Annotated in this window: 205 protein-coding genes, 11 tRNA genes, 1 other RNA gene and 2 pseudogenes (2 of these 219 running past the window's edge); 159 read left to right on the top strand and 60 right to left on the bottom strand. The window is 70.8% G+C overall.

The features are described 5' to 3' along the window. From DY157_RS05185 to DY157_RS05175, 3 genes are all read left to right on the top strand, one after another. Positions 1–1,127, top strand: partial view of a cysteine desulfurase family protein gene (locus DY157_RS05185; RefSeq protein ID WP_115727533.1) — the 3' portion only. It extends 163 nt beyond the left edge of the window; the window shows 1,127 of its 1,290 coding nt (coding positions 164–1,290); its start codon lies off the left edge, out of view; the stop codon is at positions 1,125–1,127. Then, entirely contained in the window at positions 1,127–2,269 is a 1,143-nt protein-coding gene (gene mnmA / locus DY157_RS05180; protein ID WP_115727532.1) for a tRNA 2-thiouridine(34) synthase MnmA, read from the top strand. The genes DY157_RS05185 and mnmA overlap by 1 nt, the downstream gene beginning before the upstream one ends. Positions 2,270–2,310: 41 nt before the next feature. Continuing rightward, positions 2,311–2,391, top strand: a tRNA-Leu gene (locus DY157_RS05175). Positions 2,392–3,261: 870 nt separating this feature from the next. Here DY157_RS05175 and DY157_RS05170 read toward each other — a convergent pair. The 3 genes from DY157_RS05170 to DY157_RS05160 form a co-directional block, all read right to left on the bottom strand. Beyond that, positions 3,262–3,645 carry an RNA polymerase sigma factor sigma-70 region 4 domain-containing protein gene (locus DY157_RS05170; protein ID WP_115727531.1) on the bottom strand — a complete coding sequence of 128 codons (384 nt, stop codon included), beginning with the start codon at positions 3,643–3,645 and terminating at the stop codon, positions 3,262–3,264. Positions 3,646–3,647: 2 nt separating this feature from the next. Further along, the gene (locus tag DY157_RS05165; protein ID WP_115727530.1) at positions 3,648–3,836 is read right to left on the bottom strand and encodes a hypothetical protein; all 189 of its coding nucleotides are present in this window, start codon (positions 3,834–3,836) and stop codon (positions 3,648–3,650) included. Between the two features lie 256 nt (positions 3,837–4,092). After that, entirely contained in the window at positions 4,093–5,661 is a 1,569-nt protein-coding gene (locus DY157_RS05160) for a Na+/H+ antiporter NhaC family protein (protein WP_115727529.1), read from the bottom strand. Between the two features lie 99 nt (positions 5,662–5,760). On the opposite strand from DY157_RS05160, the gene bcp reads away from it, so the two are divergent. After that, complete coding sequence (gene bcp, locus DY157_RS05155) at positions 5,761–6,237, top strand: thioredoxin-dependent thiol peroxidase (protein ID WP_115727528.1); 477 nt, start codon at positions 5,761–5,763, stop codon at positions 6,235–6,237. Between the two features lie 99 nt (positions 6,238–6,336). On the opposite strand, the gene DY157_RS05150 is transcribed toward bcp, so the two are convergent. Both DY157_RS05150 and DY157_RS05145 read right to left on the bottom strand, forming a co-directional pair. Then, positions 6,337–6,409, bottom strand: a tRNA-Lys gene (locus DY157_RS05150). 33 nt (positions 6,410–6,442) lie between these two features. Continuing rightward, positions 6,443–6,515 (bottom strand) — tRNA-Lys (locus tag DY157_RS05145). A 108-nt stretch (positions 6,516–6,623) separates the two neighbouring features. Between DY157_RS05145 and DY157_RS05140 the strand changes: the two genes are divergently transcribed. Further along, complete coding sequence (locus DY157_RS05140) at positions 6,624–7,370, top strand: metal-dependent transcriptional regulator (protein WP_115727527.1); 747 nt, start codon at positions 6,624–6,626, stop codon at positions 7,368–7,370. Positions 7,371–7,536: 166 nt separating this feature from the next. On the opposite strand, the gene DY157_RS05135 is transcribed toward DY157_RS05140, so the two are convergent. Next, positions 7,537–7,980: an HIT family protein gene (locus DY157_RS05135; protein WP_115727526.1), complete on the bottom strand. Its 444-nt coding sequence runs from the start codon at positions 7,978–7,980 to the stop codon at positions 7,537–7,539. Positions 7,981–8,093: 113 nt separating this feature from the next. On the opposite strand from DY157_RS05135, the gene DY157_RS05130 reads away from it, so the two are divergent. Next, on the top strand, positions 8,094–11,024 hold the full coding sequence (locus tag DY157_RS05130) for a leucine--tRNA ligase (protein WP_115727525.1): 2,931 nt from the start codon (positions 8,094–8,096) through the stop codon (positions 11,022–11,024). Between the two features lie 81 nt (positions 11,025–11,105). Then, the gene (locus DY157_RS05125; RefSeq protein WP_115727524.1) at positions 11,106–12,068 is read left to right on the top strand and encodes an Fpg/Nei family DNA glycosylase; all 963 of its coding nucleotides are present in this window, start codon (positions 11,106–11,108) and stop codon (positions 12,066–12,068) included. Between the two features lie 43 nt (positions 12,069–12,111). On the opposite strand, the gene DY157_RS05120 is transcribed toward DY157_RS05125, so the two are convergent. The 5 genes and pseudogenes from DY157_RS05120 to DY157_RS05100 all read right to left on the bottom strand — a co-directional run bounded on the left by DY157_RS05120 (position 12,112) and on the right by DY157_RS05100 (position 16,341). Next, positions 12,112–12,606: a GNAT family N-acetyltransferase gene (locus tag DY157_RS05120; protein WP_115727523.1), complete on the bottom strand. Its 495-nt coding sequence runs from the start codon at positions 12,604–12,606 to the stop codon at positions 12,112–12,114. Between the two features lie 71 nt (positions 12,607–12,677). Next, on the bottom strand, positions 12,678–13,286 hold the full coding sequence (cysE, locus tag DY157_RS05115; RefSeq protein ID WP_115727522.1) for a serine O-acetyltransferase: 609 nt from the start codon (positions 13,284–13,286) through the stop codon (positions 12,678–12,680). A 112-nt stretch (positions 13,287–13,398) separates the two neighbouring features. Further along, positions 13,399–14,301: pseudogene (gene cysK / locus DY157_RS05110) on the bottom strand (cysteine synthase A); the annotation flags it as partial. 230 nt (positions 14,302–14,531) lie between these two features. After that, positions 14,532–15,188, bottom strand: coding sequence for an IMPACT family protein (locus tag DY157_RS05105; RefSeq protein ID WP_115727520.1), 657 nt, complete (start codon positions 15,186–15,188; stop codon positions 14,532–14,534). 76 nt (positions 15,189–15,264) lie between these two features. Continuing rightward, positions 15,265–16,341: a GTP-binding protein gene (locus tag DY157_RS05100; protein ID WP_115727519.1), complete on the bottom strand. Its 1,077-nt coding sequence runs from the start codon at positions 16,339–16,341 to the stop codon at positions 15,265–15,267. 55 nt (positions 16,342–16,396) lie between these two features. On the opposite strand from DY157_RS05100, the gene rpmB reads away from it, so the two are divergent. The 8 genes from rpmB to DY157_RS05060 all read left to right on the top strand — a co-directional run bounded on the left by rpmB (position 16,397) and on the right by DY157_RS05060 (position 19,786). Next, positions 16,397–16,687 carry a 50S ribosomal protein L28 gene (gene rpmB, locus DY157_RS05095; protein WP_456236501.1) on the top strand — a complete coding sequence of 97 codons (291 nt, stop codon included), beginning with the start codon at positions 16,397–16,399 and terminating at the stop codon, positions 16,685–16,687. Further along, a complete protein-coding gene (rpmG, locus tag DY157_RS05090) occupies positions 16,687–16,857 on the top strand; it encodes a 50S ribosomal protein L33 (RefSeq protein WP_115727518.1) in 171 nt (56 codons plus the stop codon). Before rpmB ends, rpmG begins: the two co-directional genes overlap by 1 nt. A 1-nt stretch (position 16,858) precedes the next feature. Continuing rightward, entirely contained in the window at positions 16,859–17,164 is a 306-nt protein-coding gene (gene rpsN, locus DY157_RS05085) for a 30S ribosomal protein S14 (protein ID WP_115727517.1), read from the top strand. Between the two features lie 96 nt (positions 17,165–17,260). Next, a complete protein-coding gene (locus DY157_RS05080) occupies positions 17,261–17,539 on the top strand; it encodes a type B 50S ribosomal protein L31 (protein ID WP_115727516.1) in 279 nt (92 codons plus the stop codon). Beyond that, positions 17,536–17,658, top strand: a complete 123-nt coding sequence (gene ykgO / locus DY157_RS05075) for a type B 50S ribosomal protein L36 (RefSeq protein WP_115727515.1) — start codon at positions 17,536–17,538, stop codon at positions 17,656–17,658. Before DY157_RS05080 ends, ykgO begins: the two co-directional genes overlap by 4 nt. Positions 17,659–17,904: 246 nt before the next feature. Beyond that, the gene (gene rpmF / locus DY157_RS05070; protein ID WP_115727514.1) at positions 17,905–18,075 is read left to right on the top strand and encodes a 50S ribosomal protein L32; all 171 of its coding nucleotides are present in this window, start codon (positions 17,905–17,907) and stop codon (positions 18,073–18,075) included. Between the two features lie 135 nt (positions 18,076–18,210). After that, entirely contained in the window at positions 18,211–19,476 is a 1,266-nt protein-coding gene (locus tag DY157_RS05065; protein WP_115727513.1) for a cation:proton antiporter, read from the top strand. Between the two features lie 19 nt (positions 19,477–19,495). After that, on the top strand, positions 19,496–19,786 hold the full coding sequence (locus tag DY157_RS05060) for a putative quinol monooxygenase (RefSeq protein WP_115727512.1): 291 nt from the start codon (positions 19,496–19,498) through the stop codon (positions 19,784–19,786). 126 nt (positions 19,787–19,912) lie between these two features. On the opposite strand, the gene DY157_RS05055 is transcribed toward DY157_RS05060, so the two are convergent. Further along, the gene (locus DY157_RS05055) at positions 19,913–20,440 is read right to left on the bottom strand and encodes a DinB family protein (RefSeq protein WP_115727511.1); all 528 of its coding nucleotides are present in this window, start codon (positions 20,438–20,440) and stop codon (positions 19,913–19,915) included. Positions 20,441–20,538: 98 nt separating this feature from the next. On the opposite strand from DY157_RS05055, the gene DY157_RS05050 reads away from it, so the two are divergent. Then, positions 20,539–20,611, top strand: a tRNA-Arg gene (locus DY157_RS05050). Beyond that, entirely contained in the window at positions 20,585–21,085 is a 501-nt protein-coding gene (locus DY157_RS05045) for a hypothetical protein (RefSeq protein ID WP_115727510.1), read from the top strand. The genes DY157_RS05050 and DY157_RS05045 overlap by 27 nt, the downstream gene beginning before the upstream one ends. A 53-nt stretch (positions 21,086–21,138) precedes the next feature. On the opposite strand, the gene nhaC is transcribed toward DY157_RS05045, so the two are convergent. The 3 genes from nhaC to DY157_RS05030 all read right to left on the bottom strand — a co-directional run bounded on the left by nhaC (position 21,139) and on the right by DY157_RS05030 (position 24,531). Next, complete coding sequence (nhaC, locus tag DY157_RS05040; RefSeq protein ID WP_115727940.1) at positions 21,139–22,575, bottom strand: Na+/H+ antiporter NhaC; 1,437 nt, start codon at positions 22,573–22,575, stop codon at positions 21,139–21,141. Between the two features lie 61 nt (positions 22,576–22,636). Continuing rightward, on the bottom strand, positions 22,637–23,860 hold the full coding sequence (locus tag DY157_RS05035) for a MalY/PatB family protein (protein ID WP_115727509.1): 1,224 nt from the start codon (positions 23,858–23,860) through the stop codon (positions 22,637–22,639). Then, a complete protein-coding gene (locus DY157_RS05030; protein ID WP_115727508.1) occupies positions 23,857–24,531 on the bottom strand; it encodes a helix-turn-helix transcriptional regulator in 675 nt (224 codons plus the stop codon). Before DY157_RS05030 ends, DY157_RS05035 begins: the two co-directional genes overlap by 4 nt. 314 nt (positions 24,532–24,845) lie before the next feature. Between DY157_RS05030 and DY157_RS05025 the strand changes: the two genes are divergently transcribed. The 3 genes from DY157_RS05025 (at position 24,846) to DY157_RS05015 (ending at position 28,959) form a co-directional block, all read left to right on the top strand. Next, on the top strand, positions 24,846–25,832 hold the full coding sequence (locus DY157_RS05025) for a methylenetetrahydrofolate reductase (RefSeq protein WP_115727507.1): 987 nt from the start codon (positions 24,846–24,848) through the stop codon (positions 25,830–25,832). An 89-nt stretch (positions 25,833–25,921) separates the two neighbouring features. After that, entirely contained in the window at positions 25,922–28,228 is a 2,307-nt protein-coding gene (gene metE, locus DY157_RS05020; protein WP_115727506.1) for a 5-methyltetrahydropteroyltriglutamate--homocysteine S-methyltransferase, read from the top strand. Between the two features lie 293 nt (positions 28,229–28,521). Further along, positions 28,522–28,959: a winged helix-turn-helix domain-containing protein gene (locus DY157_RS05015; RefSeq protein ID WP_115727505.1), complete on the top strand. Its 438-nt coding sequence runs from the start codon at positions 28,522–28,524 to the stop codon at positions 28,957–28,959. Between the two features lie 73 nt (positions 28,960–29,032). Here the strand turns inward: DY157_RS05015 and ilvA are convergent, their stop codons facing one another. Then, entirely contained in the window at positions 29,033–30,328 is a 1,296-nt protein-coding gene (gene ilvA / locus DY157_RS05010; RefSeq protein ID WP_235827072.1) for a threonine ammonia-lyase IlvA, read from the bottom strand. A gap of 99 nt (positions 30,329–30,427) precedes the next feature. Between ilvA and orn the strand changes: the two genes are divergently transcribed. From orn to ettA, 3 genes are all read left to right on the top strand, one after another. Then, entirely contained in the window at positions 30,428–31,060 is a 633-nt protein-coding gene (gene orn, locus DY157_RS05005) for an oligoribonuclease (RefSeq protein WP_268876490.1), read from the top strand. A gap of 178 nt (positions 31,061–31,238) precedes the next feature. Beyond that, positions 31,239–31,871, top strand: coding sequence for a single-stranded DNA-binding protein (locus DY157_RS05000; RefSeq protein ID WP_160159454.1), 633 nt, complete (start codon positions 31,239–31,241; stop codon positions 31,869–31,871). A gap of 253 nt (positions 31,872–32,124) precedes the next feature. After that, positions 32,125–33,807, top strand: coding sequence for an energy-dependent translational throttle protein EttA (gene ettA, locus DY157_RS04995; protein ID WP_115727502.1), 1,683 nt, complete (start codon positions 32,125–32,127; stop codon positions 33,805–33,807). A 672-nt stretch (positions 33,808–34,479) separates the two neighbouring features. Here ettA and DY157_RS04990 read toward each other — a convergent pair. Then, positions 34,480–35,439 (bottom strand): acyl-CoA thioesterase, encoded by a 960-nt coding sequence (locus DY157_RS04990; RefSeq protein ID WP_115727501.1) that lies wholly within the window; start codon positions 35,437–35,439, stop codon positions 34,480–34,482. Between the two features lie 136 nt (positions 35,440–35,575). Here DY157_RS04990 and DY157_RS04985 point away from each other — a divergent pair, with 136 nt between their 5' ends. Together DY157_RS04985 and malQ are read left to right on the top strand one after the other, a co-directional pair. Beyond that, positions 35,576–35,815, top strand: coding sequence for a PTS transporter subunit EIIB (locus DY157_RS04985; protein ID WP_115727500.1), 240 nt, complete (start codon positions 35,576–35,578; stop codon positions 35,813–35,815). A 112-nt stretch (positions 35,816–35,927) separates the two neighbouring features. After that, positions 35,928–38,078, top strand: a complete 2,151-nt coding sequence (malQ, locus tag DY157_RS04980) for a 4-alpha-glucanotransferase (RefSeq protein ID WP_115727499.1) — start codon at positions 35,928–35,930, stop codon at positions 38,076–38,078. Here the strand turns inward: malQ and DY157_RS04975 are convergent. Further along, entirely contained in the window at positions 38,075–38,533 is a 459-nt protein-coding gene (locus tag DY157_RS04975) for a PTS sugar transporter subunit IIA (RefSeq protein WP_115727498.1), read from the bottom strand. The genes malQ and DY157_RS04975 overlap by 4 nt on opposite strands. Then, a complete protein-coding gene (locus DY157_RS04970) occupies positions 38,530–38,760 on the bottom strand; it encodes a glucose PTS transporter subunit EIIB (protein ID WP_115727497.1) in 231 nt (76 codons plus the stop codon). Before DY157_RS04970 ends, DY157_RS04975 begins: the two co-directional genes overlap by 4 nt. 190 nt (positions 38,761–38,950) lie before the next feature. On the opposite strand from DY157_RS04970, the gene DY157_RS04965 reads away from it, so the two are divergent. Continuing rightward, positions 38,951–39,526 carry a heparan-alpha-glucosaminide N-acetyltransferase domain-containing protein gene (locus DY157_RS04965; RefSeq protein WP_115727496.1) on the top strand — a complete coding sequence of 192 codons (576 nt, stop codon included), beginning with the start codon at positions 38,951–38,953 and terminating at the stop codon, positions 39,524–39,526. Beyond that, the gene (locus tag DY157_RS04960) at positions 39,472–40,188 is read left to right on the top strand and encodes a hypothetical protein (RefSeq protein ID WP_115727495.1); all 717 of its coding nucleotides are present in this window, start codon (positions 39,472–39,474) and stop codon (positions 40,186–40,188) included. Before DY157_RS04965 ends, DY157_RS04960 begins: the two co-directional genes overlap by 55 nt. A 62-nt stretch (positions 40,189–40,250) precedes the next feature. Here the strand turns inward: DY157_RS04960 and DY157_RS04955 are convergent, their stop codons facing one another. From DY157_RS04955 to DY157_RS11345, 5 genes are all read right to left on the bottom strand, one after another. Beyond that, entirely contained in the window at positions 40,251–41,513 is a 1,263-nt protein-coding gene (locus DY157_RS04955) for an MFS transporter (RefSeq protein WP_268876489.1), read from the bottom strand. Between the two features lie 87 nt (positions 41,514–41,600). Further along, complete coding sequence (locus DY157_RS04950) at positions 41,601–42,422, bottom strand: HAD-IIB family hydrolase (RefSeq protein ID WP_115727494.1); 822 nt, start codon at positions 42,420–42,422, stop codon at positions 41,601–41,603. Beyond that, the gene (locus DY157_RS04945; protein ID WP_115727493.1) at positions 42,415–43,347 is read right to left on the bottom strand and encodes a ketopantoate reductase family protein; all 933 of its coding nucleotides are present in this window, start codon (positions 43,345–43,347) and stop codon (positions 42,415–42,417) included. Before DY157_RS04945 ends, DY157_RS04950 begins: the two co-directional genes overlap by 8 nt. Before the next feature lie 368 nt (positions 43,348–43,715). Further along, positions 43,716–44,144, bottom strand: coding sequence for a hypothetical protein (locus DY157_RS04940; RefSeq protein ID WP_115727492.1), 429 nt, complete (start codon positions 44,142–44,144; stop codon positions 43,716–43,718). A gap of 107 nt (positions 44,145–44,251) precedes the next feature. After that, the gene (locus tag DY157_RS11345; protein ID WP_160159453.1) at positions 44,252–44,422 is read right to left on the bottom strand and encodes a hypothetical protein; all 171 of its coding nucleotides are present in this window, start codon (positions 44,420–44,422) and stop codon (positions 44,252–44,254) included. Between the two features lie 349 nt (positions 44,423–44,771). Between DY157_RS11345 and DY157_RS04935 the strand changes: the two genes are divergently transcribed. From DY157_RS04935 to DY157_RS04925, 3 genes are all read left to right on the top strand, one after another. Next, positions 44,772–47,183 (top strand): glycoside hydrolase family 3 C-terminal domain-containing protein, encoded by a 2,412-nt coding sequence (locus DY157_RS04935; protein WP_218938048.1) that lies wholly within the window; start codon positions 44,772–44,774, stop codon positions 47,181–47,183. Between the two features lie 49 nt (positions 47,184–47,232). Then, on the top strand, positions 47,233–47,832 hold the full coding sequence (locus tag DY157_RS04930; RefSeq protein WP_115727491.1) for a hypothetical protein: 600 nt from the start codon (positions 47,233–47,235) through the stop codon (positions 47,830–47,832). A gap of 122 nt (positions 47,833–47,954) precedes the next feature. Then, positions 47,955–48,974 (top strand): glycosyltransferase family 2 protein, encoded by a 1,020-nt coding sequence (locus tag DY157_RS04925; RefSeq protein WP_115727490.1) that lies wholly within the window; start codon positions 47,955–47,957, stop codon positions 48,972–48,974. 54 nt (positions 48,975–49,028) lie between these two features. Here DY157_RS04925 and DY157_RS04920 read toward each other — a convergent pair whose 3' ends face one another. Beyond that, positions 49,029–50,351, bottom strand: coding sequence for a GHKL domain-containing protein (locus DY157_RS04920; RefSeq protein WP_115727489.1), 1,323 nt, complete (start codon positions 50,349–50,351; stop codon positions 49,029–49,031). Beyond that, a complete protein-coding gene (locus tag DY157_RS04915) occupies positions 50,351–51,061 on the bottom strand; it encodes a LytR/AlgR family response regulator transcription factor (protein ID WP_115727488.1) in 711 nt (236 codons plus the stop codon). The genes DY157_RS04920 and DY157_RS04915 overlap by 1 nt, the downstream gene beginning before the upstream one ends. Before the next feature lie 103 nt (positions 51,062–51,164). On the opposite strand from DY157_RS04915, the gene glf reads away from it, so the two are divergent. From glf to DY157_RS04895, 4 genes are all read left to right on the top strand, one after another. Continuing rightward, positions 51,165–52,307, top strand: coding sequence for a UDP-galactopyranose mutase (glf, locus tag DY157_RS04910; RefSeq protein WP_115727487.1), 1,143 nt, complete (start codon positions 51,165–51,167; stop codon positions 52,305–52,307). A 42-nt stretch (positions 52,308–52,349) separates the two neighbouring features. Continuing rightward, positions 52,350–53,285 carry an AEC family transporter gene (locus DY157_RS04905; RefSeq protein ID WP_115727486.1) on the top strand — a complete coding sequence of 312 codons (936 nt, stop codon included), beginning with the start codon at positions 52,350–52,352 and terminating at the stop codon, positions 53,283–53,285. Positions 53,286–53,375: 90 nt separating this feature from the next. After that, positions 53,376–54,989, top strand: a complete 1,614-nt coding sequence (locus tag DY157_RS04900) for a sodium-dependent transporter (protein WP_115727485.1) — start codon at positions 53,376–53,378, stop codon at positions 54,987–54,989. Further along, entirely contained in the window at positions 54,986–55,138 is a 153-nt protein-coding gene (locus tag DY157_RS04895) for a methionine/alanine import family NSS transporter small subunit (protein WP_115727484.1), read from the top strand. Before DY157_RS04900 ends, DY157_RS04895 begins: the two co-directional genes overlap by 4 nt. A 99-nt stretch (positions 55,139–55,237) precedes the next feature. Here the strand turns inward: DY157_RS04895 and DY157_RS04890 are convergent, their stop codons facing one another. From DY157_RS04890 to DY157_RS04875, 4 genes are all read right to left on the bottom strand, one after another. Then, positions 55,238–56,107 carry a TrmH family RNA methyltransferase gene (locus DY157_RS04890; protein ID WP_115727936.1) on the bottom strand — a complete coding sequence of 290 codons (870 nt, stop codon included), beginning with the start codon at positions 56,105–56,107 and terminating at the stop codon, positions 55,238–55,240. Further along, on the bottom strand, positions 56,104–57,162 hold the full coding sequence (locus DY157_RS04885) for a quinone-dependent dihydroorotate dehydrogenase (protein WP_115727483.1): 1,059 nt from the start codon (positions 57,160–57,162) through the stop codon (positions 56,104–56,106). Before DY157_RS04885 ends, DY157_RS04890 begins: the two co-directional genes overlap by 4 nt. 18 nt (positions 57,163–57,180) lie before the next feature. Then, on the bottom strand, positions 57,181–57,696 hold the full coding sequence (locus DY157_RS04880) for a hypothetical protein (RefSeq protein WP_115727482.1): 516 nt from the start codon (positions 57,694–57,696) through the stop codon (positions 57,181–57,183). Positions 57,697–57,900: 204 nt separating this feature from the next. Next, positions 57,901–58,497 carry a DUF3043 domain-containing protein gene (locus DY157_RS04875; protein WP_235827070.1) on the bottom strand — a complete coding sequence of 199 codons (597 nt, stop codon included), beginning with the start codon at positions 58,495–58,497 and terminating at the stop codon, positions 57,901–57,903. A 94-nt stretch (positions 58,498–58,591) separates the two neighbouring features. On the opposite strand from DY157_RS04875, the gene DY157_RS04870 reads away from it, so the two are divergent. The 6 genes from DY157_RS04870 to trpD all read left to right on the top strand — a co-directional run bounded on the left by DY157_RS04870 (position 58,592) and on the right by trpD (position 63,973). Next, complete coding sequence (locus tag DY157_RS04870; RefSeq protein ID WP_115727481.1) at positions 58,592–59,968, top strand: M20/M25/M40 family metallo-hydrolase; 1,377 nt, start codon at positions 58,592–58,594, stop codon at positions 59,966–59,968. Further along, the gene (locus DY157_RS04865) at positions 59,965–60,945 is read left to right on the top strand and encodes a glycerate kinase (RefSeq protein ID WP_115727480.1); all 981 of its coding nucleotides are present in this window, start codon (positions 59,965–59,967) and stop codon (positions 60,943–60,945) included. The genes DY157_RS04870 and DY157_RS04865 overlap by 4 nt, the downstream gene beginning before the upstream one ends. Positions 60,946–61,058: 113 nt before the next feature. Further along, on the top strand, positions 61,059–61,412 hold the full coding sequence (gene erpA, locus DY157_RS04860; protein WP_115727479.1) for an iron-sulfur cluster insertion protein ErpA: 354 nt from the start codon (positions 61,059–61,061) through the stop codon (positions 61,410–61,412). Positions 61,413–61,416: 4 nt separating this feature from the next. Continuing rightward, positions 61,417–62,397 carry an FKBP-type peptidyl-prolyl cis-trans isomerase gene (locus tag DY157_RS04855; protein WP_115727478.1) on the top strand — a complete coding sequence of 327 codons (981 nt, stop codon included), beginning with the start codon at positions 61,417–61,419 and terminating at the stop codon, positions 62,395–62,397. A gap of 122 nt (positions 62,398–62,519) precedes the next feature. Next, positions 62,520–62,915 (top strand): response regulator transcription factor, encoded by a 396-nt coding sequence (locus DY157_RS04850; RefSeq protein WP_115727477.1) that lies wholly within the window; start codon positions 62,520–62,522, stop codon positions 62,913–62,915. Next, positions 62,912–63,973: an anthranilate phosphoribosyltransferase gene (trpD, locus tag DY157_RS04845; RefSeq protein ID WP_115727476.1), complete on the top strand. Its 1,062-nt coding sequence runs from the start codon at positions 62,912–62,914 to the stop codon at positions 63,971–63,973. Before DY157_RS04850 ends, trpD begins: the two co-directional genes overlap by 4 nt. A gap of 123 nt (positions 63,974–64,096) precedes the next feature. On the opposite strand, the gene DY157_RS04840 is transcribed toward trpD, so the two are convergent. Further along, positions 64,097–65,869, bottom strand: coding sequence for an exonuclease domain-containing protein (locus DY157_RS04840; RefSeq protein ID WP_115727475.1), 1,773 nt, complete (start codon positions 65,867–65,869; stop codon positions 64,097–64,099). Between the two features lie 47 nt (positions 65,870–65,916). Between DY157_RS04840 and DY157_RS04835 the strand changes: the two genes are divergently transcribed. The 3 genes from DY157_RS04835 (at position 65,917) to DY157_RS04825 (ending at position 69,615) form a co-directional block, all read left to right on the top strand. Continuing rightward, positions 65,917–66,786, top strand: a complete 870-nt coding sequence (locus DY157_RS04835) for a lysophospholipid acyltransferase family protein (protein ID WP_115727474.1) — start codon at positions 65,917–65,919, stop codon at positions 66,784–66,786. A gap of 184 nt (positions 66,787–66,970) precedes the next feature. Further along, complete coding sequence (locus DY157_RS04830) at positions 66,971–68,188, top strand: pyrophosphate--fructose-6-phosphate 1-phosphotransferase (RefSeq protein ID WP_115727473.1); 1,218 nt, start codon at positions 66,971–66,973, stop codon at positions 68,186–68,188. Then, a complete protein-coding gene (locus tag DY157_RS04825; protein ID WP_115727472.1) occupies positions 68,185–69,615 on the top strand; it encodes a class II 3-deoxy-7-phosphoheptulonate synthase in 1,431 nt (476 codons plus the stop codon). The genes DY157_RS04830 and DY157_RS04825 overlap by 4 nt, the downstream gene beginning before the upstream one ends. Before the next feature lie 88 nt (positions 69,616–69,703). Here the strand turns inward: DY157_RS04825 and pknB are convergent, their stop codons facing one another. After that, positions 69,704–71,596 (bottom strand): Stk1 family PASTA domain-containing Ser/Thr kinase, encoded by a 1,893-nt coding sequence (pknB, locus tag DY157_RS04820; protein WP_235827115.1) that lies wholly within the window; start codon positions 71,594–71,596, stop codon positions 69,704–69,706. A 234-nt stretch (positions 71,597–71,830) separates the two neighbouring features. On the opposite strand from pknB, the gene DY157_RS04815 reads away from it, so the two are divergent. Further along, a complete protein-coding gene (locus tag DY157_RS04815) occupies positions 71,831–72,178 on the top strand; it encodes an Rv2175c family DNA-binding protein (RefSeq protein WP_115727471.1) in 348 nt (115 codons plus the stop codon). Between the two features lie 47 nt (positions 72,179–72,225). On the opposite strand, the gene DY157_RS04810 is transcribed toward DY157_RS04815, so the two are convergent. After that, positions 72,226–73,320, bottom strand: coding sequence for a polyprenyl synthetase family protein (locus DY157_RS04810; RefSeq protein WP_115727470.1), 1,095 nt, complete (start codon positions 73,318–73,320; stop codon positions 72,226–72,228). Between the two features lie 155 nt (positions 73,321–73,475). On the opposite strand from DY157_RS04810, the gene DY157_RS04805 reads away from it, so the two are divergent. From DY157_RS04805 to DY157_RS04770, 8 genes and pseudogenes are all read left to right on the top strand, one after another. Beyond that, positions 73,476–75,107 (top strand): RNA polymerase sigma factor, encoded by a 1,632-nt coding sequence (locus DY157_RS04805; protein ID WP_115727469.1) that lies wholly within the window; start codon positions 73,476–73,478, stop codon positions 75,105–75,107. 136 nt (positions 75,108–75,243) lie between these two features. Next, a complete protein-coding gene (locus DY157_RS04800) occupies positions 75,244–75,600 on the top strand; it encodes a hypothetical protein (protein WP_115727468.1) in 357 nt (118 codons plus the stop codon). 56 nt (positions 75,601–75,656) lie between these two features. Then, positions 75,657–76,904, top strand: a complete 1,248-nt coding sequence (ftsY, locus tag DY157_RS04795) for a signal recognition particle-docking protein FtsY (protein ID WP_115727467.1) — start codon at positions 75,657–75,659, stop codon at positions 76,902–76,904. 85 nt (positions 76,905–76,989) lie between these two features. Continuing rightward, positions 76,990–78,131: pseudogene (locus DY157_RS04790) on the top strand (ammonium transporter). Positions 78,132–78,142: 11 nt separating this feature from the next. Further along, positions 78,143–78,472, top strand: coding sequence for a P-II family nitrogen regulator (locus tag DY157_RS04785; protein WP_115727466.1), 330 nt, complete (start codon positions 78,143–78,145; stop codon positions 78,470–78,472). Further along, positions 78,469–80,295 carry a [protein-PII] uridylyltransferase family protein gene (locus tag DY157_RS04780; RefSeq protein ID WP_115727465.1) on the top strand — a complete coding sequence of 609 codons (1,827 nt, stop codon included), beginning with the start codon at positions 78,469–78,471 and terminating at the stop codon, positions 80,293–80,295. Before DY157_RS04785 ends, DY157_RS04780 begins: the two co-directional genes overlap by 4 nt. 55 nt (positions 80,296–80,350) lie before the next feature. After that, complete coding sequence (gene ffh / locus DY157_RS04775) at positions 80,351–81,946, top strand: signal recognition particle protein (RefSeq protein ID WP_115727464.1); 1,596 nt, start codon at positions 80,351–80,353, stop codon at positions 81,944–81,946. Then, positions 81,943–83,064: an amidohydrolase family protein gene (locus DY157_RS04770; RefSeq protein ID WP_115727463.1), complete on the top strand. Its 1,122-nt coding sequence runs from the start codon at positions 81,943–81,945 to the stop codon at positions 83,062–83,064. Before ffh ends, DY157_RS04770 begins: the two co-directional genes overlap by 4 nt. On the opposite strand, the gene DY157_RS04765 is transcribed toward DY157_RS04770, so the two are convergent. Then, positions 83,030–83,965, bottom strand: coding sequence for an inositol monophosphatase family protein (locus DY157_RS04765; protein ID WP_115727462.1), 936 nt, complete (start codon positions 83,963–83,965; stop codon positions 83,030–83,032). The two genes, DY157_RS04770 and DY157_RS04765, sit on opposite strands and share 35 nt — an antisense overlap. 245 nt (positions 83,966–84,210) lie before the next feature. Between DY157_RS04765 and rpsP the strand changes: the two genes are divergently transcribed. From rpsP to DY157_RS04705, 12 genes are all read left to right on the top strand, one after another. Beyond that, positions 84,211–84,678 (top strand): 30S ribosomal protein S16, encoded by a 468-nt coding sequence (gene rpsP / locus DY157_RS04760; protein ID WP_115727461.1) that lies wholly within the window; start codon positions 84,211–84,213, stop codon positions 84,676–84,678. Between the two features lie 2 nt (positions 84,679–84,680). Further along, complete coding sequence (locus DY157_RS04755) at positions 84,681–84,920, top strand: RNA-binding protein (RefSeq protein WP_115727460.1); 240 nt, start codon at positions 84,681–84,683, stop codon at positions 84,918–84,920. A gap of 102 nt (positions 84,921–85,022) precedes the next feature. Further along, a complete protein-coding gene (gene rimM / locus DY157_RS04750) occupies positions 85,023–85,544 on the top strand; it encodes a ribosome maturation factor RimM (protein WP_115727459.1) in 522 nt (173 codons plus the stop codon). After that, the gene (trmD, locus tag DY157_RS04745; RefSeq protein WP_115727458.1) at positions 85,541–86,881 is read left to right on the top strand and encodes a tRNA (guanosine(37)-N1)-methyltransferase TrmD; all 1,341 of its coding nucleotides are present in this window, start codon (positions 85,541–85,543) and stop codon (positions 86,879–86,881) included. Before rimM ends, trmD begins: the two co-directional genes overlap by 4 nt. Before the next feature lie 174 nt (positions 86,882–87,055). Then, entirely contained in the window at positions 87,056–87,412 is a 357-nt protein-coding gene (gene rplS / locus DY157_RS04740) for a 50S ribosomal protein L19 (RefSeq protein WP_115727457.1), read from the top strand. An 81-nt stretch (positions 87,413–87,493) separates the two neighbouring features. Further along, positions 87,494–88,237, top strand: coding sequence for a signal peptidase I (gene lepB, locus DY157_RS04735; RefSeq protein ID WP_115727456.1), 744 nt, complete (start codon positions 87,494–87,496; stop codon positions 88,235–88,237). Between the two features lie 65 nt (positions 88,238–88,302). Next, a complete protein-coding gene (locus DY157_RS04730) occupies positions 88,303–88,935 on the top strand; it encodes a ribonuclease HII (protein ID WP_115727933.1) in 633 nt (210 codons plus the stop codon). A 34-nt stretch (positions 88,936–88,969) separates the two neighbouring features. Further along, entirely contained in the window at positions 88,970–89,269 is a 300-nt protein-coding gene (locus tag DY157_RS04725; protein ID WP_115727455.1) for a DUF2469 domain-containing protein, read from the top strand. A gap of 134 nt (positions 89,270–89,403) precedes the next feature. Further along, positions 89,404–89,814: a YraN family protein gene (locus DY157_RS04720; protein ID WP_115727454.1), complete on the top strand. Its 411-nt coding sequence runs from the start codon at positions 89,404–89,406 to the stop codon at positions 89,812–89,814. Continuing rightward, positions 89,811–91,352, top strand: a complete 1,542-nt coding sequence (locus DY157_RS04715) for a YifB family Mg chelatase-like AAA ATPase (protein ID WP_115727932.1) — start codon at positions 89,811–89,813, stop codon at positions 91,350–91,352. The genes DY157_RS04720 and DY157_RS04715 overlap by 4 nt, the downstream gene beginning before the upstream one ends. Next, positions 91,333–92,478 carry a DNA-processing protein DprA gene (dprA, locus tag DY157_RS04710; RefSeq protein ID WP_115727453.1) on the top strand — a complete coding sequence of 382 codons (1,146 nt, stop codon included), beginning with the start codon at positions 91,333–91,335 and terminating at the stop codon, positions 92,476–92,478. Before DY157_RS04715 ends, dprA begins: the two co-directional genes overlap by 20 nt. A 4-nt stretch (positions 92,479–92,482) precedes the next feature. Further along, on the top strand, positions 92,483–93,397 hold the full coding sequence (locus DY157_RS04705; protein WP_115727452.1) for a tyrosine recombinase XerC: 915 nt from the start codon (positions 92,483–92,485) through the stop codon (positions 93,395–93,397). 70 nt (positions 93,398–93,467) lie between these two features. Here the strand turns inward: DY157_RS04705 and DY157_RS04700 are convergent, their stop codons facing one another. Beyond that, a complete protein-coding gene (locus DY157_RS04700; protein WP_115727451.1) occupies positions 93,468–93,983 on the bottom strand; it encodes a M23 family metallopeptidase in 516 nt (171 codons plus the stop codon). Between the two features lie 363 nt (positions 93,984–94,346). Between DY157_RS04700 and rpsB the strand changes: the two genes are divergently transcribed. The 9 genes from rpsB to DY157_RS04655 all read left to right on the top strand — a co-directional run bounded on the left by rpsB (position 94,347) and on the right by DY157_RS04655 (position 102,571). Beyond that, positions 94,347–95,192, top strand: coding sequence for a 30S ribosomal protein S2 (gene rpsB, locus DY157_RS04695; RefSeq protein WP_115727450.1), 846 nt, complete (start codon positions 94,347–94,349; stop codon positions 95,190–95,192). A gap of 31 nt (positions 95,193–95,223) precedes the next feature. Continuing rightward, entirely contained in the window at positions 95,224–96,051 is an 828-nt protein-coding gene (gene tsf, locus DY157_RS04690; protein WP_115727449.1) for a translation elongation factor Ts, read from the top strand. Positions 96,052–96,143: 92 nt separating this feature from the next. After that, positions 96,144–96,860, top strand: a complete 717-nt coding sequence (pyrH, locus tag DY157_RS04685) for a UMP kinase (RefSeq protein WP_115727448.1) — start codon at positions 96,144–96,146, stop codon at positions 96,858–96,860. A 17-nt stretch (positions 96,861–96,877) separates the two neighbouring features. Continuing rightward, a complete protein-coding gene (gene frr, locus DY157_RS04680; protein ID WP_115727447.1) occupies positions 96,878–97,435 on the top strand; it encodes a ribosome recycling factor in 558 nt (185 codons plus the stop codon). Between the two features lie 5 nt (positions 97,436–97,440). Further along, entirely contained in the window at positions 97,441–98,328 is an 888-nt protein-coding gene (locus DY157_RS04675) for a phosphatidate cytidylyltransferase (RefSeq protein WP_115727446.1), read from the top strand. Further along, positions 98,325–99,560 carry a 23S rRNA (adenine(2503)-C(2))-methyltransferase RlmN gene (rlmN, locus tag DY157_RS04670; RefSeq protein ID WP_115727445.1) on the top strand — a complete coding sequence of 412 codons (1,236 nt, stop codon included), beginning with the start codon at positions 98,325–98,327 and terminating at the stop codon, positions 99,558–99,560. Before DY157_RS04675 ends, rlmN begins: the two co-directional genes overlap by 4 nt. Beyond that, positions 99,557–100,108: a DivIVA domain-containing protein gene (locus DY157_RS04665; RefSeq protein WP_115727444.1), complete on the top strand. Its 552-nt coding sequence runs from the start codon at positions 99,557–99,559 to the stop codon at positions 100,106–100,108. Before rlmN ends, DY157_RS04665 begins: the two co-directional genes overlap by 4 nt. 10 nt (positions 100,109–100,118) lie before the next feature. Beyond that, a complete protein-coding gene (dxr, locus tag DY157_RS04660) occupies positions 100,119–101,339 on the top strand; it encodes a 1-deoxy-D-xylulose-5-phosphate reductoisomerase (protein ID WP_115727443.1) in 1,221 nt (406 codons plus the stop codon). Further along, complete coding sequence (locus DY157_RS04655) at positions 101,336–102,571, top strand: M50 family metallopeptidase (RefSeq protein ID WP_115727931.1); 1,236 nt, start codon at positions 101,336–101,338, stop codon at positions 102,569–102,571. The genes dxr and DY157_RS04655 overlap by 4 nt, the downstream gene beginning before the upstream one ends. 64 nt (positions 102,572–102,635) lie before the next feature. Here DY157_RS04655 and DY157_RS04650 read toward each other — a convergent pair whose 3' ends face one another. Beyond that, positions 102,636–103,628: an aldo/keto reductase gene (locus tag DY157_RS04650; protein ID WP_115727442.1), complete on the bottom strand. Its 993-nt coding sequence runs from the start codon at positions 103,626–103,628 to the stop codon at positions 102,636–102,638. Between the two features lie 163 nt (positions 103,629–103,791). Between DY157_RS04650 and ispG the strand changes: the two genes are divergently transcribed. From ispG to aspA, 11 genes are all read left to right on the top strand, one after another. Next, positions 103,792–104,928 carry a flavodoxin-dependent (E)-4-hydroxy-3-methylbut-2-enyl-diphosphate synthase gene (ispG, locus tag DY157_RS04645; protein ID WP_115727441.1) on the top strand — a complete coding sequence of 379 codons (1,137 nt, stop codon included), beginning with the start codon at positions 103,792–103,794 and terminating at the stop codon, positions 104,926–104,928. Positions 104,929–104,939: 11 nt separating this feature from the next. After that, positions 104,940–105,431 (top strand): hypothetical protein, encoded by a 492-nt coding sequence (locus DY157_RS04640; protein WP_115727440.1) that lies wholly within the window; start codon positions 104,940–104,942, stop codon positions 105,429–105,431. A gap of 125 nt (positions 105,432–105,556) precedes the next feature. Continuing rightward, complete coding sequence (locus DY157_RS04635; RefSeq protein WP_115727439.1) at positions 105,557–106,006, top strand: hypothetical protein; 450 nt, start codon at positions 105,557–105,559, stop codon at positions 106,004–106,006. A 50-nt stretch (positions 106,007–106,056) separates the two neighbouring features. After that, a complete protein-coding gene (locus tag DY157_RS04630) occupies positions 106,057–107,865 on the top strand; it encodes a proline--tRNA ligase (protein WP_115727438.1) in 1,809 nt (602 codons plus the stop codon). A 1-nt stretch (position 107,866) separates the two neighbouring features. Then, on the top strand, positions 107,867–108,358 hold the full coding sequence (gene def / locus DY157_RS04625) for a peptide deformylase (protein ID WP_115727437.1): 492 nt from the start codon (positions 107,867–107,869) through the stop codon (positions 108,356–108,358). Positions 108,359–108,523: 165 nt separating this feature from the next. Beyond that, positions 108,524–109,027 carry a DUF3145 domain-containing protein gene (locus DY157_RS04620; RefSeq protein ID WP_115727436.1) on the top strand — a complete coding sequence of 168 codons (504 nt, stop codon included), beginning with the start codon at positions 108,524–108,526 and terminating at the stop codon, positions 109,025–109,027. Position 109,028: 1 nt separating this feature from the next. Beyond that, complete coding sequence (locus DY157_RS11685; protein WP_235827069.1) at positions 109,029–109,370, top strand: phosphopantetheine-binding protein; 342 nt, start codon at positions 109,029–109,031, stop codon at positions 109,368–109,370. A gap of 61 nt (positions 109,371–109,431) precedes the next feature. Further along, a complete protein-coding gene (locus tag DY157_RS04610) occupies positions 109,432–110,136 on the top strand; it encodes a succinate dehydrogenase (protein WP_115727435.1) in 705 nt (234 codons plus the stop codon). A 125-nt stretch (positions 110,137–110,261) separates the two neighbouring features. Further along, a complete protein-coding gene (locus tag DY157_RS04605) occupies positions 110,262–112,145 on the top strand; it encodes a fumarate reductase/succinate dehydrogenase flavoprotein subunit (protein ID WP_407923462.1) in 1,884 nt (627 codons plus the stop codon). Next, positions 112,142–112,888, top strand: coding sequence for a succinate dehydrogenase/fumarate reductase iron-sulfur subunit (locus DY157_RS04600; RefSeq protein ID WP_115727433.1), 747 nt, complete (start codon positions 112,142–112,144; stop codon positions 112,886–112,888). Before DY157_RS04605 ends, DY157_RS04600 begins: the two co-directional genes overlap by 4 nt. A gap of 171 nt (positions 112,889–113,059) precedes the next feature. Continuing rightward, complete coding sequence (gene aspA, locus DY157_RS04595; RefSeq protein ID WP_115727432.1) at positions 113,060–114,538, top strand: aspartate ammonia-lyase; 1,479 nt, start codon at positions 113,060–113,062, stop codon at positions 114,536–114,538. On the opposite strand, the gene DY157_RS04590 is transcribed toward aspA, so the two are convergent. After that, positions 114,535–115,461 carry an ArgP/LysG family DNA-binding transcriptional regulator gene (locus DY157_RS04590; protein WP_160159452.1) on the bottom strand — a complete coding sequence of 309 codons (927 nt, stop codon included), beginning with the start codon at positions 115,459–115,461 and terminating at the stop codon, positions 114,535–114,537. The genes aspA and DY157_RS04590 overlap by 4 nt on opposite strands. Before the next feature lie 56 nt (positions 115,462–115,517). Here DY157_RS04590 and DY157_RS04585 point away from each other — a divergent pair, with 56 nt between their 5' ends. The 3 genes from DY157_RS04585 to DY157_RS04575 all read left to right on the top strand — a co-directional run bounded on the left by DY157_RS04585 (position 115,518) and on the right by DY157_RS04575 (position 119,273). Further along, complete coding sequence (locus tag DY157_RS04585) at positions 115,518–116,135, top strand: LysE/ArgO family amino acid transporter (protein ID WP_115727430.1); 618 nt, start codon at positions 115,518–115,520, stop codon at positions 116,133–116,135. Between the two features lie 25 nt (positions 116,136–116,160). Next, a complete protein-coding gene (locus DY157_RS04580; RefSeq protein ID WP_115727429.1) occupies positions 116,161–116,784 on the top strand; it encodes a thymidine kinase in 624 nt (207 codons plus the stop codon). A 305-nt stretch (positions 116,785–117,089) separates the two neighbouring features. Continuing rightward, a complete protein-coding gene (locus tag DY157_RS04575; RefSeq protein WP_115727428.1) occupies positions 117,090–119,273 on the top strand; it encodes an HNH endonuclease signature motif containing protein in 2,184 nt (727 codons plus the stop codon). Positions 119,274–119,563: 290 nt separating this feature from the next. Here the strand turns inward: DY157_RS04575 and aceE are convergent, their stop codons facing one another. After that, on the bottom strand, positions 119,564–122,365 hold the full coding sequence (gene aceE / locus DY157_RS04570) for a pyruvate dehydrogenase (acetyl-transferring), homodimeric type (protein ID WP_407923454.1): 2,802 nt from the start codon (positions 122,363–122,365) through the stop codon (positions 119,564–119,566). 221 nt (positions 122,366–122,586) lie between these two features. Between aceE and DY157_RS04565 the strand changes: the two genes are divergently transcribed. Both DY157_RS04565 and DY157_RS04560 read left to right on the top strand, forming a co-directional pair. Further along, positions 122,587–122,985 (top strand): DUF3052 domain-containing protein, encoded by a 399-nt coding sequence (locus tag DY157_RS04565; RefSeq protein ID WP_115727426.1) that lies wholly within the window; start codon positions 122,587–122,589, stop codon positions 122,983–122,985. Positions 122,986–123,080: 95 nt separating this feature from the next. Then, a tRNA-Val gene (locus tag DY157_RS04560) sits at positions 123,081–123,154 on the top strand. A 70-nt stretch (positions 123,155–123,224) separates the two neighbouring features. Here the strand turns inward: DY157_RS04560 and DY157_RS04555 are convergent. The 4 genes from DY157_RS04555 to lipB form a co-directional block, all read right to left on the bottom strand. Continuing rightward, positions 123,225–124,607: an NAD(P)/FAD-dependent oxidoreductase gene (locus tag DY157_RS04555; protein ID WP_115727425.1), complete on the bottom strand. Its 1,383-nt coding sequence runs from the start codon at positions 124,605–124,607 to the stop codon at positions 123,225–123,227. Between the two features lie 158 nt (positions 124,608–124,765). Further along, positions 124,766–126,310 carry a class I adenylate-forming enzyme family protein gene (locus DY157_RS04550; protein WP_115727424.1) on the bottom strand — a complete coding sequence of 515 codons (1,545 nt, stop codon included), beginning with the start codon at positions 126,308–126,310 and terminating at the stop codon, positions 124,766–124,768. Position 126,311: 1 nt separating this feature from the next. Next, entirely contained in the window at positions 126,312–127,370 is a 1,059-nt protein-coding gene (gene lipA, locus DY157_RS04545; RefSeq protein WP_115727423.1) for a lipoyl synthase, read from the bottom strand. Then, positions 127,367–128,047: a lipoyl(octanoyl) transferase LipB gene (lipB, locus tag DY157_RS04540; RefSeq protein WP_115727422.1), complete on the bottom strand. Its 681-nt coding sequence runs from the start codon at positions 128,045–128,047 to the stop codon at positions 127,367–127,369. The genes lipA and lipB overlap by 4 nt, the downstream gene beginning before the upstream one ends. 113 nt (positions 128,048–128,160) lie before the next feature. Between lipB and DY157_RS04535 the strand changes: the two genes are divergently transcribed. After that, positions 128,161–128,970, top strand: coding sequence for a Nif3-like dinuclear metal center hexameric protein (locus DY157_RS04535; RefSeq protein ID WP_235827114.1), 810 nt, complete (start codon positions 128,161–128,163; stop codon positions 128,968–128,970). Beyond that, positions 128,967–129,701, top strand: coding sequence for a zinc ribbon domain-containing protein (locus tag DY157_RS04530; RefSeq protein WP_115727420.1), 735 nt, complete (start codon positions 128,967–128,969; stop codon positions 129,699–129,701). Before DY157_RS04535 ends, DY157_RS04530 begins: the two co-directional genes overlap by 4 nt. A gap of 38 nt (positions 129,702–129,739) precedes the next feature. Here DY157_RS04530 and DY157_RS04525 read toward each other — a convergent pair whose 3' ends face one another. Continuing rightward, positions 129,740–130,570, bottom strand: coding sequence for a YaaA family protein (locus tag DY157_RS04525; RefSeq protein ID WP_115727419.1), 831 nt, complete (start codon positions 130,568–130,570; stop codon positions 129,740–129,742). A 39-nt stretch (positions 130,571–130,609) separates the two neighbouring features. Between DY157_RS04525 and rnpB the strand changes: the two genes are divergently transcribed. Continuing rightward, positions 130,610–130,962: RNase P RNA component class A (gene rnpB, locus DY157_RS04520), an RNA gene on the top strand. A gap of 47 nt (positions 130,963–131,009) precedes the next feature. Here the strand turns inward: rnpB and DY157_RS04515 are convergent. Continuing rightward, positions 131,010–132,824 carry a chloride channel protein gene (locus DY157_RS04515; protein ID WP_115727418.1) on the bottom strand — a complete coding sequence of 605 codons (1,815 nt, stop codon included), beginning with the start codon at positions 132,822–132,824 and terminating at the stop codon, positions 131,010–131,012. Next, entirely contained in the window at positions 132,821–134,821 is a 2,001-nt protein-coding gene (locus DY157_RS04510) for an alpha/beta hydrolase family protein (RefSeq protein ID WP_115727417.1), read from the bottom strand. The genes DY157_RS04515 and DY157_RS04510 overlap by 4 nt, the downstream gene beginning before the upstream one ends. A 127-nt stretch (positions 134,822–134,948) precedes the next feature. On the opposite strand from DY157_RS04510, the gene dxs reads away from it, so the two are divergent. Next, complete coding sequence (dxs, locus tag DY157_RS04505; protein WP_235827068.1) at positions 134,949–136,832, top strand: 1-deoxy-D-xylulose-5-phosphate synthase; 1,884 nt, start codon at positions 134,949–134,951, stop codon at positions 136,830–136,832. A 31-nt stretch (positions 136,833–136,863) separates the two neighbouring features. Here the strand turns inward: dxs and DY157_RS04500 are convergent, their stop codons facing one another. Then, positions 136,864–138,108 (bottom strand): HRDC domain-containing protein, encoded by a 1,245-nt coding sequence (locus tag DY157_RS04500; RefSeq protein ID WP_115727415.1) that lies wholly within the window; start codon positions 138,106–138,108, stop codon positions 136,864–136,866. 3 nt (positions 138,109–138,111) lie between these two features. Further along, entirely contained in the window at positions 138,112–138,663 is a 552-nt protein-coding gene (locus tag DY157_RS04495; protein WP_115727414.1) for a DUF3000 domain-containing protein, read from the bottom strand. A 154-nt stretch (positions 138,664–138,817) separates the two neighbouring features. Here DY157_RS04495 and DY157_RS04490 point away from each other — a divergent pair, with 154 nt between their 5' ends. From DY157_RS04490 to DY157_RS04430, 13 genes are all read left to right on the top strand, one after another. After that, positions 138,818–139,861 (top strand): lipid II:glycine glycyltransferase FemX, encoded by a 1,044-nt coding sequence (locus DY157_RS04490; RefSeq protein ID WP_160159450.1) that lies wholly within the window; start codon positions 138,818–138,820, stop codon positions 139,859–139,861. A 144-nt stretch (positions 139,862–140,005) separates the two neighbouring features. Further along, positions 140,006–140,078 (top strand) — tRNA-Gly (locus DY157_RS04485). A 1-nt stretch (position 140,079) separates the two neighbouring features. Beyond that, positions 140,080–140,151: transfer RNA gene (locus tag DY157_RS04480), tRNA-Val, on the top strand. 62 nt (positions 140,152–140,213) lie between these two features. After that, positions 140,214–140,286 (top strand) — tRNA-Gly (locus tag DY157_RS04475). A 39-nt stretch (positions 140,287–140,325) separates the two neighbouring features. After that, positions 140,326–140,396 (top strand) — tRNA-Cys (locus DY157_RS04470). A gap of 1 nt (position 140,397) precedes the next feature. Next, positions 140,398–140,469: transfer RNA gene (locus DY157_RS04465), tRNA-Val, on the top strand. Between the two features lie 159 nt (positions 140,470–140,628). Continuing rightward, positions 140,629–141,876, top strand: a complete 1,248-nt coding sequence (locus DY157_RS04460) for a carboxylate--amine ligase (RefSeq protein ID WP_115727412.1) — start codon at positions 140,629–140,631, stop codon at positions 141,874–141,876. A 10-nt stretch (positions 141,877–141,886) separates the two neighbouring features. Beyond that, positions 141,887–142,909, top strand: a complete 1,023-nt coding sequence (locus DY157_RS04455) for a lipid II:glycine glycyltransferase FemX (RefSeq protein WP_115727411.1) — start codon at positions 141,887–141,889, stop codon at positions 142,907–142,909. A gap of 49 nt (positions 142,910–142,958) precedes the next feature. Beyond that, positions 142,959–144,986 carry a threonine--tRNA ligase gene (gene thrS, locus DY157_RS04450; protein WP_115727410.1) on the top strand — a complete coding sequence of 676 codons (2,028 nt, stop codon included), beginning with the start codon at positions 142,959–142,961 and terminating at the stop codon, positions 144,984–144,986. 1 nt (position 144,987) lies between these two features. Next, the gene (locus DY157_RS04445; protein ID WP_115727409.1) at positions 144,988–145,554 is read left to right on the top strand and encodes an HIT family protein; all 567 of its coding nucleotides are present in this window, start codon (positions 144,988–144,990) and stop codon (positions 145,552–145,554) included. Next, complete coding sequence (gene pgsA, locus DY157_RS04440; RefSeq protein WP_115727408.1) at positions 145,554–146,180, top strand: phosphatidylinositol phosphate synthase; 627 nt, start codon at positions 145,554–145,556, stop codon at positions 146,178–146,180. Before DY157_RS04445 ends, pgsA begins: the two co-directional genes overlap by 1 nt. Positions 146,181–146,199: 19 nt before the next feature. Then, positions 146,200–147,459 (top strand): PrsW family intramembrane metalloprotease, encoded by a 1,260-nt coding sequence (locus DY157_RS04435; protein ID WP_115727407.1) that lies wholly within the window; start codon positions 146,200–146,202, stop codon positions 147,457–147,459. After that, positions 147,456–147,989 carry an NUDIX hydrolase gene (locus DY157_RS04430; RefSeq protein WP_115727406.1) on the top strand — a complete coding sequence of 178 codons (534 nt, stop codon included), beginning with the start codon at positions 147,456–147,458 and terminating at the stop codon, positions 147,987–147,989. The genes DY157_RS04435 and DY157_RS04430 overlap by 4 nt, the downstream gene beginning before the upstream one ends. A gap of 12 nt (positions 147,990–148,001) precedes the next feature. Here DY157_RS04430 and serB read toward each other — a convergent pair whose 3' ends face one another. Further along, the gene (gene serB / locus DY157_RS04425; RefSeq protein ID WP_115727405.1) at positions 148,002–148,700 is read right to left on the bottom strand and encodes a phosphoserine phosphatase SerB; all 699 of its coding nucleotides are present in this window, start codon (positions 148,698–148,700) and stop codon (positions 148,002–148,004) included. Beyond that, entirely contained in the window at positions 148,697–149,935 is a 1,239-nt protein-coding gene (locus DY157_RS04420; RefSeq protein WP_115727404.1) for a glucose-1-phosphate adenylyltransferase, read from the bottom strand. The genes serB and DY157_RS04420 overlap by 4 nt, the downstream gene beginning before the upstream one ends. Before the next feature lie 171 nt (positions 149,936–150,106). Between DY157_RS04420 and glgA the strand changes: the two genes are divergently transcribed. From glgA to DY157_RS04385, 7 genes are read left to right on the top strand one after another with little or no spacing between them, the layout of a single operon-like run. Then, entirely contained in the window at positions 150,107–151,330 is a 1,224-nt protein-coding gene (gene glgA, locus DY157_RS04415; RefSeq protein WP_115727403.1) for a glycogen synthase, read from the top strand. A 41-nt stretch (positions 151,331–151,371) separates the two neighbouring features. After that, a complete protein-coding gene (locus tag DY157_RS04410) occupies positions 151,372–152,160 on the top strand; it encodes an ABC transporter ATP-binding protein (protein ID WP_115727402.1) in 789 nt (262 codons plus the stop codon). An 11-nt stretch (positions 152,161–152,171) separates the two neighbouring features. Continuing rightward, positions 152,172–152,633, top strand: a complete 462-nt coding sequence (locus tag DY157_RS04405; RefSeq protein ID WP_115727401.1) for an NfeD family protein — start codon at positions 152,172–152,174, stop codon at positions 152,631–152,633. Positions 152,634–152,637: 4 nt separating this feature from the next. Next, positions 152,638–153,537, top strand: coding sequence for an SPFH domain-containing protein (locus DY157_RS04400; RefSeq protein WP_235827067.1), 900 nt, complete (start codon positions 152,638–152,640; stop codon positions 153,535–153,537). Further along, positions 153,537–154,871, top strand: a complete 1,335-nt coding sequence (locus DY157_RS04395; protein WP_115727400.1) for a glutamine synthetase family protein — start codon at positions 153,537–153,539, stop codon at positions 154,869–154,871. The genes DY157_RS04400 and DY157_RS04395 overlap by 1 nt, the downstream gene beginning before the upstream one ends. Further along, positions 154,871–157,813, top strand: a complete 2,943-nt coding sequence (locus DY157_RS04390) for a bifunctional [glutamine synthetase] adenylyltransferase/[glutamine synthetase]-adenylyl-L-tyrosine phosphorylase (RefSeq protein ID WP_115727399.1) — start codon at positions 154,871–154,873, stop codon at positions 157,811–157,813. Before DY157_RS04395 ends, DY157_RS04390 begins: the two co-directional genes overlap by 1 nt. Positions 157,814–157,829: 16 nt before the next feature. Beyond that, complete coding sequence (locus tag DY157_RS04385) at positions 157,830–158,495, top strand: histidine phosphatase family protein (protein WP_115727398.1); 666 nt, start codon at positions 157,830–157,832, stop codon at positions 158,493–158,495. A 7-nt stretch (positions 158,496–158,502) separates the two neighbouring features. Here the strand turns inward: DY157_RS04385 and DY157_RS04380 are convergent, their stop codons facing one another. Next, positions 158,503–158,745, bottom strand: coding sequence for a hypothetical protein (locus DY157_RS04380; RefSeq protein WP_115727397.1), 243 nt, complete (start codon positions 158,743–158,745; stop codon positions 158,503–158,505). A 40-nt stretch (positions 158,746–158,785) separates the two neighbouring features. Between DY157_RS04380 and DY157_RS04375 the strand changes: the two genes are divergently transcribed. The 18 genes from DY157_RS04375 to DY157_RS04290 all read left to right on the top strand — a co-directional run bounded on the left by DY157_RS04375 (position 158,786) and on the right by DY157_RS04290 (position 179,931). Then, a complete protein-coding gene (locus tag DY157_RS04375; protein WP_115727396.1) occupies positions 158,786–159,274 on the top strand; it encodes a SixA phosphatase family protein in 489 nt (162 codons plus the stop codon). Positions 159,275–159,470: 196 nt separating this feature from the next. Further along, positions 159,471–160,232 carry a YebC/PmpR family DNA-binding transcriptional regulator gene (locus DY157_RS04370; protein WP_115727395.1) on the top strand — a complete coding sequence of 254 codons (762 nt, stop codon included), beginning with the start codon at positions 159,471–159,473 and terminating at the stop codon, positions 160,230–160,232. Between the two features lie 2 nt (positions 160,233–160,234). Then, on the top strand, positions 160,235–161,131 hold the full coding sequence (pdxS, locus tag DY157_RS04365; protein ID WP_174232129.1) for a pyridoxal 5'-phosphate synthase lyase subunit PdxS: 897 nt from the start codon (positions 160,235–160,237) through the stop codon (positions 161,129–161,131). After that, the gene (gene pdxT / locus DY157_RS04360) at positions 161,125–161,715 is read left to right on the top strand and encodes a pyridoxal 5'-phosphate synthase glutaminase subunit PdxT (protein ID WP_115727393.1); all 591 of its coding nucleotides are present in this window, start codon (positions 161,125–161,127) and stop codon (positions 161,713–161,715) included. The genes pdxS and pdxT overlap by 7 nt, the downstream gene beginning before the upstream one ends. A gap of 3 nt (positions 161,716–161,718) precedes the next feature. Continuing rightward, on the top strand, positions 161,719–162,348 hold the full coding sequence (gene ruvC / locus DY157_RS04355) for a crossover junction endodeoxyribonuclease RuvC (protein ID WP_115727392.1): 630 nt from the start codon (positions 161,719–161,721) through the stop codon (positions 162,346–162,348). Between the two features lie 45 nt (positions 162,349–162,393). Continuing rightward, complete coding sequence (gene ruvA, locus DY157_RS04350; RefSeq protein WP_115727391.1) at positions 162,394–162,987, top strand: Holliday junction branch migration protein RuvA; 594 nt, start codon at positions 162,394–162,396, stop codon at positions 162,985–162,987. Continuing rightward, positions 162,980–164,023 (top strand): Holliday junction branch migration DNA helicase RuvB, encoded by a 1,044-nt coding sequence (gene ruvB / locus DY157_RS04345; protein ID WP_115727390.1) that lies wholly within the window; start codon positions 162,980–162,982, stop codon positions 164,021–164,023. Before ruvA ends, ruvB begins: the two co-directional genes overlap by 8 nt. A gap of 87 nt (positions 164,024–164,110) precedes the next feature. After that, the gene (locus tag DY157_RS04340; protein WP_235827066.1) at positions 164,111–164,500 is read left to right on the top strand and encodes a preprotein translocase subunit YajC; all 390 of its coding nucleotides are present in this window, start codon (positions 164,111–164,113) and stop codon (positions 164,498–164,500) included. A 30-nt stretch (positions 164,501–164,530) separates the two neighbouring features. Further along, complete coding sequence (secD, locus tag DY157_RS04335; protein ID WP_115727389.1) at positions 164,531–166,513, top strand: protein translocase subunit SecD; 1,983 nt, start codon at positions 164,531–164,533, stop codon at positions 166,511–166,513. Next, positions 166,510–167,589, top strand: a complete 1,080-nt coding sequence (secF, locus tag DY157_RS04330; RefSeq protein ID WP_115727388.1) for a protein translocase subunit SecF — start codon at positions 166,510–166,512, stop codon at positions 167,587–167,589. The genes secD and secF overlap by 4 nt, the downstream gene beginning before the upstream one ends. After that, entirely contained in the window at positions 167,589–168,134 is a 546-nt protein-coding gene (locus DY157_RS04325) for an adenine phosphoribosyltransferase (RefSeq protein ID WP_115727387.1), read from the top strand. Before secF ends, DY157_RS04325 begins: the two co-directional genes overlap by 1 nt. 46 nt (positions 168,135–168,180) lie before the next feature. Then, a complete protein-coding gene (locus DY157_RS04320) occupies positions 168,181–170,493 on the top strand; it encodes a RelA/SpoT family protein (RefSeq protein ID WP_174232128.1) in 2,313 nt (770 codons plus the stop codon). Between the two features lie 175 nt (positions 170,494–170,668). After that, entirely contained in the window at positions 170,669–172,000 is a 1,332-nt protein-coding gene (locus DY157_RS04315) for a DUF349 domain-containing protein (RefSeq protein ID WP_115727386.1), read from the top strand. Between the two features lies 1 nt (position 172,001). Then, on the top strand, positions 172,002–172,718 hold the full coding sequence (locus DY157_RS04310; protein WP_115727385.1) for an MBL fold metallo-hydrolase: 717 nt from the start codon (positions 172,002–172,004) through the stop codon (positions 172,716–172,718). 45 nt (positions 172,719–172,763) lie between these two features. Continuing rightward, positions 172,764–174,107 carry a histidine--tRNA ligase gene (hisS, locus tag DY157_RS04305; protein WP_115727384.1) on the top strand — a complete coding sequence of 448 codons (1,344 nt, stop codon included), beginning with the start codon at positions 172,764–172,766 and terminating at the stop codon, positions 174,105–174,107. Between the two features lies 1 nt (position 174,108). Then, positions 174,109–175,800 (top strand): dynamin family protein, encoded by a 1,692-nt coding sequence (locus DY157_RS04300; protein WP_115727383.1) that lies wholly within the window; start codon positions 174,109–174,111, stop codon positions 175,798–175,800. After that, a complete protein-coding gene (locus DY157_RS04295) occupies positions 175,785–177,404 on the top strand; it encodes a GTPase (protein ID WP_160159449.1) in 1,620 nt (539 codons plus the stop codon). The genes DY157_RS04300 and DY157_RS04295 overlap by 16 nt, the downstream gene beginning before the upstream one ends. A 277-nt stretch (positions 177,405–177,681) precedes the next feature. Further along, positions 177,682–179,931 (top strand): DEAD/DEAH box helicase, encoded by a 2,250-nt coding sequence (locus DY157_RS04290; RefSeq protein ID WP_115727926.1) that lies wholly within the window; start codon positions 177,682–177,684, stop codon positions 179,929–179,931. A 21-nt stretch (positions 179,932–179,952) separates the two neighbouring features. Here DY157_RS04290 and DY157_RS04285 read toward each other — a convergent pair whose 3' ends face one another. Continuing rightward, the gene (locus DY157_RS04285; RefSeq protein ID WP_115727381.1) at positions 179,953–181,317 is read right to left on the bottom strand and encodes an MFS transporter; all 1,365 of its coding nucleotides are present in this window, start codon (positions 181,315–181,317) and stop codon (positions 179,953–179,955) included. A gap of 120 nt (positions 181,318–181,437) precedes the next feature. Here DY157_RS04285 and aspS point away from each other — a divergent pair, with 120 nt between their 5' ends. The 18 genes from aspS to DY157_RS04195 all read left to right on the top strand — a co-directional run bounded on the left by aspS (position 181,438) and on the right by DY157_RS04195 (position 201,398). Next, on the top strand, positions 181,438–183,255 hold the full coding sequence (aspS, locus tag DY157_RS04280) for an aspartate--tRNA ligase (RefSeq protein ID WP_115727380.1): 1,818 nt from the start codon (positions 181,438–181,440) through the stop codon (positions 183,253–183,255). 128 nt (positions 183,256–183,383) lie between these two features. Beyond that, positions 183,384–184,001 (top strand): L-threonylcarbamoyladenylate synthase, encoded by a 618-nt coding sequence (locus DY157_RS04275; protein WP_115727379.1) that lies wholly within the window; start codon positions 183,384–183,386, stop codon positions 183,999–184,001. Positions 184,002–184,120: 119 nt separating this feature from the next. Continuing rightward, a complete protein-coding gene (locus DY157_RS04270; RefSeq protein WP_115727378.1) occupies positions 184,121–185,251 on the top strand; it encodes a hypothetical protein in 1,131 nt (376 codons plus the stop codon). Positions 185,252–185,253: 2 nt separating this feature from the next. Next, positions 185,254–186,597 (top strand): replication-associated recombination protein A, encoded by a 1,344-nt coding sequence (locus tag DY157_RS04265; RefSeq protein WP_115727377.1) that lies wholly within the window; start codon positions 185,254–185,256, stop codon positions 186,595–186,597. Between the two features lie 125 nt (positions 186,598–186,722). Then, positions 186,723–187,346: a 30S ribosomal protein S4 gene (gene rpsD, locus DY157_RS04260; protein WP_115727376.1), complete on the top strand. Its 624-nt coding sequence runs from the start codon at positions 186,723–186,725 to the stop codon at positions 187,344–187,346. Positions 187,347–187,454: 108 nt separating this feature from the next. Continuing rightward, positions 187,455–190,154 (top strand): alanine--tRNA ligase, encoded by a 2,700-nt coding sequence (gene alaS, locus DY157_RS04255; protein ID WP_115727375.1) that lies wholly within the window; start codon positions 187,455–187,457, stop codon positions 190,152–190,154. Beyond that, the gene (gene ruvX / locus DY157_RS04250; RefSeq protein ID WP_115727374.1) at positions 190,151–190,633 is read left to right on the top strand and encodes a Holliday junction resolvase RuvX; all 483 of its coding nucleotides are present in this window, start codon (positions 190,151–190,153) and stop codon (positions 190,631–190,633) included. Before alaS ends, ruvX begins: the two co-directional genes overlap by 4 nt. Then, positions 190,630–191,844, top strand: coding sequence for an endolytic transglycosylase MltG (gene mltG, locus DY157_RS04245; protein ID WP_235827065.1), 1,215 nt, complete (start codon positions 190,630–190,632; stop codon positions 191,842–191,844). Before ruvX ends, mltG begins: the two co-directional genes overlap by 4 nt. A gap of 3 nt (positions 191,845–191,847) precedes the next feature. Further along, positions 191,848–192,681, top strand: coding sequence for a shikimate dehydrogenase (locus tag DY157_RS04240; protein WP_115727373.1), 834 nt, complete (start codon positions 191,848–191,850; stop codon positions 192,679–192,681). A 26-nt stretch (positions 192,682–192,707) separates the two neighbouring features. Further along, positions 192,708–193,409 carry a prepilin peptidase gene (locus tag DY157_RS04235; protein ID WP_115727372.1) on the top strand — a complete coding sequence of 234 codons (702 nt, stop codon included), beginning with the start codon at positions 192,708–192,710 and terminating at the stop codon, positions 193,407–193,409. Positions 193,410–193,474: 65 nt separating this feature from the next. Then, the gene (hisI, locus tag DY157_RS04230) at positions 193,475–193,840 is read left to right on the top strand and encodes a phosphoribosyl-AMP cyclohydrolase (protein ID WP_115727371.1); all 366 of its coding nucleotides are present in this window, start codon (positions 193,475–193,477) and stop codon (positions 193,838–193,840) included. Next, complete coding sequence (locus DY157_RS04225; RefSeq protein WP_115727370.1) at positions 193,837–195,417, top strand: chorismate-binding protein; 1,581 nt, start codon at positions 193,837–193,839, stop codon at positions 195,415–195,417. The genes hisI and DY157_RS04225 overlap by 4 nt, the downstream gene beginning before the upstream one ends. A 73-nt stretch (positions 195,418–195,490) precedes the next feature. Beyond that, on the top strand, positions 195,491–196,336 hold the full coding sequence (gene trpC / locus DY157_RS04220; protein ID WP_115727369.1) for an indole-3-glycerol phosphate synthase TrpC: 846 nt from the start codon (positions 195,491–195,493) through the stop codon (positions 196,334–196,336). Between the two features lie 2 nt (positions 196,337–196,338). Further along, positions 196,339–197,631, top strand: a complete 1,293-nt coding sequence (trpB, locus tag DY157_RS04215; RefSeq protein WP_115727368.1) for a tryptophan synthase subunit beta — start codon at positions 196,339–196,341, stop codon at positions 197,629–197,631. Next, entirely contained in the window at positions 197,628–198,437 is an 810-nt protein-coding gene (gene trpA / locus DY157_RS04210; protein WP_115727367.1) for a tryptophan synthase subunit alpha, read from the top strand. Before trpB ends, trpA begins: the two co-directional genes overlap by 4 nt. Continuing rightward, positions 198,434–199,462, top strand: coding sequence for a prolipoprotein diacylglyceryl transferase (lgt, locus tag DY157_RS04205; protein ID WP_115727366.1), 1,029 nt, complete (start codon positions 198,434–198,436; stop codon positions 199,460–199,462). The genes trpA and lgt overlap by 4 nt, the downstream gene beginning before the upstream one ends. Before the next feature lie 9 nt (positions 199,463–199,471). After that, positions 199,472–200,917 (top strand): pyruvate kinase, encoded by a 1,446-nt coding sequence (gene pyk, locus DY157_RS04200; protein ID WP_115727365.1) that lies wholly within the window; start codon positions 199,472–199,474, stop codon positions 200,915–200,917. Between the two features lie 265 nt (positions 200,918–201,182). Continuing rightward, entirely contained in the window at positions 201,183–201,398 is a 216-nt protein-coding gene (locus tag DY157_RS04195) for a hypothetical protein (protein WP_115727364.1), read from the top strand. 95 nt (positions 201,399–201,493) lie between these two features. Here DY157_RS04195 and DY157_RS04190 read toward each other — a convergent pair whose 3' ends face one another. Further along, complete coding sequence (locus DY157_RS04190) at positions 201,494–202,087, bottom strand: ANTAR domain-containing response regulator (RefSeq protein ID WP_115727363.1); 594 nt, start codon at positions 202,085–202,087, stop codon at positions 201,494–201,496. A gap of 63 nt (positions 202,088–202,150) precedes the next feature. Between DY157_RS04190 and DY157_RS04185 the strand changes: the two genes are divergently transcribed. Then, positions 202,151–202,224 (top strand) — tRNA-Leu (locus tag DY157_RS04185). Positions 202,225–202,310: 86 nt separating this feature from the next. Here the strand turns inward: DY157_RS04185 and DY157_RS04180 are convergent. After that, positions 202,311–202,682, bottom strand: coding sequence for a PaaI family thioesterase (locus tag DY157_RS04180; protein ID WP_115727362.1), 372 nt, complete (start codon positions 202,680–202,682; stop codon positions 202,311–202,313). 102 nt (positions 202,683–202,784) lie between these two features. Here DY157_RS04180 and polA point away from each other — a divergent pair, with 102 nt between their 5' ends. Together polA and rpsA are read left to right on the top strand one after the other, a co-directional pair. Further along, positions 202,785–205,487, top strand: coding sequence for a DNA polymerase I (gene polA, locus DY157_RS04175; RefSeq protein WP_115727361.1), 2,703 nt, complete (start codon positions 202,785–202,787; stop codon positions 205,485–205,487). A 174-nt stretch (positions 205,488–205,661) separates the two neighbouring features. Continuing rightward, positions 205,662–207,101 (top strand): 30S ribosomal protein S1, encoded by a 1,440-nt coding sequence (gene rpsA / locus DY157_RS04170; RefSeq protein ID WP_115727360.1) that lies wholly within the window; start codon positions 205,662–205,664, stop codon positions 207,099–207,101. Between the two features lie 462 nt (positions 207,102–207,563). Here rpsA and DY157_RS04165 read toward each other — a convergent pair whose 3' ends face one another. After that, positions 207,564–208,055 carry a hypothetical protein gene (locus DY157_RS04165; RefSeq protein ID WP_160159448.1) on the bottom strand — a complete coding sequence of 164 codons (492 nt, stop codon included), beginning with the start codon at positions 208,053–208,055 and terminating at the stop codon, positions 207,564–207,566. A 219-nt stretch (positions 208,056–208,274) separates the two neighbouring features. Here DY157_RS04165 and coaE point away from each other — a divergent pair, with 219 nt between their 5' ends. The 4 genes from coaE (at position 208,275) to DY157_RS04145 (ending at position 214,684) form a co-directional block, all read left to right on the top strand. Beyond that, positions 208,275–208,952 (top strand): dephospho-CoA kinase, encoded by a 678-nt coding sequence (coaE, locus tag DY157_RS04160; protein ID WP_115727358.1) that lies wholly within the window; start codon positions 208,275–208,277, stop codon positions 208,950–208,952. Positions 208,953–208,980: 28 nt separating this feature from the next. After that, the gene (uvrB, locus tag DY157_RS04155) at positions 208,981–211,041 is read left to right on the top strand and encodes an excinuclease ABC subunit UvrB (RefSeq protein WP_115727924.1); all 2,061 of its coding nucleotides are present in this window, start codon (positions 208,981–208,983) and stop codon (positions 211,039–211,041) included. 238 nt (positions 211,042–211,279) lie between these two features. After that, positions 211,280–212,293 carry a TerC/Alx family metal homeostasis membrane protein gene (locus DY157_RS04150; RefSeq protein ID WP_115727357.1) on the top strand — a complete coding sequence of 338 codons (1,014 nt, stop codon included), beginning with the start codon at positions 211,280–211,282 and terminating at the stop codon, positions 212,291–212,293. Positions 212,294–212,323: 30 nt separating this feature from the next. Further along, positions 212,324–214,684, top strand: a complete 2,361-nt coding sequence (locus tag DY157_RS04145) for an HAD-IC family P-type ATPase (protein WP_115727356.1) — start codon at positions 212,324–212,326, stop codon at positions 214,682–214,684. A 75-nt stretch (positions 214,685–214,759) separates the two neighbouring features. Here DY157_RS04145 and DY157_RS04140 read toward each other — a convergent pair whose 3' ends face one another. After that, entirely contained in the window at positions 214,760–215,041 is a 282-nt protein-coding gene (locus tag DY157_RS04140; protein WP_115727355.1) for a YciI family protein, read from the bottom strand. 70 nt (positions 215,042–215,111) lie between these two features. Continuing rightward, complete coding sequence (locus DY157_RS04135; protein ID WP_115727354.1) at positions 215,112–215,429, bottom strand: YciI family protein; 318 nt, start codon at positions 215,427–215,429, stop codon at positions 215,112–215,114. A gap of 84 nt (positions 215,430–215,513) precedes the next feature. Between DY157_RS04135 and uvrA the strand changes: the two genes are divergently transcribed. Next, on the top strand, positions 215,514–218,381 hold the full coding sequence (uvrA, locus tag DY157_RS04130) for an excinuclease ABC subunit UvrA (protein ID WP_115727353.1): 2,868 nt from the start codon (positions 215,514–215,516) through the stop codon (positions 218,379–218,381). 62 nt (positions 218,382–218,443) lie between these two features. Here uvrA and DY157_RS04125 read toward each other — a convergent pair whose 3' ends face one another. The 4 genes from DY157_RS04125 to glnA form a co-directional block, all read right to left on the bottom strand. Next, a complete protein-coding gene (locus DY157_RS04125; RefSeq protein WP_115727352.1) occupies positions 218,444–219,157 on the bottom strand; it encodes an SDR family oxidoreductase in 714 nt (237 codons plus the stop codon). Continuing rightward, a complete protein-coding gene (locus tag DY157_RS04120; RefSeq protein ID WP_115727351.1) occupies positions 219,154–221,073 on the bottom strand; it encodes an AMP-dependent synthetase/ligase in 1,920 nt (639 codons plus the stop codon). The genes DY157_RS04125 and DY157_RS04120 overlap by 4 nt, the downstream gene beginning before the upstream one ends. Further along, entirely contained in the window at positions 221,070–222,902 is a 1,833-nt protein-coding gene (locus DY157_RS04115) for an AMP-dependent synthetase/ligase (protein ID WP_115727350.1), read from the bottom strand. The genes DY157_RS04120 and DY157_RS04115 overlap by 4 nt, the downstream gene beginning before the upstream one ends. A 217-nt stretch (positions 222,903–223,119) precedes the next feature. Further along, positions 223,120–224,544, bottom strand: coding sequence for a type I glutamate--ammonia ligase (gene glnA / locus DY157_RS04110; RefSeq protein WP_115727349.1), 1,425 nt, complete (start codon positions 224,542–224,544; stop codon positions 223,120–223,122). A gap of 250 nt (positions 224,545–224,794) precedes the next feature. Here glnA and gltB point away from each other — a divergent pair, with 250 nt between their 5' ends. Both gltB and DY157_RS04100 read left to right on the top strand, forming a co-directional pair. After that, positions 224,795–229,348 (top strand): glutamate synthase large subunit, encoded by a 4,554-nt coding sequence (gltB, locus tag DY157_RS04105; protein WP_115727348.1) that lies wholly within the window; start codon positions 224,795–224,797, stop codon positions 229,346–229,348. Further along, positions 229,341–229,405: the 5' end (the start) of a glutamate synthase subunit beta gene (locus tag DY157_RS04100; RefSeq protein WP_115727347.1), read on the top strand. It continues 1,393 nt past the right edge of the window; 65 of the gene's 1,458 nt are visible here — the first part of the coding sequence; its start codon is at positions 229,341–229,343; its stop codon lies beyond the right edge, outside the window. Before gltB ends, DY157_RS04100 begins: the two co-directional genes overlap by 8 nt.

Below are 229,405 nucleotides of genomic sequence, written 5' to 3'. Positions count from 1 at the left end.
GCATCGGCGCGGCCCTCGGGGCCGAGCGGGCCGAGGTCGTCCTCGTCTCCGGCGCGACCGAGTCGGACGCTCTCGGGGTCGCCGGCGCGGCGCGCGGGGCGCGCCGCGCGGATCCGGTGCGTACTCGCGTCCTCCTCTCCGTCCTCGAGCACGACGCCGTGGGGGCGCAGCGGAGCGTTCTCGAGGCCGACGGGTTCGAGATGACGCTCCTGCGCGCCGGCCGCTCCGGCGTCGTCGACCTCGACGCCGGTGCGCTCTCCTTCGAAGCTCCTTCGCTCGCCCTCGCCACGCTCGGGCTCATCTGCTCGGAGATCGGGACGATCCAGCCGGTCGCCGCGCTCGCCGCGGCATTCGGTGCGCCCGATCTGCCGCCCGCGGCGCGCCCCCTCGTCCACACGGACGCCGCCCAGGCCATCGGCGTCCTCCCCGTCTCCTTCCGCGAGCTCGGCGTCGACCTCCTCTCCCTCGGTGGGCACAAGGTCGGCGCCCCGGTCGGCACCGGTGTCCTCCTCGCGCGCCGCGGGATCCCCTTCGCGACCGATCGGCCCGGAGGCGGCCACGAGCGCGGCCTGCGCTCGGGCACGCCCGACGTCGCCGGCGCCCTCGCCCTCGCGGCGGCCCTCGAGGAGACCGTCCGGACCCGCGAGGAACGCCGCGCACGCGCCGAGCGCCTGCGCGACCGCCTGATCGCGGGCCTGCCAGTGGACGTGCGCCTCACCGTCGATCCGGCTGACGCCGTCCCCTCGATCATCCACCTCAGCCTTCCGACCTCTCACCCGGAGGCCGTCCTCATGGCGATGGACGCCGCCGGCGTCGCGGTCTCCGCCGGGTCCGCCTGCCACGCGGGCGTCACCCGTCCCTCCGCGATCCTCCTCGCCATGGGCGCCTCGGAGGCCGAGGCCCTCGGAGTCCTGCGCGTCTCCACCGGTCCCGACTCCACGGACGCCGACATCGACGCCCTCCTCGCGGCCCTTCCCGGCGCCCTCCGGGCCGCCCGGGCCCTCGACGCCCGCGAGTCCCATCGGGTCTCCGCCCGATCGCATCCCCTCGATGAGCGCGCCGCTCCGTCCTCGTCGATGAGCACCGCGCCGCAGGTCGCGCCCGAGAACAAAAGGGGGGAGCGCTGATGCGCGTCCTCGCCGCACTGTCCGGGGGCGTCGACTCCGCCGTCGCCGCCGCCCGCGCCGTCGACGCCGGCCACGAGGTCGTCGGCGTCCACATGGCGTTGAGCTCCCAGCCGCAGGCCTGCCGGATCGGCTCGCGCGGCTGCTGCTCCGTTGAAGACGCCGGGGACGCCGCCCGCGCCGCCGAGGGCATGGGCATCCCCTTCTACGTGTGGGACCTCGCCGAGGACTTTGAGGCGACCGTCGTCGAGGACTTCGTCGAGCAGTACGCGCTCGGTCGCACCCCCAACCCCTGCGTCCGCTGCAACGAGTTCGTGAAGTTCCGCGAGCTCGCCGAGCGCGCCGCCGTCCTCGGCTTCGACGCCGTCTGCACCGGCCACTACGCCCAGGTCCTCGACGGGCCCTCCGGCCCCGAGCTCCACCGCGCCGCCGACCCGCTGAAGGACCAGTCCTACGTCCTCGCCGTCATGGGGCGCTCCGAACTCTCCCGCGTCCTCCTGCCGCTCGGCGACGCGCCCTCGAAGGCCGAGGTCCGCGCCGAGGCCGAGGCGCGCGGGCTCGGCGTCTCCGAGAAGCCCGACTCCTACGACATCTGCTTCATCCCCGACGGGGACACCCAGGGGTTCCTCCGCTCCCGGCTCGGCACCGCGCCCGGCCGGATCGTCTCGCCCGAGGGGGAGGTCCTCGGCGACCACGAGGGCTACTGGAACTTCACGGTCGGTCAGCGCCGCGGCCTGCGGATCGACCGGCCCGCCGCGGACGGCCGCCCCCGCTACGTCCTCGAGACTCGGCCCGCGTCCAACGAAGTCGTCGTCGGCGCCTCCGAACTCCTCTCCGTCGACCGCATCGAGTGCGAGGAGGTCGTGTGGCTCGCGGCCGACGACCTCGGCGCTTCGGCGCCGGGCGACCTCTTCGTCCAGGTCCGCGCCCACGGCGCCCCCGTCCCGCTGTCGGTCCTCATCCACGAGGACGAGGCCGGGGCGGCGCGCTCGGGGAGGGAGGACGGACTCGACCTCGAGCTCGCCGAGCCGCTCCGCGGCGTCGCGGCCGGCCAGTCGGCGGTCGTCTACCGGGGGAGCCGAGTCCTCGGCGAGGCGACGATCCGGCGCGCTTCCCGGCGAGCTTCCGGGCGCGCGAGCGCCTGAGTGGAGGCTCGGGCCCGATCGCCCCGTAGACTGGTCGGCGCGCGCGAGTGGCGGAATTGGCAGACGCGCTGGATTTAGGTTCCAGTGTCTTTGACGTACGGGTTCGAGTCCCGTCTCGCGCACCGTAGTGGCGGCCCTTGGCGTTACCGTCGGCGCCGGGCAGTATTCCGTAGGTCGAATGTGGCTTCGGGCTGCTCTCAGCGCCTCCATCGGCACCTCAACCACTCCATCGGCACCGGCTTTTCGCTTGCGGTGCCGATACTGCTCGGAAACCGTCTTCCTGCGGCACCGCAACGCCTCGATCGGCACCACCTTTTCGATTGTGGTGCCGATACTGCTCAGAAACAGCCTTCGTGTGGCACCACAACGGCTCCATCGGCACCACCTTTCCAATTGCGGTGCCGATGGCAGCCGGGAGTATCCATGTCATCCGTGAACGCCGCCCTCAGGGCGTCAAGGGTTCCGACTGACCCGTCGTGCCGGAGCCTCGTCCGTGATTTACTGACGCACATGCACACAGTTTTCTGATCGCTCACCGCATGCGAGCCGCTGACCTGCGCATTCATCAAAGGCTCTGCCGGGCCGGCCGGTGAAATCGGTGAAACTGCGTGCGTTTCTGCGGGTGGAGCGGCGATTGGAGCCGGCGTGCAGGGCAGCCGTCGGATCATGTGCCGTGGATCGGCGTTGTGGAGTAGTTTCGTCGAGGGGGAGCGGCAGCCAGCCCACCATTGAGGCCGAAAGGCTGGGGCGGGCCAGTCGCTCTTTCCTACTGCGCGCTCCAAGTGCGCTTGCGAACAGGAGGATGCGAGACTCGCCGGCTCTCGCTACTGCGGCGCTCGGCGTGCGCGCACTGGACCCGCAGAAGCGCCCGACACGGAGCGGCCCACCGCACCGCCCGGCGCCCGACACGCCGCGCGCCGGGCGCCGGGCGACTCGCAGGAGACGAAGACTCTGGTACCCGCCGAATAGGCGCCCGGCTACGGCCTCATCCGTTACGCGTTCGCCAGTTGGGAGATGCGGCCCTTCGTGACGCCGAGGATTGTGGCGATGTCCTGCATCGTCAAGCCCTCCTCGCGAAGCTCGGCGACTGCGCGGATCTGTTCGGTGCGCGCATGTTCACGGGCGGCCTCGAGTTCGGCAGCGGCGGTCTTCACAGCATCGGCGGTCTTCTTCACCGCGCCGTCGACGGCAAGGGTGACGTCGGCGGAACGGAGTCCTTCGTCATCCAGTTCGTCGGCCCAGGCCGCTACGAGGTCTTCGGCCATGAATTGCGCTTCAGCAAGGGTCTTTCCCTGGGTGTATTCGGTGCCGCCATTGATGGGGACCTCGACGGCCCACCAATCGCCGTCCCTGTAGGCGCGGGCGGTGATCTCCATCGTCATTCCTCCTCCATCTTCCTGATGATTCCTCGAGCGGGCCCTTCCGACACCTCGCGGTGCCGTGGCACCATCGTCATCTTCTGGTCGATTCGGACCTTCGTATGGTTCGCGCCTTCGGTGACGACGAGCTCGGCGCCCTGTTCCTTGGCGATCAGCGCCAGGCGTTTCATCAGGTCCGCTCGCTTCATGCCTGGCGAGTCTAGTGGCGCTAAACATGGGAGTCAAGTGGCATTAAACAGCGGCCGTTTCGAAGTTCCACGTCGAAGTGCGAGCTGGCGACGCGACGCGCCCGCCGGTCCAGGTCCGACGCCAAACTGACGGACGCGGGCGACTCGTAGGAGAAGAGCGTCCCCGCACCCGCCGAATCGACACCCGGCCCCGACCTCGTCGATCCCCGAAGGGGAGGGGCGCAGGAAGCGCGACGGAGCTGGCCGGCAAACGGCCTCAGGCGATGAGGGGCAGGCGCGTCCGCACGTAGACCGTGAGAGCGGCGAGCACTACGAGCACGGCGACGAGGCCCGCGATCCCGGAGAGCGTGAACGAGTAGACGATGTACCCGAGGAGGGCCGCACTCGCGCCCGCGAAGGCGTAGGGGAGCTGCGTGTTGACGTGGGTGATGTGATTGCAGCCCGCGCCGGTCGAGGAGAGGATCGTCGTGTCCGAGATCGGCGAGCAGTGATCGCCGAAGACCGCGCCCGCGAGGACCGCGCCGAAAGCGGGGATGAGGAGCTCGCTGCCTCCGGGGACCGCCGCCATGACTTCGCCGGCGATGGGGAGGAGAATGCCGAAGGAGCCCCAAGACGTGCCCGTCGCGAAGGACATGCCCCCCGCGACGACGAAGAGCATGGGGATGAGCCACTGGGCGGGGACGTTCGCCGACTCGACGAGGCCGCCGAGGTACTCGCCAGTGCCGAGCGAGGAGATGAGGGAGCCGAGCATCCACGCGAACAGGAGGATCTCGATCGCGGGGAGCATCGAACGGGCGCCCTCGACGACGCCCTTGGCGGCGGTGCGGATCTCGAAGGCGGGGTCCTCGTGCGTGTAGTGGAAGTAGTAGTAGGCGGCCGACACGAGGCCGAGGACGCCGCCGACGTTGAGGGAGAGGGCGACGTCCGTGTTCGCAAGGACGTCGAGGACCGACCATGAGCCGGAGGCCGCGTGCCCGGTCCACGCGATGCCCGCGAGGACGCCTCCGACGAGGATGACGAAGGGGACGATGAGGGCGCGCATCGCGCCCGGTTCGTGACGGGGGAGGGTATCGGTGAGCTGGCCGGGGATCTGCTGCTCCGGATCGAAGAGGTGCCCGGACTCGACGGCGCGGCGCTCCTCCCGGCGCATCGAGCCGAAGTCGACCTCGAAGATGACCGTCAGCCACAGGAGGACGACCGCGCCGATCGCGTAGTAGTTCATGCCGGCCGAGCGGATGAACGCGCCGGCGTCGGACACCTGGATCGCGGCGGCCGCGACGATCGGGCTCATGATGCCGATGATCGAGGCACCCCAGGAGGAGAAGGGCGCGAGGACAGCGACGGGCGCGGAGGAGGAGTCGATGAGGTAGGAGAGCTTCGCGCGCGACACCTTGTGACGGTCGGCGACCGGGCGGGCGACCTGTCCGACGGCGAGTGCGTTGAAGTAGTCGTCGATGAAGATCGCGGTGCCGAGGGCCGCGGCGAGGACCTGCGCGCCGCGCCGCGACGTGATCTTCGTCATTGTCCATTCGGCGAAGGCGCCCGTGCCGCCCGCCATGAGGACGAGCGAGGTGATGACGCCGAGCGTGAGGAGGAACAGGAGGATGAGGACGTAGTAGGCGTTGACGGCGCCCTCGGACCAGAAGATCTGGGAGAACGCCTGCCAGATGAGGACGACCGTCTCGACGATGGAGCCGTTCGCGACGAGGAACGCCGCCGAGATGACGCCCGCGGCGAGCGACATGATGACGCGCTTCGTCGTGATGACGAGGACGATCGCGAGGATTGGCGGGAGGAGGGTGAGAATCGGGTAGGCCTCGATCACGGTGTCGCTCCTATTTCGGGGTGGGATGCGATCGGGCTAGGGAATCGGTCGGATTCGCGTCGCCGGGTTCTTCCATACGGACATACCTACACTGGCGCCATGGCACAGCTCACCGAGGGCGCCGTCGCGCCCGACTTCACCGCCCCGTCCACTTTCGGCACGATCGCCCTCTCCGAGGTCCTCGCCTCGGCCGAGTCCGGCGTCGTCGTCTACTTCTACCCGAAGGCCTCGACGCCGGGCTGCGCGACGGAGGCCTGCGACTTCCGCGACTCCCTCAATTCGCTCAAGGGCGCGGGCTACACGGTGATCGGTGTGAGCGCCGACGAGATGCCGGCCCTCGAGCGCTTCGCGGAGAAGCAGTCGCTGAACTTCCCGCTCGTCTCCGATCCCGATCACGCGATCCTCGACGCGTGGGGGACGTGGGGCGAGAAGAAGAACTACGGGAAGACGTACATGGGGATCATCCGTTCGACTTTCGTCGTGGGGAAGGACGGGCGGATCGCGCTCGCCCAGTACAACGTCAAGGCGACCGGGCACGTCGCGCGGATCCGCAAGGAGCTCGGGCTCGACGATTGACGGGCGTCGGTCCGTCGGGGCGTCCCCGGGCGGCCCGGCCGTCGGCTGATCGACGAGGACGAGAAAGCGGCGCGACCCGTGGGGTCGCGCCGCTGTTCGTGCGTCATGGGGGACTTGAACCCTCAACCCGCTGATTAAGAGTCAGCTGCTCTGCCAATTGAGCTAATGACGCGGGACTCGTCGGCGCCGGAGCGCTTCGGAGCGGTGCGTCATGGGGGACTTGAACCCTCAACCCGCTGATTAAGAGTCAGCTGCTCTGCCAATTGAGCTAATGACGCGGGGGCCTTGCGGCCGAGACACTACTTTACCGCCCAGCCCGGATCGATGCAAAAATGGCTGGTGAGAAGACGGCCACACCCCGGCCGTCCGGATGACGGAGGATGCCGATGCCCCGAGGATCGCGCGCGACGAACGGCGACGCAGGACGGGGAAGGGTCGCCGAGGACTATCTCAAGGCGATGTGGAGCGACGAGGAGTCGGGCGGTGACGGCATCAGCGTCAACGACCTCGCGGCGCGCATGGGAGTCGTGGCGTCGACCGCGTCGGAGAACGTCGCGCGCCTGACGGCGCAGGGACTCGTGACGCACGAGCCGTACAAGAGGGTCCATTTCACGCCGGAGGGACGCGCGGTCGCGGTGGGGATGGTGCGGCGACACCGCCTCCTCGAGACCTACCTCCACGACCGCCTCGGTTTCGACTGGGACGAGGTTCACGAGGAGGCGGAGATCCTCGAGCACGCAGTCTCCGACCGGTTGCTCGCCCACATCGACGACGCGCTCGGCCGTCCGGCCCGCGACCCGCACGGCGATCCGATCCCGGACGCCGACGGCGCGGTGCGCGCGCGTCCCATGCGCCCGCTCCTCGACTTCCCGGCCGGGGAGTGGGGGCGCGTCGCCCGTCTCTCCGACTCGGATCCGCAGACTCTGCGCGATCTCGCGGCTGCGGGGATCGCGCTCGACGCGCTCGTTCGGCTCGTCGCCGGTCCGATTGACGGGGCCGGGGCTCCCTGCAACGAGGTCGCCCTCGAGCTCGCCGAACCGGGAACGCCGGTCTCCGAGGTCGATGCGAGCGCGCAGAGGATCGTCCTCGCGAGCTCGACCGCCGCAGCGGTCAAGGCCTCGCCCATCGCCTGACCTCGCGAGAGCATTACCGAAGCACCGCCGACGGCACTACCGAACCCGCGCCGAGAGCATCACCTTCGTGCGCCGAGAGCATCACGTTGCGCCATCGAGGGGATGCGCGCCGAGAAACGGGCGCCGAGTCGATGGTCGCCGAAGGCGCAGGCCCAGAAGCGGCGCCTCAGAGGGCGGCGGACCCCATCGCCGACGGGACGTGAGCGCCGTGGCCGAGGGCGAGGAGCGTCTCGCGCAGCGCCGTCATCGCGGCGTCGAGGTCCTCATCGGAAGCGGGGGCGGCGTTCGAGAGGAGGACGTCGGCCTCGGTCCGCATGGGGATGACGTGGAGGTGCGTGTGGGGTACCTCGAATCCCGCGATGACGAGGCCGGCGCGCGGGACGCCGAAGGCGGTCTCCTGGGCGCGTCCGATCGTGCGGGCGACCTTCATGAGGTGGGCGGCGACGTCGCTCGGGGCGTCGGTCCACTTCTCGTAGGGGTCGCGCGGGACGACGAGGACGTGTCCGGGGGCCGTGGGCTCGATGGTCGCGAAGACGACGCAGACGTCGTCGGCCCAGCAGAACCTGCCGGACCATTCGCCGGAGATGATCTTCTCGAAGACGGTAGCCATGCGCTCATTCTCACCCCGCCGGGGGCGCTTCGGCCCCCGATCGGCTCGGCGGCGCGGGAAGTCGATGGTCTACCCTTGACGCGGCAACGTTTTCGAAGAGAAGGACCAGGGGAATGAGCCAGACGCCGGGCACGGAACCCGCGCAGCGGTACACCGCCGAACTCGCCGGCAGCATTGAGACCGCGTGGCAGGATCGGTGGGACGAGCGCGGGACCTTCAACGCGGACAACCCGGTGGGCGAGTTCGCGGGCCCCCTGGCGGCGAAGAAGCCCTTCTTCCTCCTCGACATGTTCCCCTACCCGTCAGGCAAGGGCCTCCACGTCGGCCACCCCCTCGGCTACATCGCGACGGACACGGTCGCCCGCTTCCGTCGTATGAAGGGCGAGAACGTCCTCTACACGATGGGCTACGACGCCTTCGGCCTTCCGGCCGAGCAGTTCGCCGTCCAGACGGGCCAGCACCCGCGGATCACGACCGAGCAGAACATCGCGAACATGCGCCGCCAGCTCCGTCGCCTCGGCCTCTCGCACGACCGTCGCCGCTCCCTCGCGACGACCGACACCGAGTACGTGCACTGGACCCAGTGGATCTTCCTCCAGATCTTCAACTCGTGGTTCGATCCTTCCGCGACCGCGCCCGACGGCTCGATCGGCGCCGCCCGCCCGATCGCGGAGCTCGAGGCGAAGCTCGCGTCCGGCGAGGTCGCCGTTCCGGACGGCCGCGACTGGGGCGACCTCGATCGCATCGAGCGCGCGAAGGTCGTCGACTCCTTCCGACTCGCCTACGTCTCCGAGGCCCCGGTCAACTGGTGCCCGGGCCTCGGCACCGTCCTCGCGAACGAGGAGGTCACCTCCGAGGGCCGTTCGGAGCGCGGCAATTACCCGGTCTTCACCCGCAACCTCCGCCAGTGGATGATGCGGATCACCGCCTACGGCAAGCGTCTCGCCGACGATCTCGACACGATCGACTGGCCGGAGAAGGTCCGGACGATGCAGCGCAACTGGATCGGCCGGTCCGAGGGCGCGACGGTGACCTTCGAGGTCCCGGCGGCCGCGGCCGCCGGCGCCGAGCCGACCTCGCTCGACGTCTACACGACGCGCCCGGACACGCTCTTCGGCGCGACCTTCATGGTCGTCGCCCCCGAGCACCCGATCCTCGGCGGGACGACCGCGGGCGCGGCCGACGACGCCGCGGCGCTCACCGTTCCCGACGCGTGGCCGGAGGGGACGAAGGACGCGTGGACGGACGGCGCGACCTCGCCGCGCGAGGCGGTCGCCGCCTACCGCGCGCAGGCCGCTGCGAAGACCGAGACGGAGCGCGCCGATGAGGAGCGGACGAAGACGGGCGTCTTCACCGGCTTCTTCGGCATCGACCCGGTGAACGGGCGCCCCGTGCCCGTCTTCGTCGCCGACTACGTCCTGTGGGGCTACGGCACCGGCGCGATCATGGCGGTCCCCGCCCACGACGATCGCGACTGGGAGTTCGCCCGGAAGTACGAACTCGAGGTCGTCCGGACGATCGGTCCGGCCGACGACCCCTACGGCCACGACCTCGAGCTGGGCGCCTACACGGGCGACGGCGTCGCCGTCGACTCGTCGAACGACGAGGTCGCCCTCGACGGCCTCGGCAAGGACGAGGCGAAGGCGACGATGATCGCGTGGCTCGAGTCCAAGGGCCTCGGTCGCGGCACCGTCACCTACCGTCTGCGCGACTGGCTGTTCTCCCGCCAGCGCTACTGGGGCGAGCCCTTCCCGATCGTCTGGGACGAGGACGGGCTCCCGCACGCGCTCCCCGAGGAGATGCTCCCGATCGACCTCCCCGAGGTCTCCGACTACTCGCCGCGCACCTTCGACCCTGAGGACGCGAACACGGCGCCCGAGGCGCCGCTCGGCCGCGCGACCGAATGGGTGAACGTCGAGCTCGATCTCGGTGACGGCGTGAAGACGTACCGTCGCGAGACGAACACGATGCCGCAGTGGGCGGGCTCGTGCTGGTACGAAATGCGCTACACCGATCCGAAGAACCCGGACGCCCTCGCGTCCGCGGAGAACCTCGAGTACTGGATGGGCCCGCGCGAGGGCAAGGAGTCGGGCGGCACCGACCTCTACGTCGGCGGTGTCGAGCACGCGGTCCTCCACCTCCTCTACTCGCGCTTCTGGCAGAAGGTCCTCTTCGATCTCGGTTTCGTGCCGGACGCCGAGCCGTACCACACGCTCTTCAATCAGGGCTACGTCCAGGCCTACGCGTTCAAGGACGCGCGCGGCCAGTACGTCCCGGCCGACGCGGTGAGCGGCGACGAGGCCTCCGGCTTCGTCTACGAGGGCGAGCCGGTGACCCGCGAGTACGGGAAGATGGGCAAGTCGCTGAAGAACATCGTCACCCCGGACGAGATGTACGAGGCCTACGGCGCCGACGTCTTCCGCGTCTACGAGATGTCGATGGGACCGCTCGACGTGTCGCGCCCGTGGGAGACGCGCGCGGTCGTCGGTTCGCAGCGCTTCCTCCAGCGCCTGTGGCGCAACACGGTCGATGAGGAGACCGGCGAGGTCACCGTTGTCGACGAGCCCGCCGACCTCGAGACGCGCCGCCTGCTCGCCCGCACGATCGCGGACGTCACGGTGGAGTACGAGAACATGCGCGTCAACACCGCGGTGTCGAAGCTCATCGTCCTCAACAACCACCTCACGCAGCTCGACTCGGTGCCGCGCGAGGCGATCGAGCCGCTCATCCTCATGGTGTCGCCGGTCGCCCCGCACATCGCGGAGGAGCTGTGGATGCGTCTCGGCCACCCCGAGTCGCTCGCGCGCGAGCCCTTCCCGGTGGTCGCCGACGAGTCGCTCCTCGTGGAGGAGACGGTGACGGCGATCGTCCAGGTCAACGGCAAGGTTCGCGCGAAGCTCGAAGTGCCGCCGTCGATCTCGGAGGACGACCTCAAAGCGCAGGCGCTCGCCCAGGGGCCGATCGAGAAGGCGCTCGCCGGCCGCGATCCGCTCAAGGTCATCGTGCGCGCGCCCTCGCTCGTCAACGTCGTCGTCCCGCGCTGATCGCGCCTCGCGGTCCCTCGGCCCGTCCGGGGGACCGCGATCGACGAGGGCGGAGCCCTCGGTCCAATCGAAGGAGGCGTCATGCCCGAAGGCGATGCGATTCGCAGGCTCGCCGGCACGCTCACCGAGCTGTTCGAGGGGGGCGCCGTGGCGGCCTCGTCGCCGCAGGGCCGTTTCTCGGCGTCGGCCGAACGGATCGACGGGCGCGTCCTCGAGACGATCCGGGTCCACGGGAAGCACATGTTCCTCGGGTTCGTCCCCGAAGGCGCGACGGGCTCCGACCCGGACGAGTGGATGCACGTCCATCTCGGCCTTTACGGCTGGTGGCGCTTCAACGGGGACGAGACGGTCGTCGACGAGGGCTACGGCGTCGCCCACCGCGTGCCACCGGTCCCGGCGGGCCAGTGGAACGGCCACTCGGAGACCCGGTGGGGCGAGGGCTTCGGCGAGGCCGAATCCGGCACGTGGGAGCCTCCGGAGCCCGTGGGCCAGGTCCGTTTCCGGATGTTCAACGGGCACGCCGTCGCCGACCTCGTCGGGCCGAACCGCTGTGAGCTCATCTCCGATGCCGAACGGATCGCCGCCGAGGCGAAGCTCGGCCCCGATCCCCTCGAGGTCGGTGCGCGCGACGACGAGGAGGCGGCCGCCCGGTTCGCGGAGGTCGCCCATCAGAAGAAGCGGGCGATCGGCGAGATCGTCATGGATCAGTCGATCATCGCCGGGGTGGGGAACATCTATCGGGCGGATGCCCTGTTCCTCGCGGGGATCTCGCCCTACCGCAAGGGCGCGAACATCTCGGTCAAGCGCCTCATGGGCCTGTGGGTGCTCATCAGCGACCTCATGAACCGGGGGCTCGCCGCGGGGCGCCTCGAGACGATGGATCCCGACGAGGCGCCGAATCCCCCGATCGAGGGGGACGAGGAGGCGTCGCGCTGGTACGTCTACCACCGGACCGGGCGTCCGTGCCTGCGCTGCGGGACGCCGATCCGCGAGGCTCTCATGCAGAATCGCCGACTGTTCTGGTGCCCGAGCTGCCAGAGGTGAGGCCCGAGCCCGAAGAACCGGGGGAGGGGAGCCCGTCCGGGGATCAGTCCTCGACGTCCTCGAATCCGAGCTGGTCGTAGAGCTTCGCCGCGCCCTTGTGCGTCGAGTCGATGCGCAGGGCGATCGAGTCGTAGCCCCAGTCCTTGCAGCGGCGCGCGATCTCGGAGACGAGGGCCGTCGCGATGCCACGGCGCTGGTACTCGGGGTCGACGATGAGGTCGACGACGAAGGGGCCCTCGGGGGCATCGTCCCAGGGGGACTCTCGGACGACGAGGATCGCGCCGACGAGAGTGCCCCCGTCCCAGGCGCCGACGAAGGAGTCGTCGGTCGTCGTCCCGAAGGCGCCTTCGAAGGTCATGCGGAGCTCCTCGGAGGTCTCGAGGAAGGCCTCCGGGGTCGTCTCTTCGCCGTACGCGTCCAAGGTGAGGACCGCGAGCATCGGAATGTCGTAACGGGTGAGCGTTGCGATCTCGACTCCTGCCGGGCGTTCGACATCGGCCAACGCATCCACCTGTGCGTGAAGTGTGCGCTGTTCCATGCCTCCAGCATAGGTGGCGCGGATCACGTCGGCGGGCATTCGGCTGGTGGCGCGCCCGATTGGGAGAACGCTCAGATGTAGAGCTCGGGCTCCGTGAGGAAGTACGAGGGATCGATGATGAGGTCGGAGTCCTTCGTGTCGGAATCCGATTTGGGGATGAGCCTCGCAGGTACGCCGATCGCGACGTTCCCGCAGGGAACGTCCTTGACGACGACGGCGTTCGCGCCGATCTTCACGCCGTCGCCGACGGTGATCGGCCCGAGGACCTTCGCTCCCGACCCGATCATCACATGGTTGCCGACGGTGGGGTGGCGCTTGCCCGGGTTCATCGAGACGCCGCCGAGCGTGACGCCGTGGAAGATGACGACGTCCTCACCGACCTCGGCGGTCGCGCCGATGACGACGCCGGTGGCGTGGTCGATGAAGACCCGTCGGCCGATCTGGGCGGCCGGATGGATGTCGACGCCGGTGACCGAGCGGGTCGCCGAGGAGATCATCCGGGCGGGCAGGTGGACGCCGCGGATCCACAGGGCGTGGGAGACGCGGTGCGCCCACAGGGCGTGAACGCCGGGGTAGGTGAGCGCCACTTCGAGGGTCGAGGTCGCCGCCGGGTCGCGCCTGCGCGCGGTCTGGAGGTCCTCCTTGAGGAGTGTCCACGCCCTCTTCGGGTTGATCGGCATGCGCGCGTCCTTACTGGATCGGGGGATGACGGCAGTCTATCGGGGAAGGCAGCGGCCCGCGGGCGGGGGAGTCCCCGTACGCGGGCCGCGTGCAGTGGCGGAGTTCAGTCCTTGAGGTGTAGCGCTCGCCGGTGTCCGGGAGGAGGGTGACGATGCGCTTGCCGGCGAACTCGGGGCGGGCCGCGACGGCGGCGGTGCCCGCGAGGGCGGCGCCGGAGGAGATGCCGACGAGGAGGCCCTCCTCGGCGGCGGCTCGGCGCGCGAACTCGAGCGCCTGCGCGGTCTCGACGGAGATCACCTCGTCGACGATGTCGCCGTCGTAGGTCTCGGGGAGGAAGTTCGGCATGAGGCCCTGGATGCCGTGCGGGCCGGCATTGCCGCCGGTGAGGATCGGGGACTCGGCCGGCTGGACGGCGATGACCCGGATGTCTGGGTTGTGCGCCTTGAGGGCCTTGGCGACGCCGGAGATGGTGCCGCCGGTGCCGACGCCCGCGACGAAGACGTCGACGGCGCCGTCGGTGTCGGCCCAGATCTCCTCGCCCGTCGTCTTCACGTGGATCGCCGGGTTGGCCGGGTTGGTGAACTGGGAGGCGATGATCGAGCCGGGGCGCTCGTCGCGGATGCGCTCGGCCTCGGCGACGGCGGCGGAGACGCCGCCCTTGGGGTCGGTGAGGACGAGCTCGGCGCCGAAGGAGCGGACGATGATGCGGCGCTCGACGGACATTGAGGACGGCATGACGATGACGACCTTGTAGCCGCGGGCGGCGCCCACCATCGAGAGAGCGATGCCGGTATTGCCGGAGGTCGCCTCGATGATCGTGCCGCCCGGCTTGAGGGCGCCGGAGGCCTCTGCCGCGTCGATGATCGCGGCGGCGATGCGGTCCTTGACGGAGGACGCGGGGTTGAAGGCCTCGACCTTGGCGACGACGTCGACGTTCTCGCCGGCGACGCGGTTGAGGCGGACGAGGGGGGTGCGGCCGATGAGCTCGGCGACGTTTGCGGCGATGCGGGACATGGTTCTCTCCTGGGGCAGATCGCGCGGAATGCGCGGAAAAAGGGTGGACGTGCGTGGATCACGGGTGCACGAGACGGGGATGCGCGTCATCGTGCGGGGCGAATGACGACGCATCGAGGCGCCATGAGGGTCATTCGCCCAGGAGACACCGACACGGACGCGCCGAAGCCGCGGAGGTCGCAGTCGCGAGGTCCGAAACGAGCTTCCAGTAGGCAGTCACGTTGAAAACTTTACGACCGGTCGGCGGGCGCGTCCACTTCGAGGCGAGTGGCGCCCGTCATGCGGAATTCCGCAACACCCGAGGTCGCTTCGGCGAGGAGGGCGTCGAAGGGGGCGCGCGCGCCCGGCTCCGCGCCGATGCGGATCGCGACCTCGTCGGCCCACTCGACGCCGAGGACGTGCGCCCCGGCGGCGCGCAGCTCCGCCTCGATGCGCCCGGCGTCGCCGAGTCCGACACGGGCCTCGAGGATCTCGAGGTCGACGAGCCGGGCGCGCGGGGCGAGTGCGAGGGCTTCGGAGACGGAGGAGGAGTAGGCGCGGACGAGCCCGCCCCCGCCGAGGAGGATTCCGCCGAAGTAGCGGGTGACGACTGCGCAGACGTTCCACACGCCCGAAAGGCGGATCGCCTCGAGCATCGGCGTGCCGGCGGTGCCCGAGGGTTCGCCGTCGTCGCTCGAGTGCTGCTGCGGGTTGAGTCCTTCGGCGGTGACGAGGTAGGCGGAGCAGTTGTGGCGCGCTTGCGGGTGCTCCGACTTCACGAGGTCGATGAGGTCGCGCGCATGCGAGGCGGAGTCGACGCGCGCGAGGGTCGTGAGGAAGCGCGAGCGCTTGATCTCGATCTCGTGGGTGAGAAGCGTCCCCGAGCGGATCGTCTCGATCGTTCCCACACGCGCCCCCTGTCCTTCCGTGGCCTTTCGGCGTTTCGAGGCCGCGTTCAGGATACGGGGCCGGACTCCCTGCGATTCAGGAGTCGGCCCCGGCCTCGTCCCCGAACCAGGAGTCCATCCCGTCGGAGACGCCGACCCACGCGAGGGCGTCGGCCATCTCCTCGGGGGTCATGAGGAGTCGTTCGAAGGCCTCGGCGACGGCGCGCTTGTCGGAGTCCGTGCCGACTCCGGTGACGACGAGGTGCGTGAAGGCGTCGGAGTCCCACTCGCCGGCGCGCCCGATGGAGGCGGATCCGCCGGAGACCTCCCAGGTCCCGATCATCGTCGGGCGCGAGGGGATCCAGAAGCAGCCGCGGGCGCACACTCCCTCCGGCGCGAGGTCCGCGGCACTCGCCGCGAGGCGCCCCGGGTGGAAGGGGCGCTCGGAGTGGAGGTCGAGCGTCCATACGCCGTGATCGCTCGGCCCGCCCCAGGCCTCGGTCGAGGCGGGGTGGACGCGGGTGATCGCCCGGTCGGGGTCGTGCGCCTCGGAGAAGAGGAGCCGCTCGTCGAGCTCGTCGAGGTGGCGGATCATCAGCGTGTCGAGGGGGCGGAGGTGTTCGACGAGTTCGAGCCCGAGCGCCGCGTCCCCGACTCCCTCGTCGCCGAGCGCGCAGACGAGGTCCGCATAGCCGACCCCGTTCATGAGGACCTCCCCGGTGCAGCGCTCGTCGCCGGAGAACATCGCGAGGCCGAGTTCGGCGAGCGGAGTGTGCGCGAAGAGGTCGTCGCGCGACGTGCCGAGGTCGACGAGGTGGAGCTGCGTGGTCACCGTGATCCCTTCGAGGGGGCCGCCCGCCACGGTGAGGTCGCAGAGCGACGGGGTGACGGTGAGCGCTTCGACGGAGACGGGGAGGGCGAGGACGAGGCGCTCGAGTCCGGAGTCGGCGAGGCCCGCGAGGTAGGGGGCGATGCCCTCGCGCAGGGAGCAGGTCATGCACGAATGGGCGAGGGGGACGCGTTGGACGTCGAGCTCGTCGAGTCCGTCGATCATGCGCATCGTCACCCCGTCCTCGTCGATGTCGGCGACGAGGGAGGGCGCGAGGTCGGAGATCGCGAGCAGCGCGCCGGTGCGGAGCATCGGGGTGGGGGAGGAGAGAACGCCGAGGAGCATGGATGATCCTTCACTCACATCATTTGCATGAAAACGATTCTCAATACTATAACTGGTGGCCGGACTCGTCGACCCGCCGTCGACGAACACCAACTACCGAAGGACGCGCATGAGCAGGACCTGCCAGGTGCTCGGGACGACGCCGGGATTCGGCAACTCCGTCTCGCACTCGCACAAGAAGACGAAGAGGCGCTGGGACGTCAACGTCCAGACGAAGCGCTACTGGGTGCCCTCGCTCGGGCGGACCATCACGATCCGCGTCTCCGCCAAGGGCATCAAGACCATCGACAAGCGCGGCATCGAGGCGGTCGTCGCCGACATGCGCGCGAGAGGGGAGAAGTTCTGATGGCCGCGAAGAGCAAGGACATCCGTCCGATCATCACGCTCCAGTCCACCGCGGGCACCGGCTACCGCTATGTGACGACGAAGAACCGTCGCAACACGCCCGACCGGATGCGCATCCGCAAGTACGACCCCGTCGCCCGCAAGCACGTCGAATTCGTGGAGACCCGCTGACATGGCCAAGAAGTCGAAGATCGCCCGCAATCTCCAGCGCGCCGCCGTCGTCGAGAAGTACGCCGAGCGCCGCGCCGCCTACAAGGCCGCATCGATCAACCCGCACCTCACCCAGGAGGAGAGGGGCGCCGCCATGGCCGCCCTCCACGCCCTGCCCCGCGACGCCTCGCCGACCCGCCTGCGCGGACGCGGCGCGACCGACGGCAGGCCCCGCGGCTTCCTCCGCAAGTTCGGCCTCTCGCGCGTCCAGTTCCGCGAGATGGCGCTGCGCGGCGAGCTGCCGGGCATCACGAAGTCCTCCTGGTGAGGTTCCGGCCGTTCATCCGCCGGCATTCTCCCGTCGTGGGCGATTTCGCGGATCGACGAGGCCGACCCCGCATCCTCTGAAACGAAAGGAGTTCCCGTGAAGCCGGGAATCCACCCCGATTACCATCCGATCGTCTTCCGCGATCGGGCCGCCGACTTCGCCTTCCTCACGAAGTCGACGCTCACCTCGACCCAGACCATCGAATGGGAGGACGGGAACACCTACCCCGTTGTCGACGTCGAGATCTCCTCGGCCTCCCACCCGTTCTGGACCGGCAAGTCGCGCCTCGTTGACACCGCCGGCCGCGTCGAGAAGTTCCGCGCCCGCTACGGCGATCGCTACTCGTCGAAGGCCCCGAAGGGAGAATCGAAGTGAAGGTCCGTTCCTCGCTCCGCTCGCTCGCCAAGCAGCCTGGATCCGTGGTCGTCCGCCGCCGCGGGCACCTCTACGTCATCAACAAGAAGAACCCGAGGCTCAAGGCCCGCCAGGGCTGAGCGCTCGGCGCCGCCCCGACGCGAGCGCGCCGCCCCGCCCTCGTGAATGAGGCGGGCTGTAACGAGGATCGCACTCCCGCCGCAGGTCGGGGCTTCAGGGCCGCGCGGCGCCCGTGCTAGTATTTTCGGGTTGCCGTCAGTGGGAACGGGCCGGTCGGGTCCTTCTCGCGGCGCCGAGCGTCGGGCGGCGGTCCTCGGACCACCAACCGACCACACGACTACCGAGAAGAGAGGGGAGGCACGAACATGGCAGTTCCGAAGCGAAAGATGTCCCGTGCGAACACCCGCACTCGCCGTTCCTCGTGGAAGGCCGATCTCACCGCGCTCGACACCGTCAAGGTGGCCGGCCGCGAGATCCGCGTCCCGCGTCGTCTGGCGAAGGCGTACAAGAACGGTCTGCTGGACGTCGAGGCCTGACCTCGAATCCGCAGAGGGCCCGGCGCGATTGCGCCGGGCCTTTTCCGTACCCGGCGGGCCTCCCCGCCGTTTCGCAGTACGCGGAATCCTCCCCTTGCCGGGCAAGCGCGCGCAAAGCGCCCGTAAAGTAGGCGCGTGAGCGTTTACTCCGCACTCGTGGGGGCGCTGTTCCCGGCCTCGTCGTCCCAGGCGACGACGACCACGGACTTCGTCTCCCTCTTCGTCATCGCCGGCGCGGCGGTCCTCGGGCCGCTGCTTTCGGCGGCCACGCGCAAGCGGATCCCCGACGTCGTCTGGCTCCTCATCCTCGGCGTCGTCATCGGCCCTTCGGGATTCGGCATCGCGTCGATCACCGACGGCGTCGACCTGTTCCGGCAAGTCGGCATGGGCATGCTCTTCCTCATCGCGGGCACAGAGGTCAACATCTCCGAACTCCACGCCCGTCCCGGCCGCGTCGCGATCGGCACCTGGGTCGCGTGCTTCGTCCTCGCCCTCGCCTTCGCCCTGTGGGGGATCTCGACGGCGACCGTGTCGGCCGCGGTGGCGCTCGCGATCGCTCTCACCTCGACGGCGCTGGGGACGCTCATCCCGATCCTCATGGAGGCCGGGCTCATCGGAACGCCCGCCGGCAAGGCCGTGCTCGTTCACGGCGCGGTCGGGGAGCTCGCCCCCGTCGTCGCGATGTCGCTCCTCCTCGGGACGCGGTCGCCGGGGGCTGCGGCCGCGGTCCTCCTCCTCTTCGTCGTCGCGACGCTCGTGTCCGTCGCGCTCCCGACCCGCTTCGTCCTCCGGCACCCCGGAGTCGGCCGCGTGATCCTGCGCGGCGCCCAGACCTCGTCGAAGACCCTTATGCGCGTCGTCATGCTCATCCTCACGGGCCTGATGGCGCTGTCCGCCGTCCTCGATCTCGACGTCGTCCTCGGCGCTTTCGCCGCGGGTGTGATCGTCAAGACTCTCGCGCCGGTGAACTTCTCGACGGTCGAATCCGAGCTGCGCACGCTCGGCTTCTCCTTCCTCATCCCGTTGTTCTTCGTCACCTCCGGCATGAACATCTCGTTGAAGGACGTCATCGCCCATCCCTTCATGCTCGTCTTCTTCGTCGTCGCGATCCTCGTCGTCCGCGGCGTCCCGATCGTCCTCGCCGAGCGGATCATCGGCTCGACCGAGCGGCAGGGGTGGAGGAGCGCGGTGAAGCTCGGACTCTACGGCGCAACCGGCCTGCCGATCATCGTCGCCGTCACCGAGGTCGCGGTCGCCGAGTCGATCATGCCCTCCGACATCGCGTCGATCCTCGTCGCCGCGGGCGGAGCCTCGGTCCTCCTGTTCCCGCTGCTCGCGAGCCTCGAAGACCGTGTGCCGACGCCTAGAATCCTCTCGAGGGCGCCCAAGCGGGCGCGCTGATCGATCGAAGGAGATCGCCATGAAGATCCTCATCGCCCGTTTCACCGCGAAGGACGGTTACGCCGACGAGGTCGCCGAGATGATCGCCGGGCTCGCCCGCGATGTCCACACCGAGCCGGGGAATGTTGCGTTCGAACCGCACCGGGAGGTCGACAATCCCAACGCCTTCGTCGTCTTCGAGAAGTATCGCGATGAGGACGCCTTCCAGGCTCACCTCGCGATGCCCTACGGCGCGGTCTTCAACGCCCGCCTCAACGAGATCATCGAGGAGCCCGAATCTCAGCTCACCTTCCTCGACGCCGTCGAGTAGGGAGCCCGTTCTCTCGCCGACGCGGCTTTCGCCGTCCTTCTCGCTCATCAACGAGGCCGGGGCGGTGGATTCGGCATCAGGGGCCCCGGACGCGCGTCCGGAGGAGGCCGATCCGCGCTTTCACGCTCAGCCCGGCAGGCCCTCGAGCATGCCGGAGTAGTACGCCTGGCCGGAGTGCTGGGCGGCATCGTCGATGATCGACGCGAGGCGGATACCGCGCGTCACCGGTGGATCCCAGCGGTCGTCGACGATGTCGTCAAGCGCGTCGTCGGGAAGCTCTTGGAGGTACTCCTCGGCCCGCGCGTACGCCGCGTTGAGGTAGTCCGAGAGCACCTCGAGGTCGTCGACGCGCACGAGCGCCGCCTCCTCGGCGCTGTGGCGCCAGTCCTCCGTGTCGTCGGGCAGGGGCAGCGCGAAGCGCTCCTTGAATCCCGCGGAGGTCCACAGTGGCTTGAGGCCCGCGAGCGGCGAGAGCTGGTAGTCGATCTCGCGCGCCGTGTGCCACGCGAGCCACGTGAGGGAGAAGACGAGCGGCGCCTGAACGGGCGTCGGAGGAGTGTTCGCCTGCTCGGGCGTCGCGACGGCGAGCGCCTCGGCGAAGCGCTCGCGCGATCGGTGAAGGGTGTCGATGAGAACGTCGCGGAAAGTGCTCATGCTCGAAGCGCAGAAGCCACCGCCCGCATCTCGAGCGTGATCCGATTGGGGGACGGGCGGTCCCGGCCGGTAGGCTGGGACCCGCGCGCAAGCGCTTCGCCTCCGTAGCTCAATGGATAGAGCAAGGGCCTTCTAATCCCGAGGTTGCAGGTTCGAGTCCTGTCGGGGGCGCTCCTCGTCGAACTCGCGACCTGGCCCGCGCGCCGATGGATCGCAGCCGTCGGCGCCGCACTCGCGACGGTCCTCGTCGTCGGCATCCCCACCGACCTCATCGATACGCCTCTGTTCGGGCGGGACGTGCCCGTGACGGCGTGGGCGTGTCCGGTCCTGCTCGTCACTGCGGCGCTCACCGGGATGCTCGTCGCCACCTACGTCGCCCGCAAGGATCCGCCCACGCCGAAGGATCAATCCTCGCTCGGGGTCATCGGCTCCTTCCTCGCCTTCTTCGCAGTCGGCTGCCCGGTCTGCAACAAGCTTGCGCTCCTCGCCCTCGGGTACACCGGAGCCCTTCAGTGGTTCGCGCCCGCCCAGCCCTTCCTCGCCGCCCTCTCGATCGCCCTGCTCGCGTGGGCCCTGAGGGAGCGGATCCTCAAGGAATCGGCCTGCCCCGTCCACCGAACGGACAGGCGGAGCGCCTCGGAGTGAATGCGAAGCCCCGGAGACGGCCACAAGCCGACCCCGGGGCTTCGACGGCGAGATCAGGCGTTCTCGAGTGCCGCCTGCTCCTCACGGGAGAGTCGCGCGATCCCGATGCCGGTCGCGCCCCAGAGCATCGCGAAGCAGATCGCGATCCAGTTGCACACGGCCCACGGCAGGTACGCGAGGGTGGCGACTCCGAGCGTGCCCGCCATGTAGGCGCCGGCGGACGTCCAGGGGAGGATCGGCTCCCACAGGGTCGCCGAGTCCTCGATCGTCCGCGAGAGGTTCTTCGGGTCGAGCCCCCGCTTGATGTACTCGCCCCGGAGCATCTCGCCGGGGATGAGGAGGGAGACCTGGCCGTTCGACGTGATGCCGATCGTCGCGAGGCCCGTGACGATCGTCGCGGCGATGAGGCCGAAGGTTCCCTTGACCGGCTTGAGGAGGGTGGAGATGAGGACGTCGAGCGAACCGGATACCGAGACAACGCCGGCGAAGGTGATCGCGCAGAAGCAGATGAGGAGGACTGACATCATCGAGTTCATGCCGCCCCTGTTGAGGAGCCGGGTGACATCCTCGATGACGGACGAGGCGTCGAATCCGGCCTTCCCGACCATCTCGACGTCGAATCCGTTGACGGCGGCGACGACGGTGTTCTTGAAGGAGATGCCCTCGAAGACGACGGCGTTGAACATCGCGACGGCGCTGGACACGAGGATGACGGGAATCGTCGGCTTCTTCCACATCGAGCCGCCGAGGACGATGAACACCGGAACGAGGAGGAGCACGTTCCAGGAGAACGCGGAGTCGAGGGTCGAGAGGATCGTCCCGACCTTCGCCGGAACCTCACCGCCCTTGAGGCCGAGGCCGGCGACGAGGAAGACGAGGGCGGCCGTGAGGAAGGACGGAAGCGTCGTCCACAGGAGATGACGGATGTGCGTGAACAGGTTGACGCCCGTCGCCATCGACGCGATGTTCGTCGTGTCGGACAGGGGGGAGAGCTTGTCTCCGAAGTAGGCGCCCGACACGACCGCGCCCGCGACCATCGGGAGGTTCGCGTCCATTCCGACGGCGACTCCCATGAACGCGACACCGACCGTGCCGGCGGAGCCCCAGGAGGTCCCCGTGCACAGGGAGACGATCGCGGTGACGACGAGGGCGATCACGGCGAGGAACTGCGGGTCGATGATCTTCAAGCCGTAGTAGATGAGCATCGGGATCGTGCCGCCGGCCATCCATGTTCCGATCAGCATGCCGACGGAGATGAGGATGAGGATTGCGGGCATCGTCTTCGCGATCTTCTCCGCGACCGAGTCCATGATCTCGTTCCACGAGTACCCGAGACGCCAGGCGACGAGGCCGGCGACGACCGCCGAGGCGATGAGGAGGGGCTCGACCGGAAGCTCGGCGAAAATGTAACCGCCGCCGAGGAGCACGATGAGGGTGACGACGGGGATCGCCGCCATCGCGATCGAGGGTCTCCGGTGACGATCAGACATCGTCGTTCGCGAGGTGGATTGAGTACGGGAATCGAGTGACATCATTGTCCTTTCGTCCACGTCAGCGATCGCTGACGTCGGTGGTGCTGCGTGTGGGAATCGGGGAGATCTCGTCGAGGAGTCGGTTGAGCGCGGTGAGGAGTTCGGCTTCGGGGAGCGCGACGTTGATGCGGAACCAGCCGGAGAATCCCGGCCCGAACTCGACGCCGTCGCTGACGGCTACCCGGGAGCGTCTGGAGGCGTCCTCAAGCGCGGCGGATCCCTCGAGGTAGTCGCGCGCGTCGATCCACAGCAGGTACGTGCCGTCCGGGTCCGAGACGGTCGCCCGCGGAAGACGCTCGGCGAGAAGGGCGTGGGCAACGCGCAGGTTGGCGTCCATGCGCGTGATCAGCGCGTCGACCCACTCGTCGCCCTTCGTCCACGCGGCGAGTGCGGCGGGAATGGCGAAGTAGTTCGGATTGTGGAGCCCGGCGCGTCGCTTCGAGGCCTCGAGCGCATCCCCGAGAGCGCCGTGCACGCAGATCGCGGTCGCCTCGAGACCCGCGATCGAGAAGGTCTTGCCCGGTGAGGCGCATTGGATGATCCGCCCGGACTCCCACAGATCGGGAGCGACGAGGGCGAGCGGCGTGTAGCGCCTGCGTCCCGGTCGTTCGAAGTCGGCGTGGATGTCATCGGAGAAGATGAGCGTTCCGTACTCGCGCGCGAGGTCGGCGACCCTCTTGAGTTCCTCTCGCGACCACACCCGACCGGTCGGATTGTGCGGGTTCGTCCACAGGAGAAGGTCCGCTCGACTCATCGACTCGTCGAGCGCCGTGAAATCGATGCGAGCGTCGCCCGCGGAATCGAGGATTCCTGCGCGCTCGATGGTGGCTCCCGCGCGTTCGCAGATCTCGAGGAGAGGAGAGTACGCGGGATCAAGTGTGCAGACTCTTGCGGGCGACATCGTCCGGCTGGGGATGATGTCGTCGACGAGGGCGGAGACGCACTGGACGACTCGGGGGAAGAAGTGGACGTCGGCGGGATCGAGGTCCCAGGCGTGGCGGCGGGCCTGCCAGGCGCTCGCGGCGCGGGCGAAGTCGTCGAAGACCTCGGTGTACCCGTAGGTGCCGTGCTCGGCGGCGGCGACCACTGCGTCGACGACCTCCGGGCAGGTGCGGAATTCCATGTCGGCGATCGATAGTGAAAAGGCGTCGGCTCCGAGCGGAGCCGCGAGGAGGTCCCACTTTGCGCTGTGGGTGCCGCGCCGATCGAGGTGGCTCGTGAAGTCGAATTCCGGGCGGCTCACTTCTTCTCGCCTTCGATCTCGTTGAGGTAGTTGTAAATGGAGAATCGCGTGCAGTGGAGGGCCTCGGCGGCCATTTCCGCTGCGTCCCGCAGAAGGAAGAAGCCCCTTGCCTTGAGGAGTCTCACGACCTCGACCTTGTGCTCCTTCCTCATCTCGTCGACGGGAACCCCCGACTCCGCGACGGCCCGCGAGAGGAGGAGTGTCGCGAGTTCGTCGACGTCTCGAACGAAGACTTCGGTCGTCGCCTGTTCTTCTTCGGCGGGAATCGGGAGCGAGAGGCCCGCGAGCGCGCCCGTGAGGGAGTGAAGGACCTCCCAACTGGAGATATCGCGGTTGATGCAGAGGGCGGCGACGGGCTGGTCGGTCGAGTCGCGGATGATGGTGGTCGTCGAGAGGAGCTCCTTACCGCTCGGAGACGTCGTCCGGTATCCGATGCTGGTGCGCAGATTTCCGGAGGCGACGGCGTCGAGGAGTTTGTCGGTCGCCGGATCGCCGATTGACCGGCCGGTGACATCGCCGGCGATCGCGACGATCGAGTTCGGGAGCCGGGAGAGATCGTGAACGATGACTTCGGCGGGTCCGACGAGCGTCGCTTGCATTGGTTCAACCAGTTGTTGAAGAGTGGAGATGATCTGATCGTGCTCGTTCAGCTTCGGCAGGGAAGCAGTCATGAGAACCCCTCGAATTCGGCGCTTTCAATTCGTTCACCTTAGTGACGAAATCGACAGGCGTCAACAAACTGTTGAAATCAATCGTGTCTGCGACTCGCCGCCCCGCCCTCGTCCGTGGATCAGTTGCGTTACAAGCGTTCGCGGAGCGAATGCCCCCTCGTCTATCCGCGGTAATGGTCGACACACTGTGACCATGACGCACGCAGCCTCCGCCGCCCGACTGGGCAATGCGCGCGCACGAATGCGCTCCTGACACTCCGCACGCTCACCAGTGACCGTGCGCGTCGACGCGCACCCGGAGACAGGACCCTTCCATGACCCCGCCCGACGAGGCGTACGCGACCCCCTGCACCCACGACCACGAGCCCTCCCTCGTCTCCTTCGAGGTGATGCCGCCGCGCAACCCCGCTGCCGCCCCGAATTTCTGGGGAACGGTCGACGAGCTCCTCACGGCCCGACCCGATTTCCTCTCCGTCACCTACGGCGCCGGCGGGAAGGACCGATCGAGCGCCCGCGACGTCGTCGCCGAACTCGCGCGCAACGCGCCGGTGCACCCCATCGCCCACATCACCTGCGTCGGCAACTCGACCTCCGACGTGCTCGACGCCGTCGCCGACGCCCTCGATTCGGGGGCGCGCACCTTCCTCGCGTTGCGCGGAGATCCGCCCGCCGGCGAACCCGACTGGGAGCCCGGAGCTGGGGGAGTGCGCTCGGCGACCGAGCTCATCCACCTCATCCGCACGGTCGAGAAGCGACGCTGCGACTACCACCCCGGAGAGGCATTGCGCGCCGCCTTCGCGCCCCTCACCATCGCGGTCGCCGCCTTCGCGGCGGGCAACCCGGCCGCCGGCACCACTCCCGAGCAGGAGGCCGAGCGGCTCCTCCTCAAGCAGGCGGCCGGCGCGAACTTCGCGATCACCCAGCTCTTCTGGGAGGCCGACACCTACCTCTCCTTCGTCGAGCGTTGCCGCCGCCTCGGCGTGACGATCCCCATCGTCCCCGGCATCCTCCCGCCGACCGACCTCGCTCGCCTCGGCCGCGTCACGGACCTGTCCGGCATCGAGGTCCCGCGACACATCCTCGACACCCTCTCCTGGGCCGAGGACCCCGAGGGCCAGCACGACCTCGGCGTCGGCCTCGGAGCGCGCCTCGCCGACGAGGTCCTCGAGGGCGGAGCCCCCGGCGTCCATCTCTTCACCTTCAACAAGGCGCGACCCGCCCTCGACATCCTCGCCCTCCTCGGGCGCGGCCCCGCCCTCGACCTCGAACCCGGGCGCCTCGGCGCCCGCCCCGCCGACTGACCGAACCGACTAGCCGACCGAACCAGCGCCCCGGCGCCGCATCGAAAACCCCGACCCGCAACCGCGCACACACACAGGAGACCCGCACCATGACGACCTTCCCCGCCGCCACGATCCTCGGCTACCCCCGCATCGGGAGGAACCGCGAACTGAAGAAGGCGCTCGAAGCCCACTGGGCCGGGCGCATGAGCGCCGAGGAGCTCCTCGCGGCCGAGGCCGGACTGCGGCGCGCGAACCTCGCCCGCCTCGTCGATCTGGGCCTGCCCGCCGACGACGCGTCCCTCCCGGAGAACTCCTCCCTCTACGACCAGGTCCTCGACGCGACGACGCTGCTCGGGGCGGTCCCGGCGCGCTTCGCGGGAAGGACCGGGCTCGACCTCCACTTCGCGCTCGCCCGCGGCGACCAGGGCGCCGCGCCCGAGGAGATGACGAAGTGGTTCGACACGAACTACCACTACCTCGTCCCCGAGATCGGCCCGGACACCCCGATCTCCTACGCCTCCGACCGCTACGTCGAGCGCTTCGGCGAAGCCAAGGAGTGGGGCTACCTCACCCGCCCGGTCATCGTCGGACCGGTCACCTACCTCGCCCTCGCGAAGGCGGACGACGACGCGGCCGCCGGTTACGACCCGCTCGACCGCCTCCCCGAGGTCGTCGCCGTCTACGCCGAGCTCCTCGCCCGGCTCGGGGAAGCGGGGGCGACCTGGGTCCAGTTCGACGAACCCGCCCTCGTGTCCGACAACCTCTCGCGCACGAGGGCGCAGCTCGCCGCCCTCGCCGGATCTGCGTACGGGGAGCTCTCGGGCATCGCGGGCCGCCCTCGGATCCTCGTCACCACGCCCTACGGGAACGGGCTCGCATCGCTCGCCGCGCTCGCGGCCTCCGGCATCGACGCCGTCCACCTCGACGCGGGGCGGGGCGCCCTGCCCGAGCCCGGCTCGATCGACCTCAGCGCCGTCGACCTCGTCGTCGGCGCGATCGACGGCCGCTCGATCTGGCGCGCCGACCTCGCGGCGGCGGTCGAGCTCCTCGAGCGGTCGCAGGCCCTCGGCGCCCGCAGCGTGACCGTCGCGACGACGAATTCGCTCCAGCACGTCCCCCACGACACCGCCCTCGAGACCTGGGACGACCCGGAACTCGACGCCAACCTCCACGCCTGGCTCGCCTTCGCCGACCAGAAGGTCGGCGAGGTCGTCGCGCTCGCGAAGGGACTCGTCGCGGGATTCGACGCAATCGCCCCCGAGATCGAGGAGTCGCGCCGCGTCCTCGCCGATCGGGCCGCCGCCCCCGGAGTCGTCCGCCCCGAGGTGCGCGAACGGATCGCCGCGCTCACCGAAGCGGACCGAGCCCGCGCCCCCTACGCCGAGCGCGCCGCCGCCCAGGACGCGCGCCTGAATCTCCCGTCGCTCCCGACGACGACGATCGGCTCCTTCCCGCAGACCGCCGACATCCGCAAGGCCCGTGCCGCCCATGCGAAGGGCGCCCTCACGGACGCCGACTACCGCGCCCGCATCGAGCGCGAGGTCGCCGACGTCATCGCCCTTCAGGAGAAACTCGGGCTCGACGTCCTCGTCCACGGCGAGGCCGAGCGCAACGACATGGTCCAGTACTTCGCCGAGCTTCTCGACGGATTCGCCGCCCCGCGCAACGGGTGGGTCCAGTCCTCCGGGTCCCGCTGCCCCCGCCCCTCGATCCTCTGGGGCGACGTCGCCCGCCCGAAGGCGATGACCGTCGACTGGGCCGCCTTCGCGCAGTCGCTCACCGACAAGCCGGTCAAGGGCATGCTCACCGGTCCCGTGACGATCATCGCCTGGTCGTTCCCGCGCAACGACCTGCCCCTCGGCGAGGTCGCCGACCAGATCGGCCTCGCGCTGCGCGACGAGGTCGAGGACCTCGAGGCCGCGGGCATCGCGATCATCCAGGTCGACGAGCCCGCCCTCCGCGAGCTCCTCCCGCTCGACGCCGACCGCCACGCTGACTACCTGCGCTGGTCCGTCGACTCGTTCCACGTCGCGACCGCCGGCGTCCGCCCCGACACGCAGATCCACACGCACCTCTGCTATTCCGAGTTCGGGCAGATCATCGACGCGATCGCCGCCCTCGATGCGGACGTCACCTCGATCGAGGCCGCCCGGTCGCGCATGGAGGTCCTCCCCGAGCTCGCCGCCGCAGGCTTCGACCACGGGATCGGCCCGGGCGTGTGGGACATCCACTCGCCGCGCGTCCCCTCGGTCGAGGAGATCGCCTCCCTCATCGAGGCGGCCCTCGCCGCGATCCCTGCGAATCGCCTGTGGATCAACCCCGACTGCGGCCTCAAGACTCGCGGCTACGACGAGACGATCGCGTCCCTCGCCCACCTCGTCGAGGCGACGATTCAGGCGCGCGCCGCCCTCTGATCGGACGCGAGGGGAGGGGCTCGGCTCGGCCGGGCCCCTCCCCGTTTCGTGTCACACTCGCGTTCCACGGTCTCGGAATGCGGTCATCGTCTGGCGCCGATGCGCGCCGACCTGCATACTCGTGGCCATGATGACCTTCGCCCGCGAGATGCGCCGCCCGATGTGCGGCTCCATGCGCGCGCGAATGTGTATGTGATCAACGCCTTCGACCCCTGTTGATCACTGCCGCTATGAACTAAAGCCCCCCGGGACGGGTGCGGGCCGCGCGGCACCGAAGAATCGGATACAGCATCATGACGCTCGTCAACACCCCCGCCACGTCCGCCGCCGTCGACCTCGACGCCGCCCCGCAGACCAGCTACGACGAATTCCTCTCCATCCTCGCGAACCTGCGCCTCGCCCCCGCGCACGTCGACTTCGACGTCGACCGCGGCACGCTCGACATCCACGGCGACCGCGTGCGCCTCTGCGCGAAGGAACTCGACCTGCTCTCGCACCTCGCCCGCAACGCCGACCGCGCGGTCTCGCGCGACGAGCTCTTCTCCACCGTCTGGCAGGGGAGCGGCCTCGGCTCCGACTCCCGCACCGTCGACGCTCACATCCGCCGACTCCGCAAGAAGCTCGAGGGCGCCCCGGACCTCATCTCGACCGTGCGCGGCGAGGGCTACCGCTTCAACTCGGCCCCCGGCGTCCGCGTCCAGGTCGCCCGCGTTCACACGCTCGCCGCCTGATCCGCTCGCGCTCCGCCCTCGTCTGCAACGACGACAGGGGATCGACGAGGGCGGAGCGCGTCGCCCGCCGGGCCTAGATCACGAGCCGGAAGAACTCCGAATCCGCCGCGAGCTCCTCGACGTGGAGAGGAGAGTCGGCCATGCGGCGGCGCAGACCCTCGATGTCCTCCTTCGCCGCGATGTCGATCCCGACGAGCGCCGGGCCGGACTCCCGGTTGTTCTTCTTCGTGTACTCGAAGTGGACGATGTCGTCGGTCGGGCCGAGGACGTCGGAGAGGAACATCCGCAGGGCGCCGGGCTGCTGGGGGAAGGTGACGACGAAGTAGTGGCGCAGGCCCTCGTGGCGCAGCGAGCGCTCCATGACCTCCGCGTAGCGGGTGAGGTCGTTGTTGCCGCCCGAGACGAGCGCGACGATCGCGCCGTCGGGCCGACCGAGGAGCGCTTCGCGCTGCGCGGGCGTGCGCAGCTGCTCGTGGATGGCCGCCGACGCGAGGGCGCCGGCGGGCTCGGCGATGACGCCGTCGGACTGGTAGAGCTCGAGCATCTCCGTGCACACCGCGCCCTCGGGGACGACGAGGACGTCGTCGACGCACGCCATGATCGTTTCGAAGGCGAGGGAGCCCGCGCGGCCGACGGCGGTGCCGTCGACGAAGGGATCGACCCTCTCGAGGTCGACGGGACGCCCCGCGTCGAGGGCGGCGCGCATCGAGGCCGCGCCCTCGGGCTCGACGCCGATGATCCGGATCCCGGGGCGCGTCGCGTGGAGCCACGTCGCGACTCCGGCGAGGAGGCCGCCGCCGCCGACGGGGACGAGGACCGCGGCCGTGTCGTCGGGCATCTGCTCGACGAGCTCGACCGCGATCGTCCCCTGGCCCGCGATCGTCATCGCGTCGTCGTAGGGGTGGACGTAGGTGCGGCCGGTCGCCCTCGCCGCCTCCTGGGCGAGCGCATTCGCCTTGTCGAAGGTCCCGTCGACGATCACCTGCTCGACGAGGTCCCCGCCGATCGCCGCGATCCGATTCCGCTTCTGACGCGGCGTGTTCGAGGGGAGGTAGATCGTCCCGTGGACGCCGAGGTGCGCGCACGCGTAGGCGACGCCCTGAGCGTGATTGCCCGCCGAGGCGCAGACGACGCCGCGCTCGCGCTCGCCCGCCGTCAGGGCCGACATCCGCGCGTAGGCACCGCGCACCTTGAAGGACCGGCACTTCTGCGAGTCCTCCCGCTTGAGGAGGACCTCGACGCCGCACTCGTCCGAAAGCCGCTCGGATCGGGCGAGGGGAGTGCGCCGCACGACGCCGCGCAGGGCGCGCGCGGCCTCCTCGATGTCCGCCGTCGTCGCCGTCGGCCTCATGCCCGCCTGCTCGTCCATGGCATCCTCCCACACCCGTTTCCCGATATCGCTCGCAGTGTAGTGCGGCGCCGATCACGTCCGCGCGGGCCCCTCGGCGAGCGGCCGTAGACTGGGCGGGTGACTGCGAAAATCAAGGATCCGCTCGTCTGGATCGACTGCGAAATGACCGGACTCGACGTCGCGAACGACGCCCTCATCGAGGTGGCCGTCGTCATCACCGACGCCGACCTGCGCATCGTCGACAAGGGGATCGACGTTCTCATCGCCCCGCCCCAGGCGGCCCTCGACCACATGAACGACTTCGTCCGCGACATGCACACCTCGTCCGGGCTCCTCGACGACCTCGCGGAGGGTCTCACCCTCGAGGAGGCCACCGACCAGGTCCTCGCCTACATCAAGAAGTTCGTCCCCGAGCAGGGCAAGGCGATCCTCGCCGGCAACTCCGTCGGCACCGACAAGATGTTCCTCGAGGCGTACATGCCCTCGGTCATCGAGCACCTCCACTACCGGATCGTCGACGTCTCCTCGATCAAGGAGCTCGCGAAGCGCTGGTACCGCCGCGCCTTCGAGGGCGCCCCGGTCAAGCACGGCGGCCATCGCGCCCTCGCCGACATCCTCGAGTCGATCCAGGAGCTCGAGTACTACCGTCGCGTCCTCTTCCCGGCCGAGCCGGTGACGAAGGCGCAGGCCGACAAGGCGCTCAAGGAGGCGCTCGCGCTCAAGATCCCGGCGATCGGCGAGGACGCCTGAGTCCATCCTTCCTCCTCATCGGGGCGGCGGCCGTCGGGTCGCCGCCCCGATGCGCGTCCACAGGCGCGCGCCTCGTCCTCTTCGATCCACAGGCGGGCGGGGCGGGCCTCGCGCGCGGCGCGGGAACGGGCGAGCCTGTCGTCGCCGGCGCAGGGCCGGCCCCGATCAAGGAGGACGCATGAGCGACACGACGATCACCCTGAGAGGCCGCGTCGGCACCGATCTCAAGGTGGCGAAGACGCAGACCGGCCAGGTGACGACACGATTCCGACTGGCGGTGACGAACTGGTTCGCCTCCGCCGAGGGGGTCCTCACCCAGGGGAGGACCACCTGGTACACCATTCGCGCCTGGGACAAGCTCGCGGAGAACGCCTTCCACTCGATTGCCAAGGGCGACCCGATCATCGTCGTCGGCCGCCCCACGGCGAGCGCGTGGATCGCGGAGACCGGCGAGCCTCGCTCCGAACTCGTCATCACGGCGCAGACCGTCGGCCACGACCTCGCCAACGGTCGCACCGTCTTCTCGAAGACGCCGAGGCCCGTGTTCGCCGCCCCCGCCTCGGAACCCGCGAACAGTCCCGCTTCCGTTCCTCCGATCGACGAGGACGGGGCGCGGGCGTCGGACTCGAGGGCCGATGAGGCGGACGGCGGGATCGACGAGCTCGACGCGGAGCTCGCGGAACTCGGGGCCGACGCGGTGGGCGAGGAGACGGCGGCCGAGTCGGACACGGAGGATCGCTCCGACGAGGACTTCGATTCCGACGACTCCTCATCAACGGGAGCGCGAACCGGACGGGTCTTCGCCTACTGACCGTGGTCGAGCGTCGACGTGCGGGGAGGCGGCTCATCTCCTCCGTTCTCCCCGCGCGCCGACCCGGCCTCGTCGATCCCGACGACGGGGAAGGAAGAAGGCGGGCGGACGGCCCCCCCTCCGCGGCGGCGACGTGGCCGTGCCCACGCCGGGGGAGGGGCTCCGGGCGGGGCGAACGCGCGGGGCGTGGCCTAGCATGGGAGGGACCTCGGCGGCGACGCCGCCCACCCACCACCACTTCGGATGGAGAACAGTGGCTGAGTACATCTACCAGATGATCAAGGCTCGCAAGGCGCACGGGGACAAGGTGATCCTCGACGACGTCAGCATGTCCTTCTTCCCGGGCGCGAAGATCGGCATGGTCGGTCCGAACGGCGCCGGCAAGTCCTCGATCCTCAAAATCATGGCCGGGCTCGACGAACCGAGCAACGGCGAGGCCCGCCTGACCCCCGGGTACACCGTCGGCATTCTCGAGCAGGAGCCGAAGCTCGACGATACGAAGACCGTCATCGAGAACGTTCGCATGGGCGCCGGCGACATCTTCGCGAAGCTCGCCCGCTTCAACGAGATTTCCGAGGAGATGGGCAACCCGGACGCCGACTTCGATTCCCTCATGGAGGAGATGGGCAAGCTCCAGGACGCCCTCGACGCCGCGAACGCCTGGGACATCGACTCCCAGCTCGAACAGGCGATGGACGCGCTGCGCTGCCCGCCCGCCGACCAGCCCGTGTCCGTCCTCTCCGGCGGCGAGCGACGCCGCGTCGCTCTCTGCCGACTCCTCATCGAGGCGCCGGACCTGCTCCTCCTCGACGAGCCGACGAACCACCTCGACGCCGAGTCCGTCCTCTGGCTCGAGAAGCACCTCTCGAGCTACGCGGGCGCCGTCATCGCCGTCACCCACGACCGCTACTTCCTCGACCATGTCGCCGGATGGATCGCCGAAGTCGACCGCGGCCACCTCTACCCCTACGAGGGCAACTACTCGACCTACCTCGAGACCAAGGAGAAGCGCCTCCAGGTCCAGGGGCAGAAGGACGCGAAGCTCGCGAAGCGTCTCAAGGAGGAGCTCGAGTGGGTCCGCTCGAACCCCAAGGGCCGTCAGGCGAAGTCGAAGGCCCGACTCGAGCGCTACGAGGAGATGGCCGCCGAGGCCGAGCGCACCCGGAAGCTCGACTTCGAGGAGATCCAGATCCCGCCGGGGCCGAGGCTCGGCTCGATCGTCATCGAGGCGAAGAACCTCAAGAAGGGCTTCGGCGACCGCACGCTCATCGACGGCCTCTCGTTCTCCTTGCCGCGCAACGGCATCGTCGGCGTCATCGGCCCGAACGGCGTCGGCAAGACGACGCTCTTCAAGACGATCGTCGGCCTCGAACCGCTCGACGGCGGCGAGCTCACGATCGGCGAGACCGTGAAGATCTCCTACGTCGACCAGAACCGCGCCGGCATCGACCCGGACAAGACGCTGTGGCAGGTCGTCTCCGACGGACTCGACTACATCCAGGTCGGCAACGTCGAGATGCCCTCGCGCGCCTACGTGTCCGCCTTCGGCTTCAAGGGCCCCGACCAGCAGAAGCCGGCGGGCGTCCTCTCGGGCGGCGAGCGGAACCGACTCAACCTCGCGCTCACGCTTAAGCAGGGCGGCAACCTCCTGCTCCTCGACGAGCCGACGAACGACCTTGACGTCGAGACCCTCGGGTCGCTGGAGAACGCGCTCCTCCAGTTCCCCGGCTGCGCCGTCGTCGTCACCCACGATCGCTGGTTCCTCGACCGCGTCGCCACCCACATCCTCGCGTGGGAGGGCACGGAGGAGGATCCGGCCCAGTGGTACTGGTTCGAGGGGAACTTCGAGTCCTACGAGAAGAACAAGATCGAGCGCCTCGGCCAGGACGCGGCGACCCCGCACCGAGTCACCCACAGGAAGCTCACGCGCGACTGAGCTGAGACGCCGACCCGCTTGCGGGTCGAGCGCGAGGCGATGGAGACGCGCCGCAGGCGGAGCCGAACACGCGCGACTGAGCTGAGACGCCGACCCGCTTGCGGGTCGAGCGCGAGGCGATGGAGACGCGCCGCAGGCGGAGCCGAACACGCGCGACTGAGCTGAGACGCCGACCCGCTTGCGGGTCGAGCGCGAGGCGATGGAGACGCGCCGCAGGCGGAGCCGAACACGCGCGACTGAGCTGAGACGCCGACCCGTTCACGGGGCGATCATGCAGCGGTGGGGCCGCGACTCTTCGGAGTCGCGGCCCCACCTTTGGCTGTGGAGTTGTGCGCCCATCCGGGAAGCGGTCTGTTGGCGGTTTCAGACGCATTGCCGGCGGTGTGCGCCCGATTCTGCCGTGTGCGCCCGAAAATGCTGGGGTTGGGAGCGGTTTCGGGCGCGTTGCCGGCGGTGTGCGCCCGTTTCCGGCGTGTGCGCCCGAAAATGCTGGGGTTGGGAGCGGTTTCGGGCGCGTTGCCGGCGGTGTGCGCCCGATTCCGGCGTGTGCGCCCGAAAATGCTGGGGTTGGGAGCGGTTTCGGGCGCGTTGCCGGCGGTGTGTGCCCGTTTCCGGCGTGTGCGCCCGAAAATGCTGGGGTTGGGAGCGGTTTCGGGCGCACGACTCCCCGCGTCAGGCGGAGCCGATGCGGGGCTTCCCGGTCGCGGGGTCGACGCCGAAGCCCCAGCGGCCAGAACCCTGGTGGCCCTCGCCGGGGATGCGGAGCATGCCCTGCTGCTCGGCCTCGGCGACGAGGACGCCGTCGCGCGTGAAGACTCGGTTCCTCGCGAGGGTCCGGCCGTTGTTGACGTTCGTGCACTCACCGTCGAAGAGGAGCCATTCGTTGACGTCGACGTCCCGGTGGAACCACATCGCGTGATCGAGGGAGGCGGCCGACATGCCCGGTGTCATCCACGACAGTCCGAGGACGCGCATCGCGGGTTCGAACATCACCTGGTCGATGACGTAGGCGAGGAGTGCCCGGTGGAGGTGCTGGCTCGCGCCGGCCGGGATCGCGGCGCGCGGGCGCATCCACAGCTGCTGGCGGTTCGACCGTGATTCGTCGGCCTTCGTGTAGAGCGACTGCTGGACGTGCCGGACGTCGAAGGCCGTCGTCTTCCCGAGGAATCTGCCGACGGGGTGGTCCATCGCGCGGAAGATCTCGAGGGCGCTCGCCAGGTCCTCCGGGGCCGGGACCTCGGGCGGCTCGGTCGTGAAGACGAGCCCGTCCTCGGGACCCTCGTAGGACGCCTGGAGGGCGAGGATCTCCTGGTCGTCCTGGCGGCAGACGACGCGACGCGAGGAGAAGGAGCGGCCGTCGCGGAGCCTGCGGACCTCGAGTTCGAAGGGGAGCGAGGGATCTCCACCGCGCATGAAGTACGTGTGGAAGGAGTGGGGGAGGCGCTCGGGGGCGACGGTCGCGGCGGCGGCGAGGAGCGATTGGGCGATGACCTGGCCGCCGTAGACGCGCCGGACCTGGGGGAGTGAATACCCCGTGAAGAGGTCGTTCCCGGACTCCTCGAGGGCGAGGATCCGCAGGACCGACGCGACGGGCTCGGTCGAGATGAGGGGCACGTCCACGGGTTTCGTCATGCCCCCATTCTTCACCCTCATCGACGAGGACGCCGCGCCCGGGCCGATGGGGCGCATTGCCCACCAGGGCCCCGCGAACTATGATGTGACCCGGGTCGCAGCCCCATGAGGGGGCGCGAACGGCAGAAGGTGTTTCATGGATTCGGCGCGCGCGCTCATCGCCGCCCTCGGCGGCGCGGAGAACATCCTCGATATCGAGCCCTGCTCGCTGAGGATCCGCGTCGAGGTCGCGAGCCAGCACGAGGTCGACGAGGCGGCGCTGCGGATCCCCGGCGTGCTCGCGGTCGTCCGCTCGGGCGCCGTCGTCCAGATCGTCGCCGGCCAGGTGTCCGACTCCATCGCGGAGGAGATGCGCGAGATCCTCGCCGCGCGCTGACGCGGGTGCGATTCTCGCGACGATTCGGCCGCGAGCGGCTCGAACGGCCCTAAGGGCGGGCGCGGACGCCTAGACTGGCTTACACGCAAAGCACATCGAAGGAGCTGGATTCGTGGACTCGACCTCCCCCGCATCGTCCGATATCGACGCCCTGAGGACCCTCGCCGATCGCAACGGGGTCTCGACGTTCTTCTGGGACTGGTACGGGCAGCGCAGGGATGTGAGCGCGGAGTCGCTCCTCGCGGTCCTCCACTCCCTCGGCGCCGGGGTCGACGTCGATGCGACCGTCGAGGACGTTCACCGGGCGCTCGAGGAGACGGAGAACCGGGCGTGGCGGCGGACCCTGCCGGCGACGATCGTCGCCCGCGAGGGCGCGCGGCGCGATTTCCCCGTTCACGTGCCCGACGGGACCTGGGTTCGCGTGACCTGGATCCTCGAGGACGGGACGACGGGGGAGTGCGCGCAGCTCGACCGCTGGTGCCCGCCGCGCGTCGTCGACGGCGCTCCGATCGGGCGCGCGACCTTCGAGGTCCCCGACTACCTGCCGACGGGCTGGCACCGGATCATCGCGACGCTCGAGGGCGGCCAGGTCCACTCGACGACGCTCCTCGTCGCCCCGAATCGGATCTCGGGCGGCGTCCTCGCCGATGGGAAGCGGCGCTGGGGCGTTGCCGCCCAGCTCTACTCGACGCGCTCGGCGAAGTCGTGGGGGCTCGGCGACGCCGAGGACCTCGCGGATCTGGCGGCGGTGTGCGCCGACCGGGGCGCCGACTTCCTCCTCATCAACCCGATCCACGCGTCCTCGCCGATCGCGCCGATCGAGAACTCCCCGTATCTGCCGGTCTCGCGCCGGTGGATCAACCCGATCTACGTGCGCCCCGAGGCGATCCGCGAGTACAACGGCGCCTCGGCCGAGTCGGTGAAGGCGATCGAGGAGCTGCGCCTCGCCGCGAACGCCGTCGACTCCCCGGACGCCCTCGTCGATCGCGACCGCACGTGGGAGGCGAAGCGCAAGGCCCTCGAACTGATCTTCGCCGTGCCGCGGACCTACCACCGCGAGTCGGCGTTCCGGCACTTCATCGCCGAGGGCGGCCAGGACCTCCGCGATTTCGCACTGTGGTGCGCCCTCGTCGAGGCGAACGAGTCCGACGAGCTGCCCGACGAGATCTCCTCGTCGACGGCCTCCTCCGCCGAGCGGGCCCGGCTGGAACTCGCCGATCGGGTGGAGTTCTGGCAGTGGTGCCAGTGGATCGCCTCCGAGCAGATGCGCAGCGCCCAGCAGGTCACCCGGAGCGTCGGCATGGGGATCGGCGTCATGGCCGACCTTGCGGTTGGCGTCCACTCGAAGGCCTCTGAGACCTGGTCGCACCGCGACCTCTTCGCCGCCGGGATGACCGTCGGCGCCCCGCCGGACATGTACTCCCAGCAGGGCCAGGACTGGTCGGAGCCGCCGTGGTCGCCGCGCGCGCTCGCCGAGGCCGGCTACGCGCCGATCCGCGACATGGTCCGCGCGTCCCTCGCGAACGCGGGCGCGATCCGCATCGACCATATCCTCGGGCTGTTCCGCCTGTGGTGGATCCCGGCGGGCCGCGGCGCGGGCGAGGGCACGTACGTCTACTACGACCACGAGGCGATGGTCGGCGCGGTGCTCCTCGAGGCCCAGCGCGCGGGCGCGGTCGTCATCGGCGAGGATCTCGGCACCGTCGAGCCCTGGGTCCGCGACTACCTGCGCGAGCGCGGGATCCTCGGGACGTCGATCCTCTGGTTTGAGAAGGACGAGGGCGGGTGGCCGCTCCACCCGAGCGCTTACCGGCGCGAGTGCCTCGCCGCCGTCAACACCCATGATCTGCCGCCGACCGCGGGATATCTCGCGGGCATCCAGACGACGCTGCGCGACGAACTCGGCCTCCTCGTCGAGGACGTCGAGTCGGTCCGCGCGAAGGATCGTCTCGAACTCGAGCAGGTGACCGCGCGTCTGCGCGAGTACGGGCTCGTCGAGGCGGCGACGCCGACTGAGCGCGAACTCGTCGAGGCCCTCCACGCCTACGTCGCGAAGGCGCCGTCCCAACTCGTCGTCGCGTCGCTCGTCGACGCGGTCGGGGACCGCCGCCCGCAGAACCTTCCGGGAACGAACAAGCAGTACCCGAACTGGCGGGTGCCGCTGTGCGACGGCGACGGGGTCGAGGTCCTCATCGACTCCCTTCCCGCGAACGAGCGCCTGAACTCGCTCTTCGCGGTGATGACGGGGGCGATGCGGGGCTAGAGGACCCGGGCGATCGGATCGCCCGCCTCGACGTCCGCGCCGGTCTCGACGAGCAGCTCGATGCGCGCGTTCGGGTCGAGCGCGACGACGGGGACGACGGTCGACAGGCCCGCGGTTCTCGCGGGTTCGAGATCCCAAGCGACGAGGGTGTCCCCCGTCGCGACCTCGCCCCCGACTTCGGCGAAGACCGTGAAGCCCCGTCCCTTGAGGTCGACGGTGTCGATGCCGAGATGGACGAGGACGGGCGGGCCGTCCGTCGGCTTCACGATGAACGCGTGCGGATGGAGGGACGAGAGGACCCCGTCCACGGGCACGAGGGCGTCGACCGATTCGGCCTCGTCGGGAAGGACAAGGCCGAATCCCGGTCCGACGATCGCCTCGGCGAAGACGGGGTCGGGGACGTCGGCGAGGTCGATCACGCTGCCCGCGAGCGGCGCGTGAACGACGAATGTCACCGGAGCGCCTCGATGGCCTCGACGATCGCCTCGGTCTCCGGGCCCATGACGACCTGGATCGCGTTGCCGACGGCGACGACGCCGAAGGCGCCCGCCTCGCGCAGCGCGGCCTCGTCGATGGCCTCGTCGTCCTTGACCTCGGCGCGGATGCGGGTGATGCAGGCCTCGAGGGCCGAGATGTTGTCCCAGCCGCCGAGCGCCTGAAGAATGGTTTCCGCCTGGCTCATCGCTTCCTCCTCGAGACGACGAAATAGGATACGCGTCACATTCAAGGATAGCGCTCCCGAAGCGTTCGCCGTCGTCATCGGCGAAATCCGGACGCAGTGAGCCGCATCGAGGCGGCTCACCGCGGTACGAGGGGGAGCGCCCGCCGACTCGTTCACGCCCTCGCAACACGCCCGCCGATAGCGTCGCGGCATGACACTCGTCGCAGACCGACCGCTTCCCGCCGCCACTTCCTCGCGCACGGCCCCGCCCTCGTCGATCGACGAGGGCGCGCCGACTCCGACGAGCTCCCGTACGGGCTTCTTCGATCGCCTGCGCGCCTGGGGGCGCCCGCCGCGCATCCTCGGGCTCGACCTCGCCCGCGGGATCGCCGTCATCGGGATGATCGCCGCGCACACCGCCATCACCGCCGAGTTCGTCTCCCCGACGAGCCCGTCGACGTGGTCCGCGATCGTCCACGGGCGCTCGGCGCTCCTCTTCGCGCTGCTCGCCGGCGTCTCCGTCTCCCTCATGACGGGCCGGACGCGCCTGCCGGACGTCGATCGGGTGCCGTCGCTTCGCCTCAAGCTCATCGGTCGCGGCGTCGCGATCTTCCTCATCGGAGTCGCGCTCGAACTCCTCGGGACGGGCGTGGCCGTCGTCCTCACCCTCTACGGCGCGCTCTACCTCATCGCCCTCCCGTTCCTGCGGGCGACGAAGCGGACCCTCCTCGCATGGGCCGCGGGGTCGCCCTCGTGGCGCCCGCGCTCACGGCCGCGATCCAGGTGATCGGCCGCTACCCCTACGGGCCGGGATGGTCCGTCCTCAACCAGGCCGCCTATCCGCTCGGCGCCTGGGTCGCTCTCCTTCTCGCCGGCATGGCGATCGGCCGCTGCGATCTCGCGCGGCGCGCCGTGGCCGTCAAGATCCTCGTCTCGGGCGCGGTCCTCTCCGCGATCGGCTACGGCGTCGGGGCTCTCGGCGCCCGCTTCGCCGCTCCGATGCTCGCGGCGAGCGAGGAGGGCTTCCCGAACGGCGGACCCGAGATTCCGCCGATCGCGTGGGGCTCGCTGCCCGGACGGCTGCTCGCGGCGCTCGTCGACACGACTCCTCACGTCGGCTCGACCGCGGAGATCCTCGGCTCGGGCGGATTCGCGGCGCTCGTCATCGGCGCGTGCCTTCTCATCGCCGGGCCCCTGCGGCCCGTCATACTCCCCGTGGCCGCGCTCGGGGCGATGCCGCTCACCGTCTACTCGCTCCACGTCGTCGCCTACTGGGCGATCGCCGGGTACGGCGGGCGCATCGAGTCGAACGCGGTCTTCTGGGGGATGACCATCGCGGCGCTCGTCGGCTCGACGCTCTGGTCGGTGCTCCTCGGTCGCGGTCCCCTCGAACGCGCGCCCCTCGCCCTCGGCAAGGCGATGATGCGGACGCCGCAGCCGCGCGTCTGAGCGCGGGCGTCGCTCTCCCTCTCCGCCCGTCCGCGGTCCTCAGAACCTCGGGCGGGCGAGCGCTATGCGAGGCCGGGGAGATGCCGGCGCGGATCACGGTGGGTGTCGAGCCTCCCGGCAGGGGTGAAGGCCATGAGGACGGCGGCGAGGAGCGCCCCGAGGATGAAGACGTAGAGCGCCGGAGCAACCCCGATCCATTCGGCGACGAGGCCGCAGGCGAGCGAGCCGATGGGCATCATCCCCCAGACGGCGAAGCGGAAGGTCGCGTTGAGGCGCCCGAGCAGGTGGGGCGGGCAGATCCGCTGGCGCAGGCTCATCTGCGTGACGTTGTAGATCGTGAGGAAGAACGAGTTGACGAGCGTCACCGCGATGATGAGCGGCACCGCGAAGCGGCCGGCGTGGACGGAGGCGGGCAGGCCGAGCCACGCGGCGACGCCGAGGAAGTCGCAGACGACGATCGAGCGCCCCTCGCCGAGACGACGGACGATCCGAGGACGGACGATCGCGCCGGCGACGCCGCCGATCGCGCCGACGGAGAGGAGCATTCCGAGGGCGGTCGCGCTCATCCCGAGCTCGCGGAGGACGAGGACGGGGAAGAGGACGAATTCGCCCTGGCTGAAGAACGCCGCCATCGAGATGCACGCGAAGAGCGGGGCGAGCAGCGGCTCGGACCGGACGTAGTCGACGCCCTCGCGAATCTGGGTGAGCAGGCCGGCGCCGCCGGAGACGTCGGGGCGCGGCTCGGGTTCGCGGATCCTCCAGATGGCGACCGCGCTGAAGAGGTACGTCGCCGCCGTGAAGAGGTACGTCGCAGGCGCGGCGACGACGCCGAGCAGCCAACCGCCCAGGCCCGGCCCGCCGACTCGGGCGATCTGGAAGGTCGCCTCGAGCCGTCCGTTCGCGTCGGCGACGAGGCCGCGACCGACGAGGGCGGGGACGTAGGACTGATAGGCGACGTCGAAGAAGACGGTCGCGAAGCCGAGGATCGCGGCGACGATCATGAGGTGGAGGAGCGTGAGGACGCCCATCCAGTAGGCGATCGGCACGGTCGCGAGGGCGACCACCCGGACGAGGTCGGCGGTGATCATCGTCGGCCGCTTGAGCCAGCGGTCGACCCAGGCGCCCGCGGGCAGGCCGACGAGGAGGAACGCGAGGGTCTGGAGGGCGCCGAGGACGCCGAGCTCGTGATTAGACGCGTGGAGGAGGGTGATCGCGATCGTCGAGGTGGCGAGCGTCGCCACCTGGAACCCGAACTGGCTCGCCGTCTGCCCGGCCCACAGCTGCATGAAGGCCGGCGAGGACGTGAGCGGTGATCGGGAGCGCACCCGGGCAGTCTAGGCCCTCGGCCTCTCGACCCTGCCGACCGCCCGGGTCGCGGGAGCCTCGGGGGTGCCCGCAGGGCGGAGCGGCCCTCAGTCGGAGAGGCCGAGGCGCGCGAAGGCCGCGGCGAGTCCGCCCTCCTCGAAGCGCCCGGTGACGAAGTCGGCCGCCGCAGCGAGCTCGGGCGCGCAGCCGCCCATCGCGATGGACGTGCCCGCCGCCTCGAGAGCGGGGAGGTCGTTCATCGAGTCGCCGAAAGCGATCGTGTCCTCGAGCGGCGCGCCGAGGCGCTCCGCGATGAGTCGGACTCCCGTCCCCTTCGAGATGTCCGTCGGCGTCACCTCGACGACGACGGTGCTGCCCGCGGGAACGGATCCGGGCGTGACGTCGAGGTCGCCGGGGATCGCCCGGCGGATCGCGTCGTAGGTCGTTCGCTCGGATGGCAGGTAGGCGGTGCACTTCGCGGAGCGCTCCGGGAGGCCGTCCTTGAGGTAGGGGCCGATCGACCGGGCGTAGGGCTCCCAGTCGTTGGGGGCGAGGCCCGCCATCTCGAGGAAGTAGTCCATGAAGCCGGGGGAGGGGTTCATCTCGTCGGGGCTCTGCCAGATCCACATGCCCCCGACCTCGAGCCACACGTCGGTGACGGCGCGGATCGTGTCGGCGCCGACTCTGCGGTCGATGAGGACCTCGTCGCCGAGGAGGACGTAGCCGCCGGCGCCCGTGACGGCCCCGGCGAATCCGAGGTCCCAGAGGAAGGGGTAGATCTCCGGCTTCGAGCGCCCGGTGCACATGACGAGGACGTGGCCGCGCTCGCGCGCGGACGCGAGGGCCCGAAGGGATGACTCCGGCACTCTCTGGTCGTGCCCGACGATCGTCCCATCGAGGTCGAGGAAGAGGACTTTGCGATCAGACATGTCGGCGCTCCGCGTGCAGTCGGGCGACGGCGAGCGCGATCCGGTTGACGGGGACGTCGATCCCCGCAGCCTCGGCGCGCTCCACGAGGTCGCCGTTGAGGAATTCGAGTTCGCTCTCCCGCCCCTCGCGCAGGTCGCGCTGGAGGGAGGTCGTCGAGGAGGGGGCGAGGCGCTCGAGTTGGGCGAAATCGGCGTCGAGATCGGCGTCCGCCAGGCGCACACCGTGGGCGGCGGCGACTGCGCGAACCTCCTCGAGAGATTCGCGCACGAGGGCGCGCGTGCCCGCCGACGTCATGACCTCCCCGGTTGTCGCGTTCGCGAGGATATTGACGCCGCCCATCGTGCAGATGAGCGCGAATTTCACCCAGAGGAGGTGCGCGACGTCCTCGTCGAGCACGCAGCGGACGGCGGGGGAGTCGAAGAGCGCCGCGGCGGCCTCCATGCGAGGATCGCGTCCCTTCGCGCCCAGCGGATGCGAGCCGAGGACGAGGCGGGGGCGCGAGCCGACCTGACGGACGACGCCCGGCCCCTCGACGTAGGCGACGATGAAGGTGACGCCGGGCACGACGCGTTCGGCGCCGAAGAGCGCGGCCGCCCGGTCGGGAGCGACGACGCCGTTCTCGAGGGTGACGACGAGGGTACCGGGGCCGACGAGCGGACGCGCGGCCTCGAGCGCCGCATCGAGCGCCCCGAGCTTCACGGTGATGAGGACGAGGTCGCAGACGCCGACCCCCTCGCCGTCGATCGAGACGGAAGCGGGGCGGTACGCCCTCTCTCCCTCGTCCGTCTGCAGGACGAGGCCGTCGCGGGCGATGGCCGTGACGTGCCGATCGGTCGAGAGGAGATGGACCTCGGCGCCCGCGTCGATGAGCGCGCACGCGTGATAGCCGCCGACCCCTCCCGAGCCGATGATCGCGATCTTCATGCTCCGATCGTCCCACGCCGCCCCGGGTCGCGCGCAATCGAGTCGACGACCCGGACGCGGAGGCGCCGTCCGACCTGCGAACGAATTGTCACAGGATGATAACGAACGTGCAGATCGCGTCGCGGAAATGACAGATCATGCAGAGCGGGAGGCGGGCTCCGGGCCGCGCTCAATGGCCTCGAACCATCACCCGAGGGTTCCGGCCCGGGGGGTGAACCACAACACTGATGATGAGGATGATGGGGGGCGGCCGCAGGCGGCCGAGGAGGCGCGGGTTCAGTCGCGCCGAGCGCGATCCGACGCGGCCGCTCCACCGTCCGAGGGGGCGGTCGAGCGGCCGCGCGGATCACGGCACTCGTGGACTCGAGTCACTCCGTCTTCTCGGAGATCTTGCCGTCCTGGTCGATCTCCCAGGTCTTCTGGGACTCCTTGGCGACGGCCCCGATGATGAACTTCGGGCCGGACTCGATCTTCACGATCGACGTCGTGAGCTTCTCGGTGGCCTCGGAGTAGGCGTACGGGACGACGAGCATGCCGTACTTCTCCGTCGGCTTCTTCACATCGGAGGCGAGGTAGATCTGCGTGAGATCGGGGTTGTCCTTGAGCGTGTCGAGGATCGTCTGGCGGGCGGCCTCGAGGTCGGCCTTGGTCTCGGCGTCCTCGCCCTGGGAGGCCGACGCCGAGGAGCTCTGGGAAGAGCCGGCGGCCGAGTCGGAGCCGGAACAGGCGGCGAGCCCGGCGCCCGCGGAGACCGCGAGGGCGACGGCGAGGCCGATCCTCAGGAGGGAGTTCTTCATTTTCTGTGTCCTTTCGAGTGCCGGTCCTGCGGACCTGGGGATGGGGAATGGAGAGCGGGGCGGGCGCGCACAGCGAGCCCGCCCCGCAGGCTCGAAGAGCCGTTCGATCAGTCGGTGATGACCGATCCGTCGAGGTGGAGACCGAAGCCGTAGTCGTAGGCGTTACCCATCGAATCGGTGTACGGGGTGAGGTCCTTGGGGACGTCCTCCTTGTTGGCCTCGACCGTGTCCATGTCCTTCGTGAACTGCATCGGCAGGCGACCGTTCGACTCGTGCATGCCAAGGGCGATCTTGACGAGAGCCTCATCGGCGGTGCCGAAGCCGACGACGATCGCGTCGGACTGGGCCTCGAACTCCGAGGTGACGAAGGGGTTCGCCGCGCGGACGATCGGATCCGCGTCGAGAACGCGGAGTAATCCGACCGGTAGACAGGGCGGGCGTCCTCCCCCTTGCGGGGGAGGGCGCCCGCCGACAATTTAGACGTTCAAAGCGACAGATCATGCGGGTTCGCTCGTCGAACGGGTGCTGACGCGCTTGGATGAATGCAGCGGCCCGGTGGTGCCGCCGGCGCTGCGACGCGCACGGCGCCCCCGGACACGGCGATGACGCACAGAAGGGAACGACGACGTGGCCTCCATCAACGCTCACGACCTCACGTTGCTCGAAGCGGCCTCACTGCTCTCCGGCTCTTCGGAGTGGGACTCGCGGCCGCTCCCGGCTCGCGGCATCCCGTCCTTCGTGATGTCCGACGGCCCGCACGGCGTCCGCCGCCAGCTCGGCTCGGGCGACCACCTCGGCATCGCCGCCGCGGAGCCCGCCACCTGCTTCCCGACCGCCGCGACCGTCGCGAACTCCTGGGACCCCGCGCTCGCCGAGGAGATGGGCGCCGCTCTCGGCCAGGAGGCCCGCGCCCTCGGCGTCGACGTGCTCCTCGGCCCCGGCCTCAACATCAAGCGCTCGCCCCTGTGCGGCCGCAACTTCGAGTACTACTCGGAGGATCCGATCCTCGCGGGCCGCATGGCCGCCGGCCTCGTCCGCGGCATCCAGTCCCAGGGCGTCTCCGCGTGCCCCAAGCACTTCGCCGTCAATTCCCAGGAGCTGCGCCGCATGGCGTCCGATTCGATCGTCGACGAGCGGACGATGCGCGAGATCTACCTCACCGCCTTCGAGATCGTCGTCCGCGAGGCGAAGCCCCGCACGATCATGTCGTCCTACAACCTCGTCAACGGCACCTACGCCCACGAGAACCGCCACCTCCTCACCGAGATCCTCCGCGAGGAGTGGGGCTTCGAGGGAATGGTCGTCTCCGACTGGGGCGGCTCCAACGAGTCGGCGGCCGCGGCCGCCGCCGGCGGAACCCTCGAGATGCCCGCACCCGGCCTCGACTCCGCCCGCCGGATCGTCGCCGCGGTCGAGGCCGGCGAGATCTCCGCCGAGGACGTCTACGCCCGCGCTCAGGAGGTCTGCGACATGGCCGCGGCCGCCCTCTCGAACGGGGATCGCCCCGCCCTCGAGAAGGAGGCCCACGGCGCCCTTGCGCGCAGGGTCGCCGAGGAGGCGATCGTCCTGCTGCGCAATGAGGACGCGATCCTCCCGCTCGCGCCCGGCACCCGCGTCGCGATCATCGGCGACATGGCGAAGACCCCGCGCTACCAGGGCTCCGGCTCCTCCCAGGTCAACCCGACCTTCCTCGAGACGACGCTCGGCGTCGTCGGCGACTTCCCCCTCGAGGTCGTGGGCTACGCGCAGGGCTACGACCGTCTGGGCGCCCCGAACGAGACGCTGAAGGCCGAGGCGGTCGAGCTCGCCAAGACCGCCGACGTCGTCCTCGCCTACATCGGCCTCGACGAGCTCTCCGAGTCCGAGGGCCTCGACCGCGCGCATATGCGACTGCCTCGCGTGCAGATCGAGCTCCTCGACGCCCTCGCCGCCGCCGACTCCCGAATCGTCGTCGTCCTCTCGGCCGGCTCCTCGGTCGAGACCTCCTGGGCCAGGCGCACCGCCGCGATCATCCACCAGTCCCTCTCCGGTCAAGCGGGCGCCTCCGCCGCTCTCGGGGTCCTCACGGGCCGCGTCAACCCCTCCGGACGTCTGAGCGAGACCTACCCCGTCCGCTATGAGGACGTCCCCTCGTCCGCCTGGTACCCGGCCACCGGACCTCTGTCCCTCTACCGCGAGGGACCCTTCATCGGCTACCGCTACACGACGACGACCGGCACCGCGGTCTCTTACCCGTTCGGCTTCGGCCTCTCGTACTCGACCTTCTCGTACTCCGATCTCGACGTCGACGCCGAGGGCGCGCACGTCACCGTGACGAACACGTCCGACGTCGACGGCGCCGAGGTCGTTCAGATGTACGTCGAGTCCCCCGGAGCCGTCTGGGGCCCGATCCGCGAGCTCAAGGGCTTCGCCAAGGTTCACCTCGCGGCCGGCGAATCCGCGCGCGTCACGATTCCCTTCGACCCCTACACCTTCCGCCACTTCGACGCGGCCGCGAACGCGTGGTCGACCGAGAAGGGGGAGTGGACGATCCGCATCGGGCGCAACGCCGAGGACATGGTGCTCGACGCCGCCTACGAGGTCGCCGGCGCCGCGCCCTCGCCGAATCCCGAAGGACTCGGCCACTACCTCACGGGCGAGGTCGGAGCGGCCACCGACGAGGAGTTCTCCGCTCTCCTCGGACGCCCGGTGCCCGTCGCCTCTCGTCCCTCGCGGCTCGTCGCCTCCGATCCCCTCTCCGCGATGGACGGAGCGAAGTCGCGCCTCGCGCGCTTCGCGGCGAAGACCCTCCTCAAGAAGAAGGCGAAGGCGGACGCCACCGGACAGCCCGACCTCAACATCCTCTTCATCATCAATATGCCCTTCCGGGCGATGGGGAAGATGAGCCACGGCATCGTCTCGACCGACATGGTCGACGGCATCGTCGACCTCGTCAACGGCCACCCCTTCAAGGGCCTTGGCCGCACGATCGGCGGCTACTTCTCCAACCGCCGGTCGAACAAGGAGACCCAGCGGACCCTCGACTCGGCCGGCCGCTGACAGACATCCCCGATACACGCATCCGCATCACGATTCGAAAGCGACACTCATGAACGCGATCACCGCCTGGTGGAAGAAGTTCTCCGAGGAGCACGAGACGAGCTCTCAGTTCATCGTCTTCTTCATCCTCTCGAACGGCGTCACCGTCCTCCAGCTCGTCCTCATGCCCGTCTTCAAGTGGATCTTCGGGAAGACCTCGCTCGTCGACACCGCGTTCCAGTTCCTCCCGGTCGGTAAGACCGGCGGGCAGACCGTGTTCCTCTTCGATTACGCCGCGGGCGCGATCCAGCAGGGCGGAGGCGGCGGCCTCGCCTACTTCCTCGCCGTCGAGATCACGCTCCTCATCGCACAGGTCATCAACTTCTTCGCCCAGCGCAACATCACCTTCAAGTCGAACTCCTCGGTGTGGCGCGCCGCCTTCTGGTACTTCATCGCCTACGTCGTCATCACGGTCGTCGCGGCCGCTCTCCAGGTCCTCTACAAGGATCCGATCTACGACTTCTTCACCTCGTCGATGGGATCGGCGGGGGAGACGATCGCCGACGTCATCACGATGATCATCAACTCGGCGATCTCCTTCTGGGTCTTCTTCCCGATCTTCAAGGTGATCTTCAAGCAGGTTCCCGAGGAGGCTCCGGCGGCGGTCTGATCGGGATGCGAGAGCGGGGCGGTTCGGTTTTCACCGAACCGCCCCGTATCCTTGTGAGGACCGGCACCGCGCAGTCGCGGGTCGACCGAGCCGGAACGCCGAGTCGGGATCAAGAGGAAGAAATGTCCGCGCAGCAACCGCTCCTGTCCGTCATCGTCCCCGCCTACAACTCGGAGGCCTACCTCGATCGGGCGCTCGCCACCCTCGTCGACTACGACGACGAGGTCGAGGTCCTCATCGTCGACGACGGCTCGAAGGACGTAACGGGCGCTCTGGCCGACGAGTGGGCCACGAAGCACCCCGACGTCGTGCGCGCGATCCATCAGGAGAACAAGGGCCACGGCGGCGCCGTCAACGCCGGCCTCGCAGCCGCGACCGGCACGCACGTGCGCGTCGTCGACTCGGACGACTGGCTCGATCGCGGCGCCCTTCACCACGTCCTCGACCTTCTGCGCGACGAGCGCGCGGCCGGGCGCGAACTCGACCTCGTCGTGACGAACTACGTCTACGAGAAGCAGGGGAAGGCCCACAAGACCGTCGTCCGCTATCGCAACGTCCTGCCCCAGGGGCGGACGATCGGGTGGGACGAGGTCCGTCCCTGCCGCTACGACCAGTACCTCATGATGCACGCGCTGACGATGCGCACGGCCCTCGTCCGCGAGTCCGGCCTCGTCCTTCCCGAGCACACGTTCTACGTCGACTACCTGTACTCGCACACGCCGCTGCCGCTCATCCGGTCGATTCGCTACCTCGACGTCGATCTCTACCGCTACTTCATCGGGCGCGACGACCAGTCGGTGAACGAGAAGGTGATGATCTCCCGACTCGACCAGCTCATGCGCGTCAATCGCGAGATGGTCGCGGCCATGCCGGAGCGCGGGACCGTGCCGGAGAATCTCTACCGGTACATGGTCCACTACCTGCGGATCAACTGCGTCGTCTGCACGATCATGGCCCAGCTGTCGGGCGACCCCGAGCATCTCGCGATGAAGGACCGGATGTGGGCCGACCTCGAGGCGAATGATCCGGCGGCGGCCGCCGCCGTCGAGTCCGACCTGCTCGGGCGCCTCATTCGGATTCGTTCGCGCCGCGTCCTCACCGCCGGTTACGCGATCGCCCGCGCGGTCATGGGATTCAACTGAGCCGGGCGCGCCGATCCTCCGCCCAGCCCGCCGACGCGGCGGCGGGGCCGGGCTTCACGCCTCGATCGGGCTGGCGCTCGGCAGGAGGACAGTCAGCGTGAACCACTGACCGTCGAAGTGGGTGGAGACCTCCCCGCCGTACTTCCTCGCGGTCCATCGGATCGACTTCACGCCGAAGCCGTGCCGTGAGCGGTCGGACTTCGTCGTCCGGAGGTTGCCGGTCTCGTCGGTCGCGACGAGTCCCGAATACCAGTTCTCGACTCGGATCACCGTCATCTCTCCGCGCGAGTGGAGGGCGAGCTTGACGAGGCGGTGGTCGGGATCCGCGACGCGTCGCGACGCCTCGATGGCATTGTCCAGGGCGTTGCCGAACAGGGTCGCGATGTCCATGGCGCTCATGCGCTCGAGGAGCTTCCCATCGGCGACCGCAGTGAAATCGATGCCGTCGGCGTCGCAGGCGGAGGCTTTCGCCGACAGGACGACGTCGAGGACGGGATTGCCCGAGTGGTAACGGTGACCGAGGGCGTTCACCGACTCCTCGAGCTCTTCGAAGTCGGAGCGCTTCGCCTCGGGATCGACCTCGGCGCGGATGACGGCGATCTGATGCTTGAGGTCGTGGTGCGCGCGTCCGAGCGCCTCGAAGTCCGCCTTCGACTGGAGGTATTGGAGGTGCTGGGCGTCGAGCGTCGCGTGGATGGACGCGAGTTCGGTGCTCGTCCGGATCTGCATGATCCGCTCGTGCTGCGCGTAGAGGGCGGCGAGCCCGCAGAGGTCGACGAGGGTGCGGATGTAGAAGACCTCGGGGCCGAGGCGACCGGAGAAGGGAGTCGAGGTCGAGAGGAAGGAGAGGTTCGACATCGCGAAGGTCGTCAGCGAGATGAGGAGCCCCATCCAGAGGTCCGGATTCCCGAGGGAGAGCGGCTCCTCGCCGCTGAAGTTCCTGTTCTCCAAGGCCCCCCACACCGCGAGGACGAGGACGTAGACGAGGACCATGAAGACGAGTCCGCCCGGCGCGTAGGTCGCCCTCTCCTCGAGGAAGTAGACCTGGAGCTGCCACTCGAGCGAGGCGAGGAATTCCGCGAGGATGAAGGCGCGGAAGGTGAGGTGCCAGGTCGCGACCCGTCCGAGACCCGAGGTCCCGCGAATCGAGGCGGCGATCGCGAGAACCGCGGCGAGCATCCCGGGGATCCACATCGAGACGGGGAGGACTCCCGCGAGGAGCTGAACGCCGACGAGCCCCGCGAGGGAGGCGAGAGCTCCGAGGACGAGGCGCATCCTCGGCCGCGTGCGCGTCGCGAGCAGGACGTAGAGGAGCGCGGCGCCCCATTCGGCGATGCCCGTGTAGAGGCGGGGGATGTCGGGGAGGGGCTCGAACATCAGCGGACGCCGCCCGCGAAGGAGGCGAGCGCCGCCATGAAGTCCTTCTTCCTCGGGCGCGAGATTCTCAGCTCGGCGCCTCCGGTCATCACGCAATCCTGATCGCGGACGCCCTGGACGTGAGCGAGGTTGACGAGGTAGCAGGAGTTCGAGCGGAAGAAGTCATGGCCGTCGAGTTGCTCCTCCATGTCGCGCAGCGCTCCAGAAATCGAGTAGGAGGCGCTCGTCGTGTGGATCTCGAGCCGGTGCTTCACCGATTCGACGTAGACGACGTCCTCGACGGCGACCCGGACGACCTCGGAGCCGGATTGGAGGAGGAGGGAGGCGCCGGTCCGCTTGCGGGCGACGGCGATGGATCGGGAGAGCTCCTGCTCGAAGGCGAACCAGGGGAGCGGCTTGAGGAGGTACGAGGTCGCGTCGACCTCGTAGCCCTTGATCGCGAACTGCGGGGAGGAGGTGATGAAGACGAGGACGACCTGCTCGTCGACCGCCCGGATCTTGCGGGCGGCCGTCATCCCGTCGACCTCGTTCATCTGGATGTCGAGGAGGATGATGTCGAATCGAGGGCGGTATCCGCGCAGAATCTGGGAGCCGTCCTCGAACACGGAGACGTCGAAGGTCTCGGAGTGCTCCGCCTCGTAGCGCGCGAGGTAGTCGAGGACGAGCTTGCGGCTCATGGCGTCGTCCTCGACGATGCCGATCCGTATCACGCGCACTCCCTTCGCCGACGGGACCCTCGAAGTCTACGGGAGAGCGCGGCGGAGCGCGCGGGCCGATAGGATGGCGCGGAACGCCCGCGTGGAAGGACGCCCCATGGATCTCGTCGTCGTCGGCTCAGGATTCTTCGGACTCACCGTCGCCCGTCAGGCCGCCGAGGAGCTCGGCATGAACGTCACGGTCATCGAGCGCCGCGACCACATCGGCGGCAACGCCTGGTCCTCGATCGATCCGGAGACGGGCGTCGAGGTCCACCGCTACGGCACGCACCTCTTCCACACCTCGAACGAGCGCGTGTGGGAGTACGTCAATCGCTTCACGCGCTTCAACGACTACCAGCACCGCGTCTACGCGAACCACAAGGGCGAGGTCTACCCGCTCCCCATCAACCTCGGGACGATCAACCAGTTCTTCCGCGCCGCGTACTCCCCGGACGAGGCGCGCGCCCTCGTCGCCGAGCAGGCCGCCGAACTCGGCGGCAAGGAGCCGGGCAACCTCGAGGAGAAGGCGATCAGCCTCATCGGGCGCCCACTCTACGAAGCGTTCATCAAGGGCTACACCGCGAAGCAGTGGCAGACCGATCCGAAGGACCTCGACCCCGCGATCATCTCGCGCCTTCCCGTGCGCCTCACCTACGACAACCACTACTTCCGCGACACCCACGAGGGCCTCCCCCTCGACGGTTACGGCGCGTGGCTCGAGCGCCTCGCCGATCACCCGAGGATTCAAGTCCTCACCGGCACGGACTTCTTCGACGACGCGCACCCGTACTCGAAGGCCCGGACCGTCGGGAGCGTCGGTGTCGTCTACACCGGCGCCGTCGACCGCTACTTCGACTACGAGGCCGGGCGCCTCACGTGGCGCACCCTCGACTTCGAGACCGAGGTCGTCGGAACCCCCGACTACCAGGGCTGCTCGGTGATGAACTACTCCGACGAGTCGGTGCCGTTCACCCGGATCCACGAGTTCGCCCACCTCCATCCCGAGCGCGACCGCACGGGCGCGACGAACACCGTGATCATGCGGGAGTTCTCGCGCTTCGCCGAGATCGGCGACGAGCCCTACTACCCGGTCGCCAGCCCGAAGGACCGGGAGGTTCTCGCCGCCTACCGCGAACTCGCGGCGGGCGAGGAGAAGGTCCTCTTCGGCGGTCGGCTCGGCTCCTACAAGTACCTCGACATGCACATGGCGATCGCGTCCGCCCTCACTCGCGTCGACGAGGTCGTCTCGCACTGGTGAGCGCCCGCTGAACGGAAGGGCGCGCGCTCGTACCCTGGTCGCGTGAGCGACATCGTCTGGAGCATCTGCGCGATCGGCCTCGTCATGGCCGTCGGCTGGGAGGCCAGAAGGCGGGGGATCATCGGACCCGACGGCTCCTCGCTCCTCGCGACGCTCACCTACTGGGTGACCTCGCCGGCGATGCTCTTCCACGCGATCTCGACGACGGACGTCCTCGCCGTCCTCGGCGGTCCGCTCGTGGCGGCCGCGGGCTGCGGCGTCGGCGCCGCCCTCGTCTTCGTGCTCATCGGCGCGGGTCCCCTTCGCTTGCGCGGAGGGGACCTCGCCCTCGGCGCGATGTCCGCCTCCCTCAACAACGCCGCCTACATCGGCATCCCCATCGCCCTCTACGTCCTCGGGGACGCGACCCACGTCGTCCCGATCCTCGTCTTCCAGCTCGGCTTCTTCACGCCGATGTTCTTCGTCCTCGCCGACGTCACGGGATCGGGCCGGGCGCCCACGCCCTCGTCCGTCGTCCTCACGATCGTGAAGAACCCGATGGTGATCGCCGCGGCCCTCGGGTTCGCCTTCGCCGCGCTGAAGATCCCGGTTCCCAAGGTCCTCGCGGTCTCGACCTCGATGCTCGGGGACGCGGCCGCGCCGGTGATCCTCCTCGCCTTCGGCGCCTCTCTCGTCGGCGCCCGATTCCCCCTCCACGACCGGCACACCGCCGCCGTCCTCGTCGCCTCGGCGTGCAAGCTCCTCGCCCAGCCGCTCATCGCCTACGGGATCGGCCTGCTCCTCGGGATGCGCGGTGTCGACCTCATGACCGTGACGATCATGGCGGGCCTGCCGACCGCGCAGAACGCCTTCATCGCGGCCTCGCGGGCCGGAACCGGGGAGCGGATCGCCCAGGGCGCCGTTCTCCTCACGACCCTCGCCTCCCTGCCGCTCACGATCTGCACCGCCGGGATCTTCCACGCGTTCCTCGGCGTGTGAGCCGCCTCATGTCTACGGGATGGACGCCCGTTCCCGGAATCGTGCGCGTCCCCTAGTCTGGCCGGGAAATCCTGAGAAGGAGTGCATCCCATGTCAACACACATCGAATCGGTGGAGCAGCCGAGCCGCCGGGACACGTGGACCGGTCAGACCGGCTTCCTCCTGGCCGCCATCGGCTCCGCCATCGGCCTGGGGAACATCTGGCGCTTCCCCGGCGTCGCCTACGCCAACGGCGGCGGCGCGTTCCTCATCCCGTACCTCGTCGCGATCCTCTTCGTCGGCATCCCGATGCTCTGGCTCGATTACGCGCTCGGCCACAAGTTCCGCGGCTCGGCCCCCTGGGCCCTGCGCCGCGTGAGGGCTGGCGGCGAATTCATCGGCTGGATCCAGGTCTTCGTCTGCTTCGTCATCCTCATCTACTACGCCGCCGTCATCGCCTGGGGCGTCCAGTACACGATCTACTCGGTCAACCAGTCGTGGGGCGACGACCCGCAGACCTTCTTCCTCTCCGACTTCCTCAACGTCGTCGACGGGGCGAAGGAGTTCTCGTGGACGCCGGTCCTTTCGATCGCGGTCCCGCTCGCACTCGTGTGGATCTTCGTCCTCTTCATCCTCGGACGCGGCCTCTCGAAGGGCGTCGAGGCGGCGAACAAGATCTTCCTCCCGCTCCTCGTCGTGCTCTTCGTCGTCATGGTCGTCCGCGCGCTCTTCCTCCCCGGCGCGGTCGAGGGCCTCGACGCCTTCTTCACGCCGAAGTGGGACTCTCTCGCGGACCCGCACGTGTGGCTCGCCGCCTTCTCGCAGGTCTTCTACTCCCTGTCGGTCGGCTTCGGCATCATGCTCACCTACGCGTCCTACCTCAAGCCGAAGACGAACCTCACGGGCACCGCGCTCGTCGCGGGCTTCGCGAACTCGTCCTTCGAGATCCTCGCCGGCATCGGCGTCTTCTCGGCGCTCGGCTTCATGGCGCACGGTCAGGGCGTCGCGGTGAGCGAGCTCCAGGGCCTCACCGGCCCGATCCTCTCCTTTGTCACCTTCCCGCAGATCGTGTCGATGATGCCGGGCGGCTCGCTCTTCGGCGTGCTGTTCTTCGCCTCGCTCGTCCTCGCCGGCATCACCTCGCTGCTCTCGCTCCTCCAGGTCGTCTCCGGCGGTCTCCAGGACAAGTTCGGCATGAGCCCGGTCTCGGCCGCGCTCGCGTTCGGCGTGCCGGCGACGGTGATCTCGCTCGTCCTCTTCGGCACTCGCTCGGGCCTCAACAACCTCGACATCGTCGACACCTTCATCAACAACATCGGCGTCGTCACCTCCGCGGTGTCGATGGCGGTCCTCGCCGCCCTCTTCGCGCCGCGCCTCAAGGGCCTGCGCAAGCACCTCAACACCGTGTCCTCGGTGAAGGTCCCGAAGGCGTGGGACGGCCTCGTCGGCATCGTCATCCCGGCGGTGCTGATCTTCATGCTGTTCTCCGCGATCGTCGGCTATATCGGCGAGGGCTACGGCGGCTACAAGTCGAGCTACGTCCTCATCTTCGGCTGGGGCTGCATCGCCTTCACCCTCATCGCCTCCGCGGTCTTCACGCTCCTCCCGTGGCGCCACCACGGGGTCACGGCGGCGGCGATCGCCCAGATCATGGACGAGGACGAGGCGGACGCCCGGTCCGCGGCGGCCGAGTCCGCCGCTACCACGGAAGGAGGCGCGCTGTGAGCGCCATCGCGGTCTTCATGATGCTGCTGACGATCGTCCTCATCTGGGGCGGACTCGTCGCGTCCGTCGTCCTGCTCCGGGTCCTGCCCGAGCCCGACGGCGAGGCGATCGAGCACCTTTACGACGACGATTTCCTCGATCGGGAATGAGCGTCGGCGAGGCGCGCCGCCCCTGAAGAACGGCGCGTCCTCGCATCGGGTGCCCTGAATACGCGGCGGCCGGCGATCCAGTGGATCGCCGGCCGCTTCTCAGTGGGTACCGACCCCGCGCGTCGCCCAGAAGACGACGGCCGAGGCCGCGGCGACGTTGAGCGAGTCGACTCCGCCGGACATCGGGATGCGGACGACCCGATCGCACTGGGCGATCGTCCGCCGCTTGAGCCCGTCGCCCTCGGTGCCCATGACGAGGGCGACCTTCGCGCCCGGGGCCGTGCAGTCGGTGGAGGCGATGAAGTCGTCGAGGCTGATCGAATCGTCGGAAAGGGCGAGAGCGGCGACGGTGAATCCCGCCGCGTGAAGCTCGTCCATCGCCGGCCACGTCTCGAGCCTCGTCCACGGCACCTGGAACACCGTGCCCATGGAGACGCGGACGGAGCGCCGGTAGAGCGGATCGGCGCAGCTCGGCGTCACGAGGACGGCGTCGACGCCGAGGGCGGCAGCCGAGCGGAATGCGGCGCCGACGTTCGTGTGGTCGACGAGGTCCTCGAGGACGACGATCCTGCGGGCGGGCTCACCGTTTCGTGCGGTCGCGAGGAGTTCGGCGACCGGCGGGAGGATCGGCCGCTGCATCGCGGCGAGCGCCCCGCGGTGGAGGTGGAAGCCGGTGAGCGTCTCGAGGAGGGACTCCTCGGCCATGAAGATCGGGACCTCGCCGCCGTCGGCGGCACCCGTCGACTCCTCGATGAGGGGCGCGAGCTGCTCGTACCAGCGGGGCGCCATGAGGAAGGATCGGGGCCGGTGTCCGATCTGGAGGGCGCGGAGGATGACATTCGTCGACTCGGCCATGTAGAGGCCGCGCTCGGGTTCGAGCTTCGCGCGGAGTGTGACGTCCTTGAGCGCCGTGTAGTCGGCGAGACGCGGATCGGCGGAAAGGTCGGCGGTATCGAGGGGGATGATCACGCGCGGCCCCTCGCGAGCGCGCGGTTGACCTCGCCCGGCCATGACGGCCCTTCGAAGACGAAGGCGGTGAAGGCCTCGACGAGGTCGGCGCCCGCATCGAGCATGGCCCGCGCGTCGGCCTCGGTGAAGATCCCGCCGGTCCCGATGAGGATCTGGTCGTCGTCGAGGCGCTCGGCGACGAATCGGACGACCTCGAGGGCTCGGTCGCGCAGGGGCGCGCCGGACACGCCGCCGTCGCCGAGGCCGTGGTCGATCGTCGTGTTCGTCGCGACGACGCCGGCGAGCCCGAGTTCCTTCGTGAGGTCGACGATCGCGGCGATGTCGGAGTCGTCGAGGTCGGGGGCGATCTTCACGAAGAGCGGCATCTCGCGCTCGACGGATGCCTCGCAGCCGCGGCGGGCCGCAGCGAGGATCGGGCGGAGCGCGTCGACGGACTGGAGGTCGCGTAGGCCCGGCGTATTGGGGGAGGAGACGTTGACGACGACGAAGTCGACCCAGGGGGCGAGGAGTCGCGCGCAGTACTCGTAGTCGGCGGCGGCGTCCGCCTCGCTCGTCGTCTTGTTCTTCCCGATGTTCGCCCCGACGATCGCGGCGCGACCGGCCCTCGAGGACCGGAGCTCCTTGAGGCGCGCGGCCGCGGCGTCGGCGCCCTCGTTGTTGAAGCCCATGCGGTTGCGCAGGCCCTCGTCCTCCATGAGGCGCCAGAGACGGGGGCTGTCGTTGCCGGGCTGCGGCTTCGGCGTGATCGTTCCGACTTCGACGAAGCCGAAGCCGAGGGCGGTGAGGCCGAGGACGGCGCGCGCGTCCTTGTCCATGCCCGCGGCGAGTCCGAGGCGGCCCGGCACGAGCCGCTCTCCGATGCGCACCCTTCGTCGTTCGGGGAGCGTCGCGGGGTCCGGTGCGTCGAGGTGCCCGAGGGTGGCGCGCATGAGGCACCGGGTCGGCGCGAAGCGGCCAGCGAGCGCGATCGCGCCGAGGCCGAGGCGATGCGCCGCCTCCGGATCGGACCTGTGGATGAAGGCGCGGAAGAGCCAGGAGTACGCGGCGCGGATCATGCTCCCAGGGTAGGCGGTTCAGTCCCACCAGATCCACCAGGCGCACATCCGCGCCCCCTGGGCGGGGTCGACGGCGACCGGGTGGAACTCGTCGGGCAGGCCGCGCGCGCTCGTGAGGCCGAGCGCCTCGCGGACCGCGGGCCAGTGCGCGTAGACGAGCGGGTCGCCGAGTGCGCCGACGGGGAGGTCGTCGGCGAAGGGGACGAGGATCCCGTCGACGCTCACGCGTTCGTCCCAGCGGGGCGGACCGATGAGGTACCCGGAGAGCTCGACGCCCTCCCGGTCCTGCGCCGCGTCGAGAAGTTCGCGCAGTTCGGGCCCGTTGTTCTGGCGGTCGTGAAGGTTCGCGGCGGGGAGCAGGTCGAGAAGGGCGCTGGCCTCGAGCGCGCCGACCCCCGCGAATCGGGCGAAGTCCGGGGTGAAGCGCGGTTCGCAGACGAGCGGGGCGAGCAGGTCGGCGGCGCCGCCGGTTCGGGTCCAGCCCGACGGCCCGTACAGGGACGCGATCGCGCGGGACGGGGTTTCGATGGACATGGGGTCTCCTTCCGTTGCGCTCGCAAGGGGACCACATCGCGCCCTCGTCGATCGACGAGGGCGGGGGTGGGCTGTGGACGACGGGAGGGAGAGGGGGCCGCCTGTGGACGGCGCTCGCGCGGCGCGCCCGAACGCGGGAGCACGACGGAGAACGCGAACGGGGCGCCCCGCCGATGCGGAGCGCCCCGTGGCGTCGGAGGCCGACTACTTCTTCTCGGGCTTGGCGCCCGGGAACTCGCCGCGCGCGACGAGCGGGCGGGGGGAGCGCCAGCGGCGCGCCATGATCATCCGCGAGAAGCAGTAGTACCAGGTGCCGCGCGGGATCTCGTCGTTCGGGTAGCGCTCGGCGAGCCGGCGCTTGAGGCGCTGCCACACGATGATCCCCTCGATGATCGAGATCGCGAAGAGGAGGTAGAGGGCGCCGGTCACGGCGATCATGATGTTCGCGCCGTAGGTTGTCTGGAGCGACTTGATGAGAGAGACCGCCATCATGAGGACGAGGAAAAGGACCATGATCGGGAGGAGGAACTCCGAGAACGACCAGCGGGCGTCGACCCAGTCGCGGACGAAACGGCGGACGCGTCCCTTGTCGCGCAGCGGGAGGTAGCGTTCGTCGCCGGTCTCGAGGGCCATCTGCTCGCGCTGATAGCGTTCGTCGCGCTTGCGACGGGCCTCGCGCTTGGCCTCCTTGCGGTCCGCGGGCACGAGCGGGTGGCTGTTGCGCGCCTGCGCCTCCTTGCGGCTCGGAGTCGGGCGGCCCTTGCCGACCGTGCGGTCGTCGGCCTTCTCGGAATCGGACACCTGGGATCTCCTTGTGCCTCTCGTGTGCGGATGACCCCCATAGGGTAGCCGATCGGGGCGCCCGGGCCCGCGCGGGTCCACTACCCTGGGGCACATGTCCGAGAACACGAACTCCATCCTCACCCGCGCCGACCTCGATGAGCGACTCGGCACCTCCTTCGATGCGCTCCTCGACGAGCTCCGCGCGATCGTCGCGATTCCGTCGGTCTCCTCCGACCCCGCGCACCAGGACGACCTCGAGGCGTCCGCCGCGCACGTTCGCGACCGCTTCGCGGCGGCCGGCCTCGAGGCCGAGATCCTCCGGGCGACGACGCCCGAGGGCGTCGAGGGCAAGCCCGCGATCGTCGCGCGCAGCCCCCGCGTCGAAGGCGCGCCGACCGTCCTCCTCTACGCCCACCACGACGTCCAGCCGACCGGCGACGTCTCCCGCTGGTCGACCGACCCCTTCGTCGCCGAGGTCAAGGGCGACCGCATCTACGGGCGCGGCTCGTCCGACGACGGCGCCGGCATCGTCGTCCACCTCGGGGCGCTCCGCCTCCTCGGCGCGGACCTCCCCGTCAACGTCGTCGTCTTCGTCGAGGGCGAGGAGGAGCTCGGTAGCCCCTCCTTCACCTCCTTCCTCGAGACCTACGAGGAGAAGCTCAAGGCCGACGTCATCGTCGTCGCCGACTCCGACAACTGGAAGGCCGGCGAGCCCGCCGTCACCTCGTCCCTGCGAGGCAACTGCGTCGCGACCGTCGACGTCACCGTCGCCGACCACGCCGTCCACTCCGGCATGTTCGGCGGCCCGATGCTCGACTCGGTGACCTGCGCGGCCATGCTCATCTCGTCGATGTACGACGAGGCCGGAGACCTCGCGATCGAGGGCCTCGGCGGTTCCGACACCGCCGACGTCGTGTGGCCCGAGGACGAGTTCCGCGCCGCCGCCGGCCTCCTCGACGGCGTCGAGCTCGTCGGCACCGGCGATCTCGCCGCCCGCACGTGGACGAAGCCCTCGGTGTCCGTCACCGGCTTCGACGCGCGCCCCGTCGCGAACGCCTCGAACACGATCGCCCCGCACACCCGCTTCAAGCTCTCCATGCGCGTCGTCCCCGGCGTCGACCCGCGCGAGGCGATGGACCGGCTCGTCGCCCACCTCGAATCGCACGCGCCCTTCGGCGCTCGCGTCGAGGTCACCCCGAACGAGTACGGCCCCGGCTACCAGGCGGACATGGACTCCCCGGTCACCGCGCTCCTCCACGAGGTCCTCACCGAGGCGTGGGGCGTGAAGTCCGTGAACATCGGCGTGGGCGGCTCGATCCCCTTCATCTCGGACTTCCAGCGCCTCTTCCCCGATGCGCAGGTCGTCGTCACCGGCGTCGAGGACCCGCTGACGAACGCCCACTCCGAGGACGAGTCGCAGTCGATCCCCGACCTGCGCGCGGCGATCCTCGCCGAGGCCCTCCTCCTCACGCGCCTCCCGCGCCTGTGAGTCCCCGCGTCCTCGCCGCCGGCCATTGGGCCGGCGGCGAGCCCGCCTCCCCCTCGGCCCTCGCGGCGCTCGCGACGGTCGGGGAGGGCTTCGCCTCGGTGCGGCCCGAGTGGGGGATCGACCTCGTCCCCTTCGGCCCCGGCCCCGCCCTCGTCGATGCGCTGTCGAGCACGGGGGAGCACCCCTACGCGCCCGTCGTTGTCGGCATCGAGGAGGCCTCGACGGCGACCGCAGGTGCCGCCGCGCGCGAGGCGCTCGACGCCGGGCTCGTCCCCGTCGTCGAGGGCGGCCACGCGATCGACGTCGACTGCGGGCTCGGCTTCCTCTCCGCCTTCGCCGGAGTCGACCTCGCGTCCGAGAAGCTCGAGGAGACGCTGCCGCGGGCGATCGCCGCCGGGCGCGAGATCCTCGGCGGTCGCGACCTCATCGCCGCCGCCTCGACCGCTCGGCCCCTCCTCGGTCTCAATTCCGTTCTCGCCCTCGGCGTCGACCTCGAGGCGCGCACGACGCAGGATCGCGCGCTCACCGCGCTGCTCTCGCGCGTCCTCGCCGTGCCCGCGCGGTCGCCCCTTCCGCTCGCGGGAGGCTCGTCGGCCGATGCTGACGCTCCGGGCCGCGCGCCCGGATCTGGGGCCGCCGGAGGAGCCGCCGCGATGATCGCCGCGATCGGCGGGCGCATCGTGCCGACCGGGAACTTCCTGCGCGCCGCCCTCGACCTCGACGCGCGGATGGAGCGCGCCGACCTCGTCGTCGTCCTCGAACCCGCGCTCCACTCCCCGCACCTCGCGGACGCCCTGCTCGACGTCGTCACCGAGACGGCCGCCGCTTTCGCGCTTCCGGTCGTCGGACTCGGCGTCGACTCCTCGCTCTCGGGCCACGAGCGCGCCGAGTGGGGCCTTCACGGGCAGTTCCTCACCGAGGGGAGGATCGGCCTCGCGGAGGCCGGGGCGCGCATCGCGAGGACCTGGACGCGCTGAGGCGGCGCCGTGGCGTCCCTCACCCCGACCCCGCCGCGCCGGACCCGCGTGGCGACCGCGTCCGCGCGTGCGTACCCTGAAGGGGTATCGAGACTTCCCGAGATTGGAGCGCCATGTCCGACACCGGCATCGAAGCACCCGCCCACGAGGTCGTCCTCACGGACGTTGCCGCCGCGAAGGTGAAGAGCCTTCTCGCCCAGGAGGGCCGCGACGACCTGCGCCTGCGGATCGCCGTCCAGCCCGGCGGTTGCTCCGGCCTCATCTACCAGCTCTACTTCGACGACCGCCTCCTCGACGGGGACGCCGTTCGCGACTTCGACGGCGTCGAGGTCGTCGTCGACCGCATGTCCGTGCCGTACCTCAACGGCGCGACCATCGACTTCGCCGACTCCATCGAGCGCCAGGGCTTCACGATCGACAACCCCAACGCGCAGAACACCTGCGCCTGCGGAGAGTCCTTCCACTGAGCCGATGACGAATCCCCTTCACAAGGCGGCGGCCGCGGCCCTCGCCCTCGCACTGTCCCTGTCCCTCGCGGCCTGCGGCTCCGACTCTGCGCAGTCGGCGCAGTCCTCGCAGTCCGCCTCGTCCGAGTCCGGTTCCTCGGTCCCCGAGGTCGATCGCACCGGCAAGGCGAACTTCCCGAAGGTCGCCGGTGGTTTCGGCGAGGATCCCGAGATCTCGGCAGGATCGGGCGACGCGCCGACTCAGGTTTCGGTGAAGACGCTCGCCGAGGGGTCCGGCGCGGCCCTCACGACCTCCGACACGGTCCTCGTGAATTACGAGCTCGTCCTGTGGGACGGCACGAAGGTCGAGTCGTCCTTCGAGTCCGGCAGCCCCATCGCGTTCTCCCTCGGCCAGGTGATCCCCGGCTGGACCTACGGCCTCGAGGGCCAGAAGGTCGGCGACCGCGTCGAGATCGTCATCCCGCCGAAGTGGGGCTACGGGGACACCGCCACCGGCTCGATCCCCGCCGGTTCGACGCTCGTCTTCGTCGTCGACGTCCTCGACTCGACCTCGAACGTCGCGATCGACGAGAACGCCCTCACGCAGGGGACGGCGACGGGGAACGCGCTGCCCGACGGCGTCACGGTCACCGGCGATCCGGGCGTCGAACCGACGCTGAGTTTCGCGGACGGCGCGACCGCCCCGACCGCGAACTCCCAGACGACGATCGTCTCCGGCACCGGGCAGACCGTCGGCGAGTCCGACTACGTCCTCTACCGCGGCGTCGGCGCCCCCTTCGGGCAGGCGACCTCCGCATCGTCCTCGTGGGCGGGCAAGCCACTCGCCGTCTCGGCGAAGCAGCTCGGCCTCGCGGGCGCCAAGGTCGGGGACCGCATCGTCTTCGTCGTCGGAGCAGCCTCGGCCGCCCAATCCGGGTCGACCTCGACCTCGACGACCCCGACGGTCATCGTCATGGACATCGTCGGAGTGATGAAGACCGAGTAGGCTCGGCCCCCGATTCGACCGTCGCGCGGGCGGTCCGCCGCCGGGCGGACCGCCCGCGCGTGCGTACAATGGGCGCGGTCGTCGATCGGCCCCTTTTCGTCCAGTTCACAGGAGTGAATGCAGTGAGTGAGAACACCGCCCGCGTCCTCGTCTTCAGCGCCGACGTCGACAAGCGCAGGGCCGTCATCGACGGAGTCGGCGTCCGCGCGTCGAAGGACTCCCCGAAGATCGAGTGGTCGGAGGCGGCGACGCCCTTCGGCGCGAAGGAACTCGTCGAGTCGACCGACTTCGACCTTCTCGTCCTCGACGCCGAGACGACGAAGGAGGGCGGCATGTCCCTCGCCCAGGAGCTGAAGAACACGATCGGGGACGTCCCGCCGATCGTTTTCCTCACGGCCCGCCAGCAGGACGACTGGCTCGCCACATGGGCCGGCGGCGCGGCCGCGATCCCCGATCCGCTCGACCCGGTCGTCCTCCAGGAGACCGTCGCCGCTGTTCTGGCCGGCGACCTGCGATGACCGAATCGCTCGACTGGGCCCCGATCATCTCCGACGTCGTCGCGGGCAGTGACCTCGACTACGACCGGTCCTACTGGGTGATGGACCAGGTGATGAGCGGCGAGCTCGGCGAGGCGCGCCTCGCCTCCTTCCTCACCGCGATGGCGATCAAGACGCCGACGGTCGCGGAGATCCACGGCCTCGCCGACGCGATGCAGGACCACGCCCTCACGGTCGACCTCCCCTCCGACGCCCTCGACATCGTCGGCACCGGTGGCGACGGGTACAAGACCGTCAACATCTCGACGACGTCGGCGCTCGTCCTCGCGGCCCTGGGGATCCCGCTCATCAAGCACGGCAACCGCGCCTCGACCTCGCAGTCGGGGTCCGCGGACGTCGTCGAGGCCCTCGGCGTCGACCTCGATCGCGCGACGGAGCGGATGCGGGAGATCTTCGACGACCTCGGCATCGCGTTCCTCTTCGCGAACAAGGTCCACCCGTCGATGCGCTTCGCCGCGCCCGTGCGCCGCTCGCTCGCGTTCCCGACGGCGTTCAACGTCCTCGGGCCGCTCACGAACCCCGCGAAGGTCCGCGCCTGCGCGATCGGGTCGGCGAACGAGCGCAACGCCGCCCTCATGGCGGGCGTCTACGCCGAGCGGGGGCTCTCGTCCCTCGTGTTCCGCGGGAAGACGACGGGCCTCGACGAGCTCTCGACCGTCGACGTCGACCAGGTGTGGGAGGTCGCGGACGGCGAAGTGACGCTCACCGAGTTCGACCCCACCGAGTACTTCGACATGGAGCCCGCCGCGATCGGCGACCTGCGCGGCGGAGACGCCGACGAGAACGCGGTCGTCGTCCGGGAGGTCCTCGCCGGGGGCGGGCGTCGCGCGGTCCGCGACGCCGTCGCCCTCAACGTCGCCGCCGGCCTCATCGCCTTCGGGACGACGGAGGGGACCCGGCGCGAGGACGGCACCCTCATCGAGCGCTTCGGCGCGGGCGTCGAGATCGCCCGCAGGGCGCTCTCCGACGGCATCGGCGCAGAGCTCCTCGACAAGTGGGTCGAGGCGACCTCCGACTGATTCGTCTCGCGTCGTCGCGCCGGGGCCCGGGATCGCTCGATCCCGGGCCCCGGCGTTTTCACGGGCGTCGATGCGGCCGCGCTTCGGGCCGGACGGAGAAGCGCCTGCGATGCCCCGCCCGAATCACCGGGTTCGCCGTGGATCGAGGGCCTCGGCCTCGGAGATGAGGGAGAGGAGCCGGGAGTCGGCGAGCGGGGAGAACGGGGACTCGGCGCGGGGGAGCTCGCCGTCCCAGTGGATGAGCCGCGCGTCGGGCCGCTCGAGCGACTGGGCGAGGATCCCCGTCTCCGACCAGCGCGTCGTCCCGAGGAGGACGTCCGGGCGGGGGAGCGGCTCCTCGGCGATGAGGGCGTCGATCCACGGCGTCGGCAGGGTCCTCGGCGGCGTCACCACCGTTCCGGCGTGCCGGCCCCACGAGGCGGCGTGGACCTCCCAGCCGCCTCCCTTCCTGTGGATCGCCCAGACCGCCTTGCGCGCGAGGGCGAGCGGCACGATCCGGCGCCTCCGGTCGAGGCCCGCGAGGTAGGCGGAGAGCTCCCGGCGCAGGAGCGCCGCGTCCTCGAATCGCTGGAGGTCCGACGCGCCCGCCATGAGGTCTCGGAGTCGATCGGCGACGATCCGCGTCGCCCCGCGCAGCGCCTCGACGGCCTCCGCCTCCGAGCCGGGTGCGAGCCCCGCCCTCGTGAGCGGGGTCGCGGGATCGGCGAAGGCGCGCAGGACCGCGTCGCGGGCCGCCATCGCGTGGGCCCGCGTGCCGAAGGGGCCGAGCGCGCGGTCCGCGTCGTCGGCGGCGACGAGCGGTGCGCACTCGACGCCCGAGCCGCGCACGAGGAGCCAGTGCTGGGAGTCCTGATGCGTCGACGCCGAGTTGAAGAGCGGGCGCAGATCGTGGATCTCGCGCAGCTCGAGGACGCGCGCCTCGAGGACCGTGGCCGTCGGCGTCGTCCGGATCGAGGTCGCGAGGTCGACCATGCGCTGAATCGAACGGCGCTTCTCGGCGGCCGTGAAGTACGAGCGGACGCGGCTCGAGAGGTTCGTCGCCGAGCCGACGTAGAGGGGGGCTCCCGCGGCGTCGAAGAATCGGTAGACGCCCGGGAGGGAGGGGATCCCCTCGGCGAGGGCCGCCTTCGAGCGACGGCGACGAGGCACGGGCTCGGCGAGGCGCTCGAGGTCGTCGAGGGAGGCGAGACCCGCATCGGCCATGAGCTCGAGGAGGCCGGCGAGGACGCCCCAGGTCGTCCGCGCGTCCGCGAGGGCCCGGTGCGCGTCGGTCGGCTCGACGCCGAATCGGCTCGCGAGCGTTCCGAGGCGGTGGTCGCGCACAAGAGGCCGGGGGAGCGCGAGGCGCGCGAGCGCGAGCGTGTCGACGACCCGCGGATGCGGCCAGTCGAGGAGCTCGGCGCGGGCGGCCCTCCGGAGGAATCCCGTGTCGAAGGAGGCGTTATGGGCGACGAGGACGGGCGCGGCGCCGGAGGACAGTCCGGACCACGCGAGGAAGCGGGGGAGGACCGCTCCGATGGGATCGGCGCCTTCGACCATCGACTGGGTGATGCCAGTGAGCGCGGTGATCCGCGGAGGGATCGGACGCCCGGGGTCGACCATCTCCTGGAACTCGTCGACGATGCGGCCGCCCGCGACGCGGACCGCCCCGATCTCCGTGATCGCGTCGCCCGCCCCGAGGCCGGTCGTCTCGAGGTCGACGACGACGAATTCGGCCGTCGCGAACGGATCGCCGAGCCCGGGGAGCCCGAGCCCGGGGAGCCCGAGCCCGATCTCGGGACCGCGACCTGCGGATTCGGCGAGACGGCTGCGCACCTGTGCAGCCGCGAACGCACGAGTGTCCCCGCCCGGGACGGCGCCGCCCGCGAGTGGAGGCACGGGAGCGGAATCGGGCATAGAGTGGATTCTAATTCGTGACCACGCTCGAGACCCGTGGAGGAACCGTGGCGTTCTACCAGGCACTGAAGGCAACCGGCGGCCCCGTCCTCAAGGCCGCGTACAAGCCGTGGATCCGCGGCAAGGAGAACATCCCCGCGACCGGTCCGGCGATCCTCGCCTCCAATCACAACGCCGTGTGGGACTCCGTGTTCCTCCCGATGATGCTCGATCGCGAGGTCGTCTTCATGGGCAAGGCCGACTATTTCACCGGCACCGGCGTCAAGGGCTGGGTGACGAAGGAGTTCATGCGCGCCGTCGGGACGATCCCCGTCGACCGCTCGGGCGGTCGCGCCTCCGAGGGCGCGCTCAAGGCGGGCCTGGACCGCCTGAAGTCCGGCGAGCTGTTCGGCATCTACCCCGAGGGCACGCGCTCGCCCGACGGCCGCCTCTACCGCGGCAAGACCGGCGTCGCCCGCCTCGCGCTCCTCTCCGGCGCGCCCGTCATCCCCGTCGCGATGATCGGCACCCACGCCGCCCAGCCGATCGGTCAGAAGATCCCCTCGCGGACGAACATCGGCATGGTGATCGGCGAGCCCCTCGACTTCTCCCGCTACAAGGGCCTTCACAAGGACCGCTACGTCCTGCGGGCGATCACCGACGAGATCATGTACAACCTCATGCTCCTGTCGGGCCAGGAGTACGTCGACCTCTATGCCGCCGACGTCAAGGCGAAGCTCGCCGCCGAGGGCAAGTTCGAGGGTCCGGTCCCCACGAACGGGCGACCCGGGCCCGGCGGCCGCACCGCCCCCGTCGTCGAGGTGCCGACCCGCCCGGCCGACCAGCCCGCCGAGGAGATGAGCCCCGAGGAGACGAGCGCCGCCCAGACCGCCGCCGAGGCGATCGACGAGGCCGGGGCGGAGCGTCCGCAGGAGTAGGGGATCGGGCCCGGCGCGCCGCGCCGGGGTCCGCTTGAGCGTCTCCCGCGCCCATGTGCGCGGGGCCCGGGGCCGCTCGTCCGTGGGACGGGCGGCCCTTTCGCGCACCTGGACAGTTAGTAGGATGGGGGCGTTGCGTGCGCGCCGACCGGCGCCACGACCTCAACGCTGAAAGGTGTCTTCCATGTCGGTTCGCCGCGTCGCCCTGCTCACCGCCGGTGGGTTCGCACCGTGCCTCTCCTCCGCGGTCGGCGGTCTCATCGAGCGCTACAACGAGATCGACCCCTCGATCGAGATCATCGCGTACCAGAACGGCTACCACGGCCTGCTCACCGGCAACTTCGTCGTCGTCGACGAGGAGGCCCGCAAGCACGCCGCCGTCCTCCACCGCTTCGGCGGCTCCCCGATCGGCAACTCCCGCGTCAAGCTGACGAACGCGAAGAACCTCGTCGAGCGCGGCCTCGTCGCCGAGGGGGAGAACCCCCTCGAGAAGGCGGCCGAGCAGCTCCGCAAGGACGGCGTCGACGTCCTCCACACGATCGGCGGCGACGACACGAACACGACCGCGGCCGACCTCGCCGCCTACCTCGAGGAGCACGACTACCACCTCACGGTCGTCGGCCTCCCGAAGACGATCGACAACGACGTCGTTCCGATCCGCCAGTCGCTCGGCGCCTGGACCGCCGCCGAAGAGGTCTCCGAGTACGCGCAGAACGTCATCGGCGAGCACCGCTCGAACCCGCGCATGCTCATCATCCACGAGATCATGGGCCGTCACTGCGGCTGGCTCACCGCCGCCGGCTCCAAGGAGTACCACGAGTGGCTGAAGACCCAGGAGTGGGTCCCCTCGATCGGCCTGTCGCAGGAGCGCTGGGACATCCACGCGGTCTTCCTCCCCGAGATGGCGCTCGACATCGACGCCGAGGCCGCCCGCCTGAAGAAGATCATGGACGAGCAGGGCAACGTCAACATCTTCCTCTCCGAGGGCGCGGGCGTCCCCGAGATCATCGCCGAGATGGAGGCCGCGGGCGTCGAGGTCCAGCGCGATCCCTTCGGCCACGTCAAGCTCGACACGATCAACCCCGGTCAGTGGTTCGCCAAGCAGTTCGCCTCGAAGATCGAGGCCGAGAAGGTCATGGTCCAGAAGTCGGGCTACTTCTCGCGCTCGTCCCGCGCGAACGCCGAGGACCTCCGCCTCATCAAGTCGATGACCGACTACGCGGTCGAGTGCGCCCTGCGCGGCGAGTCGGGCGTCATCGGCCACGACGAGGAGAACGGCGACCGCCTCTCCGCGATCGCGTTCCCGCGCATCGCCGGCGGCAAGCCCTTCGACATCACGCAGGAGTGGTTCACCGAGCTCATGGCCGAGATCGGCCAGGACGTGAAGCCCGCGGCGAAGTGACTCTTCCCATCAGGCCCGGTCGCGGCGGAAGCAGGTTCTCCTCGGAGGCCCTCCGCCGCGACCCCGAGCACCTCTGGTCGCCCGACACCGGCATCGAGGCCCCCTGGGACTCGTGGCGGTCGCACGAGGCGCTCCAGCAGCCGAACTACCCCGACGACGCCGCGGGCCGCGACGTCGCCGCGACGCTGCGCCGCCAGCCGCCGCTCGTGTTCGCCGGCGAGGGCGACGACCTGCGCGCATGGCTCGGGGCGGCCGGGAGGGGCGAGGCCTTCGTCCTCACCGGCGGGGACTGCGCGGAGACCTTCGCCGAGGCGACGGCCGACCACCTCCGTCTGAAGATCCAGACGATCCTTCAGATGGCGGTCGTCCTCACCTACGGCGCCTCCCTGCCGGTCGTGAAGATCGGGCGCATCGCCGGCCAGTACGCGAAGCCCCGCTCGAACGACACGGAGACGCGCGACGGCGTCACCCTGCCCTCGTACCGCGGGGACGCGGTGAATTCCTACGAGTTCACGCCCGAGGCGCGGATCCCCGATCCGGCACGGCTCCTCGAGACGTACCACCACGCCTCGTCGACGCTCAACCTCATCCGCGCCTTCACGAAGGGCGGCTACGCGGATCTGCGCCTCGTCCATCACTGGAACCGGGGCTTCACGCAGAATCCGGCGTACGCGCGCTACGAGTCGCTCGCCGAAGAGATCCACCGCGCGGTGAAGTTCATGGAGGCGGCCGGAGCGGACTTCGATTCGCTCCGCGAGGTCGATCTCTACTCCTCGCACGAGGCGCTCCTCCTCGAGTACGAGTCGGCGATGACCCGGATCGACTCGCGGACGGGTCTCCCGTACGACACCTCCGGCCACTTCCTGTGGGCGGGGGAGCGGACGCGCGATCTCGAGGGCGCGCACATCGAGCTCCTGCGCCGCGTCCGCAACCCGATCGGCGTCAAGCTCGGTCCGACGACGACGCCCGCGCAGATGCTCGGGCTCGTCGAGCGCCTCAATCCGGACGGCGAGGACGGGCGCCTCACCTTCATCACGCGCATGGGGGCCGACCGGATCCGCGAGGCCCTGCCGCCGCTCCTCGAGGCCGCGAAGGCCGACGGACGGCCGGTGACGTGGATGACGGATCCGATGCACGGCAACACGATCACCTCGTCGACCGGGTACAAGACCCGGCGCTTCGAGACGATCATGGACGAGGTCAAGGGCTTCTTCGACGCGCACGACGAGGTCGGGACGGTGCCGGGCGGCATCCACGTCGAGCTCACCGGCGACGACGTCACCGAGGTCGTCGGAGGCTCCGAGGAACTCGACGACGAGTCGCTCAAGCGGCGCTACGAGACGGTCGTCGACCCGCGCCTCAATCACCAGCAGTCGCTCGAGATGGCCTTCCAGGTCGCGGAGTACCTGCGGCGAGAGGGCGAGTAGCCGATTGAGCGAGGAGGGGCCGGGACGCGAGTCCCGACCCCTCCTCGCGCGTCGGCCGTTGGATCGGCCGACGATGAGCCGCGACGACTCAGACGACGTACAGCGTGACCGTCGAGCCCTTCCTCACCTGGGTCCCGGCCGCGGGGTCCGTGGAGCGGGCGGTGCCGAAGACGCCGCCGAGAATGCGGGAGACCTCGACCTTGAGCCCGGCGGCCTCGAGAACCGCGATCGCGTCGGACTCCTGCTTGCCCTGGATGCTCGGGACCTCGACGAGCTCGGGGCCCTTGGAGACGACGTAGGACACGGAGTCGCCGCGGTGGAGGGTCGAGCCCGCCTGGGTCGACTGGGAGATCACCGTTCCGGCGGCGACGGAGTCCGAGTACTCCTCGGTCGGCGATGCCGCGAGTCCGGCCGCCTCGATCGCGGACTTCGCCTCGTCGGCGGACCTGCCGGCGACGTAGGGGACCTCGATCGGCTCGCGCCCCTTCGAGACGACGACGTCGACCGCGGTGTCGTGGGGGATGGAGGTGCCGGTCTCCACGGACTGGGAGAGGACGAGTCCTTGCGCGACGTCCTCCGAGTACTCCTCGGAGGTCGTCCCGATCTGGAGGCCGGCGGCGGTGAGATCCGAGGCGGCCTGGTCGGAGGTCCTCCCCGAGAGGTCCGGGACGGTCTTCATATCGACGCCCTTGGAGACGACGAGGCGCACCTCCGCGTCCTTGTGGACGGGCTCCCCGCCCGCGGGGTCGGAGGAGATCACGGAGCCCTGGGCGACGGAGTCGGAGAAGGCCTCCTCGGTGATGACGCCGAGTCCCATCGCCTGAAGCTGCGACTCGACCGCCGCGGCCGAGCGGTCGGTCGTCGCCGGCATGTCGAGGTAGGAGCCGGGCCCGTACTCGGTCCACCACCACCAGCCGCCAATGGATCCGGCGACGGCGAGGACGGCGAGGAGGGCGACGATGCGCCCGGCGAGCGAGCGCCGGCGTCCATCCGCGTGGAGGACGGGGGAGGCGCCGGAGGCGCGGACGACCGCCTCCGAGGAGCCCGGGAGTCGGTCGGGGAGGGACGAGGTGATGTCGGCGCGGTCCCAGGCGGCGGTCTCCCCGACGCCCTCGACGACGCGCGGGGCGACGTCCGCGCGGCGCTGAGCGATCTCCGGCGGAAGCGCCGAGGCGACGCGGGCGACCTGGTCGAGCGCCTCCGAGGCGTCGGCGGGCCGCTCGTCGGGGTCGGTGGCCGCGAGGCTCGCGACGAGATCGTCGACTTCGCGGGGGAGCCACGGCACGGAGGCGGAGGGGAGGGGGATCGGGTCGTTGACGTGGTGCGCCGCGATCTGGAGGGCGTTCTCGCCCTCCCAGGGGACCGAGCCGGTGAGCATCTCGTAGGCCATGATCCCGACCGCGTAGATGTCGGTGCGCTCGTCGATCGCGCCGGACAGTGCGACCTCGGGGGCGATGTAGGCGATCGTCCCGAGCATCGACCCCGTCGTCGACATCGAGACCTCGGAGGCGGCGCGGGCGAGGCCGAAGTCGGTGACCCGGGCCGGCGGATCGAGGGGGACGAGGACGTTCTCCGGCTTGATGTCCCGGTGAACGACGCCGACCCGGTGGGCGGCGCGCAGCGCGTCGAGGACGTCGTGGACGTACCGGAGCGTCCGTCCGACCGAGAAGGAGCCCTCGCGGCGCAGGAGCGTCCGCAGGTTCGGTCCGTCGATGAGCTCCATGACGAGGAAGCCCTGGCCGTGGACGACGCCCTGGTCGAAGACCGAGACCACCCCGGGGTGGATGATCCGGGCGGCCGAGCGGGCCTCGCGGCGGAAGCGGGCGACGAAGTCCTGGGACTCGGCGAGGTGGGGGTGCATGATCTTGAGGGCGACCGGCCTCTCGAGGCGCTCGTCGTGGGCGACGTAGACGGTCGCCATGCCGCCGCGGGCGAGGCGGCGGACGATCCGGTAGCGGGCGTCGACGAGCAGCCCGATCATCGGGTCGATCGCGCGGTCCTCGGCGGACTCCGGCGCGCCCTCGGCCCCGGCGCCGACCCCGACGGGCATGCGGAGGCGCTCGGTGTCGTGCGCGCCGCCCGCGGTCGATTCGGGCTCGGAGTCGATTTCGGTCACCCCCGGATTCTATGGGAGGAGACCGGGCGCACGCCCGCCCCCGACCGGCGAGCCCGAAGGGCGGGGCGTCGCGGTCCTCCGGGGCGCTAGGCTGGACGCATGACCGTCTACCCCGAGACCCTGTCCGCCGACGAGGCCGCCCGCCTCCTCGGGATCGAGCCCCGACGCATCAAGCAGCTCGTCCGCGACCGCGTCCTCTTCACCGTGCCGACCGAGACCGGGCGCGGGATCCCCCGCGAGATCCTCGTCAAGGGCGAGAACGGATGGGAGCCGCTCTTCAGCCTCCCGGGGACCCTTACGCTGCTCGCCGACGATGGCTTCACCGACGACGAGGCCGCGGCGTGGCTCTACACGCACCAGGACGAGCTCGGCGAGACGCCGATGGCGGCGATGCTCGCCGGGCGTCATCACCGCGTCAACGCGATCGCCTCGACGCTCGCCTTCTGATCCCCGCTCCCGGGCCCGCCGCCCCGTCCTCGTGAATCGCCGGCGCCTCAGGACTTCCGGGCGGTGACGATCCGGGCGAGCTCGAGGAGGTCCTCGCGCTCGGCCGGGGAGAATCCGGCGGACTCGAGCGCCTTCTCGCCCTCGAGGATGAGCGACTCGATGAGGCGCTCGTGGGCCGCGCGGCCCCGCCTCTCGATGATCGCGGCGGCCTCGGCGACGGCCGCGTCCGGTGCGTCCGCATCTCCGAGGACGCCGACGAGCGCGCGACGCTCGTCATCGGCCGCGGCCCTCCACGCGAGGGCGAGGAGCACCGTTCGCTTGCCCTCGCGCAGGTCGTCGCCGGCGGGCTTGCCGGTCGTCCCCGGATCCCCGAAGACGCCGAGGTCGTCGTCGCGGAGCTGGAACGCGATGCCCCAGGGCGTGAGGATCTCGTCGAGAGAGGCGAGGAGCGCGTCGTCGCCACCGGCCGCGATCGCGCCGAGGAGCGCCGGGTGGACGATCGAGTAGTGCGCGGACTTGCGCAGGACGACCTCCATCGCGTCCTCGATCGAGAGCGCCGCGTCGTCGAGGAGATCGAGCGGGAGGTGCTCGGCGCGCACGTCGAGGTACTGGCCGAGCGCGACCTCCGCGTGCATCGTCGAATAGCGGGCGAGAAGTCGCGCGGCGTCCGCGGGATCGAGGTCCTCGCACTGGCGGCCGATCGCGCGCTCGGCCGCCGAGAAGAGGAGATCGCCGACGAGGACGGCGCCGGCCGCCCCGAACTCGTCGGCCGAGCCCTGCCACCCCGCGTCGCGGTGAACGCCGGCGAGGCGCACGTGGGGGGTCGGCGCCCCCCGCCGCGTGCGGGCGTGATCGATGAGGTCGTCGTGCGCGAGGGCGGAGGCCTGGTAGAGCTCGAGGGCGGCGCCGAGGCTCCCGACCGGGTCCTCGCCGAGCGGGCGGCCGGAGGCGAGCGAGGCGCCGAAGTGGGCGAGGAGCGCGCGGAACCGCTTGCCCGAGCGCGTCGCGGCGAGGGCCGTGTCGACGAAGGCGTCGGCGCCCGCGGTCCGTCCGATTTCGGCGAGGAGGGCGTCGATGGCCTCGCGGGCCTCGCGGTCGATCGAGGGGCGGAGGGCGGCGAAGCGCTCGGCGAGAGTCGTCATGGCGCCAGGGTAGTGCGGGCCGGGTACCAGACGCGGCGCCCCGCGCGGGGGATCGCCGCTCCGTCGGGAATTCTCAGGACCTCGGACTATAATGGTCCGCAGTATGCCGGGGCTCGGGTCCCGGCGCTTTCCCGTCTTCTGAGAAAGGGACCTGTGTGGCCGCATCGAGCAACGCCAAGGGATCGAAGCGCGAGGCGAAGGCGAAGGAGGCCGTAGAGCCGGTCGAGTCCGTCGCCGCCGAGGCGGTCGAGGCCGAGGCGCCGGCGCCGAAGAAGCGCGCGACTCGGGCGAAGAAGTCGGCGGCTCCGGCCGAGACCTCCCCGGCGAGCACGACCGTCGACGAGCCGGCGGCCAAGAAGCCCGCCCGCCGTTCGCGCAAGAAGACCGAGGTGGCCGCCGTCGAGGGGGCCCCCGAGGGCGCCGAGTCCGCGACCGAGGATCAGCCGGCCGCGAAGAAGCCCGCCCGTCGCAGCCGCAAGAAGGCGGACGCCGAGACCCCGGCGAAGAAGAAGCCCGCCCGCGCCTCCGTGAAGAAGAAGGACGAGCCCGTCGCCGAGGCCGAGTCCGACGAGGACGAGGTCGAGGTCGACGACGAGGACATCGAGCTGAGGGACGAGGACCTCGCCGGTGCCGACGACACCGTCGATTCCGACGACGAGAGCGAGTCCGACGACGAGAGCGAGTCCGACTCCGAGTCGGGCGAGGACTCCGATTCGGAGGAGTCCGAGGACGAGGAGGACGCCGAGGACGAGGAGGCGAAGGCCCGCCGAGAACTGCGCGAGCGGACGTCGTCGGGCATCCGCGTCAAGGGCGGCTTCGTCGTCTCCGACTCCGATGAGACCGACGAGCCTGTCCAGCAGGTGACGGTCGCGGGTGCGACCGCCGACCCGGTGAAGGACTACCTCAAGCAGATCGGCAAGGTCTCCCTCCTCAACGCGGAGCAGGAGGTCGACCTCGCCCGTCGCATCGAGGCGGGCCTCTACGCCGAGTACAAGCTGAAGAACGAGGCCGACTCGATGACCTCGAAGGAGCGCCGCGAGCTCCACTTCCTCGCGCAGGACGGGCAGCTCGCGAAGAACCACCTCCTCGAGGCGAACCTTCGACTCGTCGTCTCGCTCGCGAAGCGCTACACGGGCCGCGGCATGCAGTTCCTCGACCTCATCCAGGAGGGCAACCTCGGCCTCATCCGCGCCGTCGAGAAGTTCGATTACACGAAGGGCTACAAGTTCTCGACCTACGCGACCTGGTGGATCCGTCAGGCGATCACCCGCGCGATGGCCGACCAGGCGCGGACCATCCGCATCCCCGTCCATATGGTCGAGGTCATCAACAAGCTCGCGCGCGTCCAGCGCCAGATGCTCCAGGACCTCGGCCGCGAGCCCACCCCCGAGGAGCTCGCGAAGGAACTCGACATGACGGCCGAGAAGGTCGTCGAGGTCCAGAAGTACGGGCGCGAGCCGATCTCCCTCCACACGCCGCTCGGCGAGGACGGCGACTCCGAGTTCGGCGATCTCATCGAGGACTCCGAGGCGATCGTCCCCGCGGACGCAGTCTCCTTCACGCTCCTCCAGGAGCAGCTCCACAACGTTCTCGACACCCTCTCCGAGCGCGAGGCCGGCGTCGTCTCCATGCGCTTCGGACTCGGCGACGGTCAGCCCAAGACGCTCGACGAGATCGGCAAGGTCTACGGGGTCACCCGCGAGAGGATCCGCCAGATCGAGTCGAAGACGATGTCGAAGCTCCGCCACCCGTCGCGCTCGCAGGTCCTGCGCGACTACCTCGACTGAGTCGACCACGATCGCGAGGGCCCGGGGAGGATCCCCCGGGCCCTCGCGCGTCCGGTGAGGGATCTCATGGTCACGAAACGGTCAACCGCGGGCGCCGGACTTGAGGAGGGCGCTCGTCGGATTGGACGATAGGGGCATGGCCGAGGGTTTCGCAGTCATCTTCTTCATGCTCGTCGTCATCGTCGTCGCGGCGATCGCCGTGATCGTCGGCCTCGCCCTCGTCCGCCGTCCCGCCGACCAGTGGCAGACGCACCTGCGCGAGCAGAACGCCCAGTTCCAGGCCCCGCAGGAGACCGATCCCGCCGGTGCCGTCGACCCCCGCGACACGACCCTCGACGATCTTCTCGACGCGAACGCGGTCGAGAAGAACGCCTACTTCGACGCCGACCGCCTTCCGGGGATCGATCGGATCGAGGTCGTCACCGACCGCATCGAGGCCATGCAGGAGAACCGGCGCGCCGCCAAGCACGGCGGCGCCGACCCGCTGAAGTGAGGCGATAGGCGCCTCCCGGGTGGAAGGCGCGCGCGCCGATGGGGGATGATGACCCCATGGACGCAGTGCTCTCCTTCCTCTCCACGCCCCTCGGGATCGCTGTCGCGGTCCTCGTCGTCGCCGCGATCATCGCGCTCGTCGTCGCGATCGCGCGTCGCCCGCGCCTCGAATCCCCCCGCATCGAGACCCCGATCGAGGCGGCGCCGCAGACCGGACCCGACGAATCCGAGGACACCACCGCGCCCTCGTCGATCGACGCGAGGGCGGGGCCCGCCGAGGAGGCCGCTCCCGACGAACCCGCGGACGCCGAAGAGGGCGAGCCCGCCGAGGTCGAGCCCTCGGCGCCCGAGGCTCCGGCCGCCCCCGCCGTCGAGGCCCCCGAATCCGTTCCCTCGCGCATGCAGCGCCTGAAGTCCCGCCTCGCGGGATCTGGCGCCCTCGGCCGCGCGATCGTCCAGATCCTCGCCCGCGGCGACCTCAAGGCCGCCGACTGGGAGGAGATCGAGGACACGCTCCTCGTCGCCGACCTCGGACTCGACGCGACCGACGAGCTCATGGACTCCCTGAAGAAGCGGGTCGCGGTCGCGGGCGTTCACGACGGCGCCTCGATCCGCGCGCTCCTCGCCGAGGAACTCCTCGCCCTCGTCGGCCCCGATCTCGACCGCTCGCTCCACCTTCCGAAGCACGGGGACGCCCCGGCGTCGATCCTCATGGTCGGCGTCAACGGCACGGGGAAGACGACGACCGTCGGCAAGCTCGCCCGCGTCCTCGTCGCCGAGGGGCGCACGGTCCTCCTCGGCGCGGCCGATACCTTCCGCGCCGCCGCCGCAGATCAGCTCCAGACGTGGGGCGATCGCGTCGGCGTCGACGTCGTGCGCTCCGACCGCGAGGGCGCCGATCCGGCCTCCGTCGCGTTCGACGCGGTGAAGGCGGGCGCCGAACGCGGCGTCGACGTCGTCCTCGTCGACACCGCCGGGCGCCTCCAGACGAAGTCGACCCTCATGGACGAGCTCGGCAAGGTGAAGCGCGTCATGGAGAAGCAGGCGCCCGTCGACGAGGTCCTCCTCGTCCTCGACGCGACGACCGGTCAGAACGGCCTCAAGCAGGCCGAGGTCTTCGCGGAGGTGGCCGGCGTCACCGGCATCGTGCTGACGAAGCTCGACGGCTCGGCGAAGGGCGGGATCGTCGTGTCGGTGCAGAAGAGCCTCGGCGTGCCCGTGAAGTTCGTCGGCCTGGGGGAGGGCGCGGACGACCTCGCGCCCTTCGATCCGCGGGGCTTCGTCGACGCGATCGTCAATGGGTAATGTCTGTTCATTGAGATAGTAAAGGCGGAGTAAAGCCTTGGTGTAAGGTGTGCCTATCGAAAGTTCGTTCGATGAAAGGCACCCCATGCAACTCGACACCGGAGCAACAGCCTGGATGCTCATCTCGGCATCCCTCGTCCTCCTCATGACCGTGCCCGCGCTCGCCCTCTTCTACGGGGGCATGTCCCGGACGAAGTCGGTCCTCAACATGTTCATGATGTCCTTCGGCGTCCTCGCCGTCCTCTCGGTCGTCTACCCCCTGTGGGTCTCCGTCGCCTTCCAGCTCACCTTCGCCGTCATCACCGTCGCGCTCATCTCCGGTTCCCTCGCCGAGCGCGTGAAGTTCACCACCTGGATGGTCTTCACCGCGATCTGGGCGACCCTCGCGTACTTCCCGATGGCCCACATGGTGTGGGGCGGCGAGGGCGGATTCCTCTCCGCGGGAGGCGTCCTCGCGAACCTCGTCGGGGCCGACCCCATCGACTTCGCGGGCGGCACCGTCGTCCACATCAACGCCGGCGTCGCGGGCCTCGTCCTCTGCCTCCTCATCGGCAAGCGCCCCGGCTTCGGCAAAGAGGCCATGCGCCCCCACAACCTCCCCTTCGTCATGACGGGATCCGCCCTCCTCCTCTTCGGCTGGTTCGGCTTCAACGCGGGCTCCGCGTTCACCGCCGACGCCCTCGCCGGCTCGGCCTGGGTGAACACCGCGGTCGCGGCCGGCGCCGCCTCCCTCGGCTGGATGCTCACCGAGTCCTTCCGCGACGGCCACGCGACCTCCCTCGGCGCGGCCTCCGGCATCGTCGCGGGCCTCGTCGCGATCACCCCAGGCGCGGGCGCGACCCCATCGGCTCGATGATCGTCGGGCTCCTCGTCGGCGCCGTCTGCGCCTACGCGGTCGGTCTGAAGTTCCGCCTCGGCTTCGACGACTCCCTCGACGTCGTCGGCGTCCACCTCGTCGGCGGCCTCCTCGGCACCGTCCTCATCGGACTCTTCGCGGTCGACGGCGGCCTCTTCCACGGCGGCGGCATTCGCCTCCTCCTCATCCAGACCCTCGTCGCGCTCTTCGCCTGCCTGTACTCGGGCGTCGTCACCCTCGTCATCGGCCTCGGCCTCAAGAAGACGATGGGGTGGAGGATCTCCCCCGAGGACGAGGTCCGCGGCATCGACCTCGCCGAGCACTCCGAATCCGCCTACGAATCGATGTCGGCCGCGGCCCGCCTCGCCTGAAAGGACTCCCCATGAAGCTCATCACCGCGATCATCCAGCCCCACCGCCTCGATGCGGTGCGCGAGGCCGTCGGCCTCCCCGGCGCGACCCTCACCGAGGTCTCGGGCACGGGCCGGCAGAAGGGGCACGTCGAGATCTGCCGCGGCGCCGAGTACGCCGTCACCGTCGTTCCGAAGATCAAGCTCGAAACGCTCGCCGCGGACGACGAGGTCGAGCGCGCCGTCGACGCGATCGTCGACGCCGCGCGGACCGGAGCCATCGGCGACGGGAAGATCTGGATCACCGACGTCGTCGACGCGATGCGCGTCCGCACCGGCGAGCGCGGGGACGCCGCGCTGTGAGCGGATCCGCCGGATCCCTCGCCAGGGCCCTCCTCGAGATCGACTCCGACCGCCCGATTGAGGGCGGGACGTGGAGCCCGGTCCCGGGGAGGGCCCTGCGCGCGAAATCGTCGCGAATCGTCGCCCGGCACTTGTCGGAGCTCTGGCGCGCCTGCCGGCCCGAGCGCCTCGGGTGCGCCTCCGCGCTCTGCCTCGCGGGCTCCTTCGCGCGCGAGGAGGGCGGTCCGCGCTCCGACCTCGACGTCGTCCTCCTCGTCGAGGACGAGACCCCCGGCCTCGCCGACGTCGCCCACGACCTCGTCACGGAGCTGTGGAGCACGGGGCTGTCCGTCGACCACTCGATCCGCACGCCCGCCCAGTGCCGCGAGATCGCGAAGTCGGACCTCCCCGCGCTCACCGGCCTCCTCGACCTCGTCCTCGTCGCCGGGGACGCCTCGTTGCACGAAACGGTCGTCCGCGGGGTGGGGGAGGATCTGCGCAGGCAGGCGCCCGCGCGCGTGGGCGAGCTTCTCGAGGCCGCCCGCGCCCGATGGGGCGTCGAGGACCTCCTCCACCAGGTGAACGAACCGCACCTCAAGGACTGCCGCGGCGGTATCCGCGACGTCGGCCTCATGCGCGTCCTCACCGCGGCCTGGCTCGCCGACCGCCCGCACGGCGCCCTCGACGAGGCTCTCGACCTCCTCCTCGACGTCCGCGACGCCCTCCACTTCGTCACGGACCGACACGTCGCGAAGCTCCTGCGCGCCGACCAGCGCGCGGTCGCCGAACGGCTCGGTCTCGAGGGCGAGGACTCCGAGGCCGAACTACGGCGCCTCCTCACGGGCGCCGCCACGGAGATCGACGCGGCGACGCGCAGGGTCGTCGACGCCGCCGAGCGCCAGGCCCCGTCCTGGGGCGCGGGCGCGCTCGCCCGACGCGTCATCCGCGCCGTCGCGCCGGGCAGGGGCGGTGCCCGCCGGACCTTCGCCCAGCAGATGGTCTCCGAATCGACGTGCGTCGTCGACGGGCGCCTCTCCTTCCCGGCGACGAGCCTCGCCTCGGACCCCGCGGCCGTGCTCGACCTCGGTCGGACCTCGGCCTCGATGGGCCTCGAGCCCTCCGGAACCGCCCTCGACGCGATCGCCGCGGCCGTCTGGCGCGGCGACCACGCGATCGCGCGTCCCTGGCCCGCGCCCCTGTTGCGCGCCCTCCTCGACCTCCTCTCGGCACCCTCGGGCTTCGTCGGCGCGTGGTCGCACCTCGAGGCGACGGGCGTCGTCGACGCGTGGATCCCCGAGTGGGCGCCCGTGCGGTCGCGCCCCCAGTCGGCCGCCTTCCACCGCTGGACCGTCGACCGCCATTGCGCGGAGACGGTCGCGCGCGCCGCCGCCCAGCGCACCGGTGACGAGCCCTGGGACTGGCCGTTCCCCGAGGTACTCGTCCCCTGGGACGCGGTGCTCCTCGCCGCCCTCCTCCACGACCTCGGGAAGCGGCCGGGCGCTGCCGGCCCCGATCATCCCGCGGTCGGCGCCGATCTCGTCGGCCCGGTTCTCGAGCGGCTCGGCATGCCCGAGAGGATCGCCCCCGTCTCCCTCCTCGTCGCGCACCACCTCGACCTCGCCGTCCTCGCGACGACCGAGGACCCCGCTTCGCCTCAGACCGCCGATCGGCTGCTCGAGGCGATCGGCGGGACCGGGTGCGCCCTCGCCGCCCTCGCGGTGCTGACGAAGGCGGATTCCCAGGGCGCGGGTCCTAAGGCGTGGAGCGCGTGGAGGGCCTCGCTCATCCGCTCGCTCGTCGCGACCGCCTGGGCCCGCATCGGCGGGGCCGACGCGGTGCGATAGGCTGGTCCGAGTCCTCGGGGGCCCGCCCCCGCACGTCCAGCAACGGGAGCCCTCAGTGTTCGGAAACCTCTCCGATCGGTTGACGCAGTCCTTCAAGCAGCTCCGCAGCCGCGGCGTCCTCACGGAGTCCGACGTCGACCAGACGATCTCCGAGATCCGACGCGCCCTCATCGACGCCGACGTCGCCCTCCCCGTCGTCCGCCAGTTCACGAACGAGGTCCGCGAGAAGGCCTACGGCGCCGCCCGCTCGAAGGCGCTCAACCCCGGCCAGCAGGTCATCCGCATCGTCCACGACGAACTCGTCGAGATCCTCGGCGGCGCCACGCGCGAGCTGCGCTTCGCCGAGCGCGGCACGACGGTCTTCATGCTCGCGGGCCTTCAGGGCGCGGGCAAGACGACCCTCGCCGGCAAGCTCGGCAAGTGGCTGCGCGAAGAGGGGAAGTCCGTCCTCCTCGTCGCCTCCGACCTCCAGCGCCCCAACGCCGTCACCCAGCTCCAGGTCGTCGGCGAGCGCGCCGGGGTCGAGGTGTGGGCGCCCGAGCCCGGCAACGGCGTCGGCGACCCGGTCGCGGTCGCCCGCTCGGGCGTCGACCATGCGATCCGGACCGGCGTCGACGTCGTCATCGTCGACACCGCGGGCCGCCTCGGCGTCGATGAGGAGATGATGGCGCAGGCCGTCGCGATCCGCGACGCCGTCCACCCGCACGAGGTGATGTTCGTCCTCGACGCGATGGTCGGCCAGGACGCCGTCCAGACCTCGACGGCGTTCCGCGACGGCGTCGGCTTCACCGGCGTCGTCCTCTCGAAGCTCGACGGCGACGCCCGAGGCGGCGCGGCGCTCTCCGTCCGCGGCGTCACCGGCGCCCCGATCCTCTTCGCCTCGACGGGCGAGGGCCTCGACGACTTCGAGCGCTTCCACGCCGACCGCATGGCCGGCCGGATCCTCGACATGGGCGACGTCCTCACGCTCATCGAGCAGGCGGAGAAGAGGCTCGACGCCGAAGAGGCCGAGCGCATGGCGCAGAAGGCCATGTCCGGCGAACTCACCCTCGCGGACTTCCTCTCGCAGCTCCAGCAGATCAAGAAGCTCGGCTCGATGAAGAAGATGCTCGGGATGATCCCGGGCGCCGCCCAGATGCGCGAGCAGATCGAGAACTTCGACGAGCGCGAGGTCGACCGGGTCGAGGCGATCGTCCGGTCGATGACGCCCGCGGAGCGCGAGGACGTCTCGATCCTCAACGGCTCGCGGCGCGCCCGCATCGCCCGCGGCTCGGGCACGACCGTCGCGGAGGTGAACTCCCTCGTCCAGAGGTTCGAGGCCGCGAAGACGATGATGGGCCAGATGGGCCGCATGGGCGGCATGCCCGGATTCGGCTCGATGCCCGGCCAGGGCGGCCGCGCCAAGCAGAAGGCCAACGCCCGCAAGGCCCAGGCCGACCGAGCGAAGGTGAAGAAGAAGGCCCGCTCCGGCAACCCCGCGAAGCGCCGCCAGCAGGAGCTCGAGGCGCTCCTCCCGCCCGAGCAGCGCTCGGCGTCCGCCGAGAAGGGCTCGGCGTTCGGGGCGCCCGCGCCAGCCCCCGAGCCCGCGGCGCGCCCGTCGATGGACGACCTGCCCGACGACGTCAAGCGGATGCTCCAGGGCCTGCGATGATCCTCTCCGGCTCCGTCCTCTGGTCGGACGACCCCGACGCGCCCGCGACGTGGACGCGCGGAACCTTCCGCATCGAGGACGGCCGGATCCACCGGATCGGAGAGGGGCCCGTTCCCGACCTCGAGGGCTACGCGATCCCCGGCTTCGCCGACTGCCACGCCCACATCGGCGTCGGCGCCGACGGGCCGGTGGGGGAGGCCGAGCAGGAGCGCCAGGCCCGCGCCCAGCTCGCAACCGGAGTCCTCGCGATCCGCGATTGCGGCTCGCCCGTCGACACCCGCTGGATCGATGCGCGACCCGATATGCCCCGGCTCGTCCGGGCGGGGCGCCACATCGCCCGGCCGAAGCGCTACATGCGGGGACTGCCCGTCGACCTCGACGATCCCGCCGACCTCCCCGAGGAGATCGTGCGCCAGGCGGCGTCGGGCGACGGCTGGGTGAAGCTCGTCGGCGACTGGATCGACCGCTCGAAGGGCGCCGACTCCGACCTCGAGCCGCTGTGGCCGCGCGAGATCCTCGTCGACGCCGTCGCCGCCGCCCACGACGCGGGCGCGCGCGTCGCCGTCCACTCCTTCGCTCACGCGACGATCGACGATCTGCTGGAGGCGGGCGTCGACGACATCGAGCACGCGACCGGAATGGACGCCGACCAGGCGGACGAGGCGGCCCGCCGCGGCGTCCTCGTCGCCCCGACCCTCCTCCAGGTCGCCCTCTTCGACTCCTTCGCCGCCCAGGCGGGGTCGAAGTACCCCGTGTACGCCCGAACGATGAGGACGATGCACGAGAATCGTCGCGCCCACTTCGCGATGCTCCGCGAGTCGGGCGTGCGGCTCCTCATGGGCACCGATTCGGGCGGCTACCAGGAGCACGGCACGATCGGCGCCGAGTTCGCCGCCTGGGAGGCCGAGGGCGTCGGGCGCGCCGAGCTCCTCGACGTCGCGACGCGCGCCACCCGCCGCGCCCTGGGGTTCGAGGTCCTCTCCGAGGGTGCGAGCGCGGATCTCCTCGTCTACGGGAACGATCCGAGGGACGCCGCCCTCGTCCCCCGACTCGACGCCCCCGACGCGATCGTCCTGCGCGGGGTCAGGATTCCCACGTCGCCGCGATCTCGCGCATGACCGCGCGCGCCGTCGGCGCGTCGAAGTTCCGCCCGTGCGCGACGACGCCGGGCCGCAGTCCCCAGGGGAGTTCGGTCGCGAGGTCGACGTTGAGCGCGCCGCCTCCCGCGATGCGCAGGATGTGGAGGCCCGCGGCGACGTCCCAGGGCTTGAACGCCGTCCCCGACATCGCGCCGAGCCACCCGGCCGCGACGTAGGCGAGGTCGAGGGCGGCGGCGCCGAGGCGCCGCGTCGATTGGAAGGCGGCGGCGATGCGCGCCTCGCGGGCCGCCGCGAGCTCGGGCTCTCGGGCGATGGCGCGGGGGCCCGGATAGTAGGAGACGATGACCGCACGCTCCTCGGCGGTGGGCCCGTCGGCGTCGAGGATCCGCTCGCCGTTCGGTCCCTCGTAGCGCGCGACCGCGTCGTCTGCCCAGAAGGTCTCGCCCAGCAGGGGAGCGCGGACGACGCCGGCGACGATCTCGCCGTCGAGTTCGACGCCGATCGACGTATTGAACCAGGGGAGCCCGGACGCGAAGTTCGCGGTCCCGTCGATGGGGTCGACGATCCAGCGGACGCGGGCGCCGAACTCGGCGACGACGCCGACGGCCTCGCGCCACTGCGCCGAACCGGGAGACGCGACGCCGTCCGGGAGGACGGGAAGGGACTCGGCGTCGAGGACGGCGGCGCCCTTCTCCTCGCCGAGGGCGCGCGAGCCCGGCACCGCCCGCCCGAGGATCGCGCGAAGAGCGGTCTCCACGAGCCGATCGTGCGCCGTGACGGGATCGTGGAAGTCGACCTTCGTCTCGACGCGCGCGACCGTCCGGGCGACGCCCGCGAGGTAGTCGGAGACGGCGAGAGCCGCCTCCTTCGCGATGAGGGCGAGGGCGGAGGCGGGCGCTGGGGAGACGAGATCGGTCATGCCGCCATTGTCCACCGAAGGCCGTCGCGGGGCCCGACGTGACGGATTCCACGACCGGGCGTCGCCCTCCGACGCGCCGGGGGTTGGAGACGAGGGGTCGGTTCATGGCACAATATTGGGCTGTACCCGGTCTGTCGAGGACCCTCTCACCTCGCCACCCCGTGTCCCGGAGCAATCGCCGAACCGTGTTTCCCACCGGGGACGCGCGCGCTCCACACCTCTGAGAAACAGGAGTGACCACACCAGTGGCAGTTCGAATCCGTCTGAAGCGCGTGGGCAAGATCCACGCCGCCGCCTACCGCGTCGTCGTCGTCGATTCGCGCAAGAAGCGCGATGGCCGCGTCATCGAGGAGCTCGGGATCTACGATCCCCAGCCGAACCCCTCGACGATCCGCATCGACTCCGATCGCGCGCAGTACTGGCTCGGCGTGGGCGCCCAGCCCTCCGACCAGGTCCGCAACCTGCTCGTCCTCACCGGCGACATCGCGAAGTTCCACGGCAAGGCCGACGCGGTCTCCCGCGTCCAGGTCTCCGAGGCCGACAAGGCCGCCCAGGCTGCCGAGGCCGTGAAGGCCGCCGAGGCCGAGGCCGAGAAGTCGAAGGCCAAGCAGGCCGCCGCGAAGGCGGAGGCCGAGGCCAAGGCCGCCGCCGAGGCGAAGGCCGCTGAGGCCGAGGCCACCGAGGAGGCCCCCGAGGCCGCCGAGGAAGCCTGATCATGCTCGCCGATGCGCTGGAGCACCTCGTCGGGGGGATCGTCGATCACCCCGAGGACGTCCAGGTCTCCTCGCGGTCGATGCGACGCGGCCGTCTGCTCGAGGTCCGGGTCAACCCCGACGACCTCGGACGGGTGATCGGCCGCGGCGGGCGGACCGCCCGGGCGCTGCGCACCGTCATCGGCGCGCTCTCGACCCGCGGCCCGGTTCGCGTCGACGTCGTCGACACCGATCGCGAGTAATCGCGGAGCGACACCTTTCACGGAGGGGTCCGGCACTGCCGGACCCCTCCGTCCTCTTCTCCGCCGGTGTGGTGGAATGAATCGGATCTTCAGGAGGCCCTCATGCTCATGACCGCAGGAATCATCGGACCCGCGCACGGATTGCGCGGCGAGGCGATCGTCGATGTCCGCTCCGACGATCCCGCGATCTGGGCGCCCGGCTCCGTCCTCGTCCTCGAGGGCGGCGAGGAGCGACTGACGGTCCTCGGCGCGCGCGTCCACAAGGACCGCGTCCTCGTCTCCTTCGACGAGATCGATTCGCGCGAGGGGATCGAGGCTCTGCGCGGCAGGGCCCTCCTCGTCGAGGAGCGGGCCGAGGAGGACGCGTGGTACCCCCATGAGCTCGCCGGATGCGAGGCGCGCACGCCGGAAGGCGAACTCCTCGGCGTCGTCGAGGGTTTGCGCTTCGGGCCCGCCCAGGATCTCCTTCTCGTGCGGACCGCCGATCGACTCGTCATGGTCCCCTTCGTCGAGGCGCTCGTGCCGGAGGTCGACGTCGCCGCCCGCACGGTGACGATCGCACCGCCGCCCGGCCTCTTCGACGACCGGATCGTCGTCTCCGAGGATCGGGAGGGCGCCCGATGAGGATCGACCTCTTCTCGATCTTCCCGGAGTACTTCGCGCCCGTCGGGCTCTCCCTCCTCGGGAAGGCCGACGACGCGGGCCTCGTCGACCTGCGCGTCCACGATCTGCGCGACTGGACGCACGACCGCCATCGCACCGTCGACGACACGCCCTTCGGCGGCGGAGCCGGCATGGTGATGATGCCGTCGGTCTGGGGCGAGGCGATCGACGAGGTCGTGGCCGAGGCGTCGGCCTCGGGGGAGGAGGGGCGCCGGGTCCTCGCGATCCCGACGCCCTCGGGGACCCCGCTCACCCAGCGGATGGCCGAGGACCTCGCGCGATGCTCCCACCTTCTCGTCGCCTGCGGGCGCTACGAGGGCATCGATCAGCGGGTCGCCGACCACTACCGGGAGGCCGGACTCGAGGTTCTCGAGTACTCGATCGGCGATTACGTCCTCAACGGGGGAGAGGCCGCCGCCCTCGTCCTCGTCGAGGCGGTGACGCGCCTCCTCGACGGCTTCATGGGCAATCCCGAGTCGATCGTCGAAGAGTCCCACTCGAACGGGCTCCTCGAATACCCGGCCTACACGAAACCGCGGACGTGGCGCGGTCTCGAGGTCCCCGAGGTCCTCCTCGGCGGCGATCACGCCCGCATCGCGCGCTGGAGGCGCGACCGCTCCCTCGAACGGACCGCGGCCCGCCGCCCCGACCTCGTCGCCGCCCTCGACCCCGCCGAACTCGACTCCGCCGATCGGACGGCGCTCGCGCTCGCCGGATTCCTCGTCGCGGCGGATGGCGTCCACTCCCTCGAGGTCCGCGAGGCCGTCCCCGCGGACGCGCCCGTCCTCGCGGAGCTCGCCGCGCGCACCTTCCCCGACGCCTGCCCGCCCGAGCTCCCGAAGGAGGCGGTCGAGGCATTCATCGCCGAGGAGCTGTCCGAGGAGGCCTTCGGGCGCTACCTCGCCGATCCGGCGGCGCACCGGATCCTCCTCGCCCTCGTCGACGGCGAGCCCGGCGGATACTCGCTCGCCCTCGTCTCCGGGCACGACATCGCCTCCGACATGATCCGCCCAGGGAAGGTCGAGGCCGGCGACGCCTACCTCTCGAAGTGCTACGCGGACTCGGCGTGGCGCGGAACGGGCCTGGCGGGCGCGCTCCTCGAGTCCGCCGTCGCAGACGCCGCCGCTTCCAGCAGCGCCCCCCGCATCGTCCTCGGGACGAACGCCGGGAACGTCCGCGCCCAGCGCTTCTACAAGAAGCACGGCTTCGCCAAGCGGGGCACGCGGACCTTCGTCGTCGGCGGAAAGCCCAACCGCGACGTCGTCCTCGTGCGCGATCTCACGGCGCTGCGCGGCTGAGACGCCCCGCGGGGCTGGGCGCCCCGCCCGCCGTGTGGCACACTGGTGAACCGGCGCATCCGGGAGCGACCTGCCGCAGGGGGACTCCACCGCGGGCGCGCCGATCAGAGAACGCGGGCCCGGCCCGCCGAATCAGACGCGAGCGACCTGCGGCGGGCGCGTCGAGGAGTAACAATGCAGAAGCTGGACGCCGTCGACGCCGCTTCCCTCCGCACGGACCTTCCGGCCTTCCGCGCCGGCGACACCGTCAAGGTGCACGTCAAGGTCATCGAGGGCAGCCGCTCCCGTATCCAGATCTTCCAGGGCGTCGTTCTCGCCCGTCGCGGACACGGCGTCTCCGAGACGTTCACCGTCCGCAAGGTCTCCTTCGGCGTCGGCGTGGAGCGCACGTTCCCGCTCCACGCGCCGACGATCGACAAGATCGAGGTCGTCACCAAGGGCGACGTCCGCCGCGCGAAGCTCTACTACCTGCGCGAGCGCCACGGCAAGGCCGCGAAGATCAAGGAGCACCGTTCGGGAAGCGCGGAGTGACCCTCCGAGCATGACCGACTCGCGCCCGGTACCCTTGCGGGGGTGCCGGGCGCGCGTTTCGGCGGAAGGGACGGGAACGACATGATCGAGGCCGCGACGCAGACGGCTCCCGAGGGGGCGCCGCTCGCGCCCCGCCACCTCGCGCGCCCCGACCGCGTCGCCGATCCGGGCCCTCAGGGCGTCCTCGGATGGGTGAAGGAGGTCGGCCTCGTCCTCCTCATCGCCGTCGTCATCTCCTCGCTCCTGCGCGCCTTCGTCGTCCAAGTCTTCTGGATCCCCTCGCCTTCGATGCACGACACGCTCGTCGAGAACGACAAGATCGCCGTCTCCCGCGTCGACGCCCTCACGGGGAGCATCGAGCGCGGCGACGTCGTTGTCTTCCACGACGAGCTCGGCTGGCTCTCGGGTTCGACCTCGCAGGTCTCGCCCCTCCAGAAGCTCGGCGAGTTCATCGGATTCGTCCCCGCGGGCGGCGAGCAGACGCTGGTCAAGCGCGTCATCGGAGTCGGCGGCGACCGCGTGCAGTGCTGCACGGCCGACGGGAGGATCACCGTCAACGGAGTCCCCCTCGACGAGACCTACCTCGCCGCGGGCCAGGTCCCCTCGACCGTTCCCTTCGACGTCACCGTCCCCGAGGGCTCCCTCTGGGTGATGGGGGACAACCGCGGCAACTCAGCGGATTCGCGCTACCACCAGGGCGAGGGGGAGACCCCCTTCGTCCCCGTCTCCGCCGTCGTCGGCACCGTCCAGGCGGTCATCTGGCCGATCGACCGCTGGCGCGTCGGCCTTTCGGCCCCCGAGGTTTTCGCGGGCGTCGGGAAGTGACGCGCGTCCTCGCGACCCGGGACGTCGAGCTCGCCCTCCTCGAGCGCGCGGGCGTCGTCATCGGAATGGACGAGGTCGGGCGCGGCGCCCTCGCGGGCCCCGTCGCCGTCGGCGCATGCGCCGTCACGGGGGACGAGGGCGTGGCGCCCTCCGGTCTCGCCGATTCGAAACTTCTCACTCCGAAGCGCCGCGAGGCCCTCGTTCCCCTCGTCGGGGCCTGGGCCCCCGGAGCCGTCGGCTTCGCCTCGAATGCGGAGGTCGACCGCTGGGGCATCGTCGGAGCGCTGCGCCTGGCGGGGATGCGGGCGCTCGCCGAGCTCATGGGCTCGGGCTCCCTCGTCGCCCAGGTCCGCGGCCCCGCCCTCGTCCTCCTCGACGGGTCGCACGACTGGCTGACGCCCCCGGAGGATCTCCTCGCCGAGCTCGACGGCCCCGAGCTCCCCGAGGTCGAGGTCCCCGAGGTGCTCACCCGCGTGAAGGCCGATGCGTCGTGCACCGCGGTCGCCGCCGCCTCCGTGCTCGCGAAGGTCGCCCGCGACCGGTGGATGACCCAGGCCCCGGACCCGGGCTACGACTGGGCGTCGAACAAGGGCTACGCCTCTCCCGCTCACGTCGCGGGCCTCGAGAGGCTCGGACCGGGACCCCTCCACCGGGTGTCCTGGAGGCTCCCCGGGACGGGTCTCACGCCCGCCCGATGATGCTCGTGGGCCGCGAACAGGGCATCATGGAGCCGTGAGCGAAGACATCGAAGGCTACGAGAACGCCCTGGAACTCGAACTCTTCCGCGAGTACCGGGACGTCATCGGCCTGTTCAAGTACGTGGTCGAGACCGAGCGCCGCTTCTACCTGTGCAATCAGGTCGACGTCCAGGCGCGCCCCGTCGGCGGCGACGTGTTCTTCGAGCTCACCCTCACCGACGCGTGGGTCTGGGACATCTACCGCTCCTCCCGCTTCGTCCGCTCGGTTCGCGTCATCACGTACAAGGACGTCAACGTCGAGGAGCTCTCGAAGCCCGAGCTCGACATCCCCTGATCCGCCGCGCTCGTCGGCGCGACCCGCACGCGGATCCACAGGCCCGCGCCGCCGGCGTCGCCGTCCACAGGCCGAGCCCGCCCGGCTCGCGCGACCCGTCCGTCCCCTGAGACCCTCCCTGCGGAGGTGAGTTCATGGACGCGGATCACAGGCGGGCGCTCGGACGCTCGGGGGAGGACACTGCGGCGCTCCTGCTCGAGGAGGCCGGACTCGTCGTCCTCGAGAGGAACTGGCGGGGCGGAAGGCTCGGAGAACTCGACCTCATCGCCGAGGGGCCGCCCGGCATCGTCGTCGTCGAGGTGAGGACTCGGATCGGCGATCTGCGCGGCAGCGCCGTCGAATCGATCGACGCCCGCAAGGTCGCGAAACTTCGGCTGCTCGCGGGCCACTGGGTCGCCGAGCGCGGATGCCGTCGGCGGCTGAGGGTCGACGCTATCGCCCTCGCCCTCGAGCCGTCGCGCCGCGACGAGATCCTCGCGGCCCTTCCCGTGAAGGATCTGCGGACCCTCGGAGCGAGGGCGACGTGGGTGCGGGGCATCGCATGAGCGCCCGCATCGCCGCCGTCCGCTCGATCGCCCTCCTCGGACTCGAGGGGCGCCTCGTCGACGTCGAGACGCACGTCGGGCGCGGACTCGTCGCCTTCACGCTCGTCGGCCTGCCCGACGCCTCGCTGCGCGAGGCGAAGGATCGCGTCCGCTCGGCGCTCCAGAGCTGCGACCTCGAGGTGATGGACGCGCGGATCACTGTCAATCTCTCGCCCGCGGGGCTCCCGAAGTCGGGGTCGGGCTTCGACCTCGCGATCGCGATGTCGGTCCTCGTCGCCGCTGGGGCCGTCGACGCTTCCGCCTTCGAGGGCGCGGCGCTCCTCGCCGAACTCGGACTCGACGGGGGACTGCGGCCCGTGCGCGGGATCCTCCCCGCCGTCGCCTCCGCTAAGGGCCTCGGCGTCCGCAGGGTCGTCGTGCCCGTCGAGTGCGTCGACGAGGCCCGCCTCGTCCCAGGGATCGAGGTTCTCGGCTTCGCCCACCTCGCCGACGTCGTCGTATGGGCGGGCGGCCGCGCGGCGCGGCCGCGCCTCCTCGAGCGCGCGCCGGCTCCACCGCCGGCCGCCGCGCCTCCGGACGAACGCGACCTCGCGGACGTGCGTGGCCAGGACGGTGCGGTCGACGCGCTTCTCGTCGCGGCCGCCGGAGGACACCACCTCTTCCTCGAGGGCGAGCCCGGAGCCGGCAAGACGATGCTCGCCTCGCGCCTGCCCGGGATCCTCCCCGATCTCGACGACCGCGTCGCCCTCGAGACGACGGCGCTCCATTCGCTCGCCGGGGTCCTGCCCGAGGGGAGCGCGCTCCTGCGCACCCCGCCCTTCCAGGCGCCCCACCACAGCGCGACGACCCCGGCGCTCATCGGCGGGGGAAGCGGGATCGCGTCGCCCGGCGCCGTCTCGCTCGCCCACGGGGGCGTCCTCTTCCTCGACGAGGCGGCCGAGTTCCCGCCCGCGGTCCTCGACGCCCTGCGCCAGCCCCTCGAGGAGCGGCGCATCGCGATCCACAGGTCGAGGGGGCGCGCCGACTACCCGGCCGCGTTCCAGCTCGTCCTCGCTTCGAATCCCTGCCCGTGCGGGCGGGCCGGTCGGCGCTGCCGCTGTACGTCCCTGCAGCGGCGGCGTTACCTCTCCCGTCTCTCCGGACCCCTCCTCGACCGGATCGACATCACCGTCGAGATGCGGCAGCCGACGCGCGCGGACCTCGCCGCCTCGACCCCCGTGTCGAGCGCCGAGGCGAAGCGGAGGGTCGTCGCCGCGCGCGCCCGTGCCCGGGCGCGCCTGAGCGGCACGGGCTGGACCCTCAATGCCGAGCTCCCCGGGCCGTGGCTCCGCCGCTCGTCGGGCATCCGGCCCGACCTCGTCGAGCGGCTCGACCGGGCCGTCGACGAGCGGGTCCTCTCAATGCGGGGAGCCGATCGGGTGCTCCGCCTCATGTGGACGCTCGCGGATCTGTCGGAACGCGACTCGCCGGACGAGACCGATCTCGCCCGCGCGCTCGCCCTGAGAACGGGAGGCCCCGATGCCCGGGTCGGAGACTGACAGGCTCAATGCGGCGTGGTGGTGCTGCGTCGTCGAACCCGAGGACCTCCACGCGGCGGCCCTGCGCGCCGGCCTCGGCGACGAGGAGGCGATCGCATGGGCCGGCGCCGATGCGCCCGGTCCGCTGCCCCCGGCGCTGGCAGGACGGGGACGACGATGGGCCGAGGCCTGGGAGCGATGGCGTCCGCGCGTCCTCGAGGCCCGCCCGCGCGCCGAGCTCGAGGCGCTCGAGTCGCTCGGGGGACGATTCCTCCTCCCCGGCGACGAGGGCTGGCCCGACGCGCTCGACGCGCTCGGCCCCGCGGCTCCGATCGGCCTGTGGGTCCTCGGACGCCTGCCCGACGCTCCGCCGGTCGCGCTCGTCGGCGCGAGGGCGGCGACGAACGCGGGGGAGCGCACCGCCTTCGACCTCGGGGCGGGACTCGCCGAGCGGGGCGTTCCGGTCCTCTCGGGCGGCGCCTTCGGGATCGACGCGGCCGCTCACCGCGGCGCCCTCGCGGCCTCCGGCGCGACGCTCGCCGTCATGGCCGGGGGAGTGGGCAACCCCTATCCCGCGGCCCACGGCGATCTCTTCTCGAAGATGCTCGAGCGCGGTGGCGCCCTCGTCTCCGAGGTCCCGACCTCGTGGCGCCCGGCGAAGTGGCGCTTCCTCGGGCGCAACCGTCTCCTCGCCGCGTGGGCCGGCGCGACGGTCGTCGTCGAAGCCTCCGCGCGATCCGGAGCGCTCGCCACGGCGCGGCGCGCCCTCGACCTCGGACGACCCGTCGGCGCGGTTCCCGGCCCCGTGACGTCGAGCGCCTCGATCGGATGTCACGACCTCATCCGCAACGGCGCGATCCTCGTGAGGGACGTCGGCGAGGTCCTCGAACTCGTCGCACCGCTCGAGGGCTCCCAGGCGGTCCTCTTCGGCGAGCCGGTGGTTCCCGATCGGGGCGCGGACGCCCTTGACCCCATCGCCCGCAGGGTGTGGGAGGCCCTCCCGCAGCGGTCGAGCACGACACTCGCGCGCCTGTCGCGCGCCGCGGGCCTCGGTGAGAGGGAGGTCCTCGCGGCGCTCGCCGGGCTCGAGCTCGCCGGCCTCGTCGCGTCCGACTCGAGGGGATGGGCGAGGCGGCGCCTAGGATGAGCGCATGTCCGACGCCTCCCCGCTGCGCGCGTGGATCGAGCATCTGCGGCACGCGCGCGGCCTCTCCGAGAACACGCTGCGCGCCTACTCGGGCGATCTCGCCTCCCTGCTCGACAGCCTCGGCCTCGACGCGGACGCCGCGCCCGAAGCCCTCGCCCGGGCGATGACGACCCGCAGGATCCGCCTGTGGCTCGGCGAGCAGGCGGAGTCCGGGGCCTCCCGCTCGACCCTCCCGCGGCGCACCGCGGCCGTCCGAGGCTTCGCCGGGTGGGCGCACGAGCGCGGGCTCCTGCCGACCGATCCGTCGCTCGCCCTCGTCACCGCCCGGCCCGACCAGCGCCTCCCGCAGGTCCTCACGCGCACCGACGCCGAGCGGCTCATGGAGGACGCCCGGACGAGGGCCGGGGAGGGCGGGCCCGTGGGACTGCGCGACTGGGCGATCCTCGAGACGATCTACGCCTCCGGCATGCGCGTCGCCGAGCTCTGCGGCCTCGACCTCCGATCGATCGACGACGCTTCCGGCACCGCCCGTGTCCTCGGCAAGGGGAACAAGGAGCGCGTCGTCCCCCTCACCCCGCTCGCGCTCGAGGCGATCGGCAGGTGGCGGAGCGAGGGGCGCCCCGCCCTCGCCGTCCCCGAGTCGGGCTCGGCGCTCTTCCTCGGCGCTCAGGGACGGCGCGTCGACCAGCGGATCGTTCGCGCGATGATCCACCGGGAGGCCGCGCGCGCCGGCGTCCCCGATCTCGCCCCCCACGCGCTGCGCCACACGGCGGCGACCCACCTCCTTCAGGGCGGCGCGGATCTGCGCAGCGTCCAGGAGATCCTCGGGCACTCCTCGCTCACGACGACGCAGCGCTACACGCACGTCGACGCCGACCGCCTCTCCGCCGTCTACCGGCAGGCGCATCCGCGCGCGTAACTCCGTCGGGATCGACGAGGCCGGGGGCGGAGCGCCGCTCAGGGGGGCGCATCCGTCGCCGCTGCCCTGCTCAGCCGTCCCAGGGCTTGAGGACGACCTCGGGCACGAGGAGGCGCAGGGGATCGACGTAGACGTCGGCTCCGACCTTCGCGCCCCAATGGAGGGCGCCGGGGGAGTGGCCCGGGGCGACGACCGCGACGGCCTGGCCGCGCGCGACCTCCTCGCCGACCGCGACGAGGGGGATGACCGGTTCGAAGGTCGACCGGATCCGTCCGTGGGCGATCGCGACGACGCCCCGTCCCGCGAGCTCGCCCGCGACGCTCACGCGCCCGTCGGCGGGCGCGCGGACGACGCGGCCGACCGGGAGATCGAGATCGACGCCTCGATGTCCGGGGAGCCATGGCCGCGCCGGCGGATCGAAGGCGCGGACGACGCGAACCGGCGATTCGGCGGGCCACGACCAGGGGGCGGCCCCGGCCTCGTCGGCGACGGCCGTGCCGGGAGCGAGGAGGAGGACGAGCGTGAGGAGGAACGCGGGAACGAGCCCGGTACGGCGGCGGACGCGGGACGGTTCGGGAGGGCGCATGACGACAGGGTGGAGGTTCGCGCGACCGCGCGCCGTCCGGGGCGCCGCGAACTGTGGACGCCGCGAACGCCGCGGGGCGGATGTGGACGGGCGCCGCGCTTGACGAGGGTCACAGGCCCGGGGTCCGGGGGCGAGTTTCCCATGGTCTAGACTGGTTCCGCACCTGCGTGCAGGTGACTTCGCGCGCCGTTTTCCGCGAGGCGGCCTTCAGCCGCGCGGCGGGGTCGGGCGACCCGGTCCTCCTCGGAGGCGGTCCCCACCACGACGCCAGGGCCCGGACGGACGGTCCGTCACGGGCGTTAACCGAAACAAGGGGGCGAGAGCCCCCGCCGATCCCGCATCCCGCGGGGGAAGGACGATTCCATGGCAGTCGTCACCATGCGTCAGCTTCTCGAGTCCGGCGTCCACTTCGGACACCAGACCCGCCGGTGGAACCCGAAGATGAAGCGCTTTATCCTCACCGAGCGCAACGGCATCTACATCATCGATCTCCAGCAGACGATCGCGGACATCGACATCGCGTACGACTTCGTCAAGCAGACGGTCGCCCACGGCGGCACGATCCTCTTCGTCGGCACGAAGAAGCAGGCCCAGGAGGCCGTCGCCGAGCAGGCGACCCGCGTCGGCATGCCCTACGTCAACCACCGCTGGCTCGGCGGCATGCTCACCAACTTCTCGACCGTCGCCAAGCGCCTCCAGCGCCTCAAGGAGCTCGAGCAGATCGACTTCGAGGACGTCGCCGCCTCCGGCCACACCAAGAAGGAACTCCTCATGATGAGCCGCGAGAAGGAGAAGCTCTCGCGCACCCTCGGCGGCATCCGCGACATGGCCAAGGTCCCCTCGGCCGTGTGGATCGTCGACCCGAAGAAGGAGCACCTCGCCGTCTCCGAGGCCCGCAAGCTCAACATCCCGATCGTCGCGATCCTCGACACCAACGCGGATCCGGACGAGGTCGACTACCGCATCCCGGGCAACGACGACGCGATTCGCGCCGTCGCGCTCCTCACCCGCGTCGTCGCCGACGCCGTGGCCGAGGGCCTCCTCGCCCGCTCCGAGACCCGCAAGTCCGCCGACTCGGCCGAGACCGTCGCCGAGCCCCTCGCCGAGTGGGAGCGGGAGCTCCTCGAGGGCGAGACCGCCGCCGAGACGACCGAGGCCCCCGCCGAGACGACCGAGGCCCCCGCCGAGGCCGCCGGCGAGCAGGCCTGATCCCGCACCCGCTTCCCGAAAGGACATTCCCATGGCGAATTTCACCGCTGCCGACGTCAAGGCGCTGCGCGAGCAGACCGGCGCCGGAATGATGGATGTGAAGAAGGCCCTCACCGAGGCCGACGGCGACGCCGAGAAGGCGCTCGAGATCATCCGCCTCAAGGGCCTCAAGTCCCTCTCGAAGCGCGAGGGCCGTCAGGCCTCCGCGGGCCTCCTCGCCGCCCAGGTGAACGAGGGCGTCGGCGTCCTCGTCGAGGTGAACTCCGAGACCGACTTCGTCGCGAAGAACCAGAAGTTCATCGACTTCGCGAACGAGGTCCTCGCGGCGGCCGTCGCGTCCGGCGCCTCCGACCTCGAGTCCCTCCTCGCCGCCCCGATGGGCGACGAGACCGTCCAGGACAAGCTCAACGGCATGGCCGCGGTCATCGGCGAGAAGCTCGAGATCCGTCGCGTCATCCGCGTCGAGGGCGAGAACGTCGACCTCTACCTCCACCAGACGAGCCCGGACCTGCCCCCGCAGGTCGGCGTCTTCGTCGTCACCGATGCCGCGGCGGCCCCCGTCGCCCACGACATCGCGATGCACGTCGCCGCCTACATGCCCGCGTACCTCGATCGCGAGCACGTCCCGGCCGACGTCCTCGAGAAGGAGCGCGAGACCCTCGTGAAGATCACCCTCGAAGAGGGCAAGCCGGAGAAGATCGTCGACAAGATCGTCACCGGCCGCCTCGAGGCGTACTTCAAGGACAACTGCCTCGTCGATCAGGCCTTCGCCCGCGACCCCTCGAAGTCGGTCGGCAAGGTCCTCGCCGAGGTCGGCGGCGCGGTCACGGACTTCGTCCGCGTCCACGTCGGAGCCTGACCCGTTCCGAATGGCCCCGCCCCCAGGGCGGGGCCATTCGGATATCTTCACCGGAAAACCCTCGACATCCCACCTACTTCAAGGAGCGCATCATGGCGAAGCCCCGCAGGGTCCTTCTCAAGCTGTCCGGTGAGGCGTTCGGCGGCGGAGCCGTCGGCCTCGATCCGGTCGTCGTCCGCGATATCGCCGCCCAGATCGCCACCGCCGTCCGCAGGGGCGTCGAGGTCGCGGTCGTCGTCGGCGGCGGCAACTTCTTCCGCGGGGCCTCGCTCGCGCAGGCGGGCATGGACCGCGCCCGCGCCGACTACATGGGCATGCTCGGCACCGTGATGAACGCGCTCGCGCTCCAGGACTTCATCGAGCAGGCGGGCGTCCCCGCCCGCGTCCAGTCGGCGGTGACGATGACGCAGGTCGCCGAGCCCTACATCCCGCTGCGCGCGATCCGTCACATGGACAAGGGACGCGTCGTGATCTTCGGCGCCGGCGCCGGCATGCCCTACTTCTCGACCGACACCGTCTCCGCGCAGCGCGCCCTCGAGACGCACTGCGACGAGCTCCTCGTCGCGAAGAACGGCGTCGACGGCGTCTACGACGACGATCCGCGGAAGAACCCGGACGCGAAGAAGCTCGACTTCGTCACCTACTCCGACGCTCTTGCGCGCGAGCTCAAGGTCGTCGACGCGACGGCCCTCGCCCTCTGCCGCGACAACGGCCTGAAGACCCGGATCTTCGGAATGTCCGAGGCCGGGAACGTCACCGCGGCCCTCCTCGGCGAGGGAATCGGTACTCTTGTCACTGCCGAAGACTGAACACCAAGGAGCCACCAGTGATCGATGACATTCTCCTCGAGGCCGAGGACAAGATGGACCGCGCCGTCGAGGCCGCGTCCGGCGAGTTCGGGAACATCCGGACGGGCCGCGCGAACTCCGGCATGTTCGACAAGCTCCTCGTCGACTACTACGGGGCGCCGACGCCCATGCAGCAGCTCGCCTCCTTCCAGATCCCCGAGGCCCGTACGGTCCTCATCTCTCCCTTCGACCGGACCGCGACGCAGGAGATCCTCAAGACCCTCCGCGAGTCGGATCTCGGCGTCAACCCGACCGACGACGGCAACGTCATCCGCGTCGTCCTGCCCGCCCTCACAGAGGAGCGTCGCCGCGAGTACGTCAAGCTCGCGAAGACCAAGGCCGAGGACGCCCGCGTCGCCGTGCGCAACATCCGCCGCAAGGCGAAGGAGTCGCTCGACAAGATGAAGAAGGAGGGCGAGGCCGGAGAGGACGAGGTCGATCGCGCCGAGAAGTCCCTCGAGTCCCTCACGAAGTCGCACGTCGACCACATCGACAAGCTCCTCGCGACGAAGGAAAGCGAACTCCTCACGCTGTGACGCCCATGGATTCCCCCTCACCGCTCGGTCGGATCCTCCACCCGGGTCCGACCCGGCAGGGGAAGCCCCTCAAGGCGTCCGGCCGGGCGGGCCGCAACCTGCCCGCGGCCGTGGCGACGGGCGTCGTGCTCGTCGCCGCGGTCGGTCTTCCGCTCTTCTACGCGCAGCCGCTCTTCGTCGTCGTCGTCGGGCTGCTCGCCCTCGGCGCGCTCTGGGAGCTCGGCGGCGCCTTCGCGCGTCTCGGGGCGTCCCTCACGTTGGCGCCGCTCTACGTCGGCGCGGTCGGCATGCTCACCTGCGCGTGGACGCTCGGGCCGGAGGCCCTCCTCTTCGCCCTCTACGCGACCCTTTTCGCGTGCGTCGCGTGGAGGATCCTCGACCCCGAGCCGAAGGGCCGGATCGTCGACGTCGTCTCCTCCGTCTTCGCGGCGGTGTACGTCCCCTTCCTCGCGTCCTTCGTCGTCCTCATGGTGAAGGACTTCCGGAGTCCGTGGGTGGTCCTCCTCTTCATCGCGCTCGTCGTTGCGAACGACACGGGCGGATGGGCCGCCGGCGTCCTCTTCGGGAAGCACCCGATGGCCCCGCGCCTCTCCCCGAAGAAGTCATGGGAGGGGTTCGCCGGGTCGGTCGTCGCGGCGGTGCTCGTCGGCACCCTCGCCTTCCCGGTGCTCGGATCGCGCTGGTGGTGGGGCGCGCTCGCCGGCCTCGGCGCGTGCGTCGTCGGGACGCTCGGCGATCTCACCGAGTCGCTCATCAAGCGCGAGGTCGGCCTCAAGGACATGTCCGAGATCCTTCCGGGCCACGGCGGCCTCCTCGATCGCCTCGACGCGCTCCTCATGGTGGCCCCGCTCATGCACCTCATCTTCACGTGGACGCTGGGAGGCCCGCGATGACCCTCGAACACGTCGCGCGCCGCGAGGTCCGCCCGACCGACCAGGCGCCCGAGGGCGCGACGAGCCCCGACGCGAAGCCGGTCCTCTCGTTCGCCCCGCACCGGAGGGGGAAGGCCCCCGCGCACCTCGCCGACCTCGATCTCGCGGGGCGCAAGGAGTTTCTCAAGGACCTCGGCTTGCCGGCCTTCCGCGCCGATCAGCTCTCGCGCCACTACTTCGACCGTTTCACCGCCGACCCGGAGAAGATGACGGACCTACCCGCCTCGATGCGCGAGGCGGTGCGCACGGCGCTCCTTCCCGAGCTCGTCACCGAGGTCGTCGTCCAGCGCGCCGATCAGGGCCTCACCCTCAAGCACCTGTGGCGCCTCTTCGACGGCGCGAGCGTCGAATCCGTCCTCATGCGCTACCCCGAACGGACGACGCTGTGCGTCTCCTCGCAGGCGGGCTGCGGCATGGCGTGCCCTTTCTGCGCGACCGGTCAGATGGGCCTCACGCGCAACCTCTCGACGGCCGAGATCATCGATCAGGTCCGCCAGGCCCAGGCCGCGTGCCGCGACGGCGCTCTCGAGGGCGGCCCGACCCGCTTGAGCAATGTCGTCTTCATGGGCATGGGGGAGCCCCTCGCGAATTACCGCGCGGTCGTCGGGGCCCTTCACCGCCTTATCGATCCCTCCCCGGAGGGCTTCGGCATGTCGGCGCGCAACGTGACGGTCTCGACCGTCGGCCTCGTCCCCGCGATCGACAAGCTCGCGGGGGAGGGACTGCCCGTCACCCTCGCGGTGTCGCTCCACGCGCCCGACGACGATCTGCGCGACGACCTCATCCCCATCAACTCGCGGTGGAAGGTCGGCGAGCTCCTCGACGCCGCGCGCCGGTACTTCGTCGCGACCGGGCGGCGTGTCTCCATCGAGTACGCGCTCATCAAGGACATGAACGACCAGGTGCGCCGAGCGAAGCTCCTCGCCGACGAGCTCAACGCCCGCGGGCGCGGGTGGGCGCACGTCAACCCGATCCCGCTCAACCCGACACCGGGTACGATCTGGACGGCCTCGACACGGCGCGCGCAGGACGCCTTCGTGAAGACCCTGCGCGACAATGGGATATCGACATCGATCCGCGACACCCGCGGCTCCGACATCGACGGCGCGTGCGGACAGCTCGCGACGGCGGTGCGGGACGCGAACGCGAAGCGGAATCGGCACCTCGAACGAACGGAGCAGGAGACTCGATGAGCGACGCTTTCCCCAGGGTGAGCTTCTGGCGGCACGGCTACGCGCCCGAGCGCGTGGACACCTTCTTCGACGACGCCCGGCGGGCGTACGAGGGCGGGGTTCCCGCCGAGCAGTTCTCCGCCCAGCAGGTCCGTCAGGCGACCTTCCCGCTCAAGCGCGCCGGGTACCGGATCGATGCGGTCGACGCGGCGATGAATCGTCTCGAGGCGGCCTTCGTCCAGCGCGACCGCGCGGATCACGTCGCCGTCAACGGCGAGTCCGCCTGGCTCGAGAAGGTCGCGGATCGCGCGACGACCCTCTACGAGCGCCTTCTGCGCCCCCGCGGCGAGCGCTTCGCGCGGCCCGAGTCCGGCCGCGGCTACGACGCGGTCGCCGTCGACGACCTGCTCGATCGGCTCGCCGCCTACTTCGACGAGGGGCGGCCGCTCCGCGTCGACGAGGTCCGTCTCGCCGTCTTCCAGCCCGCCCGCGGGAAGAAGGCGTACGCCGAGGGCCCGGTCGACGCCTATCTCGGCCGCGCCGTCGAGATCCTCCTCGCCGTCGAGTGAGCCCGATCGCATGAGCGCGCTCGTCCCCGTCGTCGTCCTCGGCTCCACCGGATCGATCGGCACGCAGGCCCTCGATGTCGTGCGCCGGAACCCCGGCCGGTTCCGCATCGCGGCGCTCGCCGCCGGAGGCGCGCACCTCGATCTGCTCGCGGCCCAGGTCGTCGAATTCGCCGTTCCGATCGTCGCCCTCGCCTCGCATCACGGCTCCGACCTCGTGAGCGCGATCCGCGCCCTCGACCCCGGGACTGCCCTACCGGAGATCCTCGAGGGCCCGGACGCCGCGACGCGGGTCGCGGCGGTCGCGCCGAACGGGGTCGTCCTCAACGGCATCACCGGGGGAGTGGGTCTCCATCCGACGCTCGCCGCATTGGAATCGGGCGCGACCCTCGCCCTCGCGAACAAGGAGTCGCTCGTCGTCGGCGGGCACCTCGTCCGCAAGGCGGCCCTTCGCCCGGGTCAGATCGTTCCCGTCGACTCCGAGCACTCCGCGATCGCCCAGGCCCTCGCCTCCGGCGTCCACGAGATGGGCCTCACCTCGCCGGTCGTCACCGGTCGGACGGAGGTCGCCGACCTCGTCCTCACGGCTTCCGGCGGCCCGTTCCGCGGCAGGACGCGCGCTCAGCTCGCCGACGTCGCGCCCGCTCAGGCCCTCGCCCACCCGACGTGGAATATGGGGCCGGTCGTGACGATCAACTCCTCGACCCTCGTCAACAAGGGCCTCGAGCTCATCGAGGCGCACCTGCTCTTCGACGTCGCGCCCGAGCACGTGCTGACGACCGTCCACCCGCAGTCGATCGTCCATTCGATGGTGACGTGGATCGACGGGGCGACGACCCTCCAGGCCTCGCCCCCGGACATGCGGCTGCCGATCGCCCTCGGCCTCTCGTGGCCGGAGCGCCTCCCGCACGTCGAGAAGCCCCTCACGTGGGCGGACGCCCAGTCGTGGACCTTCGAGCCGATCGACGACGCGACCTTCCCCGCCGTCAACCTCGCGCGCGAGGCCGTCGCCGCCTCGGCGACCCACCCGGCCGTCTTCAACGCCGCGAACGAGGTCCTCGTCGACGCCTTCGTCGGAGGCGCCCTGTCCTGGCTCGGAATCGTCGACACCCTCCGCGACGTCGTCGGCGCCCATGAGGGGATCGCGGACCCGACGCTCGAGGACATCGAGGGCGTTCAGCAATGGGCGCGCGCCCGCGCGCAGGAGGCGGTCGATCGGGCGAGCCGCCGGTGACCTCGCTCCTCGGCATCCTCGCGATCGTCGTCGGCCTCGTCGTCTCGGTCGGCCTCCACGAGCTCGGACACCTCGTCCCCGCGAAGCGCTTCGGCGCCCTCGTCCCCGAATACGCGATCGGCTTCGGACCGGCCCTCAGGAAATGGCGCGCGGGAGCGACCGAGGTCGTTCTGCGCGCCCTCCCGCTCGGCGGCTACGTCCGCATCCTCGGGATGTTCGCCCCCGGCGCTCCGAACCGTCGTCGACTGACGAGGACGGGGCGGCCGACCCTGGCGGAGGAAGCGAGGATCGCGAGCGCCGAGGAGATCCCCTCGGGCCTCGAGGACCACGCGTTCTACCGGCTCGCGTGGTGGCGCAAGGCGATCGTCATGGCGGGCGGCCCCGCGGTCAACCTCGTCCTCGCACTCGTGCTCCTCGTCGTCGCGATGGCCGGGATCGGTTCGCCGACGGCGACGCTGGAGCTCGCCTCGGTCTCCCCGACGCTCGAGACCTCCTCCGGAGGCGCGCAATCGCCGGCCGCCGCGGCGGGTCTCGAGGCGGGCGACCTCATCGTGTCGGTCGATGGCGCCCCGATCACTCAGTGGTCCGAACTCCAGGCGGCGGTCGCCGCGTCGAGCGGCGGGGTCGAGATCGGATACTCGCGCGGCGGCGCGGTGCGGACGACCCGGGTGACGCCGGTCGAGGGCGCGGACGGGGCGCGCCTCATCGGCGTCGCCGCCGCAGTCGAGTACCGGCCCGCCTCGGCCTCGCAGATCCTCTCGGCCTACGGCGCGATCGCCGCGGGAACGGGGGCGGCGCTCGTCCGGTTCCCGATGGGACTGTGGGACGTCGCCGTGTCGCTCGTCACCGGCGCGCCGCGCGACGGCAACGGCCTCGTCTCGATCGTCGGCGTCGGCCGGATCGCCGGCGAGGTGACGGGCGACTCGGCGGCGCTCGGCATCTCCGACGCGCGCCAGACCATCGCCGTGCTCCTCTCGCTCCTCGCCTCGCTCAACATGGCGCTCGGGCTGTTCAACCTCATCCCGCTCCCGCCGCTCGACGGCGGGCACATCGCCGGCGCGCTCGTGGAGGGCGCGCGCTCTGGAATCGCCCGCCTGCGCGGGCGCCCCGATCCCGGTCCCGTCGACACGGCGAGGCTCATGCCGCTCACGTGGACGGTCGGCGCGCTCCTCGTCGCGATGACGCTGCTCCTCGTCGTCGCCGACCTCGTGAGGCCCATCGCGCTCCGGTAGTCCGCGCACCCCCCGAATGCCGAGGGCCTCGACCGCGCGGTCGGGGCCCTCGGTGTCGACGGGGTCACCACCTCGAGTGGACGTGCTCCCGGATGCGGTCGTCGTAGAGCGCCTCGAGGGCGTTCTCGAGCGCGTCGGACAGGTGGGGGAGGTCGGCCGCGGCGGCGTTCGCGCGGGCCTGGGCCACGTCCCGCGCCCCGGGGATCACCGTCGTCACGCCCGGCCGGTCGACGATCCACTTGAGGGCGATCTGCGCGGGGGTGGCGCCAGCGGGGCCGAGGTCGGCGCACAGGCCCGTGAACTCGGCGGCCGCGTCGACGCCGACCTCGAAGGGGACGCCGGAGAAGGTCTCGCCGACGTCGAAGGCCGAGCCGTCGCGGTTGTACGTGCGGTGATCGCCGGGGGCGAAGGTCGTCTCGCGGGTGTAGCGGCCCGAGAGGAGGCCGGAGGCGAGGGGGACGCGCGCGATGATCCCGACGCCCTGCTCGGCGGCGCGGGGGAGCACCTCTTCGAGGGGCTTGCGGCGGAAGACGTTGAGGATGATCTGGATGGTCTGCGCGCCGTGGTCCATCGCGATGAGCGCCTGCTCGCAGGTCTCGACCGATGCGCCGAAGGCGCGGATCCGTCCCTCGTCGCGCATGCGGCGCAGCTCGTCCCAGGTCGCGGGATCGGCGAGGACCTCGGTCGGCGGGCAGTGGAGCTGGACGAGGTCGAGCGCCTCGACCCGCAGGAGGGAGCGCGACCGGTCGTTCCACGCGCGCATCGCCTCGGGCGTGTAGTTCTCGGCGAGCTGGGGCACGCGCCGCCCCATCTTCGTCGCGACGAAGGGGCGCTCGCCCTCGAGCGTCTCGAGGTGGGCGCCGATGATGCCCTCGGAGCGCCCGTCGCCGTAGACGTCCGCCGTGTCGATGAGGGTGACGCCCGCGTCGAGCGAGGCGTCGAGGAGGGCCGCGGCCGATTCCTCGGTGACGTCTCCCCAGTCGGTGCCGAGCTGCCAGGTGCCGATGCCGATGACCGAGGCGCTCCGCCCCGTCGATCCGAGTGCGCGCGATTCCATGTCTCTCCTTCGAGTTCGCGGTGCCGTCGCCCCAGTTTACGTGCGCGCTCACTTCATGGTCTCCGGGCGCGTGTGAGGCAATAGGCGCGCCGGGCGCCGCGCCCGTGCGGTCGGCGGAAGCCGTCTGGGCGATAATGTCCGGGTGACTGAGATTTCTTTGGGCATGCCCGCAGTGAAGACCTCGCCGTTCCCGCGCAAGGAGACCCGCCAGATCATGGTGGGCACGGTCCCGGTCGGCGGCGGGGCGCCCGTCTCCGTCCAGTCGATGACGACGACGAAGACCCACGACATCGGCGCGACCCTCCAGCAGATCGCGGAGCTCACCGCCGCCGGCTGCGACATCGTCCGCGTCGCCTGCCCGACGGACAAGGACGCCGAGGCGCTCCCGATCATCGCGAAGCAGTCGCAGATCCCCGTCATCGCCGACATCCATTTCAACCCGAAGTACGTCTTCGCGGCGATCGACGCCGGCTGCGGCGCCGTTCGCGTCAACCCCGGGAACATCCGGAAGTTCGACGACCAGGTGAAGGAGATCTGCAAGGCCGCCTCCGACGCCGGCGTGTCGCTGCGCATCGGCGTCAACGCGGGCTCGCTCGATCCTCGCCTCCTCAAGAAGTACGGCCGCGCCACCCCCGAGGCGCTCGTCGAGTCGGCCGTCTGGGAGGCCTCCCTCTTCGAGGAGAACGACTTCCACGACTTCAAGATCTCCGTCAAGCACCACGACGTGCTCACGATGATCGAGGCCTACCGCCAGCTCTCCGAGCGGGGCGACTGGCCGCTCCACCTCGGCGTCACCGAGGCGGGCCCCGCCTTCCAGGGAACCATCAAGTCCGTCTCCGCGTTCTCGATCCTCCTCGCCGAGGGCATCGGCGACACGATCCGCGTCTCCCTCTCCGCCCCGCCGGTGGAGGAGGTCAAGGTCGGGACGAAGCTCCTCGAGTACATGGGCCTGCGCGAGCGGACCCTCGATATCGTCTCCTGCCCGTCCTGCGGTCGCGCCCAGGTCGACGTGTGGACGCTCGCCGAGGAGGTGACCGAGGGGCTCAAGGACCTCACGGTCCCGCTGCGCGTCGCCGTCATGGGCTGCGTCGTCAACGGCCCGGGCGAGGCGCGCGAGGCCGACCTCGGCGTCGCCTCCGGCAACGGCAAGGGGCAGATCTTCATCCGCGGCGAGGTGGTCGAGACCGTCCCCGAGGATCGGATCGTCGAGACCCTCGTCCGCCGTGCCACCCTCCTCGCCGAGGAGATGGGCCTCGAGGAGGGGGAGGGCTCGGTCGAGGTCCTCCCCGTCGGACGCTGAGGGGGAGCGCGATGAAGGCTGTGCGCACCCTCGCGCTCGTCGGCGCCGGCCTCGGAGCCGCCGCCCTCGCCACCGGCTTCCCCAAGCGGATCGGCCTCACGGCCTCCGAGGCCGCGGTGTCGCTGCCGGGCGACCTCCTCCTCCCGACCGCCTCCGTCGTCGTCGACCGCGGCATCCGGATCGACGCGCCCGCCCACGCGGTGTGGTCGGTCCTCGAGGCGGCTTTCGAGGACGAGGACGAGTCCCGGCTCGTCGCGGCGGAGGCGGACGAGTGCCTCATCCTCCGGGTGCCCGCGCCCGGACTCGACGACGAGGAGCCGACCGGCACCTGCGTCCTCGCCCTGCTTCCGCTGCCCAACGGACGGACCCTCCTCCACCTGCGCGAGCGGCACGTTTCGCGCGAGGATGCGCCCGATGCCGTCCTCTACGCGATCCTCGCCGCCGAGTCGTTCTCGACGATGCGGATGCTCCTCGACATCCGGGCGGCCGTCTCCCGAGCCTGAAGGCGGCTCGCAGGTCCTCCGTCCGGCCCCCGACCCGCCTGAGCGGGCCCGAGGGCCGGACGCGTACACTGGCCGGGTCGCGAGGGAGCGAAGACGTCCCTCGCATCGTCCGAAGGAGGACCGCGGTGGGGCAGTGGGGCGGAGTCGTGATGCTCGTCGTCACGGGGCTCGCGATCCTCCTCGCGTGGACATGGCTGTGGGCCGGGCCGACCAGAAGGACCCGGACGATCGCCCTCGAGCGCCTCTACCCGTGGGCGCCGACGGCCGTGCTTCCGAGGGCCCAGGCGATCATCTGGCCCGCGTTCCCGATCGTCGGCGCCGCGTGGATCGCCGCGGGCGCGCTGTCGGCCAGAATCGTTCTCGGACGCGATCCCATCCTCGAATCGAGCCTCGTCGCCGCCCTCTTCGGCCTCGTCCTCGTCCTCGGCGTGTGGGTCGCCCTCGGCAACGAGCTCCCGCGGTGGGCCTACCCCGGGTGGCGGGCGATCCGCTTCTACCGTCGCCGCCCGGAGCGCGCCGAGGCCGAACTCGCGGGATGGGCCGCCCGCCGCTTCGCGCGAGTCCGCGTCGCCTGAGGCGCCGGCCGGAGTCGCCGCCCGATCCGGGCGTGCACTACTCTGGAGCGGTGCTGAGAACTCTGTCTACCTTCTTCCTGCGCACCCTGCGCGAGGACCCGGCCGACGCCGAGGTCGATTCCCACAAGCTCCTCGTCCGCGCGGGCTACATCCGCCGGACCGCCCCCGGCATCTACACGTGGCTGCCGCTCGGGCTCGCGACCCTCAACAAGATCGAGGGGATCATCCGCGAGGAGATGAACGCGATCGGCTCCCAGGAGGTCCACTTCGCGGCCCTCCAGCCCGCCGACCCGTACAAGGCGACGAAGCGCTGGGACGAGTACGGCCCGACGCTCTTCCGCCTCAAGGACCGCAAGGACGCCGACTACCTCCTCGCCCCGACGCACGAGGAGATGTTCACGCTCCTCGTCAAGGACATGTACTCCTCGTACAAGGATCTCCCGCTCTCGCTCTACCAGATCCAGACGAAGTACCGCGACGAGGCCCGCCCGCGCGCCGGCATCATCCGCGGTCGCCAGTTCATCATGAAGGACTCGTACTCCTTCGACGTCGACGACGCGGGTCTCGAGGCCTCGTACATGGCCCACCGCGGCGCCTACCAGAGGATCTTCACCCGGCTCGGACTCGACTTCGTCCCCGTCAACGCGATGGCGGGCGCGATGGGCGGCAGCCACTCCGAGGAGTTCCTCCACCCGAGCGCGATCGGCGAGGACACCTTCGTCCGCTCCGAGGGCGGCTACGCGGCGAACGCCGAGGCCGTGACGACGCCGGCGCCCGAGCCGGTCGACGCCTCGAACGAGCCCGCCGCCCTCGTCGTCGACACCCCGGACTGCCCGACGATCGAGACGCTCGTCGACCTCCTCAACGACCGCTACCCGCGCGACGATCGCGCGTGGACGGCCGCCGACACTCTGAAGAACGTCGTCGTCGTCCTCACGCGCCCCGACGAGTCCGAGGAGCTCCTCGTCGTCGGCGTGCCCGGCGATCGCGAGGTCGACATGAAGCGCCTCGAGGCCTCCGTGTCGCCCGCCGAGGTCCGCATGGCCGCCGACGAGGACTTCGAGGGGCATCCCGAACTCGTCTGCGGCTACATCGGCCCCGCCGTCATCGGTCCGAACTCGCCGGCCCGCGTCATCGACGAGGACGGGGCGCCGACCGGTTCGGTCCGCTACCTCCTCGACCCGCGCGTCGTCGACGGGACGAGCTGGGTGACCGGCGCGAACGCCGACAAGCAGCACGTCCTCCACCTCGTCAAGGGACGCGACTTCGAGGCCGACGGCACGATCGAGGCCGCCGAGATCCGCGAGGGCGATCCCGCTCCCGACGGGTCGGGTCCGCTCCGCCTCGAGCGCGGCATCGAGCTCGGCCACATCTTCGCCCTCGGCCGCAAGTACACCGAGGCGCTCGGGCTGACGGTCCTGGACGAGAACGGGAAGACCCGCGTCGTCACGATGGGCTCCTACGGCATCGGCGTCTCGCGCGTCATGGCGGCGCTCGCCGAGGCGAACCACGACGAGGCCGGCCTCGCCTGGCCCGCGTCCGTCGCCCCCTTCGACGTCCACGTCCTCGCGACCGGCAAGGACGACGCCGTCTTCGAGAAGGCGTCCGAGCTCGCTGCGGCCCTCGACGCCGCCGGCCTCGACGTCCTCTTCGACGATCGCCGCAAGGTGAGCGCCGGCGTGAAGTTCAAGGACTTCGAGCTCGTCGGCGTGCCGCTCGGACTCGTCGTGGGCCGCGGCCTCGCCGACGGGCTCGTCGAGGTGCGCGAGCGCGCGACCGGCGAGCGCGTCGAGCTCCCCGTCGCGGAGGCGGTCGACGCCGTTCTCGCCGCTCGCGCCCGACTCCTCGGGGGGAACTGACATGGCGATTCGCGACATCCGCATCATCGGCGACCCGATCCTGCGCACCCCCTGCGATCCGATCACCTCGATCGACGCGAAGGTGAAGGCCCTCGTCGAGGACCTCCTCGAGACGGTCGACATGGACGGGCGCGCCGGACTCGCCGCGAATCAGATCGGCGTCGGCCTGCGGGCCTTCTCGTACAACATCGACGGGGAGATCGGCTACGTCCTCAACCCGCGCATCGTCGAGCTGTCGAAGGACGAGTACCAGGACGGCGAGGAGGGGTGCCTCTCGGTCCCCGAGCTCTGGTACCCGACCGAGCGCGCGTGGTACGCCCGCGTCGAGGGCATCGACCTCGACGGGAAGCCGGTGACGGTCGAGGGCGAGGAGCTCATGGCCCGCTGCCTGCAGCACGAGTGCGACCACCTCGACGGGATGATCTACATCGATCGACTCGACCGGAAGACCCGGAAGAAGGCGCTGCGCGATATCCGCAATTCGAATTTCTGAGCCTCACCGCTCCCGTCGGAGCTGATGAGCGGAACATCCGGCCCGCCGCGCGTCCCCGAGGGGAGGCGCGACGGGTTCGCTATAGTACGGAGTACACCGTTGTCGACTGACCGCGTGTTCGAGGGCGTAGGGGAAGACGATCCTCGAGAGCAACCGGAGGTCGAATTGAGAGGGACATACACCCGCGGTGTACTTTTCGTGCACTCGACGCCGCCCGCGCTGTGCCCGCACATCGAATGGGCCGTCGGCACCGCCCTCGGCCAGGAGGTCCACCTCCAGTGGACCGATCAGGACGCGGCGCCCGGCATGGTGCGCTGCGAGTTCTCCTGGGTCGGGCCGACCGACTCCGGCGCGCGCCTCGCGTCCGCGCTGCGCGGCTGGGAGCATCTCCGCTACGAGGTGACCGAGGAGGCCACCGCCCAGACCGACGGCGGCCGCTGGTCGCACACGCCCTCGCTCGGCATCTTCCACTCGCAGATGGACACCGTCGGCAACGTCGTCGTCCCCGAGGACCGGATCCGAGCGGCCCTCGAGCGCGCGACGACCCTCGAGGAGCTGCGCGAGGGCCTCGATCTCGCCCTCGGCCAGGCCTGGGACGACGAGCTCGAGCCCTTCCGCCACGCCGGCGCCGGTGCGCCGGTGCGCTGGCTGAACAACCGGGTCGGCTGAGGTGGGCTCGATCGCCGAGCTCCTCGGCTACACCCTCGACCCGGTGCCGACGGACGCCGAGGCGGGTGAGGGCGCCGGCTCAGGCGCGTCCCACGCGGGCGCGTCGCGCGCCGACGAGGCCCGTGAGACCGCGATGGCCGCGGTCCTCGCCGAGACTGGCCTCGAACCCGAGGACGCGCGCGCGGAGCTGACACTGCGCGGAGACCTCGACCTCGACGACCTCGCGCTCTACGCGATCGTCGCCCGCATCGAGCACGAACTGCGCGCGTCCTTCCCCGACGCCGAGATCGCGCAGTGGACGACGCTCGGCGACGTCCTCGACGCGGCGGCCGAACGGCACTAGCTCGCCCGAACCGGCCCGAGCGCTCCGTCCGCCCTCTACCCTGGGGGAAAGGAGGTGCGCGATGGCGGGCACGGAGACCACGACGCAACGGTCGGGCGCGCCCTCCTGGCTCCTGCGGACGCTCCTCGCGCTGACGGGGCTCACGATGGCGGCCTTCGTCCTCGTCCACATGCTGGGGAACCTCAAGATCCTGTTCGACGCCCCGTCGATGGACGCCTACGCCGGATGGCTGCGCGAGATCCTCGTCCCCCTCCTGCCGCGGGAGGGCCTCCTGTGGATCTTCCGGGTCGTCCTCCTCGCCTGCGTCCTCGTCCATGTGTGGTGCGCCCTCGCCCTCAAGTCCCGGGCGCGCCGCCTGCGGACGCCCGGTGCGCGGACGAAGGCCATGCGCGCCCTCCTCGCGCGTCTCATGCTCCCGACGGGCCTCCTCCTCCTCGCGTGGCTCGCGATGCACCTCCTCGACCTCACGATCGGCGCATGGGTCGCGCCCGTGGACTTCGCGGCGCCCGACCCTGCCTTCCACGCCTCCCACAACGTCGTCGCCTCGCTCTCGCGCCCCCTCATGGCGGGCGCGTACGGCCTCGCCCTCCTCGCGCTCGGCGCGCACCTCGCCCACGGGATCGGACTCGCCGTCAAGGACCTCGGCGCGACCGGGCCGAAGGGCCTCGCCGCGGCCGAGCGGATCGGCGTCCTCGTCGCCGCGCTCATCGTCCTCGGCGACGGCGCGGTGCTCGTCTTCTCCCTCGCGACGGGAGCGCTGCCATGACCGAATTCCGCGAGGACGGGCCCCCGACGACCCGTATCGATCTGCGCCGCGCCCGCGATCGGCGCCCGAACGTCGAGCAGGGCGCGTCCCTCGACCCCCGCGAGCCGGGCTCCGCGCCGGAGCGGATGTGGGACGAGTACGTCGCCGGGCACCGACTCGTCGGGCCGGGCAACCGCAAGCGCTTCACCGTCCTCGTCGTCGGCACGGGGCTCGCCGGCGCGGGCGCCGCCGCCTCGCTCTCCGAGCTCGGATACCGGGTCGAGGTCCTCACCTTCCACGACTCGCCGCGCAGGGCGCACTCGGTCGCCGCGCAGGGCGGGATCAACGCCGCGCGGGCCCGCGGCGTCGACGGGGACGCGCTCGCCCGCTTCGTCGTCGACACCGTCAAGGGCGGCGACTTCCGCGCCCGCGAGTCCGAGGTCTTCCGGCTCGGCGAACTCTCGAGCCGCGTCATCGATCACATGAACGCGCTCGGCGTCCCCTTCGCCCGCGAATACGGCGGTTCGCTCGCGACCCGCTCCTTCGGCGGCGTCCAGGTGTCGCGGACCTTCTACTCGCGCGGCCAGACCGGTCAGCAGCTCGAGATCGCCGCGTCCTCGGCGCTCATGCGCGAAGTCCGCGCGGGCCGGATCCTCCTCCATACGCGCACCGAGATGCTCGACCTCGTCGTCGCAGATGGACGGGCCGCCGGCGTCGTCGCCCGCGATCTCGAGACCGGCGCGATCTTGGTCCTGCGCGCCGATGCGATCGTCCTCGCGACCGGCGGCTACGGGAACCTCTACTTCCACTCGACGCTCGCGAAGAACTCGAACGCGAGCGCCGCGTGGCGCGCGCACCGGGCGGGCGCGGCCTTCGCCTCGCCGTCCTTCATCCAATTCCACCCGACGGCCCTGCCCGTCTCGAGCCCGTGGCAGTCGAAGACGACGCTGATGTCGGAGTCGCTGCGCAACGACGGGCGCATCTGGGTGCCCGAGGCCCCCGGCGACGCCCGCGAGCCGAACGAGATCCCCGAGGACGAGCGCGACTACTACCTCGAGCGCCGCTACCCGGCCTTCGGGAACCTCACGCCCCGCGACATCGCCTCGCGCGCCGCCTTCGCCGAGATCTCCTCCGGGCGCGGGGTGGGGGAGGCCCGCAACTCCGTCTACCTCGACTTCCGCGACGCCCTCGCCGCCCAGGGGCGGGCGCGCCTCGCCGAGAAGTACGGGAACCTCTTCACGATGTACCGCGACTCGACGGGCGAGGACCCCTACGAGCGGCCCATGCGCATCGCCCCCGGCGCCCACTTCGCGATGGGCGGGCTCTGGGTCGACTACCGCCTCCAATCGACGATCCCCGGGCTCTTCGTCGCGGGCGAGGCGAACGCCGCCTACCACGGGGCGAACCGGCTCGGCGCGAACTCGCTCCTCGCCGCGTGCGTCGACGGCTCCTTCACGATCCCGCACGTCGTCTCCGAGTACCTCGCGGGTCGGCTCGGAGAGGGCCTCGTCGCCGAGGACGACGCGGGCGTCGCGAAGGCCCGTGAGCGCGTGAACGGGCGGATCGACGCGCTCCTGAGCGGTGCGGGCGTGACGCCCGCGAAGGAGTTCCACCGCGAGCTCGGGCGCGTGATGTACGCGAAGTGCGGCGTCACGAGGACGGGGGAGGGCCTCGCCGAGGGGGCGCGCGAGATCCGCCAGATCCGCTCCGCCTTCGCCGAGGGTGTGCGCGTGACGGGTTCCGCCGACTCCTTCAATCCCGACCTCGTCGAGGCGATGCGCATCGGCGACTTCCTCGAGCTCGCCGAACTCATGTGCGTGGACGCCCTCAACCGCGAGGAATCCTGCGGGGCCCACTTCCGCGCCGAGCACGTCCTGCCCGACGGCGAGGCCGCGCGCGACGACGCGGCATGGCGCTGCGTGTCCGCCTGGGAGACCTCCGGGTGGGAGTCCGGCGCCCCCGCATTCGTCCACCGGCGCGAGGAGCTGGAGTTCCGCGCGGTGCCGCTCCAGACGAGGAACTACCGATGAGGCTGAGGATCAGGGTCTGGCGACAGGAGTCGCGCGCAGCGAAGGGGCGCTTCGAGGAGTACGCCCTCGAGGACGCCGATCCGCGGATGAGCGTCCTCGAGCTCCTCGACGCGCTCAACGCCTCGCTTGCCGCGCGCGGCCAGGCGCCGATCGCCTTCGACTCGGACTGCCGCGAGGGGATCTGCGGGGCCTGCGGCCTCCTCGTCGACGGGCGCCCGAACGGTTGGAGCGACAACCTCCCCGCCTGCCACCAGCGCCTCGGCGAGCGCCCGGAGGGCGCGCTCGTCGTCCTCGAGCCGCTGCGCTCCGCCGCGTTCCCCGTCATCCGCGACCTCGTCGTCGACCGCTCGCGCCTCGACGTCCTCATGGGCGAGGGCGGGGCCTCGGCCTCGACGACGGGGAGGGCTCCGGACGCCGACGCCGTTCCGGTCGCCCACTGCGCGGCCGAGTCGGCGCTCGACCTCGCCGCCTGCATCGGGTGCGGCGCCTGCGTCGCCGCCTGCCCGAACGGCTCGGCGGCGCTCTACGCCGGCGCGCGCCTCGCCTCCCTCGCGCTCCTCCCGATCCCCGCGAAGGAGCGGCGCGCCCGCGCGATCCGCATGGCCGAGGCCTACGAGGACGCCTTCGGCCCGTGCTCGGGCTACGGCGAATGCGCGCGGGTCTGCCCGGCGGGGATTCCGCTCGCCGTCACCGGGGTGGTGGGGCGCGAGCGCTGGGGCGCCCTCTTCCACCGCGACCGCTGAGAACGGGCGAGGCGGGGCGGCCCGCGAGGTCATCCGCGCGTCAAGGGATCCTTGGGCGCGCGTCAGATTTCTCCTCGATTTCGACAAGCGCCGGACTTTCGTCCCGCTGCGGGGCATCATCGGGGTGCGGCGCGCATCCGCGCCGGTCAGCCAGCGAATGAAGGAGTCGACGTGAGGACTGCGAGCCGGACCGAGGAGGACCTTCTCGGCGCCAGGGACGTCCCGCTCGAGGCCTATTGGGGGATCCACACCCTGCGGGCCATCGAGAACTACCAGATCTCCGGTACGACGATCGGCGAGGAGCCGGCCTTCGTGCGGGGCATGGTCCAGGTGAAGAAGGCCTCCGCCCTCGCGAATCGCGACCACGGGACGCTTCCGGAGGATATCGCCGAGGCGATCATCTGGGCGTGCGACGAGATCCTCGCCAATGGGCGCTGCCTCGATCAGTTCCCCATCGACGTGTTCCAGGGCGGCGCGGGCACGAGCGTCAACATGAACACGAACGAGGTCGTCGCGAACCTCGCCCTCGAGCACCTCGGCTTCGCGAAGGGCCGCTACTCGCACGTCAACCCCAACGACCACGTCAACAAGTCGCAGTCGACGAACGACGCCTACCCGACGGGCTTCCGCCTCGGGCTCCACGAGAAGATCGAGGTCCTCGTCGCCGAGCTCGAACGGCTCATCGACTCCCTCGCCTCGAAGGGCATCCAGTTCAAGGACGTCCTCAAGATGGGGCGCACCCAGCTCCAGGACGCGGTCCCGATGAGCCTCGGCCAGGAGTTCGAGGCGTTCTCGGTCCTCCTCGGCGAGGAGATCCCGCGCCTGCGGAACAACTCGGCCCTTCTCCTCGAGGTCAACCTCGGCGCGACCGCCATCGGTACGGGCCTCAACACGCCCGAGGGCTACCAGTCCACCGTCGTCCGCTACCTCTCCGAGGTGACCGGGCTCGAGATCAAGGGCGCGGAGAACCTCCTCGAGGCGACGAGCGACACCGGCGCCTACGTCTCGATGCACGCGGCGATCAAGCGCCTCGCCGTCAAACTCTCGAAGATCTGCAACGACCTGCGCCTGCTCTCCTCCGGGCCGCGCGCGGGCCTCGGCGAGATCCGACTGCTCGAGCGGGCCGCCGGCTCGTCGATCATGCCGGCGAAGGTCAACCCCGTCATCCCCGAGGTCGTCAACCAGGTGTGCTTCAAGGTGATGGGCAACGACGTCGCTCTCACCTTCGCCGCCGAGGCCGGGCAGCTCCAGCTCAACGTCATGGAGCCGGTCATCGGGCAGACCCTCTTCGAGTCGATCAACCTCCTGACGAACGCGATGCGGACCCTGCGGGAGTTCTGCATCATCGGCATCGAGGCGAACGCCGAGGTGTGCACGCGCAACGTCCTCGACTCCATCGGGATCGTCACCTACCTCAACGAGGTCATCGGGCACGCGAACGGCGACGCCGTCGGACGCGAGTGCGCGAGGTCGGGGCGCAACGTCCGCGAGGTCGTCCTCGAAATGGGACTCCTCGACGAAAAGGCGCTCGACGAGCTGCTGAGCGTCGAGAACCTCCTGCGGCCGAAGTACCGGGACATGCGCTACTACTCGGGCGCCGACCCGTCCGTCGTCGAGCCCGAGCCGGAGGGCGAGCCCGCGGACGCCTAGTCGCGCGCCGGGACCGCGTCCGCCGGTCGGCACGCGGGGTGATCGGAGAAAGCGGTCACGACCTCGTCCTCGAGGAGATCGAGCGCGGGGGAGTCGAGCGTCCACCGGTGCCAGTACAGCCGGACGGCGACCTCGCGCGCCCCGGGGACGCGGACGAGGCCGGCGGGCGCAGTGCCGAGGGGGATCATGCCCCAGCCGAGGCCCGCGCGGATCGCCTCCTCGAAGGCGGGATGCCCGGGGACGTAGTGGACGGTTCCCGCGGCCTCGTGCGCCGTGCCGCGGGCGGACTCGTCCTGGAGCGCGTCGATCTCGTCGAAATGGACGCGGGGGAGCGGGCCGTCGGCGCCCTCGAGCAGGCGCGGGCGGACGAGTGGCTCGTAGGTCATCGTTCCGAGTTCTCTCGCGCGGCAGCCGGCGAGGGCGCGGGGGCTCGTCGACACCCCGACGATCGCGGTCGCGTCGCGGAGCATATCCATCGTCCGGTCCTCGTTCGCCGTTCGCAGGGTGAGGGCGATGCCGCCCTCGTCCGCGAGCGCGGCGAGGACCGGGAGGAACCAGGTCGCGAGGGAGTCCTCGTTGATCGCCATCGCGATGCGAGTCGGCTCGCGACTTCCACTCATCGGGTTCTCGTCCTCCGCGGCGCCCCCGGTGCCCGTTGCGCCCGGGAGCTGGGCGAGCGCCTCGGAGGCAAGAAGGGCCTGCGCTCTCGCGAGGCGGAGGAGGACCGCGCCCTCGGCGGTCGGGCGGACGGGGGCGGTGCGCGTGAGGAGGACCGCGCCGACCGAGGACTCGAGCGCGCGGATCCGCTGACTGACGGCCGAGGTCGAGATGCGCAGGCGCGTGCCCGCCTCGTCGAAGGTCCCCTCGTCGACGATCGCCGCGAGGGTCGCGAGGTGCGCGCTGGAGATGAAGGAATTCTTCACAAGCATCAGAATAATCGATTATCCTTCACCGCTCGCGGGCCCCTAGCGTCGTCGGCATGACGCTCGACCCGCACGCCTACCTCACCGGCCTGTCGATCGGACTCGGACTCATCGTCGCCATCGGCGCGCAGAACGCCTGGGTGATCCGCCAGGGGATCCGGCGCGACCGCATCGGCGTCGTCGTCGCCGTCTGCATCGCCTGCGACCTCGCGCTCATCGCCGCGGGCACCGCTGGCATCGGCGCGGTGACGAGGGCGGCCCCCTGGCTCCTCGCCGTCCTCAAGTGGGGAGGAGTCGCCTACCTCCTCTGGTTCGCCCGGGGCTCGGCGAAGTCCGCCCTCTCGTCCACCGCGTCCCTCAAGGACGCGGCCCCGGCCTCGTCGCGCGGCACGGTGCTGCTGACGACGCTCGGCGTCTCACTTCTCAACCCCCACGTCTATCTCGACACCGTCCTCATGCTGGGAACCGTGACGAACTCCTTCGGGGCGCTCAAGTGGATGGCGGCGGCCGGCGCGATGACCGCGTCGATCCTCTGGTTCTCCGGGATCGGCTGGGGCGCCCGCGCCGCCTCGGGACTCCTCGACCGCCCCTCGACCTGGCGGGCCCTCGATGGCCTCGTCGCTCTCGTGATGATCGGCGTCGCGGCGTCCCTCGCGCTCTCCCCGGCCGGGTAGGATTCGAGAATCGAAAGGAGCCGCGGTGGCGAAGCTGTATTTCCGGTACGGGGCGATGAACTCGGGCAAGTCGACCGCGCTTCTGCAGGCGGCTTACAACTACGAGGAGCGCGGGCAGCGCGTTCTCCTCGCCAAGCCCGTCGTCGATACGAAGGGCGACTCGACGATCGTCTCGCGGCTCGGCGTCGCGCGGGAAGTCGACCTCCTCGTCTCGCCGGGCGTCGACCTCTTCGCCCTCGTCTCCGGGCTCGCCTTCTCGGCGCCCGGGGAGGGGCTCGCGCCGATCTCGTGCCTCCTCGTCGATGAGGCCCAGTTCCTCGAGCCGGCGCAGGTCGACGACCTCCTGAGGATCGCCGTCGAGCTCGGGATCCCGGTGCTCGCCTACGGCATCCGCACCGACTTCCAGACCCACTCCTTCCCCGGGTCGTTGCGCCTTCTCGAGATCGCGCACTCGCTCGAGGAGCTGAAGACGATCTGTCGCTGCGGCCGCAAGGCGATGTTCAACGGGCGCAAGATCGGGGACCGGTACGTCTTCGACGGCGCCCAGGTCGCGATCGACGGCGTCGAGGTCACGTACGAATCCTTGTGCCCGGCCTGCTACCTCGAAGCCGGGGGAGCGCTGCCGTACGCCGCGGCGCGCAGAGCCTGACCCTCCTTCCCGAGGAGGCATGCGCTTGCGGCTGCGAGTCGACCGGATGAGCGCTTCTCCCGCCGCGGGCCGGGCGCGCCCGCTTCGGACCGCGTTCTGCGGTCCTGCAGACGCCCGGGGCCTACCCGGCCCGGCCCGCCGCACGCGAAGTCATGCGCCTTCGGCCGCAGGCGTCTGAGCTGGAATGGATTGATGACGAGGCGATCTCGCCTTCAATAACGATTCGGTAACACTCATTTCTGACCTGCGGAAACGGTCGGCATTCGGCTGCGAATTGGTAGAACACCTGTTCGATTCATGGGAGAATGGGACCCATGAACGAGGATGTCGCCCCGCTTACCGGTCTGGACCGTGCGGTCCGGGACTCGCGGTGCGTCCTCACGCGTCTTCTCGCCGACGGCGGTTTCGAACGCCTGTCGGACGACGATCTCCTGGGGGCCGTTCGGGCGGTCGAAGCACTGGGGCGCGCGGTGGATGCGGCTCGAGCCGCCGGCGCCGTGGAAGTGAAGGAACGGTGCCGGCCGGAGCGGGCCGACGGGCGGATCGACGTCCGGGTGGGCGCGAGGTCCGCACATGACCTCTTGACCCGGATCACCGGGGCGTCCTCGCGGACGGTGAGTGCGCGAATCCGGGCGGGACGGCGTCTTCGCGTTCCCCGGTCGCTCGCGGGCGACTCCTTGGCGGGGAGGCTCCCGCTCGTGCGGGCGGCGTGCGAGACCGGGCTGCTGAGCGAGGACGCCGCCGATGCGATCCACGGCGCATTCGCTCCTCGGATAGCGGGAATGAGCATGGGCGAGGCGGCGGAACGCGCGGTCGTGTCCCAAGCTCTCGGGATTCCCGCGGCCGAGGGCGAGATTCCTGACCTCACGGCGGATGATATCCGCGCTCTGGCCGACAGCGAGAACTCTGACGGCAGTTCATCTTTCACGGGCTTCCCCGAGCGCATGGTGCTGCCGGCCGACACGGTCAAGCAGATCGCGCGCGTGTGGGCGGAAGCGATCGATCCCGACGGGACGATGCCGAAGGACGCGGATACCGCGTCGCGGCGCGGACTCGCGCTGTCGCCGACGAGGGAGGGGCTCGTTCGAATCAACGGGCTCCTCCTGCCCGAGGTTGGGGCCGGGCTCCATACTCTGCTGTCCGCCCTCACCAATCCGAAGACCAGCGAAGCTCAAGTGCCGGATCCAACGGATACGGACAGGGCGTCCGGTGTCGACGCCTTGGGCGTTGCCGCCGACGGCGGTGTTGTCGACGTGTCGGGAACGGATCGGGACCGGCGCGTGGGGCGCAGTCGGGCGATGCTCGTCCACGACGCCTTCGCCTCACTCGTGTCGAAGGCCGCCGCGCTCCCGTCGATGCCGCAGTTGGCCGGCGCGGCTCCCACGCTCGTCGTCACGATGACGGCGCAGGACGTTGCGGACCCGAAGGGTGTCGCTCATCTCGCCGATGTTCCTGCGGGCGCATTCCAAGCCGAGGCCTCGACGATTCCCGCCCGCGTCGCCCTCCATGCGGCGTGCGACGGAGTCGTCGAGCGCGTTCGAATGGATGAACGCGGCCGAATCCTCCAGATCGAGAGCAGAGCACGAGTGTTCACGGGCCGCCAGCGTCGGGCGATCGCCGCAAGGGACGGGGGATGCGTGATCCCCGGCTGCACGGTCGGGCCCGCCTGGTGCGAAGTCCACCATGTGCGCGAGTACGCGGCCGGGGGCCGGACGACGACCGACAACGGCGTTCTCCTGTGCTGGTACCACCACAGGTTCCTCGACGCCCTCACCTGGCGTATCCGCATGCGCGAGGGCGTGCCCGAAGTGAAGGCGCCCGTGTTCCTCGGGGGCGACGGCCAGTGGCGCCCCGCGCAGTCCTCTGCGACGCGCCGTCTCTTCGACGCCCGCAGCGCGATGACCAAATTCGAGGACGGGATGCTCGAGCACCGTCGGCGCACGGCGCCGAGGGCGCGACCTCGCGCGATGGTCCGTGAGTCGCCGCGGCCAGAGCCTCCATCGCCCGAGGGGCCAGTGCCCGAGATCCCCACTTCGAACTTCCCGCCGAAGGAGATCCCGTCGCCGGAAGCGTTGACACCGTCTGCGGCGTTGACGCGGTCAGAGGCGTTGACGTCGCCTCCACCCGACATATCGACCGAAGCTCCGCGACGGACTGGAGGGAGAGGATCGCTCGGAATCGAATCGGAGCGGATACTCGAGGGGGAGTCCGGTGCGGGCTCGGGGCCGTTGAGCGGTCGGGCGGACGCGGATGCTCCCCGCGACGACGAGTGCTGGCCGATGCTTCACCGCTTCGCCGTGCCCGATGAGGCGCGCCGACACGGCTTCGGCGCCCTCATCGAGATCGACACCGCGCTCGATCCGCGCTTTCCCCACCGTGTTCGCGCGGTGGAGGAACGCGACGTCCGCGAAGCCCTGGCAAGAATTCGTCCGCAGGGCCGTCGCGAGAGGCTGCGAAGGAACCGCGTCCGCATGCGCGCGGACGAGTGAGGGCCCGGGGACGGGCCCCGCGCCACGCGGATGTGTCGTGTAAAGGCTCGACAGGTACGGGGCAGTAGGACGCGAGCGCGGTGACGGGATCCCGCCGCTCTGCGATCGCCCGGCGCTGGGTGAAACGGCGATGAGTCGGCGCCTGCGACGAGCATTCGACTGAGCGATCGTCCGTTCGTCGACGCTCGAGTGATCCTGCGGTCGCGGCGACGAGAACGGGGCGGCCGCCCTCCGGGAGGAGAGCGGCCGCCCCGTCGGCTCATCGAGCCGAATGACCCTTCAGAGGACGATCAGTCCTCGCCGTGGTGATCCTCGGCCGTGATCGCGCAGTTGAAGAGGTCGTACTTCGCGATCGCCTGGGAGATGACCGAGCGATCGATCCGGCCCTGATCCGCGAGGGTCTGCAGGGTGCGGACGACGAGCGACTCGGCGTCGATGTGGTAGAAGCGGCGCGCGGCGCGACGGGTGTCGGAGATGCCGAACCCGTCGGCGCCGAGGACGCGGTAGTCGCCCGGCACCCACTGGCGGATCATGTCCTGCGTGAGGGCGTCGAAGTCCGAGGTCGCGATGAACGGGCCCTCGGAGCCGGAGAGCTTCTGCGTGAGGTACGCGGTCCGCGGGGCCTCCTCCGGGTGGAGGAAGTTGTGCTCGTCGGCGGCGAGGCCGTCGCGGCGCAGCTCGTTCCACGACGTGACCGACCAGACGGCCGCGTCGATGCCCCAGTCCTCGGCGAGGAGGCGCTTCGCGTCGCGGGCCCACGGCACGCCGACGCCGGAGGCGAGGAGCTGGACCTTCTGGCCCTGACCGGAGTGGTCCTCGACCTTGTAGATGCCGCGGACGATGCCCTCGACGTCGACGTTCTCCGGCTCGGCCGGCTGGTGGATGGGCTCGTTGTAGACGGTGATGTAGTACATGACGTTCGGATCGCGACCGTCGTCCTCGCCGTACATCCGCTTGAGGCCGTCCTCCATGATGTACCGGATCTCGTAGGCGTAGGCGGGGTCGTAGGAGACGAACGCCCGGTTCGTCGACGCGAGGACCTGCGAGTTGCCGTCCATGTGCTGGAGGCCCTCGCCGGCGAGCGTCGTGCGGCCGGCGGTCGCGCCGATGACGAAGCCTCGGGTGAGCTGATCGCCGGCGGCCCAGAACTGGTCGCCGGTCCGCTGGAAGCCGAACATCGAGTAGAAGATGTAGACGGGGACCATCGGGAGGTCGTGCGTCGCGTAGGCGGTGCCGACGACCTGGAAGGCGGCCGCCGAACCGGCCTCGGTGATGCCGGTGTGCATGACCTGGCCCTGCTCGGACTCCTTGTAGGAGAGCATCATGTCGGCGTCGACGGCCGTGTAGTTCTGGCCGTGCGTGTTGAAGATCTTCGCCGAGGGGAAGATTGCGTCGAGGCCGAAGGTGCGCGCCTCGTCCGGGATGATCGGGACGAAGTACTTGCCGACGTTCTTGTCCTTGAAGAGGTCCTTGAGGAGTCGGACGAGGGCCATCGTCGTCGCGACCTCGAGCGGGCCCGAGCCCTTGGACAGGCCCTCGAAGGGCTTTGTCGGGAGCGGCGGGAGCTTCGGGTCGCGATCCGCGCGGCGCTCGGGGACCCAGCCGCCGAGCTTCTCGCGGCGCTCCTTCATGTAGAGGAGGGCCGGGTCGTCGTCAGCCGGCTTGAAGTAGGGCGGCATGTAGGGGTTGGCCTCGAGCTGCTCGTCCGTGATCGGGATCTGCAGGCGGTCGCGGAGCTGCTTGGCGTCCTCGAGGGTGAGCTTCTTCATCTGGTGCGTCGAGTTGCGACCGGCGAAGTGGGAGCCGAGGGCGTAGCCCTTGATCGTGTGGGCGAGGATGACGGTTGGCTGACCGGTGTGCTCCATCGCGGCCTTGTAGGCGGCGTAGACCTTGCGGTAGTCGTGGCCGCCGCGCTGGAGGGCCCAGATCTGGTCGTCGGTCCAGTTCTGGACCATCGCCTTCGTGCGCGGGTCGCGGCCGAAGAAGTGCTCGCGGACGTACGCGCCGTCGTTCGCCTTGAAGGTCTGGTAGTCGCCGTCGAGCGTGTCGTTCATGAGGTGGACGAGGGCGTCGTCCTTGTCGGAGGCGAGGAGCTGGTCCCAGCCGCGGCCCCAGATCACCTTGATGACGTTCCAGCCGGCGCCCTTGAAGAAGGCCTCGAGCTCCTGGATGATCTTGCCGTTGCCGCGAACCGGGCCGTCGAGGCGCTGGAGGTTGCAGTTGACGACGAAGGTGAGGTTGTCGAGGCCCTGCTGGGCGGCGAGCTGGAGCATGCCGCGCGACTCGGGCTCGTCCATCTCGCCGTCGCCGAGGAAGGCCCAGGTGTGCTGCTGGGAGGTGTCCTTGATGCCGCGGAGGTGGAGGTAGCGGTCGAACCACGCCTGGTAGATCGCCTCCGCCGGGCCGAGGCCGAGCGACACGGTCGGGTACTCCCAGAAGTCGGGGAGCTGGCGCGGGTGCGGGTAGGAGGGGAGGCCCTTGGCGGTGGAGGCCTGCTGGCGGAAGCCGTCCATCTCCTCCTCGGAGAGGCGGCCCTCGAGGAACGCGCGGGCGTAGGGGCCGGGGGAGGCGTGGCCCTGGAAGAAGACGTGGTCGCCGCCGCCCGGGTGGTCCTTGCCGCGGAAGAAGTGGTTGAGGCCGACCTCGTAGAGGGTCGCGACCGACGCGTAGGAGGAGATGTGGCCGCCGACCTTGACGCCGGGGCGCTGCGCGCGCGTCACCTGCACGGCGGCGTTCCAGCGGATCCAGCGGCGGTACTGGCGCTCCATGGCCTCGTCGCCCGGGAAGTAGGGCTCCTGGTCGACGGGGATGGTGTTGACGTAGGGGGTCGTGTATTCCTGCGGGATCTGCACGCCCTCGCGACGGGCCTGCGCGAGCATGTGAAGGAGGATGTACCTGGCCCTCGGTCCGCCCTTCTCGTCGATGAGGCCGGACAGGGACTCGATCCATTCGGCGGTCTCCGCCGGATCGTTGTCCGGGACCTGGCTGAGCAGGCCGTTGACGACGGGGTGGTTCTCGCTCGCGTGACTCACGGATACCCTCTTCTTCCACGTATGTGACTGGTGTGCGCGACTTCGTGCGGTGCTTCCCATTGTCCACCGTCTCCCTCGCGGGCGCGACCGAAATTAGGACCTCGGGCCCATGATTCATGCCTCATTCCGCTCGTCATCCCGACTGCCCGGGAGCGCCCGCCGTGGACGCGCGCGACGGGCCGCGCGGGAGAATGGTCGAAGCCGCGGCGAGTGCCCTACGATGAGCGGGTGTTCGATTCAGCAGCGCAGCGGGCGCTCGTGAGGAAGGGCGGTCGTTCGTCGTGGCGGTGAACCTCGGATTCGCTCCGGGCCAGGTCGTGCAGGAGTTCTACGTCGACGACGACGCCGATCAGGAGCTCCGCTCCCGCGTCGAGGAGGAGACCGGCTCCGCCCTCGTCGATCCCGACTACGGGGACGTCGTCGACGGCGCGATCGTGTGGTGGCGCGCGGACGACGCCGAAGAGGAGGACCTCGCGGACCTCCTCGTCGACGCCCTCTCGAATCTCGACGACGGCGGACTCATCTGGGTGCTGATCCCCAAGCCCGGACGCCCCGGATCGGTGCCGGTCGCGGACGTCGAGGACGCGGCGAAGGTCGCGGGGCTTCATTCGACGTCGGCCGCCTCGGTGGGACCGCAGTGGGCGGGCATCCGCCTGACGGCGCGCCCGAGGGGCCGCTGAGTCGCTCGTCCATCGCGGCCGCGGGGCGCACGGCGCCGCTCCGCGGTCGTTATGCTGTCCGAGTGCGCGCGGGCGCGTCCCGAGGGCGCGCGCAGGGGCCTGTAGCTCAGTTGGTCAGAGCGCTGCGCTTACACCGCAGATGTCGTCGGTTCGAACCCGGCCGGGCCCACGAGGAATGCCGTGAGATGCGGCGAGGGGGAGGACGCGCGTCCTCCCCCTTCGTCGTTCCTTCCTCGTCGTCAGTCCGCGGTCGCGTCCGTCATCGACGAGGGCGCGGCGGTGTGCTCGACCGGGTCGACGCCGGCGACGAGCTTGCCGGACGAGCCGGTCCCGAGCCGTTCGAGCGCGAGGCGCCCGACGAGCTGCTGATTCGTCGTCGTGCGCTGCGAGCGCGCTCCGGAGACGAAGCTGAAGAGCCAGTGGACGAGCGTGCCGATCTGGGACTTGAAGCCGACGATGTAGAGGAGGTGGAGGAAGCACCAGGCCGCCCAGGCGAGGAAGCCCGTGAGGCGGACGCGGCCGATCTTCACGACGGCCTCGAAGCGCGCGATCGTCGCCATCGAGCCCTTGTCGCGGTAGGCGAAGGGGGCGGGCGCCGGCGAGCCCGACAGGCGCGCGAGGATGGTCCTCGCGGCGTGGCGGGCGGGTTGGGTGGCCCCTTGGGCGACGCCGGGGACTCCGGGAACGCTCATCATGTCGCCGAGGACGAAGATCTCCGGGTGGCCGGGAACGGTGAGGTCGGGTTCGACGACGACGCGGCCCGCGCGATCGAGTTCGGCGCCCGCGCGGTCGCGTAGGACCCCGCCGAGCTCGCTCGCCTGAACGCCCGCGGCCCATACCTTGCAGTTGGCGCGCAAGGTTTCGGCGGTGCCGTCGCGGAACTGCAGAGTGACGGTGTCGTGGTCGAGGGCCGTGACGAGGGCCCCGGTGCGGACCTCGACCCCGAGGCGCTCGAGTTCCTTCCGGGTCCGATCGCCGAGCTCCTCGCCGAAGACGGGGAGGGGACGGTCGGCGCCGTCGACGAGGATGACGCGGGCGCGCGTCGGATCGATCGATCGGAACTCGTGGGCGAGCGTTTGCGAGGCAAGCTCGCGGATCTGGCCGGCCATCTCGACGCCGGTGGGGCCGGCGCCGACGACGACGAAGGTGAGGAGGCGCTCGATCTCGGCGGGGTCGGTCGCGATCTCCGCCTTCTCGAAGGAATCGAAGATGCGGGCCCGGAGCTCGAGGGCGTCGTCGATCGTCTTCATGCCCGGCGCGAAGACGGCGTACTCGTCGTGTCCGAAGTAGGACTGGCCGGCGCCGGCGGCGACGACGAGCGTGTCGTAGGGGGTTTCGCGGACCTCGTTGTGATTCCTCCAGACGACGAGGCGCCGCTCGACGTCGATGTCCTCGACGAGCGCCTGGAGGACGCGGACGTTCTTCTGGCGCTGGAGGATCTCGCGGGTCGTCGGCGCGATGTCGCCCTCGGAGAGGATGCCGGTCGCGACCTGGTAGAGGAGCGGTTGGAAGAGGTGGTGACCCGTCTTCGCGAGGATCGTGATGTCGGCGTCGGCGCGCTTGAGGCCCTTGGCGGCGGCGAGTCCGGCGAATCCTGAGCCGATGATGACGATGCGGTGCATAGTGGTCCCCCTCAATTACGTCACGACAAGCGTATCTAAATCGAGGGTCGCGGGAACTGCGGCGTTGACCACTCGGGGCTCGTCGGGCACGAGGAGCCGCCGGGCGCGAGAGGGCGTCGGTGGGGCCCGCGGCGAGGCCGGCAAGGAGGCGGCGGAGCCTAGAGCGCCGCGGCGATCCGCTTCGCCGCGTTCGCGTCCGGCTTCCCGTTGGGGAGCTGGGGGAGCGCGTCGACCCACACGGCGCGGCGGACCCTCTCCCAGGGCGCGAGACCCGCGCGCAGGCCAGCGAGGACGTCGAGGGCGTCCGGACGCGTCGGGGACGATTCTGCGGGCACGAGCAGCGCCGCGACGATCTCTCCCCAGCGCTCGTCGGGAACTCCGACGACGAGGGCGTCGGCGACCTGGGGGAGGGCGCGGCAGAGCTCTTCGATGCGGTTCGGGGCGACGAGCTCGCCGCCCGTGTTGATCATCCGCGAGGCCCTCCCGACGATCGAGTACCATCCCCGCGCGTCGCGCGTCGCGAGATCGCCCGTCGCGAGCCATCCGTCGCGGATGCGCGCGGGCCCGCGCTCTCCGGCCGACAGGAACGAGGTCGCCACCCCCGGCCCCCTCACCTCGATCTCGCCGACCTCGCCGACGCCGACGGGCTCGCCGGGACGGCCGGGGGCATCGGCCGGCGCGACGAGACGGACGTCGACATAGGGGAAGGGCGCGCCGAGCGCACCGGCCGGCGCCCCGGAGTCGGGGGAGGCCATGAGGCCCGCGCCGCTCGTCTCCGTCATCCCCCACACGTGAATGGGGCGCAGGCCCGCCGCGCGCATCCGCTCGGCGAGGGCCGGGCCCATCGCATCGCCGCCGACGAGGGGGCGCTCCCAGCTCGACAGATCCGCGCCGACCCGCTCGTTCGCGTCGAGGAGGAGGTGGCACATGACGGGGACGACGAACATCATCGTGATCCGGTGCGCCTCGATCGCCCGAAGGACGACGCCGGGGTCGAAGGCGGGGAAGACGACGAGCGCGCCGCCGTGGCTGAACACGTCGAGCGTCGTCCCGTTGAATCCGCCGATGTGGGAGACCGGCGCGCACACGCCGACGACGTCGCGAGCGGGCGAGTACTCGAACCCGTCGCGGAAGCACATCGAGCCCCACCACATGCACGCGTGCGAGAGCTCGACCCCTCGGGTGCGCCCGGCCGACCCCGAGGTGTGGACGACCGCCGCGATCTCGTGCGCGACGGCGGCAGGTTCGTCCCCGGCCGGCGGGCTCGCGAGGGCGCGGGCCGCGAAGTCGTCCAGGGCGAGGGTCGTTCCCGTCGCATCGGGCGCCTGCGCCCCGGCCTCGTCGATCCCGGGATCGCCGGGGAGACGATCGACGAGGACGAGGCGCGGGCGGAGGGACGAGCGGAGGGACGCGGCGACGTCCTCGGGGAGGCGCTCCGAGAGCGGGACCGTGACGGCGCGGATCCACGCGCACGCGCAGTGGAGGACGTAGACCCACGGCGAATTCGCGCACGCGTAGACGACGCGGGCGCCCTCGCCGACGCCGAGGGCGCGCAGAAGCGTCGCCGTGCGGGCGACGGCGTCGGCGCTGCGGCGCACCGACCAGACCTCGCCGGAGTCGAGCCAGACGAGCGAGTCGCGGTCGGGACGCTGCTTCGCCGCGCGCAGGAGCGCCCGGGCGGGGGAGTAGTTCGGCTCGGTCACCTCAGACGCCCGCCGGCGCCTCGCGAAGGGCCCGCCGCTCGGCGCGCTCGCGCATCGTCTCGAGGACGGTCCCCGCCTCCTGGAGGGTGGTGCCCGAGTCGTCGAGGTGGGCGAGCTCGGCGGGGATCTCGAATCCGCGCGCCCGCATTCCCTTGGCCCACAGGAGCCCGGCGCGGTAGGACGAGCGGACGAGGGGGCCCGCCATGACGCCGGCGAAGCCGATCTCCTCGGCCTCGGCCTTGAGCTCGACGAACTCCTCGGGATGGACCCAGCGGTCGATCGGGTGATGGAGCGGCGAGGGGCGCAGGTACTGGGTGAGGGTGAGGAGGTCGCAGCCGGACTCGTGGAGGTCGCGCATCGCCTCGGAGATCTCCTCGCGGGTCTCGCCCATGCCGAGGATGAGGTTCGACTTCGTCACCATCGAGCCGTCGTGCGCCCGCGAGATCATCGCGAGGGAGCGTTCGTAGCGGAAGGCCGGGCGGATCTTCTTGAAGATCCGGGGAACGGTCTCGAGGTTGTGGGCGAAGACCTGCGGGCGGGCGGCGACGACCATGTCGATCGCGTCCGGATCGCCGCGGAAGTCGTCGACGAGGAGCTCGACGCCGGTCGAGGGGCTCTTCTCGCGGATGAGCCGACACGTCTCGGCGTACAACCACGCCGCGCCGTCGGGCAGGTCGTCGCGGGTGACGCCGGTGATCGTCGCGTAGCGCAGTCCGAGTTCGGCGACGGACTCGGCGATGCGGCGCGGTTCGTCCGTGTCGTACTCGGTCGGACGCCCGGTGGCGATGTCGCAGAAGTCGCAGCGGCGCGTGCAGACGGCCCCGCCGAGGAGGAAGGTTGCCTCGCGGTCCTGCCAGCACTCGTAGATGTTCGGGCAGCCGGCTTCGGCGCACACCGTGTGGAGGCCCTTCGCGTGCGAGAGGGCGCGCATGTCGTGGTAGTTCTCGCCGGCGCGGGCCGTCGTGCGGATCCACTCCGGCTTCGACTCGATCGGCGTCAGCGAGTTCTTCGCCTCGACGCGCAGCAGCTTGCGGCCCTCGGGATCGGGGAGGGTGCTCATCGGATGCTCCTTTCCTGGGGGAGGACGAGGTCCTGATCGGGATTCGCGAGGCGCGGACGGATGGAGGCGAGGAGATGGATGAGGAGCGCGTCGGCCGCTTCGCGGACGGTCGCGCGCACGCCCTCCCAACCGAGGGAGGCGACGTCGCAGTCGACGAGGCCGCAGGGGATGATGCCGGAGAAGGCGGCTGCGGGGTCGATGTCGACGTTGAGCGCGACGCCGTGAAGGGTCGCGCCCCGGGCGACCTTGAGGCCGATCGCGCAGATCTTCCGATCGCGGCGGCCCTCCTCCGTGAGCCAGACGCCCGCGCGCCCGTCGATCCGGTGGGCCGGCAGGCCCCACTCCTCGCGCACGGTCTCGATGACGCCGGCCTCGACGGCGCGGATCCACGCGTAGAGGTCGACGGGCTCGGCGAGCCGGACGATCGGGTAGCAGACGACCTGGCCGGGCCCGTGCCACGTGGCGGAGCCCGCCCGGTCCGTCGCGATGATGGGGAGGGTCGTGTCGGGGACGTCCTCGGGTTTCGTGTGGCGGCCCGCCGTCCACGTCGGCTCGAACTCGGCGAGGATGATCGCGTCGCCCTCCCCGGCGGCGGCCCTTTCGTGAAGCTCTCGCTGCAATCGGTCGATCTCGCGGTAGTCGACCAGTCCTTCGCCGATGAAGTCGTAGAGCAGCACGGTCGGCCATTCTAGCGGTTCGCGGCCGGCGTCGAACCGGGCCGGGTTTCCGGCGCGCCGGATATCCTGGGCCGGTGAATGCGAATTGGAGACTGGCGGACGTCCTCGCCCGCATGGAGGAGTGGTATCCCGCCGACCGGGCGGAGTCCTGGGACCGGGTCGGGCTGATCCTCGGCGACCCCGCCGCGAAGGTGCGAAGGATCCTCCTCGCGGTCGACCCCGTGCGCGCGACCGTCGACGAGGCGCTCGAGTTCGGCGCGGACCTCCTCCTCGCGCACCACCCCCTCTACCTGCGCGGGACGAGCTTCCTCCCGGAGACCGACCCGAAGGGGAGCTCGGTCGCCCGCCTCATCCGGGCCGGCGTCGCGCTCTTCAACGCCCACACGAACGCCGACGTCTCACCGGGCGGGGTCGCCGACGCGCTCGGAGAGCTCCTCGGGCTCGAGGACGCCGAGCCCCTCGTGCCCTCCGGCGTCGATTCGCGGGGCCGCCCCTTCGGGCACGGCCGGATCGGGAGGATCGGGCCGATGCGCCTCGGGGACTTCGCCGACCTCGTCGCCTCCCGGCTGCCCGCCGGCCCGACCGGCCTCCTCGTCTCGGGGGACGAGGACGCCCGCGTCGAACGGGCCGCCGTGTCCGGCGGGGCGGGTGATTCCTTCCTCGCGGACGCCCGCTCGGCCGGCGCCGACGTCTTCCTCACCGCCGATCTGCGCCACCACCCGGCGTCCGAGCACCTCGAGGGCGGGGCCCCGGCCCTCCTGTGCGGGAGTCACTGGGCGACCGAATGGCCGTGGCTCCCCGTCCTCGCCGAGCGCCTGCGCGGGGCCGCCGATGAGGCGAATGTGGATCTCGACGTGAAAGTCTCTACCATTGCGACCGAGCCGTGGACGGGCCACCGGCGAACACGAGGAGGACTCCTGTGAAGGCGACGTACATCGATCAGCAGAGCCTGCTCGAACTCCAGGGACTCGACCAGAGGGAGTCGGCCCTGCGCCACCGCCGCGACTCGCACCCCGCCCACGGAGTCGTCCGCGAGCTCGCCGCCCGCGCCGAGGACCTCCAGCGCGCCGCCATCACCCAGTCCGCCGTCATCTCGGACGTCACCCGCGAGGTCGAGCGCATCGAGAACGAGGTCGGCCTCGTCCGCGCCCGGCGCGCCCGCCAGCGCGAGCGCCTCGACGCGAACCAGGTGCCGCTGCGCGACATCTCCTCGATGGAGCACGAGATCGCCCAGATGGACGCCCGCCTCAGCGCCCTCGAGGACGACCAGTTGGCCGCCGAGGAGCAGCGCGAGGCGGCGGTGGCCGCCCGCGAGGCGATGCTGAAGGAGACCGAGGCGATCGCATCGGACGTCGAGTCCGCGAAGGCCGGTTTCGCCGCCGACGTCGAGGAGCTCGACGTCGAGCTCCGCTCCGTCATCGCGAAGCGCCGCGCCCTCGTCGAAGGGCTCCCGGAGGCCCTCGTCGACGAGTACGAGCGGGTTCGCCGCGCGAACGGGGCCCTCGCCGTCGTCGAGGTCCGCAACGGCGTCGGCATCGGCGCCGCCGCCGAGCTCTCGCCCCTCGAGCTCGATCGCATCCGGCGCACCCCGGACGACGAGATCTACTGGACCGAGGACACCGGCGCGATCGTCGTCCGCACGACGCGGGCCTGAGCCCGATCCGCGCTCGGCCGGTCGCGCGGGGCGCCGCCTCAGTCCGTGACGAGGACGGCCGTGCGCGCCCGGCCGCCGGCCTTCGAACGCGCGGCGTCGGAGATCTCGACGCCGATTACGGCGTGGGGAACGCCCTTCGCGTCCTCGATCCGGATCTCGCCGGGAAGCGCGGCGAGCGACTCGAGGATCGTGTCCTCGTCCGCGTGGGCCCCGAGCGCGAGGAGTCGGCGGACGACGAGGCCGCGCCACCGCTTCGCGTCGTGGGAGATGGTCTGACGCCGAGCCCCGGTCTCGCGCACGGCGCCGATGCGGACGAGATCCGCCCAGGGCGCCGGGCAGGCGGAGGCGTAGGTCCCCGAGCGCGCGTCGACGACGCATTCGCCCTCTGTCTCCTCGCGCAGCGCCTCGTCGAGGCGTGGGCGCCAGAAGCGAGCGAGGGGGCCGATCCCGGGGAGGTCGACGCCCATCGAGAGACGATGATCCGGAACGGGGTCCGAGGCGCCGAGGACGCCGAAGGCGCCGGAGAAGATCCGCAGGACGCTCGCCGCAGCCGCCGACGCCCCCTCGTCGAGGGACGCGGCGTCGAGCGCGTCGTAGAGGACGCCGGTGAAGAGGGAGAGGGCCGGGGCGCAGGGGGCCTCGACGAGACGGAGGTTCGTCGCCGCCTCGTCCGCGGTCGCGGGTCCGAGCCCGAGGATCGCGGCGGCATCGGGGCGGGCGCTCGCGCATGCGAGGGCGTCGAGCACCTCGGCGCGAGCGGCCGCGAGACCGGGGTGGACGAGTCGGGCGAGGTCGAGGCCGACGGCATCGGGGAGGCCGCCTCCCGCGGGAGCGGTCTTCGACTCGGACGGGGGCAGCCAGACGAACATGGGGGCATGCTACCGGGCTGGTACACTGGCCCGCGCGGATGAGTCGGTCGGGCGGCCGCGAGGGGAGACCCCCGAGGAACGTCCGGGCTCCGCAGGGCAGGGTGATGGCTAACGGCCACCCGGGGCGACCCGAGGGACAGTGCCGCAGAGAACAGACCGCCGCGGGCGACCGCGGTAAGGGTGAAACGGCGGGGTAAGAGCCCACCAGCGATCCGGGCGACCGGATCGGCTCGGCAAACCCCACCCGGAGCAAGACCGAGCAGCAGGCAGTGGACGGCCCGTCCCAGTACTGCGGGTAGGTCGCTTGAGGCCCGTGGCAACACGGGTCCTAGAGAGATGGTCGCCGCCGTCTCACGACGGAACAGAACCCGGCGTACAGACCGACTCATCCGCCCCTTCGGGGCCCGCGTCATGGGAGCGTCCCCTGGGCGCGCGGGGCTCAGCGCCGGTGCCTCTCCTTCCACCGCGAGCCGAAGGACGACTGCGCCCGCGCGGCGATCGCCCGGCGCTGATCGCGGTGCATCCGATCGATGAGGTCCCTCTCCGATACCCACCCGACGAGGCGGCGCTCGCCGTCGAGGATCGGCAGTCCGGAGGCGCCCGAGGTCGCGAGGGCCTCGAGGACGACGGAGGGGAGTGCCGTCGAGGGCGCCGAGGCGTCGCGCAGAACGAGGGAGGAGATCGGCGCCCCGAGATCCTCCTCGTCCTGACGGGCGATCGCGAGGTCGATCGCGCCGATGAGCCCGAGGTAGCGCCCCGACTCGTCGACGACCGGGAGGTCGGAGGCGTGGAGTCCGCGCATCGAGAGGATCGCCGAGCCGAGCGTCGCATCCGAGCGCAGGGAGCCGGGCACCGGCCCCATCCACTCCGCGACGGGCTTCGCGCCGAGGAGGGTCGCGTCGACCGGATCGTCGAGGACGTCGCCGCGGCGGCGGAGCTTCTCCGTGTAGATCGTCGCGCGCGTGAGGAATCGGGAGACCCCGGTCGCGAGGACGACGGCGAGCATCATCGGCATGATGAGGGAGTACTGGCCGGTCATCTCGACGATGATGAGGACCGCGGTCATCGGTGCGCGGGCCGCTCCGGCGAAGGCCGCGCCCATCCCGATGACGCCGAAGACGCCGGGCGCCGTGCCCGTGAGCGGGGCGATCGCCTGGCCGAAGGCGGCGCCCGCCATCGCGCCGATGAAGAGCGTCGGGGCGAAGACGCCGCCCGATCCGCCGATCCCGATCGTGTACGAGGTGTAGACGGCGCGCCCGAGCATCGCGAGGAGGAGGAATCCGATCGAGTACGTCCCGGCGAGGGCCGCCTCCTCGATCGGGTAGCCCGAGCCGTACATCTGGGGGAAGACGAGGATGCCGGCGCCGAGGAGGACGCCGAGAACCGCGGGCTTCGACCAGTCGGGAAGGCGCAGGCGGCCCCAGACGGCGTCGATGCCGTCCTCCATCGCGTAGAGGAGCTTGGAGAAGCCGAGACCGGCGAGTCCGGCGAGGACGCCGAGCAGGCCGACCCACCACATGTCGGCGAGGTGCGTGAAGGCGAGGTCCCGCCCGACGTGGACGATCGTCTCGTCGCCCTGGAGGGCGCGGGCGAGGATGGAGGCCATGACGGAGGAGACGACGACGTAGCCGAAGGTCTCGGCCGAGAAGCTCGTGAGGATGACCTCGAGGGCGAAGACGGCGCCCGCGAGCGGCGCGTGGAAGGTCGCGGCGATGCCGCCGGCAGCCCCGCAGGAGGCGAGGAGGACGACTCGCGAGGGCGGGAGGCGCAGCGCGGTCGCGAGGGAGGACCCGAGCGACGCGCCGACCTGGACGATCGGGCCCTCGCGGCCCGCCGACCCGCCCGACCCGATCGTCAGGGAGGAGGCGATGAGCTTGACGACGGCGACGCGTCCGGGGATGCGGCCGCCCTTGCGCCGCACGGCGAGCATGACCTCGGGGATGCCGTGCCCGCGGGCCGTCGGAGCGAAACGCGAGACGAGGGGCCCGTAAAGGAGCGCCGCGACGACGGGGGAGAGAACGAGGAACGCCCAGGGCTCGATCCCGAGGACGCCGTGCGCGGCGCCCGGGCGCGTCGAGTACTCGAAGTAGCCCGTCGACACCCACGTCCAGGCGCGGATCATGACGTTGAAGAGGACGGCGGCGCCGCCGACGATCGCTCCGACGAGAGCGGCGACGAGGCCGATGAGGGACCGGTGCGCGCCGATCGCGGCCCCGAGGTCCTCGAGGCCGCGACCGCGCGTCGAACCCGTCACAGGTTGGAGACGACGAGGTCCGACTCGACGTCGGAGTCGATGCCCCAGACCTTCGAGTAGAAGGCGAGCTCGCACGCCCACGCGTCGCGGATCGTCGTCGCCTTGCGGAAGCCGTGACCCTCGCCCTCGTAGATCCTCAGGGCGACCGCGTCGCCGCGCGCCTCGAGGGCCTCCGCCATCGCGCGCGCCTGAGTCGGCGGCACGACGCGGTCGTCGGCGCCCTGGAGGAGGAGCAGCGGCGCGGAGATCCCGTCGATGTGGAAGAGGGGCGAGCGCTCCTTCCACACCGGATCCTCGAGGTCGTCCGAGCCGATGAGGCGGAAGGCGTAGCCGGCCTCGAACTTGTGGGTCTCCTCCTCGAGGCGGCGCAGGTCCGAGATGCCGTAGAAGGAGGTTCCGGCGGTGAAGACGTCGGTGCGGACGAGGGCGGCGAGGGCCGTGAAGCCGCCGGCCGAGCCGCCGCGGATCGCGATCCGCTTCGGATCGACGAGGCCGCGCTCGACGAGCGAGCGCGCGCCGTCGGCGCAGTCCTCGACGTCCATGACGCCCCAGTTGCCGTTGAGGCGCTCGCGATAGGCGCGGCCGAATCCGGTCGACCCGCGGTAGTTGACGTCGAGGACGGCGAATCCGCGGCTCGTCCAGTACTGGAGCGGGATCTTGAGTCCGGGCCGCGTCGACGAGGTCGGGCCGCCGTGGACGTTGACGACGAGGGGCGGGAGGGTGCCGGCCGGCGCCTCGTACGAGGGGTTCTTCGGCGGGTAGTAGAAGCCGTACGCCTTCTCGCCGTCGGAGGTCGGCCAGGAGACGATCTGAGCGGGGGAGACGAGCGCGGGATCGACCTCGGCCTCGGAGGACGGTCGGATGATCCGCGTCGAGCCGCCCTTCACCTGGATGATCGCGGGCGTGTGGGTCGCCGAATCGGCGAGGAAGACGACGCGCCCGTCGGAAGAGGCGACGTTGCCGATCGGCCACCAGCCCGTCGCCCATTCCTCGGCCATGCCGTTGTTGATCCTCACCGTGCCGATGTGCCAGGTGAGGTCCTCGGCCCACGAGCAGATGAGGTTCTCGTAGTCGAAGTTGTCGTAGGAGTGGAGCCCGAGCTGCCAGTGCGGGTGCGAGAAGGCCTGGGTGCCCGGGTGCATCGCGCGGGTCCGCAGGCGCCCGGTCCACGCGTCCTCGGCCTCGCCCTCGCGCCACGCGAAGCCCTCCGTGCGGAAGAGGTTCGCCCAGCCGGTCGTGTCGTCGACGTGGACGAGATCGCCGTTGAGGGTCCAGCGCGGCTCGTAGACGCAAACGTCCGGCTCGTCGACGACGACGCGATCGATGGTGATCCGCCCTTCGAAATCGAGGGCGCCGACGTGGAGGGCGGAGCGCGTCCACGCCATCTCCGGGTGGTTCCACGTGAGCCACGCGAGCTTCGTCCCGTCGGGGGAGAGGGCGGGAGCCTCGACGAAATCGGTCCCCTCGAAGACGGTGACGAGGGCGGAGTCGTCGCGGGCCGCCGACCCGTCGAGGGGGATCGCGACGAGCGTGTTGACCGGTTCGCCCTCACCGGAGTGGTCCTCGCGGACCGCGTAGACGAGCCCGCGGACCTCGTCGATCTCGAAGTCGCCGAACCGCGACTTCGACAGGGTGGTGAGCGGGGAGACCGTCCGGTGGGGGTCCTTCGCGTCGAAGCGGTAAACGCGGTCGTCGAAGCCGTCGGAGAAGACGATGAAGCCGTCGAGCACCGCGTAGGCGCGGCCGCCGTACTCGTGGACGCGGGTGCGGACGTCGGGAAGGCGGACGCCGTCGATCATCGGAAGGACCTCGGAGGTGACGCCGGCGCCGCTGCGGCGCAGAAGCGTTCCGCGGCCGTCCTCCTTCGGGTGGCCCTCGACCCAGTACGTGTCCGCGCCGTCGACCCGCACCTGGGAGAGCTCGACGCTCCTCGCGGTGAAGGACTCGCCGGTGATCGGGGACTTCCACTCTCCGTAGGGCGCGACGGTCACGGACATGCTTCCTCCTCGGAAGGACGATTCGAACGGTCGGTCGACCGTGATCCACATCCTAGTCCGCGGACCCGGCGCTCCGTGCGGGGGCCGTGTTCCGCGCGGCGGTGCCCGGCACATTAGAATCCGACGCATGCAGTCATCTGATGCGGGCTCACGCCTCCTCCCGAGGATCGATTCCCCGTCGGATCTTCGCGCGCTCACGCCCTCGGAACTCGTCGACCTGTCGCGCGAGATCCGCGAGTTCCTCATCTCAGAGGTCTCGAAGACGGGCGGGCACCTCGGCCCGAACCTCGGCGTCGTCGAGCTGACGATCGCCCTCCACCGCGTCTTCGACTCTCCCACCGACACGCTCCTCTTCGACACGGGCCACCAGTCCTACGTCCACAAGCTCCTCACCGGCCGCCAGGACTTCTCGAAGCTCCGCCAGGCCGGGGGCCTGTCCGGCTACCCGTCGCGCGCCGAGTCGGTTCACGACGTCGTCGAGTCCTCCCACGCGTCCTCGTCGATCGCGTGGGCCGACGGCATCTCCCGCGAGAAGCGCCGCAGGGGCGACGACTCCTGGACGATCGCGGTGATCGGCGACGGCGCCCTCACCGGCGGCATGGCGTGGGAGGCCCTCAACAGGGTCGCCGCCTCGAAGGACCGCCGCGTGCTCGTCGTCGTCAACGACAACGGGCGCTCCTACGCGCCGACGATCGGCGGCCTCGCCCACCATCTCGACGCCCTGCGCACCTCCGAGGGCTACGAGAGGGCCCTCGCATGGGGCAAGCGTCGCCTCCTCGCGATGGGGGAGCCGGGCAGAGCGGCCTTCGACGCGCTCCACGGCCTCAAGGCCGGCCTCAAGGACGCGCTCGTCCCGCAGGTGATGTTCGAGGACCTCGGTCTCAAGTACCTCGGCCCCGCCGACGGCCACGACCTCGTCGCGGTCGAGAACGTCCTCGCCCTCGCGAAGACCCTCCATCAGCCGGTCCTCGTCCACGCGATCACCGAGAAGGGGAGGGGCTACACGCCCGCCGAGGAGGACATCGCCGACCGCTTCCACGCCGTCGGCCCCATCCACCCCGAGACCGGTCTGCCCGTCGCCCCGGCGCGCTTCGGCTGGACGAGCGTCTTCGCCGATGAGATCGTCCGCCTCGCCCGCGCCGACGAGCGGATCATCGGAGTCACGGCCGCGATGATGGCGCCCGTCGGACTCGCCCCCATGAAGAAGGAGTTCCCCGACCGCGTCGTCGACGTCGGCATCGCCGAGCAGGAGGCCCTCGCGAGCGCCGCCGGCATGGCCTACGAGGGCGCCCACCCGGTCGTCGCGCTCTACGCGACCTTCCTCAACCGCGCCTTCGACCAGCTCCTCATGGACGTCGCCCTCCACCGCGCGGGCGTGACGATCGTCCTCGACCGCGCGGGCATCACCGGCGTCGACGGCCCCTCGCACAACGGGATGTGGGACATCGCGATGTGCCAGATCGTCCCCGACCTCGACCTTTCCGCCCCGCGCGACGAGGAGACCCTGCGCGCATCCCTCCGCCGCGCCGTCGCGATCGACGACCGACCGACCGTCGTCCGCTATCGGAAGGGGTCGATGCCCGCGCCGATGCCGGCGCTGCGCGTCGAGGCCGACGTCGACGTCCTCGCCGAACCCGACGAGGACGGGGTCGACGTCCTCCTCGTCGCGGCCGGATCCCTCGTCCCCCAGTGCCTCGAGGCGGCTTCCGCGCTCGCGCCCGACCTGCGCGTCCGGGTCGTCGACCCCGTGCGCCTCCTTCCCGTCAAGGAGGGCCTCGTCGACCTCGCCGCCTCCGCCCGCCTCGTTGTCACCGCCGAGGACGGGATCGTCGACGGCGGATTCGGGTGGGCGCTGCGCGAGGCGCTCTCGGACACCGCGATTCCGCTCCTCGCCCTCGGCGTGCCCAAGCGATTCCTCGACCACGGGGAGCGCCCGGAGATCCTCGCCGAGCTCGGGCTCGACGCGGCTTCGATCGCCGAGCGGATCCGCGCGCGCGTCGAGCGGCTCTAGGGCGCGGGCCGACGACGGAACGGGGGGAGCCTCAGACCCCGAGCGCGTCGCAGATCGGATCGAGAACGAGATCCATCTGCCAATCGCGCGCGCCCTGGTCGTACATGCGCTCCTCGACCTCGTCGCCGCTCGGGCGCTTCGGGTCGAGGGGCGCCCACGCGACGTAGCGCTGGACGCGCGGCTCGAGGATCACCTCGGGCGCGATGCCGAGCTCGTCGGACAAGCGGGTCATCGCCCCCCTCACCGCCGCGAGGCGCGCCGCCGCGTCCTCGTCGATCCGCGCCCACGAGCGCGCTTCGGGGATCGCGCCGGGGAGCCGCGGGGCGCGCAGCGGCGGGAGCTCCGCCTCGTCGGCGACCATCGCCCGGGTGATCGACCGCAGCCAGTCGTCGGCGTAGCGGCGGGCGACGGGGGAGCGGAACTCGGAGATCGACTGGAGGGCGCGTCGGTTGCGCGGCGGGGTCTGCGCGGCCTTGACGAGCGCGGCGTTGCGGACGAGGCGCCCCGGTGCCAGATCGAGGTCCGCCGCGATGCGCTCGCGCGCCTCCCACAGCCCCTCGAGGACCGCGAGGCCGCGGCGCGAGCGGATCTTTCCGGCGCCCGGCAGGGAGCGCCAGCGGTCGGCCTTCGGCTCGGGCGCGGGCTTGGCGGCGAGGTGCGCGTTCTCCTCGACGGCCCACTCCCAGCGGCCGAGGTCGTGGAGGCGCTGTCCGAGGCGGCGGTAGAGCTCGGTGAGGAGCTCGACGTCGAGGGCAGCGTAGCGGAGCCAGTCCTTCGGCAACGGGCGGATCGACCAGTCGGAGGCCTGGTGGTCCTTGACGAGGCCGAGGCCGAGCACCTGCTCGGCGACGGCGGCGAGACCGAAGCGCTCGAGACCGACGAGGCGCGCGGCGAGCTCCGTGTCGAAGAGCGCGGGACACGTCAGGCCCGTCCACCGGAGGTTCGGAAGGTCCTGGGCGGCGTCGTGGAGGAGCCACACCTCGTCGAGCCCCTTCTGAAGGACCGAGAGGTCGGGGAGGGCCGCGGTGTCGATGAGGAAGGTGCCGACGTCCTCCCGTCGGATCTGCACGAGGTAGGGGTCGTTGCCGTAGCGGAAGCCCTGGGCGCGCTCGACGTCGAGGGCGACGGGGCGCGTCCCCCTCTCGAGGGACGCCGCGGCGCGCTCGAGGGCGTCCGCGGTCTCGATGATCTCGGGGATGCCGTCGCGCGGCGAGGCGACGAGCTCGGGGTTCTCCGTGTCTCCGACGGGCAGGCCGTCGGCGTTGGCGATGCGCACGCCTCACACTCCTTCGAGGAAACGCTGCGACGCCACTCCGCACGTCCTCAGCACGAGGTCGGACCATCCGACGAGGTGCTCGCCGATCGAGGGCGAGTCCGGGGTCCACGACGCGCGCATCTCGACGTTGAGCGTCGAGCCGCGCAGAACGAGCCCGCCGAAGGCCTCCGACGTCTCCCGGGTCACCGTGCCCGTGAGGTCGTGGAAGGCGGCGCCGGCGTCGACGAGGCACTCGTCCGCCCACGCCCACAGCGCCTCGGCGAGGAGCGGGTCGTTCCCCATCTCGGGATCGATGTGGCTGCGCAGCTGCGCGACGATGCGGAACGTCCCGTTCCACCCGTGCTGGCCGTCGGGGTCGTGGAGGACGACGAATCTCCCGGTCGCGAGGGGCTCGGAGAACTCCTCGTCGAGCGTCCGCATCGCGAGGGCGGCGGTGAAGGGCGCGAGCCGACGGGGCGGCGGCACCTCCTCGAGCTCGATCCGGGGATTGCGCGGGGCGTTCCGGAGGCTGAGGAGTGCCTCGATGAAGTCCTCGGGAAGTGCGCGCTCGTCCACCGCTCCAGGCTAGGGGCCGATCGCGGCGCCGCCCGCCCGGCGCGCCGCCGCGGTGTGAGATGGCGCGTGATTCGGCGTCTCGCATTGCCCGCGCCCGCGCATGCTCGTAGCGTCGCCTCATACGGGTGAACGCTCGCCCATCGGAAGGATGACGATGACCGACTCTTCATGGACTCTGCGCCGGAGCGATGCGGACGAGGTTGCGGCGGCTCTCGCCGCGGCCGGCGTGGACTCCCCGATCGAGCAGACCCCCCAATGGGCCTCCTTCGACGAATCCGACTCCGATCGGACGTCGCTCGGCTACTTCCTCGTCTCCGACGACTCCGGCGTCGATCGCGCGTCGTTCCTCGCGACTCGCGTCAACGATCACGGGACGCGCTTCGTCTGGCTGCGCCACGGTCCCGTCTGGTTCTCCGTCCCGGCCCCCGACGACGAGTCGGCGCTCGTCACCGCCCTCGTGACGAACATGAAGGCGATCGACGCCGGCGCCACCCACCTGCGCCTCGACCTCGCGAGCGCGCCCGAGGGGGCGATGCTCCCCGGCTCCCTCATCACCTACGACTCGACGGTCGTCATCGACACCTCGATCTCGAGCCCCGACCTCGACGACGACGCGGCGACCGAGGAGATCCTCGCGCGCTTCAAGCCGCGCGGACGGCGCGACGTCCGCAAGTCCGTCCGCGAGTCCGGACTCGAGTGTGCCGATGAGACGGAGGCCGCGACGGCCGACTTCGAGCCCTACCACGCGGTGATGCGGCAGACCGCCGAGCGCGACGGCTTCGTCCCCTGGCCCGCGGAGTTCTACCAGCGGATGCTCTCCGATCTCGGCCCCGAGCGCGCGAGGCTGTTCGCCGGCCGGATCGACGGGGAGGTCGTCTGCTGGTCGATCGTCTGTCTGTCGGGCAGGCGGGCGTGGCGCTACTGCGCCGCGTCGAAGTCGGAGGTGATGCGCTTGCGCGTCACCGACCGCCTCGTCCTCTTCGAGTGCCTCGACCTCGCGCGCAGGGGAGTGGTCGCCTTCGACCTCATGGGAATCGGATCGGACATCGCGCCGAGCCTGGGCGGGCTCAACGAGTTCAAGACGAAGTTCTCCAAAGAGGTCGTCGCGGTCGCGCCGGCTCGTGAGATCGTCCTGCGCCCCTGGGTGTACTTCGGGGTCCAACGGGCCCGCCGGATCCTCCACTCGATCCGGCACTAGGCCCGTCGAACGGGGACTTTCCCGCGAGATCAGGCCGAATGACACGCTTGTGATGCGCGCAACGCCCTCCCGATTTCGCATTTCGCCGGGCGTCCTGTTAGGGTATTACCCGTTCGAAGCGAGCCCCTCGGGGTCGCGAGAAACGCGGATGTGGCTCAGTTGGTAGAGCATCACCTTGCCAAGGTGAGGGTCGCGGGTTCGAGTCCCGTCATCCGCTCGGGCGATTGGCGCAGCGGGAGCGCGCTTCCCTGACACGGAAGAGGTCACTGGTTCGATCCCAGTATCGCCCACGGTCGTTCCGATTCATTCGGACTCGACGGGGTGTGAACCCCAGACCGCACGGCGGTCATTCGCGGATGTGGCTCAGTTGGTAGAGCATCACCTTGCCAAGGTGAGGGTCGCGGGTTCGAGTCCCGTCATCCGCTCGTCAACCCCGGACGCCCAGCGCTTCCGGAGGGTTGCGCGGTGGGTTGGCCGAGAGGCGAGGCAGCGGCCTGCAAAGCCGTACACACGGGTTCGAATCCCGTACCCACCTCGGGCGATTGGCGCAGGGGTAGCGCGCTTCCTTCACACGGAAGAGGTCACTGGTTCGATCCCAGTATCGCCCACTGAGAGTCCCGGATCCGCTGGATCCGGGACTTCGTCGTATCCGCGGCGCCCGCCGGGCGAATCGCCGCAGGTCGATGGGGGAGCGATCAGGGCATCCCCCCATATCCTTGGGAGCGAGTGCTCCCTACACTCGCACTTCGTCAGTAAAGGTGGTCCACATGCGCGCTCACGGCACGACGTCGCTCCTCCCCGTCATCCTCGGCGGGGATTTCGGCGTCTACGGGATCGGCCGCTCCTTCAACGAGGCCTTCGCGTGCCGCTGCCTCTGCGTCGCCAACGAGCCGACCGTCGCGATCACGGGCTCCAACTTCTTCGACGTCCACACGATCCCCGCCGGCATCTCCGACGACGCCCTCGTCGCCGAACTCCTCGGGATCGCGGCCGCCCACCCGGACGCCGACCTCGTCCTCATGGCGAACCACGACGTCCACTCCGCCTTCGTCGCCCGCAACCGCGAGGTCCTCGGCGCCTCCTACGCGCTGCCCTTCCCCTCGCTCAACGTCATCGAGTGCCTCACCGACAAGGCGGCCTTCGCGAGGGCCTGCGCGGCCGAGGGGATCGATACCCCCCGCGGCGTGGAGGTCGACTTCGCCGACTACTCCGACTCCTGGCGCGCGCCCGAGATCCCCTTCGACTTCCCGGTCGTCGCCAAGGCCTCGCGCGGCGACGCCTACGACCTCGTCCATTTCGAGGGCAAGCGGAAGATCTGGTTCATGGAATCGGCGGCCGAGCTCGCCGAGCTGTGGACGACGCTCGGCGAGGCGGGCTTCCGCGACGTGTTCCTCGTCCAGGAGCTCATCCCCGGGGACAACACCGCGATGCGCTCGATCACCGCCTACGTCGACTCTCGCGGTGAGGTCACCCTCATCGGCTCGGCGCGCGTCCTCCTCGAGGACCATGCGCCGACGATGATCGGCAATCCCGTCGCGATGATCACCGAGGAGTTCCCCGAGCTGTGGGAGAAGGCCGAGCGCCTCCTGAGGACCGCGGGCTACCGCGGATTCGCGAACTTCGACGTGAAGATCGATCCTCGCGACTCGCGCGCCGTCTTCTTCGAGGTCAATCCGCGAATCGGCCGGAACAACTGGTACATGACGGCGGCCGGCGCGAACCCGATGTCCGTTATGGTCCCCGACCTCGTCGAGGGCCGCGCCGTCGAGCAGTCGAGAATGCGCGACGAGGTCCTCTACTCGATGGTCCCCGACTCGCTGCTCCTCAAGTACGTCCGCGACGCCGATCTCAAGGCGCACGTGGTCGAACTGATCCGCGCCGGCAAGCGCTTCGACCCGCTCCTCAACCCCGCGGAGAAGTCCCTCAAGCGCAACATCACGGTGCGCCTCCAGAAGCTCAATCACCACCGCAAGTTCGCCCGCTACTACCCCGAGGCGACCGACCGGTCGTTCTGAAAGGATGCCCATGCCCACCACCCGAATCGCCGAACTCAGCGCCGACGAGATGCGTCGCGCCGCATCGGGGATCGGCGGTCTCCCGATCGAGCAGTCCGAGCACTGGGAGGCCTTCTCGCGCTCCCAGGGCCACGGCCTGTGGGGGCTCCTCGGGTGGTACGAGGGCGACAAGTGCGCCGCCCTCATCGCGCTCTACGAGCACAGGCTCCGCAACTTCCGCTACCTCTGGGCGAAGAACGGCCCCGTGTGGATCAAGGAGCCGACGCCCGAGCGCGAGGCGGCCATGCGCGCCGACCTGCGCGCCCACGTGAAGGAGCGCGACAAGGGGATCGTCTTCGTCCGGCTCCACGCCTGGTACTCCGCCCCCGACCTCGACGACGTCCTCCAAACGGTGACCTTCGACCGGACGGTCGTCATCGACTCCTCCGGCGGGACCCCCGAATCGATCCTCGAGACGATGTCGACCGACGGGCGCCGTCGGATCCGCCGGTCGCGCGCGAAGGCCGAGGCGGAGGGCATCACCCTCCACGAGGAGACCGGTCTGTCCGCCGCCGCTTTCGCCGAGTACTACTCCGTCCTTGTCGAGACGGCGAAGCGCGACGGCTTCCGCCCCCACCCGGCGAGCGTCTACGTCGCCCTCCTCGAGTCGCTCGGACCCGAGCACGCGCGCGTCTTCGCGGCCCGCGACGCCTCGGGCGCCCTCCTGTGCTGGGACATCGTCCTTCTCAACGGCAAGAAGGCGCAGGCCGAGTACGGGGCGTCCTCGGCGAAGGCACGGGCCCTCGGATGCGCCCAGCTCCTCGACTTCGACGTCGCGGCGCGGCTCGGCGCCGAGGGCTACGAGGGCCTCGACCTGCGCGGCGTCCATTCGCCGCGCGTCCCCTGCCTCTTCACCGTCGGCAAGTACAAGCGCTCCTTCGCCAACCACTTCACCGACGTCGCGGGAGCCTGGGACATGCCCGTCTCGAAGTCCCAGTACGCGCTCGCCCGCTCCCTTCTCGCCCTCAAGCGCCGTCTGCGCCCCGCGCGCTGAGGCGAGTAGACTCGGGGCGTTCAACCGCCACCGACCCAAGGAGGACCCCGTGCCCGTGATCGAGCTCGTCATCGATGGCGCCCCAGTGCAGGTGGAGGAGGGCACCACGGGCACGACGTGGTACGACTCCCGCTCCGAGGTCGTGGCGCTGAGCGTCGACGGCGTCTCCAAGGATCTCGAGACCCCGCTCGAGGCCGGCACGACGGTCGAGGCGATCACGCTCGACTCGCAGGCGGGCCTCGACATCCTCCGCCACTCGACGACCCACGTCCTCGCCCAGGCCGTCCAGGACCTCTTCCCGGACGTCGATCTCGGCATCGGGCCGTTCATCACCGACGGCTTCTACTACGACTTCGGCAACATCGACGCCGTCACCCCCGAGCTCCTCCGCGAGCTCGAGAAGCGGATGAAGCGCATCGTCAAGGAGGGCCAGACCTTCCGTCGCCGTACGATCACCGAGGACGAGGCCCGCGTCGAACTCGCCGACCAGCCCTACAAGCTCGAGCTCGTGACGACGAAGGGCCACGGCGCCGAGGGCGCGAGCGTCGAGGTCGGCGGCGCCGAGCTCACGATGTACGACAACGTCCGCCGCGACGGCACCGTCGCGTGGAAGGACCTCTGCCGGGGCCCCCACCTTCCGAGCACCCGCCTCATCGGCAACGGCTTCGCCCTCACGAAGTCGTCGTCGGCCTACTGGAAGGGCGATCAGGCGAACGACTCCCTCCAGCGCATCTACGGCACCGCGTGGAAGTCGAAGGAGGACCTCGTCGCCCACCAGGAGCGGATCAAGGAGGCCGAGCGCCGCGACCACCGCCGACTCGGCGCCGAGCTCGACCTGTTCTCCTTCCCCGAGGAGATCGGCCCCGGCCTCGTCGTCTTCCACCCCAAGGGCGGCATCCTGCGCCACGAGATCGAGAAGTACGTCATCGAGCGCCACGAGCGCGCCGGCTTCGACTTCGTCCACACTCCGGAGATCTCGAAGGGCGGGCTCTTCCACACCTCGGGCCACCTCCCGTACTACGCGGACACGATGTTCCCCCCGATGAGCGTCGACGAGGAGACGGACGCCGAGGGCAATGTGACGAAGGCAGGCCAGGAGTACTACCTCAAGGCCATGAACTGCCCGATGCACAACCTCATCTTCCGATCGCGCGGGCGCTCCTACCGCGAGCTCCCGCTCCGCTTCTTCGAGATGGGCCACGACTACCGCTACGAGAAGTCCGGCGTCGTCCACGGCCTCACCCGCATGCGCGGCTTCACCCAGGACGACTCGCACACCTACTGCACGCGCGAGCAGGCCCCCGCCGAGATCGAGAAGCAGATCGAGTTCTTCCTCTCGATCCTCAAGGCCTTCGGCCTCACCGACTTCTACCTCGAGCTCTCGACCCGCGACGAGGACGGCGCTCACAAGGACAAGTTCATCGGCTCGGACGAGGACTGGGAGGCCGCGACCCGCACCCTCGAGGAGGTCTGCGCCTCGACGGGCCTCGACCTCGTCCCCGATCCGGGCGGCGCCGCCTTCTACGGCCCGAAGGTGTCCGTCCAGGTGAAGGACGCCATCGGCCGCACCTGGCAGATGTCGACGATCCAGTACGACTTCAACCAGCCCGACCGCTTCGACCTCGAGTACACGGCCGCCGACGGCTCCCGCCAGCGCCCGATCATGCTCCACTCCGCGAAGCTCGGCTCGGTCGAGCGCTTCATCGGCGTTCTCACCGAGCACTACGCGGGCGCCTTCCCGGCGTGGCTCGCGCCCGTCCAGGTGAAGCTCGTGCCCGTCGCCGAGGCCTTCGACGACTACGTCGACGAGGTCGCCGCCACGCTTCGCGCCGAGGGAATCCGCGTCGAGGTCGACCACTCCGACGACCGCTTCGGCAAGAAGATCCGCAATGCCTCGAAGGAGAAGGTCCCCTTCACGCTCATCGCCGGCGGCGAGGACGTCGAGGCGGGCGCGGTCTCCTTCCGCTTCCGCGACGGCTCGCAGGACAACGGCGTTCCGGTCGACGAGGCCGTGGCGCGGATCGTCGCGCACGTGCGGTCGCGCTCGAACTCCGACCTCTTCGAGGTCGGCGACTGAGATGAACGGGGACGGCGCGGCCCTGCCGACCGAGGACGCCCGCGCGCTGGCGGGCGTCCCGGACGCCTTCTCCCGTTTCTGGACGCCCTATCGAATGGCGTACATCAACGGGGAGGGCAAGCCCGCGGACTCGTCGGGCACCGCGTGCCCGTTCTGCGCGGCACCCGGCAAATCGGACGCCGAGGGCCTCGTCGTGCATCGAGGGCGGACGTGCTTCGTCCTCATGAATCTCTTCCCCTACAACTCGGGGCACCTCCTCGTCTGCCCGTATCGTCACGTGTCCGACTACACGGATCTCGCCGAGGACGAGCGCGTCGAGCTCGGCGAGTTGACGGCGACGGCGATGCGGGTGCTCCGGGAGGTGTCGGGGCCCCAGGGGTTCAACCTCGGGATGAACCAGGGGGAGGTCGCGGGCGCCGGCATCGCCGCCCACCTCCACCAGCACGTCGTGCCGCGCTGGCTCGGGGACGCGAACTTCCTCCCGATCATCGCGCGGACGAAGGCCGTGCCGCAGCTCCTCGAGGACGCCCGCGAGCTCCTCGAGAACGCCTGGCCGAAGGAGGACTGATGCTCGGCAACCACGGGCGCTCGATCACCCGGACGATCTTCACGCCGCTCGCGCGCGTCCTCGCGCGCCTCGGCGTCACCCCCGACCAGGTGACGATCACCGGCACGATCGTCTCGATCGCGATCGCCGTTTCGACGATCCCCTTCGGGCACGTGTGGCAGGGCGCCCTCGGCCTCGCCGTCGTCCTCTTCATGGACTCGGTCGACGGGACGCTCGCCCGGATGACGACGGGCGGGACGCGCTTCGGCGCGTTCCTCGATTCGACGCTCGACCGTCTCGCCGACGGCGCCGTCTTCGCCTCGCTCACCGCCTGGGCGGTGTTCGGTCTCGAGCCCGGAGCGGCCCGCGCCTGGGCGATCGCGCTCGGTCTCGCCGCGATCGTCGGCGCGGGCGCGGTGCCCTACGCGAGGGCGCGCGCCGAGTCCGTCGGCGTCGAGGCGAAGGTCGGGATCGCCGAGCGCACGGACCGCCTCATCGCCGGACTCGCGGGCGCCGCCTTCGCCGACTTCGGGTGGGGCGACTGGTGGCTCGTCGTCGGTCTCGGCTGGGTCGCGCTCGGGTCGCTCATCACTGTCGTCCAGCGCATCGCCTTCACCGCCCGCTCCCTGAGGACCGAGTCCCGCTGAAGCGGGGGCCAGGACGACCATGACCGCCGAATCCGCGTCGACGGGACCGGGGGAGGAGTTCCGCCTCGCGCGGATCCGCCCCGACGCCTCGCGCGCCGCCGTCGAGCGTCCCGAGCCCGGACGGGCCGCGCCCCTGTGGGACGTCCCGCGCGCGAAGCGCCGCTTCCCGTGGTTCGAGGTCGTCCTCTCCGTCATCGGGATCCTCTGCATCGTCGCCTCGATCATCGGTTACCTCTCGCTCGCAGACGCCTACACGGTCGCGCACGTCGCCGTCCTCGCGGCCCTTCCGCTCGTCGTCGTCATCGCCGTGCTCCTCTACATCGACCGATGGGAGTCCGAGCCCTGGTGGACGCGCGGCGTCGCCTTCGCCTGGGGCGCGGGCGTCGCGATCATCGTCGCGTCGATCGTCAACTCCGCGGTTCTCCTCAACGCCTCTCTCGTCCTCGGCGACGAGACGGAGGCGATGCGCTTCACCGCGGTCGTCGTCGCCCCTCTCGCCGAGGAGACGATGAAGGCGGCGGGCGTCCTCCTCATCGTGCTCGCGCGACGCAACACGATCCACTCGCTCCTCGACGGCGTCGTCTACGCGGGGTTCTCCGGCGCGGGATTCGCGTTCATCGAGAACATGCAGTACTTCCTCCAGGCGTCGACCCAGGGCCAGGCGGCCCTCACGGTGACCCTCATCCTCCGCGGCGTCCTCAGCCCCTTCGTCCACCCGATGGCGACCTCTTTCACCGGCATGGCGCTCGCCTGGGCGGTCGTCCGCTCGCGCACCTCCATCGGAAGGGTCGCGACCGTGATCCTCGGCTGTTGCCTCGCCGTCGCCACCCACTCGATGTGGAACTTCTTCGGTTCGGGCGACGTCTCCTCGTGGCTGTCGAACTACGTCCTCTTCGAGGTCCCCTTCTTCGCTCTGTGGATGACCGCCCTTCTCGTCCTCTCGAACCGCGAGGCGCGCTCGATCCGCGAGGGCCTCGTCCCGTACGTCCGCACGGGGTGGATCCTGCCCGCCGAGGTCGACATGGTCGCCGATGCGCACGGTCGTCGCACGGCCCGCCGCTGGGCGCGCGGCGGGGGCAAGGACGCGTCGCGCGCGATGGCCGCCTTCCTCGGCGAAATCGCCGCGCTCGGGCTCGATCAGCGGATGCAGGAGCGGCTCGGGCCGAGGCCCGGTCGCGTCGAGGCCGACAGGGACCTCCTGCGCGCGGCGACCGGGCACCGCGAGGAGTTCCTCCGACTCGTCGAGGTCGCCGCATCGGCGAACGGGAGGCGGCGATGAGCGCCCTCGGCGACGAGTGGCCGCTCGACGCCGACGGCTTCCCGCACCGCGAGGCCGCGCGCGTCGTCCTCTTCGACGAATCGGACCGGCTCCTCCTCGCACAGGGGCACGATCGCGACCAGCCCGAGCGGCAGTGGTGGTTCACGATCGGCGGCGGGATCATGGCGGGGGAGAGCCCGCGCGAGGCCGCCGTCCGCGAACTCTTCGAGGAGACCGGCATCCGGCTCGATCCGGAGGGCCTCGTCGGCCCGGTCCTCTACCGCCGCGCCGAGTTCGACTTCCTCTCCGTCACCGGGCGCCAGGACGAGTGGTTCTTCCTCGGGCGCACGCGCGCACGCGCGTTGACCGACGACGGCTGGACCGACCTCGAGCGCGACGTCATCGACGAGCAGCGCTGGTGGGACGTCGAGGAGCTCGCGGTCGAGCAGGTGACGTGCGAGGTGTACCCGCGCGACCTCGTCGACCGGGTGCGCGGGTGGCTGAGAGGCTGGGACGGACTCCTCCGCGTCATCGAAGAGCGCGAGCGCTGAGAGCCGCGGGCCTCAGGCGAGGCCGAGCGGTGCGATGAGGACGTCGAGTCTGCGGACGTCGAGCGAGTGCTCCATGGCCTCGCGTACCGAGGGCTTCGCGCAGAAGGCGATTCCGAGGCCCGCCGCGCGCATCATCGGCACGTCGTTCGCTCCGTCGCCGATCGCGACGGTCTCCTCGCGGGTGAGCGCGTGCTCCGCGGTCCACCGCTCGAGCGCCGCGACCTTCGCGTCCGCGGTGACGATGTCCCCGAGGACTCGGCCGGTGAGGACGCCTCCGGAGACCTCGAGGCGATTGGCGAGGTAGTGGTCGATGCCCATGCGCGCGCACAAGGGCCCGACGACCTCCTCGAATCCGCCGGAGACGACGCCGAAGAATCCGCCCGCGGCGTGGACGGCGTCGATGAGGTCCTGGACCCCCGGCGTCGGGTGGATCTTGTCGAGGACGGCGGCGAACACCGACTCCGGGACGCCCGCGAGGGTCGCGACGCGCTGGCGCAGCGACTCGGCGAAGTCGATCTCCCCGTTCATCGCGCGCGCGGTGACGGCGGCGACGAGGGCGCGGGTGCCCGCGCGCTCGGCGAGCTCCTCGATGACCTCCTCGGCGATGAGCGTCGAGTCGACGTCGGTGACGAGGAGCCGGGGCGCAGGGGTCTGGGGCGTCCTCCCGAGCGACGCGGCGGTCGGGAGGAGCGCCTCGGGTCCCGCGCTCACCGGGTGACGACCATGCCCTTGGGGACGATCGTGATGCCCGACTCCGTGACGGTGAAGCCGCGCTCGCGATCGCGCTCGTGATCGAGGCCGACGACGGCGCCCTCCTCGAGGACGACGTTCTTGTCGAGGATCGACTTCGCGACGACCGCGTGGCGCCCGATCCGGCATCCGTGCATGAGGACGGAGTCGGTGACCTGCGCCCACGAGTGGACGTAGGAGTTCGGGGACACGATCGAGTGGTAGACCTCGCCGCCGGAGATGATGACGCCGGGCGACACGAAGGAGTCGACGGCGTGCCCCATGCGGGAGTGCTCCTCGCCGTAGACGAACTTCGCCGGGGGGAGCGACCCGTCGATCATCGTCATCGTCGGCCACTCGCGGTTGTAGAGGTTGAACACCGGGTGGACGGAGATGAGGTCCATGTTCGCGTCGTAGTACGCGTCGAGCGTGCCGACGTCGCGCCAGTAGTCGCGGTCGCGGTCGGTCGAGCCCGGCACGTCGTTGTCCTGGAAGTCGTAGACGCCGCACTCCCCGCGGGCGACGAACCACGGGATGATGTTCCCGCCCATGTCGTGCTTCGAGTCGGGATCGTGCGCATCCTCGCGCAGCGCCGCGACGAGGTCCTTCGTCGTGAAGACGTAGTTGCCCATCGAGGCGAGCACCTTCGTCGGGTCGTCGGGAAGGCCCACGGGATTCGCGGGCTTCTCGAGGAACTCCTTGATGACGCCGCCCTCGGAGTCGATGACGCCGAGCGAGGGGGCGATCTCGATCGGCTGGCGGATGCCGGCGACGGTCGCGGGCAGGCCGGAGGCCTTGTGGTGCTCGACCATCGCGGAGAAGTCCATCCGGTAGATGTTGTCCGCGCCGATGATGACGATGTAGTCGGGCTGCTCGTCGTCGACGATGTTGAGCGACTGGTAGATCGCGTCCGCGCTGCCGAGGTACCAGTGCGGTCCGCGGCGCTGCTGGGCGGGGACCGGCGCGATGAAGTTGCCGAGGAGCGGCGACGTGTACCAGGTCTTCGTCACGTGCCGGTCGAGCGAGTGCGACTTGTACTGCGTGAGGACGACGATCTTGAGATAGCCGGAGTTCACGATGTTCGACAGCGCGAAGTCGATGAGACGGAAATGGCCCCCGAAGGGGACTGCGGGCTTCGCGCGGTCGTTGGTCAGCGGCATGAGTCGCTTGCCCTCTCCGCCTGCGAGGACGATTGCGAGTACGTGGTTCTTCGCCATGGCCCCAAGAGTAGGGGCGGCGCCGCTGACGCGCAGCGATATCCCACAGCGTGGCGCCGATCACATTTGCGGGTGCACGTTTTCCCGGCCATCCCATCCGACCTGCCGTGACTCCCGTCACGACGCGATAGTCTTGTCCGGATCGATCCGTCCTCCTCGGAAGGCACCCTCATGCGCGTCGACCTCCTCACACGCGAATACCCGCCGCACGTCTACGGAGGGGCCGGCGTCCACGTCGCCGAGCTCGCCAAGGTCCTCCGTCCGAGGATCGAGGACCTGCGCGTCCAGGCCTTCGACGGGCCGCGCGAGCCGGGAGCCCCGGGCGGGGATCCCGGCGTCGTCGGACACCCCGAGATCGCCGAGCTCGAGGGCGCGAACGCGGCCCTGCGAACGCTCGGCGTCGACCTCGAGATGGTCTCGGCGACCGAGGGCACCGATCTCGTCCACTCGCACACGTGGTACGCGAACTTCGCCGGACATCTCTCCTCCCTCCTTCACGGGGTCCCGCACGTCATCTCCGCCCACTCCCTCGAGCCGCTGCGCCCGTGGAAGGCGGAGCAGCTCGGAGGCGGCTACCGGGTCTCCTCGTACGTCGAGAAGACCGCCTACGAGGCCGCGGCCGCGATCGTCGCCGTCTCGCGCGGCATGCGCGAGGACATCCTCCGCTGCTACCCGGCCGTCGATCCCGATCGCGTCCGCGTCATCCACAACGGCATCGACCTCGCGAAGTGGCGCGCGCCCGAGACGCCGGAGGAGAAGGAGCTCCAGGCCCGGGTCCTCGCCGACCACGGCATCGACCCCGAGCGGCGGACCGTCGTCTTCGTCGGGCGCATCACCCGCCAGAAGGGCCTCCCGCACTTCCTGCGCGCCGCGCGCCTCCTGCCCGACGACGTCCAGATCGTCCTGTGCGCGGGCGCCCCTGACACGCCCGAGATCGCGGCCGAGGTCGACGGCCTCGTCGCCGAGCTCGCCGCGTCCCGTTCGGGAGTCGTCCTCATCACCGAGATGCTCCCGCAGCCGCAGGTCGCCGCGATCCTCGACGCGGCCGACGTCTTCATCACCCCCTCGGTCTACGAGCCCCTCGGGATCGTCAACCTCGAGGCGATGGCGCTCGGACTGCCCGTCGTCGGCACCGCGACCGGAGGCATCCCCGACGTCATCGTCGACGGGGAGACCGGTTACCTCGTCCCCATCGAGCAGATGACCGACGGGACCGGCACGCCGCTCGACCCCGAGCGGTTCGAGCACGACATGGCCGAGCGCCTCATCGCCGTCCTCGACGACGCCGATCTCGCGCGGCGCATGGGAGCCGCGGGACTCGCCCGGGCGCGCGATTCGTTCTCCTGGGACGCGATCGGCGAGAAGACCGCCGCCCTCTACCGCGAGCTGGTCTGACGCCCGGGACGGAGGCGGCGCACGCGGGTAGGGTAGGGGCCATGACCTCCGTCCTCGCGCTCGAGCGCGCCTCCTTCGTCCGCACCGGCACCGCGATCCTCGACTCCGTCGACTGGAGGACGGAGCCGGGCGAGCACTGGACGATCCTCGGCCCCAACGGAGCGGGGAAGACGACGCTCGTCCGCGCGGCCTCCGGGCGCATCCCCCTCACTGAGGGCGCGGCGTCCCTCGACGGGGAGAACGTCCGCGGGATCGCCCCGGCCGAGCTCGCCACCCGCGTCGCCCTCGTCTCGAAGTCGCAGGCCCACTCGATCCGCGGCGGGCAGCTCGCGAAGGACCTCGTGCGCACGGCCGCCTGGGGCGTCGCCGTCCGCCGCTCGGAGGCCTACGAGGCCGAGGACGAGGCGCGCTGCGCCGACCTCCTCGCCGCCTTCGGCATCGCCCACCTCGCCGATCGGGAGTTCCGCACGCTCTCCGAGGGCGAGGCCCAGCGCGTCCTCCTCGCCCGCTCCCTCATGGCCGACCCGGAGGTCCTCGTCCTCGACGAGCCGACCGCGGGACTCGACCTCGGCGCCCGCGAGCTCCTCGTCGGCGCGCTCGAGGAGATCATGAGCGGGGCGCGCGCCCCGCAGGTCGTCCTCGTCACCCACCAGCTCGAGGAGATCCCCGCGGGGATCACGCACGCGGCCGTCATGGCCCGCGGACGGATCATCGCCTCCGGACCCATCGACGAGGTCCTCACCGGCGTCACCCTCTCGACCGCCTACGAGCTCCCCCTCACCGCCGGCCGCGACGCGGGCCGCTGGTGGGCGCGCGGGCTCGGCCGCTGAACGGGGGAGCGATGGGGCACGCGCTCTGGTGGCTCGCCGCGGCCGTGATCCTCGGGATCATCGAGATCGGCACGGTCGACTTCGTCTTCCTCATGCTCGCGCTTGGCGCGCTCGGGGCCTCCGCCGCGAGCCTCCTCGGGGCGGGCCTCACGCTCGAGGTCGCGACCTTCGCGATTGTCTCCGTCGTCCTCCTCGTCGTCGGGCGCCCGTGGATCAAGGCGCGTCTCGCGCAGTCGACGCCGAACATCACGACGAACGTCAACGCCCTCGTCGGCGAGACCGCCCTCGTCCTCGAGACGACGACCGCGCGCGACGGGCGCGTCCGCCTCCTCGGGGAGGTCTGGTCGGCCCGCACCGACGGCCCCGATCTCGCGCCCGGGACGCGTGTGCGCGTCCTCGCCATCGACGGGGCGACCGCCCTCGTCGCCCTCGACCCCGACGCCCCGCCGATCACGGCCACAAACGGAAGGTGAAACCGTGGAATCCTCGATCCTGACCATCGGACCCGGACTGCTCGTCCTCGTCCTCCTCGTCGTCCTCGTCGCGCTCGCCCTCGGGCGCGCGATCCAGATCGTTCCCCAGCCGCGCGCGCTCGTCGTCGAGCGCCTCGGCAAGTTCCACACGGTGATGTACGGCGGCTTCCACGTCCTCGTGCCCTTCATCGACCGGATCGCCGCGCGCGTCGACCTGCGCGAGCAGGTGACGAGCTTCCCGCCGCAGCCCGTCATCACCGCCGACAACGTCGTCGTCTCCATCGACTCGGTGATCTACTACCAGGTCACCGACCCCATGCACGCGACCTACGAGATCGCGAACTTCATCCAGGCGATCGAACAGCTCACCGTCACGACCCTGCGCAACGTCATCGGCTCGCTCGACCTCGAGCAGACGCTGACGAGCCGCGACTCGATCAACACACAGCTGCGCGGCGTCCTCGACGAGGCGACCGGCCGCTGGGGCATCCGCGTCAACCGCGTCGAGCTCAAGGCGATCGACCCGCCGCCCTCGATCCAGCAGGCGATGGAGCAGCAGCTGCGCGCCGAGCGCGACAAGCGCGCCGCGATCCTCACCGCCGAGGGCGTCCGCCAGTCCCAGATCCTCCAGGCCGAGGGCGAGAAGCAGTCGGCGATCCTGCGGGCCGAGGGTCAGGCGCAGGCCGCGATCACCCGCGCGAAGGGCGAGGCCGAGGCGATCGCGACGGTCTTCTCCTCGATCCATGAGGGCGATCCGACGCCCGACCTCCTCAGCTACCAGTACCTCCAGATGCTCCCCGAGATCGCCAAGGGCGACTCCTCGAAGGTCTGGGTCGTTCCGACCGAGCTCACCGCCGCTCTCGACTCGATCGCCAAGGGCTTCGGGGGCGCGAAGGAGAAGTGATGGATCAGCAGCAGGAGAAGGTCCTCCGCGAGGTCGCCCAGCGCGACATCCGCTTCATCCGCCTGTGGTTCACCGATGTCGCCGGCGTCCTCAAGTCGGTCGCCATCGACCCGGGCGAGCTCGAGGACGCGTTCAGCGAGGGCATCGGCTTCGACGGCTCCGCGATCGAGGGGCTCACGCGCGTCCACGAGTCCGACATGCTCCTGCGCCCCGACGCCTCGACCTTCCAGATGCTCCCGTGGCGCGGCAGCGCCGACCCGGTCGCGCGGATGTTCTGCGACGTCCACACGCCCGACGGGCAGCAGGCGCGCTCGGATCCGCGCGCCGTCCTCGAGCGGGTCGTCGAGCGCGCGCGGGGCCTCGGCTTCACCGTCATGGTCCACCCGGAGATCGAGTTCTACCTCCTGCGCCCTCCGGTCACGGTCGACCGCATGGTCCCCGTCGACAACGCCGGCTACTTCGATCACGTCGCGCGCGGCGACTCGAACGACTTCCGGCGGCGGGCCGTCCGCATGCTCGAGGACATGGGGATCCCCGTCGAGTTCTCGCACCACGAGGGCGGACCGGGCCAGAACGAGATCGATCTGCGGGCCGTCGACGCGGTCGCCGCGGCCGACAACATCATGACCGCGCGCACCGTCATCGAGGAGGTCGCGCTGCGCGAGGACCTCGTCGCAACCTTCATGCCGAAGCCCTTCATCGATCATCCGGGTTCGGGCATGCACACCCACCTCTCGCTCTTCGAGGGCGAGGAGAACGCCTTCTACGACCCCTCGGGGGAGTACCAGCTCTCGCAGACGGGGCGCTGCTTCATCGCGGGACTGCTCGCCCACGCGCGCGAGATCACCGCAGTGACGAACCAGTACGTCAACTCCTACAAGCGCCTGTGGGGCGGGGGAGAGGCCCCGTCGTTCGTCTGCTGGGGCCACAACAACCGCTCCGCGCTCATCCGCGTCCCCGTGTACAAGCCGGAGAAGCGGAGGGCGGCGCGCATCGAGTATCGCGCCCTCGATCCGGCCGCGAACCCCTACCTCGCGCTCGCCGTCCTCATCGCCGCGGGCCTCGACGGCATCGAGAAGCGCCTCGAGCTCATGCCCGAGGCCGAGGACAACGTGTGGGACCTCACGGATCGCGAGCGGCAGGTCCTCGGCATCCACGCCCTGCCCACTTCGCTGTCGACCGCGGTGAAGCTCATGCGCGAGTCCGACCTCGTTGCCGCCGCGCTCGGCGAGGAGGTCTTCGACTACGTCGTGAGGAACAAGGACAAGGAGTGGCGCGAGTACCGCCGCCAGATCACTCCCCAGGAGATCCGTCAGTTCCTCAAGGTCTACTGATGGAGGCGCGCCCGAAGGACCTGCGGGGGTCCGGATTCCTCGATCCGACCCGCGCGGCGTCCTTCCTCGCGCCGCTTCCCGGCGACCTCGACGTCTGGCTTCCCGTCCTCGCGGCCTGCGCGGATCCCGACCTCGCCGTCCTCCAGGCGGTCCGTCTCCACGAGGCCGACCCGTCCGCGCTCGAGGGGATCGTCGCCGAGGGCGGTGACCGGCTCCGGCGCCTCGTCGCCGTGCTCGGCGGCTCCGCCTGGTGGGGCGATCACCTCGTCGCCGATCCGGCGCGCTGCCGGGGGATCTGGGAGGAGCCGGGGACCCCGCGGGCCGAGCTCCTCGGCGCCGTCGGCGCCGACCCCGCCTCGCCGACGCCGATCGCCGCCCCCGGGACGAGCGGCGACGACCTGCGCCGCGCCTACCGGCGCGTCCTCCTCGACGTCGTCGCCGACGACCTCACGAGCCCGGACCCGGTCGCCCACATGCCCGAGGTCGGCGCGCGCATGTCCGACCTCGCCGACGCCTCCCTCGAGGCGGCACTCGCCCTCGCGAGGCGCGACGTCGACCCGGGCAACCGCGCGCGCCTCGCGATCATCGCGATGGGGAAGACGGGGGCGCGGGAGCTCAACTACATCTCCGACGTCGACGTCGTCTACGTCGTCGAGCCCGCCGACGGCGTCGAGGAGCGGGTCGCCGTCGAGCTCGGCGCGCGGCTCGCCGCGCTCGCCGCGCAGGCCTGTTCGGGCGCGGGCGCGGAGCAGCCGCTGTGGACGGTCGACGCGAATCTTCGGCCCGAGGGGCGCAACGGCGTCCTCGTCCGCACCCTCGACTCCTTCGTCCAGTACTGGCGCAAATGGGCGCAGACCTGGGAGTTCCAGGCGCTCCTCAAGGCGCGGCCGGCCGCGGGCGACGCCGAGCTCGGAGAGCGCTTCCGAGCGGCCGCCAAGGAGTTCGTGTGGTCCGCGGCCGGGCGCGAAGGCTTCGTCGAGAACGCCCGGGCGATGCGCCAGCGCGTCGAGGAGACGATCCCGCGCAGCCAGGCCGACCGGGAGATCAAGCTCGGACGCGGGGGGCTGCGCGACGTCGAGTTCACCGTCCAGCTCCTCCAGCTCGTCCACGGGCGCACCGACGAGTCCCTCCACGTCCTTTCGACGGTCGACGCCCTGCGCGCGCTCGCCGCCGGCGGCTACGTCGCCCGCACCGACGCCGCCGAGCTCGAATCGCGCTACTGCTTCCTCCGGGCCGTCGAGCACCGCGCCCAGCTGACGCGGATGCGCCGCACGCACCTCGTCCCGACCTCGCCGGCGGAGCTGCGCGTCATGGGGCGGGCGATCGACCCCGTGGGCCTCGGAACCGCCGAGGACTTCTCGCGCGAGCTCGAGCGCGTACGCTCGCGGGTGCGCGCCCTCCACGAGGAGGTCTTCTACCGGCCGATCATCCAGGCGACGGCGGGCCTGTCCGCCGACGAGGCCGCCCTCGACGAGGCGGGCGCCCGCGCGCGCCTGGCGGCGATCGGATACGTCGATCCCAACGGCGCCCTCGCCCACATCGCGGCACTCACCCGCGGGACGAGCCGACGCGCGAAGATCCAGCGGCACCTCCTCCCGGTCTTCATCTCCTGGCTCGCCGACGGCGCCGACCCCGACCTCGGGCTCCTCAACTTCCGGGCGCTCTCCGAGCAGATCGGCGACTCGCACTGGTATCTCGCGCTCCTCCGCGACTCCGGCGTCGCGGCCTCGAGGCTCATGCGCATGCTCCCGAACTCGCGCTGGATCGCCGAGGCCCTCTCCAACCGCCCCGAGGCGATCGCCTGGCTCGACTCCGATGCCGACCTCGCCGCCCGCGACCCCGGAGCGCTCGGCGCCGAGGCCGCCTCCCTCATCGGACGCCACGCCGACTCGGCCGACGCGGCGCTGCGCGTGCGCGCGGTCCGGTCCCGCGAGCTCCTGCGCGCTGGCATGTCCGACCTCCTTGAGGGCGTCGCCCCCGTGCGCGCCGCGATCGCCGACGCGACCGACGCCGCGCTCGTCGGGGCGCTCGCGATCGCCGAACGGGAGGACGCGGCCGCCCACGGGGGAGCGCGCGCCGAAGTGGTCCTCGTCGCGATGGGCCGCTACGGCGGACGGGAGTCCTCCTACGCCTCGGACGCCGACGTCATCGCCTGCCATCGGCCGGCGGGCGGCGCGAGCGACGCGCAGGCCGCGGAATCGGCGACCGCGATCGTTAACCGGGTGAAGGCCCTCCTCGGCTCGACGACGACGCAGATGAGCGTCGGCGTCGATCTCGACCTGCGCCCCGAGGGGCGCTCCGGTTCGATGACGAGGACCGTCGAATCCTTCGCCGAGTACTACGCGAAGTGGGGGTCGACCTGGGAGCGTCAGGCCCTCCTGCGCGCGCGTCCGGTCGCCGGCCCCGAGGACCTGCGCCGCAACATCGCGGCCGTGCTCGACGCGGTCCGCTGGTCCGGGCCGCTCGCGCCCGAGGAGCTGCGCGACATCCGGCTTCTCAAGGCGCGCATGGAGACCGAGCGCCTTCCGCGCGGCGCCGAGCCCGCCCGGCACGTCAAGCTCGGGCCGGGGGGACTCACCGACGTCGAATGGGTCGTGCAGCTCCTCCAGCTCCGCCACGGCTCCGAGGACCCCTCCCTGCGCTCGCCGTCGACCGTCGAGGCGCTCGAGGCCCTGCGCGTCGCGGGGATCCTCTCGCCCGAGGACGCCGCGACTCTCCTCGAGGCCTGGTCCCTCGCCTCCCGGATCCGCGCGGGCAACGTTCTTGCGAGCGGGCGGATGTCGGGGGCGAAGCTCGATACGGTTCCGCGCGACGCGCGCGAGCTCCATCCCCTCGCGCGGGCCCTCGGATATCGGGCCGGGCGGGAGGCCGACCTCGAGGAGGACTGGATGCGCGCGGCCAGGCGCTCGCGCCAGGTGATGGACAGGATCTTCTGGGAATGACGGCGAAGGAGCAAAGGTGAGACTCGTCCTCGTGAGGCACGGGCAGACGTACGCGAACAGAGCGCGGGCGCTCGACACGAGCAGACCGGGCCTGCCGCTCACCGCGGAGGGCCTCGAACAGGCCGAGGGGCTCGCCGGGCGCTGGGAGTCCGAGATCGGGGCGCCCCCGCTCGTCGTCGCCGTCTCCCCGCTCCTGCGGACCCGCCAGACCGCGGCGCCCCTGTGCGCGAAGTACCGGATCTCCCCGCTCATCCGACCGGGAGTGAGGGAGCTGCGCTCCGGGGACGTCGAGATGAACGCCGACCTCGTCTCCGACTCGATCTACGTCGAGGGGACGGGAGCCTGGGCGCACGCGCACTACGGTGCGCGCATGGGCGGGGGAGAGACCGGGGCCGAGGTCCTCGCCAGGGCCCTGCCCGTCGTCGCCGAGGTCGGCGCGCGCACCCGCGCGCTCGATCCGTCCGGCGTCGGCGCGATCATCGCCCACGGCGCGGTCATCCGGCTCCTCGCGACGGCGCTCGCGAAGAACCTCGACGGCGCCCTCGTCATGGCGCACTTCATGGGGAACACAGGCACCGTCGACCTCGAGTGGCCCGATCGGATCCCCGCCGACCCCGCCGCCCTCCTCGGCGCCCTGCGCGCGAGAACGTGGAACTCCCGCCCGGTGGACGAGTGGGAGTAGCGCACTTCTAATCTGCGCCCGCCCCGCCCTCGTCGATCCTCGTGCCGCCGTCGAGCGGGGCGATCGCGAAGGGGAAGCCGCGGTAGCGCATGTAATCGGAGAGGAAGCCGCGGTGCGCCTCGCAGGCGAGCCACGTCTTCTCGTCCGCCCACGGGATCTTCGGATTCGACCACGTGATCCGCAGAGTCGCCGGCTCCTCGCACCCGCGCGCGGCGCAGATCCCGTCCTCGGGCCCCCTCGACAGCGCCATGTCGGCCCCCTTCCTCCTCGCGGCACTGTAGTGTGCGCCCATGGCACCGCGCATCCTCGTCCTCGTCCGCCACGCCGACGCCTCGCACTCCGCGATGCGCGACGAGGACCGACCGCTCACGGGAGTCGGACGGGTGCGCGCCCGCGAGCTCGGCGCGCTGCTCGCCGCCAGGATCGGGGCCGCCGATCTCGCCCTCGTCTCGCCCGCGACGCGCGCCGCGCAGAGCGCCGACGGCATCGCCGAGAACCTCGAGATCGCGCGGACCGCGCCCGAGCGCTCCCTCTACACGAGCGGGGCAGGCGAGCTCCTCGCCATCGCCTCCGCGCTCGAGGGGACAGTCGTCCTCGTCGGCCACGAGCCGACGATCTCCGAAGCCGGATGGCTCCTCGGGGACGACGACGCGCGCGAGGACCTGCGCCGCGGCGTGCCCACCGCCACCGCCCTCGTCGTCGAGATCCCCGCGGGGACGATCGGGCTCGAGGGGGCGCGCCTCCCCGTCGAGCGGATCACCGCGCCCCGCCGCCCCTGATCCGNGTGCTTGGTGGTCGCCCACTTGGAGTGTCCCGACATCAGTGCTCCCTCTTGGGGTGGATTGAATACCCGGCCATTCTAGCGGGAGGGGCCGCGCCGTCACTGTGTCCCACGCGCCAGATTCCCGTTCCCGGCGGCGCGGCCCCTCCCGCTAGAATGGCCGGGTATTCAATCCACCCCAAGAGGGAGCACTGATGTCGGGACACTCCAAGTGGGCGACCACCAAGCACAAGAAGGCCGCGATCGACGCCAAGCGCGGCAAGCTCTTCGCGCGCCTCATCAAGAACATCGAGGTCGCGGCCCGCACGGGCGGCGGCGATCCCGCTGGCAACCCGACCCTCTTCGACGCGATCCAGAAGGCGAAGAAGAACTCCGTCCCCGCCGATAACATCACCCGCGCCGTCAAGCGCGGCTCCGGCGCCGAGGCCGGCGGCGCGAACTACGAGACGATCATGTACGAGGGCTACGGCCCGAACGGCGTCGCCTTCCTCGTCGAGTGCCTCACCGACAACCGCAACCGCGCCGCCTCCGACGTGCGCCTCGGCTTCACCCGCCACGGCGGCTCGCTCGCCGACCCCGGTTCGGTCTCCTACCTCTTCTCGCGCCGCGGGATCATCGAGGTCCCCGAGGCCGATGGCGTCGACGAGGACTCGATCACCGAGGCCGTCCTCGAGGCCGGCGCCGAGGAGGTCGAGGACGCGGGCGGCCTCTTCGTCATCGAGTCCGACCCCTCCGACCTCATCGAGGTCCGCAAGGCCCTCCAGGCCGCGGGCATCGACTACGACTCCGCCGAGGTCCAGTTCGTCGCCTCCACGGAGGTCGAGCTCGACCTCGAGGGCGCCCTCAAGGTCCAGAAGCTCATCGACGCCCTCGAGGACTCCGACGACGTCCAGAACATCTACAACAACATGACGGTGTCGGACGAGGTCCGCGCCCAGCTCGAAGAGGAGGAGTGACGATGGCCGAGTCGACCCGGGAGGTCGGGACTCCGCAGGTCAAGCGGGGCATGGCCCAGATGCTCAAGGGCGGCGTCATCATGGACGTCGTCACCCCCGACCAGGCGAAGATCGCCGAGGACGCGGGCGCCGTCGCCGTCATGGCGCTCGAGCGCGTCCCCGCGGACATCCGCGCGCAGGGCGGCGTCGCCCGCATGTCCGACCCCGACCTCATCGAGGGCATCATCGACGCCGTGTCGATCCCCGTCATGGCGAAGGCCCGCATCGGCCACTTCGTCGAGGCGCAGGTCCTCCAGTCCCTCGGCGTCGACTACATCGACGAGTCCGAGGTCCTCACCCCGGCCGACTACTCGCACCACATCGACAAGTGGGGCTTCACGGTCCCCTTCGTCTGCGGCGCGACGAACCTCGGCGAGGCGCTCCGTCGCATCAACGAGGGCGCGGCCATGATCCGCTCGAAGGGAGAGGCCGGGACCGGCGACGTCTCGAACGCGACGACGCACATGCGCAAGATCCGCGATGAGATCCGCCACCTCACGAGCCTCCCCGAGGACGAGCTCTACGTGGCAGCGAAGGAACTCGGCGCTCCCTACGAACTCGTCGCCGAGGTCGCTCGCGAGGGCCGCCTCCCCGTCGTCCTCTTCACCGCGGGCGGCATCGCCACCCCGGCCGATGCGGCGATGATGATGCAGCTCGGCGCCGAGGGCGTCTTCGTCGGCTCCGGCATCTTCAAGTCCGGCGACCCCGCCAAGCGCGCCGCCGCCATCGTCAAGGCGACGACCTTCTACGACGACCCGAAGGTCATCGCCGAGGTCTCGCGCGGACTCGGCGAGGCCATGGTCGGCATCAACGTCGACGATCTCCCGGTGGACCACCGCCTCGCGGAGCGCGGATGGTGACGATCGGCGTTCTCGCCCTGCAGGGCGACGTCGCGGAGCACGTGCGGGCGCTGGAGGAATCCGGCGCCCGCGCGCTTCCCGTGCGCCGCCTCGCCGAGCTCGACTCGGTCGACGGTCTCGTCATCCCCGGCGGGGAGTCGACGACGATGTCCCACCTCCTCCTCGCCTTCGGGCTCTTCGAGCCCCTGTGCGAGCGGATCGCGGCGGGCCTGCCCGTGTGGGGGACGTGCGCGGGAATGATCATGCTCGCCTCGACCGTTCTCGACGGCCGCGACGACCAGCGGAGCTTCTCCGCTCTCGACATGGTCGTGCGGCGCAACGCCTTCGGCCGTCAGGTCGACTCCTACGAGGAGGACCTCGAGGTCGCGGGACTCGACGAGCCGTTCCACGCGGTGTTCATCCGCGCCCCCTGGGTCGAGTCGGTCGGGGCGGACGTCGAGGTGCTCGCCCGCGCGGGCAACGCGCCCGACGGACCGATCGTCGCCGTGCGCTCGGGGAGCGTCCTCGCGACGAGCTTCCACCCCGAGGTCGGCGGGGACTCCCGCCTCCACCGCCTCTTCGTCTGGATGGTCGAGCGCGCCTGAATCATGAGGGTGATGGGCATCGATCCGGGCATCACGCGGTGCGGGCTCGGCGTCGTCGACGTCGACGCCTCGCGCCGCGCGCGCCTCGTCCACGTGTCCGTCGCCCGCTCCGACAAGGACCTTGCGACCCACTTTCGCCTGCGGACGATCGCCGACGCGATCGACGAGTCGATCCGTCTCTTCTCCCCCGAGGTCGTCGCGATCGAGCGCGTGTTCGCCCAGGACAACCTCCAGTCGGTGACGACGACGATGCAGGTGATGGGCGCGGCGATGACCTGCGTCGGGCGGGCCGGCCTTCCGATGGCCGTCCACACTCCGTCGGAGGTGAAGACGGCCGTCACGGGCAACGGCCGCGCCGGCAAGGCGCAGGTGCAGTCGATGGTCGCCCGGATCCTCGGGCTGCCCGAGGTCCCCAAGCCCGCCGACGCCGCCGACGCCCTCGCGATCGCGATCTGCCACGCGTGGCGCGGCACCGGCCTGCTCGGCGCCGGCGACGACTCCCAGGTCACCGTCTCGCTCTCGGGCCGTCTCACCTCGAAGGGCTCGATGACCCCGGCGCAGCGGGCATGGGCCGAGGCGCAGGCCGCGCAACGCCGGACCGGAGCCGTCGACCCGCGCCTCCGCCGGGGCTAGGATCGTACAGGTGTTCGCCTCCACGAGATCTCAAGGGAGTCCCACGTGATCGATCTGCTCACCGGACGAGTCGCCTCGACGGGCCTCGACTCCGTCGTCCTCGTCGTCTCCGGAGTCGGATTCCGCGTCCGCGTCGCCCCCGCCCTCGCGGGTTCGCTCGCCGTCGGCGAGGAGACGACGATCCACACCTCCCTCGTCGTGCGCGAGGACTCCCTCTCGCTCATCGGCTTCGCGACCGCCGACGAGCGCGATGTCTTCACCGTCCTCCAGACGGTCTCCGGCATCGGTCCGCGCATCGCCCTCGCGGCTCTCGCCGTCCTCGGCCCCGACGACCTGCGACGCGCCGTCCGCGACCAGGATCTCGCCGCGCTCCAGCGGATCCCCGGCGTCGGCAAGAAGTCCGCGCAGCGGATGGCCCTCGAGATCGGCGACAAGCTCGGACAGCCCGCCTCCCTCGACCCGATCGCGCCGGCGGCCCCCGCGGGCGCCGTCGAGACCGAGGTCGCCACCGCCCTCGTCTCCCTCGGCTGGTCGCAGGCCCAGGCGGACGGCGCCGTCGCGGCCCTCGGCGGCCAGGGGCTCGGCGCCTCCGATCTCCTGCGCGCCGCCCTCGTGAAGCTCGGCGGCGCCCGTGGCTGAGGGGATCGACTACACGCCCGAACCGGCGCGCATCGTCGCGCCCGACGCCGGAGAGCTCGAGCGCGCCGCCGAAGCGGCGCTGCGCCCGAAGCGGCTCTCCGAATTCGTCGGCCAGCAGGTCGTCCGCAATCAGCTCCAGCTCGTCCTCGACGCCGCGCGCGGCAGGGGAGTCCCTCCCGATCACGTCCTCCTCGCGGGGCCCCCGGGACTGGGGAAGACGACGCTCGCGATGATCATCGCCGCCGAGATGGGGACCTCCTTGCGCCTCACCTCCGGCCCCGCGATCCAGCACGCCGGCGACCTCGCCGCGATCCTCTCCGGCCTCCAGGAGGGCGACATCCTCTTCATCGACGAGATCCACCGCCTCGCGCGCACCGCGGAGGAGATGCTCTACCTCGCGATGGAGGACTTCCGCGTCGACGTCGTCGTCGGAAAGGGCCCGGGCGCCACCTCGATCCCGCTCACCCTCCCGCCGTTCACGGTCGTCGGCGCGACGACCCGCTCCGGACTCCTCCCCGCGCCGCTGCGCGATCGCTTCGGCTTCACCGCCCACCTCGAGTTCTACGAGACGCGCGAGCTCGAGTCCGTCGTCACCCGATCGGCCGATCTCCTCGGCGCGCCGCTCGACGCGACCGCCGCCCACGAGATCGCCTCGCGCTCGCGCGGCACGCCCCGCATCGCCAACCGACTCCTCCGACGAGTCGTCGATTACGCGCAGGTGAGGGGCAGCGGGCGCCTCGACCTCGACGCCGCGCGCGGGGCGCTCGAGCTCTTCGAGGTCGACCGCTCCGGCCTCGACCGCCTCGACCGCGCCGTGCTCGAAGCGGTGTGCAGGCGCTTCGCCGGCGGGCCCGTCGGCCTCACGACCCTCGCCGTCACCGTCGGCGAGGAAGCGGAGACCGTCGAGACCGTCGCGGAGCCCTACCTCGTCCGCGAGGGCTTCCTCGTGCGGACGAACCGGGGGAGGGCCGCGACGGCGAAGGCGTGGGCCCATCTCGGTCTCACGCCGCCCGGCGAGACCGCGCTCTTCGGGTGACGCGCGGCGCCGTCTTCGCCCTCGCGCGGCGCGGGCATTAGACTGACCCGGGCGCGCCCGCGCCCCGAACGACGAAAGAGGCCATTCGTGCAAGCCTTCCTCAGCCAGTACTCGATGTACATCCTCCTCGGAGCCGCGCTCATCGCGATGATGTGGTTCTCCAACCGCTCGCGTCAGAAGCAGGTCGAGAAGCAGGCGGAGCGCGAGAAGGAACTCGCCGCGAACCTCGTTCCGGGCGCCTGGGTCCGCACCGCCGTCGGCTTCTGGGGCCGCTTCGTCGACGAGGACGGGGACGTCGTCGTCCTCGAGACCGCCGACGGCACCGAGATGTACTGGGATCGTCAGATGATCCGCGAGGCCGGCGTCCAGCCCCCCTTCGCGGCCGACGAGGCCGAGGAGGTCCCCGAGACCGCCGCCGAGGAGCCCGTCCTCGGACTCGACCAGCCCGAATCGGGCGCCCCCGAAGAGAAGAACTGAAGCCCGGCCCCCGGGATCTGGAGTACCACCGTGTCAACTCGTAAGCGCCGACCCGTGCGCTCGCTCGTCACGCTCATCGTCGCGGTCCTCGCGGCCGTGACGGCGCTCGTCATCGGCAACCTCACCAGGGGGGCGTCCTACGTCCCCGCCCTCGCGCTCGACCTCCAGGGCGGGACGCAGCTCATCCTCACGCCGACCTCCACCGAATCCGGCGATCGTCAGATCACCGAGGAGGACATCACCCAGGCGATCTCGATCATCCGCAACCGCATCGACGCCTCGGGCGTCGCCGAGTCGGAGATCACGTCGATGGGCTCGGACAACATCGTCGTCTCGATCCCGGGCGCGCCCTCTCAGGAGCAGCTCGACCTCATCCGCTCCTCCTCGCAGATGAACTTCCGCCCGGTGCTGAAGATCGGACTCGCGTCGACGACGAAGGCGGTGAGCTCGTCCGCCCAGGCCTCGACCTCCGGCGATGCCGCCCAGTCCTCCGAGACCGCGCAGTCGAGCGCGGACTCCTCGCAGTCCGCCGACGCGGCCCAGTCGACGCAGACCGTGTCGACCGCCGTCGACGACGCGACGGCGAAGCAGCTCGCTGACACGAACGGCGACGGCACGATCTCCGACCAGCCGGCCTCGACCCCCGAGAACGCGTCCGACCTCGCGTGGATGACCGAGCAGGCGCTCTACGACTTCTACACGCTCGACTGCACGGCGCCCGACGCGGCCTCGCGCCAGGAGGGCGCCGCCGACAAGCCCTACGCCGCGTGCGACGACAAGGGCACCCTCAAGTACATCCTCGGACCCGTCACGGTCGCCGGCGCGAACCTCGATTCGGCGAACGCCGGGCAGGTGACGAACTCGACCGGTCAGGCGACCGGCCAATGGGGCGTCGACCTCCAGTTCGACTCCACGGGCACGAAGGCCTTCGCGGACTCCTCGAAGATCCTCTACTCCTTCCACGACGCGGACTCCCAGGGCTCGAAGTTCTTCGACACCCCGGACCGCAACCACTTCGCCGTCGTCCTCGACGGAACCGTCATCACCGCGCCCTCGATGAACGCCGTGATCTCCAACGGCCAGGCGCAGATCACCGGCAGCTTCACGGCGAAGTCCGCGACGGCGCTCGCCAACCAGCTGAACTTCGGCTCCCTCCCGCTGAACTTCGAGGTCCAGTCCGAGCAGCGGATCTCCGCGACCCTCGGCTCCGACCACCTCCAGAAGGGCCTGTGGGCGGGCGCCATCGGCTTCCTCCTCGTCATCCTCTACCTCATCTGGCAGTACCGCGGCCTCGCGATCATCTCCGCGGGCTCGCTGTTCGTCGCGGCGGGGCTCACCTACCTGACGATCGCGATCCTCTCGTGGGCGATCGGCTACAGGCTCTCCCTCGCGGGCGTCGCCGGCCTCATCATGGCGGTCGGCGTCACTGCGGACTCCTTCATCGTCTATTTCGAGCGGGTGAGGGACGAGGTCCGCGACGGCCGTCCGCTCAAGGCCGCCGTCGACGAGGGCTGGGACCGCGCGAAGCGCACGATCCTCGTCTCCGACGCCGTCAACATCGTCGCGGCGGTCGTCCTCTACCTCCTCGCCGTCGGCGGCGTCCAGGGCTTCGCCTTCACGCTCGGCGTCACCACCGTCATCGACCTCGTCGTGATCTTCCTCTTCACGCACCCGATGATGGAGCTCCTCATCCGCACGCGCTTCTTCGGCGAGGGCCACCGCCTCTCCGGCCTCGATCCGGAGCACCTCGGCGCGAAGAACGCGCTCGTCTACGCCGGCCGCGGCCGCGTCGTGCTCCCGAAGCAGGGGAGGCCCGGCGACGCCGCGACCCCGGTCCCGGAGCGCATCGATGAGCTCGAGGGCGAGTCGATGTCGATCGCGCAGCGCCGGCGCGCCGCGCGCCTCGCCGCCAAGGCCGAGGCCGAGAGGGCCTCCGAGGACGCCGAACGAGTCGAGGCGGGCGAGACCGCCGTCGACGAGGTCGCCGCCGAGCAGGAAGGGGACGCCCGATGATGTCCTTCGCCCAGTGGGGCAACGCCCTGTACTCCGGGGACAAGTCGTACCCGGTCGTCCCCAAGCGCAAGATCTTCGTGGGACTCGCCGCCGGAGTCATCGTCGTCGGACTCCTCCTCGCGCTCCTCATCGGAGTCAACCGCTCGATCGAGTTCACCGGCGGCGCCCAGTTCGACGTCGCCAAGGTGTCCGATCAGTCCGAGCAGAAGGCCTCCGACATCGTCACCGGCACGGGGATCGTGCAGACCGCGAAGGTGACGAAGCTCGGAACGGACTCCGTCCGCATCCAGACCGAGTCCGTCGACTCCGCGCAGGCCGCGACCATCCGCGACGCGCTCGCCACGGCCTATGGGGTCGGCGCGACCGACGTCCAGTCGTCGACGATCGGCCCGTCCTGGGGCGCGAGCGTCACGACGAAGGCCGCGCAGTCACTCGTCATCTTCATGGTCCTCGTCGCCGTCCTCATGACCGTCTACTTCCGGTCGTGGACGATGGCGGCCGCCGCCCTCCTCGCCCTGCTCCACGACATCGCCGTCACCCTCGGCGTCTTCGTCATCACGCAGGTGGAGGTCTCCCCGGCGACCGTTATCGGCTTCCTCACGATCCTCGGCTACTCGCTCTACGACACGGTTGTCGTCTTCGACAAGGTCCGCGAGCTCACCCGGGACGTCTACGATCAGAAGCGCTACACCTTCGCCGAGTACGTCAACCTCGCGGTCAACCAGACGATGGTGCGTTCGATCAACACCTCGGTCGTCGCGCTCCTCCCGGTCGGATCGATCCTCATCATCGGGTCGCTCCTCCTGGGCACGGGCACGCTCACCGACATTTCGCTCGCGCTCTTCGTCGGCATGATCGCCGGCACGTACTCGTCGATCTTCATCGCCTCCCCGCTCCTCGTCATGCTGCAGGAGAGGATGAAGCGGACGCGCGAGCACAACGAGCTCGTCGCCAAGGACCGCGCCGCGCGCGCCGGCTCCGACGCCCCCGCCGGGGCGCCGGTGAAGGTCGCCCCGGTGGTCCCCGGGCGCAGGCTCTCCAATACCCAGCAGCCGAAGAGGAAGAAGACGCGCTGATGAGCGGCGAACTCGGTACCCACGTGGGCGAACTCGTGGAGCAGAACCTCGGACTCGTCCCGGACTTCCCGGAGCCCGGCGTCCTCTTCCGCGATATCACGCCCCTCATCGCGAACGGCCCGGTCTTCAAGGAGCTCGTCGAGATCCTCGCGAAGCGGTACGCCGGTCGGATCGACGCCGTCGCCGGCCTCGAGTCGCGCGGCTTCATCCTCGGCGCGCCCCTCGCGACCGAGCTCGGCATCGGAATGCTCACCATCCGCAAGGCGGGCAAGCTCCCCGGGCACGTCATCGGCGTCGACTACGCCCTCGAGTACGGGACGGCGCGCATGGAGATCCGCCCTGAGTCCGTGCGCCCCGGGTCGCGGGTCGTCGTCGTCGACGACGTCCTCGCGACGGGCGGCACCGCCGCCGCGTCGGTCGAGCTCCTGCGGCGCTGCGGCGCCGAGGTCGAGACGGTCGCCGTCCTCCTCGAGCTCGAGGCATTCACCGGCCGCGCCGTCCTCGAGGCGAAGGGGGTCGCGACCGAATCGGCGCTCCTCGTCTGAACGGACCGGATGTGTCTGCCAGGTCACACGCGACTATCATGGGAGCATGACCGACCAGACCGCCCCCAAGGGTTCGAAACCGCCCGCGGCCGGATCTCTCGTGAGATCCGGCCTCGTGTGGTTCGGAGCGCGTTCGCGCCCGACGATCCCCGAGATCGAACCGCTCGTGCGCGCGCTGCGCGCGAACCATCCGAAGGCCGACGTCTCCGTCATCGAGCGCGCCTACCGGACGGCCGAGCTCCATCACCGCGGTCAGGTGCGCAAGTCGGGCGAGCCCTACATCACCCACCCGGTGGCGGTCGCGACGATCCTCGCGGAGATGGGCATGACGACGCCGACCCTCGTCGCCGCGCTCCTCCACGACACCGTCGAGGACACCGACTACACCGTCGATCAGCTCCGCGCCGACTACGGGGAGGCGATCGCCGCCCTCGTCGACGGCGTGACGAAGCTCGACAAGGTGCGCTACGGGGCCGCCGCGCAGTCGGAGACGCTGCGCAAGATGCTCGTCGCGATGAGCCGCGATATTCGCGTCCTCCTCATCAAGCTCGCCGACCGCCTCCACAACGCGCGGACGTGGCGCTTCGTCCCCTCGGAGTCGGCGAAGTCGAAGGCGCGCGAGACCCTCGAGATCTACGCGCCGCTCGCGCACCGCCTCGGCATGAACATGGTGAAGTGGGAGCTCGAGGAGCTCTCCTTCAAGACCCTCTACCCGGAGATCTACGACGAGATCGATCGCCTCGTCGCCGAGCGGGCTCCGCAGCGCGACGTGTACCTCCGCGATGTCATCGGTCAGATCGAGGAGGACCTGCGCCGCTCCGGCACGAAGGGCACGGTGAGCGGGCGGCCGAAGAACCACTACTCGATCTATCAGAAGATGATCGTCCGCGGGAAGGCGTTCGACGAGATCTTCGACCTCGTCGCGGTGCGCGTCCTCGTCGAGTCGGTGAAGGACTGCTACGCGGTCCTCGGCTCTCTGCACGGCCGGTGGAATCCGATTCCCGGCCGCTTCAAGGACTACATCGCGATGCCGAAGTTCAACCTCTACCAGTCGCTCCACACGACGGTGGTGGGACCCGGCGGCAAGCCGGTCGAGATCCAGATCCGGACCTACGACATGCACGAGCGCGCCGAGCACGGCGTCGCCGCGCACTGGAAGTACAAGCAGAACCCCAACGCGACCGGCCCGGACGCCGACATGATGAGCGGCGACGAGCAGGCGAACTGGCTGCGCGCCCTCGTCGAGATGGAGCGCGAGACGGGCGACCCCGAGGAGTTCCTCGACTCGCTGCGCTACGAGATCGCCGGCGACGAGGTCTACGTCTTCACGCCGAAGGGCGAGGTCGTCGTCCTCCCGGCGAACGCGACCCCCGTCGACTTCGCCTACGCCGTCCACACGGAGGTCGGTCACCGCACGGTCGGCGCGAAGGTCAACGGTCGCCTCGTCTCGCTCGACACGCGACTGGAGTCCGGCGAGACCGTCGAGGTCGTCACCTCGAAGTCCGATAAGGCGGGGCCGTCGAGGGACTGGCTCGCCTTCGTCGCCTCTCCGCGCGCTCGCTCGAAGATCAAGGCGTGGTTCTCGAAGGAGCGCCGCGAGGAAGCGATCGAGGACGGCAAGGAGGCGCTCGCGAAGGCGATGCGCAAGCAGAACCTCCCGCTTCAGCGCCTCATGAGCCACGAGTCGATCCTCTCGGTCGCGACCTCTCTCGGCTACCTCGACGTGTCCAGCCTCTACGCGGCGGTGGGGGAGAACCAGGTCTCCGCGCAGAACGTCGTCTCCAAGCTCGTCGAGAACCTCGGCGGCGGCGACGGCACGGAGGAGACGCTCTCCGAGGCGGTGACCCCGGGCGGCGGTCGAGTGGTCCGCCCCCAGGCGTCGTCCGATTCGGGGATCACGGTCGCGGGCATGGACGCGAAGGACATCTGGGTGAAGCTCGCGAAGTGCTGCACGCCGGTGCCCGGGGACGAGGTCGTCGGCTTCATCACGCGCGGCCAGGGCGTCTCCGTCCACCTCGCGTCCTGCCACAACGCGGTGCGCCTCAAGGAGCTCCAGCCCGAGCGCTTCGTCGACGTCGCGTGGGCCGAGGGCGTGTCGGGTCACGTGTTCCGCGTCCAGATCCAGGTGCGGGCGCTCGACCGGTCCGGGCTCCTCTCGGATCTCACGCGGGTGATGAGCGACTACCGGGTGAACATCCTCTCCGCCTCCTCGAACACGTCGAACGACCAGGTGTCGACGGCGCGCTTCTCCTTCGAGATGGCGGACATGGGGCATCTCAACGCCGTGCTCCAGGCGCTGCGCCGGGTCGACGGGGTCTTCGAGGCCGTCCGGCTCTCCGGTCAGAGGGCCGCGAAGTAGGCGATCCTCCGGGGAATGTGACATCGCGAACTCGAGGGGCGGTCCTCGTTCGGCGAAGTCCGCGCGGGGCCGTAGACTGGGAGAGGTGCGCCACATCGGCGCGCCGAGCGCCACTGAGCGTGGAGCCTCTTCCATGCACGGGTGCCCCGCACCCTCGTCCCCGTAAAGGAATACCGTGACCACGACGCCCGAATCGCAGGCCAGCACCCCCGTTCCCGAGTCCGCCGACGCTCCCGCGAGCGAGCCCCAGGCGCCGACCTCGAGCGGCGTCGCCCTCGTCCACGAGTTCGGACGGATCGACGAGTCCGGCACCGTCTACGTCCTCGACGGCGACGTCAAGCGCGAGATCGGCGGTTACCCCGAGGGCGTTCCCGAGGAGCCCTTCGCCCTCTACGAGCGCCGCTACGCCGACCTCGAGGCGACGATCAGGCTCTTCGAGGATCGCCTTGCGACGCTCTCCCCGAAGGACATCGACACGACCCTCGCGACCCTCGTCGAGGCCGTCGAGGCGCCCTCGGCGATCGGCGACCTCCCCGCCCTGCGGACCCGGGTCGAGGCCGTGAAGGAGCGCGCCGCCGAGCGCAAGGAGCAGGCGAAGGCGGAGCGCAAGGCGGCCCGCGAGGAGGCCCTCGCCGCGCGCACGCGCGTCGTCGAGGCCGCCGAGGAGATCGTCGCCCAGGCGCCCGAGCGCACGCACTGGAAGAACTCCGGCCAGGCGCTGCGCGACCTCCTCGAGGAGTGGAAGACCCTCCAGCGCAAGGGCCCGCGCCTCGACAAGACGACGGAGGACGAGCTGTGGAAGCGCTTCTCGAGCGCCCGCACCCAGTTCGACCGCCATCGCCGCCAGTACTTCTCCGCCCTCGATCAGGCGCAGTCCGACGCGAAGCGCGTGAAGGAGGCCCTCATCGCCGAGGCCGAGGCCCTCCAGACCTCGACCGACTGGGGCGCGACCTCCGGCGCCTACCGCGAGCTCATGAACCGGTGGAAGGCCGCGCCGCGCGCCTCGCGCAAGGAGGACGACGCCCTCTGGGCGCGCTTCCGCGCCGCGCAGCAGGTCTTCTTCGACGCCCGCCGTGCGAAGGATGAGGCGACCGACTCCGAGTACCGCGAGAACCTCGTCGCGAAGGAGGCGCTCGTCGCCGAGGCCGAGAAGATCCTTCCGATCGGAGACCTCGAGGCCGCGAAAACCGCCCTGCGCTCCGTTCAGGACCGCTGGGACGAGATCGGCCGCGTCCCCTCCGCCGACCTCCACCGCATCGACGGGCGCCTGCGCGCCGTCGAGCAGGCGATCCGCGACGCCGAGGAGAAGGAGTGGCGCCGCACGAACCCCGAGACGCGCGCCCGCGCCCAGGGGATGCTCGGCCAGCTCGAGTCCCAGATCGAGGGCCTCGAGGCCGACCTCGCCGAGGCGGAGAAGCGGGGCGACGCCGTGAAGGCCCGCTCGCTCGCCGACGCCCTCGAGACGAAGCGGACCTGGTTCGAGCAGATCCGCTCGTCGATGGAGTGACATGAGGCTCCACGTCCTCCCCTCTCCCTACTACGCGGCGAACTGCGTCGTCCTCGTCCCGCAGGGGTCCGCCTCCGCCCTCGTCGTCGATCCCTCGGTGGGGATCCTCGCGGCGATCCGCGCGGTCCTCGACGCCGAGGGCGTCGGCGTGGGCGCCGTCCTCGCGACCCACGGCCATCCCGACCACGTGTGGGACTGCGCCGAAGTGGCGTCCTGGGCGGGGGAGGCACCGGCTCCCGTGTGGATCCCCGGCCCCGACCGTTACCGGATGGACGATCCGCTCGCCCACATCCTCATGCCCCCGCCCCTTGAGGTCGGCCCGTGGAGGAACCCCGCGGATCTGCGGGACTTCCCCGCCGGATCGGTCGAGCTCGTCGACGGGCTGCGGATGAAGATGGTTCCCGCCCCGGGGCACACCGAGGGCTCGGCGGTCTTCCTCGGGCACTGCGACGTTGAGGCGGTCGCCGAGGGCGAGGTCCTCTACTCCTCCGAGACCCCGGTGCCGTGGGCCCTGTCGGGCGATGTGATCTTCGCGGGCTCGGTCGGGCGCACGGACCTTCCGGGCGGCGACGAGACGCAGATGCGGCACTCGCTGCGCACGCTCGGCAACGCCCTCGATCCGGCGACGCTCCTCGTGCCCGGCCACGGCCCGATGACGACCCTTGAGCGCGAGCTCGCGTCGAACCCCTACCTCGCGAGGGCGATGCGCCTCGGCTGAGGCCCGGAATCGCCGCCGATGCGCGTGTCGTGGAACAATGCGTCCATGGCACGCGCATCTCTTTCCGGATTCCCCGAATGGCTCCCCGAGGGCCGCATCATCGAGCAGTACGTTCTCGACCGCATCCGCGAGACCTTTGAGCTTCACGGATTCTCCGGGATCGAGACGCGCGCCGTCGAGACGCTCGAGCAGCTCGAGGCGAAGGGGGAGACCTCGAAGGAGGTCTACGTCCTCGACCGCCTCCAGGCGATGAAGGAGGAGGGCGAGGGCCGCCGCTCCTCGAAGGAGCGCCGCATGGGCCTCCACTTCGACCTCACGGTCCCCTTCGCCCGCTACGTCGTCGAGAACGCGAACGAGCTCGACTTCCCCTTCAAGCGCTATCAGATCCAGAAGGTGTGGCGCGGGGAGCGTCCGCAGGAGGGGCGCTTCCGCGAGTTCATGCAGGCCGATGTCGACGTCGTCGGCAACGGAGAGCTCCCCTTCCATTACGAGGTCGACCTTCCCCTCGTCATGGCCGAGGCCCTCGCCGGCCTGCCCATCCCGCCCGTCCACGTCCTCGTCAACAACCGCAAGGTCGTCCAGGGCGTCTGCGAGTCGCTCGGCGTCGACGACGTCGAGGCGGCCCTCCGCGGCCTCGACAAGCTCGACAAGATCGGTCCCGAGGGCGTGGCCGCCGAGCTCGCCGAGTCGGGGATCGCGGGCGAGCAGGCCGCGTCCCTCCTCGAAATGGCGTCGATCCGTTCGGCCGATCCGGCCGAGATCCGCACCCGCGTTGGCGCCCTCGGAGTCTCCGGGGAGCTCCTCGAGACGGGACTGGACGAGCTGTGCGCACTCCTCGCGGAGGCCGAGCGCCGCCGGCCGGGCGCCGTTATCGCGGACCTCAAGATCGCGCGCGGCCTCGACTACTACACGGGGTCGGTCTACGAATCGGTCGTCGAGGGGCACGAGGACCTCGGCTCGATCTGCTCGGGCGGCCGCTACGACTCCCTCGCGAAGGACGGGAAGCGCGTCTACCCGGGCGTCGGCCTCTCGATCGGCGTCTCGCGCCTCGTCTCGCGCATGATCTCCCTCCCGATGGTCCGCGCGACCCGCAAGGTCCCGGCGGCCGTCGTCGTCGCCGTCGTCGACGAGGCCGACCGCGCCCGCTCGGAGGACATCGCCGCGATTCTTCGCTCGCGCGGGATCGCGACCGAGGTCGCCCCGACGGCGGCGAAGTTCGGCAAGCAGATCAAGTTCGCCGACAAGCGCGGGATCCCCTTCGTCTGGTTCCCGGGCGCGGAGGCCGACACCGTGAAGGACATCCGCTCGGGCGAGCAGGTCGAGGCGGACGCTGGCTCGTGGGAGCCGCCGGCCGAGGATCTGAGGCCCCGGGTCGTGGCGGTCGACTGACATGGGAGGACGCGAGGAGCTCGAGGCGCTGAGGGGCCGGATCGAGTCGGCCGTCCTCGGCCTGCCGACCGCGGCCTCGGCGGCGGGGGAGTCCGCGCGCCTGCGGGCCCTGCGCCGCCTCGACGACTTCGTCCTCCCGCGCGTCGACTCGCTCGACGCGCCGCTCGTCGCCGTCATCGGCGGATCGACGGGCGCGGGCAAGTCGACCCTCGTCAACGCCCTCGTCGGGGCGCGCGTCTCCTCCTCCTCGCCGGTGCGCCCGACGACGCGCCGGCCCCTCCTCGTCCATCGCGCCTCGGACGCGCCGTGGTTCGACTCCCAGAGGATCCTCCCGGGTCTCGCGCGCATCCGCGTCGCCCCCGACGCCCCGCCGACCCCGGCGGGCGCGGGCGGCACGAAGGAGGTCGAGCTGCGGGCCTCGCAGTCCCTTCCCGAGGGGCTCGCCCTCATCGACTCCCCGGACATCGACTCCGTCTCGGCGGAGAACCGGGCGCTCTCGCGCCAGCTCCTCGACGCCGCGGACCTCTGGATCTTCGTGACGACCGCTGCGCGCTACGCGGACGCCGTGCCCTGGGAGCTCCTCGACGAGGCGGCCGCCTCCGGCCTCGTCCTCGCCGTCGTCCTCAACCGCGTGCCGCCCGAGGCCCGCGAGCCCGTCGAAGCGGACCTGCGCGCCCTCATGAACTCCCGCGGGCTCGCCGCGGCCCCGATCATCGCGATCGAGGAGCAGCGCCTCGTCGAAGGGGAGCTGCCCTCCGCCGCCGTCGAGCCGCTCGCGCAGTGGCTCGCCGGACTCGCCTCGGACGCGGAGTCGCGCCGGGAGGTCGCCCGCCAGGCGCTTTCCGGCGCGGTGGCCGACGTCGCGCAGGCGGCCGGGCTCGTCGCCAACGCGATCGACGAGGGCGAGGCGGAGCGCTCGAGGGCGAGCCTCGTCGTCGACGCCCTCGAATCGGACGCCCTCGAACGGCTGGGGGACGCGACTGCGGACGGGTCGCTCCTGCGCGGCGAGGTCCTCGCCCGATGGCAGGACGTCGTCGGCGCCGCCGACTTCACGCGCAGCCTCACGCGGACGGTCTCCCAGATCCGGGACCGACTCACGGCGTGGGTGACGGGACGCCCCGCGCCGATCGCGCCCGTGGAGGACGCCCTCGAGGCGGGCCTCGCCTCCCTCGTCCTCGCCGAACTCCTCCGAGTCGGCGACGAGGTCGTCGAGCACTGGGGGAGGGCCGAGTCGACGCGACTCCTCGCGCGCCGGGCGGCACCGCCCTCGACCGAGGAGGCGCAGACGCGCGCCCTCGACCTCACCCGCGAGTGGCAGGCCGCCCTCCTCGCCCTCGTCCGCTCGGAGGGGCAGTCGAAGCGCTCGACCGCGAGGATCGCGGCAGTCGGCGTCAACGTCGTCTCCGTCGCGCTCATCATCGCGGTCTTCGCCTCGACCGGAGGGCTGACGGGCGCCGAGGTCGGCATCGCCGGCGCGTCGGCGGTCGTCGCCCAGAAGCTCCTCGAGACGATCTTCGGCGAGCAGGCCGTCCGCACGATGGCGAAGACGGCGCGCGACGACCTCATGCACCGGATGAAGGAGGCCCTCGACGAGACGGTCGCCCCCCTGCGGGCGGCGCTCCCCGAGCCGGCCTCGGGCGAGGAATTGCGCGAAGCGGCGAAGGAGGCGGCGCGCTCATGGCGAAGCAGGTGACGCTCCTCGAGCGGATCGATTCCCTCTTGCGGGCGCTCGATCTCCTCGGCGACGAGGTCTCGGCGCCGGTGCTCGACGACGCCCGGCGGGCCCTCGCGATCGCGAAGGAGCGGGCGGTCCTCGATCCGGACACCGTTCTCATCGCCCTCGTCGGCGCGACCGGATCGGGCAAGTCCTCGCTCTTCAACGCGCTGGTGGGCGCGGAGCTCGCGGTCGCCGACGTTCTGCGCCCGACGACCTCGCAGCCGCTCGCCGCCCTCCACGAGGGGCACGACGCCTCGGCGCTCCTCGACTGGCTCGGCGTCTCTCGCCGCACGCTGCTGCCCGCGGGCGCGCGCGTTCCCGCGCGCGCGGTGCTCCTCGATCTCCCGGATATCGACTCGCGCTCCGAGGAGAATCGGACGATCGCCCGCCTCCTCGCCGACCGGGCGGACATGGTCCTCTGGGTCGTCGACCCGCAGAAGTACGCCGACGACGTCATCCACTCACAGTGGATCGCGCCGCTCGCGAGGTCCGCGCGCGCGACGGCCATGGTCCTCAACCAGGTCGATCGCCTCGACGCGGACGGCCGTGCCGCCGTCGTCGGGCATCTGCGGGCGCTGCTTGCGCAGGACGGCGCGCCGGACGTGCCCGTCCTCCCGGTCTCGGCGCGAACGGGGGAGGGGATCGCCCCCCTCGGCGACGTCGTCGACGCGGTGGCCCGCACGGTCGCGGCGACGGCCGCGAAGGCGCGCGGTTCGCTCGACGCCGCCGCCGCGAGGGTCCGCGAGGACGCGGGCGTCCCGACGACCCTCGCGCCGCTCGACGCCCGGGGTCTCTCACGGGCGCTCACCGACGCGATCGCCGACGCCGCGGGGTTCGCCGACCTCGCGCGCGACGTCGCCGACTCGACCCTTCACCGCGCGAACGCGGCCCTCGGCTGGCTTCCCGTCAAGTGGATCTCCGGGCTCTGCTCGGACCCCCTGCGCCGCCGCCACCTGGGATCGTCCGGAGCGACCTCGGACCACCCGGGCGTGCCCGTCCTCTCCGTCGAGCCGATGAGCGCGGCCGCGGCCGCGCGCGCGGAAGCGGGGCTGCGCCGCGTCGCCGACGAGATCGGGGCCGGCCGACCCGCCGCCTGGAGCGCCGAGCTGCGCCGCATCGCCAGGGGCTCGGCGAACGCCCTCGACGACCTCGTCGACCACGCCGTCTCGCGCACCCGTCTCGGGGAGCGCCGCGACCCGGCCTGGTGGGGCGCCTCCTTCACGATCCAGATGCTCGGTTGGGTCTGCGCCCTCGTCGGCGTCGCGTGGCTCACCGCGCGCTGGGCGGCCGAGACCTACCTGCTCCTCCCGATCCCGGCCCCCGCCTGGCGCGGGCTCCCGATCCCCACCTGGCTGCTCCTCGGCGGCGTCCTCCTCACGCTCCTCGTGTGGGCGATCTCGAGGATCCTCGTCGGCGTCGGTGCGAGGCGGGCGCGCACCCGCGCCTACAGGGCGCTCTACGAGTCGCTCGCGCAAGACGTCGAGCGCGGCGTCGTCGAGCCGCTCCTCGCCGAGGACGAGAGGCAGCGGATCGTCGTCGACGCCCTCGGACTCGCCTCGGGGGACCGACCCCGCCGGTGAGTGATCTCACCGGGGCGGATGCCCGTCGCGAATCGGCGCGCGGCTAGTCTGGAAGGGCGATGAGGCGCGCCTCCGAATTGTGATGGGCACCGGGAACGGTGAGTGTTGTGGGAGCGGGGCCGCGCCGAAGGCCCCGATGGGCCCGGCCCGGCGGACGCCGGCCTCGAAACAACGACCCGATGTGAGGATCACCGTGCCCGAAAGCACCCAGGACTACGCCCAGAACCCGGAGAATCAGAACCCGGAGAATTCGCCGATCGACGGCGAGAACGCCCCGATCGAGAGGCTCGAGGGGCTCGGCCCGACGGAGGCGCTCGACGCCCCCGACTCGGCGGACGAGCGCCCCGACCTCGTCGATCCGGAGGACTCCGACGACGAACTCGACGACCTCGAGGAGGATCCGGAGGACGACGGGGACGAGGACGGGGACGATGAGGAGCGCGCCTCCTTCGCCGATCTCGGCCTTCCCGACGAGATCCTCGCGGCCGTCACCGCGATGGGCTACGAGGTCCCGACGCCGATCCAGGAGCGGGCGATCCCCGCTCTCCTCGAGCTTCACGACGTCGTCGGCATCGCCCAGACCGGCACCGGCAAGACCGCCGCCTTCGGCCTCCCCATGCTCGCGATCGTCGACGCCGACGAGGCCGGGGTCCAGGCGCTCGTCCTCGCGCCGACCCGCGAACTCGCCATGCAGTCCGCCCAGGCCATCGAGGACTTCGCCTCGCGCACCCGCGGACTCGACGTCGTCGCCGTCTACGGCGGATCCCCCTACGGGCCGCAGATCTCGGCGCTGAAGAAGGGCGCGCAGGTCGTCGTCGGAACGCCCGGGCGCATCATCGACCTCATCGAGAAGGGAGCCCTCGACCTGTCGGCCGTGAGGATGCTCGTCCTCGACGAGGCCGACGAGATGCTCCGCATGGGCTTCGCCGAGGACGTCGAGACGATCACCGCCTCCGTCCCCGACGAGCGCCTCACCGCCCTCTTCTCCGCGACGATGCCGCCCGCGATCGAGCGCATCGCGAACACCCACCTCACCGAGCCCGTCCGGATCGCCGTGTCCGAGGAGTCCTCGACCGTCGACACGATCCACCAGACCTACGCGGTCGTTCCCTTCAAGCACAAGATCGGCGCGCTGACCCGCGTCCTCGCGACGCGCGCCCAGCACATCGCCGAAGGGCAGGAGGACGCCGACGCCGCGATCGTCTTCGTCCGCACGCGCGCCGACGTCGAGGAGGTCTCCCTCGAGATGTCCGCCCGCGGCTTCCGCGCCGCCGGCATCTCCGGCGACGTCGCCCAGACCGAGCGCGAGCGCATGGTCGAGAGGTTGCGCTCGGGCTCCCTCGACGTCCTCGTCGCGACCGACGTCGCCGCGCGCGGCCTCGACGTCGAGCGGATCTCCCTCGTCGTCAACTTCGACGTCCCCCGCGAGCCGGAGGCCTACGTCCACCGCATCGGCCGCACCGGCCGCGCCGGGCGCGAGGGCCGCTCGCTCACCTTCTTCACCCCCCGCGAGCACGGGCGTCTCAAGCGCATCGAGAAGCTCACCGGCACGCCGATGGAGGAGATCGAGATCCCCTCGCCCGCGGCCGTCTCCGAGTTCCGGGCGCGCCGGCTCCTCGACGGCCTCGGCGCCCGCATCGAGAAGGGCCGCCTCGAGCTCTACAAAGGCCTCCTCGAGGCGGCGTCCGAGGAGGGCGGCGCGGACGTCCTCGACATCGCCGCGGCCCTCATGGCGAACGCCGTCGGCGACGAGGGCCCCAAGCCCCGCGTCGAGAAGGATCGCCGCTCCAAGGGGCGGATCCGCGACGAGGAGCGCGTCGACGAGTCCGGCGAGTTCATCGGCGCGTCCTTCGAAGGCGGGCGCGACAAGGACCGTCCGCTCAAGGGCGGGCGCGACGGGGCGCGCAGGCGCGCGGGCGGTCGTCCGCAGGCCGGCCCCGGCATCCGCTACCGGATCGAGGTCGGCAAGAAGGACCGGGTGAAGCCCGGATCGATCGTCGGCGCGATCGCCGGCGAGGGCGGAATCGACGGTCGCGACATCGGGCATATCGAGATCTACCCGACCTTCTCGCTCGTCGACATCACCGCCGATCTGTCACACGACCAGCTCGATCGCATCGGCCGCGGCTACGTCGCCGGGCGCCCGCTGCGCATCCGCGTCGACGAGGGGCCGGGGCGCCGCTCGGAATCCGAGCGACCGTCCGAGGGACGGCGCGACGCGGAGGCCGCGCGCTTCGATCGCTCAGATCGCCCCGTCCGAGATCGTGGGGAGCGCGAGTACGCGCGCCGCTACGAGAACCGCGACGCCGAGCGCCGCGAGCACCCCGGCCCGGCGCGCCGCCGCTTCGTCGAGAAGGACGGGCGCGACTCGTCCGACCGCTTCGAGCGGAACGAGCGCTTCGACCGGAATGACCGCTCCGATCGCCGCGAGTCGCGCGGCCTGTCCGCGCGCCGCTTCGAGAAGAAGGACCGCTACGAGGACCGGAAGGGCGGCCGCTCCTTCACCGATCGGCGCAGGGGGCGCTGACCCCGACCTCCTCGGTGCCGTCTATCGACGGTCCGGATCGATCCTCGTCGCCGCGAACGTGCCCACGAGCGCGGCGACGAGTGCGATGACGGGGGCCGGCAGATAGACGAGGCCGCCGGAGAGTCCGAGCGTCGTCCAAGCGGCGAGCGCGATCGAGACGACCGCGAGCTCGACCGCCGCGCCCGAGGCGTCGGCGACTTGGAGCCAGCTCGCGACCTTCCCGTGCTCCGAACGGTCGGTGAGGCCCAGCGCGAGCACGGAAAGCGTCGAGTGCATGAGGCCGGTGCCCGCGCCGCAGACGAACCATCCGACCATGGAGGGCCACACCGGCGAGGTCGGCAGAACGAGGAACACCGTCGGGACGAGGCCCACCGATAGGAGGACCATCCCGATGACGGGGAGGCGCAGCCGCGAGCGCTGGTCGACGATGCGCGATTGGAGGGTCGCGCCGAGCGACCACGAGATCGTCCCCACGGTCACCGCGAGGGAGGCCGAGTCCGCCTGCCAGTGATGCACCCGCTGGAGGAGCAGGGGGAGGAGCGCGGCGGCGCCCGCCTGCGCGCCCATGGCGAGCAGGCGCGTCATGATCGCCGCGGGGACGCCGCGCCTGAGGGCGAAGGCCCCGCGGGGGAGGAGGCGCGGGAGCGCCCACCCCGTGAGGACGAGGCCGACGAGGGCGAGGGCGAAGAGCTCGATCCCCCCGAGGGCGCCCGACAGCTGGAGGAGCAGCACGCCGGTCCCGCAGATCGCGGCGAGCCGGAGGAGTCGGGCGAGCGGGGCGGGGGAGCGGACCTCGTCCTCGCCGAGCCTGCGGAGCACGCCGATGAGCGGGAGCAGTGCGAGGAGGGCGAAGACCGGGACCGCGCCGAACACGGGGCGCCAGCCGATCGTGGCCGCGACGAAGCCCGCGATCGCGGGGCCCACGAGGCCCGGCAGCACCCAGGCGAGGGAGAACGCCGCGAAGAACGAGGGTCGGTGGGCGGGGTCGGCGATCGACCCGATGAAGACGTAGAGCGGCACGATGATGAGACCGCCGCCGACGCCCTGGACGAGGCGCCCCGCGACGAACGCCTCGATCGAGGGGGCGAGCGCCGAGACGAGGAGGCCCGCGGTGAAGAGGCCGAGACCCGTGAGGAGGACCGCCCTCGGCCCTCTGGAGTCCGACAGGCCGCCGGCGACAACGGTCGCGGCGAGCTGGGCCGCCATGGCGGCGCCCGAGGCGACCGAGAACCACGACTCCGCGTCGAGATCGGCGACGACGTTCGGCATGATCGTCGTCGTCGCGAGCCCCTCGAACGCCGACAGGGTGATGAGGAGGACGGAACCGACGAGGAGGGAGATCTCGAGGGGGCGCCAGGGCGGGGATGCGGGGGACTCGTCGTTCACTCGCGAATCCTGTCACGCCCCGCGCGCCCGCGCCATTGCGATTGCGGGCGCGCGCCGGGCGCGGCGTAGAATCGGCGCGCCCCCGCCCGTCTCGCGGTGGGCACGACGAAAGGAATGCACGTGCTCCGCACCCACAACATCGGCGCGCTCGGCGTCGACACGATCGGTCAGACCGTCACCCTCACGGGATGGGTCGACCGCCGTCGAGATCACGGAGGCGTCGCCTTCGTCGATCTGCGCGACGCCTCCGGCATCGCCCAGGTCGTCGTGCGCGACGAGTCCGTCGCCCACGAGCTGAGGAGCGAGTTCGTCCTCAAGGTGACCGGCGAGGTCTGCGCCCGTCCCGAGGGCAATGAGAACCCGAACCTCCCGACCGGCGCGATCGAGGTCATGGGCGACGACATCGAGATCCTCAACACCTCGGCGCCCCTCCCGTTCCAGGTGTCGGCGCACGCGGAGGACTCCGGGAACGTCGGCGAGGAGACCCGCCTCAAGTACCGCTACCTCGACCTTCGCCGCGAGCCCGAGCAGTACGCGCTCCGCCTCCGTTCGAAGGTCTCGCGCGCCGCGCGCGACACGCTCTACGCCCACGACTTCGTCGAGATCGAGACCCCGACGCTCACCCGCTCGACCCCCGAGGGCGCGCGCGACTTCATCGTCCCCGCCCGTCTCTCGCCGGGCTCGTGGTACGCGCTCCCGCAGTCGCCCCAGCTCTTCAAGCAGATGCTCATGGTCGCCGGCATGGAGCGCTACTTCCAGATCGCGCGCTGCTACCGCGACGAGGACTTCCGCGCCGACCGCCAGCCCGAGTTCACCCAGCTCGACATCGAGATGAGCTTCGTCGACCAGGACGACGTCATCGCGGTCGCCGAGGACGTCATGACGAATGTGTGGAAGCTCATCGGCTACGACCTGCCGACGCCTCTGCCGCGCATGACCTTCAAGGACGCGATGGAGAAGTACGGCTCCGACAAGCCCGATCTCCGCTTCGGCCTCGAGCTCGTCGACCTCACCGAGTACTTCGCGAACACGACGTTCCGCGTCTTCCAGGCGCCCTACGTCGGCGCTGTCGTCATGCCCGGCGGCGGTTCCCAGCCTCGCCGTACCTTCGACAAGTGGCAGGAATGGGCGAAGGCCCGCGGCGCCAAGGGCCTCGCCTACGTCACCGTCGGCGAGGACGGGACCCTCGGCGGCCCCGTCGCGAAGAACATCATCGAGGCCGAGCGCGACGGACTCGCGGCCGCCACCGGCGCGAACCCGGGCGACTGCATCTTCTTCGCCGCCGGCAAGCCGACTCCGTCGCGCGAGCTCCTCGGCGCCGCCCGCCTCGAGATCGGCAAGCGCTGCGACCTCATCGACCCCGACGCCTGGGCCTTCACCTGGGTCGTCGACGCCCCGCTCTTCAAGCCCACCGGCGATGCCGAGGCCGAGGGCGACGTCGCGCTCGGGCACAGCGCGTGGACGGCCGTTCACCACGCCTTCACCTCGCCGAAGCCCGAGTGGCTCGACACCTTCGACACCGATCCGGGCAACGCCCTCGCCTACGCGTACGACATCGTGTGCAACGGCAACGAGATCGGCGGCGGCTCGATCCGTATCCACCGCCGCGACGTCCAGAACCGCGTCTTCAACGTCATGGGCATCGGCGACGAGGAGGCCCAGGAGCAGTTCGGGTTCCTCCTCGACGCGTTCAAGTTCGGCGCCCCGCCGCACGGCGGCATCGCGTTCGGCTGGGACCGCATCGTCGCCCTCCTCACGAAGGCCGACTCGATCCGCGACGTCATCGCGTTCCCGAAGTCGGGCGGCGGCTACGACCCGCTCACCGACGCGCCCGCGCCGATCACGGCGCACCAGCGCAAGGAGGCCGGGGTCGACGCCGCGCCGAAGAAGCGCGGCGAGGCCGAGGAGAAGTCGGAGGCCGCTCCGGCGCGGGCCTGATCCGGTGCCGTTCCGGCGGACTCCGTCCGGTCGGACGAGCTCGCATGGAGGCGCCGCGGGGAGAACCCCGCGGCGCCTCCGCGCGTCAAGGTCGCCCGCGAATCCGTGAGGTAGGGCACAATGGGGGCATGTCGTACGTGGAGATGCACCCGGTCAATCCTCAGGTCCGCTTCGTGACGAAGACGGTCGACGTGCTGAAGGAGGGAGGGGTCGTCGCCCTGCCGACGGACTCGGGCTACGCCATCGCGTGCACGCTCGGGAACAAGTCGGGCATGGACGTCATCCGCCAGGTCCGCAAGCTCGACGACAAGCACAACTTCTCGCTTCTGTGCCACTCTTTCGCCCAGCTCGGCGAACTCGTCCTCGTCGACAACAAGCAGTTCCGGACGATCAAGGCCCTCACCCCCGGCCCCTACACCTTCATCCTCCCCGGGACGAAGGAGGTCCCGCGGATGACGCTCAACAAGAAGAAGCACACGGTCGGCGTCCGCATCCCCGACCACGTCATCACGCAGGCCATCGTCGAGGCGCTCGGAGAGCCGCTCCTCTGTTCGACGCTCATCATGCCGGGGGAGACCGAGCCCCTCATCGACGGCCATGAGGTCGACGACCGGATCGGCAACCTCGTCGACCTCGTCATCGTCGGTCCCGTCGGCCTCGCCGGCGCGACGACCGTCATCGACTTCACGGAGGGCGCCGGGATCGTCGCGCGCAAGGGCGCGGGCGACACCTCCCTCTTCGAGTAGCCCGTCGTCCCCGCCCCTCGCCGCTCGTCGTTCGCCCCTCCGCGGGCGCGGCGGGCGGCGACTCGCGCTGATAAGCTCTCGTGGAGACTCTCCGTCGAGATCGACCGGGAGGAGGGGAGATGTCGAGCACCGCGCCGCGCGCTCTTCCGCCCCGTCGTATTCGCTCGCCCTTCGTCGTCCTCCTCGTCGGCCTCGTCCTCGCGTCCCTCGCCCTTCTCGAATGGATGCCGGGAGCCGCCGCCGCGTCGAACGCGATCGTGTCGGGCACCGGCGCGCAGGGCGATCCCGCGCTCAAGGAGGAGGGCGCGGTCTCCTTCACCGCGAGCCTCTCCGCCTGCTCGCCCGCCCGTCGGGGGTCGGGCGGCGTCTACGCGATCCTCGACGAGGGCGCTTCGACCGGTCCCGAACGGCGCGCGCAGGCGCTCGCAGGCGCGAACGGAGCCTCGCTCGACCCGTCGATCTGGGCGGTCGCCCCGAAGGACGCCGCGACGGGCGGCTTCTCCGTCCGCGTCGAAATCCCGAACGGGACGAACAACGCCCCCTCAGCCGCGTGGACCGCGGGGCCCGTCCACACGATCGACGTCCACTACGAGGACGCGCGCGCCGACGCGCAGTGCGCGAGGACCTTCTACGTCGGACTCCTCCCGTTGACGGCGCCCCAGTCCGGCGATACGACCCAGTCCGGCGAGCAGGTGCAGTCGGGTGAGCAGTCGCAGTCGGGCGCCGAGCCCGGGCGCGGAACGATCGCGCCGGTCGCGTCCGGTGAGCCGGACGATCCGGCCGAGGTTCCCCAGTCGACCGGGGCGGCGCGGCCCGTCGCCGAGCTCCCCGCCGACGCGGGCGAGCAGACTCCGGGCTCCGCCCCGGCCGAGTCCGCCGACGATTCCTCCGCGAGCGCCCCCGATTCCGCGTCGCCGAGCCCTGAGGCGGCCGAGGACCGATCCTCCGCGTCGTCGCGAGCGGGAGCGCGGTCCGATTCGAGCGCGTCGACCGGGGCCTCGGGCTCCTCCGAGCTTCCGACTCCCGCCCCCGAGACGCTCTCCGCTCCGGCGCGCGAACTCCTCGCCCCGCAGACACTCGCGAAGTCCGCGTCCAACGGGATCCTCGACGCGCACTCGACGACCGCGGCCCGGGTGCGCGCCGGCGAGGCCCTCGCCGCCCTCGGCGGCACGGTCGTCGCAGCGGGCGGCGTCCTCGTCCTCCTCGGCGCCAGCGTCCTCATCCATCTCCTCGGCTCCCCGAGGCCTTGAGGATGGACCTCTTCGAGAGCGAATCCCTCGACTCCACCGGCGTGCCCGCCTATTCGCAGGACGCGCCGCTCGCCGTTCGCATGCGCCCCTCCTCGATCGACGAGGTCGTCGGCCAGGACCACCTCCTCGGCGAGGGCGCGCCCCTGCGACGCCTCCTCGAGCCCGCGAAGGAGGGGGCCGCCCGCGTCTCCTCGGTGATCCTCTGGGGCCCTCCCGGCACGGGGAAGACGACGCTCGCGTACCTCGTGGCGCGGGCCGCGGGTCGGCGCTTCGAGGAGCTCTCCGCCGTCTCCTCGGGGGTGAAGGACATCCGCGAGGTCGTCGCGGCCGCGCGCAGGCGCACGTCCGCGAGCGGCGAAGCGACCGTCCTCTTCATCGACGAGGTCCACCGCTTCTCGAAGTCCCAGCAGGACGCGCTCCTCCCGGCGGTCGAGAACCAATGGGTGACCCTCATCGCCGCGACGACGGAGAACCCCTCCTTCTCCGTCATCTCCCCGCTCCTCTCGCGCTCCCTCCTCCTCACGCTCCGCCCCCTCGACGAGGACGCGATCTCCGGGCTCATCGAGCGGGCGGTCGCCGACGAGCGCGGACTCAAGGGGGCCCTCGCCCTCGGGGACGAGGCGCGCCTCGGGCTGATCCGCCTCGCGGGGTCCGACGCCCGGAAGTCCCTCACCCTTCTCGAGGCCGCGGCCGGCGCGGCCGCGGAGACCGGATCGTCGGAGATCACCCTCGCGCACGTCGAGTCGGCCGCCAACACCGCCCTCGTCCGCTGGGATCGCGACCAGCACTACGATGTCGCCTCCGCGTTCATCAAATCGATGCGCGGATCCGACGTCGACGCCTCGCTCCACTACCTCGCGCGCATGCTGGAGGCGGGGGAGGACCCCCGCTTCATCGCCAGGCGCGTGATGATCTCGGCGTCCGAGGACGTCGGCATGGCCGCGCCCGAGGTCCTCGCGACGACGGTGGCCGCTGCCCAGGCGGTCGGGATGATCGGAATGCCGGAGGCGCGGATCATCCTCGCGGAGGCCGTCATCGCGGTCGCGACCGCGCCGAAGTCGAACGCCGCCTACCTCGCGATCGACGCCGCGCTCGCCGACCTGCGGGCGGGCAGGGGAGGGCCGGTGCCCCTCCACCTGCGCGACGCCCACTACTCGGGGGCGAAGCGTCTCGGGCACGGGACCGAGTACGTCTACGCGCACGACGCGCCCCACCATGTGGCCGCTCAGCAGTACCTGCCCGACGACCTCGAGGGCACCCGCTACTACGAGCCCACCGAGATCGGTCATGAGGCGCTCATCACGAAGCGGCTCCAGGCGCTGAGGGAGCTCCTCGCCATGCGGTAGGCTGTTCGGGTTGCCGTTACGGCATCCCCTGGGGTCCTAGCCGAAGGAACGAGAGTTCCGGGAGTCGGCCCCGTGGCCCGGGAGCGTCCCGGGTCATGACACGAGAAACAGGAAGGACAGAGGAAATGGCTCAGAACCGTTCCCGCAAGCAGGTGCGCGAGTCCCGCGCCCTCGGCCTCGCGCTCACCCCGAAGGCCGTCCGCTACTTCGAGAAGCGCCCCTACGGCCCCGGCGAGCACGGCCGTTCGCGCCGCCGCCAGGACTCCGACTACGCCGTCCGCCTCAAGGAGAAGCAGCGTCTCCGCGCCCAGTACGGCATCCGCGAGTCGCAGCTGCGCCGCGCCTTCGAGGAGGCCCGCCGCACCGCCGGCCTGACCGGTGAGAACCTCGTCGAGCTCCTCGAGATGCGCATCGACGCCCTCGTGCTCCGCGCCGGCTTCGCCCGCACGATCCAGCAGGCCCGCCAGATCGTCGTGCACCGCCACATCCTCGTCGACGGCCAGATCGTCGACCGCCCCTCCTTCCGCGTGAAGCCCGGCCAGACCCTCCAGGTCAAGCCGAAGTCGCAGACCGCGGTGCCCTTCGAGATCGCCGCCCAGGGCGTCCACCGCGACGTTCTTCCGGCCGTCCCGGAGTACCTCGACGTCGACCTTGAGCGCCTCAAGGCGACCCTCGTCCGCCGCCCGAAGCGCGCCGAGGTTCCGGTCACCTGCGACGTCCAGATGGTCGTCGAGCACTACTCGCGCTGATCGCGCCTCGCGGAACCCCGGGAACCAGCGTTCCCGGGGTTCCGCCGCATCCGGCGGCGCCCGAGCCGATATGCCCCGCCGCCCCTTCGCCTACTACCATGAGGACCCATGCGCACCTCTGAGATCCGCTCCCGCTGGCTCGACTACTTCGCGAAGAAGGACCACCACATCGCCGAATCGGTGTCCCTCATCTCGCCCGAGCCCTCCATCCTCTTCACCGTCGCGGGGATGGTCCCCTTCATCCCCTACATCCTCGGGACGGAGCCGGCCCCGTGGCCGCGGGCGGCGTCGGTGCAGAAGTGCATCCGCACGAACGACATCGAGAACGTCGGCAAGACGACCCGTCACGGCACGTTCTTCCAGATGAACGGCAACTTCTCCTTCGGCGATTACTTCAAGGAGGGCGCGATCGACTTCGCGTGGGAGCTCCTCACGTCGTCCCAGGACGAGGGCGGCTACGGCCTCGACGGCGACCGGCTGTGGATGACGATCTGGGAGAAGGACGAGGTCTCCTTCGACCACTGGACGAAGACGATCGGCGTCCCCGCCGAGCGGATCCAGCGCCTCCCCTTCGAGGAGATCTCGTGGTCGACCGGCCAGCCGGGCCCCGCGGGCTCGTGCTGCGAGATCCACTACGACCGCGGCCCCGCCTACGGTCCGGATGGCGGCCCCATCGTCGACGTCGCCGGCGATCGATTCCTCGAGATCTGGAACCTCGTCTTCGACGAGTTCGTCCGCGGCGAGGGCGAGGGCCACGACTTCGAACTCGTCGGCAAGCTCGACAAGACCGCGATCGACACGGGCGCCGGCCTCGAGCGCCTCGCGTTCATCATGCAGGACAAGCCGAACATGTACGAGATCGACGAGGTCTACCCCGTCATCGCGGCGGCCCAGGAGATGTCCGGCAAGACCTACGGCCTCGGCGCTGCGGGCCCGTCGGCGGGCGCCGCCTACGACGACGACGTCCGCATGCGCGTCGTCGCCGACCACGTCCGCTCGGCCCTCATGCTCATCAACGACGGCGTCCGCCCCGGCAACGACGGCCGCGGCTACGTTCTGCGCCGCCTCATCCGCCGCGCCGTCCGCTCGATGCGCCTCCTCGGCGTCGAGGACGCGGCCCTCCCGACGCTCCTCACGGCGTCGAAGAACGTCATGTCCCTCTCGTACCCCGAGCTCGACGCGAACTGGGCGACCATCCAGGACGTCGCCTACGCGGAGGAGGACGCGTTCCGCCGCACCCTCGCCGCGGGCACGACGATCCTCGACACCGCGGTCGCCGAGGCGAAGGGGGAGGGCTCGAAGGTCCTGAGCGGCGCCTCCGCGTTCTCCCTCCACGATACCTACGGCTTCCCCATCGACCTCACCCTCGAGATGGCCGCCGAGCAGGGCCTCAAGGTCGACGAGGAGGCATTCCGGACGCTCATGCAGGAGCAGAAGGACCGCGCCCGCGCCGACGCGCGCGCGAAGAAGACCGGGCACACCGACGTCCGCGTCTTCCAGGACATCGAGAAGCAGATGGGCGGCGGCTCGACCTTCCTCGGCTACACGGAGGTCGGCGCCGACGCGCAGATCGCCGCGCTCCTCGTCGACGGCGTCCCCGCCCCGGCGGCGACGGCCCCCGCCGAGGTCGAGGTCGTCCTCGACCGCACCCCCTTCTACGCCGAGATGGGCGGCCAGCTCGCCGACCACGGCGTCATCCGCCTCGCCGACGGCGGCATCATCGAGGTCCACGACGTCCAGGCGCCGATCAAGGGCCTGTCCGTCCACCGCGGCACCCTCACCGAGGGCGCCGTCGCGCTCGGCGAGAAGGCGTGGGCGGAGATCGACGTCGAGCGCCGCCTCGCGATCGCCCGCGCCCACACCGCGACCCACATGGTCTACGCGGGACTGCGGCGCGTCGTCGCGCAGGACGCCGACCAGGCGGGCTCGGAGAACTCGCCCTCGCGCCTGCGCTTCGACTTCCGCCACTCGAGCGCCCTCGAGTCCTCCCAGATCGAGGACATCGAGTCCCTCGTCAACGAGAAGCTCGCCGAGGACCTCGCCGTGACGACCGAGGTCATGTCGATCGACGAGGCCCGCAAGTCCGGCGCGATCGCCCTCTTCGGCGAGAAGTACGGCGCGGAGGTCCGCGTCGTCACGATCGGCGACGGCTTCGACAAGGAGCTCTGCGGCGGCACGCACGTGCCGACGACCGGTCGGATCGGCCGCATCGCGGTCCTCGGCGAGGGCTCGATCGGCTCGGGCGTGCGCCGCATCGACGCGCTCGTCGGCGACGGCGCCTACGCCTTCCAGGCGAAGGAGCACGCGCTCGTCTCCCAGATCTCGACGCTCCTCGGCGGACGCGCGGACGAGCTCCCCGGCCGCATCGAGCAGCTCCTCGCCCGCGTGAAGGACTCCGAGCGCGAGCTCGACCGCCTCCGCACCGAGCAGGCCCTCTCGCGGGCCGCCGACCTCGCGGCCTCCGCCGAGCCGGTTTCCGGCCTCGGCCTCGTCGCGAAGGACGCCGGCGAGATGCCGTCGGCCGACGCGCTGCGCACCCTCGCCCTCGAGGTCCGCGATCGCCTCGGCGAGACCCCCGCGGTCGTCGCCCTCATCGGCCGCGTCGCCGACAAGCCCGCGATCGTCGTCGCGACGAACGAGGCGGCGCGCGAGCGGAAGGCGAAGGCGGGCGCCCTGGTCCGCGCCGTCGGCCAGTACCTCGGCGGCGGAGGCGGCGGGCGCGACGACATCGCGCAGGGCGGCGGCACGAAGATCGACGGGATCGCCGACGCGCTCGACGCGATCCGCCGCGAGGTCGCCGCATCGTGACGCTCCGGCGCGGCGTCCGACTCGGAGTCGACGTGGGGACCGTGAGGGTCGGGGTCGCGCGCTGCGACGCCGACGGGATCCTCGCGACCCCGCTCGAGACCGTCCTCCGTCAGGACGATGGGTTGGACGTCGCGCGCGTGTGCGCTCTCGCCGACGAGTACGGCGCGGTCGAGGTCGTCGTCGGCCTGCCCCGTCACCTCAAGGGCGGCGAGGGAGTATCGGCGAAGGGCGCGCGCAAGTACGCTCGGCGCATCAAGACCGCGAGGCCCGACCTGCGGGTCGCCCTCGTCGACGAGCGGCTCACCTCCAGCCAGGCGCACGCGAGGCTGAGGGCCTCCGGCGTCGCCGAGCGCGACCATCGGTCGGTCGTCGACCAGGTGGCCGCCCAGATCATCCTCGAACAGGCGCTCGAGCTCGAGCGCATCTCCGGGCGCGCCCCGGGCGACGAGATCACCATCGAAGGGAGCGAGCGTCCGTGACGACTCCGAACCCCCGTCCCCCCTTCCGGCCGCGCCGGGAACTCCACGCCGAGGAGCGACGCGCCGCGGCGCAGGTCCCCGTCGAGACGACCGGAATGCGCTCGCGCCGCCTCGAGCACGAGCGGAGGCGCGCGCGCAAGCGCAGGCGGAATCGCCGGATCCGCTCGGTCCTCATCCTCGCCCTCGTCCTCGCACTCCTCGTAGGCGCGGGGTGGTTCGCGATCAATCAGCTGCGCGACTCCTCCTCCCAGTCCTCCGCGGTCGCCGACGACTACCCGGGCCCGGGCTCCGGCAGCGTCGAGGTCACCGTCGACGTCGGCGAGTCGGGCACGCAGATCGGCCAGAGCCTCGTCGACGCGGGCGTCGTCAAGTCTCTCGAGGCCTTCACGCGCGCGTTCACCGCGAACAAGGCCGCGACGTCGATTCGCCCGGGGACCTACACGCTGAAGCTCCAGATGAGCGCGTCCGACGCCGTCGCCGCGCTCCTCGACGAGGCGAACCGCTCGGACAACACCGTGACCGTCACGCCCGGTCAGACCGCCGCGCAGATCGTCGAGCGCATCACCGCCGTCACGTCGTTCACGACCGACGAGGTCGAGGCCGCCCTCAAGGACTCGGCCGGAATCGGACTGCCCGCCGAGGCGGGCGGGAACGCCGAGGGCTGGCTCGCTCCCGGCTCCTACGAGGTCGCCTCGACGGACACGCCGACGACGCTCCTCGCCGAGATGGTGAAGGGGACCGTCAAGGAGCTCGACGACCTCAGGGTCGCGGCCGCCGACCGGGAGGCCGTCCTCATCAAGGCCTCGATCCTCGAGCGCGAGGTCAACATCGACGAGTACCTCCCGAAGGTCGCCCGCGTCATCGAGAACCGCCTCGCGGACACGAGTGCGGAGACGAAGGGCTTCCTCCAGATGGACTCCACCGTCCTCTACGGCGTGGGAAAGACCGGGGGAGTGCCGACCGCGGAGGACATGGCGAACGACAACCCGTACAACACGTACGTTCACCAGGGGCTTCCGCCGACTCCGATCGCCCAGCCGGCGACGTCGGCGATCACAGCGGTTCTCAACCCCGCCGAGGGCGACTGGCTCTACTACGTCACCGTCAACCTCGATACCGGGGAGACCCTCTTCGCGACGACCTACGCCGAGCAGCAGAAGAACATCGAGATGTTCAAGGAGTACTGCGCCGCGAACTCGGGGAAGTGCTGACTCGTGCCCTGGGCGGCCGTCATCGGCTCACCGATCTCCCATTCGCTCTCGCCGCTCCTCCACGAGGCGGCGTGGCGGGGGCTCGGTCTGCCCGATGACTGGCGGTACCTCAAGCGCGAGGTGACGAAGGAGGACCTGCCCGCCTTCCTCGCCGGACTCGACGCCGACTGCGTCGGACTCTCCGCGACGATGCCGTGCAAGCAGGCGCTCCTCGGGCTCCTCGACGCCGTCGACCCCCAGGCGCGGGCCGTCGGGGCGGTCAACACGGTGATTCCCTCGGCGGGGATCCTCTCGGGATTCAACACGGACGTCCACGGGATCGTCGAGGCGATCCGCTCGGCGCGAGTCGAACGGGGCCTGCCCGCACCGCGCAGCGCCGTCGTTCTCGGGGCGGGGGCCACGGCGGCCTCCTCGCTCGCCGCCCTCGGGACTCTCGGCGTCACCCGCTCGACGGTCGCGGCACGCCGCTTCGGCGGACCCGGATCCATCGTCGCCGCGGCCGCTCGCCTCGGCGTCGACATCGATCAGATCCCGTGGTCGCTCGCCGACGAGGTCGCGGCGGCCGTCGACGCCGCCGACCTCGTCGTCTCGACGCTGCCCGCGGGGGTCCCGGACGAGCTCGCGGCGCGCCTGAGCCCGCGCGCCGATCAGACCCTCCTCGACGTCGTCTACGCGCCGCGGCGCACCGGCCTCGTCGACGCCTTCGATCGGGCGGGCGCGGTCATCGCCGACGGACTCGACATGCTCGTCCACCAGGCGGCCCAGCAGGTCCGCCTCATGACGGGCTCCGATCCCGACATCGCCCTCATGCGCGAGGCGGTGGCCCCGTGGTACTGAGCGCCGCAGGGCCTCTCGGGGCGGGAGTGCTCGACCTCGGGCGCAATTCGCTCCTCAAGCCGGTCGTCGACGACCTCTCGCTCGCGTCCGCCCTTCTCGTGTGGTTCCTCGTCGTCGCCTGGCTGTGGAGGAAGGGCTGGCGAGTCCAGCGACGCTACTTCATCGAGGCGACCCTCACCCCGTACAAGCGGAACGGGATCGTGTGGACCTCGGCGATCATCGGGATCATCACGATCGTCGCCTCCCACCTGCGCCCCTCCGCGCCCGCGATCGTCGCCGTCGCGATGATCGGCGCGCTGTCGGCCCTCACCGATGCGCGGACCCATCGGCTCCCCAACGCCTACACCGCCGCCATGGGGCTCGGCGTCGCCTTCGGAGCGGGCTGCGCGGTCGCCGCCTCCGATGAGCCCTGGCGGGTTCTCGCGGCGATCGGGGCGGGCCTTCTCATCTGGCTCGTGCCGCTGTGGCTCCTCTCGCGCCTTCCCGGCGGCGTGGGCTTCGGCGACGTGAAGATCGCCCCGGTCCTCGGCGCGATGCTCGGGTCGGAGTCCGTCGAGGCGGCCATCGGCGGCCTCGTCATCTCCTTCCTCGCGGCGGGCCTCGCCGCGGTCTGGCGGATCGTCGTCGGCTCGGCCGGTACGCAGGCTCGGATGCCGCTGGGGCCCTGGCTCATCCTCGGGGCCGCCGTGTCCCACGTCGTCTGGGGCGTCGTCCCCGACTGGTTCTGACGCGCGGGCGTTCGAGCCCCGACCCCGGCGCGCGACGACCGGCGCCGACGTGGCAGGATGACCGCGTGACTCTCGATCCCGCGATCTCCTCCCGCCTCAAGCGCGACGCCAACGGCCTCGTCGCCGCCGTCGTCCAGCAGTACGACACCCGCGACGTCCTCATGGTCGGATGGATGGACGACGAGGCGCTCCATCGGACCCTCACGACCGGTCGGGTCACCTTCTGGTCGAGGTCGCGGAGCGAGTACTGGCGCAAGGGCGACACCTCGGGGCACGCGCAGTACGTGAAGTCCGTGTCCCTCGACTGCGACGGCGACGCGCTCCTCGTCGAGGTCGACCAGGTCGGCGCCGCGTGCCACACGGGGAAGCGGTCGTGCTTCCTCGAGGGCGGACCGCTCGAGGCGGTCGTCGGGAACAGGCCGGCGCGATGAGCGCTCGAGTCTCCGACGCCCCCACGCCCGAGTCCCTCGAGTGGGGGCGCACCTGGCCGAACCGCGAGACCTTCCGCCGCCTCGCGAAGGGGCGGCGCGTCATCCCCGTCGTGCGCAGGGTCCTCGCCGACGAACTCAGCGCCGTCGGCGTCTACCGCCAGCTCGCGAAGCCCGGGGCCGGCACCTTCATCCTCGAGTCCGCCGAGCACGACGGCTCGTGGGGCCGCTGGTCCTTCGTCGGCGCCGACTCGCTCGGCGCGATCGTCTACCGCGACGGGCGGGCCGCCTGGGAGGGCGGTGCGCCGAGCGGCGCCCTCGAGTCGGGAGCCCTGCTCGACGTCCTCCACTCGGCGCTCGGCGCGCTGCGCGCCGACCCGATCCCCGGCCTCCCGCCGCTCACCGGCGCCCTCGTCGGATCCCTCGGCTGGGGGATCATCTCCGAATGGGAGCCGACCCTCGCGCCCTCGTCCCCGCGCGAGTCCGACGTCCCCGACGCCGCACTCGTCCTCGCCTCCGAAGTCGCCGCCCTCGACCACTCGAACGGGTCCGTGTGGCTGTGCGCGATCGCGTGGAACATGGACGGCTCGGACGCGCGCGTCGACGAAGCCTATGACTCCGCCCTCGTACGACTCGAGGGGATGGAGGAGCGCCTCGGCGCGCCGATCCGCCCCGCCGTCCTCGCGCCGACGGGCGCGGAGCGCCCGGCGATCGCCCACCGGACCCCGAAAGAGGACTTCGAGGCGAGCGTCGAAGCCGCCAAGGGCGCGATCCGCGACGGCGAGGTCTTCCAGATCGTCCTCTCCCAGCGCCTCGACGTCGATACCGACGCCTCGGGCCTCGACGTCTACCGCGTCCTGCGGACGATCAACCCCTCGCCCTACATGTACCTCCTCCGGCTCCCCGACGGGCGCGGCGGCGACTACGAGGTCGTCGGCTCCTCGCCGGAGACGCTTATGCGCACGGAGGGACGGCGCGTGTGGACGTACCCGATCGCCGGCTCGCGCCCGCGCGGGCGGACGGCGGCCGAGGATCGGGAGCTCGCGCGCGGCCTCCTCGAGGATCCCAAGGAGCTCTCCGAGCACGTCATGCTCGTCGACCTCGCCCGCAACGACCTGTCGAAGATCTGCGCGCCCGAAACCCTCGAGGTCGCGACCCTCATGGAGATCAAGCGCTTCTCTCACATCCAGCACATCTCCTCGACCGTCACGGGCGTCCTCGCCGACGGCGTCGACGCCCTCGACTGCCTCGTCGCGACCTTCCCGGCGGGCACGCTCTCGGGCGCGCCGAAGCCGCGGGCGATCGCGCTCATCGACGAGTACGAGCCCGCGGCGCGCGGAGTGTACGGGGGAGTGGTCGGCTACTTCGACCTCGCCGGGGACACCGACCTCGCGATCGCGATCCGCACGGCCTCCATCGCCGACGGCGTCGCCTCTGTGCAGTCGGGCGCCGGGATCGTCGCGGACTCTGTGCCCGAACGGGAGTACGAGGAGACGCGGAACAAGGCGGCCGCGGCCCTCGAGGCCGTCCGGATCGCCTCGACCCTCGCACCGTCCTCGGGGGACCCCGGAGCCGCATGATGGGCCGATTCGGGCGCGAGCAGGGCGAAGGGATACGATCGACGACGTCGCTGGAAGACGGGAGGACCCATCCATGAGCGTCTTGGACGACATCATCGCCGGCGTGCTCGACGACCTCAAGGACCGCGAGGACGCGATCCCCATGGCCGAGATCAAGAAGCGCGCCCTCAAGGCCCCGGACGCCCTCGACGCGTTCGCCGTCCTGTCGGAGAAGGAGTGCGCCGTCTCGATCATCTCCGAAGTCAAGCGCTCCTCGCCCTCGAAGGGCGCGCTCGCCGACATCCCGGATCCCGCGCGGCTCGCCTCCCTCTACGAGGAGGGCGGCGCCTCCGCCATCAGCGTCCTCACCGAGGGACGGCGCTTCCACGGCTCGCTCGCCGACCTCGACGCGGTCCGCGCGGCCGTCGACATCCCCGTCCTGCGCAAGGACTTCATCGTCACCCCGTACCAGATCCACGAGGCCCGCGCCCACGGCGCGGACCTCGTCCTCCTCATCGTCGCGGCCCTCGAGCAACCGGCGCTCGTGTCCCTCCTCGAGAGGGTCCACTCGCTCGGCATGAACGCCCTCGTCGAGACCCACTCGCGCCTCGAGGCCCTCCGAGCCCTCGACGCGGGCGCCCGCATCATCGGCGTCAACGCCCGAGACCTCAAGACCCTCGAGGTCGACCGCGCGACCGTCGAGCAGGTCATCGACGTCATCCCCGCCGAGGTCGTCGCCGTCGCCGAGTCCGGCGTGCGCGGCCCCCACGACGTCTTCGAGTACGCGAAGTGGGGGGCTGACGCCGTCCTCGTCGGGGAGGCCCTCGTCACCTCGGGCGATCCGCGCTCGAGCATCGGCGACATGGTGAGCGCGGGGTCGCACCCGGCCCTGCGCACGGATCGCAAGGCGCGCGTGCGCGCCGCGCTGGAGGAGGAGTGAGCATGGCGCTGTCGTTCGTCCAGGGCCCGTACTTCGGAGAGTTCGGCGGCCGCTTCGTCGCCGAGTCCCTCATGGGGCCGCTCGAGGAGCTCGAGCGCGAATGGGCGCGCCTGTGGAAGGACCAGGACTTCCAGAAGCGCCTGCGCGACCTCCTCGTCGGCTACGCCGGCCGCCCCTCGCTCCTCACCGAGGCGCCGCGATTCGCGGAGGGCTTCGGCGGAGTCCGCGTCTTCCTCAAGCGCGAGGACCTCAACCACACGGGCTCCCACAAGATCAACAACGTCCTCGGCCAGGCGCTCCTCACGAAGGAGCTCGGGAAGACGCGCGTCATCGCCGAGACGGGCGCGGGCCAGCACGGCGTCGCGACGGCGACCGCGGCGGCGCTCCTCGGCCTCGAGTGCACGATCTACATGGGGGAGGAGGACACCCGGCGTCAGGCCCTCAACGTCGCCCGCATGCAGATGCTCGGCGCCGAGGTCGTCGGAGTCACCGCCGGGTCGCGCACCCTCAAGGACGCGATCAACGAGGCCTTCCGCGACTGGGTGACGAACGTCGAGACGACGAACTACATCTTCGGCACGGCCGCCGGCCCGCACCCCTTCCCGGGGATGGTCCGCGACCTCCAGCGCGTCATTGGCGACGAGGCGCGCGCCCAGCTCCTCGAGCGCGAGGGGCGCCTCCCCGACGTCGTCGTCGCCTGCGTCGGCGGAGGCTCGAACGCCATCGGCTCCTTCACGGGCTTCCTCGACGACCCCGAGGTCGAGCTCCTCGGCTGCGAGGCCGGGGGCGACGGCGTCGAGACGGGTCGCCACGCCGCCTCGATCACCGGCGACGAGGTCGGCGTCCTCCACGGCGCGCGGACCTTCCTCCTCCAGGAGCGCGACGGCCAGACGAAGGAGTCCCACTCGATCTCCGCCGGTCTCGACTACCCGGGCGTCGGCCCCGAGCACGCGTGGCTCGCGCGCACCGGGCGCGCCCGCTACATCGCCGTCACCGATTCCGAGGCGATGGACGCGTTCCTCCTGCTCTCCCGCACCGAGGGGATCATCCCCGCCATCGAGTCCGCGCACGCCCTCGCGGGCGTGCGCGCCTGGGCCGGAGAGAAGGCGGCCGAAGGACCCTTCGCCCCGGGCGAGGAGCCGATCGCCATCGTCACCGTGTCGGGACGCGGCGACAAGGACGTCGACACGGCGTCGAAGTGGTTCGGGCTCGGCACCCCGACCCTGCAGGTCATCGATCCGAGCGCCGGCCCCTCCGGGGTCGCGACTCTCGAGCGCGAGGAGGCAGCGAAGTGACGCGCGCGGTCCAGTCCCACGAGGCGATCGACGCGGCGAACGCGCGCGGCGACGCCGCCCTCATCGCCTACCTCCCGGTCGGCTTCCCCTCGGTCGACGACTCGATCCGGGCGGGCAAGGCCCTCGCCGACGCGGGCGTCGACGTCCTCGAACTCGGCTTCCCCTACTCCGACCCCGGGATGGACGGGCCGACGATCCAGAAGGCGACCGTCGCCGCCCTCGAGCGCGGCACCCACCTCGAGGACCTCTTCCGCGCCGTGGACGAGCTCACCGCCTACGGGCTGCCGACGTGCACGATGACCTACTGGAACCCCGTCGAATGGTGGGGCGTCGAGCGCTTCGCGAAGGACTTCGCCGCCGTCGGCGGCTCGGGCCTCATCACGCCCGACCTCCCGCCCGAGGAGGGCGCCCAGTGGGAGGCCGCCTCGGACGCGACCGGCCTCGAGCGCATCTACCTCGTCGCGCCCTCGTCCCCGCGGCGCCGCCTCGAACTCATCTCCGCGCACTCGCGCGGCTGGGTGTACGCCGCCTCCTCGATGGGCGTCACCGGCGCCCGCGCGTCGGTCGGCGCGCACGTCGCCGACCTCGTCGCCCGGACTCGCGACGCGGGAGCCGAGCGCGTCTGCGTCGGACTCGGCGTCTCGACCGGCGCCCAGGCCCACGAGATCGGCGCGTGCGCCGACGGCGTCATCGTCGGCTCCGCCCTCGTCAAGACGCTCTTCGCCGAGCCGATCGACCGCGCCCTCACCGACCTCGACGCCCTCGCGCGAGAGCTCGTCGCGGGCGTCAAGGGGGCCCGCGCATGATCGCGGCCTCCATCCCCTCGCCCTCGCGCGGCGTCTGGCACCTCGGCCCGATCCCTCTGCGCGCCTACGGGATCATCATCGTCACCGGCATGATCATCGCCGTCTGGTGGACGGCGAAGCGCTACAAGAAGCGCGGCGGCGACCCCGAGCTCATGTACGACGTCGCCCTGTGGGCGATCCCGCTCGGCATCGTCGGCGCCCGCCTCTACCACGTCATCACGACCCCGGAGAACTACTTCGCCGACGCGGCCTCGATGCTCCGGATCCTCAAGATCTGGGAGGGCGGCCTCGCGATCTGGGGCGGCGTCCTCTTCGGTGCGATCGGCGCGTGGATCGCCGTGCGCCGCGCCGGCCAGCGCTTCGGGCCGATCGCCGACTCGCTCGCGCCCGCGCTCATCATGGCGCAGGGCATCGGGCGCTGGGGCAACTACTTCAACCAGGAGCTCTTCGGCTCCCCGACGACCCTTCCCTGGGGACTCGAGATCGACGACGCCCACCTGCCCGCCGGCTACGCCTCGGGCACGCTCTTCCACCCGACCTTCCTCTACGAGTCGATCTGGAACCTCTCGATGGCGGCCCTCATCGCCTGGGCCGACCGGAAGTTCCGCTTCAAGTCGGGCCAGGTCTTCGCGCTCTACCTCTTCGCCTACCCGGTGGGGCGCATCTGGATGGAGACGATGCGCCTCGACGCGGCGCGCACTTTCCTCGGGATCCGCCTCAACGCGTGGACCTCGATGGGGATGATCGTCGTCGGGCTCATCCTCTTCCTCGTCGCGGGCCGTCTCGGCCGCTCGACCTCCCTCGTCGGCGCCGAGCGCTTCGGCGAGCCCGCCGCCGGCGCCGACTCCGCTTCTCTCGACGAGGACGCCGCGCCCTCGTCGATCCCGGCGGGGGAGGGGACGGCGACGAAAGAGGCCGCGACGGACTCCCCGGACGTCGGGAACGCGCGCGCGGATGAGCGGGATGGGATCATTCACGCCGACCGGGGCCCGTCGGAGCCCTTGGGACCTTCGTCGGGACGGTAGACTGACGGCATGCGCCGAGCAAAAATCGTCTGCACCATCGGACCGGCGACGGATTCGTCGGAACAGATCCAAGCCCTCGTCGACGCCGGAATGGACGTCGCACGCATCAACCGCTCCCACGGCAAGGCCGAGGACCACGAGGCCGTCATCGCCAAGGTCCGCAAGGCGTCGGCCACCTCCGGCCGCGCGGTCGCGATCCTCGTCGACCTCCAGGGTCCGAAGATCCGCCTCGAGACCTTCGCCGAGGGACCCCAGACCCTCGAGGTCGGGGATACCTTCACGATCACGACCCGCGACGTCCCGGGCACCAAGGAGCTCGTCGGCACGACCTTCAAGGGCCTGCCCGGCGACTGCGCCCCCGGCGATCGCCTCCTCATCGACGACGGCAACGTCGCGGTCCGCGTCACCGAGGTCACCGAGACCGACGTCGTCACCCGCGTCGAGGTCCCCGGCGTCGTCTCGGACCACAAGGGCCTCAACCTTCCCGGCGTCGCCGTGTCCGTGCCCGCCCTGTCCGACAAGGACAAGGAGGACCTCCGTTGGGCCCTCGAGCAGGAGGCCGACTTCATCGCCCTCTCCTTCGTGCGGTCCGCGTCCGACATCGAGGACGTCCACGCGATCATGGACGAGGTCGGGTTCCGCCTCCCCGTCATCGCGAAGATCGAGAAGCCCCAGGCCGTCGACGCGCTCGCCGAGATCGTCGACGCCTTCGACGGCATCATGGTCGCCCGCGGCGACCTCGGCGTCGAGATGCCGCTCGAGTCCGTGCCGCTCGTCCAGAAGCGCGCCATCGAGCTCGCCCGCCGCGCCGCGAAGCCGGTCATCGTCGCCACCCAGGTGATGGACTCGATGATCAAGAACCCGCGACCGACGCGCGCCGAGGCCTCCGACTGCGCGAACGCGATCCTCGACGGCGCCGACGCGGTGATGCTCTCGGGCGAGACCTCGGTCGGCGCCTACCCGATCGAGGCGGTCCGCACGATGGCCCGCATCGTCGAGTCGACCGAGGAGAACGGCGGCGAGATGATCGCCCAGCTCTCCGGCTTCTTCGTCAACGACCGCGCGGCCGTCATCTGCGAGGCCGCGGCGTCGATCGCCGAGCACCTCGAGGCCCGCTACCTCGTCACCTTCACCCAGTCGGGCACCTCCGCCCGGAAGATGTCGAGGCTGCGCCGCCCGATCCCGATGCTCGCCTTCACGCCGCTCGAGTCGACGAGGCGCCGCCTCGCCCTCACCTGGGGCATTCAGACCTACCGCGTCCCGGAGGTCCGCCACACCGACGACATGGTGTGGCAGGTCGACCAGGTCGCCCAGTCGTCGCACCTCGCCGAGATCGGCGACCAGCTCGTCATCATCGCCGGCATGCCGCCGGGGACCGCGGGCTCCTCGAACATGCTGAGGATCCACGAGGTCGGGGACGAGGTCGACTACTCGATCGGCGGTTCGCACCACTGATCGGACGGATCCACGGGGCGCCGGCACTCCTTCGGGAGCGCCGGCGCTCGGGTTTTCGCCGACTTCGCCGCGAGCGACGCGGCGTGCCGAGCCTCACCGCGCGGAATCCGCCAAGGCGAGTAGACTGGAGCCGGTGCCGAGGACATCGGGCCGCCGACGGCGGCGGAATCGATGCGGCACTCCGATGAACTTCGGCCGAACGGGTTGCCTGCGCCCCTCTCGCGCATACCCCGAGGCCGACTGAAGGAATGATGGAGAAGAAGAAATGAATACTGATACCCGGACCGTGTCGGTCCATTCCACGGTCTTCGATCGTCAGGCGAACAACCTGGAGATCGAGCAGCTCGGCCAGGCCGTTCGGCCGTGGTTCGACGACCTGTCGGACACGTCGATCGCCCAGGCGATCGCCGACCTCGACGTTCCGGAGGCGCGCGGCGCGGCCGCCCGCTTCCTCGGACTCGAGCTCATCCCCGTGGCCTGAACCGACGATACGGACTCAGAGAGAAGCGCCGAGGAGGAATCCTCGGCGCTTCGGCGCATTCGGGGCGACCCGAAGGTACGCCCCACGCGCGCGGATCAGTCGTCGACCTGATCGATGACGGCGTCGGCGACCTCGCGCATGGAGAGGCGGCGGTCCATCGACGTCTTCTGGATCCAGCGGAAGGCCTCGGGCTCGGTCATCCCCATGTTTTTCATGAGGAGGCCCTTCGCGCGATCGACGCGCTTGCGGGTCTCGAAGCGGTCGGAGAGGTCGGCGATCTCCTCTTCGAGGGACTCGATCTCCTGGTGGCGCGAGAGGGCGATCTCGACCGCGGGGATGAGGTCGGCGGGGGAGAAGGGCTTGACGACGTAGGCCATCGCGCCGGCGTCGCGGGCGCGCTCGACGAGCTCGGTCTGCGAGAAGGCGGTGAGCATGACGACGGCGCAGGAGAGCTCGGAGAGGATCTTCTCGGCTGCGGTGATGCCGTCCATGCGGGGCATCTTCACGTCCATGACACAGAGGTCGGGCTCGAGCTCGAGGGCCAGCTGGACGGCTTCCTCGCCATCGGCGGCCTCGCCGACGACGGTGAAGCCCGCCGCGGTGAGCGTCTCGACGATGTCGAGGCGGATGAGTCCCTCATCCTCGGCGACGAGCACGCGGCGCGGTTCGGTGGCGTTGTCAGCAGTCATGGCACATCCTCAATTTCCTGATCGAGCACCGCTATCATAAGCTGGTCTCGCGCTTCGCGCGTGGCCCCGATAGCCCAACTGGCAGAGGCGGTCGGCTCAAACCCGGCTTGTTGTGGGTTCGAATCCCACTCGGGGTACTCTACCAAGCTCGAATCGCGGGTACGCCTCGAGTGTCGTGAATGTCCCGCTGCTCACCGCGATGCCGCGGCCGGGCGGCGAACGGTCACCTTCTCGCGAGAATCCTGTTCGTCACCCGCGCCGTGGAGATGAGGCGCCCGTCGCCGTCGCGCAGTTCGACGAGGTGCACCGTCGAGGAGCCTCCGAGGTGGACGGCGGTCGCCGTCGCCGTGACGACGCCGGCGCGCGCCGAGGAGATGTGGGAGATCGAGAGCTCGGTGCCCACGGCGAATCCCGTGTCCCTCCCGTGGACGGCGCGCGCGTGGATCTGCGCGGCGAAGGACGCGGCGGTCTCGGCGAGCGCGGCGGAGGCGCCGCCGTGGAGGATCCCGGCCGACTGGGTGTTCCCCTCGACGGGCATGGTGATGACGGTCCGGGCGGGGGAGTGCTCGAGCACCTCCATGCGCATCGCCTCCATGAGGGAGCCGGGCCAATGGGCGCCGACGAACCCCCCATCGACGGAGGGATCGGGGCGGGGCGTTGACGGGACTGAAGCGTTCACGCCCTCTAGGGTGGCACCATGAGCGAGACTCTGCTGATCATCGACGGCCACTCGATGGCGTTCCGCGCCTTCTACGCGCTCCCCGCGGACAAGTTCACGACCCGCACCGGGCAGCATACGAACGCCGTCTACGGGTTCGTCTCCATGCTCGTCAAGCTCATCGAGACGGAGGCTCCCGACCGGATCGCCGTCGCCTTCGACGTCTCGCGCCACTCCTTCCGCACCGAGGAGTACCCCGAGTACAAGGGGACCCGCGACGAGACCCCCGTCGAGTTCAAAGGTCAGGTCGAGCTCATCTCCCAGGTCCTCGACGCGATGGGTATCGTCTCCCTGCGCAAGGACGGCTACGAGGCTGACGACATCCTCGCGACCCTCGCGAAGCGGGGCGGCGAGGCCGGGATGCGCGTCCTCGTCGTCTCGGGCGACCGCGACTCCTTCCAGACGGTGACGGATTCGGTGACCGTCCTCTACCCGGGCACGGGACCCGGCGACCTCCGTCGGATGACGCCCGAGGCCGTCGAGGAGAAGTACGGCGTACCCCCGCGTCGCTACCCGGAGATCGCCGCGATCGTCGGGGAGACGAGCGACAACCTGCCGGGAGTGCCCGGCGTCGGACCGAAGACCGCGGCGCAGTGGATCACCTTCTTCGACGGCCTCAACAACCTCCTCGACCGCGCCGACGAGGTGAAGGGGAAGCGGGGCGAGGCGCTGCGCGAGCACCTCGACGACGTCCGCCGCAACCGTCGCCTCAACCACCTTCTCACCGACCTCGACCTCGGCGTCTCCCTCGACGACCTCGCGCGCGGGGCGACCGACAAGTCGGGCCTCTTCGACCTCTTCGACGTCCTCGAATTCGGGGGACTGCGCGCGCGCGTCATGGCGGTCGCCGGCGTCGGCGCGGAGGACGCGCCCGCGGCCCCCACCGAATCGGCCTTCGCGTGGGACGCCGACCTCGACCTCGTCGTCGTCGATGACTCGACCGACATCGCCGCCTGGGCCGCGGCCGGCCCCCTCGAGGCTCTCCACATCGCAGGATCGACGGCTCCGGCGCGCGGTCGGATCGACCTCCTCGCCCTCGCGGGGCGCGGTCGCGCCCTCGTCGTCGACCCCGTGGTGCTCACTCCTGCTCAGGAGTCGACGCTGGCCGGCGTCCTCGCCGGGCTCGAGGGCGTCGTCGTCCACGACGCGAAGGGGACGAGCCACGCCCTGCGCGCCCACGGCTGGACGATCCCGTGGCCGAGGATCGACACCGCGCTCGCCGCCTATCTTGTGCGCCCCGACTCGCGCTCCGTCGAGTTGCCGGTCCTCCTTGAGCGCTACCTCGACATCGACGTCGCGAACGGATCGGACTCGGACGCGCTCTTCGACCTCGGCGACGCCGACGGCATCCCCGCCGCGGCCCTGCGCGCCGCCCGCCTCGCGCGCGCCCTCCCGGCGCTGTGGCGCGTCCTCGCCGACGCGCTCGCCGACTCGGGGGAGGCGCGCCTCCTCACCGACATGGAGCTGCCCGTCGCCCGCGTCCTCGCCGCCATGGAGGACACGGGAATCGCGGTCGACGCCTCCGTCCTCGAGGCGCAGTCGCGCGCGCTGGGCGACGAGGTCGAGGCCGCTCGCGCGGCCGCCATCGCCGTCATCGGGGAGGACGTCAACCTCTCGAGCCCCAAGCAGCTCCAGCGGATCCTCTTCGACGTCCTCGGCCTGCCGAAGACGAAGCGGACGAAGACCGGGTACACGACGAACGCCGAGGCCCTCGTCGACCTGCGGGCGCGCCTCGCCGACGAGACCTCGCGCGGCGCCGTCTTCCTCGACAACCTCCTCGTTCACCGCGACCGCATCAAGCTCAAGCAGATGGTCGATACCCTCATCGCCGCGGTCCTCCCCGACGGCCGCATTCACTCGACCTTCTCCCAGGTCGTCGCCGCGACCGGGCGCCTCGCGTCCTCGGATCCCAACCTCCAGAACATCCCCGCGCGCACGCCCGACGGCCTGCGGATCCGCTCCGGGTTCGTGCCCGGTGCCGGCTTCGAGTCGCTGATGTGCGTCGACTACTCGCAGATCGAGATGCGGATCATGGCGCACCTGTCCGGCGACGAGGGGCTCATCGGCGCCTTCGCGTCCGGGGAGGACCTTCACCGGACGATGGCGTCGATGGTGTTCGGCGTGCCCGTCGACGAGGTGACCGGCGAGCAGCGCTCCCGCATCAAGGCGACCTCCTACGGCCTCGCCTACGGGCTCTCGCCCTTCGGGCTCTCCCAGCAGCTCCGCATCCCCGTCCCCGAGGCGTCCGCCCTGCGCGACCGCTACTTCGAGCGCTTCGGGCGCGTGCGCGACTACCTCGACGAGATCGTCGAGCGGGCGCGCGTCGAGGGCTACACGGAGACGATGTTCGGGCGGCGCCGCTACCTCCCCGACCTCACCTCCTCCAACCGTCAGCGCCGCGAGATGGCCGAGCGCGCCGCCCTCAACGCCCCCATCCAGGGGAGCGCCGCCGACATCGTGAAGATCGCGATGGTGAGGGTCGTCGACGCCCTCGCGGCCGCCGGCCTCGCATCCCGCGTCCTCCTCCAGATCCACGACGAGCTCCTCCTCGAGGTCGCGCCGGGGGAGCGGGATCGCGTCGAGGAGATCGTCCGGGCCGAGATGGCCCGCCCCGTCGAGATGCGGATCGCCCTCGAGGTCGCGGTCGGCGTCGGGCCGAACTGGATGGACGCCGCGCACTAGGGACGCACCGGGGAATCGAGACGCGGCCCACGAAAACGGGCCGCTCGGGGGTGTCGGAGCGCCCGCGCGCCCTGGTAGAGTGGTTCGCGGTGCCCCGGGACCAGTGCGTCCGCACCCCGGGAGGACCGCTCGAATATCCGCCTACTATTCAGTCCGTTTCGGAGACACAACTACATGACCACCAACACGCCGCAGGTCGCGGTCAACGACATCGGCTCCACCGAGGACCTGCTTGCCGCCATCGACGAGACCATCAAGTACTTCAACGATGGCGACATCGTCGAGGGCACTGTCGTCAAGGTCGACCACGATGAGGTCCTCCTCGACATCGGCTACAAGACTGAGGGCGTGATCCTCTCTCGCGAGCTCTCCATCAAGCACGACGTGGATCCGGACGACGTCGTCGCGGTCGGCGACAAGATCGAGGCCCTCGTCCTCCAGAAGGAGGACAAGGAGGGGCGTCTCCTCCTGTCGAAGAAGCGCGCCCAGTACGAGCGCGCCTGGGGCCAGATCGAGAAGGTCAAGGAGGAGGACGGCGTCGTCACCGGCACCGTCATCGAGGTCGTCAAGGGCGGCCTCATCCTCGACATCGGTCTCCGCGGCTTCCTCCCCGCCTCCCTCGTCGAGATGCGTCGCGTCCGCGACCTCCAGCCGTACATCGGCCGCGAGATCGAGGCGAAGATCATCGAGCTCGACAAGAACCGCAACAACGTCGTCCTCTCGCGTCGCGCGTGGCTCGAGCAGACCCAGTCCGAGGTCCGCACGAACTTCCTCCACACGCTCGCCAAGGGCCAGGTCCGCACGGGCAACGTCTCGTCGATCGTCAACTTCGGCGCGTTCGTCGACCTCGGCGGCGTCGACGGCCTCGTCCACGTCTCCGAGCTCTCCTGGAAGCACATCGACCACCCGTCCGAGGTCGTCGAGGTCGGCCAGGAGGTCACGGTCGAGGTTCTCGACGTCGACATGGACCGCGAGCGCGTCTCCCTCTCGCTCAAGGCGACCCAGGAGGATCCGTGGCAGGCGTTCGCGCGCACCCACGCGATCGGCCAGGTCGTCCCCGGCAAGGTCACCAAGCTCGTCCCCTTCGGCGCGTTCGTCCGCGTCGAGGACGGCATCGAGGGCCTCGTCCACATCTCCGAGCTCGCTCAGCGTCACGTCGAGCTCCCGGATCAGGTCGTCAAGGTCGGCGACGACGCCTTCGTCAAGGTCATCGACATCGACCTCGAGCGCCGCCGCATCTCGCTCTCCCTTAAGCAGGCCAACGAGGGCGTGGACCCGAACTCCGACGAGTTCGATCCCTCGCTCTACGGCATGGCCGCCGAGTACGACGAGAACGGCAACTACAAGTACCCCGAGGGCTTCGATCCGGAGACCCAGGAGTGGATGGAGGGCTACGAGGCCCAGCGCGAGGCCTGGGAGGCCCAGTACGCCGAGGCTCAGGCCCGGTGGGAGGCCCACAAGGCCCAGGTCCTCAAGGCCCAGGAGGAGGACGCCGAGGCCGCTCCGTCGGTCGAGGAGCAGGCCTCCTACTCCACCCCCGTGGACAACGCCGGCACGCTCGCCTCGGATGAGGCCCTCGCGGCCCTCCGCGAGAAGCTGACGAACAACAACTGAATCCCAGGGTCCAGGCCCGGATTCGACTGACAGGGCGCGCGCCCCGCTTCGGCGGGACGCGCGCCCTTCGGCGTTTCACTGATGCGCTCCTGGTGGCCTCGAGACGTTCGTCGTGGGCACCGGTGCACGTTCAATGAGAGTGAAGTCGGGATCGGAGTTGGCGCGTCGTCGGGTGCAGTGGGGCGCGACACCCGCTTTCACTTTCCTTGACGCACATGGTCGTGTTCCTCATGTGCAGCGGCGAGTGAACACGTGGATTTCGCCGCTGAACCCTACGGATCGCACCTGGATGGCACACTCGACGGGCTTGCGCGCCGATTGACCACGCCGAAACGGCGATTCGGGGGACGTGAAGGCGCGAATCCGCCTGCGAAGGGACCCAGATCGCACACTCGACGACTCTGTTCGTCCGCCGGGCACGGCGAGACGGCGATCCGGGGGATAAGTCTCATCGGCGACCAACTAGGCCTCCGAATAGGAAGCGTCCTTTCGTACTCGGATTCTCGATTTCGCGAACGCGACGAGGATCGCGATGGCCGGTCCGATGAGTATCGAAATGATGTAGAGGTCCATGTTGAGATCTGCGGGGCGTGAACGGGCATTCGCCTCAACGATTGCGGACTCAAGGCCGACGGTGGTCCAGACTCCTGCGAGGGCCACGTACTTCACGATGCCGAACTGCGACACTCGATGTCGGCCGAGGGCTTCGATTCCGCATGCGACCGCGGCGAGGAGCAGCCATGCGAACGAGAGAACGAACGCGAACGCGATGAAGGACGCGAGGTCTTCCTTTCCATTTGCTTCTCCCAACGGACCCCAATGAACCGTGAGAGTCGCCGGTAGTTGTGAGCGGCTCGCCCTGAGATAGCAAGCGAGAAAGACGAGTGGAAGGGCTGAGAGCACCGGCACGGTGATGAGCACTGCGCGATCTGTGTGGGGGTCGTCGGCATTCACGGGGCCTCGGTTCTCCGGAGGTTACTGCGCCCAAGGTAGGTCTTTCTCAGGAGCAGGGAAAGCACTCCAGTGGAAAGAAGCGCTGCAACGCCTCCCAATGTTACAGGCGTCACACGGCTTCGGGCGGTCCGCGCGAGTGGGAGGATGAGGGCACCGAGTCCGGGAGGCGCCGACGCGGCGCCGCAACCTCGGACGGGCGACGAGCGGGAGGAGCCGATCATGGCGAGGATCGAGACGGGCGGAGCAGTGGCCACCCTCATCCGGGAGTTCGAGCGCCCCTCCGTGTGCGCGCTGCGCATCGGCCTGACGGGCGGCATCGGATCGGGCAAGTCGAGCGCGACCCGCGCCCTCGCGGATCGCGGAGCGCTCGTCGCCGACGCCGACGAGATCGCCCGCGAGGTCGTCGCTCCGGGCACGGAGGGCCTGAGGCTCGTTGTCGAGCGCTTCGGCGGGGGAGTGCTCGACGAGGACGGGGCCCTCGATCGGGCGGCGCTCGGCCGGATCGTCTTCGCCGATCCGCGCGCCCGCGCCGACCTCGAGGCGCTCACCCACCCGCTCATCGCCCAGCGGGCCGCCGCGATCCTCGCGGGCGCCGTCGTCGGGGGCCTCGCCGTCTACGACGTGCCGCTCCTCGTCGAGAAGGACATGGCCCCGCTCTTCGACGCAGTGATCGTCGTCGACGCCCCGCAGGAGACCCGCATCGCGCGTCTCGAGACCCGGGGGATCGGCCGCGAGGACGCCCTCGCCCGCATCGCCTCGCAGGCTCGTGAGGCTGAGCGCCGCTCGATCGCGCACGTGTGGATCGAGAACTCCGGCACTCCGGACGACCTCGTCGCCCTCGTCGCACGCGTCGACGAGGTCTGGCTGCGCCCCGCGCAGGGCGGCCCCACCGCATAACGACTACGGTGGGGGCGTGCAGAATCGCGTGACCCGCCAGGAGCACCCCTTCGAGGTGATCTCCGAATACACCCCCTCCGGCGACCAGCCCAAGGCGATCAAGGAGCTCGCCGCGAGGCTGCGCGACGGCGAACAGGACATCGTCCTCATGGGCGCGACCGGCACCGGCAAGTCCGCGACGACCGCATGGCTCATCGAAGAGGTCCAGCGACCCGCCCTCGTCATCGAGCCGAACAAGACGCTCGCCGCGCAGCTCGCCGCCGAGTTCCGCGAGCTCCTTCCGAACAACGCGGTCGAGTACTTCGTCTCCTACTACGACTACTACCAGCCCGAGGCGTACATCCCCCAGACGGACACGTACATCGAGAAGGACTCCTCGATCAACGACGAGGTCGAGAGACTCCGCCACTCGGCGACGAACAACCTCCTCACCCGCCGCGATACAGTCGTCGTCGCCTCCGTCTCCTGCATCTACGGCCTCGGCACGCCCGAGGAGTACGTCGCCCGCATGGTCGAACTCGAGCGCGGGATGACGATCGACCGCGACGACCTCCTCCGCGCCTTCGTCAACATGCAGTACGTCCGCAACGACATCGCCTTCACGCGCGGGACGTTCCGCGTGCGCGGGGACACGATCGAGATCATCCCCGTCTACGAGGAGCTCGCGATCCGCATCGAGATGTTCGGCGACGAGATCGAGACGCTCTCCGTCCTCCACCCGCTCACGGGGGACGTCATCGACGAGGTCGACCACGTCTACCTGTTCCCGGCCTCCCACTACGTGGCCGGCGAGGAGCGGATGAAGCGGGCGATCGCCTCGATCGAGGAGGAGCTCGCGGAGCGCCTCGCGTGGTTCGAGTCCCAGGGCAAGCTCCTCGAGGCGCAGCGCCTGCGCATGCGGACGACCTACGACCTCGAGATGCTCCGCGAGATCGGCTCGTGCTCGGGCGTCGAGAACTACTCGCGCCACATCGACGGACGCGGCCCCGGCACCCCGCCCCACACCCTTCTCGACTACTTCGCCGACGACTTCGTCCTCATCATCGACGAGTCCCACGTCACCGTCCCCCAGATCGGCGCGATGTTCGAGGGCGACATGTCGCGCAAGCGGACGCTCGTCGACCACGGGTTCCGACTTCCGTCCGCGATGGACAACCGCCCGCTCAAGTGGGACGAGTTCGTCGAGCGCATCGGACAGACCGTCTACCTCTCGGCGACGCCGGGCGACTACGAACTCTCGCGTTCGGACGGGGTCGTCGAGCAGATCATCCGCCCGACCGGCCTCGTCGACCCGAAGATCGTCGTCAAACCGACGAAGGGGCAGATCGACGACCTCCTCGAGCAGGTCCGCGCCCGCGTCGAGAAGGACGAGCGCGTCCTCGTCACCACCCTGACGAAGAAGATGGCCGAGGACCTCACGACCTATCTCGCCCAGCGGTCCGTCCGCGTCGAGTACCTCCACTCCGACGTCGACACGCTCCGCCGCGTCGAGCTCCTCCGCGAACTGCGCCAGGGGAAGTTCGACGTCCTCGTCGGCATCAACCTCCTGCGCGAGGGCCTCGACCTCCCCGAGGTCTCCCTCGTCTCGATCCTCGATGCCGACAAGGAGGGCTTCCTCCGCTCGACGCGCTCCCTCATCCAGACGATCGGGCGCGCCGCCCGCAACGTCTCGGGCGAGGTCCACATGTACGCCGACACGATCACGGACTCGATGGCGCAGGCGATCGCCGAGACCGAGCGCCGCCGCGAGATCCAGATCGCGTACAACGAGGAGCACGGCATCGATCCGCAGCCGCTGCGCAAGAAGATCGCCGACGTCACCGACATGCTCGCCCGCGAGCAGGTCGACACGGAGACCCTCCTCGAGGGAGGCTACCGTCGAGAGCGCAGCGCGGGGGAGCGAAGCCGATCGCGCGCGGGCGCCTCGCCCGCCGACCGCGCCGACGCCGACCTCGCGTCCCTCATCGAGGAGCTCTCCGCCCAGATGATGACCGCCGCCGAGAACCTTCAATTCGAGGTCGCCGCGCGCCTGCGCGACGAGATCGCCGACCTCAAGAAGGAGCTCCGCCAGATGCGCGCGGCGCGCTGAGGAGGGCGGCCGCGCCCGAGCGGCGCACGGCGGCGAGTGAGATTCGCCGCGTCCACAGGCGCGTTCCGTTCGCGTCATCCGCCTCGGGTACGGGTAGACTCGTGCCCGAGGGGAGTAATCCCGTGAACTGCCGATTCGTCATCACGGCGTTGGGAACGAGCAATGCTCGGGTCGGCGGCCCGTTCGGGTGGGAAGAGACCTCGCCCATACGCTCGTACCTCTAAGGGGTTCCCACACCGTGCACGTTCACGCCCTCGGCTGGCTCGGCCTCGCCATCGTCGTCCTCGTCCTCATCACCATCGACGTCCTCGGGCACGTCCGCACCCCGCACCCGCCGACGGTGCGCGAGGCGACCCGCTGGACCTTCGGCTACATCGGCCTCGCGCTCCTGTTCGGCCTCCTCATCTGGGGGATCTACGGCGGCGTGTACGCGGCCGAGTTCTACGCCGGATGGGTGACCGAGTGGTCGCTGAGCGTCGACAACCTCTTCGTCTTCATCCTCATCCTCTCGGCGTTCCGCGTGCCGCGCGAGTACCAGCAGAAGGCGCTCCTCTTCGGCATCGTCATCGCCCTCGTCCTGCGACTCGTCTTCATCCTCATGGGCGCCGCTCTCGTCGAGCGCTTCTCCTGGGTGTTCTTCCTCTTCGGCGCCTGGCTCCTCTACACGGCGGCCACGCAGCTGCGCTCGGCGCGCGAGGACGAAGCGGAGGAGGAAGAGGAGTACCGCGAGAACAAGATGGTCCGCATGGTCCGCCGGATCTTCCCGGTGACCGACGGCTTCATGGGTCAGAAGTTCCTCCACCGCCACGGCGGCCGGACCTACCTCACGCCGATGCTCCTCGTCGTCTTCGCCCTCGGCACCGCGGACCTCATGTTCGCCTTCGACTCGATTCCGGCGATCTTCGGCCTCACCCACGAGCCCTACCTCGTCTTCGCCTGCAACGCCTTCGCGCTCCTCGGCCTCCGCCAGCTCTTCTTCCTCGTCGACGGGCTCCTCTCGCGCCTCGTCTACCTCAACTACGGCCTCGCGGTCATCCTCGCCTTCATCGGCTTCAAGCTCGTCTTCCACGCGATGCACGAGAACACCCTCGTCTTCATCAACGGCGGCCGCGGCTTCGAGTGGGCGCCGGAGGTCGGGATCATCGAGTCCCTCGCGGTCATCCTCGTGACGATCGGCATCACGGTCACCGCCTCGCTCCTCAAGACCCGCAAGGACGCCCGACGCGCCGCGCTCGAGGAGGTCGCCCGGTAAGGTCGGGGGAACCGACCCGAAGGAGGACTCATGACCGAGCCCGCGATGCGCGGACTGACGTCGAACGAGGCGCGCGAGCGCGTCGAACGGGGGGAGGCCAACGCGGTCGTCTCGCGTACCTCCCGGTCCGTCCGCTCGATCGTGAGGGAGAACGTCCTCACGCTCTTCAACGCGATCCTCGTCGGCGCGGCCGTCCTCGTCCTCCTCTTCGGGCACCTCCAGGACGTCGTCTTCGGCGGCGTGATGATCCTCAATGCGATCATCGGCATCGTCTCCGAGCTCCGCGCGAAGCGCACCCTCGACGCCCTCGCGATCGTCGACGCCCCGACGGCGACGGCCCTGCGCGACGGCGAGCAGCGGGTCCTGCGCACCGACGAGGTCGTCCTCGACGACGTCCTCGTCCTCGGGCTCGGCGACCAGATCTGCGTCGACGGCGACGTCCTCGACTCCTCCGGCCTCGAGGTCGACGAGTCCCTCCTCACCGGCGAGTCGACGCCCGTCAAGAAGAAGGCGGGCGAGCCCGTCCTCGCGGGCACCTCGGTCGTCGCCGGATCCGCCCGGATCGTCGCGCGCAAGGTCGGAGGCGCCACGTACGCCCAGGACCTCGCACGCCGCGCCCGCGCCTACACGCGGACCGTCTCACAGATCCAGGAGAGCATCGATCGGGTCCTGCGCGTCGTCTCGACGCTCCTCGTCCCGATCGTCCTCCTCACCCTCTGGTCGCAGACCCGGATCGCCGGCGATCAGGGCGGCTGGCGCGGCGCGATCGTCCTCGCCGTCGCGAGCGTCGTCGGAATGATCCCGCAGGGACTCGTCCTCCTCACCTCCCTCAACTTCGCGATCGGCTCCGCGACGCTCGCCAGGCGCGGCGTCCTCGTCCAAGAGCTCGCGGCCGTCGAGGTACTCGCCCGCGTCGACGCTCTGTGCGTCGACAAGACGGGCACGCTGACGACGGGGCGGATCCGATGCCGGGAGATCCGGTACGCGGACGGGCCGGGGGAGTGCGCGCCCGCCCTCGCCGCGCTCGTCGCCGACCGCACGAACGCCACCGCCATCGCCATCGCCGACGAGGTCGGAGCCCCCGATGCGGGAAGTCCGATCGACTGGGCGGTGCCCTTCTCCTCCGCCCGCAAGTGGTCCGCCCTCGCGTCGGGCGGGACGGCGTGGTACCTGGGAGCCCCGGAGATCCTCGGCGCGGGCGCTCCGACGCCCTTCGACGAGATCGTCGCGCAAGCGGCGGGTTCGGGCCTGCGCGTCGTCGTCCTCGCGAAGGCCAGTGATTCGGGCGAGTCGGAGGAACTGCCGGAGGCGCGCGAGGTCGTCGGCGTCGCCGTCCTCGAGGAGGAACTGCGCTCCGACGCCGCCGAGACCCTCGAGTACTTCCGCGCACAGGGCGTGCGGGTGCGCGTCATCTCCGGCGACAACCCCGTCACCGTCGGCGCGCTCGCGCAGCGGGCCGGCCTCGTGAACGACGGATCCGACCTCGTCGCGCGAGACGCCCGCGACCTGCCCGCCGACACCCTCTCCGACGAGTTCGCGCGGATCGTCGAGGAGACCGACGTCTTCGGGCGCGTCACCCCCGAGCAGAAGCGCGCCATGGTCCAGGCCCTCCAGGCGAACGGCCACTGCGTCGCGATGACCGGCGACGGCGTGAACGACGCGCTCGCCCTCAAGGACTCCGACCTCGGGATCGCGATGGGCAACGGCGCGCAGGCGACGAAGGCGGTCGCCCAGCTCGTCCTCGTCGACTCGAAGTTCGCCACCCTCCCCGGCGTCGTCGCCGAGGGACGGCGGATCATCGCGAACATGGAGCGCGTCTCCGCGCTGTTCCTCGCGAAGACCGTGTACGCGGCGCTCCTCGTGCTCGCCTGCGCGGTCCTCGCCCTGCCCTACACCTTCCTTCCGCGCCACTACACGTACATCGACGCCTTCACGATCGGGATCCCCGCCTTCGTCCTCGCCCTCGCCCCCAACGCCCGTCGCTACGTCCCCGGCTTCCTCCACCGGACGCTCGCGCTCGCCGTGCCCGCGGGGATCGCGCTCGGGGGAGCGGCCCTCGGGGCCTACCTGGTCGTCGGGCCGAATACGACCGGCGGGCGGACCGCCGCGACGCTCGCGCTGATGATCGGGGCGCTCTGGCTCCTGTCCGTCACCGCCCGCCCGCTCGTCGGCTGGCGCATCGGGCTCCTCGCGGCCATGGCGGGCGCCGCCGTCGCGGGGGTCCTCATCCCCTTCATCCGGACCTTCTTCGCGCTCGAGACACCGACCGGACCGCAATGGGCGGCGATCCTCGTCGCTGGACTCGTCGCCGGACTCGTCGTCGAGCTCGCCCACCAGCTCTACCACGGGCGCATCCACGCGCGCGCCGAGGCGGCCGGAGCCGCGCGCTAGCGAGGAGTCGCCCGGATGCGCGAACGGTCGGGGCCCGTGGGCCCCGACCGCCGTGCCGAATGGGTTCGCGAGGGATCAATACCGGGAGATCACCGGATTCCAGGAACGGATCGTCCGGGTGAGGATGACGCCCGCCTTCATGAAGGGGTCCTCGTCGAGGAGGGCGGCAACCTCGTCGGCGGACTCCGCCTCGAAGATCAGAAGGGCGCCGGGCGCGCCGTCGCCGAGCGGGCCGGAGGCGACGTTGAGGCCCCGGTCCTTCAGCCCCGTGAGGTAGGCGCGGTGGAGCGGACGGACCTCGTCCATCGTCTCCGTGAGAGTCGGATCGTAGTCGTAGAAGATCGCGAAGTGAGCCATGACTCCACGGTAGGCCGATCAGCGCCAGCGCGCGAGGGCTCGCCGCCCCGTCCTCGTGAATTGGGAGGGGTCAGGAGATGGGGAATTCCGTCGCGAAGCCCTCGGCGCCGATGCCGATCGTCGGCACCCACTCGCGGATGCGCTTCGAGAGGATGAAGCCGTTGACCTCGAAGGGGTCGTCGGCGAGGATCTCCTCGACCCTGTGCGCCGAGGAAGCGGTGAGGATGATGAGCGCGTCGTTCGACTGGCCGTCGCGGAGGAAGCCGGAGGCGATGAGGCGGCCCTCGGAGTGGAGACGGCGGAGGAACTGACGGTGCGCCGGCCGGAAGTCCTGGATGAGGGACTCGAGGGAGTGGTCGTACGCGTACTCGATCACGTAAAGGCTCATGGGACCATGATGCCAGTGATCACACTCGCTCCGCGATGGAACACCTGTACGACATCCCGGCGCTCCCGCGGGTAGGATCGGGGCGTGCACGACTCTCTCCTCATCTCGGGCGCCCGCGAGCACAACCTCAAGGACGTGCGCCTCGAACTGCCGCGCGACGCCATGATCGTCTTCACCGGTCTGTCGGGCTCCGGCAAGTCCTCCCTCGCCTTCGACACGATCTTCGCCGAGGGGCAGCGGCGCTACGTCGAATCGCTCTCCTCCTACGCCCGACAGTTCCTCGGGCAGATGGACAAGCCCGACGTCGACTTCATCGAGGGCCTCTCGCCCGCGGTCTCCATCGATCAGAAGTCGACCTCGCGCAACCCGCGCTCCACCGTCGGCACGATCACCGAGATCCACGACTACCTGCGCCTCCTCTACGCGCGCGCCGGCACCGCCCACTGCCCGGCCTGCGGCGCCCTCATCCAGGCGCAGACTCCCCAGCAGATCGTCGACCGCGTCCGCGCGATGGACGAGGGGACCCGCTTCCAGGTGCTCTCCCCGGTCGTCCGCGGCCGCAAGGGCGAGTACCAGGACCTCATCGACGAGCTCAAGACCTCCGGCTTCACGCGCGCGATCATCGACGGGGAGGCCGTCCGCCTCGAGAACGCCCCCGTCCTCGAGAAGAAGCTCCGCCACACGATCGAGGTCGTCGTCGACCGCCTCGTCGTCCGCTCCGGCATGCGCCAGCGCCTCACCGACTCCGTCGAGACGGCGCTGCGCCTCTCCGACGGCCTCGTCGTCATCGACTGCGTCGACCTCCCCGAGGACGACCCCGAGCGGCGCCGCCGCTACTCGGAGAAGCGCTCCTGCCCGAACGACCACCCGCTCGCCCTTGAGGAGATCGAGCCGCGGACCTTCTCCTTCAACGCCCCCTACGGCGCCTGCCCCGAGTGCACCGGCCTCGGCACCCGCCTCGAGGTTGACCCCGACCTCGTCGTCCCCGACGAGGAGCTCAGCCTCGAGGATGGGGCGGTCATCTCGTGGAACTCGAACTTCTCCTACCACAAGCGCCTCCTCGCCTCCCTCTCCAAGGAGCTCGGATTCTCGCTGAAGACCCCGTGGAAGGACCTCGCCCCCGAGGTTCGCGACGCGATCCTCTTCGGCAAGGACTACGAGGTCCAGGTGAAGTTCCGGAACCGGTGGGGGCGCGAGCGCTCCTACACGACCGGCTTCGAGGGGGCCGTCGCCTACATCGAGCGCAAGCGCCAGGAGACCGAGTCGGAGTGGGTGACGGAGAAGCTCGACGCCTACATGCGCGAGATCCCCTGCCCCGTCTGCAAGGGGGCGCGCCTGCGCCCCGAGGTCCTCGCCGTCACGGTCGGCGGCCTCTCGATCGCCGAGCTCTCCGATCTCTCGATCACCGACGCGCGCGCGCATCTCGCCGACCTCGAGCTCGACGTGCGCGCCGCCGCGATCGCCGCGCCCATCCTCCAGGAGATCCGCGCGCGCCTCGACTTCCTCGTCGACGTCGGCCTCACCTACCTCACGCTCTCGCGCGCCGCGGGGACCCTGTCGGGCGGCGAAGCCCAGCGCATCCGACTCGCCACGCAGATCGGCTCCGGCCTCGTCGGCGTCCTCTACGTCCTCGACGAGCCGTCGATCGGCCTCCACCAGAGAGACAACCGCAAGCTCATCGAGACGCTCAAGCGTCTGCGCGACCTCGGGAACACGCTCATCGTCGTCGAGCACGATGAGGAGACGATGGAGGCCGCCGACTGGATCGTCGACATCGGGCCCGGCGCCGGCGAGGCGGGCGGCTGGGTCGTGCACTCCGGCACCCTCGAGGAGCTGAAGACGAACACGAAGTCGATCACCGGCGACTACCTCTCGGGGCGCCGTGCGATCCGCGCGCCCGCAACGCGGCGGCCCGTCGACCTCTCGCGCGTCCTCACCGTCAAGGGCGCGCGCGAGCACAACCTTCGCGACGTCACCGTCGACTTCCCGCTCGGATGCTTCGTCGCCGTCACCGGCGTCTCCGGATCGGGCAAGTCGACCCTCGTCAACTCGATCCTCTACCGTTCGCTCGCCTCGCGCCTCAACGGGGCGCGCCTCGTGCCCGGCCGCCACCGCTCGATCGCGGGCACCGAGCACCTCGACAAGGTCGTCCACGTCGACCAGTCGCCGATCGGGCGGACGCCCCGCTCGAACCCCGCGACCTACACGGGCGTGTGGGACTCGATTCGCAAGCTCTTCGCCGAGACCCCCGAGGCGAAGGTCCGCGGCTACGGCCCCGGCCGCTTCTCCTTCAACGTCAAGGGCGGTCGCTGCGAGGCGTGCAAGGGCGACGGCACGCTGCGCATCGAGATGAACTTCCTCCCCGACGTCTACGTCCCCTGCGAGGTCTGCCACGGCGCCCGGTACAACCGCGAGACCCTCGAGATCCTTTACAAGGGGAAGTCGGTCGCCGACGTCCTCGACATGCCGGTCGCCGAGGCCGCCGAGTTCTTCGCGCCGATCACCCGGATCGCGCGGCATCTCAACACGCTCGTCGAGGTGGGCCTCGGGTACGTTCGCCTCGGCCAGTCGGCGACGACCCTGTCCGGCGGCGAGGCGCAGCGCGTCAAACTCGCCTCTGAGCTCCAGCGCCGCTCGACCGGGCGCACCGTCTACGTCCTCGACGAGCCGACGACCGGCCTGCACTCCGAGGACATCCGCAAGCTCCTCCTCGTCCTCCAGTCGCTCGTCGACAAGGGGAACACGGTGATCGTCATCGAGCACAACCTCGACGTCGTGAAGTCCGCCGACTGGATCATCGACATGGGGCCCGAGGGCGGGGCCGGCGGCGGACTCGTCGTCGCCGAGGGGACTCCCGAGCAGGTCGCGACCGTGCCCGGCTCCTTCACCGGCGAATTCCTCAAGGACGTGCTCGCGAAGGACGCCGAGAGGCGGTCGTCGCGGGAGAAGTGATGCTCTCGGCGGGCAAAGGTGATGCTCTCGGCGAAGGAAGGTGATGCTCTCGGCGGGCGGGGTCAGGCGCGCGGGGGCTTCGCCTCCGTCGTCCGGATGTGGATCTCGTCGAGGTTCGTCGATGAGGGCAGATCGACGGCGAGGCGCACGGCGGCCGCGACGTCCGAGGCGCGCATGTGCTCCTCGGGCCGGTAGGGCCGACCCGCCTGGGCCTGCATCTCCACCTGCATGTCCGTGTCGATCCGGCCCGGGTGGAGCGAGACGACGCGGACCCGGCCGCGCTCGGCCTCGCGCAGGCAGTCGGTGAAGGACTTCAGCGCCCACTTCGACACGCAGTACGCGGCGTCGGACGGGTAGACGCGCACGCCCGCCCCGGAGTTCACCATGACGACCGTCCCGAAGGACTCGCGCAGAAGCGGGAGGACCCGTCGGGTGAGGTCGGCGACCGCGACGACGTTCGTCTCGAGGACGCGGCGCCACTCGGCGCGGTCGGTCTCCTCGATCGTCGCCTTGCGGCCCACGCCCGCGTTGTTGACGAGGACGTCGAGACGGCCGGCCTCCCCGAGCGCCGCCTCGAGGGCGGCGGCGAGGGCGTCCTCGTCCACGAGATCCGCGACGAGGGGGATCGCGTCGGGGGAGAGGGCGAGGGCGGGCTCGACGGAGTCTGACGATCGTCCGCCGATGATGAGGCGATGCGTCGGGGCGAGGGCGGCGGCGATCGCGGCGCCGAGCCCGCGGGTCGCACCGGTGACGAGGGCGACGGGACGCGCGCTCATGACCGCGGGCCCTCCTTCTGGCCGTCCGCGTAGAGGGCGTCGACCTCGTGCGCGAAGTCGCGGAGGACCGCGCGGCGCTTGAGCTTGAGCGAGGGGGTGAGGTAGCCGTTCTCCACGGTGAAGGCGGCGTTGACGATCCGGTAACGGCGGATCGACTCGGCGCGCGAGACCTTCTCGTTGGCGCGGGCGATGGCCCGCTCGAGCGACTGGCGGACGATCGGGAGGTCCGCGGCGGTCGCCGGGTCGGCCCCCTCGACGCCCTTGGAGGCGAGCCACAGGGGGAGCATCTCCGGGTCGAGCGTGATGAGGGCGCCGATGTAGGGGCGCTGATCGCCGACGACGATGACCGTCGAGATGAGCGGGTGCGTCTGGAGGGAGTCCTCGAGGACCTCGGGGGAGACGTTCTTCCCGCCCGCGGTGACGATGAGCTCCTTCTTGCGGCCGGTGATGCGCAGGTGCCCCGTCTCGTCGATGGCGCCGAGGTCGCCGGAGCGGAACCAGCCGTCGACGAAGGCCTCGGCGGTCTCCTCCGGGAGGTTGTGATAGCCCTTCGTCACCGAGACTCCCTTGAGGAGGATCTCCCCGTCCTCGGCGATCCGGATCGTGTTCCCCGGCCAGGGGAAGCCGACCGAGTCCGGCGGGAAGTCGGATGGCCACTCGACGGCGATCGGGCCGGTCGTCTCGGAGAGGCCGTAGCCCTGGAGGAGCGTGATCCCGAGACCGCGGTAGAAGTGGGCGAGATCGGCCGCGAGCGGCGCGCCGCCGCAGATGATTGTGTGGAGGTTCGGCCCGAGCGCCTGCTTGACCTTGCGCAGGGCGAGGGCGTCGGCGACGCGCACGCGCGCCGACAGGCCGAAGGAGGGACCGGGGGAGCCGGCGACCGAGCGATCGGGGATCGCGCCCGTGCGCTCGGAGGGGACGTCGACGCCGGGGGAGGACTCGATCCTCGGGGCGGCCGAGTAGGCCGTCGCCCGGGAGAGCTCCTTCGCCTGGCGGGTCGCCCACGCGAACACCGAGCCCTTGAAGCCGTGCCCCGCCTTCGCGGTCGCCGAGTTGTAGACCTTCTCGAGGACGCGGGGGACGACGAGGAGCATCGTCGGCTTGAAGGTCGCGATGTCGGTGAGGAGATTGCGCGTGTCGGGGGCGAAGGCGACTCGGCCCTGGCCTGCGAGGAGCGCGTACATGACGAAGCGCGCGAGCGAGTGGGCGACGGGGAGGAAGAGGAGCGAGCGCGACTTCGGGGAGTCGATGAGCTCGGGGAGGAAGTCGTAGGCCTGGATGAAGGACTCGATGAAGTTCCCGTGCGTGAGCTCGATGCCCTTGGGAACTCCCGTCGTTCCCGAGGTGTAGATGATCGTCGCGACGTCGTCGAGGCCGCGAAGGGCGCGCCGCGCCTCGACGTCGGCGAGCGCGATGCCGCGCGAGGCGGCGGAGAGCTCGCGCTCGGCGCCCCGGTCGAGCGACATGATCCGAAGCGCGGGGTCGGCGACCGAGCGGACGAGGTCGGCCTGCTGCGAGGTCGCGGTGAAGACGAGGGAGATCTGGGAGTCGGCGAGGATGTGCTGGATCTGCGCGGCCGAGTCGGTCTCGTAGATCGGCACGGTGACGGCGCCGCATGCGAGGCACGCAAGATCGATGAGGGCCCACTCGAAGGACGTCGGCGCGAGGATCGCGACGTGCGATCCGGCCTCGAGGCCGAGCCCGATGAGTCCGCGCGCCGCGTCGTCGATGCGGCGGACGAACTCGTCGATCGTCATGGGCCGCCACTCGCCGACCGCGTTGCGCCGCTCGATGGCGATCTGCCCGGGGTGGGCCTGCGCGCGCCTGCGGATCATCGCGGGGAGGTTCCAGTCGGGCTCCGCCTCGCGGGTCGCGGGGTTCTCCCAGGTGGTCGCGTCGATGTGACGGAGTGTCATCGTGTCCTCTTCTTCGTCTTCTCGCCCTCGGCGTAGAGCGCGTCGACCTCGTGGGCGTAGTCCGCGAGCACGGCCGACCGCTTGAGCTTGAGCGAGGGGGTCATGTACCCATTCTCCACCGTGAAGGCGGCGTCGATGATCCGGAAGCGCCGGATCGACTCCGCGCGCGACACCGCCTTGTTCGCCTTCGCGACGGCCTTCTCGAGGGAGGTGCGGACCTCGGGGAGCTCGGCGGCGCGGGCGGCGTCGACGGCGGGGAGCCCGTGATTGGCGAGCCAGGTGGGGAGCATGTCGTGGTCGAGGGTGAAGAGTGCGCCGATGTAGGGGCGCTGGTCGCCGACCACGACGACGTTCGCGAGAAGGGGGTGGGTGGCGAGGGCGTCCTCGAGGATCTCGGGGGAGACGTTCTTGCCTCCAGCCGTGACGATGAGCTCCTTCTTGCGACCGGTGATCCGCACGCCCTTCTTGCGGTCGACGGCGCCGAGGTCGCCGGTGTGGAACCATCCGCCCTCGAGGGCGCGCGCGGTCTCCTCGGGCAGCCCGTAGTAGCCCTGCATGATCGAGACGCCCTTGAGGAGGATCTCCCCGTCCTTCGCGATCTTCACCGAGTTGCCGGGCAGGACGGGGCCGACGTAGCCGGAGGTCCGCTCGCGGGGGAGTTGGACGGCGATGGGGCCGGTCGTCTCCGACAGGCCGTAGCCCTGGAGGAGGGTGAGGCCCATGCCGGAGAAGAAGCGTGCGAGGTCGGTCGCGAGCGGCGCGCCGCCGGAGACGATGTACTCGAGGTTGGGCCCGAGGACCTTGCGGACCTTCTTCAGCACGAGCGAATTCGCGAGGCCGTGCCGGGCGCGCAGCGCCGGGGAGGGGCCGAGGAGGGACTCGGAGGCGACCGCGTACTTGCGCGACTGCTTCGCCGACCAGGCGAAGAGGCGGCCCTTGACGCCCTTGCCGGCCTTCGCCGAGGCGGCGTTGTAGACCTTCTCGAGGACGCGGGGGACGACGAGAAGGACCGAGGGCTTGAAGGACGCGATGTCCGGGAGGAGGTTCTTGATGTCCGGCGAGAACCCGAGGACGCCCTGCCCGGCGAGGACGACGTGCATGACGAAGCGCGCGAGGACGTGGGCGACGGGGAGGAAGAGGAGGAGGCGCGTGCTCGGCGAGTCGACGACCTCGCCGAGGACCTGCTTGACGGAGAAGACGGTGCCGACGAAGTTCGCGTGCGTGAGGGCGACGCCCTTGGGAACGCCGGTCGTGCCCGAGGTGTAGATGATCGTCGCGAGGTCCCCGCTCGACACCTCGGACTTGCGCCGGGCGAGTTCATCGGCGCCGATGCGCAGCGCGGCGTTCGCGAGGGTCCGCATGGCGCCGCGGTCGAAGGAATCGACGGCCCGGATGCCGGGCGTGCGGACGGATTCGACGAGGTCGGCCTGCTGGGACGTCTGCGTGAAGACGTGGACGGCCTTCGCGTCGGAGAGGATATGGGCGATCTGGGAGGCCGAGTCGGATTCGTAGATCGGGACGGCGAGCGCGCCGATCGACAGGAGGGAGAGATCGAGGATCATCCATTCGTAGGAGGTGGCGGCGAGGATCGCGACGGCGTCGCCACGGCGGATCCCCAGTCCGATGAGGCCTCGGGCGGCGTCGTCGACGCGTCGCTGGAGCTCTCCCGCGCTGATCGGCCGGGTCGAGCCGACGGGCGTGCGCTGCTCGACGGCGACCTGGTTCGGCCGGGCCTTCGCGCGCGCCGCGAGGAGCGAGGGGATGGTGTCGGAGGGGAGGACGGAGAACTTCGGTCTCACCGTGTACGAGCCGTCGCGCTGCTTCTTCATGGGACCCCTTCCGCGGTCGGCGAGATAGTTCAAGACTTTGAGCAACTGGGGAGAGCCTAGCTTCTCCTCCCTCCTTCCGCCCGCAGGCGCGCCCTCGTGGATCGTCGCGATGCTCACGAGGCCGGGGCCGCGCGCCGGGGAGGCGGAGGGGGAACGGGGGAGCCCCGGCCGAGACGGCCGGGGCTCCGGAGCTGGACGAGGGGCTCGCGCCCGCCGATCAGAGGTCGTAGTAGAGCTGGTACTCGTAGGGGTGCGGGTAGACGCGCATCGGGGCGACCTCGTTCGTCTCCTTGAAGTCGAGCCAGGTGTCGATGAGGTCCTGGGTGAAGACGTCGCCCTCGGTGAGGAACTCGTGGTCCTCGCGCAGTGCCTCGAGAGCTGCCTCGAGCGAGGAGGGGAGCTTCGCGATGTCCTGGTACTCGGCCGGCGGGAGCTCGTAGAGGTCCTTGTCGATCGGGGCGGCCGGTTCGATGCGGCGCTTGATGCCGTCGATGCCCGCCATGAGGCAGGCGGCGAAGGAGAGGTACGGGTTCGCCGACGGGTCCGGGACGCGGTACTCGACGCGCTTCGCCTTCGGCGAGGTGCCGGTGACGGGGATGCGGATGCAGGCCGAGCGGTTGCGGGCCGAGTAGACGAGGTTGATCGGCGCCTCGAAGCCGGGGACGAGGCGGCGGAACGAGTTCACCGAGGGGTTCGTGAACGCGAGGAGCGCCGCGGCGTGCTCGAGGAGGCCGCCGATGAACCAGCGGGCGGTGTCGGAGAGGGAGCCGTAGCCGCGCTCGTCGTAGAAGAGGGGCTCGCCGTCCTTCCACAGGGAGAGGTGGGTGTGCATGCCCGAGCCGTTGTCGCCGAAGAGGGGCTTGGGCATGAAGGTCGCGGAGTGGTCGAACTCGAGGGCGGTGTTCTTGATGACGTACTTGAACTTCATCATGTCGTCCGCCGCCTTCTGAAGGGTGGCGAAGCGGTAGTTGATCTCCTGCTGGCCGCCGGAGCCGACCTCGTGGTGGGCGCGCTCGATGTCGAGGCCGACTGAGGTGAGGTTGCGGACCATCTCGTCGCGGACGTCGGCGTACTGGTCCTGGGGGGAGACGGGGAAGTAGCCGCCCTTGACCCGGACCTTGTAGCCGCGGTTGCCGCCCTCCTCCTCGGCGCCGGTGTTCCACCACGCCTCGGGGGAGTCGACCTTGTAGAAGGTCGAGTTCGGGGTCACCTGATAGCGGACGTCGGAGAAGAGGTAGAACTCGGCCTCGGCGCCGATGAGGCACTGGTCGGCGATGCCCGTCGACTTGAGGTAGGCCTCGGCCTTCGCGGCGACCTGACGGGGGTCGCGGGAGAAGGGCTCGTCGGTGAAGGGGTCGACGATCGAGAAGTTGACGACGAGGGTCTTCGCGACGCGGAAGGGGTCGACGAAGGCGGAGGTGATGTCCGGGATGAGCTTCATGTCGGACTCGTGGATCGCGGTGAAGCCGCGGACCGACGAGCCGTCGAACATGAGGCCGTTCTCCATGGCGTCGTCGACGAACTGCTTCGCGGGGATCGTGAAGTGCTGCTGCACGCCGGGAACGTCGCAGAAGCGGACGTCGACGTACTCGATCGACTCCTTCTCGATGAACTCCGCGACCTCGGTCGAACTCGTGAACATGTGGCGTCCTTCCATCACGTGGATGCGGTGAGCGAGTGGGCGACTCCGTCAGTAAAGACTTCGTCAAGTTCCGACAAAATAAATGGTATCGCATGATTTTCCGGACACGAACGCGCATGTCCGAATGTCGGTCGATTCACAGGGGCTCCTGCGCGGCCCGTGGCATAGTTGCCTTATCTTTGTCCCAGAGTTTGCACGGGCTTTACCGAACGAGCGTCGTTCCGGACCGGCCCGCGATGGAGGAGAGAACATGAGCGTCACCTCGCCAGGCGCCGCCCCCGTGGGCCTCTACGACCCCGCGTACGAGCACGACGCGTGCGGCGTCGCCTTCGTCGCGACCCTCTCCGGGCCCCCGACGCACGCGATCGTCGAGGCTGGCATCACCGCCCTCGAGCGCCTCGATCACCGCGGCGCGGTCGGCGCCGAGGAGAACACCGGCGACGGTGCGGGCATCCTCATCCAGATGCCCGACGCCTTCCTCCGCGAGGAGATCCGCGCCGACCTCCCCGCGCCCGGTTCGTACGCCGCCGGCCTCGTCTTCCTCCCCGGTGCCGCCGAGGGCCGCGTCGAGCTCTCGCGCGCCGTCGCCGCCGTCGAGTCGATCGCCCGAGGGGAGGGCCTGCGCGTCCTCGCCTGGCGCGACGTCCCCGTCGAGGACGGGCCGATCGGCCCGACCGCGCGCGGCTCCATGCCGACCTTCCGCCAGCTCGTCGTCGCCGACCGCAACTCCGCGCGCTCGGGACGCGACCTCGACATCGCCGCCTTCCGCCTGCGCCGCAAGGCCGAGCGCCGCCACGGCGTCTACATGACGGGCCTGTCGACCTCGACGATGGTGTACAAGGGGATGCTCACCCCCTACCAGCTCCCCGACTTCTTCCCGGACCTCAGGCACGAGGCGATGGCGAGCCGCCTCGCCCTCGTCCATTCGCGCTTCTCGACGAACACCTTCCCGTCCTGGGCGCTCGCCCAACCCTTCCGGATGGTCGCCCACAACGGCGAGATCAACACCGTGCGCGGCAACCGCAACTGGATGGCCGCCCGCGAGGGCAAACTTGAGAGCCCCGCCCTCGGCGATCTCGACGGGCTGCTCCCCGTCACCGTCGACACGGCCTCCGACTCGGCCTCCCTCGACGAGGTCCTCGAGCTCCTCGTCCTCGCCGGCCGCCCGCTGCCGCTCGCGATGGCGATGATGGTCCCGCAGGCCTGGGAGAACGACCCGCGCCTCGGAGAGGACCTCCGCGCCTTCTACCGCTACCACTCCACCCTCATGGAGCCCTGGGACGGCCCGGCCGCCGTCACCTTCACCGACGGGCGCCGCATCGGCGCGGTCATCGACCGCAACGGCCTGCGCCCCGGGCGCTGGCTCGTCACCGAGGACGACCTCGTCGTCCTCGCCTCCGAGACCGGCGTCATCGACGTCCCGGAGGACCGCGTCCGCGCGAAGGGGCGCCTCGAGCCCGGCTCGATGTTCTACGTCGACCTCGAGGCCGGGCGCGTCGTCCCCGACGCCGAGATCAAGGACGGCCTCGCGAAGGCGGGCCCCTGGGCCCAGTGGCTCGCCGACGGCATCGTCTCGCTCGACGACCTCCCCGAGCGCGAGCACGTCGACCACTCCCGGTCCTCGGTCCTGCGCCGTCAGCAGGAGTTCGGCTACACGCAGGAGGACCTCGACGTCATCCTCACTCCCATGGCGACCGCCGGCGCCGAGGCGATCGGCTCGATGGGGGCCGACACGCCGCTCGCCGTCCTCTCCAACCGCTCCCGCCTCCTCTTCGACTACTTCAAGGAGCTCTTCGCGCAGGTGACGAACCCGCCGCTCGACGCGATCCGCGAGGAGATCGTCACCTCCCTGCGCCAGGTCGTCGGACCGCAGGGGAACCTCCTCGAGGACGGGCCCGAGCACGCGCGCAAGCTCGCCATCGACTTCCCCGTTCTCGACTCCGACGAGCTCGCCCGCCTCACCCACATCGGGTCGGCGCGCGCCGGGCGCGGATTCACCTCCCGGACCCTCTCGTGCCTCTACCGGTGCTCCGGCGGGGGAGAGGCGCTCAAGGCTGCCCTCGACGACGTCTGCGCCCAGGCGGACGCCGCGATCGAGGAGGGCGTCTCCTTCCTCGTTCTCTCCGACCGCGAGACCAACGCCGAGATGGCGCCGATCCCGTCGCTCCTCGCGACCGCGGCCGTCCACCACCACCTCCTGCGCCGCCACACCCGCACTCAGGTCGGGCTCGTCGTCGAGGCGGGCGACGTCCGCGAGGTCCACCACGTCGCGACCCTCATCGGCTACGGCGCCTCGGCCGTCACCCCCTACCTCGCGATGGAGTCCGTCGAGGACCTCGCCCGCTCCGGGCGCCTCGGCGACACGACCCCCGACGAGGCCGTCCACCACCTCATCAAGGCGCTCGGCAAGGGCGTCCTCAAGGTGATGTCGAAGATGGGCATCTCGACGGTGTCCTCGTACTGCGGCGCCCAGGTCTTCCAGGCGATCGGCCTCGCGCAGGACTTCGTCGACGAGTACTTCACCGGCACGGCCTCGCCGCTCGGCGGCATCGGCATCGACGTCGTCGCCGCAGAGGTCGCCGCCCGCCACGCGGTCGCCTACCCGCCCTCGGGCATCTCGCCCGCCCACCGCACGCTCGGCGTCGGCGGCGAGTACAAGTGGCGGCGCGAGGGCGAGGAACACCTCTTCACCCCCGAGAACATCGCGCGCCTCCAGACCGCGACCCGCTCGGAATCGCGGGACGTGTTCCGCGAGTACACCGAGGGCGTCGACCGCCAATCGAAGCGGCTCATGACCCTGCGCGGCCTCATGCGATTCCGCACCGAGGACGTCGAGCCCGTGCCGCTCGAGGAGGTCGAGCCCGTCTCCGAGATCGTCAAGCGCTTCGCGACCGGCGCGATGTCCTTCGGGTCGATCTCGCGCGAGGCCCACGAGACGATGGCGATCGCGATGAACACCCTCGGCGCCCGCTCGAACTCGGGCGAGGGCGGCGAGGCGCCCGACCGCCTCCGCGACCCGCTGCGCAACTCCGCGATCAAGCAGGTCGCCTCCGGCCGCTTCGGCGTCACCGCCGACTACCTCTCGCACGCCAAGGACATCCAGATCAAGATGGCCCAGGGCGCGAAGCCCGGCGAGGGCGGTCAGCTCCCGGCCGGCAAGGTCTACCCCTGGGTCGCCCAGGAGCGGCACTCGACGCCCGGCGTCGGGCTCATCTCCCCGCCGCCGCACCACGACATCTACTCGATTGAGGACCTCAAGCAGCTCATCAGCGACTTGAAGAACTCGAACCCGGACGCCCGCGTCCACGTCAAGCTCGTCTCCGAGGTCGGCGTCGGCACGGTCGCCGCCGGCGTCTCGAAGGCGAGGGCGGACGTCGTCCTCATCTCCGGCGCGGACGGCGGCACGGGCGCCGCGCCCCTCACCTCGCTCAAGCACGCGGGCGCGCCATGGGAGCTCGGCATCGCCGAGGCCCAGCAGACCCTCGTCCTCGGCGACCTGCGCGACCGCATCGTCCTCCAGGCCGACGGCCAGCTGAAGACCGGCCGCGACGTCGTCGTGGCGGCGCTGCTCGGCGCCGAGGAGTTCGGATTCGCGACCGCCCCGCTCGTCGTCTCCGGCTGCATCATGATGCGCGTCTGCCAGAAGGACACGTGCCCGGTCGGCGTCGCGACGCAGAACCCCGAGCTGCGCGCCCGCTTCTCCGGCAAGCCCGAGTACCTCATCACCTTCTTCACGTACATCGCCGAGCAGGTCCGCGAGCTCCTCGCCGAGCTCGGACTCCGCTCGATCGACGAGGCCGTCGGCCGCGTCGACCTCCTCGACGCGCGGGAGGCGATCGACCACTGGAAGGCGGCGGGCCTCGACCTCGCGCCGATCTTCCAGCGGATCGAGCCGCGCCCCGGGTCCTCGCTCCACTGCGTGCGCGGCCAGGAGCACGGCCTCGACTCCGTCCTCGATCGCCGCTTCATCAAACTCGCGACCCCCGCCCTCGAGAACGGGGAGAGGGTGACGATCGCCTCGCCGATCGCGAACACCGACCGGACGACCGGCACGATGCTCGGCCACGAGGTCGCGCTACGCTACGGCGACCACGGCCTCGCCAAGGACACCGTGACGATCTCGCTCACCGGTTCGGCGGGCCAGTCGCTCGGCGCCTTCCTCCCGCAGGGCGTCTCGATCCACGTCGAGGGCGACGCGAACGACTACGTCGGCAAGTCCCTGTGCGGCGGCACGGTCTCCGTCCGCCCCGACCGGCACGCGCGCTTCGAGGCCGCCTCGAACACGATCGCCGGCAACGTCCTCGGCTACGGCGCAACATCCGGCGAGCTCTTCGTCTCCGGCCGCGTCGGCGAGCGCTTCGGCGTCCGCAACTCCGGCGCGACGCTCGTCGTCGAGGGGACCGGCGACCACGCCCTCGAGTACATGACGGGCGGAGAGGTGCTGATCATCGGGAGGACGGGCCGCAACATCGCGGCCGGCATGTCCGGAGGCGTCGCCTACCTCCTCGACCTCGACCGGTCCCTCATGAACGCGCAGGTCGTCCCGACCCTCTCGTTCACGGGCCTGTCCGACGCCGACGCGGAGCGCGTGCGCGCCCTTCTCGAGCGCCACGTCGAGCTCACCGACTCCGAGGTCGCGAAGGGCCTGCTCGCCGACCTGCCCGCGGCCTTCGCCCGCTTCACCCGCATCGAGCCCGTCCACTACGCCAGGGTCACCGAGCTCCTGGCCGAAGCCGACGCCAACGGCACTCCGCGCGAGGACGCGGAGCTCTGGCGCAACATTCTGGAGGTGTCCAATGGCTGACCCGAGAGGCTTTCTGAAGATCCGCGAGCGCCGGCTCCCCGAGGGCCGACCCGTCGC

Origin of the sequence: Actinomyces culturomici (assembly GCF_900499005.1) — a bacterium.
GTDB lineage: Bacteria > Actinomycetota > Actinomycetes > Actinomycetales > Actinomycetaceae > Pauljensenia > Pauljensenia culturomici.
The sequence above is the reverse complement of the archived record's forward strand: the minus strand, read 5'-3'. Positions and strand labels throughout refer to the sequence as shown.

What these genes read in the sequence shown, in the direction of transcription:
- DY157_RS04770 (WP_115727463.1), top strand. Translation starts at nt 81,943, where the DNA reads ATGATCCTCTCCGGCTCCGTCCTCTGGTCGGACGACCCCGACGCGCCC.
- rplS (WP_115727457.1), top strand. Translation starts at nt 87,056, where the DNA reads ATGCAGAAGCTGGACGCCGTCGACGCCGCTTCCCTCCGCACGGACCTT.
- DY157_RS04930 (WP_115727491.1), top strand. Translation starts at nt 47,233, where the DNA reads ATGAACGCGATCACCGCCTGGTGGAAGAAGTTCTCCGAGGAGCACGAG.
- DY157_RS04945 (WP_115727493.1), bottom strand. Translation starts at nt 43,347, where the DNA reads ATGAAGATCGCGATCATCGGCTCGGGAGGGGTCGGCGGCTATCACGCG.
- DY157_RS04810 (WP_115727470.1), bottom strand. Translation starts at nt 73,320, where the DNA reads ATGACGACTCTCGCCGAGCGCTTCGCCGCCCTCCGCCCCTCGATCGAC.
- DY157_RS04555 (WP_115727425.1), bottom strand. Translation starts at nt 124,607, where the DNA reads ATGCACCGCATCGTCATCATCGGCTCAGGATTCGCCGGACTCGCCGCC.
- DY157_RS04885 (WP_115727483.1), bottom strand. Translation starts at nt 57,162, where the DNA reads ATGATCCGCGCCGCGTACTCCTGGCTCTTCCGCGCCTTCATCCACAGG.
- rimM (WP_115727459.1), top strand. Translation starts at nt 85,023, where the DNA reads ATGCTCATGACCGCAGGAATCATCGGACCCGCGCACGGATTGCGCGGC.
- DY157_RS04605 (WP_407923462.1), top strand. Translation starts at nt 110,262, where the DNA reads ATGTGGGACGAGTACGTCGCCGGGCACCGACTCGTCGGGCCGGGCAAC.
- DY157_RS04190 (WP_115727363.1), bottom strand. Translation starts at nt 202,087, where the DNA reads ATGACTGCTGACAACGCCACCGAACCGCGCCGCGTGCTCGTCGCCGAG.
- DY157_RS04830 (WP_115727473.1), top strand. Translation starts at nt 66,971, where the DNA reads ATGTCGGTTCGCCGCGTCGCCCTGCTCACCGCCGGTGGGTTCGCACCG.
- DY157_RS04585 (WP_115727430.1), top strand. Translation starts at nt 115,518, where the DNA reads ATGACGCTCGACCCGCACGCCTACCTCACCGGCCTGTCGATCGGACTC.
- lgt (WP_115727366.1), top strand. Translation starts at nt 198,434, where the DNA reads ATGATCGCGGCCTCCATCCCCTCGCCCTCGCGCGGCGTCTGGCACCTC.
- secF (WP_115727388.1), top strand. Translation starts at nt 166,510, where the DNA reads ATGATGTCCTTCGCCCAGTGGGGCAACGCCCTGTACTCCGGGGACAAG.
- DY157_RS04275 (WP_115727379.1), top strand. Translation starts at nt 183,384, where the DNA reads ATGTCGTACGTGGAGATGCACCCGGTCAATCCTCAGGTCCGCTTCGTG.
- pyk (WP_115727365.1), top strand. Translation starts at nt 199,472, where the DNA reads ATGCGCCGAGCAAAAATCGTCTGCACCATCGGACCGGCGACGGATTCG.
- trpC (WP_115727369.1), top strand. Translation starts at nt 195,491, where the DNA reads ATGAGCGTCTTGGACGACATCATCGCCGGCGTGCTCGACGACCTCAAG.
- erpA (WP_115727479.1), top strand. Translation starts at nt 61,059, where the DNA reads ATGTCCGACACCGGCATCGAAGCACCCGCCCACGAGGTCGTCCTCACG.
- rpsD (WP_115727376.1), top strand. Translation starts at nt 186,723, where the DNA reads ATGGCTCAGAACCGTTCCCGCAAGCAGGTGCGCGAGTCCCGCGCCCTC.
- rpsA (WP_115727360.1), top strand. Translation starts at nt 205,662, where the DNA reads ATGACCACCAACACGCCGCAGGTCGCGGTCAACGACATCGGCTCCACC.
- DY157_RS04720 (WP_115727454.1), top strand. Translation starts at nt 89,404, where the DNA reads ATGGACGCGGATCACAGGCGGGCGCTCGGACGCTCGGGGGAGGACACT.
- DY157_RS04455 (WP_115727411.1), top strand. Translation starts at nt 141,887, where the DNA reads ATGCCCACCACCCGAATCGCCGAACTCAGCGCCGACGAGATGCGTCGC.
- DY157_RS04380 (WP_115727397.1), bottom strand. Translation starts at nt 158,745, where the DNA reads ATGGCGCTGTCGAGGGGGCCCGAGGACGGGATCTGCGCCGCGCGCGGG.
- DY157_RS04325 (WP_115727387.1), top strand. Translation starts at nt 167,589, where the DNA reads ATGAGCGGCGAACTCGGTACCCACGTGGGCGAACTCGTGGAGCAGAAC.
- tsf (WP_115727449.1), top strand. Translation starts at nt 95,224, where the DNA reads ATGGCGAATTTCACCGCTGCCGACGTCAAGGCGCTGCGCGAGCAGACC.
- glgA (WP_115727403.1), top strand. Translation starts at nt 150,107, where the DNA reads ATGCGCGTCGACCTCCTCACACGCGAATACCCGCCGCACGTCTACGGA.
- DY157_RS04225 (WP_115727370.1), top strand. Translation starts at nt 193,837, where the DNA reads ATGAGCGCTCGAGTCTCCGACGCCCCCACGCCCGAGTCCCTCGAGTGG.
- DY157_RS04320 (WP_174232128.1), top strand. Translation starts at nt 168,181, where the DNA reads ATGACCGACCAGACCGCCCCCAAGGGTTCGAAACCGCCCGCGGCCGGA.
- DY157_RS05060 (WP_115727512.1), top strand. Translation starts at nt 19,496, where the DNA reads ATGAAGATCCTCATCGCCCGTTTCACCGCGAAGGACGGTTACGCCGAC.
- DY157_RS05135 (WP_115727526.1), bottom strand. Translation starts at nt 7,980, where the DNA reads ATGGCTACCGTCTTCGAGAAGATCATCTCCGGCGAATGGTCCGGCAGG.
- DY157_RS04840 (WP_115727475.1), bottom strand. Translation starts at nt 65,869, where the DNA reads ATGCCCGATTCCGCTCCCGTGCCTCCACTCGCGGGCGGCGCCGTCCCG.
- DY157_RS04705 (WP_115727452.1), top strand. Translation starts at nt 92,483, where the DNA reads ATGTCCGACGCCTCCCCGCTGCGCGCGTGGATCGAGCATCTGCGGCAC.
- DY157_RS05000 (WP_160159454.1), top strand. Translation starts at nt 31,239, where the DNA reads ATGAGCGACACGACGATCACCCTGAGAGGCCGCGTCGGCACCGATCTC.
- DY157_RS04295 (WP_160159449.1), top strand. Translation starts at nt 175,785, where the DNA reads ATGGCGAAGCAGGTGACGCTCCTCGAGCGGATCGATTCCCTCTTGCGG.
- DY157_RS05030 (WP_115727508.1), bottom strand. Translation starts at nt 24,531, where the DNA reads ATGACTGCTTCCCTGCCGAAGCTGAACGAGCACGATCAGATCATCTCC.
- DY157_RS04395 (WP_115727400.1), top strand. Translation starts at nt 153,537, where the DNA reads ATGGATCAGCAGCAGGAGAAGGTCCTCCGCGAGGTCGCCCAGCGCGAC.
- DY157_RS04700 (WP_115727451.1), bottom strand. Translation starts at nt 93,983, where the DNA reads ATGCGCCCTCCCGAACCGTCCCGCGTCCGCCGCCGTACCGGGCTCGTT.
- DY157_RS04765 (WP_115727462.1), bottom strand. Translation starts at nt 83,965, where the DNA reads ATGACCGATCTCGTCTCCCCAGCGCCCGCCTCCGCCCTCGCCCTCATC.
- coaE (WP_115727358.1), top strand. Translation starts at nt 208,275, where the DNA reads ATGGCGAGGATCGAGACGGGCGGAGCAGTGGCCACCCTCATCCGGGAG.
- cysE (WP_115727522.1), bottom strand. Translation starts at nt 13,286, where the DNA reads ATGCCGATCAACCCGAAGAGGGCGTGGACACTCCTCAAGGAGGACCTC.
- DY157_RS04815 (WP_115727471.1), top strand. Translation starts at nt 71,831, where the DNA reads ATGACCGTCTACCCCGAGACCCTGTCCGCCGACGAGGCCGCCCGCCTC.
- dxr (WP_115727443.1), top strand. Translation starts at nt 100,119, where the DNA reads ATGAGCGCGCTCGTCCCCGTCGTCGTCCTCGGCTCCACCGGATCGATC.
- DY157_RS04525 (WP_115727419.1), bottom strand. Translation starts at nt 130,570, where the DNA reads ATGTTCGTCTGGCTGCCCCCGTCCGAGTCGAAGACCGCTCCCGCGGGA.
- pdxT (WP_115727393.1), top strand. Translation starts at nt 161,125, where the DNA reads ATGGTGACGATCGGCGTTCTCGCCCTGCAGGGCGACGTCGCGGAGCAC.
- DY157_RS04925 (WP_115727490.1), top strand. Translation starts at nt 47,955, where the DNA reads ATGTCCGCGCAGCAACCGCTCCTGTCCGTCATCGTCCCCGCCTACAAC.
- DY157_RS04410 (WP_115727402.1), top strand. Translation starts at nt 151,372, where the DNA reads ATGACCTCCGTCCTCGCGCTCGAGCGCGCCTCCTTCGTCCGCACCGGC.
- pknB (WP_235827115.1), bottom strand. Translation starts at nt 71,596, where the DNA reads ATGATCGGGCTGCTCGTCGACGCCCGCTACCGGATCGTCCGCCGCCTC.
- DY157_RS04610 (WP_115727435.1), top strand. Translation starts at nt 109,432, where the DNA reads ATGGCGGGCACGGAGACCACGACGCAACGGTCGGGCGCGCCCTCCTGG.
- pdxS (WP_174232129.1), top strand. Translation starts at nt 160,235, where the DNA reads ATGGCCGAGTCGACCCGGGAGGTCGGGACTCCGCAGGTCAAGCGGGGC.
- DY157_RS04755 (WP_115727460.1), top strand. Translation starts at nt 84,681, where the DNA reads ATGCTCGCCGATGCGCTGGAGCACCTCGTCGGGGGGATCGTCGATCAC.
- DY157_RS04265 (WP_115727377.1), top strand. Translation starts at nt 185,254, where the DNA reads ATGGACCTCTTCGAGAGCGAATCCCTCGACTCCACCGGCGTGCCCGCC.
- ilvA (WP_235827072.1), bottom strand. Translation starts at nt 30,328, where the DNA reads ATGGACGAGCAGGCGGGCATGAGGCCGACGGCGACGACGGCGGACATC.
- DY157_RS04460 (WP_115727412.1), top strand. Translation starts at nt 140,629, where the DNA reads ATGCGCGCTCACGGCACGACGTCGCTCCTCCCCGTCATCCTCGGCGGG.
- DY157_RS04730 (WP_115727933.1), top strand. Translation starts at nt 88,303, where the DNA reads ATGGACGAGGTCGGGCGCGGCGCCCTCGCGGGCCCCGTCGCCGTCGGC.
- DY157_RS05170 (WP_115727531.1), bottom strand. Translation starts at nt 3,645, where the DNA reads ATGGAGATCACCGCCCGCGCCTACAGGGACGGCGATTGGTGGGCCGTC.
- DY157_RS04195 (WP_115727364.1), top strand. Translation starts at nt 201,183, where the DNA reads ATGAATACTGATACCCGGACCGTGTCGGTCCATTCCACGGTCTTCGAT.
- bcp (WP_115727528.1), top strand. Translation starts at nt 5,761, where the DNA reads ATGGCACAGCTCACCGAGGGCGCCGTCGCGCCCGACTTCACCGCCCCG.
- DY157_RS05100 (WP_115727519.1), bottom strand. Translation starts at nt 16,341, where the DNA reads ATGCTCCTCGGCGTTCTCTCCTCCCCCACCCCGATGCTCCGCACCGGC.
- DY157_RS05055 (WP_115727511.1), bottom strand. Translation starts at nt 20,440, where the DNA reads ATGAGCACTTTCCGCGACGTTCTCATCGACACCCTTCACCGATCGCGC.
- aceE (WP_407923454.1), bottom strand. Translation starts at nt 122,365, where the DNA reads ATGGGAAGCACCGCACGAAGTCGCGCACACCAGTCACATACGTGGAAG.
- DY157_RS04445 (WP_115727409.1), top strand. Translation starts at nt 144,988, where the DNA reads ATGAACGGGGACGGCGCGGCCCTGCCGACCGAGGACGCCCGCGCGCTG.
- rpmG (WP_115727518.1), top strand. Translation starts at nt 16,687, where the DNA reads ATGGCCGCGAAGAGCAAGGACATCCGTCCGATCATCACGCTCCAGTCC.
- dprA (WP_115727453.1), top strand. Translation starts at nt 91,333, where the DNA reads ATGCCCGGGTCGGAGACTGACAGGCTCAATGCGGCGTGGTGGTGCTGC.
- DY157_RS04390 (WP_115727399.1), top strand. Translation starts at nt 154,871, where the DNA reads ATGGAGGCGCGCCCGAAGGACCTGCGGGGGTCCGGATTCCTCGATCCG.
- DY157_RS05140 (WP_115727527.1), top strand. Translation starts at nt 6,624, where the DNA reads ATGCCCCGAGGATCGCGCGCGACGAACGGCGACGCAGGACGGGGAAGG.
- DY157_RS05130 (WP_115727525.1), top strand. Translation starts at nt 8,094, where the DNA reads ATGAGCCAGACGCCGGGCACGGAACCCGCGCAGCGGTACACCGCCGAA.
- DY157_RS04300 (WP_115727383.1), top strand. Translation starts at nt 174,109, where the DNA reads ATGGGAGGACGCGAGGAGCTCGAGGCGCTGAGGGGCCGGATCGAGTCG.
- DY157_RS04435 (WP_115727407.1), top strand. Translation starts at nt 146,200, where the DNA reads ATGACCGCCGAATCCGCGTCGACGGGACCGGGGGAGGAGTTCCGCCTC.
- rpsN (WP_115727517.1), top strand. Translation starts at nt 16,859, where the DNA reads ATGGCCAAGAAGTCGAAGATCGCCCGCAATCTCCAGCGCGCCGCCGTC.
- ispG (WP_115727441.1), top strand. Translation starts at nt 103,792, where the DNA reads ATGCCCGCAGTGAAGACCTCGCCGTTCCCGCGCAAGGAGACCCGCCAG.
- nhaC (WP_115727940.1), bottom strand. Translation starts at nt 22,575, where the DNA reads ATGTCTGATCGTCACCGGAGACCCTCGATCGCGATGGCGGCGATCCCC.
- mnmA (WP_115727532.1), top strand. Translation starts at nt 1,127, where the DNA reads ATGCGCGTCCTCGCCGCACTGTCCGGGGGCGTCGACTCCGCCGTCGCC.
- hisS (WP_115727384.1), top strand. Translation starts at nt 172,764, where the DNA reads ATGGCACGCGCATCTCTTTCCGGATTCCCCGAATGGCTCCCCGAGGGC.
- DY157_RS04125 (WP_115727352.1), bottom strand. Translation starts at nt 219,157, where the DNA reads ATGAGCGCGCGTCCCGTCGCCCTCGTCACCGGTGCGACCCGCGGGCTC.
- DY157_RS04960 (WP_115727495.1), top strand. Translation starts at nt 39,472, where the DNA reads ATGGGCCGCGGGGTCGCCCTCGTGGCGCCCGCGCTCACGGCCGCGATC.
- DY157_RS05120 (WP_115727523.1), bottom strand. Translation starts at nt 12,606, where the DNA reads ATGGAACAGCGCACACTTCACGCACAGGTGGATGCGTTGGCCGATGTC.
- DY157_RS04785 (WP_115727466.1), top strand. Translation starts at nt 78,143, where the DNA reads ATGAAGCTCATCACCGCGATCATCCAGCCCCACCGCCTCGATGCGGTG.
- DY157_RS04140 (WP_115727355.1), bottom strand. Translation starts at nt 215,041, where the DNA reads ATGGCTCACTTCGCGATCTTCTACGACTACGATCCGACTCTCACGGAG.
- pyrH (WP_115727448.1), top strand. Translation starts at nt 96,144, where the DNA reads ATGGCGAAGCCCCGCAGGGTCCTTCTCAAGCTGTCCGGTGAGGCGTTC.
- DY157_RS04375 (WP_115727396.1), top strand. Translation starts at nt 158,786, where the DNA reads ATGGCACCGCGCATCCTCGTCCTCGTCCGCCACGCCGACGCCTCGCAC.
- DY157_RS04880 (WP_115727482.1), bottom strand. Translation starts at nt 57,696, where the DNA reads ATGTCCATCGAAACCCCGTCCCGCGCGATCGCGTCCCTGTACGGGCCG.
- rpsB (WP_115727450.1), top strand. Translation starts at nt 94,347, where the DNA reads ATGGCAGTCGTCACCATGCGTCAGCTTCTCGAGTCCGGCGTCCACTTC.
- DY157_RS04420 (WP_115727404.1), bottom strand. Translation starts at nt 149,935, where the DNA reads ATGGCGAAGAACCACGTACTCGCAATCGTCCTCGCAGGCGGAGAGGGC.
- DY157_RS11345 (WP_160159453.1), bottom strand. Translation starts at nt 44,422, where the DNA reads ATGCACGAGTCGAACGGTCGCCTGCCGATGCAGTTCACGAAGGACATG.
- DY157_RS04120 (WP_115727351.1), bottom strand. Translation starts at nt 221,073, where the DNA reads ATGACACTCCGTCACATCGACGCGACCACCTGGGAGAACCCCGCGACC.
- DY157_RS04800 (WP_115727468.1), top strand. Translation starts at nt 75,244, where the DNA reads ATGGCCGAGGGTTTCGCAGTCATCTTCTTCATGCTCGTCGTCATCGTC.
- dxs (WP_235827068.1), top strand. Translation starts at nt 134,949, where the DNA reads ATGCAGTCATCTGATGCGGGCTCACGCCTCCTCCCGAGGATCGATTCC.
- DY157_RS04370 (WP_115727395.1), top strand. Translation starts at nt 159,471, where the DNA reads ATGTCGGGACACTCCAAGTGGGCGACCACCAAGCACAAGAAGGCCGCG.
- DY157_RS04985 (WP_115727500.1), top strand. Translation starts at nt 35,576, where the DNA reads ATGGATTCGGCGCGCGCGCTCATCGCCGCCCTCGGCGGCGCGGAGAAC.
- trpB (WP_115727368.1), top strand. Translation starts at nt 196,339, where the DNA reads ATGGCGCTGTCGTTCGTCCAGGGCCCGTACTTCGGAGAGTTCGGCGGC.
- ftsY (WP_115727467.1), top strand. Translation starts at nt 75,657, where the DNA reads ATGGACGCAGTGCTCTCCTTCCTCTCCACGCCCCTCGGGATCGCTGTC.
- DY157_RS04270 (WP_115727378.1), top strand. Translation starts at nt 184,121, where the DNA reads ATGTCGAGCACCGCGCCGCGCGCTCTTCCGCCCCGTCGTATTCGCTCG.
- DY157_RS04920 (WP_115727489.1), bottom strand. Translation starts at nt 50,351, where the DNA reads ATGTTCGAGCCCCTCCCCGACATCCCCCGCCTCTACACGGGCATCGCC.
- pgsA (WP_115727408.1), top strand. Translation starts at nt 145,554, where the DNA reads ATGCTCGGCAACCACGGGCGCTCGATCACCCGGACGATCTTCACGCCG.
- def (WP_115727437.1), top strand. Translation starts at nt 107,867, where the DNA reads ATGGCGATTCGCGACATCCGCATCATCGGCGACCCGATCCTGCGCACC.
- DY157_RS04600 (WP_115727433.1), top strand. Translation starts at nt 112,142, where the DNA reads ATGAGGCTGAGGATCAGGGTCTGGCGACAGGAGTCGCGCGCAGCGAAG.
- alaS (WP_115727375.1), top strand. Translation starts at nt 187,455, where the DNA reads ATGCGCACCTCTGAGATCCGCTCCCGCTGGCTCGACTACTTCGCGAAG.
- DY157_RS04715 (WP_115727932.1), top strand. Translation starts at nt 89,811, where the DNA reads ATGAGCGCCCGCATCGCCGCCGTCCGCTCGATCGCCCTCCTCGGACTC.
- lepB (WP_115727456.1), top strand. Translation starts at nt 87,494, where the DNA reads ATGATCGAGGCCGCGACGCAGACGGCTCCCGAGGGGGCGCCGCTCGCG.
- DY157_RS05015 (WP_115727505.1), top strand. Translation starts at nt 28,522, where the DNA reads ATGACGCTCGTCAACACCCCCGCCACGTCCGCCGCCGTCGACCTCGAC.
- DY157_RS04970 (WP_115727497.1), bottom strand. Translation starts at nt 38,760, where the DNA reads ATGAGCCAGGCGGAAACCATTCTTCAGGCGCTCGGCGGCTGGGACAAC.
- DY157_RS04490 (WP_160159450.1), top strand. Translation starts at nt 138,818, where the DNA reads ATGACCGACTCTTCATGGACTCTGCGCCGGAGCGATGCGGACGAGGTT.
- DY157_RS04855 (WP_115727478.1), top strand. Translation starts at nt 61,417, where the DNA reads ATGACGAATCCCCTTCACAAGGCGGCGGCCGCGGCCCTCGCCCTCGCA.
- DY157_RS04665 (WP_115727444.1), top strand. Translation starts at nt 99,557, where the DNA reads ATGAGCGACGCTTTCCCCAGGGTGAGCTTCTGGCGGCACGGCTACGCG.
- DY157_RS05125 (WP_115727524.1), top strand. Translation starts at nt 11,106, where the DNA reads ATGCCCGAAGGCGATGCGATTCGCAGGCTCGCCGGCACGCTCACCGAG.
- DY157_RS04145 (WP_115727356.1), top strand. Translation starts at nt 212,324, where the DNA reads ATGACCGAGCCCGCGATGCGCGGACTGACGTCGAACGAGGCGCGCGAG.
- DY157_RS05025 (WP_115727507.1), top strand. Translation starts at nt 24,846, where the DNA reads ATGACCCCGCCCGACGAGGCGTACGCGACCCCCTGCACCCACGACCAC.
- glnA (WP_115727349.1), bottom strand. Translation starts at nt 224,544, where the DNA reads ATGTTCACGAGTTCGACCGAGGTCGCGGAGTTCATCGAGAAGGAGTCG.
- polA (WP_115727361.1), top strand. Translation starts at nt 202,785, where the DNA reads ATGAGCGAGACTCTGCTGATCATCGACGGCCACTCGATGGCGTTCCGC.
- DY157_RS04870 (WP_115727481.1), top strand. Translation starts at nt 58,592, where the DNA reads ATGTCCGAGAACACGAACTCCATCCTCACCCGCGCCGACCTCGATGAG.
- rlmN (WP_115727445.1), top strand. Translation starts at nt 98,325, where the DNA reads ATGACCCTCGAACACGTCGCGCGCCGCGAGGTCCGCCCGACCGACCAG.
- DY157_RS04950 (WP_115727494.1), bottom strand. Translation starts at nt 42,422, where the DNA reads ATGTCTGATCGCAAAGTCCTCTTCCTCGACCTCGATGGGACGATCGTC.
- DY157_RS04990 (WP_115727501.1), bottom strand. Translation starts at nt 35,439, where the DNA reads ATGACGAAACCCGTGGACGTGCCCCTCATCTCGACCGAGCCCGTCGCG.
- DY157_RS04940 (WP_115727492.1), bottom strand. Translation starts at nt 44,144, where the DNA reads ATGAAGAACTCCCTCCTGAGGATCGGCCTCGCCGTCGCCCTCGCGGTC.
- DY157_RS04900 (WP_115727485.1), top strand. Translation starts at nt 53,376, where the DNA reads ATGTCAACACACATCGAATCGGTGGAGCAGCCGAGCCGCCGGGACACG.
- DY157_RS04535 (WP_235827114.1), top strand. Translation starts at nt 128,161, where the DNA reads ATGGAGGAGTGGTATCCCGCCGACCGGGCGGAGTCCTGGGACCGGGTC.
- lipA (WP_115727423.1), bottom strand. Translation starts at nt 127,370, where the DNA reads ATGAGCACCCTCCCCGATCCCGAGGGCCGCAAGCTGCTGCGCGTCGAG.
- rpmF (WP_115727514.1), top strand. Translation starts at nt 17,905, where the DNA reads ATGGCAGTTCCGAAGCGAAAGATGTCCCGTGCGAACACCCGCACTCGC.
- trmD (WP_115727458.1), top strand. Translation starts at nt 85,541, where the DNA reads ATGAGGATCGACCTCTTCTCGATCTTCCCGGAGTACTTCGCGCCCGTC.
- DY157_RS04575 (WP_115727428.1), top strand. Translation starts at nt 117,090, where the DNA reads ATGGGACCCATGAACGAGGATGTCGCCCCGCTTACCGGTCTGGACCGT.
- gltB (WP_115727348.1), top strand. Translation starts at nt 224,795, where the DNA reads ATGAGCGTCACCTCGCCAGGCGCCGCCCCCGTGGGCCTCTACGACCCC.
- glf (WP_115727487.1), top strand. Translation starts at nt 51,165, where the DNA reads ATGGATCTCGTCGTCGTCGGCTCAGGATTCTTCGGACTCACCGTCGCC.
- DY157_RS04135 (WP_115727354.1), bottom strand. Translation starts at nt 215,429, where the DNA reads ATGAGCCTTTACGTGATCGAGTACGCGTACGACCACTCCCTCGAGTCC.
- DY157_RS04965 (WP_115727496.1), top strand. Translation starts at nt 38,951, where the DNA reads ATGACACTCGTCGCAGACCGACCGCTTCCCGCCGCCACTTCCTCGCGC.
- DY157_RS04640 (WP_115727440.1), top strand. Translation starts at nt 104,940, where the DNA reads ATGAAGGCTGTGCGCACCCTCGCGCTCGTCGGCGCCGGCCTCGGAGCC.
- DY157_RS04405 (WP_115727401.1), top strand. Translation starts at nt 152,172, where the DNA reads ATGGGGCACGCGCTCTGGTGGCTCGCCGCGGCCGTGATCCTCGGGATC.
- DY157_RS05165 (WP_115727530.1), bottom strand. Translation starts at nt 3,836, where the DNA reads ATGAAGCGAGCGGACCTGATGAAACGCCTGGCGCTGATCGCCAAGGAA.
- DY157_RS04675 (WP_115727446.1), top strand. Translation starts at nt 97,441, where the DNA reads ATGGATTCCCCCTCACCGCTCGGTCGGATCCTCCACCCGGGTCCGACC.
- DY157_RS04310 (WP_115727385.1), top strand. Translation starts at nt 172,002, where the DNA reads ATGAGGCTCCACGTCCTCCCCTCTCCCTACTACGCGGCGAACTGCGTC.
- DY157_RS04115 (WP_115727350.1), bottom strand. Translation starts at nt 222,902, where the DNA reads ATGAAGAAGCAGCGCGACGGCTCGTACACGGTGAGACCGAAGTTCTCC.
- DY157_RS04510 (WP_115727417.1), bottom strand. Translation starts at nt 134,821, where the DNA reads ATGTCCGTGACCGTCGCGCCCTACGGAGAGTGGAAGTCCCCGATCACC.
- DY157_RS04430 (WP_115727406.1), top strand. Translation starts at nt 147,456, where the DNA reads ATGAGCGCCCTCGGCGACGAGTGGCCGCTCGACGCCGACGGCTTCCCG.
- DY157_RS04650 (WP_115727442.1), bottom strand. Translation starts at nt 103,628, where the DNA reads ATGGAATCGCGCGCACTCGGATCGACGGGGCGGAGCGCCTCGGTCATC.
- metE (WP_115727506.1), top strand. Translation starts at nt 25,922, where the DNA reads ATGACGACCTTCCCCGCCGCCACGATCCTCGGCTACCCCCGCATCGGG.
- trpD (WP_115727476.1), top strand. Translation starts at nt 62,912, where the DNA reads ATGACCGAATCGCTCGACTGGGCCCCGATCATCTCCGACGTCGTCGCG.
- DY157_RS04180 (WP_115727362.1), bottom strand. Translation starts at nt 202,682, where the DNA reads ATGGAGGCGATGCGCATGGAGGTGCTCGAGCACTCCCCCGCCCGGACC.
- ruvC (WP_115727392.1), top strand. Translation starts at nt 161,719, where the DNA reads ATGAGGGTGATGGGCATCGATCCGGGCATCACGCGGTGCGGGCTCGGC.